This window comes from Lentzea sp. NPDC051213, from assembly GCF_044455585.1.
Lineage (GTDB): Bacteria > Actinomycetota > Actinomycetes > Mycobacteriales > Pseudonocardiaceae > Lentzea.
This window is the reverse complement of record NZ_JBITEX010000001.1, coordinates 57,537-283,397: the sequence shown is the minus strand read 5'-3', so window position 1 is coordinate 283,397 and position 225,861 is coordinate 57,537. Positions and strand designations below refer to the sequence as shown.

The following is a 225,861-nucleotide window of genomic DNA, read 5'->3' as shown; positions in this document are numbered from 1 at the left end:
TCGCGGCGCTCGCGGTCATCGCGTGGGCGCTCACCGGAGCGGCCGCTCAGGGTGTGTTGGTGAGCATCAACGCGTTGGTGCTGCAGAGCGAGAACGCCAACAGGGGCGGCAGCGTCAGTGTCGTGCAGTCACTGCGCTTCATGGGCGCCGCCGTGGCCCCGCTGGCGTTCGTCCCGCTCTACCAGTCCCATCCGTTGCTGGGCTTCCTGGTGCCGGCCGGTCTGCTGATCACGATCCCCGCGATCATCACGTGGTCAGGTCGCGGCGCCGGAACCCGGCGAAGCCCGCAGCCAGAAGCACCACCGCAACCCCGGTGAGCCACAGCAGCGGCCCCGCGGTGATGTCCGGGTACTTCGGGACGTGTGTGAACGGCGCGATGTCGATGACCCACTGATCGAGCTGCAGGGCCGGGCCGAGCAGCGTGATCACCAGCGACGCCGACACCACCGCCCAGCTCACGCCCGTGAGCTGTGGGAACAGCCCGAACAACGCCAGCGCGACCCCTGCGACCACCCAGGCCGCCGGGAGCTGGACCAGCGCCGCGCCGAGCATCTGCGGCAGGACCGTGCCGAGGTCGTCGGTCTGCAGGCCGTAGACGATGCCGAGGCCAAGACCCGCCGCCGCCAGCACGACCGCGCCGCCGACAAGGGCGAACACCGCGTGCGACGCGACCCAGCCCCAGCGCGAGACCGGTGTGGCGAGCAACGGCTCCGCGCGGAAGTCGGTCTCCTCGGAACGCAGCCGCAGCACCGCCTGCACCAGGTAGATCGAGGTGATCAGGCCCAGCAGCTGGGTGACGGTGGCGAAGAACGCGTCCACCATCGCGTCCGCCCCGCCGATCTTGCTGACGATCTGCCCGAGCGTCGGGTTGTCCTGCACCATCTGCCCGACGGCCTGAGCGACGCTGCCGTAGATCACGCCCACCCCGAACAGCGCGATGGACCAGCCGATCAGCGACCCCTTCTGCAGCCGCCACGCCAGCCCGAACGGGCTGCCGATCGTGCCGTGCGCCGGGCCGAGCCGCGCGGCGAGCAGGCCGAGCCCCACGTCCCGGCGGGTCACGATGTAGGCCGACACGCCCACCAGCAGCGTGAACGCCGCCAGCGGGAGCAGCAGCACCCAGAACCTGTTGTCGCCGAACGACCGCACGTGCTCGGTCCAGCCGATCGGCGAGAACCAGGTCAGCCACTGCGGGCCCGACTCCCCCGCCGCGTCGCCCGCCGCGCGCAGCAGGTAGGTGACGCCGAGGAATCCGCCCGCGATCGCGTTGGACACGCGCGAGTTCTCCGAGAGCTGCGCGGTGAACGCGCTGACGCCGGTGAAGACCAGCCCGACGCTCGCGGTGGAGAGGCCGAACGCGAAGGCTCCCGCCGGCGCGAGGTCCTTGCCCATGAGCGCCAACGCCTGCAGCAGCCCGATCAGCAGGCTCGTTCCGCCCGCGACGATCACGGCGGCGGCGAGTGGCGCGTGCCGTCCCACGACCGTGGCCGCGATGAGTTCGGTGCGGCCCGCTTCTTCTTCCGCGCGCGTGTGCCGGGTGACGACAAGCATGGCCATGATCGCGATGAACAGGCCGGAGAAGACGCCCCAGCGCCAGACGACCAGGCCGCCGAGCGACGACCAGTCGTGCAGCGGGCCGAGCATCGCCAGGAACGCGGAGTTGGCGTTCGCGGTGACACCGAGCAGTGCCCTCGATTCGGCGCTGCCGTACAGCTCTTCGAGCGCGGTCGTCGTCGAGTAGGTGACGCCGACCAGGAAGAGCACCCAGATGGGCAGCAGGATCCGGTCGCGGCGCAGGGCCAGCCGGACGAGGTGCCAGGTGCCGATCATTTCGCTTCCTCGTAGTGGCGCAGGAAGAGCTCTTCGAGCGTCGGCGGCTGCGAGGTCAGCGTGCGCACGCCCGAGGACGCGAGCTGCTTGAGCACCGGATCGAGCTTGTCGGAGTCGACCTCGAACTTGACGCGGTTGCCCTCGGCCACCAGGTCGTGCACGCCGGCCAGGTTCGTGAGGCCGTTGGGCGGGCCCGCGAGCTCGGCGGAGATGGACGTGCGCGTCAGGTGCCGCAGGTCGGACAACGTGCCGGTCTCGACGATGTGGCCGTTGCGGATGATGCTCACCCGATCGCACAGCGCCTCGACCTCGGCGAGGATGTGACTCGACAGCAGCACGGTGCGGCCGCGCTCGCGTTCGTCGTTGATGCAGTCCTGGAAGACGGCCTCCATCAACGGGTCCAGGCCCGAGGTCGGCTCGTCCAGGATCAGCAGCTCGACGTCGCTCGACAGCGCGGCGACGAGGGCGACCTTCTGCCGGTTGCCCTTGGAGTAGGTGCGGCCCTTCTTGCGCGGGTCCAGTTCGAACCGCTCCAGGAGCTGCTCGCGGCGTTGCTTGTTCAAGCCGCCGCGCAGGCGTCCGAGCAGGTCGATGACCTCGCCACCGGTCAGGTTGGGCCAGAGGTTGACGTCGCCGGGGACGTAGGCGAGGCGGCGGTGAAGGGCTGCGGTGTCCTTCCACGGGTCGCCGCCGAGGAGCCGTGCGGTGCCGGAGTCGGCACGCAGCAGGCCGAGGAGGATCCGGATCGTCGTCGACTTGCCCGCGCCGTTCGGGCCGAGGAAGCCGTGCACCTCACCGGTCTGGACGTCGAGGTTGAGATCGTCCAGTGCACGCGTCGGGCCGAAGGTCTTCACCAGGCCCGACACGGATATCGCAGATGTCATGGCCGGTAAGCTACACTTCTTTCACAACTTCGTGAAGTACGTAAATTTTGCCCGATCGGCTGACGGAAGGGGATGATGCCGCGGTGACCAGAGCTACCGAGCGTGACCAGCAGGCGGTGAGCCAGTTCGTCGAACGGTTCGGCGGGATTCTGGCGGACACCGGCATGGCGCGCATGCCGGCACGCATCCTCGCGGCGTTGTTGACAACGGACTCCGGGCGCCTCACCGCGGCCGAGATCGCCGACCTGCTGCAGATCAGTCCAGCGGCGGTGTCGGGCGCGGTGCGCTACCTCACGACGGTCCAGATCGTCACGCGGGAACGGGAGCCGGGATCTCGCCGGGACGTCTACCGGATGCGCGACAACGTCTGGTACGAGGCGACGTTCCGCAAGGACCAGATGCTGCTGATGATCGACGAGGTGCTCGCGGAGGGCGTCGAGGCGCTCGGCCACGACACCGAGGCGGGGCTGCGGCTGGACGAGACCCGCGAGTTCTTCCGGTTCTGCCACCAGGAACTCGGGACGCTGCTCGACCGGTGGCGCGTCCACCGCGAGCAGTGGCTGACCGAACGCTCCTGAAGCGCCATGAGGGTGACCTTCATGGACCTGAGGTCCATGAAGGTCACCCTCATGGCATTTAGTTTCAGCCCGTGACGAGCGTCAGGCTGTAGGTGGAGAGGATCTCGTTGACCGGCTGGAAGTAGGTCGTGCCGCCGCTGGTGCAGTTGCCGGAGCCACCCGAGGTGACGCCCTGCGCCTGCGTGCCGCTGACCCACGAGCCACCCGAGTCACCGGGCTCCGCGCACACGTCGGTGCGCGTCAGGCCGCTGACCGAGCCCTCCTGGTAGTTCACCGTCTGGTTCTTGGCCGAGACGGTGCCGCAGTGCCAGCCCGTGGTCGAGCCGGAGCGGCAGATCGACGCGCCGACCGCGGCCTCGGTGTGACCGGAGACGACGACGTCAGCGCCGCCGTAGTGGTTCACCTTGGCCGTGGGCGTCCACGCCGAGTTGGCCTTGACCCAGCCGTAGTCGTTGCCGGGGAAGGACGAGTCCTCGAACGCGCCGAGGTCGGTGCGGTCGACGCCCGCCACCTTGTCACCTGGGGACCCGCAGTGCCCGGCGGTCACGAACCCGCCCTCGACCGCGAACCCGACCGAGCAACGGCCGGCGTTGTTGATGTAGAACGCGTCGCCGCCCCGGATGTCCTTGAACAGCTGGGGTGCCTCGTCGGTCTCGACGACCTTCGCGAGGGTGCCCGCCTTCTCGGTGAACACCTTGGCGACCTCGGCCTGACCACGCTTGACGGTGATCGTGACGGCGTTGGCCACCGGGTCGACGAACCAGCCGGTGACGCCGGCAGGCGCCTTCTCGGCGTCGAGCCTGGCCTTGGCCGCGTCGAGGTCCTTCTGCTTGTTGGCGACGGTCTTGGGCTCCGCACCGAGCCGCTTGATGCGGTCGGCCTTGACGCCGTCCACACCCTCCGTCACACCGACGACGAGCTTGCCGAGCGACGCGTCGAACCACGCGCCACCGAATTCGTCACCGGCGAAGCCCTTCGCGACGTGCTGCAGGACCGCCGCCGCACTCTCCTGGCGCAGCCGATCCGCCGCCTGCCGGGCGTCCAGTCCGAGGTCGCGCTGCATCGCGGCGAGCAGGTCCGCTGATGGTTCCGGGGCGGCGACGGCGGCAGGGGAGACCGTCGTCGCGAGAGCACCGGCCAGCACCGCCACTGCCGCGACAGCCATGCGCTTCATAGGCACTTCTCCTCATTTTCGATTTGCAGGGCCGGATGTAACGCCGGACCGGGCAACCGCGATGAGGGGATCAGCTGTGCTGCAACACAGCTCGCACGACACCGGAAGCAATGGCGTCCCCAGGCGGCCGACCTGCCCGATCAGGTCGTTCCTCCGTCTGGGGGACGCTATGTTGTGCTGCCTACCGGACGGTAGGGCCGATCGAGGGGTGGAAGATCGGCATTCGGGTTGGTATAGGCAATCCAAATACGTTCTCTCAGCCTATTTCCGTGACGCAGAGCTATCGTTCGCGTTCACGTGAATTGTCAAATCTGTCAACAGTTCGCACTCGACGGCGTATCCCTCTGACCTGCGGTTTAGGGCTAGCGTGCAGACACCCTGTTCCCTGCACGAGGGAGAACCCTGCCATGCGAAGAGTCTTGGGTACGGGACTCGCCGCCGCCGCTGCCGTATGTCTGGCCGCCGCTGTGGTACCCGCCGCATCTGCTCAAGAAAACGTGGGGACGATTCTCGGCGCCGACCGCGTCGACGTCGTGAAGGACAGCTACATCGTCTCGCTGAAGGCCGACACGGCGTCGAGGGCCGCCGCACCGGGCTTGGCGAGCAAGTACGGCGGCCAGGTCGGTCAGATCTGGCAGCACGCGCTCAACGGCTTCTCGGTGAAGATGACGGCCAAGCAGGCCGAGCGTCTCGCCGGGGACCCGAAGGTCGCGTTCGTCCAGCAGGACGCCCAGGTGCACATGCTGGACGTCCAGCAGAACCCGCCGTCGTGGGGTCTGGACCGCGTTGACCAGCGCGACATGCCGCTGAGCAACAGCTACCAGTACGACACCACCGCGTCGAACGTGACGGCGTACATCATCGACACCGGCGTGCGCACCACGCACTCCACGTTCGGCTCGCCGAGCCGCGCGACGTGGGGCACCAACACCTCCGGTGACGGCAACAACAGCGACTGCAACGGCCACGGCACGCACGTGGCCGGCACCGTCGCGGGCTCGCAGTACGGCCTCGCGAAGGCCGCCAAGGTCGTCGCCGTCAAGGTGCTGAACTGCGCCGGCTCCGGCACGACCGCCGGCGTCGTCGGCGGCATCGACTGGGTGACGGCGAACGCGGTCAAGCCCGCTGTCGCCAACATGTCGCTCGGCGGCGGCGCGGACGCCACCCTGGACGCGGCCGTGCGCCGCTCCATCGCGTCCGGCGTCACCTACGCCATCGCGTCCGGCAACTCGAACACCGACGCCTGCAGCACCTCGCCTGCACGCGTCACCGAGGCGATCACCGTCAACGCGTCGACCAACACCGACGCGCGCGCCTCGTTCTCCAACTTCGGCTCCTGCACGGACATCTACGCACCGGGTCAGAACATCGTGTCGTCGTGGAACACCAACGACACCGCGACGAACAACATCTCCGGTACGTCGATGGCCACCCCGCACGTCGCGGGCGCAGCGGCCCTGTGGCTCGCCACGCACCCGACCGACAGCCCGGCCGCGGTGTGGAACGGCCTGAACGCCGCCTCCACTCCCAACAAGATCACCAACGTCGGCGCGAACACGCCGAACAAGCTCCTCTACACGCTCTTCGGTGGCGTGCAGCCGGGCAACCCCTCGGTGACGAACCCCGGTACCCAGACCTCCACGGTCGGTTCCCCGGCGTCGTTGCAGCTCGCGGCCACCGGCGGCACCGCGCCGTACACGTGGTCCGTGAGCGGCCTCCCGGCCGGCCTGTCGGCGTCCGCCTCCGGCGCGATCTCCGGCACGCCGACCACGGCGGGCACCTCCACCGTGACGGCCACGGTGACCGACTCGGCGAACAAGACCGGCACGGCCACGTTCTCGTGGGTCGTGAACGCGGTTGGTGGCGGCTGTGACGCCAAGACCAACTCCACCCCGGTCGCGATCCCGGACCAGCAGACCGTGACGAGCACCATCGCGATCGCGGGCTGTGCGGGCAACGCGTCGGCCACGGCGTCCATCAAGGTCTCGATCACGCACACCTACAAGGGCGACCTCGTGGTGGACCTGATCGCGCCGGACGGCACGGTCTACAACCTGCACAACCGCACCGGCGGCTCGGCGGACAACATCAACGAGACGTACGCCCGCAACCTCTCCTCCGAGGTGGCGAACGGTACGTGGACGCTGCGAGTGCGTGACGCCGCGTTCCTCGACAGCGGCACGCTGAACAACTGGACGCTCGACGTCTGAGTTGATCGGCTGTAGTTCCTGAACACGAGACCGCCCCCGGTGCTTCCGCCTCGGGGGCGGTTTCCTTCACCGGTCGAGCAGCTCCCGGTAGTACTCCGCCGCGGCCTGGTCCCCGATCCTGTCCGCGGCTTCGACAGCTGCTCGCAGCACCACCGGAGGCAGCCTGGGCACGTCACGCGCCTGCCGGTCCGCCTCGGCGAACACCTCCCGCGCCAGCTCCTGTTCCGCCCGCCGGGCCAGGAAGAAGAGCTCGCGCACGAACCCGCCGCTGCTGACCGGCTCACGCGGGCACTCGCGCAGAGCCTCCCAAGCGGCGCGGTGGTTCCCCGACCGGCGTTCGAGACTGGCCAGCCGCTGCAACGCCATCGCGCGGTCCCCGCTCACGAACGCGAGCCCCTCCCGCGCGACCTGTGCCGCCTCCGCGAGCTCGCCCAGTTCGATCAGGTGGAAGCGGAGCAGGTCCAGCGTGGCCTCGTCCCGCTCGCGGTCCTGCAACCACCGGTCCAGCTCCGCGCGGGCGAGCTCCTTCTCCCCCGCCAGCGTCGCGCGTTCCACCAGGGTCAGCGCGTCCTCGTCGGCCGGATCAGCGGGGAAGTACTCGCACCGGTGCTCCCACCACTCCGCCAGATCCTCGTCGTCCAGGTCGTGGCTCCGCAGCATCTCCAGCACGTCGTCGCGGTCGGGGTGGTCGCTGGCGCGGACGTGGTCGAGCGTGGCCTGCACTCCGGCCGCGAAGAGGTGCTCCACGTCGTAGGCACACCCGGCGTCGAAGTTGGCCCGCTTGATCGCGTGGTGCCGCCACACGTCCTCGGGCTGCCGGTGCCCGGCGAGCAGGAACCCGGCCAGCTCCGCCGCCTCACCCAGCCCCTGCTCCTCGCTGCGGTACCGCGCCTCCTGCTCAGCCAGGTAGCGCAGGAGGGGCAGATCCCCGGCCTGGCGGTCGTACTGCAGCGCCCACAGGACCTTCGCGCGCCGCACCTCGTTCGCGTCGCTCGTGTCCGGGGTGGGCTGGTAGCGCAGCTCCTGCCACGCCTCTTCCGATTCCCGCATGCGCGCCAGATCGCGCCGTGCCGCCTCCATCACGTGCCCAGGATCGCAGGACTCATGCTTCGCCAGTGAGTTCTGGGGGCAGATGGCAGGTCGTCGTGCACAACGACGACTTCAACGATCTCCGGGTTCACCGCGGCTGAGGCCTGGGAGAAGACGAAGACCATCCACTACGCGGGCCGGACGGTGGCCGGCAAGTACGCAGACCGCTCCGGCGCGGAAGCCGCCGCGCTGGCCCTCGTCCGGCCGGGCCCGCACCAGGCGTTGGTGGCGGCACTGGAACCCCGTGCCGCCACCGGCTGGCTTTAGAGCGCCACGCCCAGCAGGGCGTCGACCGCGACGCTGATCTGATCCGGCCCGTGCGAGTCCGACCCACCTGTGGACAGCGCCTCATCCGCCCAAGCATCGATCGCAGCCAGCGCCTTGGGCGTGTCGAGGTCGTTGCCCAGGTGGTCACGCAGGCGCGTCACCGTGTCCGCACCGGACGGACCGGAGTCCAGGTTGGCCGCCTTGCGCCACTTCGCCAGCCGCTCCAGCGCCTCGTCCAGCAGCGACTGGGTCCAGGGGCGGTCGGCGCGGTAGTGGCCGGACAACAGAGCCAGCCTGATCGCGTTCGGGTCGACCTTCTGGCAACGCAGCTTGGAGACGAAGACGAGGTTGCCGCGCGACTTCGACATCTTCTCGCCGTCCAAGCCGATCATTCCCGCGTGCACGTAGTGGCGGGCGAACGGGTGCTGGCCGGTCTGGGCCTCGGCGTGCGCGGCGGAGTACTCGTGGTGCGGGAAGATCAGGTCGGAGCCGCCGCCCTGGACGTCGAAGCCGACGCCGAGGCGGTTGTGGGCGATAGCGGAGCATTCGACGTGCCAGCCGGGGCGGCCCTCGCCCAGTTCGGACGGCCACGACGGTTCGCCGGGCCGCTTCATGCGCCACAGCAGGGCGTCGAGCGGGTGGCGCTTGCCAGGGCGGTCCGGGTCGCCGCCGCGTTCGGCGAACAGCCCGAGCATCTTCTCGGCGGAGTAGTTCGACTCGTAGCCGAAGCGGCCGGTGGCGTTGTGCTCGAAGTAGATGTCCGGGTACTCGTCGTCCTCGACGCGGTAGGCGACGCCGGCGCTCAGCAGCTTGGCGACGACCTCGATGATCTCCGGAACGGCCTCGACGACACCGACGTAGTCCTGCGGCGGTAGCACGCGCAGAGCTTCCATGTCCTCGCGGAAGAGGGCGGTCTCGCGCATGGCGAGCACCTCCCAGTCGTCCTGGTCGCGGATGGCGCGTTCGAGCAGCGGGTCGTCGACGTCGGTGACGTTCTGGACGTAGTGCACGTTGTGGCCGTTGTCGAGCCAGATCCGGTGCACGAGGTCGAACGCCAGGTAGGTGGCGGCGTGGCCGAGGTGCGTCGCGTCGTACGGTGTGATGCCGCAGACGTACAACCTGGCGGTGTCTCCTGGAGCCGTGGGGCGAACCTCGCCCGTAGCCGTGTCGAACAGCCGCAGCGGGCGGGGGTCCCCCGGAACCCGCGGCACAGGAATGGATGACCAGGTCTGCATGCGTCCGACACTAACGCGTACCTCCGGACGGAGTGCACTTTCCGCCAGCTGGGATGACCCGCCAGGACAGAATCGTCGAAGACCGTTGACGACGTTGTCATGGCCTCCCTAGCGTCCCGAGACATGCTTCGTGTCGTAGTTGCCACGTTGATAGCCCTGTCACTGTCCCCCGCAACCGCCTCGCAAGCCGCCGCAGCGCAGAACCTGGATGCCCTGGCGTACCTGGAGAACCCCCGGATGACCGGGGAAGGCCAGGAGGCGCCTCACCCCGACCTCAAGCCGGAACGCAGACTCAGCCTCAACGGCGAGTGGCGCATCCGGATGTTCGACAAGCCGCAGGACGTCAAGCCCACCCCGGATGGCTGGCGGACGGTCCAGGTGCCGCACACGTGGCAGACGGACTTCCTCGACCACCCGATGTTCCGCAACATCCCGACCGAGATGTACCCGGACAACCCGCCGAACGTCCCGCACGACGTCAACCCCACCGGCGTGTACGAGAAGGCGTTCACCCTCCCCGCGAACTGGGACCGCACGCTGCTCCGCTTCGAGGGCGTGACCAGCGGATACTTCGTCTGGGTCAACGACACCTACGTCGGTTACGACCAGGGCGGCTACACGCCCGCCGAGTTCGACATCACGAGCAAGCTCAAGGCCGGCCGCAACACCCTGAGGGTCCAGGTCCACCGCTGGGGCTCCGGCTCCCACCTGGAGGACTACGACCAGTGGCGGTTCTCCGGCATCTTCCGCGACGTCTGGCTCTACTCGACGCCCAAGACGTTCCTGAAGGACGTCACGATCAAGACCGACCTGGACGCCCAGTACCGCGACGCCACGATCAAGACCGACGTCGTCATCGGCGGCACGCAGGCCGGCCACACGGTCCGGACCAGGCTTTTCGACCCGCAGGGCCGTGAGGTTCCCGTCCAGAACGGCACCGTCGCGAACCCGCTGAAGTGGACCGACGAGACACCGAACGTCTACGAGCTCCGCATCGAGCTGATCAAGGACGGCCGCGTGATCCAGACCGGCAGGCAGCCGGTCGGGTTCCGCAAGATCGAGATCATCGACAAGCAGCTGAAGATCAACGGCAAGCGCGTGCTGTTCCGCGGCACCAACCGCGCGGAGACGTCGACCCACGGCAGCAGGTACGTCACCCGTGCTGACCAGGAAAAAGACGTCCAGTTGATGAAGCAGTTCAACATCAACGCGGTGCGCACCTCGCACTACCCCAGCGACCCGTACTTCTACGAGCTCGCGGACCGCAACGGTCTGATGATCGCCGACGAGGTCGACATCGAGACCCACCACCACGACAGCTGCCCGAACAACTGCCTGGCCGAGCGCCCGGAGTGGCAGGACGCGTTCCAGAACCGGTTCGTCGACATGATGCAGCGGGACAAGAACCACCCGAGCGTGATCATGTGGGACACCGGCAACGAGGCCGGCCTCGGCAAGGCGCACTACACGATGGCCGACTACGCCAAGAAGAACGACACCCGCCCGCTGTACCACCAGCCCAACGGGCCGGACGGCGACGCGCCGTACGCGGACGTCTGGGGTCCCCGCTACCCCTCGCCGGCGAGCCTGGAGGCCAAGGCGAAGACGACCACCAAGCCGATCATCATGGGCGAGTACGCGCACGCGATGGGCAACAGTCTCGGCAACTTCAAGGAGTTCTGGGACGTCGTGCGCGCCTATCCGCAGGTGCAGGGCGGCTTCATCTGGGACTGGGCCGAGCAGAACATCGCTCTGCCGCTCTTCACGACCCCGGACGACGCCAGCGGGATCATGACCTGGCTGTCCGGCAAACCGTCGCATGTGGACGGACCGAAGGGCAAGGCCCTGGAGCTGAGCGGACTCGACGACTTCGTGGAGGTCTACCGCGACCGCAAGCTCGACGAGGTGAGCACCGGCCTCACACTCGACGCGTGGGTCAAGCCCGCCGAGTGGACCGGTGACTTCACCGTCATCTCGAAGGGCAACCGCCAGTACGCGCTGAAGATGGCGAACCGGACCACCCTGGAGTTCTTCATCTACGGCGGCGGCACCTGGCGCACGGTCACCGCCGCGGTCCCCGCCGACTTCTACGGCAACTGGCACCGCGTCACGGGCACGTTCGACGGCACCAGGCTGCGCCTGCTGATCGACGGCAAGGAGGTCGGGACCACCGCCTACACCGGCACGATCGACCGGTCGCACTGGCCGGTCAACCTCGGCCGCAACGCCGAGACCATGCAGGAGAACATGAACACCCGGACCGCACACGGCACGATCGACCAGGCCCGGATCTACCACCGGGCCCTGACCGACGCGGAACTCGCGGCCGACCCGAAGCAGAGCGCCGTGCTGGCGCTCGACTTCGAGAAGCTGGAGGACAAGGGCCGCAAGGAGTCCTACGGCGCGGGCACCGGCGGCGTCGACGGCGTGGTGTGGGCCGATCGCAGGCCGCAGCCGGAGACCACCGAGCTGATGGCGGTCCACTCCCCCATCCGGTTCTCCTTCGCGGACAACAAGCTCACGACCGTCAGCGAACGCCAGTTCACCGGCACCGACGACCTGGAACTGCGCTGGCAGGTCCAGGACAACGGCCGCACGATCGCCCAGCACCGCGGCAAGCTCCAGCCCGGCACGATCACGCTGCCGGACTTCAGGGCGCCGACCGAACGCTGGCTGACCGTCCGAGCCACGGACCGGCAGGGCAACGACGTCGGCATCGGCCAGTTCTCACTGGGCGGCACCCAGATCGCCGGCCTGCACGTGCCCGGGGTGAACGGCAAGCTGGCGACCACCGAGAGCGCCGACGAGATCGTGGTGTCCGGCAAGGACTTCCGGTACGTGGTCAGCAAGGCTTCCGGCACGCTCACCTCGATGCGGGTGCGCGGCACCGAGCTGCTGAAGACCGGCCCGGAGCTGGACGCGTGGCGGGCACCGCTGTCCAACGAGTTCATGAGCGAGGACAACTCCTGGTACCGCAACGGCCTCGACCGGCTCAAGACCACGCCGTCGAGCGTCACGGTCACCCAGAACGGCGCGGACACGGTGATCACGGCCAAATCGACCGCGCAGGCGGTGCAGAACGCGTCGTTCGGCCAGACCTTCACCTACCGGGTCACCGGTGACGGCGAGATCCACGTCGGCCACCGGGTCGCCGCGAAGGACCGCATGCGCGACCTCTCGTACCTGCCCGGCATCGGTTTCACGCTCAAGGTGCCGGACAACTACCAGAAGTTCACCTGGTACGGCCGCGGTCCCGGCGAGAACTACGACGACCGCAAGGCCGGCAACCCGGTCGGCGTCTACCAGTCCACTGTGGACAAGGAGTTCAACGACTACTACAAGCCGCAGGACTTCGGCAACCACGCGGACACCCGCTGGGCGACGCTGTCCAACGGCAAGGCGGGCCTGCTCGTCGCGGGTGACCTGGACGTGCGGGTGTCACGCTACGACGACCTGGACCGGGCGCCGTACCCGTTCGCGCTCAAGAAGAACGACGGCTGGACCACCCTGCACGCGTCCCATCGGGTGACGGGCGTCAGCGAGACGTTCCACGAGCCGTTGCCGCAGTACCAGGTGGAGGCGGGCAACGAGTACGCGTACTCAGTGCTGCTGCGCCCGCTCACGCCGGCGGAGGCCGCGACGGGCAAGCTCGGCAGCCGGGTGGACTGCGCTCCCGAGGTCGAGCTGAAGGCCGCGGACACCGCTCTGGAACCTGGCGAGCAGGTCGAGGCCGAACTGGTGGTGACCGAGCCGTGCCCCGGCCCGATCACCGCCCGCCTGACCGCGCCGGAGAACTGGTCGGTCACGCCCGAGACCGTCGACCTCACCGGCGGCTCCGCGAAGGTGACGATCAAGCGCGACGGTGGGCAGACCGGCACCCGGCCGGTGTTCGTCCAGGTCACCGCGGGCAAGGCCACGACGTCGCTGACCCGCGACTTCACGGCCACCCCGCCCGCGCCGCGCGGAGAGGCCGCGGTGTCGGCGCTGGAGTTCCTCAGCGACAGCAACGGCTGGGGCCCGATCGAACGCGACCGCAGCAACGGCGAGAACCAAGGTGGTGACGGCAACCAGATCAGTCTGCGTGGCGCCAAGTTCGACAAGGGCCTCGGTGTGCACGCCGATTCGGAGTTCGCCGTCTACACCGGCGGGAAGTGCCGGGCGCTGACCGCCACGATCGGTGTCGACGACGAGACGAACGGCAGCGGCAGCGTCCGGTTCGAGGTGCTGAAGGACGGCCAGTCCGTCTACCAAAGCCCTGTGCTGACAGGACAAAGCGCGGCCGTGCCGATCACGGTGGACACGTCTGGAGCAACAGTGGTGACGTTCCGAGTCACAGACGGAGGTGACGGCAACGCCTGGGATCACTCAGACTGGGCAAACCCAGTCCTGAGCTGCAACGCGGGGTGACCACAATCCTTCACCGCGTCTTTCACCGCTCAGCAGGACACCTGACGGCACCGGCCCCCGCCCCCCATATGACCGATATGGGGGGCGGGGGCCGGCACCGTGATGCGCCCGTCCGAGGGGCGAAAGACGCGGCAAAGGTTAGTGGTCACCCCGCGTGGGCGTACCGTTGGAGATCAAGGGCATTCGCCGGAGAAGGGCGGGGTCTCATGATCTTCTTCGAAATCCTCGGCGGGCTGATCGCGCTCGGCGGTCTGGGCGCCGCGATGAGCGCCAGAGTGATCAAACAGTTCGAACAGGGACTGGTGTTCCGGTTCGGCAAGCTCCAGCAGGGCGTGCGCGGGCCAGGGCTGACGATGCTGATCCCCGGAGTGGACCAACTCCGGAAGGTCAACCTGCAGATCGTCACCCTGCCCGTGCCCGCTCAGGACGGCATCACCCGCGACAACGTGACCGTGCGCGTGGATGCCGTCGTGTACTTCAAGGTGCAGGACCCGGCGAAGGCCGTCATCAACGTCGAGGACTACCGATTCGCGATGTTGCAGGTGGCGCAGACGTCGTTGCGGTCGATCATCGGCAAGAGCGAGCTGGACGACCTGCTGTCCAACCGCGAGCGGCTCAACCAGGGGCTCGAGCTGATGATCGACACGCCCGCGCTGGCGTGGGGCATCGACATCGACCGCGTCGAGATCAAGGACGTGGCGCTCCCCGAAAGCATGAAGCGCTCGATGTCGCGGCAGGCCGAGGCCGAACGCGAACGGCGAGCTCGCATCATCACCGCGGACGGCGAGCTGCAGGCGTCCAAGAAGCTCTCCGAGGCCGCCGGAACCATGGAGGCGACGCCCGGCGCGCTCCAGCTCCGGCTGCTCCAAACCATCGTCGAGGTGGCCGCGGAGAAGAACTCCACCCTGGTGCTGCCGTTCCCGGTGGAGCTCCTGAGGTTTCTCGAGAAGAACACCAGCCTGGAGCTACCCAAGGATTCGTCCGAGTGAGTTAACCGGCGTAACGCCGCTTCCCCCAGAACGACGTCTGGACAGGGGGTAGTGACGCATGCACGAGAGGGTCAGAGGCAGGTTCGTCGGCATCGGCGTCGGCTCGTACGAGCTGGTGCAGCCGCTGCAGCACGCCGTGAGCGACGTGCTGGAGCTCCGTGCGCTGCTCAAGGGCTACGAGGGCGAACCGCTCACCGACCCGACCGAGGCCGAGATCCGGGCCCACATGCTCGCGCTGAGCGACACGCCGCAGGACGGCGGCGCGCTGGTGGCGTTGTGGAGCGGGCACGCCATCCCCGTCGCGGGCAACCTCAGGCTCCTGGCCAGGAACAGCAAGGGCGTCGTCGACGGCATCATGCTGCACGACTTCGCGTTGTGGTGTGCCGCGTCGGGCGCGCACCAGGTGCTGATCATCATCGACGCCTGCTACTCGGGCGCTCAGCTCGACGAGGCCGTGCGCACGGTCGCGGCGATCCAGGACGAGCTGCTGGCGGGCCAGGTGCACTGGGCGGGCGTGCTGGTGTCGTGCTCCAGCGTCGAAACGGCTCGTGACGGCCTGTTCGGCGGCAAACTCCGCAAGCTGCTGCGCACGGGGCCGATCGCCGAGGAGGACTCCCTCCGCTGGAGCGACCGCACCCCTCTGGTCGATGGTGGCGCGGTCGGGATCGCGCTGCTCAACGCCTGGGACAGCGAGGTGCAACGGCCGCGGTTCATGCAGGTCGGGTCCCCGACGCCGATGCTGCCGAACCCGCTGCACGCGCCGCACACCGTCGTGAAGCACCTGCTCCTCGCCGCGCGCGGTGGCGACTCACCGGACAACCGGTCGTGGTTCAACGGCCGCACCTCCCAGGTCGACCAGGTGGTCGGCTGGATCAGGTCGGACAAGCCCGGCCTGCGCGTGGTCACCGGCTCGCCCGGCACCGGCAAGTCCGCGATCGTCGGCCGGGTCGTGAGCCTGTCCAACGAGGCGGAGCGGGACCTGCTGCTCACCGCCGGCCCGCCGTTCCACCACGGCGATCCCGGCCCCGGCTCGGTCGCCGCGGCCGTGCACGCCCGCGCGATGGACGCCGACCGGGTCGCCGACCTGCTCAGCCGCCAGATGGTCGTCGCCGGTCTGATCCCGGAGCCCGAAGGGCCACGCCGGGGTGCCGCCGAGCTGGTCGGCGCGGTCAGCGCGCTGACCACACCACCCGTACTCGTCGTGGACGGCCTGGACGAGGCGCGCGGTGAGTCGTTCTCGATCGCCACTTCGCTGCTGACCAAGCTCGCGAACTACGCCGTCGTGATCGTGTCCACGCGGCAGGCGCACCGTGCCGCCGGCGGCGCGCCGCTGCTGACCGAGCTGGCACCGGTGGAGACCCTGGACCTCGACCAGGGCGACTGCGAGGCGGACGTCCGCGGTTACGTGACGGCACGGCTGGGTTCCCGCGTGCCTGCGTCCACTGTGGACGAACTGGCGAAGCTGCCGTTCCTGACCGCGTGGATGATCACCGACCAGGTGCTCACCAACGGTGGCGGGGACGTCGAGCTGTCGCTGAGCGCGGCGTTCGACCGCGAGCTGGACAAGGTGCCCGCCGCACGACCGCTGCTGACCGCGCTGACGTGGAGCTTCGGCGCGGGGTTCCCCGAGGCCGAGTGGATCGCGGTGGCGGAGGCGTTGTCCGGCACCAGGTTCGGCCGTGACGAGATCACCGCGGTGCTCACCGAGCTCGGCCGCCACATCGTGCAGGACGGCGAGGAGGGCACCGCCGTCTTCAAGCTGACGCACCAGACGTTCGCCGACCACCTGCGGCCGCAGTTCACACCGAGCCGGGCCGCGGTCTTCGCGCCGGACGCGGAGAAGGTGGCCTGTGCGTTGATCAAGCTGTACCGGGAGCGCATGGAGGCGGGCGTGCCGCCGGACGTGCCGGGCTACCTGTGGAAGTACGCGTGGCGGCACTGCGGGCACGCGGGCGAGAAGGCGCTGGTCGGCCTGCGCGCCCTCGCGGAGATGAACGCGATGCTGCTGCCGGACGTCGCGCTCGCGGCGACGACGACGGCGAACGAGCTGACGCACTGGGGCCGCGGTGACGACGCCATCTCGCCGCTCGAAGAGGCAGCCGCGAACTTCCGCGTGCTGGTGCCGACCACCCGGATGTACCTGGCAGACCTGGCTGATGTGCTCAACAAGCTCGGCCAGCGGTTCCGCGAGGCCGGGCGGCTGCAGCAGGCCGTGGCACCGGCCGAGGAGTCCGTCGTCCGGTACCGGGAACTGGTCGCCGCGACGCCGACGAAGGCGGAAACCCTTACCCACAAACGACTCGCGCAACGCATTGCCAAGACGACCACGCACGAGGGCGACAACCGGACGTACGCGGCCCACCTGAGCGGCGCGCTGGCCGACCTCAGCGAGCTGTACGCGATGCTCGGCCGCCGCCACGAGGCGCTCTCCACCGCACGCGACGCCGTGGCCGCGGTCCAGGCCGAGGCCCCGCTGGCCCGCGCGTTGATGTGCCTCGCGGCCCGGTGTTGCGAGACCGGGCGGCGCTACGAGGCCATGCAACGCTCGAAGCAGGCCGTCGAGCTGTACTACCAGCTCGCGCAGACGAACCCGGTGTTCCTGGCGAACCTGGTGAGCGCGCAGGTCGAGCTGAGCCGCGACTACCTGGCCCTGGGCAGGCTTGCCGAGGCCGACCTGATCACCCAGCAGGCGGCCGGGATCAGCGGCACGCTCGAGCGGCACGCGGCGTTCGGGCCCCAGCTCGCGGACGCGGCGCTGAGCCTGAGCGTCGCGTACAGCATGGTCGACCACACGGACGCGGCGCTGAACACGGCACGGCAGGCCGCCGAACTCGCGGACGGGCTGCGGGTGCACGGGCTGGCGTTGCACAACCTGATGCGCCGCCAGCGCGACGCGGGCAAGCTCGAGGACGCCCTCGCGACCGGGCTGCGGGCCATCGAGGTCTGTCTGCTGCCCGAACACGAACACCGGCTCTCCACGCTCGCGGCGACCTTGTTCACGCTCGACGTGGTCTGCGCGGGCCTGCATCGGCCGGAGATCGTGGACGAGACGTGGGACCGGGTCGTCGACAGGTTCACCGGCCCGCAGCGGGCGACGTTGCTGATGCTGCGCGCGGCGGCCGTCGAGGCGGGCGATCCGGTGGCGGCGAAGTGGCTGTGCCAGGCGCTGACGCAGGTCGGGCAGGCCTGGCAGGCGATCCACGACGTGCACGAGATCGCCCGCAGGCACTGGGATTCCGGCCGCCCGTGGCCGTGGGACACCACGCCGGACTGGCTGACCGTCGACCGCACGCTGCTCGCGACCGCGCGCAGGTGGGTGTTCGCGCGCTCGTACGTCGAAGAGCGCGCGATCCTGCTCGAACACCCCGAACTTCTCTCGACGGACGCCGACGTCGCGGTCACCGAGGCGCTGTACGGCACCAGCCTGATCGAGGCCCAGGTCATCCAGTCGCGCCGCACGACCGCGCAGGCGCAGGGCGTCCAGCACGCGTACCGGCCGTGGCTGCTCGCGAGCCTCGCCGACGAGTTCGTCGACGCCACCCCCGCCCGCCGCCGCGAACTGCTCGCTTCCCGGCGGGAAGAGTTGCTGGACAAGGAAGTCCTGAAGAACGTCCGGGACGTCCGGCCCGTGCACGCGATGCTGCTGCTGGCCGACGAGGACACCGACGTGCTCGACCTGGTGCTGGACGCCCAGGCCGACCCGTCGCTCACCACGGACGTCCTGCGCGGGCTGACGGCGAGCACGTCACCGCAGGCCCTCATCCAGGCCGTGACGGCGCTGGAGCCGCACCCGCTGGCCGCGCTCTACAAGGCGGTGGCACGGACGCTGGCCGGCGACGAGCGGCTGGCGCTGCCCGTGCTGGACGAGCGCCTGGCGTGGATCCACGAGCTGACCTACCTGGTGCCCGCGAACCCGAAGCTGCTCACCCTCATCCGCACGCTCGCCGAGGAGTCCTGATGAGTGATCTCGTCGTCGTCCTGCCGGGCATTCTCGGCAGCACGTTGCGCGACAAGGACGGCATGGTGTGGGAGGTGTCCGGCAAGGCGGCGTTGCGGGCGGTGCTGTCGCTGGGCGGCACCCTGAAACGGCTGAAGCTGCCCTCCGGCATCGGCGACGAGCACCCCGGCGACGGCGTCGAGCCGGTGGCGTTGATGTCCGACCTGCACGTCATCCCCGGGATCTGGACGCCGTTGAAGGGCTACGACCGGGTGACCCGGAAACTGATCTCGCTCGGCTACACCACCGAGAAGGGCACCCTGCTGCCGTTCGCCTACGACTGGCGGCTGTCGAACCGGTACAACGGAGCTCTCCTGGCTCGGCGCGTCGGCGAGGCACTGGACCGGATCGGGCCGAACGCCAAGGTCAGCTTCGTGTGCCACTCGATGGGCGGGCTGGTCGCGCGGTGGTGCATCGAGCAGTGCGGGATGGCCGAGCGCACCGACAAGCTGATCACGATGGGCACGCCGTACCGCGGCGCGGCGTCGGCGCTCGACCAGCTGGTCAACGGCGTGCGCAAGGGGCTCGGGCCGTTCGGGATCGACCTGACCGAGTTCGCGCGCTCGCTGCCGTCGCTGCACCAGCTGCTGCCCGAGTACGCGTGCATCGAGTCGCCGAACGGCCTGGTCAAGACGACCGAGACCACGGTGCCCGAGCTGGACACGAAGATGGTCGAGGACGCGATGGCGTTCCACGGCGCGTTGACCGACTCGTTCGCCGACCGGACGTACGCGATCATCGGCGGCAAACAGCCGACCGCCACCACCGCGAAGATCGCCGGCGGCAAGGTGACCTGCTACCGGACCTACGAGGGCAAGGAGCTGCACGGGGACGCGACCGTGCCGGCGGTCGGCGGCGCCCGCCGTGGCCTCAACCTGCAGTCGAACACGCTGCACCGGGTGACCGAGCAGCACACGTCGTTGCAGGACAACTCGGCGGTGCTCGACATGGTGGAGTCGTTCCTGACCGCGACCGACATCGTGCCGAGGAACGTCACGGCGACGGAACCGCAGGTCATCGTGCCCGACCTGGTGCTGGCGGGCGAGGACCTGGAGGTCACCGTCGAGCTGAAGGACACCCCGCCGCGGGCGCTGAAGGTGGCGTTGCTGAACGAGCAGGGCAAACAGGTCGAATCGCGCAGCCCGGCGATCTCCGAGACCATGTCGATCAAATTCGACGGATTGGCCCCCGGCGCCTACTACGTGCAGGTCAGCGGCATCTCGGTGGGCGCTCCGGTGGTCCCGGTGACCTCGGCGGCGCTCGTCATGGATTGCCCCGACGTCTGACCGGGAGGACGATGTTCGTCTGCACGGAGGAGGCGCGATGACGACTATCAAGCCAACGCCCGTAGTGCCCCATCCGGGGGCGGCGCGTGCGCGGCCGAAAGGCTCGTACTTCCTCTCGTTGTTCAAGACGACAGATCCCAAACAGATCGGGATCATGTATCTGACCACGTCGTTCGCGTTCTTCATGATCGGCGGCGTGATGGCGCTGCTGATGCGCGGCGAACTGGCGCGGCCGGGCCTGCAGTACCTGTCGAACGAGCAGTTCAACCAGCTGTTCACCATGCACGGCACGATCATGCTGCTGCTGTACGCGACGCCGATCCTCTTCGGGTTCGCGAACTACATCCTGCCGCTGCAGATCGGCTCGCCGGACGTCGCGTTCCCGCGCCTGAACGCCTTCTCGTACTGGCTGTACCTGTTCGGCGGGCTCACCGTGCTCGCCGGGTTCGTCACGCCGGGCGGCGCGGCGGACTTCGGCTGGTTCGCCTACGCGCCGCTGAACTCCGCGGTGCACGCGCCGGGTGTCGGCGCGGACCTGTGGATCATGGGCCTGGCGGTGTCCGGTCTGGGCACGATCCTCGGCGCGGTCAACATGACCACGACGGTCATCTGCCTGCGGGCGCCGGGCATGACGATGTTCCGGATGCCGGTCTTCACCTGGAACATCCTGGTGACGTCCATCCTGATCCTGCTGGCGTTCCCGATCCTCACCGCCGCGCTGATGGGCCTCGCCGCGGACCGGCATCTCGGGGCGCACGTGTTCGATCCCGCCAATGGCGGGGTGATCCTGTGGCAGCACCTGTTCTGGTTCTTCGGCCATCCCGAGGTCTACATCGTCGCCCTGCCGTTCTTCGGCATCGTGACCGAGATCTTCCCGGTGTTCAGCCGAAAACCGTTGTTCGGTTACAAGGGCCTGGTGTTCGCGACGCTGGCGATCGCGATGCTCTCGGTGGCCGTGTGGGCGCACCACATGTACGCCACGGGCGCGATCCTGCTGCCGTTCTTCGCGCTGATGACGTTCCTCATCGCGGTGCCGACGGGGATCAAGTTCTTCAACTGGATCGGCACGATGTGGAGGGGCCAGCTGACCTTCGAGACGCCGATGCTGTTCAGCGTCGGCTTCCTGGTCACGTTCCTCTTCGGTGGCCTGACGGGCATCCTGCTGGCGTCACCGCCGGTGGACTTCCACGTGTCCGACACGTACTTCGTGGTGGCGCACTTCCACTACGTGCTGTTCGGCACGATCGTGTTCGCCACCTACGCGGGCATCTACTTCTGGTTCCCCAAGATGACCGGGCGGATGCTCAACGAACCGCTGGGCAAGCTGCACTTCTGGACCACGTTCCTGGGCTTCCACGGCACGTTCCTCGTGCAGCACTGGCTGGGCAACGAGGGCATGCCGCGCCGGTACGCCGACTACCTCGCCTCCGACGGCTTCACGACGCTGAACACCGTCTCCACGATCGGCTCGTTCCTGCTCGGCGCCTCCGTGCTGCCGTTCGTGTGGAACGTGTTCAGGTCCTACCGCTACGGCGACCCGGCCCCACAGGACGACCCGTGGGGCTACGGCAACTCCCTGGAGTGGGCCACGACCTCTCCCCCGCCGCGGCACAACTTCAAGGAGCTGCCGCGGATCCGCTCCGAGCGCCCTGCCTTCGAGCTGCACTACCCGCACATGGTCGAACGGATGCGCGACGAGGCGCACTTCTCGTTGACGCATCCCGGAAAGCACAGGGTGGGCAAGGACGACGCGACGGAGAAGGCCCTCGCCTCGACGGAACGGGACGAGTAGCTACCGCCTGCCGGGGATGAGGCCGCCGTCGACGACGGCCTTGCTCAGCGGCGTGGCGAGTTCGACGAACCGCTGCTTCTCCTGGTCCGACAACACGTCGTAGGCCGGCGCGGCCATGTGGTCCGTGTCGTCCTCGATGCCTTGCCGCAGCTCGCGCCCCTTCTCCGTCAGCAGCTGGTCCTCGCCGACGAGCCCGCGCTGCTGCAGGTCCTCGACCGTGGCCGCCCACTGCTCCTCGGACCACGCGCGGGTCTTGCGCAACACGTCGGCCGGGTAGTCGCCCGTCGCGACGTGCAGCACGAGCGCCTCGATGCCGGTGATGTTGTGCCGCAGCAACGCCGCGAGGTGCCCGTCGCCGCGGAACTCGCGCAGCAACGTCTGGGCGTGGAACAGCTGCAGGTGGGTCTCGTCCGGCCACGGCAGGCTCGCGTGCGCGGCGAACAACGTGCGGCCGTGCAGCATCTCCTTGGAGCGCTCGGCGGCCCGCTTCGCCAGCTCGGTGATCTCCTTGAGGTCGTCCGGCAGCACCTTGCGCAGCGCCTCGTCCGCCGCCTCCAGCCGGAGCTCGAGCAGGCGCTGCGGCGTGACCTTCTCCCACGCCTGCGGAATGCGCGCCCGCACGATCGCGGGGTTGAAGTTGTAGAACGTCGAGATGACGACTTCGGCCCCGACCGGCCCCAGCGCCGCCGCCCGTGACGCGAAGTACCCGCCGGGCCGGTCGAGCCCGACGCTCGCGTACCGGGTGTCGGCCTCGGGGGCGAAGTAGATCATTCCGTGCACGGCCTCGAGCGAACGAAACAGAGTCCTGATCATCTCTCCAACCTAGATCGTCCGCGCTGGTTCGTCAGGCGCCAAAAATTGTCAGACCCCTCTGTCAAGCTCGACGACGTGGACTCGAACATCTTCTGGAAGCTGATCGCCGACGCCCGTGCGAGCGTCTCCGACCCGTCCGACTGCTGCGAGGTGGCAGCCGCCACCTCCGCCTTGCTGGCAGCCCTGCCGCCCGCCGAGATCGTGGCGGCCCAGCAGATCCTGTGGGACCTCCTGGCGCTCTCCTACAGCGACCCGCTGTGGGCCGCCGCGTACCTGATGAACGGCGGCTGCTCGGACGACGGCTTCGACTACTTCCGCGGCTGGCTCCTCACCCAGGGCGAGGCCGTCTACACCGCCGCGCTCGCCTCCCCCGACTCGCTGGCTTCCGTACCGGCCGTGCAGGAGGCCGCCGAATCGGGCCTGGAGTTCGAGTGCGAGGCCACGCTCTCGATCGCCTGGGAGGCCCACCAGGCCGCCACCGGCATGAAGCTGCCGGAGGACGCCTTCACCATCCGCTACCCGGACCTCGACCCGGAGTGGGGGTTCGATTTCGACGACGAGGCGGAGATGGCTCGCCGGTTACCTCGGCTGGCGGCGCTCTACGAGGCCTGATCACTGTGGACACCATCGGGAATCTGATCGAGTCGTACCATGCAGACATCTCGACCTGCTGCGACGTGACCACGAACGCCACCGCGCAGCTCACCACCCGGCCACCGTACGAGGTGGTGGTGACCCACCAGGCGTTGTGGCGCCTGATGGACGCTTCCTACCTGCACCCGCGGTGGCCACCTACCTGATCCTCGGCGGGTGCTCCACGACAGCTCCGACTACTTTCTGACCGGAAGCAGACAGGTGTTCGAGGCCGCCATCGCCAACCCAGACTCCCTAGCCCACTTCGCTCAAGCCGCCATCGGCGAGGACCTCCCCGAAGCTGCCTGGGAACCGCCCCGCCCCTAGACCCGTCCTGGGAATTCGACGACAAAGCGGAGATGTGCTGCCGCGTACCTCGCCTCGCGGCCGTCTTCCTGAGCTGAACGGGTGAACGCCGCCCCGCCAGCTCACGCCAGGCGCACACCTCGCGATGATTGGGGCATGCGCTGGTTTTGGATGTTGTTCGGTGTGGTCGCACTAGCCGGTGCGGGCCTTGTCGTCAAGGCAGGCCTGGAAAGCGCGGACAAGCTCGCGAGCGTTGTCGGTGCCGCTGCAGGCCTGCTGTCCTTGGCGGTCACGGTATACGCCACTACCAAGACTCCTTCGGCCGCACTCACCGACTCGATCTCGGCCTCAGATTCGGCGGGTCACTCGGTCACGAACTCCACCGTGCACGGCGCGCTGATCCAGGTCCGTGATGTCAAAGGCGACTTCAACCTGTGAGCATCACGAACTCTTTCGTCGCGGGCCCAGCCGTCCAAATCGGCTCGGTAGGCGGCAATGTCACCATCGCTTTGGACCGCCCCGACTACCAGGTTCAGTGGTTGGGCCCGACCCCGGCGCAGGCGACCTACATCCCCAAACGCCACCGCGCCCCGAGCTACCTGCTGAACACTAGAAGGGAGGTAGTCCCCTACCGCAACCGCCCGGTAGAGGAACAACGCCTCCTCGACTGGCTGGCCTCCCCCGCCCCCGTCTCAGTCCTCCTCCTGCACGGTGCAGGAGGTCGCGGCAAAACCCGCTTGGCCAATGCCTTCACCACCCACTCTCACGCCACCGGCTGGTCAGTTGCGCATGCCCTGAACCGCGCCACCGACAGGCCCTCAATGTTGCCCACCCCCACGCCGGGCTCTACCGAGCCAGGGCAGCACATCCTCGTCACCGTCGACTACGCGGAACGCTGGCCTGCGGACACCCTGCTGACGCTGATCTCCGACCTGGCCCGCACCCACGCAACCGCAACGTTGCGGGTGCTCCTGCTGTCGCGGTCCGTTCAAGACCTGTGGCAACCGCTCTGTGACCAACTCGACACGACTGCGATTGAACTCCCAGAACCGATCGAACTCCTGGACCTCACGGACTCGGTCGAGGCCCGCGCAGGGGCGTTCCTCGATGCGGCACAGGCATTTCACGGGGCACTCGAGCTCATCGGTAACTGCACGACGACACCACCAGATGACCTCGGCCACGAGGACTACGCATCTCCTCTGATCCTGCACATGACCGCGTTGGCAGCTGTCTGCGCCGAACGCGACCACGAGGAACTCCCGCAGCGCGACGAGCTGTCCGGCTATCTGCTCGCCCACGAGCGCCGCTCGTGGCCTCCGCACCCCAACGGAGGTGATGCTGTATTCCTCGCGACCCTGTTCGGTCCCATTGCCGATGAGAAAGGCGCACTGGGGCTGCTCGACATCGCCGGCGTCACTCACAGCACTGCCGCGAGCCGTGCCCTGCTCACCTGGCACGACCGCGTGTATCCATCACCACACGACCTCCCGCCGCTGTTGCCGGACAGGTTCGGCGAGGACTACATCGCCGATCACCTGCGAACGCACCCTCGCGCCAGCGCACTGGTCGAGCGTGTGATCGAGAGCGACAACGTAGGGATGGGGCCTGTGCGTCGCTGCGCGACGGTCCTCGTCGCGACAGCGAGCCGCCACTCCCACGTCCGTGAGGTTCTCTGGAAACTGATGTCCAAGCAGCGGCGGCTGCTCGCCTTTCCGACTCCTGCCCTGCTCAGGCTGGCGATCGCGGACGCACCGTTCCATGTCCAGGTCTCGATAGGCGAGCACCTACCGCGCCCCGAGGTGGGCCTGCGAGAGCTAGGACTCGAACTGTCCCTCCGAATGGAACAAAACCTGCCCAGCGACACGCCGCTGCCGGAGCAGATCGCAGTCCTGGCCGGCCTGGTCACACGGCTGCTGGAAGCGGATCATGGTGACAGGAGGGCTCTCTCGCTGATCCGGCGCATCATGAGTGTCGTCCTTACCGCATCCACGCGGGACCGTGCGGGCAGCGAACTGCCAGTAGCGCAGATCCTGTTGAGCGCCAACGACTACGTTGCGCGGAACCTGGGCCGGGCAAATGCACTCGCCTCCATCGACGTCGCAACGGACCTCATCCGAGGGTCATCGGCTCCAGCAAATCCCAGCCACCGCACCACACTTCTCATATTCGCGCTGATCAAACGCACCAAGTTGCTGATTTCGTTGCAACGCACAAGCGATGCCGTCGAGTCTGCTGTAGAGGCCTTGGGGCTCGCCGAACGCGCGGCGGAGGACGGCCTCGACTTGGCGAATCTGGCAGCAGGAACCGCAGTTCTAGCCAACCAGTTCACTACTCTCGGCAAACCTCGCGCAGCCGCACGCGCAGCCGGTTGCAGCGCCAACACGTATCTGAAGCTGGCCCTCTCGCAGCCGGAGGTCTATGCGGAACGGACTGCGAGCGGCTACACCGCCACGGCGAACGCACTAGTGCTGGCCGACAAGGGGAACGAAGCCGTGCAGATGTTGCTCACGGTCATCGACCTCATGCGAAAGTGGATCCCCATCAACCCGCGAGCTTTTGAACCCCTGCTCGCCCAACTGTTGCACAATGCCGCACTGATCCAGTTTCGTCACGGTGCAGCGGAAGTACACCCACCACCACGCGAACTCGTAGCAGAAGCCGTGGCCCTGTACCGAGTCTCCTTGTCAGGGCATCCATGGCTGGCATCGAAGTTGGAGGAGGGACTCAGCCTCCAGCGTGAGATCGAGAATAGGTGAGCACGCCGAACGCCACATGATCCTGCCGCTACGGACCTCTTTGGCAGAACTCAGATCCGTGCGTTGTGGCGCTCGGCGACCTCCAGGTCGAGGGTGGCGATCAGCAGACCATCACCAAGGCGATCGAACTCGCTCGCACACAGCTGACGCCCGACCTTGAAACCTTCTCGCTCCTCCGGCCAAGGCTGCTTGCTGCCGCCGCCTCCATCGCACTCAACAACACCGGACCACACCCCGGCCGTCGCGCGCAGCTGTACACGAAGGAAGCCATCCGCGTCCATCGGGAGCACATCCCGCAACACTCCGAGCTTGCCCAGGTCATGCAGGACCTGCTCACCCTCGTCCACGAGATCGACCTGCAATAAGCACGCCGAACGCCACGTGGTCCAGCCACTGCGGCAGCCTCGGCAACGCCCGGATCGCCGCGTTGCGCCGCCCGATGACCTCCAGGTCGAGGGCGGCGATCAGCAACCCGGCCACCGCTCCTGCAAGCACGCCGCGCACCCGCAATCGGGTCAGCACGAACGCCCACCACGCCGAGACGGCCAGGTGCACCACCACGCCCGCACCGGCTCCGCCACGCACCAAGGTTCCGGCCGCCTTGGTGGCCCGCAACGGGTCGTCGCCGATCGCCACGGCGTGCGCGGTCGAGGGCACGCCGCTCAGCACGACAGCGAGCAGGAACCGGGCCAGGCTCACGCGGCGATCGTCCTCGCCGCCCCAGCCGTCAGCAAGTCATCTGGAGGTGGAACGGCCGGTCGTACGGCTCCTGGCGGCTTGTGGTGGTGGTCCGGACCGAGATCGTGGCCTGGTCCCACAGCGCGGTGGCGACGACTCCGGGCTCGGCGACGGCCTTGTCGTCCGGTGAACCGATGGTCGCGATCGCCGCGCAACCGGACACGGCGTGGTTGAAGGTGACCCGGTAGTCGCCGCGACCCACACGCTCGGTGCGCACCACCCTGGAACTCCGCACGACCGCGCCGACGTAGTCGGTGACCACCCACGTCGGGTAGCGGGCGATCTGCAGGTGGAACGAGTAGTAGTCCGTGAGCCTTCCGCTGGTGCCCTTGGTCTGCACGAGCACGGTGTTGCGGTTCTGGTGGCTCGCCGTGAAGACCACACCGGAGTAGTCCACCCTCCCGGCGCCGGGGTCGCCGATGGTGGCGACGAAGGACGAGGCGCTGACGTCCCGGTCGAACGTGACCTCGAACTGCCCGTAGCCGACCTTCTTGACGCCGGTGACACCGCTACCGCGGCGCAGATTGCCCTTGTTGTCGACCACGGCGTAGTTGCCGGCGCACTGGACGTGCAGCACGACGCCGTGGTCCTCGAGGGTGTCGTAGCTCAAGGTCGTCTTCGTCTCGACGTACACACCGAACGGGCCGAGGTGGCCGCTCGCGGTGAACGCGAGCCAGCTCCAGCTGTCGCCCGGCGGCAGGCCGTTGATGGTGGCGGTGTACGAGCAGTTGCTGACGTCCTGGTTGAAGGTGAACTCGTACCTGCCGCGGTCGAGGCGCTGGTAGTCGACCACGCCGGAACCGGAGGTCAGCTGGGCGGCATCGGGACTGGTGATCGCCCAGAGGTCGGTCGCCGGTGCGGCGGCGGCCAACGGAACAGTCACCAGAGCCGCTACCAGCACCGTCGCCACACCGAGCGCTACCGCTCTTACCCATCGAAGCATGGCACCGACGTTAGGACCGTTGGGCCGCAACGGCTTGCGCTCGCGGTGATCTGTTCCGCTGGCCGGTCAGCGACGCCGGCGCCGGGACTTCAGGTAGTCGCTCACCACCGCGGCGCCAAGCCCGTCCTCGTCCGGCGACACGACCCGCCCACCACCACGCCGAGCCACGATGTCCACAAAGGCCGCGAGCCGTGGATCATCGCCCAGCTTGAACACCGAGATCGTCGCCCCGAGCCGGGCCAGCTGATCCACCTCGTTCAGCGTCTTGGTCAGCGTGCGCGGCAGCGGCGGGTAGTTGAACTCCGCGTCGCCGTCGGGTTCCAGATGCGCGGTGGGCTCGCCATCGGTCACGACCAGGATCACGGGCTGTGCGTCGGGATGACGCCGGATGTGCCGTCCCGCCAGCAACAACGCGTGGTGCAGGTTCGTGCCCTGCTCCCACACGCCCTCCAGCGCGGTCAGCTCACCGATGTCGACGGCCTCGGCGTAACGCCCAAAAGTCACCAACTGCAACGCATCCGTCCGGAAACGGGTGCGCACGAGGTGATGCAAAGCCAAGGCCGTGCGCTTCATCGGCACCCAACGGCCGTCCTGCACCATCGACCAGGACGTGTCCACGCACAACGCAACAGCGGCGCGGGTGCGGTGTTCGGTCTCGGACACCTCCAGGTCCACGACGTCCATCGACATGGAGCCCGAGCGCAGCACGGAGTTGCGCAGGGTTCTGGGCACGTCCCACGGCTCGGTGTCGCCGAACTGCCAGGGACGCGTCGACCCCATCAGTTCGCCCGCGGCACCGGCGGAGACCGTGTCACGCGAGCCCTGCGACGAGCGGAGCTGGTCCACGACGCCGCGCAGGGCCGTCTCTCCCATGCGCCGCAACGCTTTCGGGGTGAGCCGCAGCGAGCCGTCCGGGGCCCGCTCCAGGATGTTCTGCTGGCGCAGGGCCTTCTCCAGCTCCGCGAGCCGGCGGGCGTCGACCGAGGCCGACTCGCCCAGCTGGCGTTCCAGCGCCTCCAGGTCGATGTCCTCCAGGCGGGCGCCCGGATAGGCCTGCGAGAGCTGCTCGGCCAGCGCGTCCAGTTCGGCCAGATCGGCCATCGCCTGCGCGCCTTCGCCCAGACCCAGCGGGTCCTGGCCGCGGAAGCGCGCCGAGGAGGTCCAGTCCTCGCCCGGCCGCAGCCTCTGCAGCAGGGAGTCCAAAGTGGACAGCTGGGAGCCGATGCCGCCGAAGGCCTGCTGGGACAACGCGCCCAGCTCGGCGCGCTGGGCGTCGGTCATCGAGTTCATCATGCGTTGCGCGGCCGCCGAGCGGGTGGCCAGGGCGTCGATGAGCTCGTCGACGTTGCGGGGGTTCTCCGGGAAGAACTCGCCGTGCTTGCGCATGAAGTCGTCGAACAGACGCGGCGTGTCGGGCGAGCTCGCGGCGTGCGCCTCCAGCAGGGAGTTCAGGTCGCGCAGCATGCGCTGGATGCGGCGGACGTCCTCGGTGCCGACGTTGGACAGCGCTTCCTTCATGCCCTGGAAGCGCTGGTCCAGCAGCTCCCGGCCGAGCAGGTCGCGGATCTGCTCGAACGCCGCGCGAGCCTCGGGAGAACGCCAGTCGTAGTGCGACAGCTCCTGCACGGCCGCGGCGGTGCCCTGCGGCAGGGCGTCGAGCTGGGCCTCGCGGAAGCGCGCGTCGTCGGACGGATCCGGGAACAACGCGCGGCGCTCGGCTTCCAGTGCCTCGTCCAGCAGCCGGCGAACCTCGGACAACGTGCCGTCCAGGCGGTGCCGGCGCTGGATCGACGCGCGGCGCTGCCACAGTCTCGACGTCAGGTCGTCCAGGCCGCGGGTGCCGTCGACGCCGCGGCGCAGCAGTTCGCGCAGAGCGGACGACGGGGAGGCGCCCTCCATGATCTCGCGGCCGAGGTCGTCGACGGCCGCGCGGAGATCGACGGGCGGCGCCAGCGGGTCAGCGCCGCCGCCCCAGCGTCCGTAGCGATATCTCATCCGTACACCGATCGGTCGTCGTCGGAGGAGGTGTCCTTCGACAGGTTGCGCGTCAGGTACAGCGACTCCAGGGCCAGTTCGACGGCCGAGGCGATGCGGCCGACCGGGTCCTTCGGGCCCGCGCCCAGGCGTTCCGCCACCTCGTGCAGGATCGGCAGCTCCGGCAACGCGGCCAGCAGGTCGCCGGCGTGCACGCGGTCACCGGTCGCGACCGGGTGGCCGTCGGAGACGACCTCGGCCAGCGCGCGCAGGTTCAGCCCGCCCAGGCGAGCCCGCGCCGTGTCGGCGATCGAGCGGCGCAGCAGGTGCACGAGCACCTCCTCCTCGCGGCCCTCCTCCCCCGCCTCGAACTCGAGCTTGCCGCGCAGCACGTCCGGCACGGACTCGAGGTCGATCGGGCGCGCGATCGCCGGGGTCTCGCCGATCAGCGCGGAGCGCCGCAGTGCCGACGCCGCAACGGTTTCCGCCGCCGCCACCGCGAACCGGGCGGACACACCGGAGCGCTGGTCGATCGACGACGACTCGCGCAGGTGCCGCACGAACCGGGCGATGATCTCCAGCAGGTGGTCGCCGACCTCCGCCACGAGACCGGCTTCCTGGCGCACCAGGTCGACCTCGGACTCGATGTCCAACGGGTAGTGCGTGCGCACCTCGGCGCCGAAGCGGTCCTTCAGCGGCGTGATGATGCGGCCGCGGTTCGTGTAGTCCTCGGGGTTCGCGGTCGCGACGAGCAGCACGTCCAGCGGCAGCCGCAGCGTGTAGCCGCGGACCTGGATGTCGCGCTCCTCCATGACGTTCAGCAGCGCGACCTGGATGCGTTCGGCCAGGTCAGGAAGCTCGTTGATGGCGATGATGCCGCGGTGGGCGCGGGGCAGCAGGCCGTAGTGGATCGTCTCCGGGTCGCCCAGGCTGCGGCCTTCGGCGACCTTCACCGGGTCGACGTCGCCGACCAGGTCACCGACGGACGTGTCGGGCGTCGCGAGCTTCTCCGCGTAGCGTTCGTCGCGGTGCCGCCACACCACCGGCAGCTCGTCACCGAGCTCGGCAGCGCGCCTCTTCGACTCCGGCGTGATCGGGTCGAGCGGGTGTTCGCCCAGCTCGGAGCCCTCGATCACGGGCGTCCACTCGTCGAGCAGCGTGATCAGGGTGCGCAGCAGCCGGGTCTTGCCCTGGCCGCGCTCGCCGAGCAGGACGACGTCGTGGCCTGCCAGGAGCGCGCGTTCGAGCTGCGGCAGCACCGTGCGGTCGAAGCCGATGATGCCGGGCCACGGGTCGCGCCCCTCGCGCAGTGCCGCGAGGAGGTTCTCCCTGATCTCGGTCTTGACGCCGCGCGGCAGGTGCCCGGCGGCGCGCAGTTCGCCCGCCGTGCGGGCCAGGTTCTGGGTCACGCAGACGACGCTACGCACCGAAACCTGCCCCGTCGACGTGGAGCAACTCCAGGCGCGGACGCACCTCGTGCAGCAGAATGCAGGGCGATATGAGCAACTCAGTTGATTTCAGGTGGGCGCCTTCTCCCGCGGACTGGCGGGCCAGCCTGCGCGCGATGGTGCCGATGTTCAAGTGGGCGCCGTGGTTCGCCGTCGCGCTCGCCGTCATCTCGCTCGTGCTGCTGTCCGGCTTCGACGACATGCTGCCGGTCGCGCTGTTCGGCCTGGTGTGCGCGCTGGTGATCGGGTTCATGGAGCCGGTCGCGGTGTGGTGGCGCTTCTCGTCGGACGAGATGATCAGCCGGACCGTGGTGGGCAGCGCGGACGACAGGTCGTTCCGGATGGCCGTCGGCACCACGGTGCGCGAGGAGATCGTCTGGCAGGAACTGCCGTCCTGGACCGAGACGCGGCAGGGCTTCGTGCTGGAGACCCTCGACGACGGCGCGGCCTCGCTGTCGGTGCCGCGCAGGGCCTTCGCGTCCGATGAGGACGCCGCGTCGTTCCGCACGTTGCTCGAACAACACATCGGACCGGCCAAGTAGGTGTCTCGGATCGGGCACACCGGGTGGGGCAAGTCGGCCAGGGCCACGTAATCTCGTCGAGTGTCCTGTGCGAGTGCCACGCTGGTCGTGTGGACATCGGGATGGCTGCACGGTCTAGCCGCCGCCGACGATGTCCTCGACGCCCTGCAAACGTGGGCCGAGCAGCACGAGGTGGTGGCCGACGACGACGGCACCGCCACGGCGCTCGACCTCCCCGGTCCAGACGAGGCCCCGGTGGGCCCCGCCCTGCTGCTGGCCGCCCTGCGGCGCGCGGGCGCGACTTCGGCGCGTCTGGCGTTGCCGGTACCCGGCGACGTGCGGGGACTCGGCGGCAAGGGCCCGCTCTCGATCTGCGCGCTGCGTTCCGGCGAGGCGCTCGTGATCCCGTCCGTGCACGTCGGACTGGTGCCGAAGATCGTGGCCGACGGCGTGATGCGGTGGACGGTGTTCGACCTGCCGTCGTCCAACGGCCTGGAGCACATCCCGATCGGCGAGGCCGAGCACGGCCTGGGCGCGGCGCTGCGCGAGGCGACGGCGGCGCTGGCGACCCTGGACGTGGCCAAGCACCGCCCGAACGTGCGCAAGGAGATCTCGGACCTGGCCGCCGCGAACTCGACGCTGCCCTGGCCGGACGCCATGCCCCCACGCGCGCTGCGCGTGCTGCAGCGCGCCGCCGAGGTGGACGCGATCGTGTCGGTGGCGAAGTCGGACGCGCCCGGCGGGGCGATGTCGGCCTCGGCGATCGAGGCACGCACCGATGCGTTGCGGCCGCTGTCGGAGGCGGTGCGGCGGGCACGGTGCGCGGCGGTGGACGAGGCCGTGCGGGTGCTGGCGGACTCCGGCGCGGGCCGGCACTGAGCCCTACGGCGTGCGCCTCCTCAAGGTCACCGCGCCGAGCACCAGCGCAAGCAGCCCGCACGCGGCCACCACAGCGAGGTCGAGCACCAGCGCCCCGGTGACGTCGGAGGACACCGTCACGGCCGTGAGAGCGTCCACGGCGTAGGACAGCGGCATGACGTTGGACAGCCACTCCAGCACCGGCGTCATCTCCGCGCGCGGCGCGAACAGCCCGCACAACAGCACCTGCGGCATGACGAACAACGGCATGAACTGCACGGCCTGGAACTCGGTGCGGGCGAAGGCGCTCGCGAAGAGTCCCAGCGCCGTGCCCAGCAACGCGTCGAGCCCGGCGATCAGCACCAGCAGCCAGACCGAGCCGCCGATCGACAGGCCGAGCCACGTCAGCGAGATGCCGACGGCGACGAGCACCTGCACCAGCGCCACCGACCCGAACGCCAGCGCGTAGCCGAACAGCAGGTCGAGCTTGGCGATCGGCATGGTCATCAGGCGTTCCAGCGTCGCGGTCGTGCGTTCGCGCAACGTCGTGATCGACGTGACGATGAACATGATCGCGAACGGGAAGACCGCCAGCAGGGCCGGTGCGGCGCGGCTGAAGGCCTGGTCGGAGTTGAAGACGAAGCGCAGCAGGATCAGCAGCAGTGACGGCATGAAGACCATCAGTCCGACCGTGCGGTGGTCGTGACGGAACTGGCTCAGGATTCGCAGCGTGGTCGCGAGCGTGATCGAGGTGTTCACACCGCCTCCTTCGCCCGGACCAGGTGCAGGAACGCCTGCTCCAGGTCGGCCGTACCGGTGGCGCCCAGCAACGCGGCGGGCGTGTCGTCGGCCAGCAGCTGGCCGTCGCGCATCAGCAGCAGGCGTTCGCAGCGTGCCGCTTCGTCCATGACGTGGCTGGACACCAACAACGTGACGCCGCGGGAGGCCAACGTGCGGAACAACGTCCACAGCTCGTCACGCAGCAACGGATCGAGGCCGACCGTCGGCTCGTCGAGCACCAGCAGTTCCGGCGACCCGAGCAGCGCGACGGCCAGGCTCGTCCTGGACAGCTCGCCGCCGGAGAGCGACGACACGAGTTGGTCGGCCTGACCGTGCAGGCCCACCTCGTCGATCACGCGCTGCACGTCCGAACGGTTGGCACGCAGCACCGCCGCGAAGTAGCGGAGGTTCTCGACGACGGTCAGGTCGGCGTAGACCGCAGGGTTCTGGGTCGCGTACCCGATGCGGTTGCGCAGGCCGGGGCTGCCGGCGGGCTCGCCGAGCACGTCCACGGAGCCGGACTCGACGATCTGCACGCCCACGATCGAGCGCATCAGCGTGGTCTTGCCGCAGCCGCTCGGGCCCAGGAGCCCGGTGACACTGCCCTGCGGGATCGCACAGCTCACGTCCCGCAGGACCAGACGCTTGCCCCGGCGCACCCGGAGCCCGGTGACCGCAACGGCCGCGGAACTGGTCATCCACCAATTCTTCGCCCGTTGAAAACCGGTGTCTAGTGGCGGACCGGCCTCTTCGCCGGTTCGCAACACAACGGCGCGCACAGCTCGCCGTTCACCGTGCAGCCGGCCGCGGTGAAGGACGACAGCTTCCGCGCGGGAACGCCGTCGACGTGCTCCGCGACGAGCTCGACCACGAGCTCGGCGAAGCGCGGGTCCGAGTTCGGGGTGGCGGCGCGGGCGAACTCCATGCCCAGCTCCACGGCCCGGTCGCGGGCCTCGGTGTCGAGGTCCCACACCACCTCGAGGTGGTCGGACACGAACCCGATCGGGCACACGACGACGCCGCTCACGCCCTTGGCGTGCAGGGCGTCGATGTGGTCGACGATGTCCGGCTCCAGCCACGGGATCTGCGGCGGGCCCGACCGCGACTGCCACACCACGTCGTACTCGGTGATGCCCAGTTCCGCGGCGACCAGCCGGGAGGCCTCCACGACCTGGCGCGAGTACCGGTAGCCACCCTCGGCGGGCGGCCCAGCGGCCTTGTCGGCGGACACCGGCACCGAGTGCGCGGTGAAGACCAGCCGGAACTGACCGGTCAGCGAGGCGGCAGCGGCCCGGACGCCGTCCGCGAAGGCCGAGATGAACAGCGGGTGGTCGAAGAACTGGCGCAGCTTCACCAGCTCGGGGCCGTCCGGCACGGCCTGCAGCGCCCGCACGATGTCCTCGTCGTACTGCCGGCACGCGGAATAGCCGCCGTAGGCCGAAGTCGGGAACACCAACGCCCGGCGAACGCCGTCGGACTTCATCTGCCCGACGACGTCCTCGACCATCGGGTGCCAGTTGCGGTTGCCGAAGTAGATCGGCAGCTCGAAGCCGAGCGCGCGCACGGCCTCGATCGCCTCGAGGTTCAGGCGGTTGATCGGCGAGACGCCGCCGAAGTGCTGGTAGTGGGCCTCGACCTCGTCCAGCCGCTCCGGCGGCACGCCACGTCCGCGAACCACGTTCTCCAGGAAGGGGCGGACGTCCTCAGGACCTTCCGGGCCGCCAAAAGACAGCCACAGCAGCGCGTCGAAACTCACCGCCCCATCCAATCACGACGCGCTGAGCCAAGGCCCGACACCCGCCGTGTCGAGGAACGCGGGGGCCCCGCGTTACCCACTGGGTAACGCGGGGCCCCCGCGTGCCGTCAAAAGCAGGCTAGAGGCCGAGGAAGTGGACGCCTCCGTCTACGAACACCATCGAGCCCGTGGTAGCCGGGAACCAGTCGGACAGCAGGCCGCAGACCGACTTCGCGACCGGCGTCGGGTCGTCGACGTCCCAGCTCAGCGGCGCCTTCTCGCCCCACATCTTCTCCAGCTCGACGAAGCCGGGGATCGACTTCGCGGCCATGGTGCGCACCGGGCCGGCCGAGATCAGGTTCACGCGGATGCCGTCCGGGCCGAGCTCGCGCGCCATGTACCGGTTGATCGACTCGAACGCCGCCTTCGCCGCGCCCATCCAGTTGTAGGCGGGCCACGCCTGGCGGGCGTCGAAGTCGAGGCCGACGACCGACGAACCGTGCGACAGCATCGGGCGGACGGCCTGCACGAGCGACTTGTACGAGTACGCCGAGACGTGCATCGCGACGGAGACGTCCTCCCACGGCGCGTCCATGAACGGCGCGCCGAGGCAGCTCTGCGGGGCGTAGCCGATGGCGTGCACGACGCCGTCGAGGCCGTCGACGTGCTCACCGACGCGCTCGGCCAGCGTGTCGAGGTGCTCCTGGTTCTGCACGTCGAGCTCGACCACGGGCGCGGGCTTGGGCAGGCGCTGGGCGATGCGCGTCACGAGGCTCATCCGGCCGAACCCGGTCAGCACGACCTCGGCACCCTGCTCCTGGGCGACGCGTGCGACGTGGAAGGCGATCGACGCGTCGGTGATCACGCCGGTGATCAGCAGTCGCTTGCCTTCGAGCAGTCCGGTCACTTGATCAAACCCCTTCAGTTTCAGTGGCCCATGCCGAGGCCGCCGTCGACCGGCAGCACGGCACCGTTGATGTAGCCGGCCTCGTTCGCCGCGAGGAACGTGACGGCGCGCGCGATCTCTTCCGCCGCACCGTAACGACCGGCCGGGATCTGCTTCAGCGCGGCCTCGCGGACGGCCTCTGGCAGGTCGTTGGTCATGTCGGTGGTGACGAAGCCGGGCGTGATGACGTTCGCGGTGATGTTGCGCGAACCCAGTTCCAGCGCGATCGAGCGGGCCATGCCGACCATGCCGGCCTTGGACGCGGCGTAGTTCACCTGGCCCGCGCCACCCATCAGGCCCACGACCGACGAGATGAAGACGATGCGGCCGAACTTCTTGCGCAGCATGCCGCGGGAGGCGCGCTGGGCGAACCGGAACGCGCCGGTCAGGTTCGCGTCGACGACCTGGGTGAACTGCTCCTCGCTCATGCGCAGCAGCAGCGTGTCCTGGGTCATGCCGGCGTTGCAGACGAGCACCTCGACCGGGCCGTGCGCGGCCTCGATCTCGGTGAACGCGGCGTCGATCTCTTCCGAGTTCGTCACGTCGCACTTCACGCCGAGCAGGCCCTCGGGAGCGCCTGACCCGCGGTGCGTGACGGCGACCTTGTCGCCCTGCGCGGCGAACGCCTGCGCGATGGCGAGGCCGATGCCGCGGTTGCCTCCGGTGACCAGAACGGACCGACTCACTTGCTCTCCCTGCAATCGCTGCTGGTTGACCGGCTGAGGTTATCGGCTACCGGCAGGTAGTCCGGCATCGGCGGAGCCATGTCACATCAAGCGGTGCATGATCGGGTGATGCGGGCCCTACTCGATCAACTTCGGCGCCACGTGGACGGTGACGTCCTCGACGACCCGGCGAGCCGGGCCCTGTATTCCGCGGACGCCTCCAACTACCGCCACGTGCCGCGCGTCATCGTCCGTCCACGCACGACAGACGCCGTCATCGCCGCCGTCGCGCTGGCCGCCGAGCACGGCGTGCCGATCACCAGCCGCGGCGCCGGGACGTCCATCGCGGGCAACGCGTGCGGCACCGGCCTGATGCTCGACTTCAGCCGCTACCTGGACTCGATCGAGATCTCCGGCGACCGGGCGCTCGTGCAGCCGGGCGCGGTGCTCGACCGCGTGAACGCCCAGGCCGGCGATTACCTGTTCGGCCCGGACCCGTCCACGCACTCCCGCTGCACGATCGGCGGCATGATCGGGAACAACGCGTGCGGCGCGCATTCGGTCAAATGGGGCAAGACCAGCGAGAACGTCGCGAACCTGCGGGTGCTGACCGTCGACGGCCGCACGTTCGACACCACGAGCCCTCCCCCGTTCGACCTGCCGGAACACGACCCGGCGTGGTTTCCGCAGCTCAGCCGCCGGGTCAGCGGCTACGCCCTGGACGCGCCCACGCTGACCCAGCAGCTCGTCGGCACCGAGGGCACCTGCGTGGTGCTGCTGGGCGCCGAGCTCAAGCTGGTCCGGCGCCCGGAACGCCGCATCCTGGTCGTACTGGGCTTCGCGGACACCTACGACGCCGCCGACCAGGTCACCCAGATCGAGGACGCGCTGGCGGTCGAGGGCATCGACGAGGCCCTGGTCCGCAGCGTGCGCACGCGCCCTGACCTGCCGGAAGGCCGCAGCTGGCTGTTCGTCGAGGTGGAGGACCGCCCCGAACGGGTCGCGAACCTCACCAGGAATTCGATGATCATCCACGACCCGGTGCACCAGCGGGCGCTGTGGCGGATCCGCGAGGACGGCGCCGGCCTGGCGACCCGCACGCCCGACGGCGGTGAGGCGTGGTCGGGCTGGGAGGACGCCGCGGTCCCGCCGGAACGCCTCGGCGCCTATCTGCGGGAGTTCGACCGGCTGCTCGCCCGGCACGGCCGGCGCGGCATCACCTACGGCCACTTCGGCGAGGGCTGCCTGCACGTCCGCATCGACTTCGACCTGGCACACGGCTACCGCGAGTTCCTGGAGGACGCGGCCGACCTCGTGGTGAGCCACGGCGGCAGCCTCTCCGGCGAGCACGGTGACGGCCAGGCGCGGTCGGAGCTGCTCAGCCGGATGTACCCGCCGGCGGCGATCAAGGCGTTCCAGGAGTTCAAGCACGCCTTCGACCCGCACAACCTGCTCAACCCCGGCCGGATCGTGCAGCCCCGCAAGCTCGACGACGACCTGCGCATCCTCGTCGCCCCGCCGAAGATCCCCACCCGCGCGGAGTTCGCGAGCGACACCCGGCGGTGCGTCGGCGTCGGCAAGTGCCTGAACACCAAGGGTGGCGTGATGTGCCCCAGCTACCGCGTCACCAAAGAAGAGAAGCACTCCACGCGTGGGCGCGCACACCTGCTGTTCGAAATGCTCGCGGGCGACGTGATCAAGGACGGCTGGCAGTCGGCCGAGGTGGCCGAGGCGCTGGACCTCTGCCTGGGCTGCAAGGGCTGCAAACGCGACTGCCCGGTCGACGTGGACATGGCGAGCTACAAGGCGGAGTTCCTGCACGAGCACTACAAAGGCCGGCTGCGCCCGCGCTCGCACTACGCGATGGGCCGGCTCCCGACGTGGCTGAAGTACGGGCTGGTCAACAGGTTCACCGCGAAGCTCGGCCGGTTCGCCGGGATCACACCGGAACGTGAGCTGCCGACGCAGACCACGCCCCTGCTCAAGCAGCTGCACCCGCTGGGCACCGGCGACCCGGTCCTGCTGTTCCCCGACACGTTCACCAACCACTTCGAGCCGGGCATCGGCATCGACGCCGCGAACGTCCTGGCACACCTGGGAAACCGCGTCGAGCTGCCGGGCTCTGTCTGTTGTGGACTGACCTTTCACTCGACCGGCCAGTTCACGCAGGCGCGCAAGACGATCGAACGAACAGCACGGGCACTGCTGCCGTGGACCAGCAGGCGTGTCCCGGTGATCGGCCTGGAGCCGAGCTGCACGGCGTTCCTGAAGACGGAGGCCCCGAAGCTCTCCCACGACCCGGCGGTGCATGCACTCGCCGAGGCCACCCGCACGTTCGCCGAGCACGTCGCACCGAAGCTGCCGCAACTACCGGGTGCTCGTGAAGCCGTTGTGCAGACCCATTGCCACCAGTACGCGGAGCTGGGCTTCGAGGCCGACCGCGAGGCGATGATCAGGTCCGGCCTGCAGCCGAAGATCGTCGAGGGCTGCTGCGGGCTGGCGGGCAACTTCGGATTCGAGCAGGGGCACTACGAGGTGTCCATCGCGTGCGCCGAGCAGGACCTGCTGCCCGCCCTGCGCGCCAACGAGGACGCGCTGGTGATCGCAGACGGCTTCAGCTGCCGCACGCAGATCCGCCACACCACCGACCGCAGACCGGTGCACCTGGCCACCGTGCTCGCGACCCTGCTGGCCTGAACGGGAAGCGGAGGGCGGTCGCCGCAAGACCGCCCTCCGCGGGTCTTAGTCCTCGTCCAGGACCGAGTCCTTCGAGGTCTCGCGCATGAACCCGTAGACCAGCAACGAGATCAGCACGCACCCGGCGACGTAGTAGAAGAACACCGACTCCATGCCGGCCTGCTTGAACCACAGGGCCACGTACTCGGCCGTCCCGCCGAAGATCGCCACGGTCAGCGCGTACGGCAGGCCGACCCCGAGGGCGCGGATGTTCGTCGGGAACAGCTCGGCCTTCACAATCGCGTTGATCGACGTGTAACCGGTGACGATCACCAGGCCGCCCAGCATCAGCAGAAACGCCGGGAACGCCTCCGAGGTCTTGGCCAGCGTCGACAGCAGCGGCACGGTGGCCAGCGTGCCGAGCACACCGAACCCGAGCAGCAGCGGGCGGCGGCCGATCCGGTCGGACAGCGCGCCGGCGATCGGCTGCAGCACCACGAAGATCAGCAACGCGCCGAAGTTGATCCAGCTGACCGTCGCGGCGTCGATCTTGCTGGTGTTCACCATGAACTTCTGCAGGTAGGTCGTGTACGTGTAGAACGCGACCGTGCCGCCCAGCGTCAGGCCCACGACGAGCAGGCATTCCTTGGGGTGCTTGAGCAGCGCCCTGAAGGTGCCCTGCTGTGCCTGGTCCTGGGCCTTGTCCTTCTGCTTCTCGAAGCTCGCCGACTCGTCCATGCCGCGGCGCAGCCACATCACGATGATCGCGCCGGTCGCGCCGATGACGAACGCGATCCGCCAGCCCCACTCCATCATCTCGGCCTTGGAGAGGAACTGCTGCAGCACGATCTGCACGCCCAGCGCCACGAGCTGACCGGCCGTCAGCGTCACGTACTGGAAACTGGAGTAGAAGCCGCGGCGCGCGGGTGAGGCCACTTCGGACAGATAGGTCGCCGAGGTCGCGTACTCGCCGCCGACCGACAGCCCCTGCAACAACCGCGCGAGCACCAGCAACACCGGCGCGGCCACGCCGATGGTCGCGTACGAGGGCGTGAGAGCGATGATCAGCGAGCCGAACGCCATCAGCGTGACCGACAGCGTGAGCGCGGCGCGGCGGCCGTGGCGGTCGGCGTAACGGCCGAGCAGCCAGCCGCCGAGCGGGCGCATGAGGAAGCCGACCGCGAACACGGCGGCGGTGTTGAGCAGCTGCGCGGTCTGGTCGCCCTTGGGGAAGAACGCGGCCGCGAAGTAGATGCTGAACGCGGTGTAGGCGTACCAGTCGTACCACTCGATCAAGTTTCCGACTGATCCGCGCAGCACGTTCGCCACCACTCGGCGCTCGGCGCGTTTCTCCTCAACGACTGTCATGCCCGACACGATCTCGGCGCGACCGCACCCGTCACAACCTGGGCTGTCGGTTCTTTACAGTCACTTAAGCGCGTCGCCTCACACATGAAACGACCATCTGGGGCGATACTTCTCCAATGCGGGTGCTGTTGGTCGAAGACGACGACGGTGTCGCCGACGCCCTGGTGGAGGCACTGCGGGCGAACGGCCACCGGCCCACCCGCGTGCGCAGGGGCTCCGATGCGTTGATCGCGCACCGCGACGCGGACGTGGTGCTGCTCGACCTCGGCCTGCCCGACCAGGACGGCCTGGAGGTGCTGCGCAAGCTCCGCAAGATCGACCCGGTGCCGGTGCTCGTGCTGACCGCGCGCGGCGACGAACGCACCGTCGTGCGCGGGCTGCGGCTGGGCGCGGACGACTACCTGGTCAAGCCCGTGCGGCTGGCCGAGCTGCTGGCCCGCATCGACGCGGTGGCGCGGCGCAGCGCGGCCCGGTCCCAGGAACCGGACGACGTGGTGCGGGTGTCCGATGTGGAGATCGACCTGCAGGGCCGCCAGGTCGTGGTCGGCGGGCGCGAGATCTCCTTGACCACCAAGGAGTTCGACGTGCTGGCGGTGCTGGCGCGCCGGCCGGGCACGGCGGTGAGCCGCCAGCAGCTGATGGACGAGGTGTGGGGCAACGCGTTCGTGGCGGTGTCACGGACCTTGGACGTGCACCTCACGCAGCTGCGCGCCAAACTCGACCGGCCGGGGCTGCTGCACACGATCCGCGGTTTCGGCTACCGGCTCGGTGAATAGATGCGGCAACGGCTTCTGTTGGTGCTGCTGCTCTTCTCGCTCTCCGCGGTCACCGCATTCGCCCTCCCGTTGCTGATGAGCACCGCCTCCGAACGCACCCAGCAGTTCGTGATCAGCCGCACCGCCGACCTGGACCGCTTCGCCACGCTGCCCGCCGACGTCGTGGTGTCCGAGGCGCAGCGGCACACCGAGGTCTACGGCGAGGAGGTCGTGGTCGTCGACGCGGCCGGCACGCCCGTCGTCGAGGCCGGCATGAAGATCGCCGAGGTCTCCGCGCAGATCGACGCCGCCCTGCGCAACCAGCCCGCCGCGCCCGTGCCGACCGTGCTGCCGTGGAACGGCGGCGACGTCCTGTTCGCCCGGCCGGTCGGCACCGGCACGAAGGTCGCGGGCGCCGTGGTGCTGCGGGCGTCCACCCGCGTCGCGGCCCTGGACGTGGGCCGGCGCTGGGCGTTCGTGCTGGCCGGCGCGTTGCTCGCGGCCTGCGCCTGCGTGCTGCTGGCGCTGGTCGTCGCCCGGTGGCTGCTGCGGCCGTTGAAGGAGCTGGACCGGGGCGTGCGCGCGGTCGCCGAGGGCCAGCGCCGCACCCACGTCGTCGACACCGCGGGCCCGGCCGAGCTCAGAGCGCTGTCCGAGTCGTTCAACCGCATGTCGGACGCCGTCGCGGAGGCCGCCGACCAGCAACGCCGGCTGATCGCCGACGCCTCGCACCAGCTGCGCAATCCGATGGCGGCGCTGCGGCTGCGCGTGGACATGCTGCCGTCCAACGGTTCGCTGCTCACCGAGGTCGAGCGCCTCGAATCACTGCTGGACGGGTTGCTGGCACTGGCCTCGGCCGAGAGCACCGCGACCGAACGCGCGGCGGGCGGGCGTGAACCCGAGCTGGCCGATCTGCAGGTCGTGGCGCACGACCGGGTGGACGCGTGGCGCGCGGCGGCGGGCTCGTCGGGCGTGACGATCACCATCGACGACCGCGCGCACGGGCTGGTGCGGTGCGCGGTGTCGGACCTGGCGCAGGTGTTCGACGTGTTGCTGGACAACGCCATCAAGTACGGCGGCACCCAGGTCACCGTGGTGTGCGACCGGGCGACGCTGATCATCCGGGACAACGGCCCCGGACTGTCCACTGAGGACATGGAGCGGGCCACCGAGCGGTTCTGGCGCGGGGACGACTCGCAGCGCGGCACCGGCCTGGGGCTGGCGATCGCGGAACGGATCGTGACGGCGCACGATGGCACGTTGAGCCTGCGCACGGACGGCGGCCTGGTGGTCACGGTGGAGCTGCCGAAGGAGCCGCTGCTGTGAAACCCTTGACGCGCCGGACGTTCCTCCTCGGCACCCTCGCCCTCACCGCCTGCGGGTCGAGCGAACCCAGCGGCACCCTCAAGATCGCCGGTGGCGAACCCGGCGGCTTCTACTTCGACTTCGCGAGCCTGCTCTCCGACCTCTCCCCCGCGCCGCTGACGATCACCGCCGTCCAGACCGGTGGCAGCGGCGACAACCTCAAGCTCCTCCGCGAGGGTTCCGCCGACCTCGCGCTGTCGTTGAGCGACAGCGCCCACCTGGAGTCCGGCATCGTCGCGCTCGGCCGCGTCTACGAGAACTACCTGCAGCTCGTGGTCCTGGACTCGAGCCCGTACCGATCCGCCGCCGACCTGATCGACAAGCCGGTGTCGCTCGGCGCGGCCGGCTCCGGCGCGGCCCTGCAGGGCGAACGCCTCGCGCTGGGCGTGCGAGAAGAGCACTACCCGTTGCGCAACGCCGTCGACGCCCTGAAGTCCGGCGAGATCGCGGCCCTGCTGTGGTCCGGCGGCGTCCCGACCCCGGAGCTCAACAAGGCGAGCGGGATCAGGCTGCTGCCGCTGGACGGCTACCTGCCGCGGCTGCGCCAGGACTACGGCAAGGTCTACGAACGCGTCGACGTCCGCATGGGCGTGTACGGCTCACGGATGGACGTCCCCACCATCGGCACGCCGAACCTGCTGGTGTGCCGGCCGGACCTCAGCGCCGAGTACGCGGGCGCGATCGTGCGGCTCCTGGTCGCCAAGGCCGCGCAACTGGTGCCGGAGCAGGCGCTCGGCACTCAGTACCTCGATGTGCGCAGCCTCATCGACACGGGCAAGGTTCCTCTGCACCCAGGCGCCGCAGCGGAATACCGGAGGTTGCACGGATGATCATCACGATGGCCTCGATCTCGCTGGACGGCTTCATGGAAGGCCCGGACCACGACATCAGCTGGCACGTTGTCGACAACGAGATGCACGAGTACTTCAACTCTGAGCTGGCGCGGATGAGCAGGTTCATCGACGGCCGCCGCAACCACGAGACGATGCTCGAAGCGTGGCCGCACACCGACGAGCACCCCGAGTGGCCGCAACCGATGCACGACTTCGGCCGGATCTGGCGCGACATGCCCAAGATCGTCTACTCGCGGACCCTCGAGACCACCGACTGGAACACCACGGTCAAGCGCGAGATCGTGCCGGACGAGGTCAGGGCGCTGCCCGGCGACAGCATGGTCGGCGGCTCGCAGCTGGTGGGGTCGTTCCTCGAGCACGACCTGATCGACGAGATCCGGCTCTACCTCAACCCGACCGCGATCGGCAGCGGCACACCGTTCTTCAAAAAGCCGATCGCCCTGGCACTCAAGAGCACCAGGGCGTTCGGAGCAGGTGTGGTCGAGCTGATCTACGGCAGGCGCTGACCGAGGAGCAAGGCACCGGCGGCGGCGAACATCGCCGTCAAAGTGCCGAGCAGCAGCCACGGTTTCGAGGCGTCCGCCTGCTTCTTCTCGTAGCCGATCTGCTCGCCGAGCGTGTCGTACACCCGGCGCAGCTCCTCGGCGGAGGCGGCCTTGAAGAACTCACCGCCGGAGATCTTCGCGATCTCCTTCATCGAGTCGTCGTCGACCGGCACTGACTGCTGCCGGCCCTCGATGTCGACCACGCCGTCCTCGGTGCCGAACGAGATCGTGGAGATCGGGATCGCGGCCTTCTTCGCGTCCTCGGCCGCGTCGAACGCCTTGCGGGTGCCCACTGTCTCCTTGCCGTCCGTCATCAGCACGATGCGCGCGGGCGGCGGGCCCTCGGCGCCGCCGACGACCTTGCCGAACGAGTCGATCGACGCCATCGCGGCCACCAGCGCATCACCGGTCGCGGTCGACTGGGCGAGCTTGAGCCCGTCGATCGACTGCGTCACGGCGGCGCGATCCGTCGTCGGCGCCACCAGCACGGTGGCCGAGCCGGCGAACGAGATCAGCCCCAGGTTGATGCCCGGCGTGAGGCCCTCCGCGAACGACTTGGCGGCCACCTGCGCGGCTTCCAGCCGGGACGGCTTCACGTCCGTGGCCTTCATCGACAGCGACACGTCGACCACGAGCATCACGGTCGCCCGGTTGCGCGGCACCCGCTGCTCGGAGGTCGGCCCGGCCAGTGCGACCGTCAACAACGCCAGTGCGGCCAGCAGGAACGCCGCCGGCACGTGGCGCGACCAGCGTTCCCGTTTGGGCGCAACGCGTTCCAGCAGTTCGAGGTTCGTGAATCGCAGCACCCGCTTGTGGCGCATCCGCTGCACCACCACGTACCCGGCGGTCAGCACCGCGACGGCGATGAGCAGCAGGAACCACCACGGGGCGACGAAGTTCGAGAAGCTCACGCGACACCCCCTGACCAACGGCGCTTGCGCGCCACCACGAAACGAACAGTGTCCGCGATCCAGTCCGAGTCGGTCCGCAACACCAGGTGCCCGGCTCCGGCCCGGCGCAGACCGGCGGCGACCTCGGCCCGGTGTTCCGCGGCGGCCGCGTTGAACTCCTTGCGCAGCAACGGAGACGCGGTCACCTCGCGCTGCCGCCCACTCTCCGGGTCGGACAGCACGACGGTGCCGACCTCGGGCAGGTCGACGTCACGCGGGTCGACGATCTCGACGGCCACGATGTCGTGGCGTGCCGACAGAGCACGCAACGGCCGTTGCCACTCCATGCCGCCGAGGAAGTCCGAGATCACCACGATCAGGCCGCGCCGGCGTGGCGGGCGGCGCAGCTGCTCCAGCAACTCCGCCAGGTCACCGCGGGTGCCCTCGGCCGCTCGCGGCAGTTCGGCGATCTTGCGGATCATGCCCCGCGCGTGTGCCAGGCCACCGCGGGCCGGGACGCGCACGTTGTCCGCGCCCGTCGAGACGGCCGCGCCGATCCGGTTGCCGCCGCCGCGCGTCAGGTGCGCGACCGCGGCCGTCGCGGCGATGGCCAGGTCGCGCTTCTCGCAGACGGCCGTGCCGAAGTCGAGCGAGGGCGACAGGTCGATCGCGACCCACGTCTCCAGCTCGCGGTCGGCGACCGTCTCGCGGATGTGCGGGATCGTCGTGCGGGCCGTGACCGCCCAGTCCATCCGCCGCACGTCGTCGCCGGGCTGGTAGGCCCGCGCCTCACCCGGCTCGGAACCCGGCCCCGGCACCAGGCCGAGGTGGTTGCCCTGCAGCAGGCCGTCGAGCCGGCGTCGCACGTCGAGCTCCAGCATGCGCAGCGCCGCCTCCATCTGGACGCCGCGCAGCACCGGCGGCGCCCACGAGGGGCGCTCCTCGGCCTTCTCCCGACTCACTGCCTACCAGCCGGAACCGGCTGCTGCGGACGGGCCGACACCTGCGGCAACGGCACGATCTGCAACACGCGGGTGATGATGTGGTCGATCGGCACGCCGTCGGCCAGCGCGTCGTAGGAGAGCACCAGGCGGTGGCGCAGCACGTCCGGAACGACGTCCACGACGTCCTGCGGCAGCACGTAGTCGCGGCCGCGGACCAGCGCCAGGCCACGCGCGGCGGCGATGATGCCCAGCGACGCACGCGGCGAGGCACCGTAGGCGACCCAGCCGGCGACGTCGGTGAGGCCGTGCTCACCGGGCGCGCGGGTCGCGATCACCAGGCGCACCACGTAGTCGACCAGCGCGTGGTGCACGAAGACGCGCGACGCCACGCCCTGCAGGCGCACCAGTTCCTCGGGCGAGAGGACCTGGCTCGGCGTGGGCGCCTCGACGCCCATCCGGTAGACGATCTCGCGCTCTTCCTCGGCGGTCGGGTACTCGACCTGGATCTTGAAGAGGAACCTGTCGCGCTGCGCCTCCGGCAGCGGGTACACGCCCTCGTTCTCGATCGGGTTCTGCGTCGCCAGCACCAGGAACGGGTCCGGCATCGGGAACGTCCGGCCACCGATCGACACGTGCCGCTCGGCCATCACCTCGAGCATCGCCGACTGCACCTTGGCGGGCGCGCGGTTGATCTCGTCGGCGAGCACGAAGTTCGCGACCACGGGGCCGAGCTCGACGTCGAACGTCTCGGTCGACTGGCGGTAGATGCGGGTGCCGAGGATGTCGGCGGGCACCAGGTCGGGGGTGAACTGCATGCGCGAGAACGAGCCGCCGACCACGCGGGCGAACGTCTCGACGGCGAGCGTCTTCGCGACACCCGGCACACCTTCGAGCAGCAGATGGCCCTTGGCCAGCAGACCCACGAGCATCCGCTCGACGAGCCGGTCCTGGCCGACGATCACCCGCTTCACCTCGAACACGGTGCGTTCGAGCAGCTGGGCGTCACGAGCCGGGGTGACGGGCGCCGATGCGTTCGGCGTTGCCTCGGCGGCGGGCTCGGTCACGTGCGGGCCTCCATGCGAAACAGGGTTTTACCGATCGTGGTGCAGTCTTCCTGACGAGCTGTTCAACCTGCGTGAAGGGTGCCCAGGTCGTCCGGGGTGTCGACGTCGCGCGCCTCACCGGGCAAAGCGGACACTTCCACCGGCCCGAGCCGCTGGAGGGTCTTGCGCAGCGGCTGGTTCCGCGGGTCTTCCGGCAGTGCTCCGCGCAGGTCGGCCGTGTTCCAGACGCCGATCAGCCACTGCGTGCGGTCGTCCTTGAGCACGGCGTTGCGGCCCGGTTCGCGCAGCCTGGCGATCGTGTCCCTGGTGAGGCCGGGCTGGTCGACGGCGAGCACCGCGACCCATTCCGCGCGGACGTGCCGGAGTCCGGCGGCGAGTCCGGCGAGCGGTCCGCCACCGGGTGGATCCTCGCGGGCCCAGGTGACGCCGGTCAGGTCTTTCTCCGGTCCCACCACGATGATCTGCTCTGCATCGTCCACAACGGACAGAACGTGGTCCAGCAGCGTCGCGTCCCGATAGGACAGCGCCGCCTTGTCGACGCCGCCGAGCCGCTCGCCCTTGCCGCCGGTGAGGATGATCGCCGCGTACGTCACACCTGCCCCCTTGCCGCGATGTGGGCGGCCACGCCCTCCAGGAACAGGTGCAGGCCGAAGTCGAAGTCCGCCTCGACGTCCTCGATGGCGGATCCTTCGTCCAGGTCGAACACGCCGGACTCGATGATCTCCGCGAGCGCTGGCATCCGGCGCGGGTCGACGACCTCGCGCAGCACCTTGCCGTACCGGCTGCCGAACGCGGCCGGGTCGTCCGCGTATCCCTGCGCCAGCGTGATGCTCAGCCGTGCCTCGCCGTGCACGAAGGTCATCAGGCCCATCACGATGCCGACCTTCTCCCCCGGCTCGAGCGGCAGGCCGTGCAATGCACCGAGCGCGCGGTCGAACCACGCGAGGCTCGTCGGGCCGGTCGGCGGCCCGCCGATCGGGATCTGCAGGAACCACGGGCGTTTGCGAACGGCCACCAGCACCGCCTTCGCCCAGAACCCGAGGCGCTCGCGCCACTCACCGTCGGGCAACTGGGGCGGGGCTTCCATGGCCGCGTCGCCCATCAACGTGAGCAGCTCGTCCTTGCTCTTCACGTGCCGGTAGAGCGCCATCGTGGCGTTGCCCATCTCCGCCGCTACCCGTGCCATCGACACGGCGGCGAGGCCCTCGGCGTCCGCGACCGCGATGGCGGCCCGCGTGATGTCGGCGGCGTCGATGGACGGCTTGCGCCCCCTCTTCATACGTCTAGTCAAACAGATGCGTATGGCATACGCTCATTCGAGTATTGCGTATGACATACGCATAAAGGGGGTTGCGATGATCGTCGAGACAGCCGGGCTCTCGAAGAGCTACGGGACGAACAAGGTGCTCAAAGGCCTGGACCTGAAGGTCGCGGAGGGATCGGTGCTCGCGTTGCTCGGGCCGAACGGCGCGGGCAAGACGACCACCATCCGGATCCTGAGCACCCTCACCAGACCGGACGGCGGCACGGCGCGCATCGCCGGGTTCGACGTCGTGCGGGACGCGGCGAAGGTGCGCGGCGCGATCAGCCTGACCGGCCAGTACGCGGCCGTGGACGAGGAGCAGACCGGCCGGGAGAACCTGGTGATGATCGCGCGGCTGCGCCGGTTCACCCGCGGTGCGGCGCGTCGCCGTGCCGCGGAGCTGCTGGAGCGGTTCGACCTGGTGGACGCGGCCGGCCGCAGGGTCCGCACCTACTCGGGCGGCATGCGGCGCCGGCTGGACCTCGCGATGAGCCTGGTCGCGCAGCCGCGACTGCTGTTCCTCGACGAGCCGACGGCGGGGCTCGACCCGACGAGCCGCACGACGATGTGGGACGCGATCGGCGAGCTCGTCGGCGACGGCGTGACGATCTTCCTCACCACCCAGTACCTCGAGGAGGCCGACCGCCTCGCGGACCGGATCGTGGTGCTGCACAACGGTGACGTGGTCGCGGACGGCACCGCCGACGCACTCAAGAACCAGGTCGGCGGCACCCGGCTCGACCTCGGCTTCGGCTGCGCCGAGGACGCCGGGCGGGCGGAGGCCCTGCTCGGTGGCGTGCGCGTCGAGTCACGGCTCAGCGTGCCGTCGGACGGCAGCGCGACACACCTGCACCGCGTGCTGGACGACCTGCTGACCGCGGGCGTGCGCACGGAACGCGTGTCCACCCACCGCCCCACGCTCGACGACGTGTTCGCGGCGGTGGCGGCATGACCGGGTCGCTCACGATGGTCGGCCGCAGCGTGCGGCTGAGCCGGCGCAACCTCGACACACTGCTGATGTCGATCCTGCTGCCGGTGATGATGATGGCGCTGTTCGTCTACGTGTTCGGCGGCGCGATCGCCACCGGAACGTCCTATGTGAACTACGTGGTGCCCGGAATCATCGTGCTGTGCACCGGTTACGGCGCCAGCTCCACCGCGATGTCGGTCGCCGACGACATGAAGAAGGGCGCCGTCGACCGGTTCCGCTCGATGCCGATCAGCAGCTTCGCCGTCCTCACCGGCCACGTGACGGCGTCGGTGGCCCGCAACGCCCTCGCCACCGCGATCGTCGTGCTGGTCGCCGTCGCCATGGGGTTCCGCCCGTCGGCGACCGTGCTCGACTGGGTGCTCGCGATGGGGTTGCTGCTGCTGTACGTGCTGGCGCTGTCGTGGCTCGCCGCGGGCTTCGGCGTGATCGCGCGGTCGGTGGAGTCGGCGAGCCTGCTCGGCTTCTTCATGCTGTTCCTGCCGTACCTGAGCAGCGCGTTCGTGCCGACCGCGACGATGCCCGCGGTGCTGCGGGCGGTCAGCGAGCACCAGCCGATCACCCCGATCATCGAGACCGTGCGCGCGTTGCTGACCTCGGCGCCGGTCACCTCCGGGTGGCTCGCGCTGACGTGGGCGGCCGGCCTGCTCGTGGTGGCGTTCTGCCTGGCGACCTGGCTGTTCCGGCGGATCAGCTCCCGTTGAGGTGCAAGGCGTCCAGGCGGGTGAGCTCCTCGGTGGTGAGCCGGAGCGCACCCGCCTCGATGTTCTGCCGCAGGTGCGCGGGGTCGCCGGTGCCGGGGATGACGAGCACGTGCGGCCCCCTCGCCAGCGTCCACGCGAGCCGCACCTGAGCAGGCGACGCGTCGTGCGTCGCGGCGATCTCGTTGACCTCGTCGTCCTCGGCGTTCGTGCCGGTCTCCTTGTTCGCCCCGGCGAGCGCGAAGAACGGCACGAACGCGATCCCGCGCTCACCGCAGACGCCGAGGAAGTCGTCCTGCTCGGGGTGGTGGCCGAGCCCGTACGAGTTCTGCACGCACACGACGGGCGCGATCCGCAGCGCCTGGTCGAGGTGGTGCGGCCGCACGTTCGACAGCCCGAGATGACCGATCAGCCCGTCCTGCTGGAGCTTCGCGAGCTGCTCGAAGTGCGCGCTGACGTCGTCGAGCCCGCTGACCCGCAGGTTCACCACGTCCAGGTGGTCCCTGCCGAGCTGTCGCAGGTTCTCCTCCACCTGGCCCTTGAGCTGCCCCGGCGTGGCCAGCGGCAGCCACTCCCCCTGGGGCGTGCGGCTGGGTCCGACCTTGGTCACGATCACCAGGTCCCGCGGGTACGGCGCGAGCGCGCTGTTGATCAGCTCGTTGGCGGACCTCGTGGCGGAGAAGTAGAACGCGGCCGTGTCGATGTGGTTGACGCCGAGCTCGACGGCCGTCTGCAGCACCTCGATCGCCTGGGTGCGGCTGCGGGGTTTCGCCCTGGGGTCGAGCGCGGCTCCCTGCTGCGGCAGGCGCATCGCGCCGAAACCGATCCGGTTCACGGTCAGGTCACCCAGTCGCCACGTCACCTCGACCACTGTGCCAGCCTTGGTGGCGTGGGACTGTTCACGCTCGACGAGGCCCGGGCCGAACTGGCGCGGCTGCTGCCGGTGCTGGACGAGATCGTGCGGCTGCGCGCCGACGCCGCCGAACTCGCCTCCGGTGAGACCGCTCTGGGTGGTCTGCCGGAGTTCAAGGCCGCGCAGGCACGGCTGGACGAGCTGATGGAGACCGTGCAGCAGACCGGGGCCGAGCTGAAGGGCTTCGCGCCGTTGCTGGTCGACTTCCGCAGCGAGATGGACGGCGTTTCGGTGCTGCTGTGCTGGCTGGAGGGTGACCGGGAGCTGGCCTGGTACCACCGCGCGGATCTGGGGTTCGCGGGGCGTCGCCGGCTCTGACCCGGTGACCGGATCCGTCCGCTCCTCGGCCAGCGCGTGCCTGTTTCGGCCGCACCGCGCAGGACAGGCTTGGGACATGAAGCGAGCATTGATCGTCATCGACGTGCAGGAATCGTTCCGCCAGCGCCCCAACTGGGCCGAGGTGTCCAACCCGGACGTCGTGGGCCAGGTCAACCGCCTGGTCGACATGTCACGCGACGCCGGCGACCTGGTGGTGTGGGTGCTGCATTCCGAGCCCGGCACCGGCGACGTGTTCGACCCGGCTCTCGGCCACGTGCGGCTGATCGACGGCCTCAAGCCCCTCGACGACGAGCCGATCCTGACCAAGACCGCGCACAACGCGTTCACCACGACGAACCTGCAGCAACAGCTCACGCAGCGGGGCGTCCAGGAACTGCTGATCAGTGGCATCCGCACCGAGCAGTGCTGCGAGACGACCACCCGCGTCGGGTCGGACCTCGGGTTCGACATGACGTTCGTGACGGACGCGACCGCGACCATGCCGCTCCCCCACTGGCGGACGGGCAAGATCCTCGGCGTCGAGGAGATCATCGGGCGGACCGAGTACGTGCTGGCCGGTCGGTTCGCGCGGATCTCGGATGTCGCTACGCTGACCGGATCGTGACCAGAGTCGTCTTCCTGCTCGTACCTGGAGTGCACCTGCTCGACCTCGCGGGGCCGGCGCAGGTGTTCTCCAGCGCGGCCGACTTCGTGGGCGGCTACGAGTTGTCCTACGTCGGCGACTCGGACTCGGTGCTCAGCCACCAGGGCGTGCCGCTGGGGACCTCGGCCGAGCTGCCCGCGCTCGGAGTCCACGACCTGGTGTTCGTGCCGGGCTGGCGGTCGCCGCGGATCGTGGGCACCGGTGCGTTGAGCGCGAAGGCGTTGACGTGGCTGCGCGCGCACCACGACAAGGGCGGCACGGTCGCGAGTGTGTGCGCCGGTGCGGACGCGTTGGGTCGCGCCGGGCTGCTCGACGGCCGTCGGTGCACCACGCACCACGAACTGCAGGACGAACTCGAACGGCGCTACCCACAAGCACGGGTCGTGCGTGATGTGCTGTTCGTGGAGGACGAACGCGTCGTGACGTCCGCGGGCATCGCAAGCGGCATCGACCTAGCGCTGCACCTCGTCGCCGTCCGCCACGGCCCCGATGTGGCCGCGCGCATCGCACGCACGATGGTCGTCTACGCGCGCAGGAACGGTGACGACCAGCAAGCCAGCGTGCTGCTGCGCCACCGTTCGCACATCAACGAGACCGTGCACCGCATCCAGGACGTCATCGAGTCCCGCCTCGCCGACCGCCTCTCGCTGGCAGAGCTGGCGTCGGTCGCAGACTGCAGCGAGCGCACCGTCACGCGCGTGTTCGGCCGTGCGACCGGCATGACACCGCTGAAATACCAGCAGGCACTGCGCGTGGAACGGGCCGAGCACCTCATCGGCCAAGGCGCCACTGTGGAGGTTGCCGCGCGCTCGGTCGGCTTCGAGGACGCCCGGATGCTGCGACGTCTGCGATCCCGGTGAAATTGTCAGACCCGAGGAATAGTGTGGCCTGCGTGACGACTTTGGCGAACCGCCCCAACACCGCGTTGCTCGTGATCGACGTGCAGACCGGCGTGGTAGGCCACTCCCACAACCGTGACGAGGTAGTGGCCAACGTAGCCACGCTCGTCGACAAGGCCCGCGCGGCCGGCGTCGACGTCGTGTGGGTGCAGCACAGCAGCGAGCACATGCCTCGCGACACCGACGGCTGGCAGTTCGTGCCGGAACTGAAGCTCGCCGACGGCGAACCCGTGGTGCACAAGATCTATGCCGACTCCTTCGAGGAGACCGACCTCGAGGAAGTGCTGGCGGGCAAGGGCATCGGCAGCCTCGTCCTGTCCGGCGCGCAGACCGACGAGTGCATCCGCTCGACCCTGCACGGCGCCATCGTCCGCGGGTACGACGCCCTGCTGGTCAGCGACGCGCACACCACCGAGGACCTGTCGGAGTGGGGCGCCCCCACGCCGGACAAGGTCATCGCGCACACCAACCTCTACTGGGAGAACCACACGGCGCCTGGGCGCACGGCCGGTGTGGTCAAGACGGAGGACGCGTTCAAGCCAGCGTGAACTGTGCTGGTTCACGAGTAACCAGTACATGACTGGCGTACCCCCGGAGGGAAGCGCTGGCCGCGCAGGCGCCAGGCAGCGCAAGCCGCCGATCTGCCAGCAAGAGCGTCACGCCGCCAGCCGGTTGATCTCGTCGCTGCGCAACACCCGCACCTCAGGCCGAGCCCCCTTGGCCAGCGCGACCATCGCGCGGCCAAGCAACTCGGTGCTGGTGACGAAGCTGGGCGCCACCCGCTTCAACACCGGGAACAACCACGACGACCACGAGTAGATGTACCGGTAGATGCGGGTCCGCGACGTGGCCCCGTGGCGCGGCTGGATGAACCCCGGCCGCACCACGAACGCGGGCCGGTCCAGCGCGAGCACCTCGTTCTCGGTCCGCCCCTTCACCCGCGCCCACATCGTCTTGCTCCCGGCATCCGCGCCCTCGCCCGACACGTACACATACGTGCCACCAACAACACGCGCGGCCTCAAGCGCGTAGTCATGCGTCACGGGCGTGTACTCGGCCTCGTTCAACCCCGCCGACGTCACGCCCATGCAGTAGAAGCAGGCGTCCGCGTCGGCCAGCTCGGCGGCAACCGGTGACAGGTCACCGAAGTCGGCGTGCACGACGTGCCGCAGTTTGGGATCAGTCGACGTCAAAGGCGAACGCCCCACCGTCACGACCGAGTCGACGGCCGGGTCGAGCAGGCACTCCCGCAACGCGCCCTGACCCACCATGCCCGACGCGCCGAACACCACGATCTTCACGACGCCAACCTACGCCAGCGCCGCACCGGTGCGCTCGACGTCACCGGTCGCCAGCAGATCCAGCAACGCACCCCGCAGCAACGCGAGTTCGCGCGTCCGCGACGCCAGTCCCGCCGCGGTGTCGCGCACGTCCGCGGGCTGTGCCGACGCGAGCACGTCCAGCCAATCCTCCACGGTGGCGCGCGCGAACCCGGCCCACGGCCCGTCCGGCTCCACGAGCGAGCGGGCGTACGCCTCCAGCCACAGCGTCAGCAGCGGCCGGTGTGCGGGCGCGGACAGCCACTCCCACAACCGTGCCACGACGCCGGGGCCCGTGCCGATGTCGCTGAGTAACGCCAGTTCGTCGGCACGTGCGCGCGCCAGCAGGGCGCGGACCAGGCCGTCCTTGCTGCCGAACAGGTAGAGCAGGACCCGGGTGCTCGACCCGATCGCCGCCGCCAGCGGGCGCAGCGACAGGTCCGCGAGGCCGTGCGTGAGCACGTAGCGGTAGGCGGCTTCGAGAAGTTCGGTCTCCCGTGCGGACGGCATGGCGCTATCTTGGCACTACTGAAACAGTCGTGTCAGTAGGAGGAGCCCATGGACATCCGCCCTCTCAGCCAACCCGGCGACCTCGGCTGGGTCGTGCAGGCGCACGGCGAGCTCTACGCCGCCGAGCACCACTGGGACACGTCCTTCGAGGCGATGGTCGCCAAGATCGTCGGCGACTACGCGGCCGGGCACGACGAGCAACGTGAGGCCGCCTGGATCGCCGAGCTCGACGGCGAACGGGTGGGCAGCGTGTTCTGCATGCGCGAGAACGAAACCACCGCGAAGCTGCGCGTGCTGCTCGTGCACCCCAACGCGCGCGGGCACGGCCTGGGCAACCGTCTTGTGGAGACCTGCCTGGACTTCGCGCGCGACGCCGGCTACCGGCGCATCGCACTGTGGACGGTCGACGGACTCACGTCAGCCAGGAAGATCTATGAGGCACACGGGTTCGAGCTGATCGAGAAGACGCCACAGCACAGCTTCGGCCACGACGTGGTCGGCCAGCTCTGGGCGCGCGATCTCTAGGCGAACAGCCGATCCAGCTGGTAGTCCACGAACCCCACCGCTTCCTCCGCGCTGTACGAGCCGACGAGCACGCCCACCGCCAGCCCGGAACTGAGAGCGACCAGACTCTCGACCTCAACGAGCGGCGCGAGGTGCATCAACTGCTGCGCCAGCTGCCGCGGGATGCCGCTGACGATCGAGCGGATCTCGTCGTCGGTGATGGCGTAGAGCAGATACGCGTTGTACACGGCGGACGTCTGCCGCGTGACGTCGTCGATCGGGAGCATGCCGACGATCGCGGCCCGCACAACGGCACGTGGATCGCCGGACTCGCGGACCGCCTCGAGTTCGGCCGACATCCGCGCCACGGCGACCTCGATGACGCGTTCGAGGCCGTAGCGGATCATCTGATCCTTGCTGGTGAAGTAGTACTGCACCAGGTTCATCGAGATGCCGGCCTCGGCGGCGACCCGGCGCAGGGTGACCGCCGCGAGCCCCTCCGCGGTGGCGATCCGCCACACGGCGCCGGTGATCTCCCGGCGGCGCTCCTCATGATCCACACGCTTCGGCACCGGCCAACTGTGCCACATCGGATGACAACTCTGCTCACTTTGGGTTATGGTGCAAGTGCACAACAAAAAACGGAATGGGGGTTCCAATGAAGTTGAGCAGCTTCGCCAACGAGAAGGCGAGACGGCGCTACCACGAGGTGTACGACGAGCTTCTGGACTGGCCGCTGCCCTACGAGGACATCACCGTCGAGACCTCGTTCGGGCCGACCTACGTGCGGCGCAGCGGGAACGGCACGGGGGAACCGCTGGTCCTGCTGCACGGCCTGGCGGCAACTTCCCTTGTGTGGCAAGAGTTCGTCGCCGACATCGGCAGCGACCACGTCCTGTACGCGGTGGACTCGATGGGCGAGGCCGGCCGTTCGGTGCAGACGAAACCGATCCCCGACGAGCAGGCCAACGCGGACTGGCTCGCCGAGGTGCTGGAGGGGCTGGGGCACGAGAAGTACCACCTCGTCGGCCTGTCCCGGGGCGGCTGGCTCGCGCTCAACCAGGCCATCCGGTCGCCCGAACGAGTCAGCCGGGTGACCGCGCTCGACCCCGGCGGCTTCGTCAAGAACCTGAACAAGGGCCGCCTCTACCTCTTCATCGGCCTGATGGCGATGCTGGCGCCCGCGTTCGTGCGCCGGCGGATCAAGCGGGAGTCGTTCCTCGGCATCTTCGTCGAACCGTTGCTGCGCAAGCTGGTCCTCGCCGGACTGGGGTTCCAGATGAGGTTCTTCATCGCCAGCTACTTCAGCGACGACGAGGTGCGGGCGATCACCGTGCCGACCAGGGTCATCATCGGCACGCTGACTCCTGCGGAATCCGTTGACGACATGAGGGCGCGGATCGCCCGCCTGGCACCGCACATCGAGATCGTGCCGGTCGCCCTGCACCACGGGTTCGGGCTGATCGAGTCGCCGTTCCTGCGCGAGCAGGTCACCGCGAGCGAGTCATACACGGCCTGACCAGCTGATTTCAACATCAGCACATAGTCGCGCAATCGCCGCAGGACACCTTCATCCCCAGTACCGCTTCACAACAGAGGGGAACACACCATGAAGGTGACTGCTCGTGCGATCGTCGGCTTCACGGCCGCCGGCCTCGCCGCCATGATGGGAATGGGCAGCGCCCAGGCCGCGCCTGGCAACTACCACGTCGAGGTCCGGACCTGCAACGTCGAGGACGCGGGCACCGACTCCCGCGTCGAGGCGCGCTTCAACGGCACCCTCGCCTCGACCGGCTGGATCCTGCTCGACAACCCCGGCGACGACCGGGAGCGCGGCCGCACGGACGTCTACGACAAGACGTTCACCGACCTCGGCACCGTCACGTCGGTCGACATCTACTTCGCCAACAACGATGACAGCCCGCACTGGTGCCTCGAAGAGATCACCGTTCGCAACCCGAACGGCTCGACGACGATCCACCCGTTCCACAACTGGCTCACCCGGGTGTACCCGAAGTCGGGCCCGACGGGCCCGCTGCGGCTCAACAGGGCCTGAGTCGCTCTCCCGGTGGCCCGTCCCTGCGGCGGGTCACCGGGTTTCCGGCATTCAAGCCCTGAACTGCGGTTTTCATCGATTCCGCACCACAGAGGGGACCCGAGTATGAAGCTCGCAGCTCGTGCGGTCGTCGGTATCGCGGCCGCTGCACTCGCCACCACCGTGGCGGCGGCGCCGGCCCAGGCCGCGCCGGCGCCCTACGACATCTGGGTCGTGACCTGCGACGTCGAGGACGGGGGCACCGACGCCCGCGTCGAGGCGCGTCTGCGCGGCGACATCACCAGCCCGTGGTTCGTCCTCGATCACATGTCCGAGGAGTTCCTGCCTGGCGCCACCGACGACTTCCACTTCGTCATGCCGGACCTCGGCCCGATCCGGTCGGTCGACATCGCGATCGATCCGCAGGGTGACCACTGGTGCATCGAGAAGGTCATCGTGCGCGGCCCGGACGGCGTGACCGTCCACCCGTACAACAACTGGGTGTTCCGGCCGTTCCGGAAGGTCGCCCCGCTGCGGCTCGGCGCGGTCTGAGCAAGTCTCCCGGTGGCCCGGCCGTCGGGCGGGTCACCGGGGTTCACAGCAGGCGCGTCACGTACGGCATGATCCCGCCGTACCGCACCGGCGAAATCCGTACGACAGCACCGGAATGCGGTGCCTCGACCATCATCCCGCCGCCCAGGTACAGCGCCACGTGCGTACCGCCGCCGGGACCCCAGAAGATCATGTCGCCGGGCGCCATCTGCGACAGCGGCACCTTGCGGCCGGAGTTGTACTGATAGCCGCTGTAGTGCGGCAGGTAGACACCGACGCCCGCGAAGGCGTACATCATCAGGCCCGAGCAGTCGAAGCCGATCTTGCGGTAGTCGCCGTACGAGTCGGCCACACCGCCGTCGCGCACGCCGTAGGTCGGGCCGTTGTAGTTGCCGCCACCCCACGCGTAGATCACGCCGCGTTGCGCGAGCGCCCGGTTGATCACGGTCTGCACGCGGTTGCCGGACGGTGCGGCGACGGCGGCCGGACGCTGCGGGGCGGGAGCAGCCGCGGCGGCGGCACGGCGGGCGTTCTCTTCTTCTTCGCGCTTCTTCGCCTCGGTCCACTGGTCGTACTGCTGGCGCTGCGCCTCGAGGCCGTTGACCTCACCGCGCGCGGCGGCCAGCTCACGTTCGACGGCGCCCTTGTCGGACTCCAGTTGCGAGGTCGCCGAGGCCTGCGCGGAGTGAGCCTGCACGGCCACCTGCTGCGCCTGCTCGGCGACCTTCTTGGCCTCGTCGGCGGCCGCCTGCTTGGACTCGGCCTTCTGCAGCGCGGCGCGGGCGGCGGAGTCCAGGTTCGCGGCGGTGCCCTGGTCGCGGGCGACCTGGTCCAGCCGGTTCAGCGCGGACGACGACACCGCCTCCAGCATCTGGGCGCGGGCCAGCAGGTCTTCCGGCGATTTGGCGCCGATGTAGGCGGAGAACGAACCGACCGTGCTGCCCTGCGCGTAGGACGCGGCGGCGAACTCGTCCAGTCCGCGCCGGCTCTCCTCCACGGCGCGGGACGCGGCATCGGCCTGGACGCGCGCGCCCGTGGCCTCGTTGCGCGCCGACTGGGCCTCGGAGATGGCCGTCTCCAGGTCGACGCGCGCCTTGTTCGCGAGCTCGCGCTTGTAGGAGACCTCGTCGAACAGCTCCTGCAGGCGTGACTCGGCCTGCGTCAGCCGCCCGGTCAGCTCGCCCACGCGGGCCGCCTTCGCGTCGGCCTCCGCCCGCGACGCCGAGATCTCCGCGTCACTCGGGTTCGGCGGAGGCGGCGGCACGGCGTGAGCCGTCCCCGTGAAGACGGCCGTCAGCAACACCAACACGGCGGGGAGTCGTGTCAACACCGGACATCACCTCCGACCGCATTAGACCAATCAGACCCATTCGGCGCATCTGGAACTAACGCACCGTCAACCACACGTGTCACAGTGGAACACGGGCGGTGGTCCTTTTGGGACGATCGGAGTCCGGCGTGTCGCTGGACCGGACCAGCGCGGGACTAGTTGACGCCGCGGTCCCTTCCTGCCCAGTACGGCTCGCGGAGCTTGAACTTCTGGATCTTGCCGGTCGCCGTGCGCGGGATCGAGTCGCGGAACTCGATCGACGTCGGCGCCTTGTACCCGGCGAGCCGCTCCTTGCAGTGCTTGATCAACTCGGCCTCGGTGGCCTCACCGGAGAGCACGACCAATGCCTTGATCGTTTCGCCCCATTTCTCGTGGGGCACACCGATGACCGCGACCTCGGCGACGGCCGGGTGCGAGAACAGGCAGTCCTCGACCTCGATCGACGACACGTTCTCGCCGCCGGTGATGATCACGTCCTTCTTGCGGTCCGAGATCGTCAGGTAGCCCTCGTCGTCGAAGAAGCCGCCGTCACCGGTGCGGAACCAGCCGTCCTCGATCGCGTCCGCGGTCGACTCCGGGTTCTCCCAGTAGCCCTCCATGACCACGTTCGACCGCGCCAGCACCTCACCGGTGTCGGAGATCCTCAGCTGAGCGCCCAGCGCCGGAGCACCCGCCCGCGACTGCTTGCGCGCCTTCTCCTCGCCCGACGGACCCGGCTGAGCCCGGTTGAACGTGAGCAGCGGTGCCGTCTCGGTCAGGCCGTAGATCTGCAGGAACTCCCAGCCGAGCTCCTCGGTCACCCGCTGGATCGTGCGCGAGGGCGGCGGCGCGCCTGCACAGACGATCCGCACGCGGTCACGGCCGGGGATCTCGCCCTCCCACGTCTGAGCGGCGTCCAGCACGGCATTCCACACGGCAGGTGCGCCGCACATCAGCGTCACGCCGTGGTCGCGCACACGGCGCAGGATCTCGGCGCCGTCGACCTTGCGCAGCACCACCTGCGGCACGCCCAGCCCGGCCAGGCCGAACGGCATGCCCCAGCCGTTGCAGTGGAACATCGGCAGGACGTGCATGTACACGTCGCCCTCCCACGCACGGGTGTGCATGGCGAACGTGACCGCGTTGAGCCAGATGTTGCGGTGCGTCAGCTGCACGCCCTTGGGTCGCGCGGTCGTACCGGAGGTGTAGTTGATGGTCGCGGTCGCGTCCTCCGAGGGATCGCTCCACGGCCGTGGCTCCGCGTCGAAGCGAAGCAGCGACTCCGACTCCTCACCGAACGTGAACCGGTGGCGCGCCACCACGTCGTCCAGTTCCAGCTCCGGGTCGACGAACAACGCCGAGGCACCGCTGTGCTCGACGATGTACTTCACCTCGTCGGGGCGCAGGCGGAAGTTCACCGGCACGCAGATCCGCCCGCTGCCGGGCACCGCGTGCAGCAGTTCGAGCAGCCGCGCCGAGTTGTGGCTGACGACGGCGATCCGCTCGCCCTCGCCGATGCCCAGTGCGTCGAGCCCGGCCTGCCACGCGCGCACGCGGGTCGCCATCTGGGCATACGTCGTCGTCTCGACCGGTTTAGCCGGCTGGTCGGGTTCGTCGATGGTCGCGGTCGTCGCTCCGAACGCGAACGACGCACGGTCCAGGAAGTCCGTGGTGATCAGCGGTACGCGCATGAGAAGACCCTACGACCAGGTACTCGGATCTCCCCAGGACGAGAACTGCCCGCCTCCCCCGAAAGGAGGTACCGAGCTGAGATCGGGCAACACCTCGCCGACAGGTTCGCGCAGGACAACGGCCGCGTGCACGTCGTAGGGCGTCGGTTCGGCGTTGCAGATGATCACCTGCGCCCCCGCGCGCGCCGCCAGCGGCACCAGACCGGCAGCGGGCTGCACCGAGAGAGACGTGCCCACCACCAGCAACAGGTCGCAGTCGAGCGCGGCGAGCCGGGCCCGGCGCAGCACCTCGCCGTCGAGCTCCTGCCCGAACGAGATCGTGGCGGACTTGAGGATTCCGCCGCAGCGCAGGCAATCCGGCTCGGCCTCGCCCTCGGCGACGCGCTTCAACGCGTCGCGCATCCAGCCGGTGGCACCACATCCCAGGCAGACCGTCGCGTGCAACGTGCCGTGCAGTTCCAGCACGCGATGCGGATCGGAACCCGCTTTCTGGTGCAGGCCATCGATGTTCTGGGTGACCACGGTGCGCAACCGGCCGGATCGTTCCAGTTCCACGAGCGCCTTGTGCGCGGCGTTCGGCTTGGCCGTCCAAATCGGATGGTCGAGCCGGGACTGCCAGGCCTGCTTGCGCACCGCGGGATCGGACAGATAGGCGGCCAGCGTGGCGTCACGGCCGGCATCCGCGTCACGGGTCCACAGCCCGTCCGGGCCGCGGAAGTCGGGAATGCCCGAATCCGTGGAGATTCCAGCGCCCGTCAGCACCGTGATCCGGTGCGCGGACGCGACCAGCGCCCGTGCCGCTTCGCACGTGTCCGAGGCCATCGGGTCACACTAGTCCGGTGCGCAGCGCAGTGGGAGCCGCCATCGCGGCAGTGGGCCTGATCACTTCCGTCGCCGGGACTTTCCTGCCGTGGCTGAAGTCCGGATCGACGACGAGGGACAGTTACGAAGTGCTTTCGCTGCGTGATCTGGCCGGGTTGGACGGGGTGGCGGGCACCGTCGTCACGTCGGTCTGGGTGGGTCTCACGCCGCTCGGGATGATCGCGGTAGTCCTTTATGTGGTCCGTTTTCGTCGGTTCGGCGCATGCATCGGTCTTCTCTTTGGCACGATCTGCGGAACCGTGGCCCTAGTTGCCACAGTCCAAGGGGACAGCAAGGGCGCATTGGTCGGCATCAGCATCGCCGGACCGGTCGTGACCCTTACCGGTGCCGTACTGACGATCGTGGGGGCGATCACGGTGCTCACCTCGAACAGGCGCAGCGCAGTGATGACTCCAGGAGGGAACCCGTGAGCTACCCAGGTGGTGGCGGCGGCCAGTGGCAACCGCAGAACAACCCGTACGGCCAGCAGCCCCAGCAGGGTGGTGGCTACCCGCAGCAGGGCGGGCAGCCGCAGCAGGGTGGCTACCCGCAGCAGGGCGGTTATCCCCAGCAAGGTGGCTACCCGCAACAGGGCGGCTACCCCCAGCAGGGCGGTTACCCGCAGACCGGACCGCAGGGTTTCCCGCAGCAGGGCTACCCCCAGACGGGCCCGCAGGGCTTCGCGCAGCCCGGCTTCGAGCAGCAGCCGATCGGCTACGCCCCGATGGGCGGTGAGCCGCCGAAGAAGAAGCGCACCGGCCTGGTGATCACGGCCGTGGTCGTCGTGCTGCTCCTCGTCACCGGCGGGGTCACGTTCTTCGCGCTCAAGCGGTCCGACCCGGCGGCGAACGCGGGCCAGGACACCCCGGCGGTCGCGGCGAAGAACCTCATCGAGCAGCTCGGCAGCGGTGACGTCGTCGGCATCATGGCGTCGCTGGCGCCGGCCGAGGCCGCGTTGTCGAAGGACTACATGGACTCGATGACCAAGGAGATGAAGCGTCTCGAGATCCTCAAGCCCGACGCCGACCCGAACAAGATGTCGGGCGTCGAGTTCAAGAGCGAGAACATCAAGTTCGACGAGGCGGCCGCGGAGAAGATCAACGACCACCTCACCATCAACAAGCTGACCGAGGGCAAGATCACGGTCACCTCGGACCTCTCCAAGGTCCCGCTGACCGACAAGCTGATGGACGCCATCGGTGACAAGGTCAGCCTGACCAAGTCGGAGACCAAGACCTACGACATCTCCGCCGAGGTGCAGAAGCGCGGCAAGCCGATCGGCATCGCGTCGATCAAGGTCGGCAACAAGTGGTACCCGAGCGCCTTCTACACGATCGCCAACGCGATTTTGGAGGAGGACAAGAAGAAGTGGCCCGCGCAGGGCTTCGCGCCGGCCGGGTCGGACTCGCCGGAGGCGGCGGCGAAGCAGCTGGTCAACTCCGTGATGGAGGGCGACTTCCAGAAGGCGATCGCGACGCTGCCGCCGGACGAGGCGGGTGTCCTGCACGACCTCGGCCCGTTGCTGCTCGAGGAGATCGGCTCGCAGAAGCCGCTGGGCGCCAAGGTGAACACGCTGGAGACCGACGTCAAGGACGTGACCGGCGGCAAGCAGGTCACGGTCAAGAAGCTCTCGGTGACCGCGGAGGGCGAGACCTTCACGATCGCCCGCGAGGGTGACTGCTACTCGGTCGAGGTTCCCGGCCAGGGCTCGCAGAAGCTGTGCGCGGACGAGATCACGCAGCTGATGCAGCAGCAGGGCGGCGGAAAGATCCCCGCAGAGGCGGTCGAGATCATCGGCCGGGTCGCCGGGTCGATCATGAAGTCCGGTGTCGGCGTCGTGTCGACCGAGGTCGGCGGCAAGTGGTACGTCAGCCCGGTCCGCTCGTACTACGAGCTGGCGCTCACGCTGTTCCGCGGCTTCGAGCCGAAGGACGTCGACGCGCTGATCGCGCTGCTCAAGAAGTAAGTTCTGGTTCTGCTTCCGGCCCTGTCACCCGCAACAGCGCGGTGACAGGGCCGTGGCAGTTCAGGAGCCGAGTGTGGTCGCCATGGACACTCAGGTTCTGATCATCGGCGCCGGCCCGACCGGCCTCACCCTGGCACTCGACCTCGCCCGCCGCGGCGTCCCGTTCCGCATCGTCGACGCCTCGCCCGCGCCGTACGCGGGTTCGCGCGGCAAGGGCCTCCAGCCGCGCAGCATCGAGGTCTTCCACGACCTGGGCGTGATCGAGCCGGTGCTGGCGTCCGGCCGGTTCCACGTCCGCATGCGCGGCTACGAGGGCCGCGAGGTGGTGCGCGAGTGGGACATGCACGAGGGCCGCCACCCGACGGCCGACCGCCCGTACGCGAGCACCATGATCATCCCGCAGTTCCGGGTCGAGCAGATCCTCCGCGAGGCCCTGCCGGCCGGGACCGTCGAGTACGGCACGCCGCTCACGTCGTTCACGCAGGATCACGACGGCGTCACCGCGATCATCGGTTCCGAGACCGTGCGGGTGCGGTACCTGGTCGGCTGCGACGGCGGGAAGTCGTTCGTGCGCAAGCGTCTCGGCGTGCAGTTCGTCGGCGAGACGTGGGAGGACCAGCGGATGCTCATCGGCGACGTCCGGGTCTCCGGGCTGGACCGCGAGTTCTGGCACGGCTGGGCGCGGGACGGCAAGTGGCTCGGCCTGTGCCCGTTGCCCGGCACGGACCTCTACCAGTTCCAGGCGACCGGCGACGGCGAGCCGTCGCTGGAGCTGTTCCGGCAGATCGTCCGCGAACGCACCGGCCTGGACGACGTGGTGGTGCACGACGCGACTTGGACGTCGTTGTACCGCACCAACATCCGCATGGTGGACCAGTTCAGGGTCGGCCGGGTGTTCCTCGCGGGCGACGCGGCGCACGTGCACTCCCCCGCCGGTGGGCAGGGCATGAACACCGGCATCCAGGACGCCTACAACCTGGGCTGGAAGCTCGGGATGGAGACGCTGCTCGACACCTACGAGGCCGAGCGCAAGCCGGTCGCGGAATGGCTGCTGGGCATGACGACCGCGATCATGTTGTCCGGCAAGCCGTTCGAACAGCGCGGCGACGAGACGCTGCAGCTCTCGCTGTCGTACCGGACCTCCGACGGGCCCGGCCTGCAGGCCGGTGACCGGATGCCCGACGGCGTCACCGAGCAGGGGCGGATCTTCGATCTGTTGCGGGGACCGGACTTCGTGACGCTGGAGCTCCCGGACGGGCCGGTGCTGGTGCGCCCGGACGGGTACGTGGCGGCGATCGGGCGGGACGCGATCGACGCGTACTTCGGCGCGGCACCGGTCACACAGCTGCACCACCGGCGGGTGGCGGCGCGGGCAGCGGCCTAGTGCCGTGACTGCCTGCCTTTGCCCCGGATTTCGGTGGTCAGACGGGTGCATCGTGGTGCAGGCAGTCACGGCACTAGCGAGGTTCGGCGGCCCGGCGACGCAGCTCCACGACGACCGGATCGTCGCTGGGCCCGCCCCGCAACCTCTCCGCCTCGTCCAGGGTGGCCAGCGCCAGCCGTTGCTCACCCTGGGCGAGCAGCCAGTCCGCGTAGAACTCCATCACGATCGCGCGCGCCGGCCCGTCCGCGCTGTTCTCGACCGTGCGCATCGCGTCCGCGTGCTCCCGGCCCGCCTCCTCCAGGTGACCGAGGCGGGTCAGCGCTAGCCCGAGTCCGGCGTGGACGGTCGCGCGGAACTGGCTCGCCGGCGAGCCGACGGTGGCGTCGAGCGCCTGCCGGTACAGCGCGACGGCCTCCTCGAAGTCGCCTTTCCAGTACGCCATCTCGCCGTGCGCCTGCGCCAGCCGTCCCCGGTCGAGGTCGATGGTGGGCGGCGGCACCAGCGCCAGGTCCCGCAGCGCCCCGTCGAAGTCGCCGGTCCGGATCCGCAGCCGCGCCGTCAGCACGAGCACCGACATCGGCACCAGTACGGTCTCCGGGTCGCCCAGCTCGGCCGCCACCGCCCGCGCCTCGGACACCGCCTTGAACCCCTCGGCGAACCCACCGCGGGTGATCAGCACCATGACCAGGCACGACAGCCCGAACACCACGGCCCACCGATCGCCGACCGCGCGGAACCGCTCGATGGCCCGCCGGTACGCGGCCTCGGCCAGCGGCGCCGAACCCTCGCTGAACTCGCCCGCCACCACACCGCGGATGAGCGCCGAGAACGCGCGCATCCACTCGTCCGCGGACTTCTCCAGCCGGTCCGCGAGCGCGGTGAGACGCCCACCCAGTTCGGCCTCGCCCCACACCTGACCGCTGGTCAGCATCAACGCGCACAACGCCGTCGGGACGTCCTCCTCCCACAACCGCTCCGCCGCGGCGACGGCCTGCGGTGTGCCGAGCGTGGCCAGCACCTCCGACAGCGGATCGCCCTGCGTGAGCGGCGCCCAGCGGCGGATCTCCTCGAACCGCTTGGTCATCACCAGCCAGTGCCACGTGCGGGCGGCCATCATCCGCCGCGCGATCCCCACGTCGTTGCGCACCGCCCACGCCTGCGCCGCGTCGAGGTTGGCCCGTTCCGCCTCGAACACCTCCAGCGCCTCGAGCTGACGCGGCCCGCGCAGCAACGGTTCGTTCCGCTCGGCCAGCGCCACGTAGTAGGCCGCGTGCTTCGCGGAATCCGTCTGTTCGTGCTCCAACGCGTACTCGCGCACGGTCTCCAGCAGCCGGTACCGCTCCCCCGCCCGCACGACCAGCGACTTCTCGACGAGCGCGGCCAGCAGGTCCTCGGTGTCCCAGAGGTCCTGATCTTGTCGGGGGTCCTGAGTAAGTTGAGTTGCAGGGGTTCCCGGCCAGGGGGTACCCCTGCGCAAGCCCGCCCCGCACACGAAATGCACCGCCGCGGCCGAGGCGCCGCCCACGAACACCGCCAGCCGCGCCAGCAACGCCCGCTCGGCGGCGGACAACAGCTCCCAGCTCCAGTCGATCACCGCCCGCAGCGTCCGGTGCCGCGCCGGCCCGGTCCGCGCGCCCCGGTCCAGCAGCCGCAGCCGACTGTCCACACGCGACTCCAGCTGCGCCACCGACAGCGACCGCGCCCGTGCCGCCGCCAGCTCCAGCGCCAGCGGAATCCCGTCCAGCGCAACGCAGACCCGCCGCACCACGGCAGGATCGAGCGCCGACCCGACCCGCGCCGAGAACAACCGCACGGCATGATCCAGATCCAGCGGCGCCACCGGATGCACGACCTCGCCCGGAATCCCCAGCGGCTCCCGCGACGTGGCCAGCACCCGAGCGTCCGGCGCCTCGGCGAGCAACCTCGAACACAGCCCGGCCGCCGCGTCCACGACGTGCTCGCAGTTGTCCAGCACCACGAGCGCCGACCCGAGCCGCTCGAACACCGGCGTCGCCAGCGGGTTCGGTCCCAGCGCGGCGTCCAGCGCCGCCAGCGGGTCCGCCGCGGAGTCCAGCTCGACGAACCACGCCTCCGGCAGAGCCGAGGCGAAGGTCAACGCCAGCCGCGTCTTCCCTACCCCGCCGAACCCGGTCAGCGTGACCAGCCTGTTGTCCCGCAACAGCAGGTCCAGCCGCGCGAGGTCGGCAGAACGCCCCACGAACGATCCGACCGGCGCCGGCAGGTTGCCGCGCACGGAACGTTCCCGCAGCACGGTCAGGTGCGCGGAAGCCAGCGCCTCGCCGGGATCCACGCCCAGCGAGTCGGCCAGATCCGCCCGGACCCGTTCGAACACGGCCAGCGCGTCCGACCGCCGCCCCGCCGCGTGCAGGGCCAGCATCAACCGCGCCTGCACGTCCTCCCGCAACGGATGCGCGGCGGCAAGCGCCTCCACACCCGCGAGGTCGGAACGCAACAACGCCAGCCGCACGGCCTCGTCGACCGCGAACGGCGCCTCCTCGAACGCCGCCCCGCGCCACAACGCCGGGTTCAGGGTGCGCTCGAACTCCTCGACGTCCACCGGAACGTCGAGCCGGTACCCGAGAGCGTGCGACGAGATCGCCGAAGCACCCAGCGTCCGCCGCAACCGCGACACCAGCGACTGCAACGCAGCGGACCCGTCGACCGGAGCAGCGTCCGGCCACAGATCCGCGATCAGCCGCTCACCGGCGACCACCCGCCCCGGCTCCATCGCGAGCCGGATCAGCAGCCACCGCAGCCGCTTCCCGCGCACCTCGAGAACGGCCCCGTCGTCCGCGAGGACCACGAGCGGCCCGAGCACGTTGACCCGCATCAGGCCCGCCGCACCCCGACGACCACCGCGCCAGCCACGAGCGCGGCGCCGATCAGCCCCGCCCACAGCACGGACGGCGTGACCTGGTTGTGCCCCAACGCGTCCAGCACCCACCCGAACGGGGTCGCCCGCCCCAGCGGGTACGTCAGCACCACGATCGAGAACACCGCCAGCACAGTCCGTCCGACAGCCTCGAACACCGGCCGCGCGAACATCAATCCGACTCCGACACCCAGCAACGCACACACAGTATGCGCGCCGAGTCCGACAAAAAATTCGCCGGCCGTGTACGGCCGTGGACTCGCGACCACCGCCCACACCGTCGCCACCGCGGCGAACGCCAGCCCGAACAGCACCGCCGTCACGGCCACCGCCGTCAGCACCCGTGACCACCCGCCGGCCGACACGACGGTGATCTCCCGCCGCACCTGGTCCTCGGACGTCGCCACGACCACACCCAGCCAGGCACCGATCGGGTAGATCAACGCCGCCGACCCGGCGAACGCCGACAACTGCGGACCGGGGTCGTAGGCGAACAACATCCCCAGCACACCGAAGAAGATCAGCAGCGGTGCCAAATACCGTTGCCCCCGCAGGACATCAGCCGCGAGATACCGCACCAGGGAGATCACCGCACGCTCCGCACCGAACATCCGAGCCGCAACGCCTCGGCCAGCACGTGGTCGCTCCGGTCCGGTGCCACCACCACCCGTGCCGACGACCCGCGCGGCACCACAGACCGCACGCCCTCCAACGCCTCCAACGCATCCAGCCCCACCACCCGGCTGAGCTCGATCGTCACGTGCCCACCCGCGAGATCCACCCGCGTGGCCTCGGCGAGATGCCCCTCGTGGTCGGCGACCAGCGCGGTCCTGCCCTGCAGCAACGTCACCAGCTCATCGGACGCCGCCGGGTCGAGCCCGGTCCACGGCTCGTCGAGCACCAGCACGTCCGAAGCCAGGAACGCCTGCGCCAGCGCGACTTTCTGCGCGTTGCCCTTGGACAGCTGCGCCATCGGGGCCGTCAGCGAACCGACGAACCCCAGTCGTTCCAGGACATCGGTGGCCGCGGCACCACGAATTCGTCCCATGTGCGCCAAATACGCCGAAGCGGACATCTTCACGTCCGACGGAAACCGCTCCGGCACGTACCCGACCAACGCGGGCCGCGTGACGCGTCCGGACGTCGGCCTGAGGATCCCGGCCGCGATCTTGAGCAACGTGGACTTGCCGGTGCCGTTCGCGCCGGTCAGCACGACCAGGCCGGCGACCTCCAGGGTGAGGTCGCGCAGCACCCAGGGACCACGCCCGTACCGCTTGGAGACCTGATCGAGAAGCACCCCGCCAAGATAACCATCCGCGGCGACCTAACCGTGGGCGTTCTAACCGTTGGCGTTTCCGAGGATGTTCGAGCCCGGCTCCTGCGGCCCCTTGCTCGCGAACGCACCCCGCACGGCCGCGCGCAGCTCGGCCCTGCTGATCCTGCCGTCACCGTCGGCGTCGATCTGGTGGAACGCGCCGGCGGCGATCCCGGGGTCGATCCCGACCGATCCGTAGACGACGACCATCTCTGACTCCACCAGGGCACCGTCACCGTCGGCGTCCGCCGCGCCGAACAGGCTGTCCGCCGCGGCGGAGACCGCGTCGAGGTAGTGCGAGTCCTCCAGCAACCCCTGATCGACCGCGTCGATGTACTCGTCGCGGGTGATCCGGCCGTCCTCGTCGACGTCGACCTGTTTGCGGATCTGCTCCCACCAGCCCAGGTAGCCGTCGGACAGCGACTGCGCCTGCGGCGATCCCTCCGGGTGGTGCAGCGCCGACTTCAGGCGGGTGACCACGGCGACGAAGTCCGCCCTGGTGATCACGCCGCTGCCATCGGTGTCGAGGACGTCGAAGACCGAGCTGATGTTCTTGCGCTGGAGTTCGCTCAGCATGCGGTCGACGCTAGCAGTTCAAACGGACCCAAATGTTCCTACGAAGGAGTGGACCGCACACGCACCTCGTAACTTAGGGCGACCTTGCTTGAACCGGCTTACAGGACAAGCGTACTGTTTGGGGTCGAGGGGCAGCGCTCGACCCGTTGAGGAAGACTTGCCCCGTACCCCGAACTGACCACTGCGCTGTCACCAGATGGAGTTGCACGTGACTGCACCAGCTAGCAAGGACAGCTTCGGCGCCCGCGGCACGCTCAACGTCGGCGACGCCTCGTACGAGGTGTTCCGGCTGAGCGCCGTGGAGGGCGCCGAGCGTCTTCCGTTCAGCCTGAAGATCCTGCTGGAGAACCTGCTGCGGACCGAGGACGGCGCGAACATCACCGCCGACCACGTGCGCGCGCTCGCCAACTGGGACCCCACCGCCGAGCCCAGCACCGAGATCCAGTTCACGCCTGCCCGCGTCGTGATGCAGGACTTCACCGGCGTCCCCTGCGTCGTCGACCTGGCGACCATGCGCGAGGCCGTGACCCAGCTCGGCGGCGACGCCGAGAAGGTGAACCCGCTCGCGCCCGCCGAGCTCGTGATCGACCACTCGGTCATCGCCGACATCTTCGGCCGCCCGGACGCGTTCGAGCTGAACGTCGACCTCGAGTACGAGCGCAACCGCGAGCGCTACCAGTTCCTGCGCTGGGGCCAGACCGCGTTCGACGAGTTCAAGGTCGTCCCGCCCGGCACCGGCATCGTGCACCAGGTCAACATCGAGCGGCTCGCGAGCGTCGTCATGGTCCGCAAGGGCCAGGCGTACCCGGACACCCTGGTGGGCACCGACTCGCACACCACGATGGTCAACGGCCTGGGCGTGCTGGGCTGGGGCGTCGGTGGCATCGAGGCCGAGGCCGCGATGCTCGGCCAGCCGGTCTCCATGCTGATCCCGCGCGTGGTGGGCTTCAAGCTCTTCGGTGAGCTGCCCCCCGGCGCCACCGCCACCGACCTCGTGCTCACGATCACCGAGATGCTGCGCAAGCAGGGCGTCGTCGGCAAGTTCGTCGAGTTCTACGGCGAGGGCGTCGGCGCCGTGCCGCTGGCCAACCGCGCCACCATCGGCAACATGTCGCCGGAGTTCGGTTCCACCGTCGGCATCTTCCCGATCGACAGCGAGACCACCGACTACCTGCGCCTGACCGGCCGTTCCGAGGAGCAGATCGCGCTCGTCGAGGCCTACGCCAAGGAGCAGGGCCTCTGGCACGACCCGTCCCGCGAGGCCGTCTACTCCGAGACGCTGGAGCTGGACCTGGCGACGATCGTCCCCTCGATCGCCGGCCCGAAGCGCCCGCAGGACCGCATCGAGCTGACGAACTCGAAGGAGGCGTTCCGCCAGGCGCTGGGCGCCTACGTCGCGCACACCGAGTCCGCGGAGCTGACCGGCGTCGACGAGGCCGTCGACGAGTCGTTCCCCGCGAGCGACCCGGCCGCCATCCACGAGGGCGGCAACGGCTCGGGCACGCCGAAGGTCTTCCAGTCCGCCGCCGAGGGCGCCACCGGCCGGGTCTCGAACCCGGTCAAGGTCTCCATCGACGGCAACGAGTTCGAGCTGGACCACGGCGCTGTCGCGATCGCCGCGATCACCTCGTGCACCAACACCTCGAACCCGTCCGTGATGCTCGGCGCGGCCCTGCTCGCGAAGAAGGCCGTCGAGCGCGGCCTCGAGCGCAAGCCGTGGGTCAAGACGACCCTGGCGCCGGGCTCGAAGGTCGTCATGGACTACTACGAGCGCGCCGGCCTCATGCCGTACCTGGAGAAGCTCGGCTTCCACCTGGTCGGTTACGGCTGCACCACGTGCATCGGCAACTCGGGCCCGCTGCAGGAGGAGATCTCCGCGGGCGTGCAGGAAGGCGACCTCGCGGTCGTCTCGGTGCTGTCGGGCAACCGCAACTTCGAGGGCCGGATCAACCCGGACATCAAGATGAACTACCTCGCGTCGCCGCCGCTCGTGGTCGCGTACGCGCTGGCCGGTTCGATGGACAAGGACATCACCACCGAGCCGCTCGGCACCGACACCGAGGGCAAGCCGGTCTACCTGAGCGAGATCTGGCCGTCGCCGCAGGAGATCGCCGAGGTCATCTCGGCCTCGATCTCGCCGGAGGGCTACGCCAAGGGCTACACCGACGTGTTCGCGGGTGACCAGCGCTGGCAGTCGCTGCCGACGCCGACCGGCAACACCTTCGAGTGGGACCCGGAGTCCACCTACGTCCGCAAGCCCCCGTACTTCGAGGGCATGGAGATGGAGCCGAAGCCGGTCACCGAGATCTCGGGTGCCCGCGTCCTCGCGCTGCTGGGCGACTCGGTCACCACGGACCACATCTCCCCCGCCAGCTCGATCAAGGCCGACTCGCCCGCCGGCAAGTACCTGACCGAGCACGGTGTGGAGCGCAAGGACTTCAACTCCTACGGCTCCCGCCGCGGCAACCACGAGGTGATGATCCGCGGCACGTTCGCGAACATCCGCCTGCGCAACCTCCTGCTCGACGACGTCCAGGGCGGCTTCACCCGCAACTTCCTGGAGGCCGACGCCCCGCAGACCACGATCTACGACGCGTCGGTCGCCTACGCCGCCGAGGGCATCCCGCTGGTCGTGCTGGCGGGCAAGGAGTACGGCTCCGGTTCGTCGCGTGACTGGGCCGCCAAGGGCACCTCGCTGCTCGGCGTCCGCGCCGTCATCGCCGAGTCCTTCGAGCGCATCCACCGCTCGAACCTGATCGGCATGGGCGTGCTGCCGCTGCAGTTCCCGGCCGGCGAGAACGCCGCGTCGCTGGGCCTGTCCGGCACCGAGACGTTCGACTTCACCGGCATCACCGAGCTGAACAACGGCACCACGCCGTCGACGGTGCACGTGACCGCCACGAAGCAGGACGGCTCGAAGGTCGAGTTCGACGCGGTCGTCCGCATCGACACGCCCGGCGAGGCCGACTACTACCGCAACGGCGGCATCATGCAGTACGTGCTGCGCAAGATGGTCCGCAGCTAGTCAGCTGACCCGCAAGGGGCCGCTCACCGGATCCGGTGAGCGGCCCTTTGCGTTGCCGGAAACCGTTGGTCATCAAGCGAAGCGCGGACCGCGGTCGTAACGTCGCAAGGGGCAGGCGGCCGCCCACCGGTGCGCCTGCGGTGCGAAGCAGGAAGGGTGAACGATGTTCGTTCAACTGATTCAAGGCGAGGTGGCCGACACCGAACGGGTGCACCAGCAGTTCGACAAGTGGGTGCGCGAGGTCGCGCCGGGCGCGACCGGCTGGCTCGGGTCGACCGCCGGTGTGACGGACAACGGCACGCTGGTCGCGATGGTCAGGTTCGACTCGGCGGAGCACGCCAGGCAGAACAGCGACCGCCCCGAACAGGACCGCTGGTGGTCGGAGACGTCGGGGCTGTTCACGACCGAGGCCAGCTTCATGGACAGCACGGACGTGACGGTCGACGTGCAGGGCAACCCCGAGCAGGCCGAGTTCGTGCAGATCATCGAAGGCAAGACGACGAACCCGGAACGCGGCCGGGAACTGGCCGCCCAGGACGCCGAGAAATGGGCGGAGTACCGGCCCGACGTGCTCGGCAGCGTCCAGGCGGACTTCCCCGGCGGTGCCTACGCGATGGAGCTGTTCTTCACCTCCGAAGGCGACGCCAGGGTGGGCGAGAAGAAGGAACCGCCGGCCGAGTTGAAGGCCCAGATGGAGGAGATGAACGCGCTGAGCGCCGAGCCTCCGAGGTTCTACGACCTCAGGGATCCCTGGAAGTACTCACCAGGCACGAGCTGAAGGCTCGACGAGGCCCTCAGCTGGTCTCTGAAAGCGTCAGGGCCGCTCACCGGATTCGGTGAGCGGCCCTTTGTCTTTGGATCTACGATTCCCGCACCTCGACAGGGCTGGAGGAATCATGAGCTTCAGCGTCCTCGGCGACCTCAACTGGCTCGCCGTCATCGTCGCCACCATCGTCTACTTCGGACTCGGCGGCCTCTGGTACGCCGAGTTCCTCTTCGGCAAGGCCTGGCAGAAGGCCATGGGCTGGGACGGCAACGCACCTGAGGGCGCGGGCGCCGGCATCTACGTGGTCCCGCTCGCCACGTGCTTCGTCGCCACGCTCGCGACGGCGATGCTGGCCGCGGCCAGCGGCACGGACACCGTCGGCGAGGGCATCGTGCTCGCGATCGTCGTCGGCATCGGACTGTCCGCCGCGATCCTCGCGGTCACCGGCATGTTCGACTCGACCAAGCCGGCCGCGATGACGTCGGTCGCGATCAGCGCGGGCTACCACTTCGTCGGTTTGTTGCTGGCCAGCATCATTCTGGCCGTGTGGCGGTAGCGATCCATCGGGAACCGCTCCATCGGTAACGGTGAACGTTCACCCCGCGATGCCAAGTCACCCTGAACACCGCGGGAGATGGCATGAGCTTGACCGTGCTCGGCGACCTGAACTGGCTTGCCGTCATCGTGGCAACGATCGCGTACTTCGCTCTAGGTGCCCTCTGGTACGCGGACTTCGCTTTCGGCAGGGCCTGGCAACGAGCCGCCGGCTGGGACCTGAACCCACCGGAGGACGCGCGCGCGGGCATCTACGTCGTCCCGCTGGCCACCTGCTTCGTCGCGACGCTCGCGACGGCGATGATCGGTGCCGCGTCCGGCACCGACAACATCATGGAAGGCATCCTGCTCGGGCTCGTCGTCGGTGTCGGCGTCGCCCTGCCGGTCATCTTCGTGGCGGGCACCTTCGACATGACGAAGCCCGCGCCGGTGACGTTCGCGGCCATCGGCTCGGGCTATCACATCGTCGGGCTGGCGCTCGCCGGAGCGATCCTGGGGCTCTGGACCTAGGCGCCGTTGCGCCGGGCGTACCTGGCCGCTTCCGCCCTGTTCGGGACGCGCAGTTTGCGCAGCACGGAAGCGACGTGGTGCTCGACCGTCCGGCGGGACAGGAACAGTTCCTCAGCGATCTCGGTGTTGCGCCGCCCGTCGGCGAGCAGGGTCAGCACCTCGCGTTCCCGCGCGCTGAGACCGTCCGCGCCGGTGGAGGTCGGCCGCCGGGGGATGTCGCGGACGCCGTGGCTGCGCAGGCGCTTGGCGGTCGCATCGCGCATCGGCTGGGCTCCCAGCCTGTCGAACTCGGTGAGAGCTTCGCGCAGAAGCCTTTCGTCGCCGCTGTCCACCAGCGCGACCGCTGCCTCGTACGGGCAGCCGACCTGCCGCCAAAGCAGCGCGGCCTCCTCGTGGAAACCGTTGAGCTGCAACCGATACGGCTCAGCCGCCCCGGCCGGCACCGCCGATCCGGCGCCGGTGCGCGACAGCAGGTGAGCGAGCGCGCCCAGGTGCCACGGCTCTCCCTGCTCCAGCGCCGCCGGCAGAGCAGGGGCGACGATCGCGCGCAGTTCGTCGAGATCGCCCGCGTACCAAGCGGTTTCGGCCAGTGCGCGAGTCGCGCCGACCAGCCACCCGACGACGGGTTCGGCGTTGACCATGGCCGGTCGCACGCGCGTGAGCAGCTGGTGCGAGTCGGGGTCACCACGGCGGGCGCGCAGCGTGCAGAGCACCACCATGCTGATCATCGTGCGGCCGTCGTCCACAGCGGCCGATCGGAGCACCTCGGAGGCGAGCGCCTCGGCCTCGTCCCAGCAGCCCTGGTCGAGCAGCGCACGTGCCCGGAACGCGCGCAGCCACTGGCGCCAGACCTCCTGGCCGTGGTCCTCCGTGAACGCGATCGCCTCGGCGTACCACTGGTCGGCCTGCCGGTACCAGCGACGCGTCACGCAGATCAGCTGCGCCCAGAAGTACGCGAGCCCGGCCTCGTCGTGCGCACCGGCCGCGCGGGTCAGCCGGACGGTCTCGCCGATGAGGTCGAGACCCCGCAGATCCCCGTTCTGCGCGCGGCCGATGCCGATCGACAAGGCGGCCAACGCGCGCACGAGCGGACTGTCGCCAACGAGCGCCCGCTCTCCCCACGCGATGGCCTCGTCGTTGCGGAACCCCATCGCCGCGAACTTCCCGCGCACCGCACAAGCGAGCGCGAAGTCGGGTCCGGGCGGCAGACCGGTGAGCACCTCGACGGCCTGATCGCTCGATCGTTCGCCGAGCGGGATCTCCCGCGCCAGGTGCAGGGCGGTGATCGCGAGACCCACCAGTGCCGTGCCCTGGCCGCGCCGGTCACCGATCGACGTCCTCGCCGCCACGGCCTCCCGCCACCAGCTCAGCGCGCCCTCCAGGTCGTCGGCCAGGTGACACTGCCGGCCGAGTCCTTCGAGCAACTCCGCCCGTAGCGTGCTGTCCCCACACACGTCCAGCGCTCGCCGCAGTTGCGCGGCCGCTTCCTTGTGCGCACCCAGCGCCGACGCCTGCTCAGCCGCCGCACGGGCGTGGGTGAGCAACGCAGTTCGGTCCTGGGCGAGCGACGCGTGGCCGGCCAGCCGGGCGGGCTCGACCTCACCGGGCGGACAGGTTCCCAGCACCGTCAGCGCCTGCCGGTGCAGCCACGCGGCACGACCCGGTGCGATCGCCTGCTCCACCGTCACGCGGGCGAGTTCGTGCCGGAACGACACCACCCCGCCGTCGGCGACCACCAGGCCGCGGTCGGCACACTCGTCGAGATCGGCCGGCGGACGGCCCGACACCGCCTCGACCACCCACGGCGCGGCACGGGGCCCGAGGCAGGCGAGAGCGTCCAGCACCTCGCGCGCACCCGGTGCCAGCCGGGCCGCCCTGGCCAGCACCGCGTCCCGGACGGTGGCGGGCACGGTCGCGGCGCCGTCGCCCAGCACCTCGGTCACGAAGAACGCGTTGCCGCCCGTGCGGTCGTGCAGTTCGGTGGGGTCGACCTCGGAGCCCTCCGCCAGCGCGGTGACCGCGGCGAGCGAAAGCGGCGGCACGGCCAGCCTGCGGACCACGGGCACGGTCGACAGGTCGCCGGCCAGCACGCGCAGCGGATGGCGGACGCCGACCTCGTCGTCCCGGTACACCACGACGACCATCGCCGGGCACTGCCCGATGCGCCGCCCCAGGAACCGCAGCAGGTCGAGCGTGCCCTCGTCCGCCCACTGCGCGTCGTCCAGCACGACGAGGGTGGCGGTCTCGCGCAGCTCGTCGAGGAACAGGCGGCGGATCTCGACCGGATCGCCGGTCAGCGCACACGGCAGGTCCATGTCACGCACAGGGCCCAGCGGCACCGGGGCTGTGAGCGGTTCGCAGGTGCCGCGCAGCAGCCGGCCGGCGACGTGGCTGCCGAAAGCGTCGACCAACGCCGTCTTGCCCGCGCCCGCGTCACCGCCCACGAGCACGAGCCGGCCGTGCCCGGCGACGGCCTCGTCCCACCACGAGGCCAGCGCGGCACGCTCGCGGTCGCGCTCCACCAGCGCGGTTGTGCCCACGCGCAGATGGTAGGTAGTCGGCGAGTGGAATAGGTACTCACCACGGATGTCGTGGGTGCGCACCCGGCCGCACGCTCCTCGGCATGGACTACGACGTGATCATCGTGGGAGCGAGCATCGCCGGTTGCACGGCTGCGACGCAGTACGGACGCGCAGGCCTGCGCGTCGCGTTGCTGGAAAGACATCGCAGCCCGCAGGCGCACAAGACGCTGTGCGGGCACTTCATCCTCGGCGGCACGCACGACGTGTTGCGCCGCCTGGACTTCTGGCAGCCGATGCTCGATCGCGGCGCGGCCGTCACCACCGGGCTGGGCGTGTGGACGGACGCCGGGTGGATCGTGCCGGCAGCCGATCACGGTGTTCCGCCCGCGATCAGCCTGCGGCGCAGCAAGCTCGACCCGTTGCTGCGCGAGATCGCGGCCGGCACGCCCGGCGTGGACCTGCTGATGGGGCAGAAGGTGGTCGGTCTGGTCGAGAACGGTGCGGTCAGCGGCGTCGTCACGGATGACGGCACCAGGCTGCACGCCCGTCTCGTCGTCGGTGCGGACGGCCACCACTCGACGGTCGCACGCCTCGCCGGTGTGCCCGAGGACGTCGCCCCGAACGAGCGCTTCCTGTTCTGGGCCTACTACGAGGGCGCGGAGATGATGGGCCCCGGTGACGGCCAGTTGTGGCAGCTCGACCCGGACATCGCCGTGTGCGTCCAGGTCGACGACGGTCTCACCCTGGTCGGCGTGTTCCCGGCGAAGGAGCGGCTGGCCGAGTTCGCCGAAGACCGGCTCGCCGCGTTCGACAGGTTCGTCGCACGCCTGCCCGGCGGCCCGACGCTCTCCTGCGCCCGCCGAGTGTCGAACCTGGTCGGCACGACCGACTACCCGTGCGTGCGGCGGTCACCGGTGCCACGGCCGGGTCTCGCGCTGGTCGGCGACGCGGCCACCGCCTCGGACCCCGTGCCGGCGGTGGGGTGCGGCTGGGCCTTCCGCAGCGCGGCGTGGCTCACGGACGCCACGGCCGACACGCTGCGCGACGGCGGTGACCTCGGGCGTGCGTTGCGGCGTTATCGCCGCGCACACCGGTTCATCGACAGGTACGACGACCTCGGCCGGCAGGACGCCCTCGCCAAGCCGCCCAACGCGTTGCAGCGGGCCATCCGCACCGCCGCCGTCACCGATCAACAGATCGCTCGCAGGCTGGCCGCGTTCGGAATGCGGGCCGAGGCGCCGTCGGTGCTGCTCAACCCCGGGGTCGTCGCGCGGGCACTGCTCACCCGCCGGGCAGCTCGGCCGGCGTGACCCGGCGCTGCGCGATGGCCCGCAGCAGGTCCAGGTCCGGTGTCGCCTCGCCGGGATCGTCCGGCCACTCGCCGACGACCTCGGCCGCCCACCGCGACCACTTCGCCAGCATGTCCGCGAGATCGGTCACGAACCTGCCGGTCAGGATGATGGCGGCGAGGCGCTCGGGGAACGGGCCGCCCTGCTCGGTGTAGAGGCGGGCGAACGCGACGTTCTCTGCGTTCTGCCGCTCGGCCCAGAGCCGGATGGCGTCGATGTTGGCCAGCACGTCACGTGTGGTGGCGTGCTCGGCGAAGAAGACCTTGAGCATCGCCTCGAACTCCACCACCGGCCCGCCGCCGGGTTCCGCGAGCCACGCGGCCAGGGTCTCCCTGCCCTCGGCGGTGATCGAGTAGACGGTGCGGGGGCGCTTGCCGACCCGTTCGGCGGTGGCCTCCGCCAGGCCGAGCGCGGTCAGGCGCTTCGGCTCCTCGTAGATCCGGCTGGCGGCGCGCGGCCAGTAGTGCTTGAGGCTGCGGTCCATCTGCTGCGCCAGCTCGTACGTCGTCCACGGCTTGATCGCGAGCAGCCCGAGGATGGCGTACGAGGTGGTCGTGAGCTCCCTTGACATCATCCTCCTGACAGGAGTAAATAATCCTCCGGTCCGGAGTATAGGGGGTGCACATGCCCACGTTCAGCAAGGTCTCTCACATCTCGTTCTCCGCTCGCGACGCGGACCGCAGTGCCACGTGGTGGAGCGACATCTTCGGCTTGAAGGAGATCGAGCGGGTGCGGGGCGACGGGTGGCGGGCGATCCTGCTCATCCACCCGGCGACCGCGACGATCATCGAGTTCCAGCAGCACTACGCGAACCAGGGCGAAGGGTTCGACCCCGCTCGCACCGGCTTCGACCACCTGGGGTTCAAGGTCGACGACCCCGCCCAGCTCGGCGAGTGGCAGAGCCACTTCGAAGAGCAGGGCGTCACCTACACCCCGGTGGCGCACCACCACTACGGGTCGGTGCTGACGTTCAAGGACCCGGACGGCATCCAGTTCGAGATGTTCTACCGGGCAGACCACCCGTAGCTAGCTGCGCGCCGTCTTGTGCAGCTCACGCAGCGAGCGCACCGACGTGACGGCGTACTCGCGGTCGACGGCCTGCACGGCCATGACCGAGATGTACTCGTCGTCCGGCAGCTCCAGGCGGGCCCACGCGGCACCGTCCGGGAAGCTGACCGACAGGACGTCCTTCCACGCGAAGTGGTGGGACGTCACGACGTTGCGCACGTCGATGCCCTCGGCGTCCGCGGTGACCCTCGGGCGGGCCAGCAGCAGCACCCCGCCCGCGAGCAGGAAGCCGAGCACGATCATCGCGACCTGGTCGGAGGTCCGGAAGATCACGCCGGTCGGGGTGTCGCCCAGCAGCAGTCCGACCACCGTGAACACGACGATCAGGCCGGCCGCGCACGCCCACGCCACCCGGCGGATCTTCTTGGGGCGCAGCACCACGGTCGTCGTCTCCTGGGTCATCACTCGAAACCCCGCTCGGTCCACGGCTGACGCAGGCCGCGCAGCACCAGTGCGGTGTCGATCGCGGCCACGGTCGCCTCGTAGCCCTTGTCCTCCACCGAATCCGGCAGCCCGGCCCGTGCCAGCGCCTGCTCCTCGGTGTTGGTCGTCAGCACGCCGTTGCCGACCGGCGTCGACTCGTCCAGCGCCACGCGCGTGAGGCCGTCCGTCACCGAGTCGCACACGTACTCGAAGTGCGGGGTGCCACCGCGGATGACCACGCCCAGCGCGACCACCGCGTCGTGGTGACGCGCGAGTTCCTGCACGACAACGGGAAGCTCGATCGCTCCCGCGACACGCACGACGGTCGTGTCGACACAACCGGCGTCCTCGGCGGCTTTCAGCGCACGCTCGACGAGCTGGTCGGTGATCTTGGTGTGCCAGCGCGTCGCCGCGATCGCGACGCTCAGGCCCTTGCCGTCGAGCCGGGTCTGCTCTGGACGGCCCTCGCCGCTCATTCCTGGTCCTCCGTAGCGGAAACAACGGCCTCGTACTGCTCCAGCTGGTGCAGCTCGTGGCCCATCCGGTCGCGCTTGGTGCGCAGGTACCGCAGGTTCTCCGGGTTCGGGGAGATCGGCAGCGGCACCCGGTCGATCACCCGCAGACCGTAGCCAGCCTCGAGTCCCACGCGTTTCGCGGGGTTGTTCGTCAGCAGCCGCATGGACTTGATGCCGAGGTCGGCGAGGATCTGCGCGCCCGTGCCGTAGTCGCGCGCGTCAGCCGGCACGCCCAGTGCCAGGTTCGCGTCCACGGTGTCCGCGCCCTGGTCCTGCAGCTGGTAGGCCTGCAGCTTGTGCATCAGGCCGATGCCGCGACCCTCGTGGCCGCGCATGTACAGCACGACGCCACGTCCTTGTGCCGCAACGGCTTCCAGCGCCGCGTCGAGCTGCGGGCCGCAGTCGCAGCGCAGCGAGCCGAACACGTCACCGGTGAGGCACTCGGAGTGCACGCGCACCAGCACGTCCTCGCCGTCGCCGACGTCGCCGTAGACCAGCGCGACGTGCTCGATGCCGTCCAGCAGGCTGTCGTAGCCGACCGCGGTGAACACGCCGTGCGCGGTCGGGATGCGTGCCTCGGCGACCCGTTCCACCTGGGTCTCGACCCGGCGGCGGTACGCGATCAGGTCCGCGATCGAGATGATCGCGAGATCGTGGTCGGCCGCGAACACCTCGAGCTCGTCGCGGCGGGCCATTTCCTCCTCGACCTTCTGCGACACGATCTCGCAGAGCACACCGGCCGGAGACAGTCCCGCGAGGCGCGCGAGGTCGATGGAGGCCTCGGTGTGGCCGGGCCGGCGCAGCACGCCACCGTCCTTGGCGCGCAACGGCACCACGTGGCCGGGCCGGTTGAAGTCGGTGGCCTTGGACGTCGGGTCGGCGAGCAGCCGGATCGTGCGGGCGCGGTCGGCGGCCGAGATGCCCGTGCTGATGCCCTCACGGGCGTCGACCGTGACCGTGTACGCGGTGCCGCGCTGGTCCTGGTTCGTGTGGTACATCGGCGGCAGGTCGAGGCGGTCGCAGTCGGAGTCCGTCAGCGCCACGCAGACGTACCCGGAGGTGTAGCGGACCATGAACGCGAGCAGCTCCGGCGTCGCCTTCTCGGCGGCGAAGATCAGGTCGCCCTCGTTCTCGCGGTCCTCGTCGTCGACGACGACCACGGGCCGCCCGGCGGCCATGTCCTTGATCGCCCGCTCGATGTCCGCGAAGTCGGTGCTCACTGGGTCTCCTCGCCCGCAATACCCCGCAGGTGCGGGATGGCCAGTCGTTCAACGTACTTCGCCAGCACGTCGACCTCCAGGTTCACCACGTGGCCCGGCAGGCGGTGCCCGAGCGTGGTGAGGTCGAGCGTGGTGGGGATCAGGCTGACGGTGAACTGGTCCTCGGAGACGCTCACGACCGTGAGCGAGACGCCGTCGACCGTGATGGAGCCCTTCTCCACGACGTAGCGGGCGAGGTTCGGGGGCAGTCCGATGTGGACCATCTCCCAGTGCTCCGCCTTCTCCCGCGCGAGAATCAGCCCCGTGCCGTCGACGTGGCCCTGCACGATGTGGCCACCGAGCCGCTGGCCGACCGCGGCCGCGCGCTCCAGGTTGACCTTGTCGCCCTCCGCGATCTTCGCGAGGCTGCTGCGCACGAGGGTCTCGCGCATCACGTCGGCGGTGAAGGTGTTGTTCTCGACCTCCACGACGGTGAGGCAGACGCCGTTCACCGCGATGGAGTCGCCGTGCTTCGCGTCGCTGGTCACGATCGGCCCGGCGATGCGGATCCGTGCCGCGTCCGGCAGGTCCTGCGTCGCGACGACGTGGCCGAGTTCCTCGACGATCCCGGTGAACACCGCTCCTCCTAAATTTGCGGAACCGCGCTGATCCGCAAGTCTGGTCCGCTCATGGTGACGTCTTCTACGGTCAACCGGACAGCGTCCGTGATGGTTGACACCCCAGCGTCCAGCACCGCCGCCGGCCCGTCCCCCAGCAGCACCGGCGCGACGTAGGCGAGCACGCGGTCGATCCGCCCCGCGCGCAGGAACGCGCCGGCCACCGTCGGGCCACCCTCGAGCAGCACGTCCACCACCCCACGGCCGGCCAGCTCCGCCAGCACCTCGTCCGGGTCGTGCGTGCGCAGGTGTAGCGCGGTGTGCTGGAGTTTGGCTCCATCCGGCAGGTCGCTCTTGCCCACGACCACGGGCAACGGCTGGCGGGGCAGCGGCATTCCGTCCGCGTCCCTGGCCGTCAGCGCGGGGTCGTCCTTACGGACAGTGTTCGTGCCGACGATGATGGCGTCCAGCTTCGTGCGCAGTTCGTGGACCTGTTTGCGAGAGATCTCCGAGCTGATCCACTGGCTGGTGCCGTCCTGCGCCGCGATCCGGCCGTCCAGCGACGCCGCGTACTTCCACGTGACGTGCGGGCGGCCCGTGCGCGCGTAGTGCAGCCACGCCCTGAGGGGGCCGTTGCTGACCAGGTCCGCACTGAGACCGCTGTCGACGGTGATGCCGGCTTGCCTGAGCAGGTCCGCGCCGCCCGCAGCCCTGGGGTTCGGGTCGCTGAGAGCGTGGATGACGTGCTTGATGCCCGCTTCGATGAGCGCTTCGGTGCACGGCGGCGTACGGCCGTAGTGCGAGCACGGTTCGAGGGTGACAACGGCCGTGCCGCCCTGAGCCTTCGTGCCCGCTTCCTTGAGTGCCATCACCTCGGCGTGCGCGCCACCGATCGGTTGCGTGCCGCCGAACCCGACCGCGTTGCCGCGTTCGTCGAGGATGACGCAGCCGACCGGCGGATTGGGGCTGGTAGTGCCCCGCACCCGCTCGCTCTCCGCGATGGCCAGCGCCATCGCGTCCTCAGGCGTCATGCTTTCCAGCTGCCTGGGCGCGGGCTGCCTGGGCGCGCAGTGCCTCGACGGCCTTGCCGGGATCGGCGGCGTCGTACACGGCGGAGCCGGCGACGAAGCAGTCCACCCCGGCCTGCGCGGCCTGTTCGATGGTGTCGGCGTTGATGCCGCCGTCGATCTCGACCAGCAGCTTCAGGTGCCCGGTGTCGACCAGGTGGCGTGCCTGGCGCACCTTGTCCAGCACGTCGGCCATGAAGCTCTGCCCACCGAAGCCCGGCTCGACCGACATCACCAGCAGCGTGTCGTAGTGCTTCAGGACGTCCACGTACGGCTCGAGCGGGGTGCCGGGCTTGATGCTGAGTCCGGCCTTGCTGCCTGCCGCTTTGAGGTTCTTGGCGAGGCTCACCGGGTCGTTCGCCGCCTCGACGTGCACGGTCACGTTGTACGCGCCGGCCTCCGCGTACCCGATGGCCCAGCGGTCCGGGTCCTCGATCATCAGGTGGCAGTCGATCGGGATGTCGGTCACCTTGAGCAGCGACTTCACCACCGGCAGGCCGAGCGTCAGGTTCGGCACGAAATGGTTGTCCATGACGTCGACGTGGATCCAGTCCGACGTGGGCACCGCGGCGAGCTCGTCGGCGAGGCGCGCGAAGTCGGCGGACAGGATGCTGGGGGCGATCATCGGCGTGTGGACCACAAGGGTGAAGTCTAGGTGCCGAGCAGGTCGGGCAGCCTGCCGGGAGCCTCGTCGTGACACGGGTCTCCCGCCTAGCGCACGTGCTTGCGCGCGACGTCCGTGAAGTCCGTGAGGGCGGTGTCGAGCGCGTCTCTCAGCGCGAGGATCCGCGGGGGAATGCTGAGCGGCCGCCCGTCATCGGGAGCAGGTGCTTCCTCGAAGCGCGCGACGGACAGCTCCGCGTCGGCCGAGTGCACTCGCTGGGCGGCGTCGGCCAGCGCGTCCGGGCCCAGGATCCGCAGCACACCGGTGATCGTCCTCAGCTTCGCGCGGGCGGCGTGATGCCGTTCGGCGATCTCGGTCCAGTCGTCCTGACCTCCGCCGATCTGCTCACCCCGATGGCGGCGGTTGACCGCGATCGCCAGCCCACGGGCCTCGTTGGCGACCTCGATCAGCTCAGCACTGCGTTCCAGCCGCTCCTGGCGGATGCGGGCCCTGCGCGCCGCCGACAGCTTGAGCGGCTCGACCAGGGCCCCCAGCGTGGCACCGAGCAACGCTGCGAGCGCCGCGATGATCGCGGGCCAGATGGTGTTCATGCTCGGCCTGTCCTGTCGGGTCTGCGCGCCGTTACGGTTCGAGCTGGTCCAGCAACGTGGCCGGCGGTTCGTCGGTGACGATCACTCCCGCACCCCGCAACGTCCTGATGTGCGTCTCCCACAGGGGATGGCGGCGCTTGTCCGCGTTCGCCTGTGGCATGACGACGACCTGGCAGCCCTCGACGCCGATCGCCTCGTTCAGGGCCGTCAGCGCCTGGTTGTCGCCGATGCCCAAGGCCAGCTTGGCCACCGAGTTCGCGCTCGCCGGGGCGAAGACGAACGCGTCGGGCGTCGGGTACGGCTTGGGCTGGCTGGGCAGGCGCGGGTGCCACCTGATCTCGAGGTCGGTGAGGGCCTGGAGCTTGTCCAGCTCGCCCGCCTCCTCGAACCACGGGACCACGGTCGGGGTCAGCATGATGGCGAGCTGCCAGCCACGTTCCCTGGCCGGCTCCGCGAGGTCGGTGCGGAACCAGGTTTCGACTCCGCCGCAGCCTGAGGCGACCAGTCCGAGCAGTCCACGTGTCACGGTTGCCGATGGTAGGCGGGAGATCAGCTCCCCCGCCCGTGCCGTTCCACTCCGGCCAACCGTTGCGTGTTGGATCCCTTGCGGCACAAGGGATCCAAAACTGTCAGACCTCGCCGCTACTGTTCTCCTCGAGCGCTCGAACAGGGCGTCGCAGCATCGCGCAGAACATGGCGTCGGTTCCGTGCAGATGCGGCCAGAGCTGAACGTGCGGGCCTTCCCCGAGGTCCGGAACTCCCGGGAAGAACTCCCGCGCGTCCAGCACTTCGGCCCCGGTGCGCCGGGCGATGTCCGTCACGATCCCGACGGTCTCCGAGAGATGAGGTGAGCACACGACATAACCCACGACTCCGCCAGGACGCACCAGTCGCAACGCCTCGGTGAGCAGCTCGCGCTGCAACTTCGTGAGCGTGCCGACGTCGGCGGGCTGGCGCCTCCACCGCGCCTCAGGGCGCCTGCGCAAGGCACCGAGACCGGTGCAGGGCGCGTCGACCAGCACTCGGTCGAACGCCCCTTCCAGGAAGTCGGTCTCGCGGCCGTCGGCCACGTGCACGGTCACCGGCAGGCCGGAGGTGATCTTGCGCACGAGCTCGGCGCGGTGGGGCGCCTTCTCGACGGCGATCAGCTCGCCGCCTTCGATGCCGACCAGCGCCGCAAGCAGGGCGGCCTTGCCGCCGGGGCCCGCGCAGAGGTCGAGCCAGCGGTCGTCAGTGCCGCCGCTGCTCTTCCCGGCGCTGTCCCCGCCGTCGCTGCCGGTGCCGGCGGTGCCAGCGGTGCCGGTGCTGCCGGTGCTGCCGGTGCTGCCTGTGTCGGCCTTGCCGGTGGCGCCGGTGTGGGCCGTGCCGCTGTCGTCGCTGCCAGGGCCATCGCTGTCGATGGCGGCGGTGCCAGTGTCGCCGCTGCCGGTGGCTCCGGTGCCTGCTGTGCCGCTGCCCTCGCCGTCGCTGCTGCTGACGTTGGTGCCGGTGCCAGCGGTGGCGCTCTCGTCACCGCTCAGCAGCGGTGCACGCGTCAGGGCGAGGGCGCAGAGCTGGCTGCCCTCGTCCTGCACGTTCGCGAGCCGTTCGCGGACGGGCTCGAGGTCGGCGGGGTCACCCGCCCCTTGCTCCAGGTGCACGCCGTAGGGCGAGTACGGCGCCACGTCGCCGCCAGTGATGGCGGCGAGCTCGTCGGCGCTCACCTCGCCTGGACGTGCCACCAGGTGCACGACCGGCCGGGTGTCATCAGCCTCGAGCGCGCGCTTCAGCGGCTCCTCGCGGCTGCCAAGGGCCTCCGCGAACGCCTGCGCGATCCACCGCGGGTGGGCGTGGGTGAAGGCCAGGTGACCGACGGGGTCGGTCTCCGCGTCGGGTGCGAGCTCGTTGACCCAGGTCTGCTCGTCCCGCTCCGAGACCTTGCGCAGGACGGCGTTGACGAAGCCCGCGATCCCAGAGCCCAGCTCGGCCCGCACGAGGTCGACGGTCGAGGCAACCGCCGCGTGCGACGGAATGCGCGTACGCAGCAACTGGTACGTGCCAAGCCGCAACGCGTCGAGAGCCGACCCGTCCACTTCGGACAGCGGCCGATCCGAGCACGCCTCGATGACGGCGTCGAGCAGCCCCTGCGCCCGCGCCGCACCGTAGGTGAGCTCGGTGGCGAGGGCGGCGTCGCGCCCGGTGATGCGCCGATCGCGCAACATCTGGGGCAGCACCAGGTTCGCGTACGCGTCCCGCTGCCGCACCGCGCGCAGCGTCTCCAACGCGGCGAGACGGGCCGGGTCCTCCACGGGAGGCCGGGCGGGCCCGGTGCGACGGCGCGGCGGGTGCGGCCTGCTGGGGCGGGAGGGCTTGGAGGCTCCTCGTGAGTAGCCGGTCATGCGCTGCGCTCCACTGAATTGGGCTCCACTGAATTGGGCTCCCCGGTTCCGGCACGGACAACACGCGCCGAAGTCATGTCTGCCCGCAGGCGGGGCTGGGCGGCAATACCGCGCGCCGAAGTCATGTCTGCCCGCAGACGGGCCTGGCCGGCAATACTGCACGCCAAAGTCACGTCCGCCCGCAGACGGGCCTGGCCCGCGATACCGCGCGCCGAAGTCACGTCTGCCCGCTGGCAGGGCTGGGTGGCAATCCCGCTCGCCAAAGTCACGTCTACCCGCGGGCGGGCCTGACCGGCGATACCGGGCGCGGAAGTCATGTCTGCCCGCAGACGGGCCTGGGCGACGATCCCGCGCGCCCTCGTTCGGCAGGCGCTCATGCGATGCGCTCCCCTGCCTCGATGCGCACACCGCGAGCCCAGTCCGTGGCGGCCATGCGCTTCTTCCCCTGCGCCTGGACCTCGCCGAGGGCCACGGCGGTAGTCGCCGTGCCCACGAGCACGCGCTTGCGTTCGACCAGGATCTCGCCGGGCGGCAACGTCATGTCGTCCACCGGCGTGACGGGTCCGAGCTTGAGCCGCTCGCCGCGGAACTCGGCCCACGGGCCGGGCTCCGGCGTCACCGCGCGGGCCAGGCGGTCCACCGCCACGGCGGGCGTGCCGAAGTCGAGGCGCGCGTCCTCGACGGTGATCTTCGCGGCGTACGTGACGTCGTCCGCGGGCTGCTCGACGGCGCGCAGGGTGCCGTCCTCGATGCCGTCCACAGTGGACAGCAGCAGCTGCGCGCCGGACTCCGACAGCCGGGTCAGCAGGTCGCCGGAGGTGTCGCGGTCGCGCACCTTCTCGGTCACCACGCCGAACACCGGGCCGGCGTCGAGCTCGCGCACGATCCGGAACGTCGACGCGCCCGTGATGTCGTCGCCGTTGCGCACGGCGGCCTGCACCGGCGCGGCACCGCGCCAGGCGGGCAGGACGGAGAAGTGGAGGTTGACCCAGCCGAACCGCGGGACGTCGAGGGTCCGCTGCGGCAGCAGGTTGCCGTAGGCCACGACCGGGCACAGGTCGGGCTCCAGCGCGCGCAACCGCTCCAGGAAGTCGGGATCGCCCGCCTTGGCGGGCGTGAGCACCTCGATGCCGTGCTCGTCGGCGAGCGCACCGACCGGTGAGCGCTCGAGCCGGCGGCCGCGGCCGGAGGGTGCGTCGGGGCGGGTGACCACGGCGACGACGTCGTGGCGGGAGGAGTTGATGAAGGCGCGCAGCGAGGGAAGTGCTACCTCGGGCGTGCCGGCGAACACGAGTCGCATGTCAGTGGGCCGACCTGCCGAAGAGTGGGTGCGGGCTCTGTTTCAAGGTGGGCACCGTACCGTCGAACCACTCGGCACGCCGGATTTCCTTCATGGCCAGCTTGCGGGTCTCGGCGTCGAGGCGGTCGAGGAAGAGCACGCCGTCGAGGTGGTCCGTCTCGTGCTGGATGCAGCGGGCCAGTGTCTCGGTGCCTTCGACCTCGACGGGCTCGCCGTGCATGTTCCAGCCCTTCGCCACCACGTGCAGGTGGCGCTTGCAGTCCCACGACATGCCGGGAATGGACAGGCAGCCCTCGGGGCCGTCCTGCATCTCGTCGCCGACCACGTCCCAGGTCGGGTTCACGAGGTGACCGGCGAAGCCGTCGCAGTGGTAGGTGAACACGCGCAGCCCAACGCCGAGCTGAGGCGCGGCGAGTCCCGCTCCGCCCGCGTCCTGCATCGAGTCCCACAGGTCTTTGACCAGGGTGCGCAGTTCCTTGTCGAAGTCGGTGACCTCGACGGCTGAGGTGCGCAGCACCGGATCGCCGAACAGGCGGATGGGTTGGACGGTCACGCAGTGCTCCTCGTAGTGGACTGGGGGCCAGTCTACGAGGAGGGCCTTCAGTGCTCGGCGCCGCTGCCGAGGAAGATCACGCTCACCAGCGCCACGAGGAAGTGGCCGGTGAACCGCAGCGCCGTCACCACGGGGCGGAACAGCGCGTGGAGGTCGATGTGGGCCGAAGCGGTGTTAACAGTCGTCGTCGCCATGACACAAACTGTGCCGTTCACGCAGGTCAGCCCACATCGGCTCGCGGTATCGAGCCTGTATCAGCCTGAGGTAGGAAGATCGCGTGCAACACTCGGCCAAGAGGTGGACACCTCCAGGTCATGAGGCTGATGCGACCGAGCTGGGAGGGGGCGGCCGCCGTGCCCGACGACGCCCCGTCGGACGCCGAACTGTGGGCACGAGGTAGCGAGCACGCGTTCGCCGAGCTGTACGACCGCTACGCCGAGGCGGTGTGGAACCACGCCTACCGGCTGACCGCGTCGTGGTCGACGGCGGAGGACCTGACGTCGGCGACGTTCATGACCGCCTGGCGCCGCCGCGCCGAGGTGACCATCGTGCGGGACAGCGCGCTGCCGTGGCTGTTCACCGTCGCGGGCAACCTGGCGCGCTCGGAATTCCGGCGCAAGGCGCGGTTCACCCGGCTGCTGCACCGCGTGCCGAGGAACGACGTCGCACGCGACCACGCCGACGAGGTGGTGTCGTCCCTCGATCACGAGGCCCGCCTGCGCCAGGTGCTGGAAGCGGTCGAACGCCTCCCCCGCGCCGAACGCGAGGCCGTGGAGCTGGTCCTGCTCGGCGACCTGTCCACCACGCAGGCCGCCGAGGCGCTCGGTGTCGCCGAGGTGAGCATCCGCTCCCGCATCTCGCGCGCCCGCACCCGCCTGCGCAAGCAACTCTCCGACGACACCCTGGAGGTGGAGTGATGGCGTTCGACCTGCCACCCCGCCGTGAACTCCCCGCAGACGTCAAGGAGCGCATGCGCCCGGCCTTCACCGAGGCTCCCAAGCGACGCAACCACGCTCCGCTGGCCGTGGCCGCCGGGGTGGTCCTCCTGGTCGCGGGCGGTGTCGCCATCACCCAGCCGTCCATCCTCAACATCGGACCGAGCCACCACCGGGTCCTCACCCCGTCCGACCGGGACCTGGAACGGTGCCGCACCGCCCTGCACGACCAGGCATGGACCTCACGCCGGATGGTCGTCTTTGGCCTGCGCAAGGTCCTGGTCGGCATGGACGGCCGCTTCTGCGAACTCACCCTCACCCGAGCCAGCGTCGCGTCGGACGGCTTCCAGCCGGTCGGTCTGGAAGGGGGCTCGATCACCTACCGCTCCAGAAGGATCATCGCGGGCGTGCCGCCGTTCAGCGCGCAGACGGCCAAGGCCAAGCAGACGCACGGCACCCATGACAATCCCGGCTCGTTCTCGGACGGCGTGGTCACGCCGGACTTCTTCATCGTCGAAACCCTGTCCGAGTCGACCCGTGAGCTGATCTTCGACGGACGGACCGTGCAGATCCCGGAGCTTCCCGAGAAGCCGGCGGTCGGCACGGACAGCTTCGAGAGCGGCGACACCGACCTGTGGACGCCGGTGAACGTCGTTGCCAGGTGCGCCGACAACGCCTACGAGATCGGGTGGAACGGCGACCATCTCCAGGGCTGGGAACCGCTGCAGGTCGTCGGTCTCGACGAGCGCGATGGCCTGATGCTCGCGCACCGCGAGCATCAGAAGTGGGCCATCTGCTCCTTCTCCGAGACCGAGACCGCGACCGGCGCCGGGCTCAAGGGGGACCTGGACATCAGCTGGGACGAGTCCGACCGGCCGATCATCCTCGGCGGCCACAAGCTCGGATCGGGCTTCGTCCTCGCCGGGCGCACCAGCCGGTCCGCGAAGACCGTCGAGGTGTCCGACGGCGGCGCCCCCAAGGTGACCGCGGACGTCGAGGACGGCCACTTCCTCGTCACGCTGCCCAACCGCGGCGACCAGTGGGCCAAGCGCGATCAGCTGCGCATGGTCGCCCGCGACGCCGAAAATCAGATCGTCTACGAGGGCGGGTTCGAAGGACCATGACCCCATGATCTGGACAGCACCCGAAGTCGCCCTGACCGACGAACCGTTCCTGGGCGCGGAACGGCCGATGCTGGAAGCGTGGCTCGACCGGCATCGAGCCACCTTCCTGCGCAAGTGCGCGGGCCTGACCGGCGAACAGCTGGCCATCGCCTCCGCACCGCCGTCGAACCTGACCCTGCTGGGCCTGATCCGCCACCTGACCGACGTGGAACGCGCGTGGTTCCGCACCCGCCTGGCCGGCCAGGACGTGAAGTCCCGCTACAGCTCGCCGGACGACCAGGACGCCGCCTTCGAACACCTGGACCCGGCCCGCGCCGAAGCCGAGTACGCCGGCCTGGTCGCCGAGATGGCCGAGGCCCGCGCGGCCGGCGCCACGCGGGACCTCGACGACACCTTCGTGCACGTGCGGTGGGGCGAGATGTCGGTGCGCTGGCTCTACATCCACATGATCGAGGAGTACGCCCAGCACAACGGCCACGCCGACCTGATCCGCGAGCGCATCGACGGCCACACCGGCCGATAGCCCTCCACACACACGGCGGCACACCACACACACGGCGCCTGCTGGGTTCCCCCAATTTTTATTCTAGGGAGAGGGTCCGACAGTCGCGTTTGGGCTGGTCAGCCCACCTTCACCACGCGGGCTGCACCTCCCCCGCGCCGCGTCGGTTCGGCGACCGCGCGCCAGCGGCCGTCCGAGGCGCGTTCGACGGCCGTGGCGGCGCCGATCTCGGCGTTCTGGCTGAAGCGGTGGCCGATGGCGGTCAGGCCCTGGGCGGCGGCCGAGGCGATGAACGCCGCTTCGGCCGGGGTGGTCGCCGCGTTGCGCTGGGAGGCGCGCGGGGCCGCGATGGCCTCTTGCAGGGACATCTTGCGATCCAGGCGGGCGGTCAGGATCTGGGTGACCGTCGTGATGATCGTGGAGCCGCCCGGCGAGCCGACGGCCAGGACGACCTTGCCGTGGTCCAGGACGATGGTCGGGGCCATCGACGAGCGCGGGCGCTTGCCGGGGCCTGGCAGGTTCGGGTGCGGGACGCCGGCGGTGGGAGCGACGAACTCGAAGTCGGTGAGCTCGTTGTTCAGCAGGAAACCGCGGCCCGGCACGACGATGCCGCTGCCGCCCTCGGCCTCGATGGTGAGGGTGTAGGCGACGACGTTGCCCCAGCGGTCGGCGACCGTGAGGTGCGTGGTGCGTTCAGCGTCCTCGCGCAGGGCGGAGAGGCCGGCCGTGGCCTCGCACGCCTGGGGGTTGCGCGGGTCGGCGGCGGGCTGCGGGGCGGGCAGGACGGCGTCGGACTTGATCAGGCACGCGCGGCTGTCGGCGAACTTCTGCGAGAGAATGCCTTCGGTCGGCACGCGCGAGAAGGCCGGGTCGCCGACCCAGCGGAGCCGGTCGGCGAACGACAGCTTGGTCGACTCGATGAAGCGGTGCAGGTACTCGACGTCCGTGGCCTTCGCGAGGTCCGTGGACTCCAGGATGTTCAGAGCCTCGCCGACGGTGGTGCCGCCGGATGACGGGGCCGCCATGCCGTAGACGTCGAGGCCGCGGTAGCGGGTGTGCGTGGGATCGCGACGTTCCACCTGGTAGCGGGCCAGGTCGGAGATCTCCATGGCGCCGGAACGCACGTTGCGGGTCGAGCCCGGCACGACCGGTGGCGTGCGCACGGTCTGCACGAGGTCACGGCCCACGGCACCGCCGTACAACGACGCGAGGTTGGTGTGGGCGAGCTCGCGATAGGTGTCGGCGAGCTGCGGGTTGCGGAACGTGCTGCCGATCGCGGGCGGCTGCCCGCCCGGCAGGTAGAGCTCACGCGTGGAGGTGAAGTCGGCGAACCGCGCGGCGTTGGAGGTGATCTGCTGGTTGAACGTGCGGTCGACGAGGAAACCTCGCCGTGCCAACGCTTCCGCGGGCGCCATGGCCTCGCGCAGGTTCAGCGTGCCCCACTTGCGCAAGGCGTCCTGCCACGTCTTGGGGGTGCCGGGGACACCGACGGACAGGCCGCTGGTCATCGCCTCGGCGAACGGCAGCGGCGTGCCGTTCTCGACGAAGAGCTGGTCGGTCGCGGCGCGCGGCGCGGTCTCCCGGCCATCCAAAGTGGACACACGGTGGGTGCGCGCGTCGTAGTGGACGAAGAACCCGCCGCCACCGATGCCGGCGGAGAAGGGATCGGTCACGCCGAGCGCGGCGGCGGTGGCGACGGCCGCGTCCACGGCGTTGCCGCCGCGACGGAGCACGTCGATCCCGATCTGGGAGGCGTCCGGATCGACGCTCGAGACCGCGCCGCCCCAGCCGACCTGTTCGGGCACTCGCAACGGTGGTTCCGCCGCACCTGCTGCAGCAGCAGGGGCGACCAGTACGACGGAGAGCGTCAGTGCGGCAACCGTTCGCAACATGCGCACTCTTCTACTCCGTTCCAGCCGGATGGCAACGTTCCTTGATGAAGGCCTAAGGTGCGGAGGTGTCGATCGATCTTGACCTCCTGCGAACGGACTACGCGAACACCCCGCTCGACGAGGCCGACCGCGAAGAGGCGCTGCACCTCCTCCTGCGCGAACGCCGTGAGGGGGACGCGGACCTGCTGCGCCACCTGCTCGCCGCGGAGACCGCCACGCACCGCGAGGGCTGGGGCCTGAGCGAGACGATGGTCCTCGCCGCGCTGCTGCTCGCCGAGTGCGGCCGCGAGGAGGACGTGTGGTTGCTGTGGGAGGCCAAGAACGCGTCCTTCGACACGATGGCGGGACTGGACGGGTTCCTGCTGTTCCCGGCGGGCATCGCGGGCACGACGGCGCACGTCATCGCCGGCGAGGAGCATCCTGAACGCGGCGACCTCATGACGTACATGAGCGAGTACCTGCAGTACGAGAAGCTCAGCGACGAGGACATCCGCCGCAACATCGCCAGCCTGCGCTCCTACTACGAGAGCTGACCCTGGCTAGAGCACCTCGAGCGGATCCAGTTTGATCCGCACCAGATCCTGCTCCTTTCTCGCGGTCCGCACGGCCTGCGCCTCGGCGAGCACGGCGGCGAGCTGGCGTCCCTCGCTGCGCGCGACCCGCACGAGTGCGCGTTCCTTGGTCTCGTCGTCGTTCAACGGCACCGGCCCGAGAATCTCCCCGGACGAGGGCAGCCTCAGCTCGTCCAGCAGGGCGTTCACCGCGTCCGGGCTGCCGTCGACGGTCGCCATCCGCACCGCGGGCGGAAACCCCAGCTCGGTCCGCGCCGCGAGTTCGGTCGCCGCGTGCCACACCGGATCCCACCGCACGAGCGCCTGCACCGGCGTGAGCGACGAGTCCGCGATGACGACCACCCGCCCGTTGCCCGGCCGCACCAGCCCCGCCGCCGTCATCCACCGCCGGAGCGTCTCCTCGGACGCGCGCAGGTCGGCCCTGCCCAGCAACGCCCACCCGTCGAGCAGCAGCACCGCGCCGTACCCGCCCTCGGCCACAGGTTCGGCCCCCGGCGTAGCCACCACCAACGCCGGCTTGCCCGGCACCTTCGTCAGCACCTCGTCCGCACCGCTGGTGCGCACCGCGAACCCGGGAAACGCCCGCCCCAGCTCCTCCGCCGTGCGCCGAGCCCCGATGATCTGCCCGCGCAGCCGCCGCGACCCGCACGTCGGGCACCGGAACCCGGCCTCCGTCGCCGCGCACCACCGGCAGTAAGCGGGCTTGGGCAGCCCGTCCTCCATACCGCCCGGCAACGCCAGCGGCCCGGCACACCGGCGACATCGCGCGGGACCACGGCACTGCCCGCACGCCAGCGCCGGCACGTACCCGCGGCGCGGCACCTGGATCAGCACCGGCGAGTCGGAAAGCGCGAACCGGGCGGCGTCGAACGCGATCGACGGCAGGCGAGCGGTGCGGGCCGCCGAGTCTTTGACGTCCTGCCACTCGTTGTCGCCCACGGAGACCACGCGCGGCGCCACGGCCCGGAGGGTATCCCGCGACGCCACGATCTCGTGCGCCCAGCCCGTTTCCACCAGCAACTGGGCCTCGGCAGTGCGGGCGAAACCGCCGATCAACAGAGCGGCACCGTTCATGTGAGCGCGCTGCACCAGCACATCGCGCACGTTCGGATACGGCGACCGCGGCTCGACGTGCAGGTCGTCACCGTCGTCCCACACCACCAGCAGCCCGGGATCGACCACCGGCGCGAAAGCGGTCGCCCGCGTGCCGATCACCACCCGCGCAATGCCGCGGCGCACCGCCAGCCACCGCTTGTAGCGCTCCGACGGCCCCAGGTCAGCCGACAGCGTGACCACGCCCTCGATCAGCGCGCCACAGGCCTCCGCGACCCGCGCCGAGTCGCGGTGGTCAGGCACGACGATGACGACGCCGCGCCCCGTGGAGGCGACGGCGGCCGCCGCCTCGGCCAGGCGGGCCGGCCAGTCTTCGGAGGGCAGGGCCTGCCAGACGGCGTGGGCGGGGCGGCCTGAGCGCAGGGCTTCCAGGTAGGAGAGGCCGCGGGGGTAGCGGGACCAGGCGTCGGCGGGGACGGCGGGAAGCTGCGAACGTCCGGGTGGGGGTGGATCGGGTGCGGCCGATGGGGCGGTCGAGGTGTCGGAGGGTCCGAGGGTCGAGGCTGGTGGCTGAGCGTCGGCCGGGGACGCTGCCGAGTGCGCGTCAGGCGACGTGGCCGGGCCGCCGGACGATGCGGCCGGAGCGGCGGAAGGCGCGATGAGCGAGGCCGACGGCGCTTCCGCGACCTCGCCGGTCTTCGCCCCGGCGAACTCCACCCCACCGGGCTGGTCCCCACCGGACTCCACCCCGCCCACCAACGCCGCCCCACCACCAGAAACGGCGCGAGAATGCGAAGGCACCCAAGCCGGAACCCGAGGCAACGGCGCCGGCTCCCCAGGCGCGGCCGCCTCGGCACGGGCATGCCGGGGCGGGATGGCGAGCCGCAGCACGTCGATCATCCCGCCCGCATACCGGTCGGCGATAGTGCGGGCCAATGCGGCGATCTCGGGAGACAGCACCGGTTCGGGCGAGACGACCTTCTCGATGAACGCGAGCTTCTTCCCGTAGTCGGAGCTGGCCACGCGTTCCAACAGGTAGCCGTCGACCAGCTGGCCAGCGAACCGGACGCGGACGCGGCACCCAACAACTGCAACGGCGTCCAGTTCGGACGGAACCGAGTAGTCGAAGGGGCGGTCCAGGTGGGCCAGCGGCACGTCCACCACGATCCGGGCGACCGGCAGCGAGGCAGCGGGGACTCGCTCCCCTTTTCTCGCTCCGGCCTTCGCGCTCATACCTCCTGGTGTATCAGACCGGTCCGACAGTCACGCGTTGCGCCTCACCAAACCGGTGAAGCCCGCCACGAACAGGGTCGCGAACGCCCAGGCCAGGATCTGCAGCAGCCACGTCGAGGCCAGGACGAACTGGCCGGCAGACGAAGGGGCCACCGTGCAGCGACCCGCATCTACCTTGACCAGGGGTGTTGCCACGTTCAGGGCATAGCCGACCTGCTCTACCGCCGAGCAACGCACCGCTCCCGACAGCGTAACGATGCCCACCGACAGAGCCAGCACACCGGCCAGCCACAGCAATGCCAGAGCGGGGCGGTAGCCGTGGCCGACGGTCACGCCGCGGACGAAGTGCCAGGTGCGGCCCCAGCGTGAGAGCTGGCCGCGGCGGCGCAGATCACGTTGCTGGGCAACGCGGATGCGCCGCACGTCACGTTCGTTGCCCGCCGCTGCGTGTGCGTCGGCGAGTTGCACCCACGGCTGTGTCGAGTAGTTGGGCGTGCGCGTGGACAACAACGACAGCCATTCGTCCACTGTGGCGTCACGTGGCAGGCCCTGGTAGGTCAGTCCTTCGAGCTGCACCTGACCTTCGATGCCGTCGAACGGCATGAGCAGTTCCGTACCGACCTGGACATGTCTCAGGTCTAACGCGGTGTCCGACGACGAGAACCGGCCGTCCCGCAGGATCAGCTGCCCGTCGATTTTCGCGCCCCGAATCCGCACGGCGGCGTAGCGGCCGGTGCCCACGGCCGAGAAGCCGTTCGAGAGGAAGACTGCGGAACCCACGTGCAGGTCGACGGCGTACAGCGCGGCACCGGCCCCGCCGTTGCCGCGTAGCTGCGCGCCTCGGCAGTACAGCACCGCGCCGATGCGCGCGCCGTTGAGTTCGACGGTTCCGGTCGCGTTGAAGTCCTCGTCGAGGTACAGGCTTCCGCCGACTCGGATCCCTCGCGCGTGGAGGGCGTACTCCTCCTCCGACGTGAGCCGCGCCCCGCTCAGCCTCAGGTCGTGGTCGACGGTCAGGCGGTTCGCCCGCACCATCGGCGCGACAAGCCGGCTCAGGTCGAGCAACGCGAACTGCGCGCGGTCCAGCACCACGGGGAGTTCGGTCGTGCAGTCACGCAGCACTAGTGGGCGCTTAGCCACGACGTCGGACAGGTCTAGCTGGCCGACGATCCGGGCGCCTTCGACGACCAGGCCGCCCGGATCCAGCGACTCGAACTCCACCATGCGCCGCCGGATCTCGTCCCCCGTGATCTCCACGGGCCCCACGTTAGCCGGAGATCGACTCCTGGCCGTTCTCGATGTGCCCGCACAGACGACGGCGGAACTTCGGCTCTTCCTCGACCGTCACGGTCAGGTCGTACCAGCCGGAGTTCATCGCGGTCAGCCACGGGATTACGTGCCGGTGCCCTGGACGAACCGCGTACCGGCGCCGCCCCAGCACGAACGTCAGCCGCGATGAGCCCGAGTTCTCGAACGTCAGCGTGAGCACACGGCTGTAGCCGCGCACCGACGACGACACGCGCGCGCTGTCCGACGACGTTCCGGCGAACTCACGGCGGAAGCCGTTGGGGCCCAGCAACACCAGGTCGTGATCGCCCGAAACCTCAAGAGAGGCAGTCGAAGCAACGTCGAAGTGCTGCGGAACGGCGAACTGTCCCGAGTACGGGTAAAGCGCCAGATGCGTCGACGCGGAACCGGAGTTCGACATCTCCAGCCGCGACCCGCGCAACGACGCGTCAGGCTGGTACGGCAGAGCGCGCGCACGTCGCCGTCCGGGTTCCTGCTCCGGCATCTTCTGGTCGGAAGGCGGTGCGGGGCGCCAGCGCGGCGAGGCCGGCGGCACCGCTGCGGGCTCGCCCACCTCGGGCCACGTGCGCCGCCGGTCGAAGTCGAACGCCGAGGTCAGGTCGCCCGCCACGGTCCGGCGCCACGCGGAGATCTCCTCCGACCGCACCCCGGTCCACCGCTCCAGGAACCGCGTCATCGACGTGTGGTCGAACACCTGCGAACACACGTACCCGCCAACGGACCACGGCGAGACGACGGTCATCGGCACGCGGGTACCCAGCCCCAACGGCCGGTCACCCACGTACTCGTCGGCGACGGACAACGGCGGGCGCGGCGGCGGCACGTGGTCGTAGAAGCCGTCGTTCTCGTCGTAGGTGATGAGCAGGACCGTCGACTCCCACACCTCCTGGTTGGACGCCAACGCGTCCAGCACCTGGTAGGTGATCGAGGCGGAGGCCGCGGGCGACGACGCGCCGGGGTGCTCGGAGTCCACAGAGGACGGAACCAGGTAGGAGACCGCCGGCAGCTTCCCGGAGTTCACGTCGGCGCGGAACGCCTCCCCCAGCCCGCCGGGCCGCACCCGCTGCAATCCGCGCGTGTACAACGACTTCTCAGCCGGCGTCAGGACAGAAAGATCGATCTTGCCGATCAGCGCGGGGTCGCCGGTGCCGTAGAGCTTGTCCAGCGACTTGAAGCCGGCAGGCAGCACCTTGCGCGCGATCTCCTTGAACCGCACGAAGAACTCCAGGTTGTTGTCCTGGAAGTTGTCCCACTCCTGGTAGACCCGCCACGACTTCCCCGCCGCCTCGAGCCGCTCCGGGTAGGTCGTCCACGTGTACCCGGCGTGGTTGTCCTCGTTGTAGGCCGCGTTGCCGGTCGCACGGGCGCCGGTCGGCTCGAATCCGGTGTACCCGGACACCCAGTAGTTCCGGTTCGGCGACGTGGAAGAGGGCACCGAGCAGTGGTAGGCGTCGCACAACGTGAAGGTGTCCGCCAGCTCGTGGTGGAACGGGATGTCCTGCCGCGTGTAGAACGCCATCGTCGCCGCGGTCTTCGCCGGCACCCAGTTGTCGTTCCACCCGCCGCGCAACGCCGAGTGCCCGCCGTTCCAGCTGTGGTCCAGGTCGCCGATGTACTGGATGTCCCGCCCGGACGCCGCCTCACGCACCGGGAACGGCAGCACCCCGGACTGCTCGTACACACCGCGAAGAGCGTTGCGGTCAGAGAACCCCCGTACGCCGCGCAACGTCCCGTAGTAGTGGTCGAACGATCTGTTCTCCTGCATCAACAGCACGACGTGCTTGATCGCGCGCAACCCTCCCGTGCGGGGCTCACGGGCGAGCGCGGCGTACACCGACGGTGGCAACATCGTGCCAGAGGCAGCGGCGACGGCAGCAGCCATGAACCCACGACGAGAGAGCGACATAGGACGAGTTTCTAGTCTCAATACGTGTCTGGTAACCGTCACCCGTATGAACAAAGGCCCCGGATCACCGGGGCCTTGTTCACAGTGACACTCAGGCGGCTGCAATCGCCGCAGCCACACTGGCACGGGCGTCCAGCCTGCCCTTGCCGCACTGACCGGCAACGGGATGCACCGTCGCCTTCAGGTTCACGAACACCTGCGCCGGGGTCAGCAACGGCTTGAAGTGCTGCACACGAGCGTGCTGCATCAACGCCACCACACCGGCGACGTGCGGGGTCGCCATGCTGGTGCCCTGGTAGTGCTTGTAGATCGACGCGGCCGGCACGGTCGCACCGCTGTTCAACGTCGACAGCACACCGTTCGCCACCACCGGTGACGTCTCGCCGCCCGGCGCGCAGATCTCGACCGTCGCGCCGAAGTTCGAGTACGACGCCTTGTTGGCCTGCCGGTCCGTGGCCGCCGTGGTGATCACGCCACCGCAGTTCGCCGGTGTGAACCCACCAGCGTTCACGTTGTCGTTGCCCGCCGCGACGACGACGGTCGCGCCGTGCACGTTGCGCGCCGTGTTGATCGCGTTCTGCAACGTCGCCGGGCACGTGGCCGACGGGCCGCCGAGCGACAGGTTCAGCGTCTTGGCCGGGTTCGGGTTCGCCGGAACACCCGGCACCGCGCCACCGGCGGCCCACACGATGCCCGCCGCGATGTCCGCCAAAGTGCCGCCGCACGTACCGAGGACGCGCACCGGGACGACCTTGGCCAACGGCGCGACGCCGGTGCCACCGGTCGCGTTGTTGCGCAGGGCCGCGACGGTGCCCGCGACGTGCAGGCCGTGCCAGCTCGACGGCCGTGCCGCCGAACCCGGACCGCACTGCCCCGCCAGCCGCCAGTCACCCTGGTCCATCGGGTTGGCGTCGCGGCCGTTGCCGTCCTTCGCGAAACCCGCGTTGCTGATGAAGTCGTAGCCGCCGAGGTAGTTGGCGGTCATGTCCGGGTGCGAGGTGCGCCCGGTGTCGATCACCGCGACCCGCTGTCCCGCCCCGGACGGTCCCTGGTCCCACGCCGGGGACAGCCCGATGCCGCCGGGAGACTCCCAGTAATGCCACTGCTGCGGCCACAACGGGTCGTTCGGGACGGCCGTCGCGTCCAGGACGATGTTCGGCTCGGCGTACTCGACGTCACCGCGGGCCATCAGCACCCGGATCGACTCCGCGCCGTCCGCGGAAGCGAGCACCTCGGCGCCGTCGGTGGCGTCCGCGACGACCCGCGAACGGGACTGGGCCAGCGCGTCGGATCGTGACGCGCCCTCCCGGAACTTGACGATGATCTCCTGCTCGGGTTCGTCGGCCGAGGCGACGTGCGGCGTCACCGTCAGCGCGAGAACCGCGCCGATCAGCGCTGCCATGCCGGTTCTCATGGTTTCCCTCCCCTTCACGACGGACTGCCCGTCGATGGCGACAAGGAGAAACCGGCGCGGTTGTGGCCCGGATGCGGTCGCCACAACCGATCCACAACAGGCCGCGCGTATCCGTGTACCCGTCACGAACTTGAGGGGAACTCATGCTTCAGCTCGTCGTAGCGGCCGCACTGGCCGCTTCAGGAACCGCCGCCGCGCCAGAACCCGCGACGGTCGCGCGGGTCGAGGCCGGCAGGCTCGTCGTCACCGGGGCGCCGGCGCGCGCCAGCCAGCTCCACATCTCCGGCACCACCATCAGCGATGCCGGCGCGATGCGGGCGGGCGCCGGTTGCACGCGCCTGTCGGCCTCACGTGTGCAGTGCGCGCAGGTCCAGAAGATCGTCATCTACCTGGGCAACGGCCACGACCAGGTGTTCTACGACAGCGAGGTGCCCACCGAGCAGCACGGCGGTGACGGCGACGACCAGCTGCAGGGCGGCTCCGGCGCGGACACGCTGCAGGGTGGCGACGGCGACGACACGATGAGCGGCGGCACCGGCCCGGACCAGCTCTACGGCGGGGACGGCGACGACGTGCTGGACGAGCCGTCCACCGACGCGGGCGGCAACTTCCTGCAGGGCGGGTACGGCAACGACAAGATCGACGGCGCCAAGGCGAACATGCGCGACCGCGCCGACTTCAGCGACCACGTCGAAGGCATGACGATCGACCTCGCGGCCGGCACGGCGACCAGGCCGGGCGAGACCGACGAGCTGAAGAACGTGCAGGACGTCTACGGCACCGCGGGCGATGACACGTTGTCCGGCAACGTCTGGCCGAACAAGTTGTACGGCCTCGGCGGCACCGACACGTGCACGGAGGGTCCCTACGACGCGTGCTACCAGTGAACTATTCCGGGTGATGTATCAAACGCACCGCTGAGAACTCCGCTGGTGCGTGGACCTACTCGACGTCCGCCTGCTCGGACCCCTGGAAGTCACCGGGCCAGGCGGCGTGCTGCGCCTCGCCGGTACGCGCCAGCGCTCCCTCCTGGCGCTGCTGGCGTTGCGCGCACCCTCGGTGCTCCCCGCAACGCAGCTGATCGACGCGTTGTGGGGCACCGAACCCCCTGCCACGGCGTTGCGCACGCTGCACAGCCACATCGCCCGCGTCCGCTCCGCCCTGGCCGCGATCGGCCTCACGGACGTCCTGGTCACCACCACCGCGGGCTACGCGCTGAAGATCGATCCAGCGCACGTCGACGTCACCCGCTTCGAACGCGCCCCGTCACCCCGCGCGGCGCTCGCGTTGTGGCGCGGCGATCCCCTCGCTGACTGCGACGTGTCCGAGTGGGCGTCCGCCGAGATCACCCGGCTGCACGAGGCCAGGCTCGCGACCGAGGAAAGCCTGGCACAGCAGGACATCAGCCGCGGTGCCTGCGCAACCGCGGCCGCCCAGCTCGAACGGCTGGTCGTCAGCCACCCGCTGCGAGAACGGTTCTGGGAGCTCCTCGCCGACGCACAACTACGCGGCGACCGACGCGCGGACGCGTTGAGCACGGTCCGGCGTGCCCGCACCGTGCTCGTCGAAGAACTCGGCGTCGATCCCGGTCCCGGTCTGCGCGCGATCGAGACCGAGGCACTCGCGTGCCCGCCGCCCGACTCGGGTGCCGCTCTCGTCGGACGTCAGCGCGAAACCCAGGACGTGGTGCGGCTGCTGGAAAAAACCCGCGTCGTGACGCTGACCGGTCCGGCCGGCTGCGGGAAGTCGCGACTGGCCGGCCACGTCACACCATCGTCCACAGTGGTCGATCTGACCTCGGCCTCGTGCGTCGAGGACGCGGTCGCGGCTGCGTTCGCCATCACCGCACGAGAGCTCGGCACGCTCGGCAACACCTTGGTAGTACTGGACAACTGCGAACACTTGCGCGCGAAGTGCGCCGCGTTCGTCGCAACGCACCCCATGCTGCGTGTGCTCGCCACCAGCCGTGAACCCCTCAACGTCGCGGGCGAGACGGTCTACCCGATCCCGCCACTGGCCGTGCCCGACCCGGACGTACCGCGCTCGCTGACCGAACTGGCCGCCTACGACGCGGTCCGGCTGTTCCTGGACCGCGCCGCCTACACCTACACCGACGCGGACGCCCCGGCCATCGCCCAGCTCTGCGCGGCGCTCGACGGCCTGCCGCTGGCGCTGGAACTCGCCGCCGCCCGCACCTCGGTGCTCACCCCGGCCCAGATCGTGCGCCGGCTGCGCGACCGGTTCGGCCTGCTGGGCCCGCTGCGGGCCGCCATCACGTGGAGCCACGACCTGCTGACGTCGCCAGAACGCGCGCTGTTCGCCGACCTCGCCGTGTGCGCGGGCGGGTTCCCGGCGGACCTCGTCGAAGCACTGGCGGGCACGCTGGACGCGTTGACCGGCCTGGTGGCGAAATCTCTCGTGCGGGTCTCCCGCGTCCACGGCGAAACCCGTTTCTCCATGCTGGAAACCGTGCACGCCTTCGCCCTCGAACAGCACACCGGCGCGCACGCCCGCGCCGCCGACTTCTTCCTGCGCCTGGCCGAACGCGCCGAGGCCGACTCGACCGGCACGCTGCTGAACGAGTTGCGGGTCGAGCACGCGAACCTGCGGCGCACGATGGACTGGTTCACCTCCACCGGCGAGACCGGCAAGGTGCTGCGCCTGGCGGTCGCGCTCAACCGGTACTGGCACCGCACCGGCGACTACCGCGAGGGCCGAAGATGGCTGGCGGTGGCGTTGAAAGGCTCGGGACCGTTGCGCGGCAAGGCTTTGGCGTCCGCGGCGGTACTGGCCCTGCTGGAGTGCGACTACGCGGAGGCGATCCGGCTGGCCGAGGAGGGACTCGCGACCGATCCCTCGCAAACCGGTCGCCTGCACCGGCTTCTCGGCTCGGTGGCCCGCGAACGGGGTGAGTACGAAACGGCGTTGGACCACTACCGGGCGGCCGCCCTCGACCCGGTGAACGCCGCCTACGCTCAGCAGCTTTCCGGTGCCACGTCGTGGTTGGCGGGTGATCTCAACACCGCTGAGACCTTTCTTCAGACATCACTGAAGCAATTACGCGATTTGAACGATCGGCGCGGCGCCACCTCCTCGCTCACCTATCTGGGCGCGGTCGCGTGGTACCGGGGCGACGCGGCGCGGGCCAGAACGCTGCTCGACGAGGCGCTGGACACGTTCGGGGAGCTGGAGTTCAAGGAAGGCATCGCCTGGGCGCTGAACCTGCTCGGTGTCGTCGAGCACGGCACCGGCAACTCCGCCACGGCGCGGTCGTTGCTGGAGCGCAGCCTGACGCTGCACCGCGAACTCGGTGACCGCTGGCGGCAGGCGAGCGTGCTGGAGGCGCTCGCGGACGTCACCCGGAACCGGACGCTGCGGGACGAGGCTGCGGCCATCCGCGACGAGATCGGGGCACCTGTGCCCGCCGTGGAACGGCATCTGGCCGGCATCGCGGGCGCTGGTTAGCGTTCGGGCAACGCGAAACGGCCCGCCTCCCCGAAGGGAAGCGGGCCGTCCGGACGTGCGGTGATCAGGCGCCGGCGGCGTTGCGCAGGGCGTCGGCGCGGTCCGTCGACTCCCAGGGCAGGGCCACGTCGGTGCGGCCGAAGTGGCCGTACGCGGCGGTCGGGGCGTAGATCGGGCGGAGCAGGTCCAGGTCGCGGATGATCGCGGCCGGGCGCAGGTCGAACACCTCGTTGATGGCCTGCTGGATCTTCTGCGGGTCCACCGTCTCGGTGCCGAACGTCTCGACGAACAGGCCCACCGGGGCGGCCTTGCCGATCGCGTAGGCGACCTGGACCTCGACGCGGGTCGCGAGGCCCGCGGCGACGGTGTTCTTGGCGACCCAGCGCATGGCGTACGCGGCGGAGCGGTCGACCTTCGACGGGTCCTTGCCGGAGAACGCGCCGCCGCCGTGGCGGGCCATGCCGCCGTAGGTGTCGACGATGATCTTGCGGCCGGTCAGGCCCGCGTCACCCATCGGGCCACCGATGACGAAGCGGCCGGTCGGGTTGGTGAGCAGGCGGACGTTCGAGGTGTCGAGGCTCAGCTCGGCGATCTCGGGCGCGACCACGTGCGTGCGGAGGTCGACGCCGAGCAGCTTCTCCAGGTCGATGCCGTCGGCGTGCTGCGTGGAGATGACGACGGTGTCGAGACGCACCGGCTGGTCGCCCGCGTACTCGATGGTGACCTGGGTCTTGCCGTCCGGGCGCAGGTACGGGACGGTGCCGTCCTTGCGGACCGCGCTCAGGCGCCGCGAGAGGCGGTGGGCCAGCGCGATCGGCAGCGGCATGAGTTCGGGCGTGTCGGTGCACGCGTAGCCGAACATCAGGCCCTGGTCGCCGGCGCCCTGCTTGTCGATCTCGTCCGCCGCGCCTTCGACGCGGTTCTCGAACGCGACGTCGACACCCTGTGCGATGTCCGGGGACTGCGACCCGATGGCGACGTTGACGCCACACGAGTTGCCGTCGAAGCCCTTCTGGGACGAGTCGTACCCGATCTCGAGGATCTTCTCGCGGACGATCGTGGGGATGTCCGCGTAGGCCTCGGTCGTGACCTCACCCGCGACGTGGACCTGACCGGTGGTGACCATCGTCTCCACCGCCACGCGCGAGCGCGGGTCCTTCGCCAGCAGCGCGTCCAGGATCGAGTCGCTGATCGCGTCGCAGATCTTGTCGGGATGTCCCTCAGTCACCGACTCACTGGTGAACAGCCTGCTGCTGTGCTGGCTCACGGACACTCCTTATTCGCTGTGCGTGACTGCAGAAAAGCTTACTGACGTTCAGCCGAACGAGCGGTAACTGCATCCCACACCACGGACGCCAGTTGCGCTTTCGATCCATGTGGTATAGCGGTTTCGCCCCCGTCGGACGAGAGCAGCCACCCGGCGTTGTCCTCCTGCTCGAACGCCTTGCCGTCGCCGACCGCGTTCACCACCAGCAGGTCGCAGCCCTTGCGCAGTAGCTTGGCTCGACCGTAGTCGATCACCGATGTCGTCTCGTCACCGGTCTCCGCGGCGAATCCGACGATCACCTGGCCGTCCCGACGTGCGGAAACGAGCTCCACGAGGATGTCGGGATTCTTGGTCAGTGAGATGGGGTCGGGATCGCCGGCGGTCTTCTTGATCTTGTGGCCGGTCAGCGAGACGGGCCGGAAATCCGCCACCGCGGCGGCCATCACGATCACGTCCGCGTCGGCCGCGACCTTGTGCATGGCGTCGCGCAGCTCGACCGCGGAACCGACCCGGACCAGGTCGACTCCAGCGGGCGTCGAGAGATCCGCGGTATTGCCCGCGACCAACGTCACAGTGGCGCCACGCTGAGCCGCGACCCGGGCCAGTGCGTAGCCCTGCTTGCCGGACGAGCGGTTTCCGAGGAAGCGGACCGGGTCGAGCGGTTCACGAGTGCCACCTGCGGAGATTGCGACGTGCACGCCCTCCATGGTCCGCGTCAGCGCGTCCGGGCGCACGAGCAGCAGCCGGGCCAGTTCGACGATCTCGGCGGGGTCGGGCAGGCGGCCCTTGCCTGTGTCTTTTCCGGTCAGCCGGCCGGAGGCGGGTTCGGCGACGATCACACCGCGCGAGCGCAGCAGCGCCACGTTGTGCTGGGTGGCCGGGTGCTCCCACATCTCGGTGTGCATCGCGGGCACCAGCAGGACCGGGCAGCGCGCGGTCAGCAGGGTGTTCGTCAGCAGGTCGTCGGCGAGGCCGTGCGCGGCCTTTGCGATGAGGTTCGCCGTCGCCGGGGCGACCACCACCAGGTCGGCGTTCTGGCCGAGCTTGACGTGCGGCACCTCGTGCACGTCGTCGAACGGGTCCGCGGACACGACCTGGCCGGACAGCGCCTCGAAGGTGGCGGCGCCGACGAACTTCAGGGCGCCTTCGGTGGGGATGACCCGCACCGAGTGGCCGGACTCGGTCAGCCGCCGCAGGACCTCACAGGCCTTGTACGCAGCGATGCCCCCGCCGACCCCGAGAACGATCCGGGGCTTAACGGGGGCATCAGCGTCAGATGACGCAGTCACTCGCCCTCGGTGTGCTCAAGGAGACCCGCGTGGATCTCGCGAAGAGCAATCGAGAGGGGCTTCTCACGCGGACCCGGCTCGACGAGCGGGCCGACGTACTCGAGCAGACCCTCGCCGAGCTGCGCGTAGTAGTCGTTGATCTGGCGGGCACGCTTCGCGGCGTAGATCACCAACGCGTACTTCGAGCTCACCTGCTCCAGCAGGTCGTCGATCGGCGGGTTGGTGATGCCCTCCGGGGAACCGGTCAGGTGACCGAACTCGGTGTGGGTGATCACTCGTCAATCTCCTGAAATTCGTGGTCCGACCATCAAGGATAGCAAGTCGGCCGCGGCCGACTGCACGTCGGCGTTCACGACGACCTCGTCGAACTCCTTTTCGGCCGCCAGCTCCTCGCGGGCGATGGCGAGCCGGCGTTCGACGACGTCCGGATGTTCGGTGCCTCTGCCGGTCAGCCGGTCGACCAGGTGCTCCCAGGACGGGGGCATCAGCATGACCAGCTGGGCCTCTGGCATGGCCACCCTGACCAGCCGCGCGCCCTGCAGTTCGATCTCGAGCAGGGCGGGACGGCCGGAGGCCAGTGCTTCCTCGACGGGCCTGCGAGGAGTTCCGTACCGGTTTCCGGCGAACTCGGCGTGTTCCAGGAACTCGCCCGCCTCGACCATCTGCTGGAACTTCTCGTGGCCGACGAAGTGGTAATGCACTCCGTCGACTTCGCCCGGCCTCGGCTCCCTGGTGGTCACCGAGACAGAAAAGTAGATATCGGGTTGCTGGCTGCGCAGCTCCGTCAGAACGCTGGACTTGCCTACGCCCGACGGCCCGGACAAGACGGTGAGACGGGGGCGGGCAGAACCCGCCCCCGTCTCGGTGTCACTCACTCTCCGCTGAACTCGGAGAGCAGGGCCTTGCGCTGGCGGTCACCAAGACCACGCAGACGACGGCTCGGAGCGATCTCGAGGCGCTCCATGATCTGCTGAGCACGCACCTTGCCGACACCCGGCAGGGCCTCGAGCAGCGCGGACACCTTCATCTTGCCAAGGATCTCATCGCTCTCGGCGGACTTCAGCACGTCCGTCAGGGTCGTGCCGCCACGCTTGAGGCGCTCCTTGAGCTCAGCCCGAACGCGACGAGCGGCAGCAGCCTTCTCCAGCGCTGCGGCCCGCTGCTCCTCGGTAAGCTGGGGAAGAGCCACGATTTCCTCCGTGGTGTGGGGATTCTTTTCGGATCGGTGCCGCGACCGTACCGACCGCAATTGCCTGGGGACAACGTGACCCAGTCAGGTAAATCTTCAGCGGTCATGAGTGATGCGGCGGGTGGTAGTAGTACCAACACCCTACGACGGCCTGATCACCGCCCACCGGAGACTCGTCGCACACTCTGGGTGTGCTATGAGGCCGGTGACCAGCGGGGCAGCCGGTGGGCTGGACCCTACCAACACATGTTTCCCCAGGTGAGCGCGCCACACCCAAAAGGTGCGGCGCGCCGGGGCCTCAGAGGCTCTCCTGAACCTTCCGCACGGCGCTGACCAGCGACGATACGTCCGGTCCATGCCGGAGAACATCTCGCGAAGAAGTCGGAAAAACGTTGCGCATGTCGGACCCGAAGAGCCGTTTTAGATCGGCGACCGACCCACCCTGAGCGCCGAAACCGGGCGCCAGGATCGGTCCGTTGAACCCCGCGAGGTCCACGTCCGTTTCACCGATCGTGGCACCAACGACAAGACCCACATCGCCGCACGGGGAAATGCCTGAATTCCGAGCGGCGGCGAAATCGATGATCGTCTGGGCCACGGTTCGCCCGTCCGGAGCAACGGTCCGCTGGACCTCGGCCCCCTCCGGGTTCGACGTGAGCGCCAGCACGAACACCCCGCGGCCGGTCGCCCGCGCCGTGTCCAGGGCGGGCTGCAGGGACCCGAAGCCGAGGAACGGTGAGAGCGTGACGGCGTCACCGGCCAGCGGCGAGCCGTCGCCCAGGTACGCCTCGGCGTAGGCGGCCATGGTCGAGCCGATGTCGCCGCGCTTGGCGTCCACCAGCACCAGCGTGCCGGAGTCGCGCAGCCCGGCGATCACCCGTTCGAGCACGGCGACCCCACGCGACCCGTAGGACTCGAAGAACGCCGCCTGCGGCTTCACCATCGAGACCCGGCCGCCGAACGCCTCCACGGCCGTCAGAGCGAACCGTTCGAGGCCCTCAGCGGTGCGGGACAGGCCCCACGCGTCGAGCAGGCTCGGATGCGGGTCGATCCCGACACAAAGCGGCCCATGCGCCGCGACGGCTTTCTCGAGCCGTTCACCGAACGTCACGCGTCACCCCTCAGCGCGGCCTGGAGCGTCTGCAGCGACGTCACCCCGATGTCACCCTGGATGAGCGCCTCGATGCCGTGCACGGCCGCGGCAGCGCCCTGGATCGTGGTCACACACGGGATGTCCTTCGCCACGGCGGCGGTGCGGATCTCGTAGCCGTCGATGCGCGGGCCGCTGTTGCCGTACGGCGTGTTGAAGATCATGTCGATCTCCCCGGCCATGATCATGTCGACCACGTTGCCGTCGCCCTCGAAGTGCTTGCGCACCTCGGTGCACTCGATCCCGTTGCGCTTGAGCACCTCCGCGGTGCCCGCCGTCGCGAGGATCTGGAAGCCCAGGTCCGCGAGCCGCTTCACCGGGAAGATCATCGCGCGCTTGTCGCGGTTCGCGAACGACACGAACACCTTGCCCGACGTCGGCAGCGACCCGTACGAGGCCGTCTGCGACTTCGCGAACGCCTTGCCGAACGACGAGTCGATGCCCATGACCTCGCCGGTCGACTTCATCTCCGGGCCCAGCAGCGAGTCCACGCCGTGGCCTTCGGGCGTGCGGAAGCGGTGGAACTGCATGACCGCCTCCTTGACCGCGACCGGCGCGTGCTCGGGCAGCCGGGCACCGTCACCGGTGGCCGGCAGCAGGCCCTCCTGGCGCAGCTCGGCGATGGTCGCGCCGAGCATGACCCGGGAGGCGGCCTTGGCCATCGAGACCGCGGTCGCCTTGGACACGAACGGCACCGTGCGGGACGCACGCGGGTTTGCCTCCAGGACGTACAGCACGTCGTCCTTGAGCGCGTACTGGACGTTCAGGAGCCCCTTCACGCCGATGCCCTTGGCGATGGCCTCGGTGGAGCGGCGGACGTTCTCGATGTCCGAGGCGCCGAGCGTGATCGGCGGCAGCGCGCACGACGAGTCGCCGGAGTGGATGCCGGCCTCCTCGATGTGCTCCATCACGCCACCGATGAACACCTCGTCGCCGTCGCACAGCGCGTCGACGTCGATCTCGATGGCGTCGTCGAGGAACCGGTCGACCAGCACCGGGTGCTCGGGCGTCACCTCGGTCGCACGGGCGATGTAGCCCGACAGCGACTCCTCGTCGTACACGATCTCCATGCCGCGGCCACCGAGCACGTAGGACGGTCGCACGAGCACCGGGTACCCGATCTCGTCGGCGATCTCCTTGGCCTCGCTGAACGACGTGGCGGTGCCGAACTTGGGCGCGGGCAGGCCGGCGTCGGTCAGCACCTTGCCGAACTGGCCGCGGTCCTCGGCGAGGTGGATCGCCTCGGGCGTGGTGCCCACGACCGGCACACCGGCGTCGGCCAGGCGCTGCGCCAGGCCCAGCGGCGTCTGGCCGCCGAGCTGGACGATCACGCCCACGACCGTGCCGGAGCGCTGCTCGGAGTGCACGACCTCCAGCACGTCCTCGAACGTCAGCGGCTCGAAGTACAGCCGGTCCGACGTGTCGTAGTCCGTCGACACCGTCTCCGGGTTGCAGTTGACCATGACGGTCTCGTACCCGGCCTCGCGCAACGCCATCGCCGCGTGCACGCAGGAGTAGTCGAACTCGATGCCCTGACCGATGCGGTTCGGACCGGAGCCCAGGATCAGCACCTTCGGCTTCTCCCGCTGCTCGGCCACCTCCGTCTCGGCCGCAGGGTCGAGCTCGTACGCCGAGTAGTGGTACGGCGTCTCGGACTTGAACTCCGCCGCGCACGTGTCGACCGTCTTGTAGACCGGCCGCACGCCCAGACGGTGCCGCAGGGCGCGCACGCCGTCTTCCCCGGCCAGCTCAGACCGCAGCACCGCGATCTGGCGGTCGGACAGGCCGGCCCGCTTCGCCTTGCGCAGCAAGGACTCGTCCAGCACCGGCGCGTCCAGCAGCTCCTGCCGCAACGTGCCGAGCCAGGCGATCTGCTCGATGAACCACGGGTCGATCCCCGACGCCTGGTACACGTCCTCAATGGACGCACCGAATCGGAGTGCACGCTCGACCGTGTAGAGGCGGCCATCGTGACCGCGTTTCAACTGCTCCAGGACCGACTCGAGCGTAGCGCCCTCCGGGTCCGGCTGAGTCCAGAAACCGACCGATTTCGTTTCCAGCGAACGCAGCGCCTTGCCCAGCGCCTCGACGAAGTTCCGGCCGATCGACATGGCCTCGCCGACCGACTTCATCGTGGTCGTCAGCGTCGGGTCCGCGCCGGGGAACTTCTCGAAGGCGAACCGCGGCGCCTTCACGACCACGTAGTCGAGCGACGGCTCGAACGACGCCGGGGTCTCCCCCGTGATGTCGTTGGTGATCTCGTCGAGCGTGTAGCCGATGGCGAGCTTCGCGGCGATCTTGGCGATCGGGAAACCCGTCGCCTTGGACGCCAGCGCCGACGAACGGGACACCCGCGGGTTCATCTCGATGACGACCATGCGGCCGTTGTCGGGGTGGATCGCGAACTGGATGTTGCAGCCACCGGTGTCGACGCCGACCTCGCGGATGACCTGGATGCCGACGTCGCGCATGTGCTGGTACTCGCGGTCGGTCAGCGTCATCGCGGGCGCGACCGTCACCGAGTCACCGGTGTGCACGCCCATCGGGTCGATGTTCTCGATCGAGCAGATGACGACCACGTTGTCGTTGCGGTCGCGCATGAGCTCGAGCTCGTACTCCTTCCACCCGAGCACGCTCTCCTCGATGAGCACCTCGGTGACAGGAGACTCCTCCAGGCCGATGGCCGCGAGACGCTCGAGCTCGTCCGGGGTGTGCGCCATGCCCGAACCCAGGCCGCCCATGGTGAACGACGGGCGGATGACGACAGGCAGGCCCAGCTCGGCGACGGTCTCGCGCACCTCGTCCATCGTCTTGCAGACAGCCGAACGCGGGACCTCGGAACCGATGCCCCGCACCAGGTCCTTGAAGATCTGCCGGTCCTCGCCGCGCTGGATGGCGTCGATGTCCGCGCCGATCAGCTCGACGTTGTACTTCTCCAGCACGCCGCGCTCGTGCAGCGCGATGGCCGTGTTGAGCGCCGTCTGGCCGCCCAGCGTCGCCAGGATCGCGTCCGGGCGTTCCTGCGCGATGACCTTCTCCACGAACTCGGCCGTGATCGGCTCGATGTAGGTGGCGTCGGCGAACTCGGGGTCGGTCATGATCGTCGCCGGGTTGGAGTTCACCAGGCTCACCCTGATGCCCTCCTCCCGCAGCACCCGGCAAGCCTGGGTGCCGGAGTAGTCGAACTCGCACGCCTGACCGATGACGATCGGCCCGGAGCCGATCACGAGAATGTGCTTGAGATCAGTCCTCTTCGGCATCAGCGGGCCTCATTCATCAGCGTCACGAACTCGTCGAACAGGGGCGCCGCGTCGTGCGGACCGGCCGCCGCCTCGGGGTGGTACTGCACGGAGAACGCCGGGGTGTCGAGCAGCCGGACGCCCTCGACGGTGCCGTCGTTGGGGCAGTAGTGCGACAGCACGGCGCGGCCGAACTCGGAGCCGAACTCCTCCCCCGGCGTGCCCTCCAGCGCGAACCCGTGGTTCTGCGCGGTGATGGCGACCTTGCCGGTGGCCACGTCGATCACCGGGATGTTGATGCCGCGGTGGCCGTAGCGCATCTTGTACGTCCCGCGGCCGACCGCGCGGCCGAGGATCTGGTTGCCGAAGCAGATGCCGAACAGCGGCAGCTTGCGCCCCAAGGCTTCGCGGGTGAGCGCGATCGCGTGGTCCTGCGTGGCCGGGTCACCAGGACCGTTCGACAGGAACAACCCGTCCGGGCTGACCTTGAGGATGTCCTCGAAGGAGCTGGTCAACGGCAACACGTGCACCTCGATGCCGCGCGCCGCCATCATCCGCGGGGTGTTCGACTTGATGCCCAGGTCGAGCGCCGCGACGGTGAACTTCTTCTCGCCGATCGCCTCGACCACGTAAGGGTTCTCGGTGGTCACGTCGACCGCGAGGTTCGCGCCGACCATCTGCGCCGATGCCTTGACCTGCTCGACCATCGACGCGTCGTCGGTGAGCTCGGCGCCGGAGAACACCCCGGCCCGCATCGCGCCCTGTTCGCGGATGTGGCGGGTCAGCGTGCGGGTGTCGAGGCCCGCGATGCCGACGATGCCCTGGTTGGTCAGCTCCTCGTCGAGACCGCGCTTCGAGCGCCAGTTCGACGGCGTGCGCGCGGGGTCGCGCACCACGTAGCCGGCGACCCAGATCCGCGACGACTCGTCGTCCTCGTCGTTCCAGCCGGTGTTGCCGATCTGCGGCGCGGTCTGCACCACGATCTGGCGGTGGTAGGACGGGTCGGTCAGGGTCTCCTGGTAGCCCGTCATGGCCGTGGAGAACACGACCTCACCCAGTGTGCGCCCGGTCGCTCCGTACGCCTCACCGCGGAAGACGCGACCGTCTTCCAGCACCAATGCCGCGTTCGTCACGCCTTGCCTCCCACTAGAGCCGCTACCCATTCCTCGTAAACGCTTTTGTCGTCACCGCGGAAACCGGTGTCGAACAGGTGGCCTTCGTTTTCCCACTGGACCACCAGAAGTCCCTCTTCGCTGAACATGACCTTCCCGGCGAGCCCGCGGTCGGTCCGGGCGTCCCGGATGGACTCGGCGGGGATGAAGAGCGGTGTCGCGCCGGTCCGGTCGATCGCGATGCCTTCCGGCACCAGGCTCAGCGTGGCCTCGGCGCGGTGGCCGATGTCGCCGACCTGGACGCGGTCCTGCCAGTTGCCCGCGTTCGTCGTGCCGATGTAGACGCCCGTGGTCGCCAGCTTCGGTTCCCCCAGGGCTTCCGGCCTCACCGGGAACGCCGGCAGGTCCGCCTGCTTGCGCTGACGGCGCTTCCAGCCGTGGTACATGCCGTAGACGCAGAGCGCGAAGAAGGCGAGGACCGCCAGGACGAGAAGTACGCGGGTCATTCGGCAATCCTTCCCGCCAGCGTGGTGACGCGGCCACGCAAGATGGTGGCCGTCACCGCGCCGGGCAGCTCCATGCCCTCGAACGGGGTGTTGCCCGCGACGCTCGCGAGCTCGGCGCCGTTCACCGTCCACGTCGCGTCCGGGTCGACCAGCACGAGGTTCGCGGGCTCACCGGCCTCGATCGGACGGCCCTGGTCGGTCAGGCCGGCGATCTCGGCTGGCTTCTCGCTCATCACCCGTGCGACACCGCGCCAGTCCAGCAGACCGGTCTTCACCATCGTCTCGACGACGATGCCGAGCGCGGTCTGCAGGCCGAGCATGCCCGGCCGGGCAGCCGACCACTCGCAGTCCTTGTCCTGGATCGCGTGCGGGGCGTGGTCGGTCGCGACGCAGTCGATGGTGCCGTCCGCGAGCGCCTGGCGCAGCGCGTCGACGTCGTGCTGCGTGCGCAGCGGCGGGTTGACCTTGTTGACCGGGTCGTAGGTGCTCAACCGGTCGTCGGTCAGGATCAGGTGATGCGGGGTGACCTCGGCGGACACCTTGGTGCCGCGCGCTTTCGCCCACTTCAGGACGTCGGCGGTGCCGGTCGTGCTGACGTGGCAGACGTGCAGCTTCGCGTCGACCTGCTTCGCGAGGATGCAGTCTCTGGCGACGATCGACTCCTCGGCGGCGGCCGGCCAGCCCTGCAGGCCCAGGCGCGACGCGTTCTCGCCCTCGTGGGCCTGCGCGCCGACCGTGAGCCGGGGCTCCTCGGCGTGCTGGGCGATCACCGCGTTGAGGGCCTTCGAGTACTCGAGGGCGCGGCGCATGATCAACGGGTCGTGCACGCAGTGGCCGTCGTCGGAGAACACCCGGACGTTCGCCTTGCTGCCGGCCATCGTGCCGAGCTCGGCGAGCTTCTCGCCCTTGAGTCCGACGGTGACGGCGCCGACCGGGTGGACGTCGACGAGGCCGACCTCCTGGCCGCGGCGGGCGACGTGCTCGACGATCACCGCGTTGTCGGCGACCGGGTCGGTGTTGGCCATGGCGAACACCGCCGTGTAGCCACCGAGAGCGGCCGCTCGCGAACCCGTTTCGATGGTCTCGGTGTCTTCGCGACCCGGCTCACGCAGGTGGGTGTGCAGGTCGACGAAACCGGGCAGCAGAACCGCCCCGTTGCCCTCGATGACTTCGGCTTCTGGATCCGTGCCCTCTGCGATCACGCCGTCGCGGATCAGCAGGTCGATCGGTTCTCCCTCGCCGTAGGGCCTAACTCCCTTGAGCAGCAAGGGCTTCACGCGGTTTCCTCCTCGTGGGCAAGCAGGTGGTACAGCACGGCCATGCGCACGTGGACACCGTTGCGGACCTGCTCGGTGATGGCGGCCTGCGGGCTGTCGGCGACGACGGAGGCGATCTCCATGCCGCGCAGCATCGGGCCGGGGTGCAGCACGACGGCGTGTTCTGGCAGCAGCTTCAGGCGGCGCTCGTTGAGGCCGTAGGCGATCGAGTACTCGCGTGAGCTCGGGAAGAACCCGCCGGTCATGCGCTCGGCCTGCACGCGCAGCAACATCACCGCGTCCTGGCCGGCGAGCTCGGAGTCGATCTCGTGCGAGACCGTGACCGGCCACTTCTCCACGCCCGTCGGCAGGAGCGTGGGCGGGGCCACCAGGGTGACCTCGGCGCCGAGCGCGGTGAGCAGGTGCACGTTCGACCGCGCGACCCGGCTGTGCAGGACGTCGCCGACGATCGCGACGCGGCGGCCGTCGAGGCTGCCGAGGCGGTCGCGCAACGTGGCGGCGTCGAGCAGCGCCTGCGTGGGGTGCTCGTGCATGCCGTCGCCCGCGTTCACCACGGACGTGTTGGTGTGCTTGAGCCAGCCCGCGAGCCGGTGCGCCGCACCGGAAGCGGGGTGCCGGACGATCACGCAGTCCGCGCCGGCGGCCTGCAGGGTCAGTGCGGTGTCCCGCAGCGACTCGCCCTTGCTGACGCTGGAGCCCGAGCTGCTGACGTTGATCACGTCCGCGGACATCCACTTGCCCGCGATCTCGAAGCTCACGCGGGTGCGGGTGCTGTTCTCGTAGAACATCGTGATCACGGTGCGGCCGCGCAACGTCGGCAGCTTGCGGACCTCGCGGCCGAGCAACGCCTGCTTGAGGCGGTCGGCGGTGTCGAGGATCGCGATGGCCTGGTCGCGGTCGAGGCCGTCCGTGGAGAGCAGGTGCTTCACTTCAGCACCACTCCGTCACGACCGTCGAACTCCTCGAGGAGCACGACGACATCCTCGGTCTTGGCCGTCGGCAGGTTCTTGCCGACGTAGTCCGCGCGGATCGGCAGTTCGCGGTGGCCGCGGTCGACCAGCACGGCGAGTTGCACGGAGCGGGGGCGGCCGTGGTCGCGCAGCGCGTCGAGCGCGGAGCGGATGGTGCGACCGGAGAACAGCACGTCGTCCACGAGCACGACCAGCTTGTCGTCGATGCCGCCCTCGGGCAGCTTCGTCGCCTCCAGCGGCCTCGTGGGGCCTCTGCGCAGGTCATCGCGGTAGAGAGTGATGTCGAGAGTGCCTTCGAGCACCGTCTTGCCGGAAAATTCGGCGATCTTAGCGGCCAGACGGCGTGCGAGGGGGGCTCCCCGGCTGGGAATACCCATCAAGACGACGTCGGGTGCGCTGGGTGCATCGAGAGCGGTCTTCTCGATGATCTGATGGGCCATTCGGGCGACAGTGCGCGCGACATCACCAGCCGACAAGATCTCGCGATCTCCGGCCGGATCCGTCGCGCCACGTTGACGTGACGCCACGGGTGGACCTCCTTCCCCGCCTCACTGGACGGGTCCTTAAAGGACGTCGGACACCTAGTAATAACTAGGCTGACCTGCACCGTATCACCTACGGACGGTCAACCATCCGAGTGGTGTGCCAGGCGTGGCGCGCGTCTCTCCACGAGATCAGCTTGACCTGTCGACCACGGCGAGTAATCATTACTCTGCGTATCGATCTAAGCCTCCCCGCAGCGCGGCCGTACTGCTGACGGGGCGAATGAACGGAGAACCGCCACATGGGCGACTACGCCAAGGCGCTGGGGGCCAAGCTCCGCGCTATCCGCCAGCAGCAGGGTCTGTCCCTGCACGGCGTCGAGCAGAAGTCCGGCGGTCGCTGGAAGGCCGTGGTCGTCGGCTCCTACGAGCGCGGTGACCGCGCGGTGACCGTGCAGAAGCTGGCCGAGCTGGCCGACTTCTACGGGGTTCCCGTCGCCGAGCTCCTGCCTGAGGGCCGTGTGCCGTCGGGTGCCGAGCCGGCCACCAAGATCGTGATCAACCTGGAACGGCTCCAGCAGCTGCCGGTCGAGAAGGTGGGCCCGCTGGCCCGCTACGCCGCGACCATCCAGTCGCAGCGCGGTGACTACAACGGCAAGGTCCTCTCGATCCGCACCGAGGACCTCCGCTCGCTCGCGATCATCTACGACATGACGCCGGGTGAGCTCACCGAGCAGCTCATCGACTGGGGCGTGCTGCCTCCCGAGGCCCGTCCCGCGAAGGAAGACTGAGCTTCACCCACATGGAGCAGTGGCTCCCTTGACGTCCTGTCAGTCGCCCTGAGGACGTCGGGGGAGCCACTGCTGCTTTTCGCGGTCGGAGCGACGGCTGTCTGACTGGGCTTGCTGGCTGACCGGGCTTGCTGGCTGACCGGGCTTGCTGGCTGACCGGGCTTGCTGGCTGACCGGCCCCTCTGTGTGACCGGCTTTCTGTCAGACCTGCTCGCTATTGTTGATTTTGGGGGAACCCGGCAGGCCCCGTGTGTGTGGTGCGTGCGAACAGCCGTCGGACGTGCTCCCGGTCCGTGATCGCGTGAATCGCCGCGATCCGCCCCTCGCGCACCGTGAACGACACGAGCGCGAACGGCTTGTCCTCCACCATCGACACCAGCCCCGCCTCGCCGCCGACCACCGCCGGCTCCATGCAGGGCGCCTGCAGCAACGCCGCCTTGGGCGCGACCATCCCGTGGCCGCGCAGCCAGATCTCCTCCGAACGCAGCGTCACGTCGGGGTCCAGCACGTCCGAGCCCCGCATGAACGCGTCGATCACCTCGCGCTGCTCCGTCAGCCCCACGTCGGACACGGGCCGGTTCGAGACCCGCTTGCGCGCCCGCGCCTCGACCTGCAGCGCCCCGAGCGGCGTCCGCCCGATCAGCGGCGCGACCTGCTCGAACGGCTCCTGGAACATGTCGTGCAGCACGAACGCGACCCGTTCGTCCGGGGTCAGCGCGTCGAGCGCCGTCAGCACCCCGAGCCCGACCTCGTTGTTCGGCCCGGCGCTCACGACCGGATCCGGCATGCCGAACCCGCCCTGGTGCCGGGTCCGCAACATCGTGAGGCTCACGCGCGCGACCACGGTGTTCAGCCAGCCCGGCTCACCCTCGGTCTTGCGCCGGGCTTCCTTCACCGCGGCGGCGGCCTCGGCGAACCGGCCGAGCAGCCGGTAGGCGAGTCTGTCCTGTTGATCCAACTCCCCGACGACCATCGTGTGGTCCCTTCGATCGAGCGCCCACTTCACTAGACAGCGAACAGGCGCCGGATGTGACCAGCGACAGCAGTGGTATTACTCACGAAATCAGCGCGGCCAGCTGCTCCCGGTCCTGGATGACGTGGATCGCGACGATCTTGTCGTCGCGCACGGTGAACGACATCGCCGAGAACAGCACGCCGTCGACCCAGCTCAGGAAGCCCGCCTCGCCACCGATGAGCACCGGGCGCACCTCCGCCGTCGTCGCGAACCTGCGGAACGTGCTCGCCCGGCCGGCCACCGTCCGCGCACCGAGGACTTCGAGGTCGCCCGCCCTGAGCGTGACGTCCGGGTGCAGCACCGACACCAGGCCCTCGAGGTCGCCTTCGCGCGACGCTTTGAGGAACGCGCTCACCACTTCCCGCTGCTTCGGCAGGTCGACGTTCGGCTGCGGCCGGTCCTGCACGCGCTTGCGCGCCCTCGACGCGAGCTGACGGGTGGTCGCCGGGGTCTTGTCGATCAACGGCGCGATGTCGTCGAACGGCACCGCGAACATGTCGTGCAGCACGAACGCCAGCCGCTCGTCTGGCTTGAGGCTGTCGAGCACGATCAGCATCGCGAGCCCGACCTCGTCCTTGGCAACCGCTTGCTGCTCGGGTTCCTCGGCTTTGTCGATCACCGGATCCGGCATCTCGAACGCGTGCTCGCGCCGGTCGCGCAGCATGTTCAGGCACACCCGCGCGACGACCGTGGTGAGCCAGCCCTGCGGGTTCTCGACCTCGCTGGTGTCGGCCTTCTCGACCCTGATCCACGCGTCCTGCAGCGCGTCGTCGGCTTCCGCGAACGACCCGAGCATCCGGTGGGCGACCGCCCGCAACCGTGTGCGCTCCTGCTCGAACTGCGCGATCAACACTGCCCCCTGTGGCCTGGCCCACACCGTGTCACGTTCCCGAGCGCCACCGGGTCAACCGGGCAACGACTCACTTGGGAGAGTAATCATGAAGATCCTCGTCACCGGTGGCACCGGCACCCTCGGCAAGCACGTCGTTCCGTTGCTGCGCGCCACCGGCGCGGACGTGGTGACGCTGAGCAGGCACGGGGACATCGCCTGCGATCTGCTCACCGAGGTACCCGCTCTCGACGCCGACGTCGTGGTGCACCTGGCCGGCGGCCAGAAGGGGGACGACATCGCGACCCGCAACCTGCTCGCGGCCTGCGCGGGTGTTCGCCACTTCGTGTACATCTCGGTGATCGGCGCCGACACCGTGCCGCTGGCCTGGTTGCGCACCAAGCTCGCCTGCGAGGAGGCGATCGCTTCGTCTGGGGTCCCGTTCACGATCCTGCGCGCGGCCCAGTTCCACGAGCTGACGCTGACGATGGTGCGAGGCCTCGCGAAGCTGCCGATCGTGCCGGTGCCGGGGCTTCGGTTGCAGCCGGTCGACGCACGCGATGTGGCTCAGCGGATCGCGGAACTCGCTGTAGGCGCGCCTGCGGGACGAGTGGCGGATCTGGCCGGACCTGCTGTGTACGAGATGAAGCAGCTCGTGCAGGACTACCTGACGACCGCGGGCAAGCGGCGGCTCACGGTGCCGGTGCGGTTGCCGGGCAAGGCCGGGAAGGCTTACCGGGGTGGGCGGAACCTGACCTTGGACGGCGACCACGGCACCCACACGTGGGAGGAGTTCCTGGCGGCCGTCTGAGAGGTCAACGGGGCCGGATGCCGTCCAGCATCATCCGCAACAGCCGGGCCCGCCGCTCCGGGTCGGGCGGCAGCTGCCCGTCGATCCAGGCGATGGCCGAGGCCAGGGCGCGCACGTCGTCCGCGTCGGCGTCGACCGCGCGGTGGATCAGTGCCGCGCCCACGTCGAGCGCCAGCCGGCAGCTGCTGCGCTCGTCCCCGTCAGGTGGCGGACTCGCGAAAGTCCTGGCCACGCCCTCGTACATGCTGTTCTGGTCGATGTAGGCCTGCAGCCACCGGGTGAGGGCGCTCAACGGGTCCGGATCGTCGAGCAGCTCGACTCCCAACCGGTGCAACTCGGCCAGGCCGTCCTCGATGACCGCCAGCACCAGGTCGTTCCTGGTCGGAAAGTGGCGGTACAGCGTGCCGGGCCCGACTCCAGCGGCGCGCGCAACGTCCTCCAACGACGCGTTGACGCCGTTCTGTGCGAACGCGTGGCGGGCCGCGTCGATCACCGCACGCCGGTTGCGCGCCGCATCGGCACGTAGCGGCCGCACGCCTGATTCGTTGGCCACGTCACCCTCCTCAGCAAACGGAGGCTGCCTCCGTATACAGTAAGTGGAGACAGCCTCCGAATACTGTAAGGGACGACCCATGATCAAGCCGACCGGTGTTGGCGTGTGGAGTGCGGAATTGCGCTTCGGCGATCCAGGCAAGGCGGCCGAAGCCGCCGCGGAACTCGACGAACTCGGTTTCACCGCCCTGTGGATCCCCGACGTCGGCGGGCCGGTGCTCGAGTCGGTGGAGAACCTGCTGAAGTCCACCGAGCACGCGCTGGTCGCGACCGGCGTGCTCAACCTCTGGATGCATGACGCCGCCGAGGTCGCCGCGACCTACGCGGAGCTTCGCTCGGCCTATGCCGACCGGTTCCTGCTCGGCATCGGCGTGAGTCAGGCGGCGGTGGTCGACGCGGCGGAACCAGGCCGGTATCGCAAGCCGATGGCCGCGATGCGCGCGTACCTCGACGACCTCGACGCCGCACCGATCCCGGTGCCCCGCGAGGGCCGAGTCCTCGCCGCGATCGGCCCGAAGATGCTCAGCCTGTCGGCCGAGCGGGCCGCCGGCGCGCATCCCTACCTGGCGACCCCGGACGCCACCCGCGACGCACGGGAGGCACTCGGCGTCGGGCCGCTGCTGCTGCCGGAACAGACGGTCGTCCTCAGCAGCGACGCCGACGAGGCACGGGCGATCGGCAGGCACTTCCTGAACGGCTACCTGGCTTACGCCACCTACGCCGACAAGATGCTGCGGTCGGGATTCACCGCCGAGGACGTCGAGACGGTCAGCGACCGGCTGGTCGACGCCGTGGTCGTCTGGGGTGACGAGGACGCGATCCTGCGCCGCGTCGACGACCACCTGGCCGCCGGGGCAGACCACGTCGCTCTCCAGGTGCTGACCGGCGACCAGGAAGGGTTCCCGCTGCCGCAGTGGCGTCGGCTGGGGGCCGCACTCGGTGACCGAGCGGGGAAGAACTAGGGGGTGTTCCAGCCGCCGACGAACCACTGCACCTCGCCGGTCTCCGGGTCGTACCGCCGCCGTTCGATGGTGCCGATGTCGGCTCCGTAGACGTGGATCCCGATGGTCGGTTCGTCGGACTCGGCCGCGACGGAGTGGACGTCGTCGTCGGTCGTGCAGCACACCGTGACCTGTCCTTTTTCGAAGACCTGCTCGCCCATCGGCGTGAGTGGGCCGGGCCCGGTGGGTTTGGCGTACCGGATCTCGCGCTCGGCGCCGGAGTAGATGCCCACGACGCCCCAGGTCTCGTGGCCGTGCACGGGCGTGCGCTGACCGGGAGCCCAGACGACGGCGGCCAGGGACCAACTGCCGTCGGGAGCGATGTGGAGCGGGTAGTTGACGTGGTGGTCGGTTGCCGGGCGGGTGAGTTCGGGCGGGAGCCGGTAGCCGCTGTCCAGCAGCGCCGAGAGCCGCTGCCCCACCAGCTTGGTGATCTCGTACTGGTCGTCGGTGGTGCCGACGATGGACGTCACGTCGTCGATGAAGGCCTGCAGTGTCATGGGAATCAGCGTGGAGGAGCGCCGGTGTGACGTCTAATGCGGGGCCTGGTCTGGGCCCGCCGTTCCAACGCGTCACGCAGGCCGCACCACGCGATAGGTCACGTGCGTGAACGACTCGGCCGCGCGCGACTCCACCTGCTCGAGGTTCAGGCCGGGCACGCCGTCGAACAACCGCGTGCCGGCGCCGAGCGTGATCGGCACGATGCGCAGCCGCAGTTCGTCGATCAGGCCCGCGGCGAGGTACTGGTTGACGGTGGTCGCGCCGCCGTGGATCGAGATGGCGCCGTCCCCCGCCGCTTCGCGCGCGAGTTTGAACGCGGCCTCGATGCCGTCGGTGACGAAGTGGAACGTGGTGCCGCCGTCCATCGGCTGCGGGACGCGAGGGTGGTGGGTGAGCACGAAGACCGGGGCGTGGTACGGCGGGTTGTCGCCCCACCAGCCGTTCCACGGGCGGTCCCACTCGCCGCGCACCGGGCCGAACATGTTGCGGCCCATGATGAACGCCTTGGTCTGCGCCAGCAGATCGAGCTGGGCCCGCTGTTCTTCCTGGTCTTCCATCCAGGCGTGCAGCTTGCTGCCCCAGCCGTCGCCGCCGTCGTCGCCGAACGGGCGGTCCTCGGTCTGGCCGAGGCCGGCCGCGTAGCCGTCGAGGGAGATCGAGAGGTCGCAGGTCACCTTGCCTTCGCGTGCGCTCATGAAATCAGCATGGAGCACAACGGCCGCCCGTCCCAGGAGGGAACGAGCGGCCGTCAGGCGAAGCGGGAACTACAGCACGGCGCGCAGCTGGTCCGCGATGACCGCGATCCGCCCCAGCACACCGTTCACGAACCGCGGCGAGTCGTCCGTGGACAGGCCCTTGGCGAGCTCCACGGCCTCGTCGATGGCCACCGCGTCCGGCACGTCGGCCGCCCACAGCAGTTCGTACAGGCCGATGCGCAGCACCGCGCGGTCGACCGCCGGCATGCGCTGCAGGGTCCAGCCCTCGGCGTGTTCCGAGATGAGGTCGTCGATGCGCGTGCGGTGCGCGGTGACGCCCTCGACGAGCGTCACCGTGTAGTCGTTCACCGGCGGCACGTCCGGGGACCCGACGCGCGAGGCGAGCAACGTCACGGCGTCGCTGCCGAGGATGTCGGCTTCGTAGAGGAAGTCGACCGCGCGCTTGCGGGCCTTGCTACGAGCACCCATCAGGACTTGTCACTGATGCGGCCGAGGTAGCGGCCGTCGCGGGTGTCGACCTTGATCTTCTCGCCGGTCGTGACGAACAGCGGGACCTGGATCTCGGCGCCGGTCTCCAGGCGGGCGGGCTTGGTGCCGCCGGTGGAGCGGTCGCCCTGCAGGCCGGGGTCGGTGTGCTCGATGACGAGCTCGACCGAGGTCGGGAGCTCGACGAACAGCGGCACGCCCTCGTGCGTGGCGACCATCGCCTCCTGGTTCTCCAGCAGGTAGTTCGCGGCGTCACCGACGGTCTCGGCGGGGACCGGGTGCTGGTCGTAGGTGTCGCCGTCCATGAAGATGAAGTCGGAACCCTCCTTGTACAGGTAGGTCATTCCGCGCTTGTCCACGGTGGCGGTCTCGACCTTGGTGCCCGCGTTGAAGGTCTTGTCGACGACCTTCCCGGTCAGCACGTGCTTGAGGGTCGTGCGCACGAAGGCGCCGCCCTTGCCGGGCTTGACGTGCTGGAACGCGGTGACGGTCCAGAGCTGGCCGTCGAGGTTCAGCACCAGGCCGTTCTTCAGGTCGTTCGTGGTGGCCACGGTGGAATTTCTCCTGTGTAGGACGGGGATGTCAGACGACCACGAGTTCTTTCGTGGTCAGGGTGAGGAGCTCCGGCCCGCTTTCGCGGACCACGAGGGTGTCCTCGATGCGGACTCCGCCCCGCCCCGACAAGTAGACGCCGGGCTCGACGGTGACCGCCATACCGGCCGAAAGTGTACCGTCACCCACCTTCGACAACGCCGGTGCCTCGTGGATCTCCAAGCCGACCCCGTGGCCGAGGCCGTGCAGGAACTCCTCGCCGTGCCCTGCCTTCTCGATCACCTCGCGCGACGCGTGGTCGACGTCGCTCACCTTCACGCCCGGCTTCAGCGCGTTGCGGCCCGCCGCCTGCGCGCGTGCGACCAGGTCGTACAGCTCGCGCTGCCAGTCTGCGGGCTTGCCGAGCACCAGCGTGCGGGTCATGTCCGAGTGGTAGCCGTCGACCAGCGCGCCGAAGTCGAGCTTGATGAAGTCGCCCTGGTGCAGCACGGCGTCGGTCGGCGAGTGGTGCGGCACCGCCGAGTTCGCGCCGAACGCCACGATCGAGGAGAACGACGGGCCCTCCGCGCCGTGGTCGAGCATGCGGCTCTCCAGCTCGCGCGCGACCTCGCGTTCCGTGCGGCCGGCCCGCAGCCCGCCGTGCCCGATCAGCGCGCCCAGCGCCCGGTCGGCCGCCGCGCAGGCCATGCGCAGCGCCTCGATCTCGACCTCGTCCTTGACCAGCCGCAACTGCTCGATGAGACCGCTCGCCCTGGTCAGCTCCGCCTTCTCGGCGGCCTGGGTGAGCCCCTCCAGCCCGTCCACCGTGACGTGGTGGCTCTCGAACCCGAGCCGTCCCTTCGCCCGTGTGGCCAGCGCGATGTCGCACGGGCGGTCGATGAGGCGTTCCAGGTCCGGCACCTGCCTGGCCGACTGCGTGAGATACCTGCCGTCGGTGCAGAACACCGTCTTCTCGTCACCGGTCGCGTCGACCAGGACGGCGGCGTTCGATCCGGTGAACCCCGTCAGGTAGCGGACGTTCAACAGGTTCGTGACGAGCAGCGCGTCCAGGTTCGTGGCCTGGAGCTTCTGGCGCAGTGCGGTGCGGCGCGCGGCGTACGAGGACATGTCTGGCAGCGTACGGCCAGTCCTAAGCTGTCCGCATGCGTCCTTGGTTCGTCCGTGCGTTGTGGATGGGGTTGCTGCACGGGGCGGTGCAGACCGGCGTGGCCGCTGTCGCGGTCCGCAGCCCCGAGGCGTCCTCGGTCGGCCCGATCGCCATCGGGCTGCTGATCGCCGCCGCGGTCATCTGGGGCGCGGTCGACACGCTGCGCGAACTGCCGTCCGCGGGGATGCAGTGGTTCATCGCCGCGTTGATCGCCGGGCCGTTCGCCGGGGCGCTCGGTGTGATCGGGTCGGCGTTGCTGGTCGACCAGACCGGTCAGGAGGCGCTGTGGGTGGCGCTGACCGGCGGGGCGGCGTTCACGGCGTTGCTGATCCTGGCGCCGGCCGGGCTGGGGATGCTGCTCGGGCGGCTGCTGGTGCAGAAGGACTCAGCCAGCCACTAGCTCGACCTCGAAGCCGTCCTCGTTCTCCAGGAACGCCGCGTAGTGGGCGGGCCCGCCGGCGAACGGGTGCTTGTGGGCGTACATCAGCGTCCAGCCGTGGGCCTGGGCCAGCTCGGTCAGCCGGTCGACCTCCGCGCGGTTTCCGGCGTGCAGGGCGAGGTGGTTGAGGCCTGCCTTCATCCGATCGTGTGGACCGGTCATCGCCGGGGACTGCTCGACCACGACGTAGGTGCGGCCGTGTTTCCAGCTCACGCCCGCGTCCCAGCGCTGGTGCTCGGTCCAGCCGAGCTCGGGGAAGAGCCACCCGAACGTGGCTTCGGCGCGGGCGAGGTCCGGGACCCACAGCTCGACGTGGTGCAGCATCCGCGCCTACCTCTTGAGCGCGAGCCACCGCAGGGCCAGCAGGTAGCCCTCCACGCCCAGCCCGGCGATCACCCCAGTGGCCACCGCCGAGATCACGCTGTGGTGCCGGAACTCCTCGCGCTGGTGGATGTTCGAGATGTGCACCTCGACCAGCGGCGCGGTCAGCTGCGAGCACGCGTCGCGGACCGCGATCGAGTAGTGCGTCCAGGCGGCGCCGTTGAGGACCACCGGGGTCGAGGTGTCGGCGGCCTCGTGCAGCCACGCCACCATCTCGCCCTCGTGGGCGGTCTGGCGCACCTCGACCTCGAAGTTGAGCTCCTTGCCCTCGGCCACGCACAGCTGGACCAGGTCCGCGTACGTCGTGCGGCCGTAGACGTCCGGCTCGCGGGTGCCGAGGCGATCCAGGTTCGGGCCGTTCAGGACGAGGACCCTCACAGCAGCACCTTCCCGGAGCCCGTGGTCGGCTCGGCGGCGACGGCCGAGTAGGCGGCGGCGATCAAGGAGGGATCAGGGCCTTCGAGACGACCTGGCTTCGCGAGGCCGTCCAGCACCACGAAGCGCAGCACGCCCGCCTTGTTCTTCTTGTCGACCTTCATGCCCTCGAGCAGCTGCGGGAGCGCGTCCGGGTCGTAGGAGGTCGGCAGCCCGATGAGCTGCAGAACGGCCTTGTGCCGGTCCGCGGTCGCGTCGTCGAGGCGGCCGGCGAGGCGGGCCAGTTCGGCGGCGAACACCAGGCCGACGCTGACGGCGGCGCCGTGGCGCCAGCGGTAGCGCTCGCGGCGCTCGATGGCGTGGCCCAGGGTGTGGCCGTAGTTCAGGATCTCGCGCAGGTCCGACTCGCGCAGGTCGTTCGTGACGACGTCGGCCTTGATCTGGATCTTGCGGCGGACCAGTTCGGCCAGCACCTCGCCGGCCGGGTCCAGCGCGGCCGCGGGGTCGGCCTCGATCAGGTCGAGGATCACCGGGTCGGCGATGAAGCCGCCCTTCACGATCTCGGCCATGCCGGCGACGAGCTCGTTGCGGGGCAGGGTCTCGAGGGTCGCGAGGTCGACGAAGATGGCGTCCGGCTCGTAGAACGTGCCGACCAGGTTCTTGCCCGCGTCGGTGTTGATGCCGGTCTTGCCGCCGACCGCGGCGTCGACCATGCCGAGCAGTGTGGTCGGGATGTTCACCAGGCGCACGCCGCGCATCCACGTGGAGGCGACGAAGCCGGCGAGGTCGGTCACCGCGCCGCCGCCCAGGCCCACGACGACGTCCTGGCGGCCCAGGCCGATGCGGCCGAGCACGTCCCAGCAGAAGCCGGCCACGGCGAGGTCCTTGCCGTCCTCGGCGTCGGGCACCTCGACGCGGTGCGCGTCGGCTCCGGTCGCCTTCAGCTCGTCGACCAGCACCTTGGCGGTCTCGGCGAGCGTCGGCTGGTGCACGATCGCGATCTTGCCGGTGCCGCTCAGGTGCTCGACGATGTCGCCGAGCAGGCCGCGGCCGACCACCACGTCGTACGGCTTCTCGGCGGCGACCCGGATGCGCACGGGTTCGGTCATCGTTCCACTCCCTTGATCACCGCGTCGGCCACCTCGTCCGGGCTCAGTGCGTCGGTCAGCACCTCGACCGTCGCGACCTCGCGGTACAGCGGCAGCCGCGCGTCCAGCAGCGCCTTGAACGTGGCGCGCGGGTTCACGCCGGAGAGCAACGGCCTTGAGGACGACAGGCCGGTGCGGCGCACGCCCTCGGCCATGCCCACGTTCAGGAAGACGACGGTGTGCTCACGAAGGCGTTCGCGGGTCGTGGCGGACAGCACCGCTCCCCCGCCCAGCGCCAGCACGCCCTCGTGCTCCACGAGCGCCTTGGCGACCGCTTCCTCTTCCATGGCACGGAAAACGGGCTCGCCGTCGTCGGTGAAGATGTCCGAGATCGGCTTGCCGGCCAGCTCGACGATGTCCGCGTCGGCGTCGCGGAACGGCAGGCCGAGCCGGGACGCCAGCAGCTCGCTGATCGTGGTCTTGCCCGCGCCTGGCGGGCCGACCACGACGAACCTCGGGCTCACATGCCCTCCCAGCGGGCTTCCAGCGCCTTGAGGTACGCGTGGGCGTTGCGGCGCGTCTCGTCGAGCGAGTCGCCGCCGAACTTCTCCAGCGCCGCCTCCGCGAGCACCAGCGCCACGACGGACTCCAGCACCACGCCCGCGCGCGGCACTGCGCACACGTCCGAACGCTGGTGGATCGCGACGGCGGGCTCACCGGTGCGGACGTCCACCGTGGACAGTGCCTTGGGGACGGTCGAGATGGGCTTCATCGCCACGCGCGCACGGAGGATCTCGCCGTTGGTGATGCCGCCTTCGAGGCCACCGGCGCGGTTCGAGCGGCGCGTGACGCCGACCGGGCCGCTGCCGCGGTCGATCTCGTCGTGGGCGTGCGAACCCCAGCGCTTGGCGGAGGTGAACCCGTCACCGATCTCAACGCCCTTCATGGCCTGCACACCCATCAACGCGGCGGCCAGGCGCGCGTCGAGGCGGCGGTCCCAGTGCACGTGCGAGCCGAGGCCCGGCGGCAACCCGTACGCGAGCACCTCGATGACGCCGCCGACCGTGTCACCGGCCTCCTTGACGGCCTCGACCTCGGCGACCATGGCCTCGGTGCCGCGCGCGTCGAAGCAGCGCACCGGCGACTCGTCGATCGCGGGCAGGTCGTCGGGCGTGGGCAGCGCGCTGTCCTCGGGCGTCTCCGCCTTGCCGATGGACACCACGTGGCTGAGGATCTGCACGCCCAGCAGCTGCTGCAGGAACTGGCGCGCGACCGTGCCGAGGGCGGTGCGGGCGGCCGTCTCGCGGGCGGAGGCGCGTTCGAGGACGGGGCGTGCCTCGTCGAAGCCGAACTTCTGCATGCCGGGCAGGTCAGCGTGACCGGGCCGGGGCCGCGTCAGGGCCTCGTTGCGGCCGGTGGTCTTGAGCAGGCTCGGGTCGACCGGGTCCGGCGACATCACGGTCTGCCACTTGGGCCACTCGGAGTTGCCGATGGTGACCGCGACCGGCCCGCCCTGGGTCTTGCCGTGGCGCACGCCGCCGAGGATCTCGACCTCGTCCTGCTCGAAGCCCATCCGGGGGCTGCGACCGAACCCGAGCCTGCGGCGTCCCAGCTGGGTGACGAGGTCCTCGGTGGTCACCTCCACTCCGGCGGGCATGCCCTCCAGCACAGCGACGAGGGCGGGGCCGTGTGACTCTCCAGCGGTGATCCAGCGCAGCACGTCACAATCCTTTCACAGCGCGGTCAGAACCCAGGTGGCAGCCAGCAGTCCGGGCCCGTGTGGCACGTTTCGCGTCCTGCGCAGGGCCGCGACGGCGAGCGTCACCGCACTGGACAGGATCGCCGCAGGTAGGAGCAACGGCAGCGCGAGCACCGTGCCGAGGCCCGCCGCGAGTTTCACGTCGCCGCCGCCCATGAGCGCGGGTCTCCAGGTCCGGACGGCGAGATGAGCGCCACCGAGGATCACCGCTCCGAGGAGCGCGGCTCCCAGCCTCTGGAATTCGAGCACCAGCAGCGTCACGCCCAGCGGCAGGGTCAGCACGTCCGGTAGCCGGTGGTGGCGCAGGTCGATCGCCGTGAGGACCACGCCGAAGCAGGCCAGCACGTAGGAGGACGGCGGCGCGTCCAGAACGCCCGCGACCGTCCACAACGCACTCAGCACAGACGCGAGCAGGACCGTGGGCATCACTCCACGGTCCTGCTCGGCACGTCTGGGGCACAAATCGCGACCCGTCGTGAACGGTCCATTCACGCACGCCGCTCACGGTGCCTCATCCGGCGCTGGGAAATCCCCCGGATCGCCGGCACGGCAGGCCCAGGCAGGGGTACCCCCGGCCTGGGATCCCCTCGCAACCCAATCTAGTCAGCACCACCGACAAGATCGATTGCTCAGCGAGACCAGTCGAACAGGGCGTCGTTCGCCACCACGTCCACGTCGAGCGCGAGGTCGGCGAGCACCTCGGCGGACGCGTCCAGCGCGATCACCGGGCAGATCGGCGCGAACCCGGCCGCCTCGACCTCGGCCGGGTCCCAGGTCACGATCCGCTGACCGGCCCTGACCTCCTCGCCCTTCACGACGTGCAGCTCGAAGCCCTCGCCCTTGCGCTTGACCGTGTCGATCCCGAGGTGCACCAGGATCGCGGCGCCGTCACCCGAGGCCACCACGAACGCGTGCGGGTGCAGCGTCACGACGGTGCCGTCGATCGGCGCGACGACGTCGGCCTTCACCCGTGCGGGCTCGACGGCGACACCGGGGCCGACCATCGCCTGGGAGAAGACCGGGTCCGGCACGGCCGCGAGCGCGACCACGCGGCCGGCGACGGGACTGCCGACGCGGACGCTCACAGGAGGTCCTCGATGTCCTGCGCGATCGTGTCCGCCTCGGGGCCGACGATGACCTGCACGACGCTGCCCGCCCGCACGACGCCCATCGCTCCGGCCGACTTCAGCGCTGCCTCGTTGACCAGCGAACCGTCGTTGAGTTCGCAGCGCAGGCGCGTGATGCACCCCTCGATCTCGATGATGTTGTCCGCGCCACCAAGCGCGGCGAGGATCTTCTCCGGCCTCTCGTCAGCCACGTTCGTACCTCTCGTTCCCGTAACAGCGGTTGACACCCGCTCAGTGCGCGGAGCATTCTCCCGCACCAACTGGTCTAGACCGGAAAGTACCACTGCGAGGAGGTGAGCTGATGCACGAGATCGTCGACGGGCCCAAGCCCAAGCACGCGCAGCTACGCGAGATCCTGCGCCGGCTCGCCGAGCAGGACCTCGTACCGGGCTCGCCCATCCCGTCCGAACGCGATCTCGCCGAGCGGTACGGAGTCTCTCGCATCACGGTGCGGGCCGCAGTCGGCCAACTGGTCGCTGAAGGCCTGCTCACGCGGGCGAAGGGACGTGGCACGTTCACGGCACGCCGCCGGGTGGAAGCGCAGCTCTACCTGGAGTCGTTCACCGCGAACATGCACGGCCGGGGGCTCACGCCGAGCACCCAGGTCATCAGTTGTGCCGAGGCGGTACCGGGCCCCGCGGCCTCCACCGCCCTCGGGCTCGAACCGAACGAATACGCGTACCACCTGGTTCGACTGCGCATGGCCGACGGGGCACCGCTGGCCGTGGAGAAGGGGTGGTACAGCCCGCACGTGCTGCCGGGGCTCGACCGGCACGACCTGACCTGCTCGCTCTACGAACTCGTGGCGACCAGGTACGGCGTGCAGCTCGACCACGCGCGGCAGACGGTGTGGGCGGAAACGGCCGACGCGCACTCCGCCGGCCTGCTGGGTGTCCGCAAGGGCAGCCCGTTGCTCGTGTTCAGAAGGGTCGCCAGCGCGCAGGGGCGACCGTGTGAGGACGTTACTTCCTGGTACCGGGGCGATCTCTACCAGGTGACCATGCAACTGGACCGGACCGTCCCGGGTCCCGGACCGAACTCCGCCAAGGGAGGTACCCGATGAGCACCGACGCCACACAGACCGGTGGTCGCGAGATCAAGGGCCTCGCCACGTTGCAACGCTTCGGTCGCAGCCTCATGCTGCCGATCGCCGTGCTGCCCGCGGCAGGCCTTCTGCTCCGCGCCGGTCAAGACGACCTGCTGGGCAAGGACGGACTCGGCTGGAACGCCGTCGCCGCGGTGATCGGCGCGGCAGGCGACGCGTTGTTCAGCAACCTCGCGCTGCTGTTCGCGGTCGGCATCGCCGTCGGGTTCGCCCGGCGCGGTGACGGTTCCACGGCGCTCGCCGCCGTCGTCGGCTACGTCGTGCTGACGAGCGTCTTCAAGGCCATGTCGCCGCTGGTCCTCGACCAGCCGACAGATCCGGCGGCCAAGCCAGTGCTGATCAACTACGGGGTGCTCGGCGGTATCGTCGTCGGTATCGCGTCGGCACTGCTGTGGCAGAAGTACCACCGCATCAAGCTGCCTCCGTACCTGGCCTTCTTCGGCGGCCGCCGGTTCGTGCCGATCATCGTCGCCGGCGCGATGGTGGTCGCCGGTGTGCTGCTCGGCCTCGTGTACCCGTGGTTCAGCGCGGGCCTCACCGCGATCGGCGACTGGGTCACCGGCAGCACGATCATCGGTGCGGGCATCTACGGCGTCGTCAACCGCCTGCTGATCCCGCTCGGCCTGCACCACATCGTCAACAACGTCGTGTGGTTCCAGTTCGGCGAGTTCAACGAGAAGACCGGTGACATCCCGCGCTTCCTCGCGCAGGACCCGTCCGCCGGCACGTTCCAGACCGGCTTCTTCCCGATCTTCATGTTCGCGCTGCCCGCGGCGGCTCTGGCGATCGTGCACACCGCGCGTCCCGCTCAGCGCAAGATCATCGGCGGCATCATGGGCTCCGCCGCGCTCACCGCGTTCATCACCGGTGTGACGGAGCCGCTCGAGTTCGCCTTCATGTTCGTGGCGTGGCCGCTGTACCTGATCCACGCGTTCCTGACCGGCACCTCGCTGGCCATCTCGAACGCGCTGGGCATCCACGACGGCTTCTCGTTCTCGGCCGGTGCGATCGACTTCATCCTGAACTGGAACATCGCCACCAAGCCGGCGCTGCTGATCGTTCTGGGTCTGATCTACGGTGCGATCTACTACTTCCTGTTCCGCTGGGTCATCACCAAGTGGAACCTGAGGACGCCGGGTCGCGAGGACGACGAGTCGCCAGAGGCCGACGAGAGCGTGGTCGGCAGCAACAGCGGCAGCGGTTCGGCGAGCGAGAAGCCCGCCAAGAACGAAAAGTAAGCACTACCAGCTCTACCGAGAGGAACCATCATGGCCGAGCGACGGGTCACCGTGGCCAGCAAGGTCGGACTGCACGCCCGACCTGCCGCACTGCTGGCGAAGGCCGCCGCCGACCAGCCGGTGACGGTCACCATCCGCAAGGACGGCGGCGAAGCCGTGGAAGCGGCGAGTGTTCTGGGACTCATGACCCTCGGCGCCATGCACGGTGACGAGGTGGTGCTGAGCGCCGACGGGGACGGAGCGGACGCTGCTCTCGACACCATCGCCGGCCTGATCGCCACCGATCACGACGAGTGATTTCTCGGGCCATGGGTGGTCGTGGTCGTTCCGGCGGCCATGACCACCCACGACCCACCCGAAGTGCAGCACGACCCCGGCGGTGACCACGCCCGAGAGCATCGACGGCGTGGCGCCGGGGTACGTGATCATCAGCCACACCCCGCCGGCCGCGAGCGCGGGCGGCACGATCATCCCCGCGGTCCACTTGCCCAGCACCAGGAACGCGAGCGTCGAGACCAGCAGCGCGGCACCGAGCGTGTCGCTGAACCGGTGCCAGCCGAGCGACACCGTCTCCGCCGCGACCGCACCCGCCCCGATGGCGCCGGGAACGGCCACGTACAGGGCGAACCGCCTGGGCACCGCCATCACGACCGAGATCACCGCCGCCACCGCGGCCGTCGTGTGTCCACTCGGGAAACTGTTGTGCACCAGCACGGCGTCGTCGTCCAACGGCGGACGCACCAGCACGTAGAGCTTCAGCATCTGCGCGAGCAGCACCGAACCGCCGAGCACGAGCAACGGCGGAAATGCCTTCTTACGCGCGAACAACACGACGAGAACCGCGGCGATGATGATCACCATGTCCACGTCGGACGCCCACGAACGCTGCAGTGAGAGCTCGGGCAACGCGGCGTTCTCCGCCTTCTGCCCGAACGACGTCCACACCAGCGCGAAGAACGTGAAGAGGAATCCCAGCAAACTTCCGGCCATGTGATCGAGACTCCGCGAGCCGATCTACGGGAACGTCCACGCCATGTCATGGTTCCGTCACAGAACCAGCGCGGGTGTGCCGGTCCGCAGATAATGGATCTCGTGGCGATGGTCTTGCTGGTCGAGGACGACCCCTCGGTGCGTGAAGGGCTGGGCCTGGCACTGCGCCGCCAGGGACACGACGTGCGAGCGGCGGCGACCGGTGAGGAAGGCGTCGAGAGACTCCGCGAGACCCGCCCCGACATCGTCGTTCTCGACATCATGCTGCCCGGCATCGACGGCTTCGAGACGTGCCGCCGGATGCGGGCGCAGGCCGAGGTGCCGATCATCATGCTCACCGCGCGCGGTGACGACTTCGACGTGGTCGCGGGCCTGGAGGCGGGCGCGGACGACTACGTGGTGAAGCCCGTCGAGCCCCGCGTGCTGGAGGCCCGCATCCGCGCCGTGCTGCGGCGGACCGTGGCCGAACCGTCCAGCGTGGAGCGGCACGGCGACCTGGTGATCGACCGCGCCGGTCTGCAGGTGCTGAAGGCCGAGGCGAAGGTCGCGCTGACACCGACCGAGCTGAAGCTGCTGCTCGAACTGTCCCGCACGCCCGGCCGGGTGCTGACCCGCCAGCAGATCCTCGAGGCCGTCTGGGAACACGACTACCTCGGCGACTCGCGCCTGGTCGACGCCTGCGTCCAACGCGTGCGCGCCAAGATCGAGGACGTCCCGGCGGACCCCCGCTACATCCACACGGTGCGCGGCTTCGGGTACCGCTTCGGGCCGCGATGAGGACGTTCTTCCTGGGGCTGAAGCCGCGGCTGATGGCCGCGTTCGCCCTGCTGACGCTCCTGGGCGCGGTGGCGGCGGCCGGCGCCTCCTACGCGACCGCCCGCAACCTGCTCCTGGAAGACGCCCAGAACGGCTTCATGAACCCGCTGGTCGAGGACGCCCGCAACTACGCCCCTCGCCTGACCGTGCCGCCCTCCCAGGAGGACCTCGACGACTTCGCGATCTACCTGCGCGGGTCGTCGGTCGTGATCTACCAGAACATGCGCTCCCGCAACGGCCTCGACATCAGCTTCGTGCCCGCTGAGCTGCGCGAAGCCATGAAGACGAGCAAAACGGTCCTCTGGCAGCGCAACACCGACCGGGCCGAGCCGTACGTCGTCATCGGCATCCCTCTGCTGCGCCCCGACGGCTCCCCCACCGGCGTCGAGGTGTGGGCGCGGACCTCGCTGGGCGGCCCGCAACGCGCCATCGACAGCTTCGCGGTCGCCGCCTGGGTCGGCGTCAGCCTGGTCCTGCCGCTGGCCCTCGGCCTGGCCCTGTTCACCGCTCGCGGCGTCCTGCGCCCGGTCCGCCGCCTCGGAGCCGCCGCACGGGCGCTGGGCGCGGGAAAACTGGACACCCGCGTCGATGCCCGCGGCGCCGACGAGCTCTCCGAACTCGCCCGCACGTTCAACCAGGCCGCCGAACAGCTGGAAGCCACCCAGGCCGCGTCCCGCCGTTTCGTGGCCGACGTGTCCCACGAGCTCCGCACCCCGCTGACCGCGATGAGCGCCGTCACCGCCGTCCTGGACGAGGACGCCGCCTCGCTGCCCGAGGACACCGCTGTGGCGGCCCGGCTGGTCTCCAGCGAGACCCGCAAGCTCACCCGCCTGGTCAACGACCTGATGGAGATCTCCCGGTTCGACGAGGGCCGCAACCTCCTGGAACTCGACGACTGGGACATCGGCACCGCCGTGCGCGACTGCCTGGCCTCCCGCGGCTGGACAGCGTCGGTCGAGGCCGACCTGCCCTCCGGCGTGACGGGCCGCGTGGACCGCCGCCGGCTCGACGTGATCGTCGCGAACCTCGTCGGCAACGCCCTCAAGCACGGCCGCGCCCCAGTGCGCGTCACGGTGCGGCCGGGCGTCATCGAGGTGGCCGACAGCGGCCCCGGCGTCCCCGCGGACGCACTCCCCCACATCTTCGACCGGTTCTACAAGGCAGACACGGCCCGCGCCCGTTCCGAGGGCAGCGGGCTGGGATTGGCGATCGCATGGGAGAACGCACGCCTGCACGGCGGCACCATCGAAGCAGCCAACGGTCCCTCAGGTGGGGCCATCTTCACCTTGCGGTTGCCCTGGTGACGCTCGCGGCCTGCGGGGTGCGGCCGACCCCGGTGCTGACCGGCGCGGACGCACCGACCGTCGCGGTCCACGAGGTGACCATCTACCTCCTGGCGGCCAAGGGCGAGGGCCTGGTGCGCCGGACCCGGTCGTACACCGGCACCGTCGACACCACCACGGCCGTCAACCTGCTGGTCGCCGGGCTCACCGACGAGGAGAAGCAGCTCGGGCTGGTGACCGAGGTGCCGGCGACCTCGTCGCGGGTGCTGGCGGTGTCCAACGTGATCCTGCTGCCCGAGGACATGGGGCCGCTGTCGAAGATGGCGCAGTTCCAGGTGTACTGCACGGCGATCGCGAGCCGGGCCAAGGTGGAGGGGGTGCCTGCTTCCGGCTTCGACTGCCCGTAGCGGTCCGGGCGCTCTGGACGCTCTGGACGCTCTGGACGCTCTGGACGCTCTGGAAGGCGGGACGCACCGGCGGCCAGGTGTTCACCGGCCAGCCCCCGCGCCCGGTGCGGAGCCCCCGGCAGACACCCGTGCGTCCCGCCCGCCGGCACCCTCGAGCAAGAGCGCCGGCATGCGATGGCTCCGGCCGGCCGCAGATGTCGTCCGGAGCCAAACGAGTCATCTGCAGGCAACCACACCACAGGCGCACACCGGAATTCCACCGGCCCGGAAGTGGCCGAAAGTTACGAGCGGGCGGCAAGCTCCGCGGCCAGCGCCGCACGCATGACGTCCTGCGGCGCCGGCTTCCCGGTGAACTGCTCCACCTGACCAAAAGCCTGGTGCAGCAACATGTCCAGCCCGGTGGCCAGCCGCGTCCCCGCCTGCTCCACCGCCGTGGCGACCGGGGTTGGCCACGGGTGATAGATCACGTCCAGCACGTAGGGCGCCCTGGCGACATCCTCCGCCAACGCCACCGTGGCTTCGGCGGGAACCGTGGACACCAGAACGTCGGACGCCGCGGCCAGCGCGCCCAGGTCCACAGAGGACAGGCGCAGCACCTCGACCGACACCCCGACCCGTTCGGCGGTCGCCACGGCCTCCTGGGCACGCGAAGGTTCGCGCACCACAAGGGAAACCTTCGAGACCCCGAGCTCCGCGAACCCGGCCAGCACGGCGGTGGCCGTGCCACCCGCGCCGATCACGACCCCGCGCGAACCGCCGGAGAAACCCTTCTCCCGCAACGCTCCCACGACGCCGTCCACATCGGTGCAGTCGGCGTGCCAGCCGGAATCGGTGCGCACCAACGTGTTCGCCGCACCGACCGCCGTCGCGCGCGGCGTCACCGACGAGGCGAAGGCGAGCGCCGCACGTTTGGTCGGCATGGTGCAGGACAGGCCTACCCACTCCGGGCCGAGTGACGAGACCAGGGACTCGACCTCGGCCTCGGTGCACTCCAGCCTGGTGTACTCCCAGTCCAGGCCCAGCGCCGTGTAGGCGGCGTTGTGCAGTACCGGGGAGAGCGAGTGTGTGATCGGGGAGCCGATCACGGCCGCTTTGTGCACTAGTAGACGCCGTCCCGTTGTGCCTTCTGGTCGTTCGCGTTGTGCTCGGCGAAGGTCGTGGCGAAGCACGAAGTGCCGTCCTGCTGGCACTTCACGAAGTACAGGATGTCGCCGCCCTCGGGGTTCAGCGCGGCGGCGATCGCCTGCTGGCTCGGCGACCCGATCGGGGTCGGCGTCAGGCCCTGCGAGATGTAGGTGTTGTACGGCCCCGGGGTGTTGCGGTCCGCGTCGGAGGTGCGGATGTGGGGCTGGTTGTTCTTGTAGTTGATGGTCGAGTCGAACTGCAGCGCCATCGGCTTCTTCATGCGGTTGTAGATGACCTGGGAGACCTTGGAGAAGTCCTTCTCGATGGCCTCCTTCTCGATCAGCGACGCGATGACGAGGACCTCGTACGGGCGGAAGCCGGTGTTCATGGTGCCGCTGGGAATGCCGGCGCCCTGCAGCTTCGCGGCCGAGGACACGATGATGCTGCGGATCAGCTCGACCGCGGTGACACCCGGCTTGACCTGGTAGACGCCGCGCATGATCAGGCCTTCGAGGCGGTACAGGGGTTCGGCGCGCTTCACGTCGGGCAGCGCCCACTCCGGCACGCCGAGGGCGACCGGGTCGGTCTGCTCAGCGGCAGCCTTGATCTCGTCGCCGGTCAGGCACTTCTTGACGCCGTCCTTCTCCGTGCAGCTCGCGTCGGCGAGCTGGGAGTAGATGCCCTTGACGACCTTGTCGCCGACCTTGATGTCGGCGAGCTTGATGCCGCCGACGATCTGGACGGCGGGCACTCGGGTCTTCGGGTCGACCATGCGGGCGACGGCCTGGTCGCCCGACATCTTGGTCTTCATCAGGTAGAAGCCCGGCTGGATCGACGTCACGCGGGCGTCGGTCTTGCTGGCCTCGGTGAAGGCGCGCGCGGAGGCGATGACGCCGTTCTCGTACAGGGTCGACGCGATCTTGCTGACCACGTCGCCGTCCTGGACCTCGACGATGGCGTCGGTCTCGCCGCTGCCGGTGAAGTCGTCGTAGGAGCCGATGCCGCGCAGCTCGCGGTAGCCGTAGTAGGCACCGCCCATGCCGACGGCGAGCACCATCGCCACGACGAGCCAGAGGACCGTCTTCTTGCGCTTCTTCGCCTTGGCGCGGGCGTTCTCACGCTCACGATCGCGCTTGAGCGGGCGTCGTTCTTCCACTTCGGGGTCGGTGAACAACCCGAGATCGTCGCTCACACCTCGTCCTTTCGGGCGGCCACTGAGCGGGCCCGCGCGTCGAGCCAAGACTGCAGGATCTCGACAGCGGCAGCCTGGTCGACCACGGCACGCTGTTTCTTGCCCTTCACACCGCGCTGCGCCAGCACGCGGCTCACCACGACCGTCGTCAGCCGCTCGTCGCTGAGCCGAACCGGCACAGGAGCGACGCGTCCGGCCAAGGCGGCAGCGTACGTGGTCGCCGCCTCGGCCGCCGGACCGTGGCGGCCCGCCAGCGTCTTGGGCAGGCCGACCACGATTTCGACGACGTCATGTTCGGCCACGAGACGTACGAGCTCGGTGAGGTCCGAGCCGCCCTTCTCGTCACGCTGCAGGGTAACCAGCGGAGTCGCCAGAAATGCCGATGGATCGCTGAGGGATACACCCACGCGAACCGATCCGACGTCGACGCCGAGCCGCCTTCCAGGGCCCGGATCGCCGACCGCGGAGGAATCAGCGCTGCTCAAGCACCTTGTCCAGTTCGTTCGTCAGGACCGTGATGGCGTCTGGGACACCGGCCGGGTTCGTGCCGCCGCCCTGAGCCAGGTCCGGCTTGCCGCCGCCGCGGGCGGCGATGGCCGGGCCGAACACCGGGACGAGCTTGCCGGCGGCCACGCCCAGGTCACGGGCGGCGGCCGTGGTGGCGACCACGAAGCTGACCTTGTCGCCGTCGGTCGAGAACAGGGCCACCACACCGGGCTTGGCGCCCAGGCGGTTGCGGACCTCGCCGCCGAGCGTGCGCAGGTCGTTGCCCGACACACCCTCCAGGCCGAGGGCCACCAGCGACAGTCCGCGCACGTCAAGAGCCTTGTCGGCGAGCGACCCGGCGTTGCCGAGCAGCTGGGCGGCACGGACCTTCTCGAGTTCCTTCTCGGCCGACTTCAGGCGCTCGACCAGCGACTCGATGCGCTCGGGCAGGCCGTCCGAACCGACCTTGAGCATGTCGGACAGGTTCTGCACGATGGCCCGCTCGCGAGCCAGGAACCGCATGGCCTCGATGCCGACGTAGGCCTCGAGGCGGCGCACACCGGAACCGACCGAGGATTCACCCAGCAGGGTGATCGGGCCGATCTGCGACGAGTGCTCGACGTGCGTGCCACCGCAGAGCTCGCGCGACCAGGGGCCGCCGATCTCGATGACGCGCACGGTCTCGTCGTAGGTCTCGCCGAACAGGGCGACGGCGCCCAGGTCCTGAGCGCCCTGCATGTCCGTGTAGACGATGCTGACCGGCAGGTCCTTGCGCACCGCGAGGTTCGAGACCTCTTCGATCTCGCTCTTGGCCTCGGTCGACAGACCACCGGTCCAGGCGAAGTCGAGCCGCAGGTAGCCGGGCTTGTTGTACGAACCGCTCTGCAGGGCGGACGGGCCGAGCACCTGGCGCAGGGCGGCGTGCACGACGTGCGTGCCCGAGTGGCCCTGGCGGGCACCGACGCGCCACTCCGGGTCGACGCGGGCCTCGACGTGCTCGCCCTCGCTGACCTCGCCGTTCACGACGCGCACCTGGTGCACCCACAGCTTGCGGGCGACCTTCTGCACGTCGAGCACCTCGAGCTCGGCGCTGCCGGTGACGATCGTGCCGGCGTCGGACTCCTGGCCACCGGACTCGGCGTAGAGCGGCGTGCGGTCGAGGACGACCTCGACGATGTCGCCTTCCTTGGCGCTCTTCACCCGCTGGCCGTTGAGCACGATGCCGCGCAGCGTGGCCTCGGAGGCGAGCTCGGTGTAGCCGGTGAACTCGGTCGGGCCCTGCTCCAGCAGCTGCCGGTACACCGTCTGGTCGCCGTGGCCGGTCTTCTTGCCGGCGGCGTCGGCCTTGGCGCGAGCGCGCTGCTCGGCCATCAGCTTGCGGAACCCGTCCTCGTCCACGGTCAGGCCGGCCTCGGAGGCCATCTCCAGCGTGAGGTCGATCGGGAAGCCGTAGGTGTCGTGCAGCTGGAAGGCCTTGTCACCGGGCAGCGTGGCGCGGCCGTCGGCCTTCACCTCGGCGGCGGCACCCTCGAAGATCCGCGAACCGGCGTCGAGGGTGCGCAGGAACGTGTCCTCCTCGGCCTTGAGCACCTGCTGGATGCGGGCGAAGCCGCTGACCAGCTCGGGGTAGGCCTGGCCCATCGAGTCGCGCACGACCTCGGCGTAGGACTGCAGCACCGGCTCCGTGACACCCAGCAGGCGCGACGAGCGGATGATGCGGCGCAGCAGGCGGCGCAGCACGTAGCCGCGGGCCTCGTTGCCGGGCGTGACACCGTCACCGACCAGAAGCACACCGCTGCGGGCGTGGTCGGCGATGACGCGGAACCGGACGTCGTCGACCTCGCTGGCGCCGTACTTGCGGCCCGACAGCTCCTCGGCCTTGCTGATGACGGCGCGGACCAGGTCGGTCTCGTAGACGTTGTCGACGCCCTGCAGCAGGTAGGCGACGCGCTCGACGCCCATGCCGGTGTCGATGTTCTTGGCCGGCAGCTCGCCGAGGATCGGGTAGCCCTTCTTGGCGCCACCCTCGCCGCGGACGTTCTGCATGAAGACGAGGTTCCAGATCTCCAGGTACCTGTCCTCGTCGACTACCGGGCCGCCCTCCTTGCCGTACTCGGGGCCGCGGTCGTAGTAGATCTCCGAGCACGGGCCGCACGGGCCGGGCACGCCCATCGACCAGAAGTTGTCCTCCATGTCGCGGCGCTGGATGCGCTCGAGCGGCAGGCCGGCGACCTTCTGCCACAGCTCGATGGCCTCGTCGTCGTCCAGGTAGACCGTCACCCAGATGCGCTCGGGGTCGAAGCCGTAGCCGCCGTCGTCCTGCGACTTGGTGACGAGCTCCCAGGCGAGCCGGATGGCGTCTTCCTTGAAGTAGTCGCCGAGCGAGAAGTTGCCGGCCATCTGGAAGAACGTCAGGTGGCGCGTGGTCTTGCCGACCTCGTCGATGTCGGGCGTGCGCACGCACTTCTGGATGCTCGTCATCCGCGGGGCTGGCGGCGGGGCCTCACCGAGGAAGTACGGCTTGAACGGCACCATGCCGGCGTTGACGAACAGCAGGTTCGGGTCGTCGAGCAGCAGCGAGGCGCTGGGGATGTACTTGTGGCCGGCGTTCTCGAAATGCTCGCGGAAACGCTTGATGATCTCGTGGGTCTGCACGGGAAATTCCTTGCTGTGAAAAAGAGTTGTCAGGGCACGCGAACGAGGCGAACGACTAGTGCTTGCCGTTCGCCCTGGGCGCTCGACGCCCCGGCGTGAATCCCGTCTGACGTTCCACGGTCTCCTGCAACTCCTGTTCCCGCTCGGCCATGCCCGCGCGCACCTCTGCCCCGAAGGACCCGATGGCGCCCGCGAGCTCACGCAGGCCTTCACCCACGTTAGCGCCGATACCCGCAGGAGTCGCCTGCTTAGTGACCTCGCTGGCCTTCTTGGCGACGAAGAGACCGGCCGCGGCACCCAGGCCGAACCAGAAGAGGCGGCTCATCGCGAACCCTTCCTCGGACGACGCTTGGCGTGCTTGTTCGGCTGCTCGGCGGCCTTGCGGCGGGCCTTGACGGCCTTGCTCACGCCGTAGGACAGCGCGGCGGCCTTGACCAGCGGACCGCCGAGCGTGGCGGTGAAGAGGCTGGTGAGCGCCGAGACGTTGCCGGTGACGGCGCGCGCGTTCGCCGTGATCCCGTCGACCCGCTCGAGCTGGGTGTTCACGTGCGTCAGCGTCTGGTTGGCCTCGGTGAACAACGGGTCGCTGTTCTGGTGCGCCTTGCGGATCGCGACCGTGGCCTCGTCGAGCGTGCGCCCCAGCTTGATCAACGGGATCGCCAGCAGGAGCACGAGCAGCACGAACGCACCGGCGGCGACCAGCGCTGCGATCTGCCCTGGCGACACGGATCCTCCTGGTGACCGGACGTTTTGGCTTGATTGCCGGTGAGATTACCGGGTAGGTCCGACACCCGGATGAGGGGCATCAGCGGTTGATCTTCAACGGCCCGTGGCGCCGTCGATCTGCTCCCTGATGATGTCCGCGTGGCCCGCGTGCCTGGCGGTCTCTGTCGTCATGTGCGCGAGGACCCACCTCAGCGTTTTCCGCACACCGTCGATCAGAATCGCCGTGAGCGCCTCGGGATCGCCCGCGTCCCTGATGATCCGGTCACTGGCCACGATCGCCGCGCGGTACTCCGCGATCACCTCGGCCGCCGGCGGATCGGCGGGTTCGGACTCCTCCGCCGGTTCGCCGCCGGCGAACTGGCGACCGAACCACTCGCGCTCGCATCCGGCGAGGTGCCGGATCAGCCACAGGATCGACGTGCCGCTGGCGACCATCGGCCGGCGGAGCTGTTCGTCGCTCAGCCCCTCCGCCTTCTTGAGCACGCAGTGCCGCTGGAACTCGAGGAACGCGAGCGCGACGTCGAGCTCACCCGTGTCGACGCGAGGCACCGGCTCGCGCTGAATCTCCGCCATGGCCCGACCGTACGGGGCAGGTCCGTCCGGGGTGATCCGATCAGCCCGATCGACCCACGTGCACCAGGAGCCTCATTGACTAGCGTGGTCACTGCCTGTGAAATACCCGTCACACAGGGCTTGACACGGGCAACCCTGCGCAGATGAAGTTAGGTAACCCTAAGTTAGACGGCTGCTGGAGGCCCTGTGAAGCCGGTGTCTCATCTCGACTCGTACCGGAAGCAGGTCACGGCAGACGCCCCGCGGATCCCGGCCCTGGCCGCACCGTGGACGGCCCGCGAAGCCCGCTCGGACGGCTACGACCTGCACCTCATCCACCGCTGGCACCAGGCCCCGCACGTGGCCGCGTACCGGCGGCAGGCCTGGACGCTGGCGCGCTGGCAGGAGGAACTCCAGTCGCACCTGGGCGGCGACGACGTCCGGCCGCTGCTGATCAGCTGGCACGGCCGCCCGGTGATCCACGCCGAGCTCTACCGCGCAGCCAGGCACCCCGTGGCGCGGTGCTACCAGGCGCGGCCGCACGACCTCGGGCTGCACCTCGCCGTCGGCGAGCTGGCGATGACCGACCGCGGGCTGGTGCGGTCGCTGCTCCCCCGGCTCACCGACGCGCTGTTCGAGGCCGACCCGCACTGCACGCGGATCGTCATGGAACCCGACGTGCGCAACAAGCGGGCCATCAGGTCGTTCGAGGCCGGCGGGTTCATGATCGCGGACGAGATCATGCTGCCGAACAAGCTCGCCTGGCTGATGGTGTGCCCTAGAACGCGGTGATGTCCTGTGGCGCGCGTTCCTTGCGGCTGAAGGCGCGGACCAGGTCGACCGCGCTGTGCTTGGTGAGCGCCATGCGGGTCAGCAGGCCGAGGACGGCCTCGTTGACGTGCCCGGGGAACTCGGGCGTGTCCAGGCCGACGCTCACCGCGAGGTCGTCGGAGTGCACGACGAACTCCATCAGCCGGCTGAGCAGGTACTCGTCGAGCGGCACCGCCCACGGGCCCCAGTGCGGCATCCGGACGGGCCGGTTGTCGAGGCCTGGCAACGTCTCCGCGAGTTCCTCGAGGGTGCGCTCGAACCTGTCACAGAGGTCGTCCTGCCCCTGCGCCGCGAGCTTCTCGCCACCGGCGCGGATGCGGGTGTGGAACTCCGAGTCGACGTCGAGGTCGGTCCAGTTCGCCCGCGCGTAGTGCTCCATCAGCGACACGACCGGTTCGTCGCCGATCGGCGTCTCGATCATCGAGGGCAACGGCAGCGCCTGGTAGCCGATGTGGCCCGCGAGCCCGCTGACGCCGAACTCGGGCAGGGCGCTCGGCTTGTCCCAGTTCTCGGCGACCTGCGGGCTGCGCATGAGGTCGAGCGCGATGCGGGCGGTGGTCAGGAAGTCGTCTCTGATCGTCACTTCAGCGAAGCTACGCGATACCGATCTCCGCCGAACTCGAATAACCCGGCGTGGATCCGGGTGGCCTGATTGGGTGCGAATGGACCGACCTGGGCCACCTCGCCGACGCGGGGCTGGACGTAGAGGGTGTTGCGGACGAGCCGGACCTCGGCGATCTCGCGCCAGTCGAACTCGTGGTCCTTCCAGCACACGCCATCGGGTCCCACGGTCAGGAGCGGGCAGACGGCCCGGCGGCGCAGACCGTCCGCGATCACCAGCACGGCGACCGCGGCCGCGATGATCGTGATCACCGGTTCCGGTGACTGGACGGCCACCGCGACACCGGTCGCCGCGAGCATGAACCGGTTGGGCCACAACAGGTAGGTCGGGTGCGCGCCACCGCGGATCCGGACCGCGGGTCCGGCGGGGAAGACCGGGACGACCGGCGCGGCGGACACGGCCGGGATGATGGAGGCGGCGGCGAAGGTGCCGAATGACTCCGGCGGCTGGTGATTCCCGGCCCGCTGGTCGCGGTAACGGGTGCGCACGAACAACTCCAGCGCCTGGTGCACGACCAGCAGCCGCCGGCCGCTGAACGGCCCGACCGGGATCCAGTCACCGTCGAGCGGCCGCACGTGCAGGGTGTCGCCGACCAGCCGCACCTCCCTGATCTCCCGCCAACGGATCAGCCGGCCGACCCACGTCATGCCTTCCGGCGAGAAGGTGACCGGGTGCAGCCAGTCGAGCCACGGCGGCGTGCCGATGCGGACGCGCTTGCTGCGGTCGACCTGCGCACTGGGGTCGGGGTCGATGCGGTCGATGACCCGCCCGCCCAGCTTGATCATCAACACGATCAGGCCGATCCAGGCCGGGACGAACGCCACGGCCCACCAGACCCCGGCCTCGTGCGGCTGCTCGGCGGCCCGGTCGTAGTGGGAACCTCTCCCCTTGCTGGAACTCCTGGGATCCCACACGGCCGCGACCGGCTTGCCGATGTCCGCGGGCGTCAGGAAGTCGGCGGTCCGCTCCCCTCGCGGGCTGTCGACCCGGCATTCCCACCAGTAGCCGAACCCGTGCGAGGTAACGGGTCCGACGCGCTCACAGCTCTTCGCCACCACGTAGTCGTCGCGCACGGCGGGGTCGGGGCCGTACTGGTCGAGGAAGTGGTAGGCGATCGTGGCGGTGAGGAACCAGCCGAGCGGAGCCCCGATCACGATTGGACCCAGCATCAGCAGGATGGCCACCGCGCGTTTCATGCGGGTCAACAAACCAGGCCGAGTGATCGTTTACGCGGTTTTGGCGCTCATCTGTTCCATTTTGGACGCCTGGCCGTACTTCCGGATCGCCCGGCGGATCTCCTCGGCCTGGCCGGGACCGAACCGGCCGACCTTCTCGGGCGCGCGCCCCACCCGATGGACGGTCAGCACGTGCTTCTCGGACAACCCGATCTGCTCGATCTCAGCCCAGGTGGGCTTCTCGCTCATCCACTCCACCCCCTCGGCGGTGAACGTGACGGCGGGCCAGAAGAACAGCTTGCGCAAGGCGTTCAGGAACAGCAGCACCGGCGTGGCCCAGGAGGCGACGGCGAGCACGGTCTGAGTCGTGTCACCTTCGAAGGCGTCGCCGGAGTAGACGATGGCGCCGAGCACGCACAGCACGAGCAGCCCGAAGATCCACGAACCCTTGAGCCACTTCCTGCGGCCCCGGACGTAGACCTCGTCGCGCGGTTTCTCCTCGTCGGGGAACTCCTTCCGCACGTGCGCGGTGATCTCCTCCGGCGAGGAGGAGAGCTTGGGCATGTGCTTGCGGCTCAACACCCACAGCATCGCCGCCATGAGCAGGATCCAGCCGATGACGGTCCCGATGAGCGCCAGTCCGGCGAGGTTGGGATAGCGCGGGTGCTCCGCGACCAACCGGGTGCCGGCGGTGTTGGTGTGGCTGACGGCGACCGGCACACCGATCAGCTCCGGGGTCAGGAACCCGCGTGTCTTCAGCCTGCGCGAGGTTCCGTCCCGCTGGACCGTGACGTCGGCATCGCAGATGTACCAAGCCTTGAAGCCACCCGTCAGCGTGATCGGGTCCTGTCGCTCACAGGACGTCGCCACCGCGACTCGGTACGCGTCGCGGGTGTCACGGAGCTCGACCTGGTCGCCGAGGTGGGTCCAGACCGTGGCCGCCGTCAGATAGCCGAGTGGCGGCATCACGAAGAAGACGAACAGGAACCCGATCAACCGGACGAGCTTCATCCACCCTGCTTCTTCTGTTCGGACCCCGAGTCGAAGAGGTCACCCGACTGGCTGTCGAACACCTTGCCGGCCTCCTTGCCGAGGTCGACTCCGAGCTTCGGCACCGAGTCGGCGGGCGCGGACTTCACGCCGTCGACGATGTGCTTCTTGGCCTCGGCGGCACCGTACTTCAGCGCGTCCAGGTTGGTGGCCTTGCTGGTGATGGCGTTGGCCACGGAGAAGTTCGTCGCACCGGTCCGCACGCCCTTCGAGAGCTTGGTCAGCGCGTTCATCGCGCCCTCGAAGACGTTCTCCAGCTTGCCGAACAGGCCCGTGGCGTTGCTGAACGCCTTGGACAGCTTCTTGCACCAGCCGAGCGCTTTGTTGGCGTACTTGACGGCGGTCGCGGTGCACTCGGCGATTGCGCCCGCGATGCCCGCGCCGAACGCCGCCATCGCCGGGGCCCAGCGGATGCAGATGCTGACCAGCTTGCCGACGGCCTCGGAGATCAGGTCGCGGACGATGCCGCGGACCACGTTGAGGATGGTCTTGCAGACGTTGATCAGGACGGAGATGCCCTGGGCGCCGCTGGCCACCGAGCCGTAGGTGTCGGCCTTGTCGGTGCCGAACGTCTCGTACGCGCGGAACTCCTGGCCCTGCCACTGGCCGGCGTCGGTCTTCACCCACTGTTTGAGGTCGGTGGACACCTGCTCCAGGTGATTGCCGATGTTGCCCCACGTCTTGGACATGGAGTCGAGCTGTTCCTGGTTGCCGGTCAGCCAGTTGAGCGGCTCCTGCAGGAACGGCACGTGCTCGATCAGCCAGCCGAAGCCCGCGCTGATCAGGCCCGCCAGTGGGTCCGCCAGGAAGCCGGCGACACCCATCGCGCCGCCGGCGGCGTTCATCAGGCCCTCGGCCCAGTTGCCCTGGCTGATCGCGGAGACCGTCTCGGCCGCGTCGTGGGCGAGGCCGAGACCCTCGGTCGCCTTGGTCTCCTCGCCTTTGACGTAAAGGGGATTCGTCATTCGCGGTACGTCCCGTCGAGCGTGGTGGCCTGCGCCTCGTCGTTGCTCTTGATGTGCAGGGCCATGTCCGCGAACTCGCGGTAGTGGCCGGTCGCCGAGTCCGAGGCCTTCTCGATGGCGTTGGTGGCGATGGCCGCGGCCGCCGCGCAGATGCCGGCCAGCGGCATGCCGAGCAGGCCGAACGCCATCGGGTCCATCGTCGCGTTCGCGGAGGTCACGGCGGTGTTGATGCGGGCGCCCACGTCGTCGAGTTTGCCGAGGTGGGCCCTCATCTCCGCTTCGCTGCTGGCGTGCGTCATCGCAGGTACCCGCCGTCGCTGAAGTCGTCGTCATCGTCGCTGGGGCGGCTCGGCGGCTGCGGCGGGCGGGAGGCCCGCGGTGGCGGCGTCTGGTCCTCTTCAAGCTGGCCGAAGCCGGACTCCTGCGGGCCCCACGACGGGCGCTCGGGCTCGGCGGGCGGCTGGGCGCTGCGGAGCTTGTCCATCATCATGTGCATCGCCTCGGAGTCCGGGCCCATCAGCGGCGCCATGGCCTCCTGCACCGTCGTGGCCACGCGGCCCTGCGCGGCCTGCACGACGCGCAGCACTTCACGGCCCACCGCGTCGCCGTCCTTGCGCTGCAGGGCGTTGCCGAGGCGGAGGTCCACGAGGTTGCCGGCGTCGTTCACGGTGACCGAGATCTGGCCGTCCGCGCTGCGTTCGGTGACCTGCAGGTTCGCCAGTGTCTCGCGGATCGCGTCACCGCGGCGTTGCGCCTGCGCGAGCGTCCCCTCGTAGTTCGCGAGGATCTGGTCGGGATCGGTCATCGTAGCCCCCGGTGTGCGTGTGCTCACTCAACGCAACCGGATCGTACTCCGCACAGTGCAGCGTCACTACTCGCCTCGGCTCAACGGGCGGCGCCGCGCCTGATCACTCGCCCCTGATCACCCGGCGCAGCTTCGGCAGCCGGTCCGCGACCGCCCGCTCGTTGCCCCGGCCGGTCGGCTCGTAGTAGTCGCGGCCCACCAGGTCGTCCGGCGCGTACTGCTGCGTGAGCACGCCCTCGGGCACGTCGTGCGGATACCGGTAGCCCTGGGCGTTGCCGAGTTTCTCCGCGCCCGCGTAGTGGCCGTCGCGCAGATGTGGTGGCACGGCACCGATGGCGCCCTTGCGGACGTCGCTCATGGCGGCGTTGATCGCGGTCGTCACCGCGTTCGACTTCGGCGCGGTCGCCAGGTGGATGGTGGCCTGCGCGAGGTTCAGCGCGCACTCGGGCAACCCGATGAGCTGCACGGCCTGGGCAGCCGCGACGCAGGTCTGCAGCGCGGTCGGGTCGGCCATGCCGATGTCCTCGCTGGCGTGGATCACCAGGCGCCGCGCGATGAACCGCGGGTCCTCGCCCGCCTCGATCATCCGCGCCAGGTAGTGCAGGGCGGCGTCCACGTCGGACCCGCGGATCGACTTGATGAACGCCGACGTCACGTCGTAGTGCTGGTCGCCGTCGCGGTCGTAGCGGACGGCCGCCTTGTCCACAGTGGACTCCAGCAGTTCCAGCGTGATCACGCTGCCGTTGGAGGCCACCGCCGAGTCCGCCGCCGCCTCCAGCGCGGTCAGCGAACGCCGCGCGTCGCCGCCCGCCAGCCGGATCAGGTGGTCCTCGGCGTCAGGTGCCAGCGTCACCGACCCGGCCAGGCCGCGCGAATCCGACACCGCACGGCGGATGACCGCGCGCACGCCGTCGTCGGTCAACGACTTGAGCTGCAACACCAGAGAGCGCGAGAGCAACGGCGAGACGACGGAGAAGAACGGGTTCTCCGTGGTGGCCGCCACGAGCAGCACGATCCGGTCCTCGACGGCACCGAGCAACGCGTCCTGCTGCGTCTTGGAGAACCGGTGCACCTCGTCGATGAACAACACGGTCGACTCACCGGAGCGCACGAGGCGGCGGCGGGCCTCGTCGATGACCGCGCGCACCTCCTTCACGCCCGCGGACAACGCCGACAGCGCGACGAACCGGCGCCCGGTCGCCTTGGAGACCAGCGTGGCCAGGGTCGTCTTGCCGGTGCCGGGAGGGCCGTAGAGCATCACCGACGCGGGCGTGGCGCCCTCGACCAGGCGCCGCAGCGGCGCGCCGGGGCCCAGCAGGTGGTCCTGTCCGACGACCTCGTCCAGCGAGGCCGGGCGCATCCGCACGGCCAGCGGGGCGTTGGCCGCGATGCGCTCGGCCTTCTCCTCGTCGGTTGCGCCGAAGAGGCCCTCGTCGAACAGACCTTCGCTCATGCGTTCGAGCCTAACCTCATGTGCGAGGATTGCGATCCGTGCCCATCCCCAGAGCCGTGTTGCTCGCCGGACCCTCCGGATCAGGCAAGTCGACCCTGGCCGCCCACCTCGGCTGGCCGGTCCTGCGCCTCGACGACTTCTACCGCGACGGCGACGACCCGCTGCTCCCCCGCGACGACCACGGCCGCGCCGACTGGGACGCGATCGGCTCGTGGAACGCGGACAAGGCCCTGGAAGCGATCATCGAGCTGTCCGACACGGGCACGGTCCAGGCACCGGTGTACTCGATCAGCGAGGACCGCGCGGTCGGCACCCAGACGATCGAACTGGGCGAGGCGCCCGCGTTCGTCGCGGAAGGCCTGTTCGCGGACCTGCTGGTGGCGGGCGCCAGGGAGGCCGGGGTGCTCAGGGACGCCATCGTGCTCGCGCCGAGCCCACCGGTGACGTTCGCGCGCCGGTTCGCGAGGGACGTGGCCGAGGCGCGCAAGCCTGTGCCGGTGCTGCTGCGGCGCGGATTGCGGCTGATGCGTCAACAACCGGGCGTGGTGCGGCGTTGTGTGGACGCGGGCATGCGCGCGATGAGTCCTCATCGGGCGCGCACGGAGCTCGCGGCGGCAACACCTGCCAATTCGTGATCGAGTCGCATTGCCGAGTTGCACTGTGACGACGACATGGGTCTGGCAGGATTCCGCCAACACCACGACCGGGGGTACGCCGCGATGACCGAAACGCCTGGCTGGTCCTCTCCCGACCAGCCGAACCAGCCGCAACAGCCTGGGCAGCAGCCCCCTCAGTACGGACAGCAGCCCCAGTACGGGCAGCAGCAGCCGCAGTACGGACAGCAGCCAGGCCAGTACGGCCCGCCGCCGACGATCAAGCCGGGCGTGATCCCGCTGCGCCCGCTGGGGGTCGGCGAGATCATCGACGGCGCCGTCCAGACCATGCGCACGCACCCGAAGCTGCTCATCGGCGCGGCCGCGGTGGTCGCGGCGGTCACCCAGATCCTCGGCCTGCTGGTGCAGCTGCCGTTCCTGGACGACCTCAACAGGGTGGCGACGCTCGACCCGAACTCGCTGACCGAACAACAGTTGGTCGACCAGTTCGTGTCCGGCGTCGCGGGGTTCCTGACCGGTACGCTGATCACCGTCGTACTGGTCATGCTGGGCACGGTGTTCCTGTCCGGCTTCATCACCGTCGTCGTCGGCCACGCCGTGCTGGGCAAGCCGGTGACCTTCGCGCAGGCGTGGGAGGAGTTCAAGCCCCGCCTGTTGCCGCTGCTGGGCGCGTCGCTGCTCAGCACCCTCGTGGTGGTCGTCGGCCTGTTCTTCTGCATCCTGCCGGGCATCTGGCTGGGAGTGATGTTCGCGCTCGTCACGCCCGCCCTGGTGCTGGAGCGCGGTGCCGTCGGTGCCGCGTTCGGCCGCTCGCGGGCTCTCGTGAAGAACGCCTGGTGGCGGACCTTCGGCATCCTGGTGCTGGCCGGGCTGATCAGCGCGGTGATCAACTGGATCATCAGCATCCCGTTCGGACTGGCCGGCGCGGCGAGCACGGGCTTCTCCAGCGACCCGACCGCGGCGCTGACCATCGGCTCGTTGATCCTGTCCACCATCGGCGCCATCATCGCCTCGACGATCACGCTGCCGTTCAGCTCCGCGGTGTACGTGCTGGTCTACGTCGACCGCCGGATGCGCGCCGAGGGCATGGACATCGAACTCCAGCGGGCCGCGGGGCATGGCGGTCTCTGACGTACCGGTAGATCTCGACCGCGACGAGGCCCGCGAGGCGGCCGTACGGGAGCTGAGCGACCCGGCGTACGTCTCGGACGACCCGAACCCGCTGGAGCGGGCCCTGGAGTGGGTGCTGAACCGGCTCGGCGAACTCTTCGCCGGTGCCGGTGGCGTCAGCGGCATCACCGCCATCACGATCATCGTGGCGGTGGTGGTGCTGGGCGTGATCATCTTCCGGCTCCGCACCGGGCGCACCGGCCGCGCGTTGCGGTCGGGCGCCACGGTGTTCGGCGACTCGATCATGACCGCGGACGAGCACCGCGCCGCCGCCGACCGGGCCGCGGCGGCCGGTGACCTCGCCGAGGCCGTACGCGAACGTTTCCGTGCTCTGGTGCGGGAGTTGGAGCAACGCGGCGTGCTCGACGCACGGGCCGGCCGCACCGTGGACGAGGTGGCGTTCGAGGCGGGCAAGGCACTGCCCGCGCTCGCCGGGGACCTGCGCGGTGCGGCGGTCCAGTTCGACGACGTCTGGTACGGCGGCAGGCCCGCCACACCGCAGGGCTACCAGGAGCTGGTCTCCGTGGACGACAGGGTGCGCGCATGACGGCGGTCTCCCCCGACGCCGGGCGGATCTGGGGTGCCGCCAAGGGCCCGCTGCTGATCGGCGCGATCATCCTCGCGGGCGCCGCCGTGATCACGTTGCTGCGCGGCAGCGGTGAGGGCGGCTCGCTCGACCCGCGCTCGTACCGCCCGGAAGGCAGCCACGCGGCGGCGCGGTTGCTGGAGCAGAACGGTGTGCGCGTCGAGCTCACCGACGAGGCGTCCGCTGTGGACGGTGCGACGCTGCTCGTCACGCAACCGAACCTGATCGACCCGCAACGGCTTGCGGACCTGAGCAAGCGAGCCGCGGCCACGGTGCTCGTCGCCCCGGCGAGCCCGAGCGGCCGAGTCGACGTCGAGACCAGGCAGCCGGGCTGCCCGCTGGCGGCCAAGGCGGGCGCGGTGAGCACGGGCGGCTTCACCTACGACGGCGAACAGCGTTGCTACGACTCGTCGTTGGTCCGCACCGGCACGGTGACGATGCTCGGGTTCGGCGGCATCCTCACCAACCGCGACATCGACGAGGAAGGCAACGCGTCGCTCGCGCTGACGTTGCTGGGCCAGCACGAACGGCTGGTCTGGTACATGCCGTCGGCCGCGGACCGGTCGCAGCAGAAGTCGTTGTTCGACCTGATCCCGGACGGCTGGAAGTTCGCCGCCTGGCAGCTCGGAATCGCGGCCGTCGTGATCGCGCTGTGGCGCGCACGCCGGTTGGGCCGCGTCGTGCCGGAACCGCTGCCGGTGGTGGTGCGTGCCGCGGAGACGGTGGAGGGCCGGGCACGGCTGTACCGCTCCTCGCACGCGTCGGAGCACGCCGCTGCTGTGCTGCGACAGGCGACGCGCGACCGGCTGGCTCCTCTGGTGGGGCTGCCGTTCGGCGAGGATCCGTCCGAGGAGATCGCCCGCAGGACTTCGCGTTCGGCCGCTTCGGTGCGAACGCTGCTCTACGACCAGGTGCCGGTGGACGACCGGGGGCTGGTCGCGCTGGCTGACGAGCTGGACGCTCTGGAGAACGAGGTGCGCAAGGCATGACGGCTGTGGTCACGACCGAAGAAGCACGCACGGCGCTGGTGGCGTTGCGCGCGGAGATCGGCAAGGCCGTGGTGGGCAACGACGCCGCGGTGACGTCGTTGATCCTCGCGTTGCTGTGCAAGGGACACGTGCTGTTGGAGGGCGTGCCCGGCGTGGCGAAGACGCTGCTCGTGCGCGCGATGGCCCGTGCGCTGGACCTCACCACCACGCGCGTGCAGTTCACGCCGGACCTGATGCCCGGCGACCTGACCGGCTCGCTGGTCTACGACTCGCACAACGCCGCGTTCTCGTTCCGCGAGGGCCCCGTCTTCACGCACCTGCTGCTGGCGGACGAGATCAACCGCACGCCACCGAAGACGCAGGCCGCGCTGCTGGAGGCGATGGAGGAACGGCAGGTCTCCGCGGACGGCAAGACCCGGCCGCTGCCGTCGCCGTTCATCGTCGTCGCCACGCAGAACCCGGTGGAGTACGAGGGCACCTACCCGTTGCCCGAGGCGCAGCTGGACCGGTTCCTGCTGAAGGTGACCATGCCGATTCCCGCGCGCGAGCACGAGATCGACGTGCTGACCCGGCACGCGTCCGGCTTCGACCCGCGTGATCTGTCTGCTCTTTCGCCGGTGGCCGGCGCGGCGCACCTGGAGGCCGGTTCGGCGGCGGTGCGCGCGTTGACCGTGGCGCCCGAGGTGATCGCGTACGTCGTGGACGTGTGCCGCGCGACCCGGCAGTCTCCGGCGGTGCGACTGGGCGTTTCCCCGCGTGGCGCAACGGCCCTGTTGGCAGTCGCACGCGCGTGGGCGTGGCTGTCCGGCCGTGACTACGTGACGCCGGACGACGTGAAGGCGCTCGCACGGCCGGCGTTGCGGCACCGGTTGGAGCTGCGGCCGGAAGCCGAACTGGAGGGCGTGACGGCGGACGGCATCCTGGACGGCGTGCTCGGCTCCGTTCAGGTGCCGCGCTGACGTGGCGCTCACGGGCCGCGCGGGACTGCTCGCGCTCATCGGGGTGCTCGTCGTCGGGCTGCTCTTGCCGTCGTGGCAAGGGATTCTTCTCGGTCTCGGCGTGTTGGCGGCGTGCGTCGCGGTCGATTTGTTGCTGGCCGCTGGAGTTCGCCGTTTGACCTTCACGCGCGCTGGGGCTACTTCGGTGCGCACGGGCGAGTTGTGCGCTGTTCAGCTGACCGTGCACAACCCAGGCCGTCGGTTGCGCGGGGTTCTTCGTGACGCATGGGCGCCTTCTGCCGGTGTGGTCGCTGACCGGGTTGCGGTCGATGTTCCCGCTGGTGGCTCGCGCACCCTCTCGTTCGACCTACGGCCGGTGCGCCGAGGTGATCGCGTTGCGGACCGTGTGACCGTGCGTTCCGTTGGGCCGTTGGGGATTGCCGCGCGCCAGGGTTCACACGTCGTGCCGTGGACCGTGCGCGCGTTGCCGCCGTTCCACAGCCGCCGCCACCTCCCGCCACTGCTGGAACGCCTGCGCGAACTCGACGGCCGCCGCGCCTCCCTGATTCGCGGCGCGGGCACGGAGTTCGACTCGCTGCGCAGCTACGTCATCGGCGACGACGTGCGCTCGATCGACTGGCGCGCCTCGGCCCGCTCGGTGGACGTGGTGGTCCGCACGTGGCGCCCCGAGCGCGACCGCCAGGTGGTGATCGTGCTCGACACCGCACGCACCGCGGCGGGCCGGGTGGAGGGCGCACTGGGCGGCCTGCCGCGCCTGGACACGTCGATGGACGCGGCATTGTTGTTGTCCGCCTTGGCTTCGCAGGCACGCGACCAGGTCGACTTCCTCGCCTTCAGCACCAAGCTGCGGGCATCGGTGCCGCGCGCGACGTTGCCCGTGATCGTGCAGGCCATGGCACCGCTGGAGGCGGAACTGGTCGAGTTCGACGCACGCGGTGTGGTCGCGGAGGTGCTGCGGCGGGCCTCGCGGCGGTCGTTGATCGTGCTGCTGACCTCGCTGGAACCGTCGATCGAGCACGGATTGCTGCCGCTGCTGCCGGCTTTGGCGTCGCGGCACCGGTTGCTGATCGCGTCCGTGTCCGATCCGGCTGTGCACGCGATGGCTTCTGGGCGTGGTGACTTGGAGTCCGTGTATTCCGCTGCTGCTGCGGAACGTACGTTGGCTGAACGACGCCATCTCACCGCGTTGCTTGCACGGCACGGGGTTGAGGTTGTGGACGCGCTGCCTGATGAGCTTCCTCGGGCTCTCGCGGATCGCTACTTGTCGTTGAAGGGCGCGGGCAAACTCTGAACTTGTACCGGCTCCAAGAAGTACTTCCTTCAGGGAGATTCGGGCGTAAACGATGGAGCCTGCCTGGGCTGTGCTCCTAGTTTCTTGCCATGCCACGACGAAGCTCCAGCGTGGTGGGCCGGGAGTTCGGCAACGGTGTGCGACGTGCCATCGAGCAGACCCAGATGACCCACCGCAAGATCGCCGAAATGCTCGACTGGGACGAGTCGAAGCTGTCCGACCTGGTCCGGGGCAAGGGCGGGGTCGGTGAGGCCGAAGTGTTGCAGTTGCTCGCCTTCTGCCGGGTCGCGCCCGCCGAAGTGCGCTACCTGCTCGGGTTGTTCCGCGAGACGCGCGAAACCGGGTACCTCCAAATTCCCGCGGACGGGTTGCCCGACCAGGTGCGCAGTCTGATCGCCCAGGAACGCCTCGCCAACGTCATCACCGTCTGGTCGATGAACCTCATCCCTGGCCGGCTCCAGACTGCCGACTACATGCGAGCCGTTGTGGAGGCAGGGGTCCGCGACCAGTCGGTCAACTACGACGAAGTCATCGCAGCGAGGCTCGCACGGCGCGAACTGTTCCATTGGAGCCGGGAGTTCGTGTTCTTCATCCACGAGCACGCCCTGAGGCTCCCGGTGGGAAGCGCAGAGGTGATGAAAGATCAACTCATCCACCTCTTGGCGATGGCGCAACGCTCCTACGTGACGATGCGAATCTTGCCGACCGCCATCGGCGCACACGCTGGGCTGTCCGGAGGGTTCATGCAGCTCAGGTACGAGAAGTTCGAGCCTGTCGTCTTCATCGAAAGCCAGAGCACCAGCCTCTTCCTCGAAGACAAAGCATCCCTGGCCGCCTACAACAAGGTGTTGCGGCTGCTCGACCAACAGTCCCTGAATGAGGAAGAATCGAAGGGGCTGATCAACAGCATCCTGTTCTGAGGAGATGTTCCGCATGTCGGTCTGGCGCAAGAGCAGCCGCAGCCCGGTCAATGACTGCGTCGAGGTCGGTCGGGGGATCGGCATCCGGGACAGCAAGGCACCCACCGCCCACCTGCCGGTGTCTGGGAGTGCCTGGTCGGCGTTCTTGCGCAGCGTGAAGGCCTAGACCGCCGTCGGCACAACATCCTCCCGCTCACTCGCGTCCACGTCCCCGGTCTCCCCCTCAGCCGCAGCCCGCCGCCCAACAACGAACACGTACAACAGGAACAACACCTCGGCAACAACGCCGATCCCAACCCGGGCCCAGGTCGGCAACCCGGACGGCGTCACAAACCCTTCCAGCACGCCAGACACCAGCAACACCACGACCAGCCCCAAAGCCACCGCCACCACCGACCGCCCCTCAGCCGCCAGGGCCTGAGCACGGGTGCGCTTGCCAGGATCGATCACCTGCCACCCCAGCCGCATGCCGATGCCCGCCGCGACGAACACCGCCGTCAACTCGAGCAGGCCGTGCGGGGCCAACAACCCGAGGAAGTCCGCCCCACGCCCCGCACCGAACATCAGCCCGACGCCGACCGCGAGGTTCAGGGCGTTGGTGAAGAGCAGGTAGATCGGCGGGATCGCGAACAGCACGCCGAGCAGCAGGCAGGTGGCGGCGACCCAGGCGTTGTTCGTCCACACCTGCGCCGCGAACGAGCCCGCCGGGTTGCTGGAGTAGTAGGCCTCGTAGCCGCCGCCGATCCTGGTCATCTCGCGGAGATCCTCCGGCGCGGCGATGGTCGCCTGCACCTCGGGGTTCGACGCGATCCACGCCGCCATCACGGCGGTGACCAGGTAGAACACCACGCCGGCCGGGACCCACCAGCGCCAGCCGAGGTAGATCGCGGCGGGCAGGCGGTGGGTGAAGAAGCGGGTGAAGACGCGCCACGCGGGGGTGTGCGTGCCGGTCAGCGTCGCGCGGGCTTGAGCTACCAGCGACGACAGGCGTTCCACGGTCGCGACGTCCGGGGTCTGGCTGCGCACGATCGACAGGTGCGTCGTGACGCGCTGGTAGAGCTCGATCAGCTCGTCGGCCTCGGCTCCCGTGAGTGTGCGGGACCGTTTCACCAGCTGCTCGAGCCGGTGCCACGACGCGCGGTGGCGCTCGATGAACACGTCCAGATCCACGATGAGTCACACTATCTGGGTGGGGGATCTCGTCACCGGTGAAGCGGTAGTTCTGGACCTGCGCGTCGCGCGTCTCGCCAGCAGGGCGGTGGCGTTCGCGTTCGACGTCGCCGTGCAGTTCCTGCTGTTGCTGCTCGTGCTCCTGATCTCGCCGATCGACCTCGACGGCGCGCTGCGGTCGGCGCTGGCGATAACGCTGACGGTGGCCGTGCTGATCGGGTACCCGACGGCGGTCGAGTCGCTGACGCGGGGGCGGTCGCTGGGCAAGCTCGTCATGGGCCTGCGGGTGGTGCGCAACGACGGCGGTGCGATCCGGTTCCGGCACGCGCTGGTGCGTGCGCTCGGCGGGTTCTTCGTCGACTTCTGGGCGCTCGGGCTCGGGGGCACGGTGGCGTTGTTCGTGTCGCTGTTCTCCGCGCAGGGCAAGCGGGTCGGTGACTACCTGGCGGGCACCGTGGTGATCCACACGCGCGTGCCGAAGCAGACTGTGGAGCTCGTCGAGATGCCGCCGGAGTTCGCCGCGTGGGCGCGCGGGCTGGATCTGTCGCAGCTGTCCGACGAGCTGGTGCTGGCGGTGCGGCAGTACCTCAGCCGCTACCACGAGCTGGGCGACCAGGCCCGGTGGGAGCTGGGCAAACGGCTCGCGGACGACGTCGGTGCCGCCATCCGCGAGCCGCGCCACGAGTACTCGCACCCGCACCCGTACCTGGCCGCAGTGCTGGCAGAACGTCGGCGCCGCGCGTCCTAGGCGTTCGCCCGGCGGAGGCGTTCGGCCGCCTGCTCGCGGACGTCCTCACCGGACACGGGTGGATCGCCGTGCAGAGCCTCCCAGCGGGCGTTGTGCACGGCCGTCCACAGGCTGGCCGCCCACGCGATCTCCTGCTCCTCCGCGGTGAGCCGGCGCCCCCGCAAGTCCTGGTAGGCCGTGAGGAACGCGGCCGAGCTCTCGACCGGGGGCAGGAAAGGCGTCGAGGAGTTGGCGAACGCGCCGCTCGCCGCACCGGCCAGTGCCGCCTCCGGCTGCCAAGCGAGGCTGTCCCAGTCGTGCACCGCCCACACTTCCGAGCCGTGCCAACGGAGGTTCTGCGCCTCGTAGTCACCGTGGCCCAGCACGCACGGGAGGTCAGCGGCCAGCAACCGCTTGCGAAGCCGTTCGGCCGTGTCCACGACGAACGCGGGCACGACGCTCTGATCTTTCTCGTCGAGAAAGTCGATCGCCGGCCACAGCCCGTCGTCCGTGTGATCCCACCGCAACCAGCGCGGATTCGGCAGGGGTGGCGCGACCGTCACATCGGCCAGTTCGGCCATCAGCCGCGCGAACACGGTCGCGTAGCGCACGGCGATGTCCGGTGAGTCGCCGAGCAGCACCTCACCGCCCGGCTGGTACTCCTCGGCGTGCACGGCCAGCGCATCGATGGTCGTCACGGGTGTGATCGGCCGCGGGCACGGAAATCCCCGCTCCGCCAACCGGGCCTGCGCGGCCAGGCACGACACGGCCCGGCCGTCGTCCTCCCGCGCCTTCACCACGACGTCGCGCCCACCGATCAGCCGCAGCCCGAACACCGCCGAGATCGACCGCCGCTCGAACAGCACGCCGGCCGGCTCGGCGCCCAGGTGGTCCACGCACCACCCGGCCAACCACGTCGGCAGGTCATCCATGGCGAACACTGTGCCAGCAAGGTTTCGATATCCGGTCGCGGCACGAACGCCGGGCGCGACACCATGCCAACTCATGGACCACTCGTTCATCCCGGGCCTCGAACTGTCGCGCCGCTTCTACCTGGAGGCAGTGCGGCCGTTGATCCACGCGCACTTCGGCGACCTCCCCCACACAGCGGCGCGGATCGGCACCGGCTCGGAGGTCCTCGGGTTCGACACCGCCCGATCCGCCGACCACGAGTGGGGTCCACGCCTGCAGTTGTTCCTGAGCCGTGACGACGCCGACCGGCACGCCCGCGACATCGTCACGACGCTGAGCCACGAGCTGCCCAAGACGTTCTGCGGCTACCCCACGAACTTCGCCTCCACCGGCAACGACCACGTGCGCCACATGGAGGTCACCGACGGACCGGTCTTCCACCGCGTCGACGTCACCAGCCTTGACGGATGGCTCGCCGACGCCCTGGGATTCGATCCCCTCGGTGTCATCACCACCCTCGACTGGCTGAGCACGCCCACCCAGACCCTGGCCGAGATCACCGCCGGCGCGGTCTTCCACGATCGAACAGGGGAACTGACCTCCGCTCGCTCCCGCCTCACCTGGTACCCGGACCAGATCTGGCGCTACGTCCTGGCCTGCCAGTGGGCGCGGGTCTCCCAGGCGGAGGCGTTCGTCGGACGGTGCGGCGAAGTCGGCGACGAACTCGGATCGGCCGTCGTCGCCGCCCGGCAGGTCCGCGGCCTCCTGCGCCTGTGCCTGCTGATGGACCGCCGCTACCCGCCGTACAGCAAGTGGCTCGGCAGCGCCTTCGCCCGGCTCCCCTTCGCCGCCACCCTCACCCCGGTACTGATCGCGGCGCTCGCCGCCACCACCTGGCACGAACGGGAAACCCACCTCGCCACGGCGTACTCGGCCGTCGCCGCGCTGCACAACCGGCTCGGACTGACCGAGCCCGTCGACCCCGCCACCCGCCCGTACCACGACAGGCCGTTCCAGGTCCTGCACGCCGAACGGTTCAGCCAGGCGCTCGTCGCCGGCATCACCGACCCGGAACTGCGCGATCTCCCCCTCGTCGGGGCCGTCGACCAGTTCGCCGACGACCCCGATCTGCTCGGCGGCCGCGCGGCGACCCGCTCCGCGACCGCGGTACTAGTGAGCAGGTTCGGCACTGCCGATGCCCAGCAGCTCGCTGAGCAGTAGCGGGTTCATGTAGTCGTCGTACCGCAGGATCTCCCCATCGCGAATCCTCATGATCGCGATGGCGGTGAACGTGTAGTCGGCCTGCTTCAGCGCCGACCACCCGCGATGGGTGATCTCGGAGACCGCCACCTCGGGATCGTCGGTCAGCCGGCAGATCGCCTCCACGCTCTGGATCTCGATCTTCGACCGCACGTTCGCCCCGCGGGTGTGGTCGAACCAGGCACGGATCTCCGTGCGCCCCTTGATCTCCTCCGGCTGGCCCGGCACCGGGAACCGGTACGCCATCACGCCGTCCGCGGCGAACATGTCCGCGAACGCCTCGTGCCCCTCCTCCCCCGCGACCATCCTGCGGACGTTCTCCACGATCTCTGCTGCGGTGCGTGCCACGTCGTGCCCCCATCTCTAGAATCGGAACGGTGACCCCGGTTATGACGATACGGAACGCACGCCCCGGTTGGCAACGATGAGGGCCGATGCCGCGCGAAATCGCGAGAAGGTGCTGGCCGCGGCACGGGAGTTGTTCGCGGATCAGGGCTATGACGTGCCGCTGGACGAGATCGCGGGCCGGGCGGGGGTCGGGCCCGGCACCGTCTACCGCCACTTCCCCACCAAACAGGCGCTGTTCCAGGCCGTCACCGAGGAGCGGGTCACCACGATGATCGCCACGGCGAGCGAGCCGGCGGACGATCCGGGGGCGGCGCTGTTCGCGTTCCTCGAGCGGATGGCGGACGAGGCGGCGAACAAGCGGGACATGTCGGACGCGATCACCGTGCCGACGGAGTTGCGCAAGGCGCTGCAGGCGGCGCTCGGCACGCTGCTCACCAACGCCCAGGAAGCAGGGGCGGTCCGCACGGACATCACGGTCGTGGACCTGATCGCGTTGATGAAGGGCCTGATGCAGTCGATGCAGGAGGGTGCGAACCCCGCGCTGCTGCTGGAGATCGTGCTGAACGGGCTTCAGTCGAGGCGGAAGCCGTAGGGCAGTTCGAGGCGGTGCCGCGCGAGCAGGTCGGCGTCGGCGAGCAGCGAACGGGTCGGGCCGTCAGCGACGACCACGCCGTTGTCGATCAGGACGCTGCGGGGGCAGATCTGCAGGGCGAACGGCAGGTCGTGGGTGACCATCAGCATCGTGCGGCCCAACGTCAGGAGCAGCTCCGCCAGTTCGCGGCGGGCCACGGGTTCCAGGTTCGCGGACGGTTCGTCCAGGACGAGGATCTCCGGATCGCACGCCAGCACCGAGGCGAGCGCCACCCGGCGGCGCTGGCCGCCGGACAGGTGCAGCGGGGAGCGGTCCGCGACGGACTCCATGCCGACGGCGTGCAGGGCCGCGCGGACCCGTTCGTCCACATCGGACAGACCGAAGTTGCGCGGGCCGAACGCCACGTCCTCGCCTGCCGTCTGGCAGAAGAGCTGGTCGTCCGGGTCCTGGAAGACGAGTCCGACCCGGCGGCGGATCTCGCGCAGGTTCTGCTTGGTCACCTCCAGGCCGGCGATCGACACCGTGCCGGAGCCACCGCCCAGCACTCCGTTGAGGTGCAGGGCGAACGTGGTCTTGCCCGCGCCGTTAGGGCCGAGCACCGCGACCCGTTCGCCGCGCTCGACCTTGAGGTCCACGCCGAACAACGCCTGGTGCCCGTCGGGGTAGGCGAAGGCGAGCTTGGCGACCTCCAGCGCCGGGGCCGCCGGCGTTTCGGGGACGATCACCGCGGATCCTCCCTGCGTGCCCGTCCAGCCGCGCGACACCATCGCCAGGTGCACCCTCTCTCCGCGTTCGTAGGACCGGATGAACAGCGTGCCGACCGACCGCGCCACCGCACCGGCCTGCCACAGGAAGCGCGGGTCGTCGCCGCGCGAGATGCGGGCCACGCGCATCCGTTTCGCCTCGCCCACAACGACTTCGCCGTAGCGCAGCATCAGGGTGGCGATCATGATCAACGGGGCGGGCACCCGCAGGGTCCGCAGGCCCTTCAGGAGGTCGCCGGGCGACGTCGTGGCGGCCAGGGTGAGGCTGATCAGGACGCCGAGCGTGCCCTTGGCCAGGATGTTCCAGCCGGCCAGGGTGCCCTCGACCGAGACGGAGAAGCCGAGGAAGTCCGTCCGCGGGTCCGTGCCGAAGATCGGCAGCAGGAACGCGAGCACCACGAACGGCACCTCGATGACCGCGCGCTTGACGAACCACAGCGCGGGCACCTGGGCGACGGCCCACACCGCGACGATCAGCAGCAGGTAGAGGCCGAAGAGCGGGAACAACGTGCGCGGGGTGGCCACGACGCCCAGCACCGCCCCGAACGCCACGAGGATCTTCACGTGGGGCGCGAGGCGGTGCACCGGCGAGTCGCCGGCGTGGTGCAGGACGTCGTGGCCACCGCTCATCGAACGGCGGACTTCTTGCGCAGCAACCAGAACAGGCCGAACGACACGGCCAGGACCACGAGCACGCCGAGCACGCCAGCGAGACCGGTGAACTTGTCGTCGCCGCCGAGCGCGTAGTCGGCGAACGTGCTGCCGGCGAACGGGTGCTCCTGCGCGTGCTCGGCGATGCCGGTGTCCTCGACGGTCTTGTCCAGCCCGTCCGGGTCGCCCGACGCGAAGTACGACAGGACGCCCGCGATCAGCAGTGACACGACGGCGAACCCGAGGAAGAACTTCTTCACGACCGGACCTCCAACGGCTTCTGGCTGCCCTTGAGCAGGTACACGAGGTCGGGCCGGATCGAGGCGACCGACGTGACCGTGACGGCGGTGATCAGGCCCTCGCCGATGCCGATCAACGCGTGCAGGCCCCACATCAGCAGCGCGACCTTGCCGATCTCCACCCCGCCCGCGCCGCCGGCCGCGTACTCGATGACGAAGCCGGTCGCGGCGAGCAGGGTGTTGACGAACGCCGAGATGAACGCGACGGCCGCGAGACCGCCCTTGCCCCGGCTCGCGAGGCCGCGCAGCGCGACCGCCACGGCGAACCCGGCCGCGGTGCCGATCAACGCCATGTTGGTGACGTTGGCGCCGAGCGCGGTGAGCCCGCCGTCGGCGAACAGCAACGCCTGCACCACCAGCACGATCGTCACGCACAGCGCGCCGACCCACGGCCCGACCAGGATCGCCGCGAGCGCGCCGCCGAGCAGGTGGCCTGACGCGCCGGGCAGGATCGGAAAGTTGATCATCTGGACGGCGAAGATGAACGTGGCCACCAGGCCCGCCATCGGTGCCGTGCGGTCATCGAGGTCGGCGCGGGCTTTGACCAGCGCGAACCCGACACCCACCGCCGCGAGGGCCAGGAGCACGACCGAGATCGGCGCGTTCAGGAGGCCGTCGCTCATGTGCATGGCAACAGGGGACATGAGCGGTCACGCTAATTGCCGGTAGGCGGCTATGGCCAGCCGTGTGCAACAACAATTTGGAGGCACTAGGGCGTCTGTAGTCACAGTCCAGAGTTCGCACCAGAGGTCCTCCGGGTTCACCAGCCCCTAGTCATCGGATGAATTGTGCGTAAGATCCCTTCAGCCGCCGCCACGGCCTGGAGGACGAACAGTGACAGAGCTGTCGCGTAGGACCTTTCTATCTGGGACAGGCGCAGCCGTTGGAGCCTCTGCACTCGGTGCAGGCACCGCGGTCGCATCACCCGAAACATCGGGTCGCCCCGCGAGCGCGACTGTGCACCGGGACGTCGTGCGCGACGCCCGCATGGAGTGGAAACAGCTGCCGAAGAACTGGGGCGACAGCCCGTTCCTCGCCAACGGCCTCCTGGGTGTCCAGGTCTACGCGGGACGCACGCCGAACGAGCTCAAGCTGATGCTCAGCCACTCCGAGGTGCAGGACCAGCGCGAGCACTGGGAGGCCGCGGTCGGCCTGTCCAGACTGCCGATCGGGTACCTGACCCTGGCGTTCCCCGGCGCGATCACCGCGATCGACTGGACGCTCGACCTGTGGAACGCCGAGCTCACCGGCTCGGTGACCACCACCCAGGGCAGCGCCACGTTCACGATGCTCGTGCACAACGCGCGCAGCACCTTCCTCGCCTCCGTGCACGGCGACGTGACGTGGGGCTTCCAGCCGCTGCAGTCGGCCACCACGCGCACTATCCGCAAGCCACCGGAGTACACGGCGAACCCGGACTGGACCCTGGGCACCGCGAACGGCGTCTCGTACGCCGCGCAGCCGTTGCACGCGGGCGGCGGCTACACGACGGCCTGGCACACCCGTGAGCGCCGTTTCGCGGCCCACGTGGCGTACACACACCCCGCGGACACGCACACCTCCGACGCGATCCGCGAGGTGCGTCAGGCGTTGGCGATCCCCTTCGAGGTGCTGCTGCTTCAGCACCGCCGCTGGTGGAACGCGTACTTCGCGAAGTCGCTTGTCTCCGTGCCGGACAAGCTCGTGCAGCGCTTCTACTGGTTGCAGCTCTACAAGATGGCCGCCGCCACTCGTGCCGACGCGCCGGTCATCAGCGAGTGGGGACCGTGGTTCCCGGAGCAGGGCAACAGCTGGACGGCCGTGTGGTGGAACCTCAACGTCCAGATCTCGTATCCGCTGATCAACGGCTCGAACCACCACGAGCTCGACGCCGTGACCACGACGTTGAAGCGCTTCGAGCACAACCTCGAGCTCAACGTGAACCCGGCGTACCGCGACGGCAACTCGTACGCGATCTGCCACCCCGGCGACCGCACGCTGCGCTCCGGCCCGCGCTACTGCGGCGTGCCCGGCGTCGCGCCGAACGACCACACGGGCAACCTGCTGTGGGCGTGCCACAACGTGTGGCTGGGCTACCGGCACACGATGGACAAGAAGATCCTCTCGACGGTGCTGTTCCCGATCCTGACCAAGGCGGTGAACTACTACGCGCGGTTCCTCGTCGAGGGCGTCGACGGCAAGCTGCACCTGCCGGAGACGCGTTCGCCGGAGTACGCGAACAGCGTGGACGCGACCTACGACCTGTCGCTGATCCGCTGGGGCGTGAAGACGCTGCTGTCTCTCGAGGAGAACGCGCGCTGGCGCGACATCCACAACCGCCTGACGCCCTACTCGCAGGACGCGAGCGGTGTCCGGATCGGCAGGGACAAGGCGCTGGAGGACTCGCACCGGCACTTCTCGCACCTGCTGTGGTTCTATCCGCTGCGCGAGACGACGTGGGACGACCCTGAGTACCGCGACCTGATCACCAAGACGGTCGACCTCTGGACCTCGCGCCGGGAAGCGTGGGCGGGCTACAGCTACGGCGCCGCCTCCGCGATGTACTCCGCGATGAACCGCCCGGAGGACGCGCTGTCGTTCCTGCGCTACTTCCTCGACCGCAAGCCGGTCGGCTCCAACGCCGTGCTCACCGAGAACACCTTCTACCGCGAGGGCGGCAACCTCGCGATCGAGTCGCCGCTGATGTCCGGCCAGGCGGTGCTGGAGATGATGCTCCAGTCGCACAACGACGTCGTGCGCGTCTTCCCGTCGGTGTCCTCCACGTGGGCTGACGCGTCGATCTCGTCGTTGCGCGCGCAGGGTGCGTTCCTGATCGACGCCTCGCGTTCGGGCGGACGCACCGACTGGGTCCAGGTGCACTCGGAGGCCGGCTCCCCTCTCGTGCTGGAGCACGGCATCACCGGCGACATCGACGTGCGCGACTCGCACGGCCGTCGCCTGGACTACAAGCAGCAAGGCTCGGCCATCACCATTCCGCTTCGCCGAGGTCAGACGGCCGTGGTCTCGCGGCGCGGCACACGTCCGGACGTCTCACCACGCGATGTGACTCCGAACGGCTCGTCATCCCGCTGGGGTCTGCCGTAACGTACAAATTCGAACATTCAGCCAGGTTAGAACGTTTCGGAGTACGAGTGGGGTGTGCGGTGGATCTTCAGCACTGGCTCAACGAGGCGCTGGTCAACCACGAGAAGTGGACCGCCGAGTACGGAGCCTTCACACCCCACTCGTCCCTCCAGGCCGATCCGGCCGTCTTCGGCTCTGCCCTGGCCGAGCTGCAGAACCGGCTGCGCGACAACTACCCGTTCTTCCACCCCCGCTACGCCGGGCAGATGCTCAAGCCGCCGCACCCGGCCGCCGTCGTGGGTTACTTGTCCGCGATGCTGATCAACCCGAACAACCACGCCCTGGACGGCGGCCCGGCCACCGCCACCATGGAACGCGAGGTCGTCTCCGGGCTGGCGCACATGTTCGGCTACGGCGACGAGCACCTCGGGCACCTGACCTCCAGCGGCACGATCGCCAACCTGGAAGCGCTGTTCGTGGCCCGTTCGCTGCATCCGGGTCGTGGCGTCGCGTACTCCTCCGAGGCGCACTACACGCACTCACGCATGTGCGGCGTCCTCGGCATCGAGGGCCACCCGGTCCCCGTGGACGGCCGCGGCCGCATGGACCTGGACGCGCTGGAGGAGCTCCTGCGGACCGGCAAGGTCGGCACGGTGGTCGTGACGCCGGGTACCACCGCATTGGGCGCCATCGAACCGGTGCATCTTGTGCTGGACGTCGCACGCCGCTACGACGCACGGGTGCACGTGGACGCGGCGTACGGCGGCTTCTTCACGCTGCTCGCCGGCACCGACCTGGCACCGGAGCCGTGGGAGGCCATCGGGTCGTGCGACTCCGTGGTGGTCGACCCGCACAAGCACGGTCTACAGCCCTACGGCTGCGGCGCCGTCCTGTTCCGCGACCCGTCCGTCGGCCGCTTCTACCTGCACGATTCCCCGTACACGTACTTCACGTCCGACGAACTGCACCTCGGCGAGATCAGCCTGGAGTGCTCCCGCGCCGGTGCCGCCGCGGCCGGCCTCTGGCTGACACTGCGGTTGCTGCCGCTGACCCGCGACGGCCTGGGCGAGGTGCTGGCCGCCGGGCGGCGGGCGGCCGTGCGGTGGGCGTCGATCATCCGGGAGTCCGAGGAGCTGGAGCTCTACCAGGAGCCCGAACTGGACATCGTCACGTACTTCCCGCGGACTACCCCGCTGACGCTGTCCGCTGTGGACGCGGCGTCCCACCGGGTCATGGAGACCGGTATGAACGCGGCGGTCGACCCGATCTTCCTGAGCGTGGCGCGCGCCTCGAAAGCCGCCTTCGCGGCCCGGCATCCCGGGGTCGAGGCCGATGTGGACGGTGCGCGGGTGCTGCGCAGCGTGCTGATGAAGCCGGAGTCCGAGGACTACCTGGACACCCTGCACGCACGGGTGCTGAGCCTTCTCTAGCCCTGGGGTTTTGGCGCGAAAAGCACGTTCGGGCCGTCTAGCGGCCCGAACGTGCTTTTCGCGCCAAACCAAGTAGGCGTGACTACGAGCCGTGCTTGGCGCGCCGGCCGGACCGGCGCGGCGGCAACGGCGTGTCCCCGCGCAGGTCGAGGCGCCGCTGCTCGCCGTTGGCCTCGAGGTGCGTCACCATGCGGCGCAGCATCTCGGCCAGCGACTGGGCCTCGGACGACTCCAGCGGGTCGGAGACGAAGACCTCTTCCTCGTTGAACTTGGGGAAGAGATCCGCCATCAACTCTTCACCCTCAGGGGTGAGGCGCAGGACCGCCAGGCGCCCATCGGTCGGGTGACCCATGCGCTCCAGCAGGCCCCGTGACTGCAGCGTCTTGGCGACGCCGGTCAGGGTGCCCTTGGAGATCCCGGCCTCCTCGGCGACGTAACGCGTCTCCATCTCGCCCCAGATCCACACGACCCAGAGCACGACGAAGCCGGTCCAGGTCAGATCGCTGGTGCGCAGCACCGAGTTCTCGAGGTGCTGGCGGATCGCGGTCGCGGCGCGGTGGATGTTCGACACCGCCGCCATCTGCTCGCGATGCAGCGGCACCGCACCGAGTTTGGCCTGGACGGCTTTCTCGGTCTCGGCAATCGTGTGGTGACCAGACAACTCAAAGTCTCCCGTGCTCGAGCTCAGGTGTTCCCGGCACAATACTTGCGGTTCCGAACTATGTCTGTGATGTGGTGCGAGTCAGTCCGCACGCGGTTTGATCACGATCCCACATCGTGCATGATCTCGTGACGGTCGTCACCCGTCCAGTTACGGACTGTTGCCTCGTGGTGGACGATGAGTGTGGAGCGCCCAGCTGAGACCGATCATGGTCTTTACTCCACGGACGGGTCTATAGCGTTTGCCCCTCAACGTTATCCCCTCCGCGCCAGCGACACACTGTGCCGGAAAGGTAGTTCGACGTGGTCGGTGAACAGGTGACACGGGAACTCGCGGCGAGGCTTGGCGAGGACGGGATCGACGTGGTGCGCGTCGTCTTCCCCGACCTGCTCGGCACCGACCGGGGCCGTGACGTCCTCGTGGAGCATCTACCTGCGGTAACGCAGCGCGGCCTGTCGTTCTGCCGGGCCGTCTACAGCACCACGCCCGGCGGCAAGACCACCGAGAACGGCGGTGTGCTCGACGCCGGGCTGCCCGACGTGATCGTGGTGCCGGACCTCGACACGCTCCTGCCGATCCCGTGGGAGCCGGGCGTGGCGTGGTGCATCGGGGACGCGGTGAGCCCCGCTGACGAAAGACCTGTCGACGAATCGCCGCGGCAGGTGTTGCGCAGGGCCCTGGAGGTTTTCGAGACGACCGGACTGACCCCGGTCATCGGTCCCGAGTTGGAATATTTCCTCTGCGAACCGGACGAAGATCGCCCGAACGGGTGGCGGCCGTACTGCGATGAGCCGGGAAACGTGTACGCGACCGGCCGCCGCGGCGATTCCGACGGTCATCTGTTGAGAACTCTTCGCACACTCAGCAGCGCGGGCCTGCAGACCACCGGCGGCAACCACGAGTACGCGGGCGGGCAGTTCGAGATCAACCTCGTGCACTCCCCCGCGATGGACGCGGCCGACCGCGCGTTCCGCTTCAAGACGAGCGTCAAGGAGCTCGCCCGGCGGGAGGGCCGGCTGGCGACGTTCATGGCCAAGCCGTTCAACGACGGCGGCGGCAGCGGCTTCCACCTGCACCTGTCGTGCCACGAGAAGGACGGGCGCAACGCGTTCCAGGCGCCCGGCACGTCGAGCGGCCTGTCGGACGAGGCGCGGTGGGCCATCGGCGGCATCCTCAAGCACGCGCCGGCGCTCGCCGCGCTGCTCAACCCGACGGTGAACTCGTACAAGCGGTTCGGGCCGGACTCGCTCGCGCCGTGGCTCATCGACTGGGGCCTGGACAACCGCAGCTCGATGCTGCGGGTGCCCGCCGAGCGCGGCGAGACCACCCGGCTGGAGCTGCGGCTCGGTGACGCGAGCGCGAACCCGTACCTCGGCATCGCGGGCCTCATCGCGGCCACCTACCTGGGCATTCGCGACCGGATCGAGCCGCCGCGGCCCTCCGCGGGCTACGGCTACGACCCGTCGAAGGCCCCGACGCTGCCCGCCACGCTCCCCGACGCCCTGGCCTACCTGGAAGAGGACACGGCGATGGTCGAGGTGCTGGGCAAGGACTTCGTGCGGTCCTATGTGGACTTCAAGTGGGAGGAGGTGGCCCGGTTCCAGCGGTTCGTGACCGACTGGGAGTTCACCGAATACGCCTACCACCTATAGTCACCTGCGATGACTGCGCTGACCGACCGGCTGCTCTCGATCGCCGACGAAGACGAACTGTTCGACACCTTCTCCACCTGGGCCGCCGAACGGGGCCTCGCGCTGTACCCGGCGCAGGAGGAGGCGGTCATCGAGCTCGTCTCCGGGGCGAACGTCATCCTCAGCACGCCGACCGGGTCCGGCAAGAGCCTGGTCGCGATCGGCGCCCACCTCACCGCGATGGCCGGCAGTCAGCGCAGCTTCTACACCGCGCCGATCAAGGCGCTGGTCTCGGAGAAGTTCTTCGCGCTGTGCGAGGTGTTCGGGCCGGAGAACGTCGGCATGATGACCGGCGACGCCTCGGTGAACGACCAGGCGCCCATCATCTGCTGCACCGCGGAGATCCTGGCGAACATCGCGCTGCGCGACGGCACCTCGGCCGACGTCGGCCAGGTCGTGATGGACGAGTTCCACTTCTACAGCGAGCCCGACCGCGGCTGGGCGTGGCAGGTGCCGATCGTCGAGCTGCCGCAGGCCCAGTTCCTGCTGATGTCGGCGACGCTCGGCGACGTCTCGTTCTTCGAGAAGGACCTCACCCGCCGCACCGGCCGGCCCACCGCCGTCGTGCGGTCGGCACAGCGCCCGGTGCCGTTGAACTTCCAGTACGTCGTCACGCCGTTGCACGAGACGATCGAAGACCTGCTGCACGGCCGTGAGGCGCCGATCTACGTCGTGCACTTCACCCAGGCCGCCGCGCTGGAGCGTGCCCAGTCGCTGATGAGCGTGAACGTCTGCTCCAAGCAGGAGAAGGAGGCGATCGCCACCACGATCGGCAACTTCCGCTTCTCCTCCGGGTTCGGCAAGACGCTGTCGCGGCTCGTGCGGCACGGCATCGGCGTGCACCACGCGGGCATGCTGCCGAAGTACCGGCGGCTCGTGGAGCAGCTGGCGCAGGCCGGTCTGATGAAGGTCATCTGCGGCACGGACACGCTCGGCGTCGGTATCAACGTCCCGATCCGCACGGTCGTGTTCACCGCGCTCTCGAAGTACGACGGCACCCGCACGCGCATCCTCAAGGCACGCGAGTTCCACCAGATCGCGGGCCGGGCCGGTCGCGCGGGCTACGACACCGTGGGCACCGTCGTCGTGCAGGCACCCGAGCACGAGGTGGAGAACCGCAAGGCGCTGCTGAAGGCGGGCGACGACCCGAAGAAGAAGCGCAAGATCGTGCGCAAGAAGGCGCCCGAGGGCTTCGTTTCGTGGAGCGAGTCGACGTTCGAACGGCTCGTCGGCGCCGAACCGGAACCGCTGACGTCGAGCTTCCAGGTCTCGCACGCGATGCTGCTCAACGTCATCGGACGGCCCGCCGGTGGCGCGTTCCAGGCGATGCGGCACCTGCTGGAGGACAACCACGAGGATCGGCCGAAGCAGCTCCGGCACATCCGGCGGGCGCTCGCGATGTACCGCGCGCTGGTCGCGGCGGGTGTGGTGGAACGCGACGGCGACGACTTCCGGCTGACCGTCGACCTGCAGTTCAACTTCGCGCTGAACCAGCCGCTGTCGCCGTTCGCGCTGGCCGCGATCGAGCTGCTGGACCGCGAGGCGCCGGGCTACGAGCTCGACGTGCTGTCGGTGATCGAGTCCATTCTCGACGATCCGAGGCAGATCCTGGGCGCGCAGGAGCACAAGGCGCGCGGCGAGGCGATCGGCGTGATGAAGGCCGACGGCATCGAGTACGACCAGCGGATGGAGATGCTGGACGACGTCACGTACCCGAAGCCGCTCGAGGAGCTGCTGGACGCCGCGATGTTCACCTACCGCCGCGGCCACCCGTGGGTCGACGACTACTCGTTGTCGCCCAAGGCCGTCGTGCGCGACATGTACGAGCGTGCGATGACGTTCACGGAGTACGTGTCGTTCTACGGCCTCGCCCGCTCCGAGGGCCTGGTGCTGCGGTACCTGGCCGACGCCTACAAGGCGCTGTCGCAGACGGTGCCGGAGGAGGCGAAGACCGAGGAGCTCAACGACCTGACGTCGTGGCTCGGCGAGCTGGTGCGCCAGGTCGACTCGTCGCTGATCGACGAGTGGGAGAAGCTCACGAATCCGGACGCGCCGGTCGAGGAGGTCCGGGTCGACCTGCCGCCCGCGGTCACCCGCAACGTCCGCGCGTTCCGCGTGCTGGTCCGCAACGCGCTGTTCCGCCGCGTCGAGCTGGCCGCCAAGCGCGACTGGTACTCGCTGGGCGAGCTCGACCACGAGTCGGGCTGGACGGCCAAGGAGTGGATGGACGCGCTCGAGCCGTACTTCGAGGAGCACCGCGACATCGGCGCGGGCCCGAACGCGCGCGGCCCGGCGTTCCTGATCATCAACGTCGAGCGCGAGCGCTGGGTGTGCCGGCAGATCTTCGAGGACCCGGCCGGTGACAAGGACTGGGGCTTCAACGCGGAGGTCGACCTCGCGGCGTCCGACGAGCTGGGCGAGGCGGCCGTGACGATCACCGACGTCGGCCGGCTCTGACCACCGCGCGCGGAACCGGTTCCGTGCGCGCCCGATTACCCTGCCCCAGGTGTCCGAACGGCATTACGACGCGTTCCTGTCCTACAGCTACGCGGTCGACGGGCCCGCGCTCGCCCCGGCGGTGCAGCAGGGGCTGAGCCGGCTGGCGAAACCCTGGTACCGAGCCCACGCGCTGCACGTCTTCCGCGACCAGACCGGTCTGGAGGCGAGTCCCGGTCTCGGCGCCGCGATCGAGGCGGCACTGGGGAAGTCGCGGTTCTTCATCCTCATGGCGTCGCCGGAGAGCGCGGAGTCGGTGTGGGTGGGCCGCGAGGTCGAGCACTGGCGGCTGCACCGCGAGCAGGCGACGTTCCTGATCGTGCTCACCAGCGGCACGATCAACTGGGACGAGGACGGCAACGACTTCGACTGGAAGCAGACCACCGCGCTGCCCAAGCAGCTCAGCGGCTGGTTCGAGGCGGAGCCGCTGTGGGTGAACCTGAGCTGGGCGCGCTACGAGACTCAGCTCTCCGTGCGGCACAGCCGGTTCCGCTCCGAGCTCGCGACGCTGGCCGCCCCGATCCACGGCAAGCCCAAGGAAGCGCTCGACAGCGAGGACGTCCGCCTGCACCGCAGCGCCGTGCGCGCCAGGCAGGGCGCGATCGGTGCGCTCGCGGTGCTCACGATCATCGCCTTGGTGCTCGGGCTGACCGCGGCACGGCAGCAGACGGAGGCCGAGCAGCAGCGCGACCGGTCGTTGTCCCGCGAGCTCGCCGCCCGCAGCGAGACGATCGGCGACACCGACCCGGCGCTGGCCCGGCTGCTGAGCCTCGCCGCGTGGAAGGTAGGCCAGACCCCGCAAGCGCGCGTGGGCATGATGCGCGCGGCCGCGTTACCGAGCCGGGACGTGGTGCGCCTCGGGCAGGTGGCCCAGGCGGCCGCCTACAGCTCGGACGGCAGGTGGTCCGCGGTCGTGGCGGACGGCAGGGTCTACCTGAAAGGCACCGACAGCTACCGGGAACTGGACGCCGCCCGCGTGCTGAGCGCGGTGTTCAACCCCGACGGGTCGGTGCTCGCGCTCGGCACGGCCGAGGGCGAGGTCCGGCTGTGGCGGCCCGCCGCCGCCGAGTGGATCGGCGCACCGCTGCGCACCGGTGACCGGTTCATCCGCGACGGGGTCGGCGGGCTGGCGTTCCACCCCGACGGCCGCACGCTCGCGGTGGGCCTGCAGGGCAGCGAGGTCGCGCTGTTCGACACGGCCACCGGTGACCGGATCCGCGGCTGGGGCATCGGCAGCGACCCGTTCGACGACGACGAACGGCCCGGCGCCGCCGTCCTCTTCGGCCGCGACGGCAACTCGGTGGTGACCGCGTCCACGGACGGCACGATCCGGTTCTGGGACCCGGCGACCGGGTCCGCGCTCGGTGCCCCGCTCGACGCGCACGTCGTCGCCGACAGCTCGGGTCTCAGTCCGGCGCTGGCGTTGTCGGACGACGGCAAGACACTGGTCTCGGCCGGCATCGAGGGCACGCTGCGGTTCTGGGACTTCGCCCAGCGCACGCCGATCGGCGCCCCGGTGACCGGCTACACCCGTGAGGACCGCGCGCTGGTGGCGCCGTCGGTGGCGGTGCACCCGGACTCGTCGCTCGTCGCGACCGGCAGTCAGGACGGCACGATCCGGTTGTGGCGCACCGGAACCAGCCGGCAGGTCGGCACCCCGCTGGCCGGGCACACCCGCCCGGTGACGTCGGTGGCGTTCAGCCCGGACGGCCGCACGCTCGCGAGCACCTCGGTCGACGGCACCGTGCGGCACTGGGACATCGGCACCCACCACGAGATCGGCAAGCCGCTGTCCGGGTTCGCCGGGCCGGTGTACTCGTTGCTGTTCAGCGAAAGCGGCGCGACGCTCGTGACGGGCGGCGACAACGGCGGCGCGGTCTACAACGAGAACGGCAACTACACCTGCCAGAACACCGGCTTCATGCTGTGCAGCTCGAACGGCCACATGTCGATAGGCCCCAACATCTCGCACTCGCTGCCGGACGCGAACGAGGACCTCGGGCCGCCGATGCGGCTCGGCGCGACCGTGCGGTTCATCGACGTCGGCAAGCGGGCGGAGCGCGGTGCGTTGCAGACCGGCGAGATCACCGCGGTCACCTCGCTGGCGGCCGCTCCGGACCGGAGGATCGCCATCGGCGGCATCCGGCTCAACCCCGGTGACGACAGCCGCGGCGGGATGATGCTGTGGGACGGCGCCAACAGCAGGTCGCTCGGCGAGATGACCGGCCGTGGCCAGTTCCGGGCGTCGGCGTTCACGGCGGACGGCACGCTGGTGACCGGGCAGCAGGCCGCGAGCGAGGAACCGAGCCTGGGCTGGTGGGACACCACGAGGCGGGTCACCGGCCGGTCGAGCGGGACGGACGTTCTCGCGATCGCGGTGCAGCCCAGCGGAAAGCTGCTCGTCAGTGGTGGCACGGACGGCGTGCTGCGGTGGTGGGACGGCGGCACCGTCCACGAGCTGACCGGCCACACCGGAGTGATCGGCGCGCTCGCGTTCTCCCCCGACGGCACGCAGCTCGCGAGCGCGGGTGAGGACGGTGTGGTGCGGATCTGGGACGTGGCGACCCGCGCACTGGCCGGCGAGCAGCTGCTCGGGCACACCGGGCCGGTGTACTCGGTGACGTTCAGTCCCGACGGCCGCCTGCTCGCCACCGGCAGTGGCGACTCGTCCGTGCGGATCTGGGATCTCGCCACCCGCGGCCAGGTGAGCCCCGGCCACCTCCTGCACGACGGGCCGGTGCGGGCCGTGCGGTTCAGCCCGGACGGCCGGACGCTGGCGAGCGCGGGCGACGACAGCGCGGTCCGGTTGTGGGACGTCGGGTACGCGGTGGACGTCGAGAAAACGCTGTGTGCGCAGGCCGGTCGCGCGCTCAGCCGGGCGGAGTGGGCGCAGTACGTGCCGGACGCGTCCTTTCAACAGGTCTGCTAGGGCCTGTATCGAAGTCTCGTTCGATGAGAGACGCGCCTGAGGTGGTTCCTGGCGGCGCGGCCGAAAGGCCCGCATACCGGTGTTGTATGTGGGCCTTTCGGCCGCGCCCCCAGGGGCCGCCTCAGGCCCGGCTATCGCGAACGAGACTTCGATACAGGCCCTCGTCCGAGAAGCCGTTCCGAAAACCCTGTATGAACCCGAACGACTGAACTCTGCGGCAAAAGAGTTAATACAACTGTCGAGAAGTACCTCAAGTGACGTCGCAATACGCTGATTGATGCGACGAAGGACACACCGATTCGGCCCAACACCCCCGGCGCCACCTGGCCTACCAGGCACGTAGAACCGACACTGCGTCGATTAGCATCGACTAAACGTCGAAACAAGCGCATTTCAGCCGAGAGCCATAAGTGCACACCAATTGAGACGGGACCTGTTGAGACGGAATGGAGGCGCGATTGACCGGCCGGTCCGATTGAGGCAACATCATTGCGCTGGACCACAGCGTTCGAGATATGGTGTTGCTCAGTGGGGGAAATTGCGCAGCACGACGGGAGGATTCCGTGGACCCGGCTCTGGACGCCCTGCGCGACCGGCTGGCGGAGATCATCGCGTCGCCGCCGGACAACACCGACGAGCTCGTCGACACGCTGAGCGGTCTGGCCAAGCTGTCGAACCAGTGGTCTGAGGCGATCCAGGCGCTGCGTGCGCCGACCCGCAGACTGATCGGACCGGCCGCCGCCGCCTCGGTGAGCGTCGCCGCGCGCCGCGCCGAGGAGTCCTTCATCGAGCTGGAGATCACGCTCGGTGACGCTCTGGCGGCCCAGCCGCGCGCCATTCGCCAGCCGTGACCCGGCCGCGAAGCTGACCAGGTAACAGCACGCTGTGTGATAACAGCGTCCCGTTCCCACCCGAGACACACCCGTTCGGAGGGTTTCCGCACCTCCTCCGCCTGACGGATGATGCGCCCAATTGGGCTTTCGGGTGGGAGGGGGTGCGGACCATGCCTACGTTGCGCTACCAGACCCCCGCAGCAAGTCACCCTCCGTGAGCGGGCATGATCGCGTATCCGACAGCCTCGGCTCACCAGGCGCGCAATGACTCGAACGTGGTCTAATCGCCGCCACGTGAGGATCGGCCGTACACAGTTTGGACTCGATCTCGAATGACCTCAGGTCTGCCCTGCCCCATCTGTGAGGGGCCGGATCGACGTGGCAGCCTCGAGCGCTCCCTCCGGGTGCTCGCCGTCGACGACGAGGCGCCCGCGCTGGAAGACCTCGTGTACCTGTTGCGCTCCGATCCGCGCATCGCTCACGTCGAAGCGGTCACCGACGCCACGAAGGCGCTTCGGGTGCTGCACCGCGCGATGGACGCCGGGCAGCCGCTGGACGCGGTGTTCCTCGACATCCGCATGCCGGGGCTGGACGGTCTCGACCTCGCCCGCGTGCTGTCGCGGTTCGCGCAGCCGCCGCCCGTCGTGTTCGTGACGGCGCACCAGCAGCCCGCCGTCGAGGCGTTCGAGCTCAAGGCTCTCGACTACCTGCTCAAGCCCGTGCGCCCGGAGCGGCTCGCCGAGTCCGTGCACCGCATCGTGCACGAGGTCTGGGACTCAAAGGCTCCCCAGGAATCCGCGCCCGCCGCCCCGTCGCAGACCCCCACCACGCCGCCGGAGATGGGCGACGAGGTCATCCCGGTCGAGCTCGGTGGCGTCACGCGGTTCATCCGGCTCGCCGACATCCGGTACGTGGAGGCGCACGGCGACTACGCCCGCCTGCACACCGCGACCGGCAGCGGCCTGGTCCGCGCGGCGCTCAACGGCCTGGAAGAACGCTGGCGCAGCGCGGGATTCGTCCGCATCCACCGCAGCCACCTGGTCTCGCTCGGGCACATCGACGAGCTGCGGCTGGAAGACGGCCACCTCAGCGTCACGATCGGCGGCGCGGTGCTGCCGGTCAGCCGCCGGCACGCCCGGCACCTGCGGCAGCTGCTGGTGCGGCGCGCCCGGCCCACGCCGGTGTCCGGTGCCTCGCCCGCCGGTGTCGTGCAACCGAGGAACGGGCTCGGGTCGTGACGACGCCACCACCCCGGAAAGGGCCGGAACCGGTACCGAAACCGACCCAGCGCGTGGTGGTGACGAGCCCGCGCACGCGGGCACCGCGAGCGCGCCGTCCGTACTCGGGCACGCGCGAGATCAACGAGCAGAGCGAGCTCGGCGCCGTCTACATGCGCACGCTCATCCGGGCGCAGCGGCGGCTCGGGATCTCGGTCTGCCTGGTCGTGTGCGGCACGCTCGGCTTGCTGCCGCTGCTGTTCTCCATCGAGCCGGAGCTCGGGAAGGTCCGCGTGCTCGGGCTCGGGCTGCCGTGGTTCCTGCTGTGCGTGGCGACGTTCCCGATGCTGCTGCTCGCGGGCTGGTTCTACGTGCGGCAGGCCGAACGCAGTGAACGCGAGTTCGCGGAGCTGGTCGAACGTCCATGACGAGTGGATACGCCATCGTGGCGGTGCTGGTCGTGGCACTGGGCACGATCCTGGTCGGCACCTACGGGCTGCGCGTCTCCCGCACCACATCCGACTTCTACGTCGCCTCGCGCACGGTCTCCCCCGGCTGGAACGCGTCCGCGATCGGCGGCGAGTACCTGTCCGCGGCGTCGTTCGTCGGCATCGCCGGACTGATCTTCGCCTACGGGCCGGACATGCTGTGGTTCCCGGTCGGCTACACGGCCGGGTACCTCGTGCTGCTGACGATGGTCGCCGCTCCCCTGCGCCGCTCCGGCGCCTACACGCTGCCGGACTTCGCCGAGGCCCGCTTCCGCTCACGGGCGGTGCGCGCGGTCGCGTCGATCCTGGCGCTGTCGATCGGCTGGCTCTACCTGCTGCCCCAGCTGGAAGGCGCCGGCCTGACGCTGAACACCGTGACCGGCGCGCCGGACTGGCTGGGCGCGCTGATCGTCACGGTGGTCGTGACGGTGAACGTGATGTCCGGCGGGATGCGGTCGATCACGTTCGTGCAGGCGTTCCAGTACTGGTTCAAGCTCACCGCGATCACCGTGCCGATCCTGTTCCTGGTCGTCGTGTGGCAGGTGCAGGGCGCCGAGTCACTGACCAAGCCGGAGACCCCGACGTTCCCGCAGGACACCTCGGTCAAGTTCCACAACGTGACCACGATCCACGCCGAGAAGTCCATCTTCATCAAGGGCACCGGCGAGATCGACAACCTGCGCATCGAGAGCGCGGGTCACGTGCTGACCGACGGCTACCACCGCATCGGGCAGGGCTCGGAGTTCACGTTCCCCGCGGGTGCCCCGGTCCCGCATCTGTCCACAATGGCCCACAACACCAACGCGACGTGGGCGCTGCCGGAGTCGAGCGGCGCGCACTTCCCGTTGTACGGCGCCTATTCGCTCATCATCGCGACCTTCCTGGGCACGATGGGCCTGCCGCACGTGATCGTGCGCTTCTACACCAACCCCAACGGCACCGCGGCGCGCCGCACGACGTTGATCGTGCTCGGCCTGCTCTCGGTCTTCTACCTGATGCCACCGGTGTACGGCGCGCTGGGAAGGCTGTACACACCCGAGCTGCTGATGACCGGGCAGACCGACGCGGTCGTCCTGGTGCTGCCGACCAGGATGATCGACGGCATCGGCGGCCAGCTGCTCGGCGCCCTGGTGGCGGGCGGCGCCTTCGCCGCGTTCCTGTCGACGTCGTCGGGCCTGGTGGTGTCGCTGGCCGGGGTGCTGTCGCAGGACGTGCTGCGGCTCGGCGGCGTGCGCGGGTTCCGGATCTCCACGGTGCTGGCGGTCATCGTGCCGCTCGCGATGACGTTCGTGTCGACGGGCATGCCCGTGGCGGACATGGTCGCGCTGGCGTTCGCGGTCGCGGCTTCCTCGCTGTGTCCGTTGCTGCTGCTGGGAATCTGGTCCAACCGGATAACCACGATCGGCGCCGTCGCCGGCATGCTCGCGGGCGGTGTCCCCGCCCTGACCGCGGGCCTGGTCACGATGTTCACCGAGACCAACGACAGCTGGTACAACGTGCTGCTCTCCCGCCCCGCCGCGTGGACCGTGCCGCTCGGCTTCACGGTCATGTACGTCGTCTCCCTGCTCACCCAGCGGCACGTGCCACCGGGCGTGCAGCAGACGATGGTCAAGCTCCATGCACCCGAGAACCTCGGGCTCGACGGAGCCGGTTCCTCGTCGACCGATGAGCGAAGCTAGTGCCATGGCCCCCACGATCCACCCGTCTGACCGCGACCTGGCCCGGCGAGGTCCCGGGCCAAGGCACTAGAAGGTGACGTGAGATGCAGGACTTCCTCACCGCCGCCGCGATCCTGATCGTCGGCGGAGCGGCCGTGCTCGTCTTGTGGAGGGGCACGCGCAGCAAGCAGTCGCTGTCCACCGAGGCCCAGCGCGTCACCTACGAAACACTGCACACGGCCTGGTCGGCCGCCCCGCCCCTGCGCGCCGGCCTGGTCCCGGACGCGGCCAAGAAGTCGGCCCGGCACCTGCGCACCCTGCTCGACACCCCGGCGCTCGCGTTGACCGACGAGACCGAGGTCGTCGCCTGGGAAGGCGTGTCCGAACACCACGCGATCGAGGCGATGGCGCAGGCCGAGGACGTCTTCCTGACCGGCCGCACCCAGGCGTTCGACATCGGCTGCACCGAGCCGAACTGCCCGATCAACTGCGCGGTCGTCGCCCCCCTGACCGTCGAGGGCCGCGTGGTCGGCACCCTGGCCGCCTACTCGCGCGAGGCGTCCGCGGGTCTGGTCCGCGCCACCAACCAGGTCGCACGATGGGCCGCCGGCCAGCTCGAACTGGCCGAGCTGGACCGCTCACGAACCCGCCTGGTGGAGGCGGAGGTACGCGCACTGCGCGCGCAGATCTCGCCGCACTTCATCTACAACTCGTTGTCCGCCATCGCTTCCTACGTCCGCACGAACCCCGAGCGCGCCCGCACCCTGCTGCTGGACTTCGCGGACTTCACCCGGTACTCGTTCCGCCGGCACGGCGACTTCACGACGCTGGCCGAGGAGCTGCGGTCGATCGACCAGTACCTGGCCCTGGAACGGGCCCGGTTCGGCGAGCGCCTGAAGGTCACCCTGCAGGTGGCGCCCGAGGTGCTGCCGGTGACCGTGCCGTTCCTGTGCCTGCAGCCGCTGGTGGAGAACGCGGTGCGACACGGCATGGAGGGCAAGGTCGAGCCCGGCCACATCCAGATCTACGCCAACGACGGCGGCGCCGAGGCCCACATCACCATCGAGGACGACGGCATCGGGATGGATCCCGAGAAGCTGCGCCGGACGTTGGCCGGGCAGGTCGACGAGTCGGCCGGGATCGGGCTCGGGAACATCGACGAGCGACTGCGGCGGGTGTACGGGGACGAGTACGGGCTCGTGGTCGAGACCGCCTGCGGGCTCGGGACGAAGATCACGGTGCGGGTGCCGAAGTACCACGCCGGGATCAACGGCATGTGAGGTGCTCGGGCTGGGTGGGCAGACGCGGGCCGGGTCGGCCGGCCTGCGGCGGGCCGCGGCGTGCACCGCTGGCCGAGTTGGCGGTAGTTGAAGGCGGTTTGATCATGGGTCGGCGGTACTTGCAGACGCCCCAACCCAACTCCGGGCCAGGCGGTGCCGACGGCCGCTCGTCCCGCGATGAGCGGTCCTCCGCGCGATGAGCGGTAGATCCTTAGCTACACGAACAAACCCGCGACCACGGCCAAAACCCCAAGCAAAAAACGCCGGGGCCACCCTTCCTCAGGGTGACCCCGGCGAAAACCAGGCAGAGCGGCCGTCTCAGCTGGCGGCCTTCGCGGCACGACGGTCGGCAGCGTCCAGCACCGCGCGAATCCAGTCGAGCTCCTCGGTCCCGCAGGCGCCCTCGGCGGCGGCCCGGCGCAGGCGAACCCACAGGCCCAGGTCGGTCCACTCCTGGAAGCGCCGGTGCACGGTCGGCACGGTCACCCCGAACGAAGCCGGCAGATGGCGCCACGCACAACCCGAGGAGAGCACGAACACGATCGCGGTGAACACCGAGCGGTTGCACACACGCCCACGTCCACCACCCTGACGCCGGACCTTGGCCGCCGGGATCAGCGGCTCGACCACGGACCAGAGGTTCGGCGAGACGAGGCGCGCCGAAAGCTGCTCGATGACGTCACCACGACCGGTCTCGCCGTTGTGCTCCGGCCACGCACCAGCGCGCATCCACGAGTCGTGGCGCGGCGCGGAGTCGATGGGCCGGGCGTCCTGGCGGGCGGATTCGGCGGCGCGCTGGCGGGAACGGAGGAGGGTGGCCAGGGCCGTGTCCTCGGCCGTGGTCCGGCGCTGCGGCACGGCGTAGGCCTGGTGCTGCTGCGCGTGGCGGGCGATTTCGGCGCCCACGGTGCGGCGGAACGAGGGGTTGCCGGCCAGACGCGGGTCCACCGGCTGGGGGTAACGCACCGGCACCTGGCCCACCGAGGCCTGACGTGCCGGCACACCTGGGACCTGCCGTGGGGGTACGGGCCGCTGAGGCACGTGACGGGGCGGGACCTGCCGCGCGAGTCGCGGGTCCGGGGTGCGAGCGAACTGTGAGTCAGTCATTGGTGGTCCTCCGCCAGGACTTTTCCGTCAGGTGACAGCGCTCACAGTAAGAAGCAGGCCAGAAAACAGGTAAGTAGGTAGGCCATGGAAGGCGATGAGCGGACGTGGGATGGCGATACGCGGCTGGTCCTGTTGAGACGAGTGGCGCACTGTCTGCGACGAACGGATAACCGGTCGTGCTACCTGTGACACGACCGGGTGCCGCGGTGAACACCCCACTGGAGGGTAATGATCCGGTCGTTGACGTGAGAGATACCGTTCGAACTGTGAAGCTTTTGGCCACCAGCGACCTGCACGTCTCCTACCAGGACAACCGTCAGGTTGTGGAGGCGATCGCGTCACCCGACGAGAACGACTGGCTGATCATCGCCGGGGACATCGGAGAACGCTTCGCGGACATCGAGTGGACCCTCGAGACCCTGCGTCCCCGGTTCGCGAGGCTCATCTGGTCGCCGGGCAACCACGAGCTGTGGACCACCAAGGACGACGAGAACCAGGCGCGGGGCGAGGTGCGCTACAAGCAGCTCGTCGAGCTGTGCCGCGGTCTCGACGTCATCACCCCGGAAGACCCGTACGTCACGTTCCCCGGTCCGCAGGGCCCGGTCACGGTCTGTCCACTGTTCCTCGGGTACGACTACTCCTTTCGGCCACACGGCGCCACGGACGTGAAGTCGGCCCTCGCGATCGCGCACGAGGCGGGCGTCGTGTGCACGGACGAGTACTTCCTGCACCCCGACCCGTACCCGTCGCGCGAGGCCTGGTGCCAGGCGCGCGTCACCGAGACCGAGCAGCGGCTCGCGGAGATCACCGGGCCGACCGTGCTGATCAACCACTACCCGCTCGTGCGCGACCCCACGTTCGTGCTGCGTTACCCGGAGTTCGCGCTCTGGTGTGGTACCGCTCTCACCGCTGACTGGCACCGCAGGTTCAACGCGGTCGAGATGGTCTACGGCCACCTGCACATCCCCCGCACGACGCGCTACGACGGCGTGCGGTTCGACGAGGTCTCGCTCGGCTACCCGCGCGAGTGGAAACCGCGCGGCACCACCACGGTGAAGCTGCACGACGTGCTGCGGGAGTCATAGGTGCTGGAGAAGCTTCTTCCCCCTCCCATCGCGGCGGTGGAGCGGTACAACGACGAGCAGCCGGTCGAGCTCTTCCCCGAGGAGGAGGCGCTGCTGGGCAACGCGGTGCCCAAGCGCCGGTTCGAGTTCGGCACGGTCCGCGCGTGCGCCCGCGAGGCCATGCAGCGCCTCGGCGTCACGCCGGCGGCGATCCTGCCCGGCAAGAAGCGGGAGCCGCTCTGGCCGGAGAACGTCGTCGGCAGCCTCACCCACTGCTCGGGCTTCCGTGCGGCGGCGCTGGCCCTCTCGAGCGACTTCCTGACCATCGGCATCGACGCCGAACCGCACGCGCCGGCACCGGACGGCGTGCTGGGGGCCATCGCGCTCCCGGCCGAGCTGCGCCGGATGCCCGGGCTGAAGGTGGACGACCCGAAGATCTGCTGGGACCGGCTGCTGTTCAGCGCCAAGGAGTCGACCTACAAGGCCTGGTACCCGGTCACCCAGCGCTGGCTGGGCTTCGAGGACGCCGACATCACCCTGCACGCCGACGGCACCTTCCACTCCCGGATCCTGCTGCCCGACACCCCGATCGCGGGGTTCACCGGCAGGTGGCTGGTGCAGGGCGACCTGCTGATCACGACCATCGCGGTGCCTGCCGGCGTGTAGGGCCTGTGTAGAGGCGGTCGCAAGACTGCCGTTCATGAGGCCACCCCTTCCCCCGGTGCCGGCCGAACGGCACGAGATCGGCTTCGACGTCGACGTCCTGTTCGGCGCGGTACCCCACCGCCGGCTCGACGCGACGCTGGACGCGGTCGTGCAGCGGCAGGAGAGCCACGGGATCCGCCGCGGCCTGATGTGCTCGCTGCGCGGCGCGTTGTTCGACGTCTGCTCCGGCAACGACGAGATGCGCAAGGCCGCCGAGCAGCAGCCCCGGTTCGTGCCGGTCGGCACCGTCGACCTGCGCGACGCGCTGGGTGCCGAGGACGAGATCGGCAGGCTCGCCGAGGCCGGTGTCCGGCTGCTCCGGCTGTTCCCGCCCGAGCAGTGGGTCGAACCGGCCTCCCCCGGTCTCGCGCACATCGCCGACATCGCCGTCGCGCACGACCTGGTGGTGCTGACCAGCGGGGACTTCAGCCAGTTCTGGCGGCCGTTCGCCGACAGGGGCGCGCGGGTGTGCTTCCTGGACGTGCACGCCTACCGGGTGGCGGACTTCGTCGTGATGGCCCGCCGCGAGTCCGGTTTCGTGGCCTCCACGCGGATGCTGGTCGGTCCCGACTCGATCGAGCGGATCGCCGGCGAGGTCGGCGCGCACCACCTCGCGTACGGGTCGCGGACCCCGGTGCACGACGTCATGCCGTCGGCGTTGCGGTTGCGCATGGCCGGTCTCACCAAACAGGAGTGGCGCCAGGTGGCTGGTGGTACGGCCGGTCGCTGGCTGGAGGACGCACGATGATCATCGACGTGCACGCGCACGCCGGACCGTGGTTCTTCGCCACGGACGTCGGCGCCGCCGAGCTCAACATCACGCTGATGGACCGCTACGGCATCGACCGGCAGATCGTCTCCGCCTCGGAGGCCGTCACCTACGACATGGTCGCGGGCAACCGGTGGATGGCGCAGGTGCTCGAGACCCACCCGCGGTTGCTCGGCTACGTGGTGGTGAACCCCAACGACATCGAGGCCGGTGCCAAAGAGCTGGAGCGCTACCAGCCGACCGGGCGGTTCGTGGGCGTCAAGGTGCACACCACCTATCCGGGCCAGGCGCTGCTGTCCCCGGCCATCGAGGACACGATGGCGCTGGCGGCCGAGGCGGGCCTGCCGGTGCTGGTGCACACCTGGGACGAGTCCGTGCTCGGCCTGGTCGGCGTGCTGGAGCGGCACCCGGACCTGCGGGTGATCGCCGGGCACATGGGTGGTCCCGCGTGGCGGACGGCGGTCGAGGCGGCGCGGCGCACCGACCGGCTCTACCTCGAACCGTGCTGCTCGATCACCGACGCGGGCCGCTTCCGGTACGCGCTCGACCGGGTGCCGGTGGAACAGATGCTGTTCGGCACTGACAGCACGTTGGTCGACCCGGCAATCTCCCTGGGTGTGGTGGTGGAGGCCGGAATGACCGAGGACGAATACGACTACGTGATGTGGCGCAACGCCGCACGTCTCTTCGGCATCGAAACGGACTGCACCTCATGAGGAAAATGGCAGTGCTGATCACGGCCGCGCTGGTCGTGTCACTGGCGGCGTGCGGGCCGGGGCCGGGAGGCGACGCGGTGACGATGTGGATGTACCCGGTCGTCGCCGACCAGGCGCAGAGCCGGGCGTTCTGGCACCGGGTCGAGACGGGTTTCGAGGCCGAGCACGGCATCGAGCTCGACATCGAACTGCAGCCGTGGGAGACCAGGGAGCAGAGACTCGGCGCCGCGCTGATGACCGGCAACGGCCCGGACGTCGTGCTGCTGCAGCCGGACATGATTCCGCAATTCGTCAGCGAGAAGGCGGTGCAACCGGTCGGCGAACTGCTGCTGGGCGCCGAGCGCACGTACCGGCCGTCGGCGGTCGCCGCGCTGACCGTCAAGGACCAGGCGTACGGGGTGCCGCTCTACCAGACCGTCACGACGACCGTGTACAACCGGAAGCTGTTCGCGGAAGCGGGCATCACCGAGCTGCCGGACACGTGGGACGAGGTGAAGGCCGCCGCACCGAAGCTCGCCGCGCGCGGCATCCCGGTGCTCGACTACGCGGGCTCCACCGAGGAGACGCTCAACATGACCTTCTACCCGCTGCTGTGGCAGGCGGGTGGGAGCGTGTTCAACGCCGAGGGCACCAAGAGCGCGGTCGCCTCGGCCGAAGCTGCAGACGCACTGCGGTTCCTGGTCGACCTCAAGGCGATGGGCGGTCTGCCGCGCGACGCCGCGACCAAGCGGTCCCTGCTGGCCGACGACGCCGTGGCGGCGGGCAAGGCCGCGATGGCGCACGCCATGGTCGCGACCACGGCCCGCAACGTGGTCAACTCGATCGGCGCGGAGAACACGGTGGTCGGGCCTCCCCTGCGGCACCGGCAGCAGGTCACGTTCGGCCAGCCCGGCGCGTTGTCGTTGCTGCGCACCGCGAAGAACACCGAGGCGGCGAAGAAGTTCCTCAGCTACATGACCACGCCGAAGGTGATCGAGGACCTCTGCGTGCAGTCCGGGTACTTCCCGCCGTGGGTGGACGCCACGCCGACCGTCACCGACGACGTCGACCGCGGCTTCGCGCAGACGCTGCCGTTCGTGCGGGCCGGGGACGCGCATCCGCAGGCGCGCAAGGCGATGGGCCTGCTGGCGCCGCATCTGCAGGCGGCCCTGCTCGGGCAGAGGTCACCGGAGCAGGCGCTCGCCGACGCGGCGAAGGAAGTCGACGCGTTGCTGCAGAAGCAGTGACAGCCCGCCGGTGGCGCGAGGGCCTCACCGTTCTCGCGTTCCTGCTGCCCGTACTGGTGGTGTTCGCCGCGTTCCGGTTCCTGCCGATGCTGGGCGCGGCGGGGCTGAGCCTCACGGACTACCGGCCGGGCGGCGACTTCGAGTTCGTCGGTGCGGAGAACTACGCGAGCCTCGCCCAGGACGACGTCTTCCTGGCGAGCCTGCGCACCACGCTGACCTACGTCGCGATCTACGTGCCGCTCATCGTCGTGGTGGCACTGAGCACCGCGCTGTTGCTGCACTCGGTGCCGTGGGGACGCGGCCTGTTCCGTGCCGCGTTGTTCGCCCCGTACGTCACGAGCCTGGTGCTCAGCGGTGTCATCTGGAAGTGGGTGTTCGAGCCCGCGGGCTTCCTCGAACACCCGTCGACGGTGCTCCCGGCGCTGGCCGTCGTCGGGGTCTGGAAAGGGTTCGGCTATGCGATGCTGATCCTGCTCGCGGGCATCCGCAACGTGCCGGCCGACTGCCTGGAAGCGGCCACAGTGGACGGTGCAAACGCTTGGCAACGCTTCCGGCACATGCTCTTGCCGTCGCTGCGGCCCGCGGTGTTCTTCGTCGTCGTGGTGGAGACCATCGGTGCCTTCCAGGTCTTCGACACCATCTACGTGATGACGACCGGCGGTCCGGCGCGTGCCAGCTACTCGCTCGCCTACGCGGTGTACGAGTACGGCTTCAAGAACTTCGAGATCGGCAAGGCCGCGGCGGCGGGCCTGGTGCTGTGGGCCATCGTGCTGCTGGTGTCGCTCACCCAGCGCCGAGCGTTCGAGCGGAACCCGTGATGCGGTCCCGCTTCTGGCTGACCGGGCTGCTGACACTGGTGTCGCTGGTGGCGGCGGGCCCGTTCGTGCTGATGGTGCTGGTGGCGTTGACGCCGCGGAACTCCAGGACGATCCCGCACGCGTGGCCGGCGTCGTTCACGCTCGACAACTTCGTCCAGATCCTGTCGACCGAGAGCTTCCTGCGGTGGACCGGCAACACGGTGATCTACTCGGCGGTGTCCGTGGTGGCCGTGCTGCTCTCGGCGTCGATGGCCGCGTACGTGTTCGCACGCAAGCGTTTTCCCGGCCGTGACGCGCTGCTGTGGTCGTTGCTGTCGACGCTGATGGTGCCGTTCCACGCCGTGCTGATGCCGTCCGTGGTGATCATCCAGCTGCTCGGCTGGGCGGACACCTACTGGGGCCTGATCATCCCGACGCTGGCCAACGCGCAGGCCGTGCTGCTGCTGAGGCAGTTCATCCGCGCGTTGCCCGACGAGGTCTTCGACGCCGCCAGGATCGACGGCGCCGGAGACTGGCGGGTGTACCGGTCCATCGTGCTGCCGCTGTGCCGCCCGGTGCTCGCGACGCTCGCGGTGTTCGTGTTCCTCTGGCACTGGAACGATTTCCTGTGGCCGCTGGTCGTCTCCGGTGGCGGCGAGACGGGCACGCTGACGGTCGGGCTGTCCACACTGGACGCCGGGCACCTCACGGTCCCCGAGCTGATGTCCGCCGCGACCGTCACCGGCCTGCCTTGCCTCCTGGTGTTCCTGCTGGTGCAACGACGGTTGGTCGACACCGTCAGCTTTGCGGGTCCGCGACGTTGAGACCCAGCTGGTGCAACGCGTTCACCGTCCTGGTGATGTGCACCTGCATGTCGAGTCGCGCGAAGAGCCGCAGCGCCTGCTCGAAGCAGGCCGCGGCCTCGTCGGGGCGCTGGTTGCGGTGCGCCACCCAGCCGAGGCTGTACAGGGTGGCCGCCTTGCCGGCGCTCTCGTCCTCCGGCGAGAACACCGTCAGCGAGCGGGACATCATCTCCGACGCCCTGCCCGCGTCGCCTTGCTCGGCGTAGGTGGCTGCCAGCACGTGCAGCGCCAGCGCCTCGTCGCGCGGGCAGGACGCAGTGCGGAAGAGCTCGACGGCCTCCAGCAACGCCTCCTCGGTCCGCGCGAGATCGCCGCGGGCCTTGTGGTGCAGGCCGAGGCTGAACAACGCGCAGGCCTGCCCGTACCGGCTGTCCAGCCCGCGGAACGTCTCCAGCGCGGTGCCGAGGCACTGCGCGGCCTCGTCGAGCCGGCCCTGATTGCGGTGCACGATGCCGAGTGCCTGCAACGCGAAGGCCGCGCCGCCGGCGTCCTGCCCGCTGAACAGTTCGTGGGCGCGCGCCAGCTGTTCGGCGGCCTCGTCCTGCCTGCCGTGGAACAGGTGCACGCTGCCGAGGCCGAGGTTCGCGTAGGCGTGGCCGCGGTGCTCACCGATCCAGGCGAAGAGCTTCTGCGCCGCCACGAAGTGCTCGTTCGCCTCGCCGTAGCGGTCGCGGTAGAACGCCAGCGCGCCGAGGCCCTGGTGCAGGATCGCCTGGTGGCGCGGCGCGACGGCGGCGCCCAGCGCGAGCTCGTGCGTGTGCCGCCACAGGTCGTAGTGGCTGCGCAGGTCGAACAACGTCGTCAGCGACCCGGCCAGGTCGCAGGCCAGGTTCGTCATGTCCAGCTTCAGCGCCTGTTCGACGACGCCGACGAGCGCGTCCCGTTCGGCCTCCAGCCAGGCCAGCGGGTCGGCCAGCAGCCGGTCCACCGCGGCCTGGCCGAGCTCGCAGCGTTGCGGCGTCAGCTCGACCTTCAGGAACCGGCACGGCAGGCCGGACTCGGCCCGCACGGCCAGGTCCAGCCACGCGACGAAAGCCCGGCGCAGTGCGGAGATCCGGTCCTTCGCCGAATCGGCCTCGTTCGCGCGCTCGCGGGCGAACACCCGCAGCAGGTCGTGGAAGTGGTAGCGGCCCTGCCCCGTCACGTCGGTGCCGGAGACCTCCAGCAGGTGCACGTCGGCCAGGCCGTCGACGATGTCCTCCGCCTCCAGCACGTCGACGTCGAGCAGCGCGGCGACCACCCAGCCGGGGAAGTCGGGCACGTCCAGCAGGCCGAGCAGCCGGAACGCCCGGCGCTGCACCTCGTCGAGCGCCTCGTAGCTCCACGCGAGGCTGGCGCGGGCCTCCAGGTCGTCGATGCGCAGCTCGTTGAGCCGGGTGCCCTCCCCCTCCAGCCGTTCGGCGAGGCGGCCGACCGTCCAGTGCCCGCGGCGGGCCAGCCTGGACGCGGCGATGCGCAGTGCCAGCGGGAGGTTGCCGCAGTAGCGGGCGACCGCGGCGGCCGCGTCCGGTTCGGCGGTCATGCGGTCCTGCCCGGCGATCTCGCCCAGCAGCCGGACGGCGTCCTCGGCGCCCAGCACGTCGAGGTGCACGGTCTGCGCGCCGACCAGCTGCACGCGGCTCGTGACGAGCACGGCGGAGGAGTCCGATCCGGGCAGCAGCGGGCGGACCTGGGCCATGCTCTTCGCGTCGTCCAGCACGATCAGCACCTGGCGGGCCGCGAGCTGCGAGCGGTACAACGCGGCGCGCGCCTCGATGTCCTCGGGCACCGCGTGCGGGTGCACGCCGAGGGCGATGAGCAGTTCCGCGAGCACGGTCGCGGAGTCACGCGGCGACGAGCTGGTGCCGCCGAGACGGCAGTAGAGCTGGCCACCGCTGAACTGACCGCCGGCCGCGTGCGCGGCCCGGACCGCCAGTGACGTCTTGCCGACGCCCGCCTTGCCGGTGATCGCGGCCAGCGTGGACCTCGACCGCTGGGTCAGCACCCGGCGCAGCTCGGCGAGCTCGGTGGCGCGGCCGGTGAAGTTGTCGACGTCGGGCGGCAGTTGCATGGGCCGCACCGGGTTCAGGCCGTTGACCTCGGCCCGCTCCGGTCTGGCGCCGCGCAGGATGTCCTGGTGCAGGTCCTGGATCTGGTCGCACGGGTCGACCCCGAGCGCGTCGACGAGGACCTCGCGGACCGCGCGGTAGGTCTCCAGCGCCTCGGCGCGGCGACCGGCCTCGTGCTGCGCCCGCATGAGCCGCCACCACAGGCCCTCGCGCAACGGGAACTGCCGCACCTGCACGCCGAGCTCGGTGATCAGGGCGCCGTACTGCCCGGCGGCCAGCCGCGCGTCGGCGGAGTCCTCCCGCGCCGCGGCGGCCGTCTCCTCCAGCCGCACCGCGTCGGCCTCGAGCCACCCGGCCAGCGGGACGTCCTCCAGCAGCGTGCCGCGCCAGTGGCCCCAGGCCTCCTGCCAGAACGTCACGGCCTTCCCCGCGTCGCCACCTTCCAGCGCCTCGCGCGCTTTCGCCGCGGTGGCCTCGAAGATCTCGCTGTCGAGCTCGTCCGGTTCGATCTGCAGCCGGTAGCCGGCGCTGTCGGTGGTGAGCCTGCCCGGCAGGCCGATGGCGGTGAGGTCTCGGCGCAACCGGCTCACGTAGGTGTGCACGTTCGCGACCGCGGAGACGGGCGGGTTCTCACCCCACAGCGCGTCGATGAGCCCCGCCTGGCTGACCGATTGACCGGCCCGCAAGAGCAGTGCGGCGAGCAACGCGCGCTGCCGCGGCCCCGCCGGTTTGAGCGGCTGACCGGAGTTGGCCACCCGCAGTGGCCCCAGAATCCCAAAACTGGCCGTGTTACCCAAGGCTCCCCCACCCTGCGACACGCCCCCCAGGCAACGGATCGTAGCAGCAGATACCCGCGCTGGGGAGTGCCACCACATTTGGCCCCGGAATTGCTGTAGAACGCATGTAGGGGCCTTGTAGAACAGCTCAATAAATTCGTTTCCAGATCGCCGGAAACTTCCCAAGGAAACGGATTCCTCCCATGGTTCACAGAATCGGCAAAGCGGTAGTAGGCCTGACCGCCGCCGCCATGGCGCTGACCCTCGCGCCGACCGTCGCCCAGGCCGTCCCCGCGCTCGAGCTGCCGTTCATCTGCGGTACCTCGTGGAAGGGCGACTCCGGCTCCAGCAGCGCGCACCGCAACAACGAGATCGACTTCAACATGACCGGTACCAGCGGAAACGAGGACCTGGGCGAGCCAGTGCTCGCCGCGGCGGCCGGCACCGTGGTTCTGGAGGGCGGCGAGAGCTCCGCCTACGGCAACTACCTGGAAATCGACCACGGCGGCGGTTACTCGACGCTGTACGCACACCTCGACAAGAAATCGGTCCACGACGGCGACACCGTGCGTCAGGGCGAAGTGATCGGCACGGTCGGCAACACCGACGGAAACACCTCGGGGCTTTCCGCGCACCTCCACTTCGAATACCGCAACCGGGGCGGCGGCCAGGCCTACCCGAACTACATCAAGCCGGCCTCGTTCCACGGCGACCCGTTCGACTACGCCACCGGCACCGAGACGTACGTCAGCCAGAACTGCGGCACGCTCAACCGGGCGGCCAAGAGCATCAACGGCGACAAGTACGACGACGCGATCGGCGTGGACCCCGAGGGTGTCGCGTGGGTCTACAAGGGCAAGGCGGGCGGTGGCTTCACCGCGGCGACCAAGCTCGGCCCCGGCTGGGGCGGCTTCACCCGCATCGCGATCAACGACTCCAACGCCGACGGCTGGGCCGACCTGTTCGCCGTCGGCAACGGCACGCTCTACTACTGGCACAACCGCGGTGACGGCACGTTCGCCGCGGCGAAGGAGATCGGCCCCGGCTGGGCCGCGTTCGAGTACGTGTCCTTCGTGGACATCAACGGCGACAACAAGACCGACATCCTCGCCCGTGACGGCGGCAAGATGTACGTCTACACCGGCCAGGGTTCCGGCGCGTTCTCCGCGCGGTCGCTGCTCGGCGAGGGCTGGGCGGGTCTGCTGCGGCACACCGCCGGTGACGCCGACGCGGACGGCGACGGTGACATCTGGGCGACCAACAGCGCGGGCGAACTCTTCTTCTGGAAGAAGGGCGCGGACGGCTACGGCTCCGCGACGCAGGTCGGTTCCGGCTGGAACGCCTTCCGCAACGTGGTGTCAATGGACGTCAACGGCGACAACAAGGCCGACCTCGTGGCGGTCAAAACCTCCGACAACACGCTCTGGCAGTGGCTGGGCGGCGGCGGGGGCACGTTCGGCAAGTCAGCGCAGATCGGCAGCGGCTGGTCCGGCTTCGACCTGGCGGTGAACTGACATGAGGTTCCTTTCCAGCCTTCTGGTCGTCGCGGCCGCCGTTGTGTCTTTCGCGCCCACCGCCCAGGCAGCCGGCGACATCGACACTTGCGTCTCCACCGGCCGCACCGCCGGGTTCACCGGCGAGAAGCTCGTCCTCGCGGTGGCGGTCGGCATGGCCGAGTCCCGCTGCGACCCGTCCGCCCGCTACGTCAACAGCGACAGCCACAACTCGGTCGACCGAGGCCTCTGGCAGATCAACGACTACTGGCACCCGGAAGTCAGCGACACCTGCGCCTACACGGCGCAGTGCAACGCCAACGCCGCATATCGCATCTCGGATCAGGGCACGGACTGGTCGCCGTGGTCGACCTACAAGTCGGGCCGCTACAAGGAGTTCGTGGACGACGCCCGCCAGGCCATCGGCGCTCCCCCGGCCACCGTGCTGCCGTCGAAGAGCGTCAACGGCGACAAGTACGACGACGCCCTGGGCGTGGACCCGACCGGCACGGCGTGGATCTACCGCGGCAAGGCAGGCGGCGGCTTCTCCGCCGGGACCAAGCTCGGCCCCGGCTGGGGAGACTTCACCCGGATCGGCATCGGCGACTCCAACGCCGACGGCTGGGCGGACCTGTGGGCCATCGGCAACGGCTCGCTGCACTACTGGCACAACCGCGGCGACGGCACGTTCACCTCGGCGGCGACCGTCGGCACCGGCTGGGCGGCCATGGAGAACGTGGCGTTCGGCGACGTCAACGGCGACAACAAGACCGACATCCTGGCCCGTGACGGCGGCAAGATGTACCTCTACGTCGGCCGCGGCAACGGCAAGTTCGCCGAACGGGACCTCGTCGGCGCCGGCTGGGCGTCGCTGGCCCGGCACACCGCCGCGGACGCCGACGGTGACAGCGACGGCGACATCTGGGCGACCAACAGCGCCGGTGAACTCTTCTTCTGGAAGCGCAGCGGCGCCGACTTCGCCACGGCCGTGCAGGTCGGGTCGGGGTGGAACGGGTTCCGGCAGATGACCTCGATGGACGTCAACGGCGACAACCGGGCCGACCTCGTGGCCATCCGCACGTCGGACAACACGCTCTGGCAGTGGCTGGGCAACGGTGCCGGTGGGTTCGGGTCGGGGGTGCAGATCGGGTCCGGCTGGGCCGGCTGGGATCTGGCGGCCAACTGAGACGGCAACCACCTGAGACGGCGAGGACAAGCCCCAGTACCCCAGGTGCCGGGGCTTGTCCGCTGTCCGGAACAAGACAAGACAGGGCCCAGACGCGGGGGCACCAGGGCCTGTCCGCGGTCCAGAACAAGACGCCCTTGATGCGCCCCGGCGCTTCCCTCCGGGGGGTTCACCACTCATGCTCCGGTTACGCGTGAATAAACACAGTCACCACTCATGCTCCGGTTACGCGCGAACCAACACGACTGTCGGATTGATCAACCATGGTGCACAGTGGTGGGGTGAACCCTCGACCGCCGGGAGGCCACCATGGGCGAGGACGTCGCGAAGCACGAGTTCACGCGCGAGGACCGAACGCGGTACCGCACGAAGGTGCGGCGCTGCCTCGACGTGTTCGCGAGGATGCTGCGTGAGGCGAGGTTCGACTTCGAAAGGCCGATGACCGGCCTGGAGATCGAGATCAACCTCATCGACGAGAACTGCGATCCGGCGATGAAGAACCGCGAGGCGCTGGACGTCATCGACGACCCGGACTTCGTGACCGAGCTGGGCCAGTGGAACATCGAGATCAACGTGGCCCCGCGCCGGCTCGCGGGTGGCGGCATCACGTCGTTCGAGGAGACCGTTCGCCGCAGCCTCAACTCCGCCGAGGAGAAGGCGCGCGCGGTCGGCGCGCACATGGTCATCGCGGGCATCCTGCCGACGCTGCGCACCAAGCACATCGCGCCCGACCTGCTCTCCGGCAACCCGCGGTACGCGCTGCTCAACGAGCAGGTGCTCGCCGCGCGCGGGGAGGACCTGCAGATCGCCATCGACGGCGTCGAGCGGCTGCACCTGACCGCCAGCTCGATCGTCCCCGAGGCGGCGTGCACGAGCACCCAGCTGCACCTGCAGGTGAGTCCCGAGCAGTTCCCCGCCTACTGGAACGCCGCCCAGGCCATCGCGGGCGTGCAGGTCGCGGTCGGCGCGAACTCGCCGTTCTTCCTCGGCAAGGAGCTGTGGCGCGAGACCCGGATCGCGCTGTTCCAGCAGGCCACCGACACCCGCGGCGACGAGCTCAAGGCGCAGGGCGTGCGGCCGCGCGTGTGGTTCGGCGAGCGGTGGATCAACTCGATCTTCGACCTGTTCGAGGAGAACGTCCGCTACTTCCCCGCGCTGCTGCCGATCACCGACGACGAGGACCCGCTCGCGGTGCTCGACAAGGGTGACACGCCTGCTCTCAGTGAGCTGAAGCTGCACAACGGCACCATCTACCGCTGGAACCGGCCGGTGTACGACGTCGTGCGCGACCGGCCGCACCTGCGGGTGGAGAACCGGGTGCTGCCCGCCGGCCCGACGATCGTCGACACGCTGGCCAACGCCGCGCTGTACTTCGGGCTGGTGCGGGCGCTGGCCGAGGACGAGCGTCCACTGTGGTCGCAGATGAGCTTCCAGGCGGCGGAGGAGAACTTCAACGCCGCCTCGCGCAACGGGCTCGACGCGCAGATGTACTGGCCGGGTGTCGGCACCGTGCCGGTGGTCGAGCTGGTGCTGCGCCGGCTGTTGCCGCTCGCTCACGAGGGGCTGATCCGGTGGGGCGTCGACTCGGCCGAGCGGGACAGGCTGCTCGGGGTGATCGAGCAGCGCTGCCTCGCCGGGGTGAACGGGGCGACGTGGCAGGCCCGGGAGTTCCACCGCCACTACGACCACACTCACCTTGACCGGGCGGACGCGCTGCGCACGATGCTCCGGTCCTATGTGGAACTGATGCACGCCAACGAACCTGTGCACACCTGGCCGTTGAGCAGCTGAGAACCGAAGGTCGTGGGTGGTTCCGCCGCCGCCGCACGAAAAGCGGAACCACCCACGAGGTTCATCAGCCCGTCGGGAAGTTGTCCGGGGTGCGGACGCGCTCGCGCACCCAGACACCCGCTTCCTTCAGGACACCGGTTCCGGCGAACGTGTTGCCTGAACAGGTACCGGTCTTGAACACCGCACCAGACAGCCCGTCGTCGGAGTAGTTCCAGTTGGCCCACGAGATCTTCTTCTGAGCCATCAGGTCGATGTACTTCTGCGACGTCGTGAAGTCGTTCGAGCCGCCGCCGGACGCGGTCTGCGTGCCGAACTCGGTCACGAACACCGGAACCGCACTGGAGACGCGGTTCAGGACGTCGATGTACGCCTGCTTGTGCGAGTTGGCGTAGAAGTGGAACGAGTACATGAAGTTGGTCGCGTTGACCTTGTTGTTCAGCACCACCGACGGGTCTTCGCCGTCGGAGTGGCCGAAGGTCGACCAGCCGTTGGTGCCCGAGACGATGAGGCTGTCCGAGTCGATGTTGCGGATCACCGGGATCATCTGCTCGGCGTAGGACTTGACCCGCGCCCACGACGTGCCGTTCGGCTCGTTGGCGATGTCGTAGATGATGTTGGTCTTGTCCTTGTGCCGCTGGGCGATCTCGGTGAAGAAGGTCTTCGCGCGCGCCAGGTTGTAGTTCGGGTCACCCGGCGAGAGCTGGTGCCAGTCCACGAGGACGTAGATGCCGCGACGCGTGGCTTCCTCGATGTAACCGTGCATCATGTCGGTGAACTTGCGGGGGTCGGTCTCGTAACCGTCCTCCTGGATGTACATGGCGACGCGGATGAAGTCCGCGTTCCAGTCGTTCACCAGCGCGTCCCACCACGCGGTCTTCGCGCACTGGTGGTACCACTGGATGCCGTGCGTGCTCATGCCGCGCAACTGGATCGGCTTGCCGAACTGGTTGCACAGCTGCACACCGCACACGCGCAGCAGGCCGTTGATGTCGTGCGGCCGGGTGCCGCCGGGGTTGCCCGGCGAGGTGGTCACCGAGATCGAGTTGGACGCGCCGGAGAGGTTGCCCGCCGCGTCACGTGCCTGCACGGTGAACGTGTAGGACGTGTTCGGCGTCAGGCCGCTCACGGTGTGCGTGGTGCCGGTCGCGGTCTGCCCGTTGGACAGCACGTACCCGGTCACGCCCACGTTGTCCGTGGAGGCGTCCCACTCCAGCGACACCGAGGTCGCGGTCTTCGACGGGGAGCGCAGGTTGCCCGGCGTCGAGGGTGCGACGGTGTCCGGCGGGCCCGACGGCGGTTCGACGTCGACCCGGTCGAGGTTCGGGCCACCGTTGGCCGTGGTGGCCGTCGTCTTGATCTTGTTGGTGCCCGCGTTCAGGGAGACGGTCGTGGTGCGGGTCTGCCACGTCGTCCACGCGCCCGTGCCGGGGAACGAGAGCTCGTCCGCCGCCAGCGAGCCGTTCACCGTGACGTCCATCGGGCGGTTGGCCGTGGTGCCGTTGGCGAACCGGAACGTGAGCGTCGCCTGGCCCGCGCTGGGCGAGGAGACGGTGAACTCGACGGAGCTGCCGACCTCGTTGTCGTAGTTGACGAAGCCCGAGCCGGTGAAACCGGCGTGGTTGGACTCCACGAGGCCGTTCGAGATCGCCGCGCTCTCCGCCTGGTACTGCGTGGGAGCGGCGATCGCGACGGCCGGCACGGCGAGGACTAACGCTGCCGGGACTACCAGGAACAGGGATCTGGCCACAGGGGTGCCTCCTGTGTGAGGGAACAGCAGGATCGGCGGCGATTTAGTTAAGAAGGTTTCCTATCTGTTGTGGGTTGAATCACAGCACTAGACCACTGCTCCTGTCAACAAATTCGCGCGACCGGAACTGGTCCGGTCGGGCATCCTCACCTGCGATGCGTTCCACCGTCACCGTGACACCAGCACAGCTTCCCGAGGTGCTGCTGCACGTCGCCGTCGTCCGACCGGTCTTCCTCTGGGGAGCACCGGGTATCGGCAAGTCCTCACTCGTGCGCAAGTTCGCGGCCGAGCTCGGGCTGGAGTGCGTGACGCTGCTGGGCACCCAGCTCGCCCCCGAGGACCTCATCGGCGTGCCCGAACTGGTGGGCGGCCGGTCGCGGTTCGCGCCACCGGAATCCATCGCGCGGCGCGACCCGTACTGCCTGTTCCTGGACGAACTGAACGCCAGCAGCCCCGAGGTGCAGAAGGCGTTCTACTCGCTGATCCTCGACCGGCGCATCGGCACCTACGAGCTGCCCAAGGGCTCGATCGTGATCGGCGCCGGCAACCGGGCGGTCGACAACGCGCTGGCGCGCCCGATGGCGTCCGCGCTGGTCAACCGCATGGTGCACGTCCACCTCACCGCGTCCGCGAAGGACTGGCTGGTATGGGCGCGCGAGAACGGCATCCACCCGTGGGTCGTCGACTACCTCACCCAGCGCCCGGACCACCTGTGGAGCGCGGCGCCGAAGGTCGAGGAGACGTTCTCCTCGCCGCGCGGCTGGCACATGCTCTCCGACGCGCTGCACTCGTTCGGCGAGGACGTCTCCGAGGACATCCTCGGCGTGCTGGCGTTCGGCACGGTCACCGCGAACCACGCCTCGATGTTCAAGGCGTACGTCAAGACCGTCCGGCACGCGTACGGGCTGGAGGCCGTGCTGCGCGGGGACGTCCGCTGGCCGTCCGCACCCGCCGACCGCGACCTGCTGTACTTCCTGGGCGAGGCGTTCCGCGCCCGGCTGGTGAAGGAACTGCCGCACGACAAGGCGCACGCGCCGGCGGCGGGCAAGCAGCTCGCGCACCGCGGCAAGGCGCTGCTGCTGGAGCTGGCCGAGCTGTCGCTGGAGATCGCGCAGATGGTGATCGCGGCCGACGACGACGGCAACCCCGTGCTGCCCGCGTGGTTCCTGGTCGAGGTCACCCGTGATCTGCCCCGGCTGGTGGCCGCGAGGGCATGAGCCGCCGGCAGAAGGCTCGCATCGACCCCGCCGCACTGGCGTTCGCGGCGGCGGACAAGCGGATCGACGCCCATCCGCTGTTCGCCAGCCTGAGCACGTACGTGCGCCGGGATTCCACTCATCCCTGGGCCGACATCTCGCTGGACGGCCTGCTGCGGGCCCATCCGACGCGCAAGGCGAGCGAGGACGAGTGGGCCTGGGTGTTCGCGCATTGCCTGCTGCACCTCGGCTTCGGCACCTTCTCCTGCGACGACGTGCTGGACTTCCAGCCCGCGCTGAAGGTCGGCACACGCCCGTCCTCGTGGGAACCGGGCAAGTGCGTGCGCGGCGAAGCGTCGAAGGACCCGGAGAAGTGGGCGCAGCGGTTCGCCGCGGGCCTCTCGAATGCCGCCGTGGCCGCGATCGACGTGGCGGGCGGCGCGCGGTCGTCGTTGTCCGACGCACGGCCGTTGAAGACCGAGTGGGATCTCGCGCTGAGCTGGTTCGTGTCGAACTACCCGCTGCTGGGCGCGCTGGCGTCGGTGATGAAGGTGGTGGCGGACGCGGAACTGGCGCGGGGCTGGGACATCTCGATCGCGGCGGTGTCCACGGCGTCCGCCGAGATCTACGTGAATCCGCTCGCCGGGCTCAACCGCGAGGAGTGGCGGTTCGTGCTCGCACACGAGATGTTGCACGCCGCGCTGCGCCACTGCGACCGGGTCGGCGGGCGGGATCCGCACCTGTGGAACATCGCCGCGGACTTCGTCGTCAACGGCTGGCTGGTCGAGATGGGTGTCGGGGCGCCTCCCGAAGGCGTGCTGCACGATCCGGACCTGCGCGGGCTGTCGGCGGAGTCCGTCTACGACCGGATCGCCGCCGACCTGCGGCGCAGCCGGAAGCTGCGCACGTTGCGAGGCAAGGGCGGTGACCTGCTCGGGGCACCTCTGCGCGGCCCCGCGGACTTCACGGACCTGGACGAGTTCTACCGGCGGGCGTTGCTGACCGGGCTGAGCTATCACACGTCCTCGCGCGGCCTCCTGCCCGCCGGGCTGGTCGAGGAGATCCGCGCGCTGGAACACCCGCCGCTGTCGTGGGGCGCCCAACTCGCGCGGTGGTTCGAGGAATTCGTTCCTGCCGTGGAAAAGCGGCGCACCTACGCCCGCGCGTCACGGCGGCAAGCGTCCACTCCGGACATTCCACGGCCTGGCTGGGTACGACCGGAGTCGCTGGAGTCGCGGCCGACGTTCGGGGTCGTGCTCGACACGTCCGGATCGATGGACACCGCGTTGCTGGGCAAGGCTCTCGGCGCGATCGCTTCCTACGCGGCGGCGCGTGACGTGCCCGCGGCACGCGTGGTTTTCTGCGATGCTGATGCTTATGACGCCGGATACGTGCCGGTCGAAGACATCGCGGGCCGGGTGAAGGTGCGCGGGCGCGGCGGCACGGTGCTGCAGCCCGGCATCGACCTGCTCGAACGCGCCGCCGACTTCCCTTCCGCCGGCCCGATCCTGGTCATCACCGACGGGTGGTGCGACGTCCTGCGGATCCGGCGCGAGCACGCGTTCCTGATTCCCGCGGGCGCGCACCTGCCGTTCCGCGCACGCGGCCCCGTCTTCCGGATGTCCTGATGGAGATCGCCTGCGACGAGTCGGGTTCCGAGGGCGAGAAGCTCGTCGGCGGGGTCACGGCGGTCTTCGCACACGCCGGTGTGCGGCTCTCGCACGCCGAGGCGTCGTCGTGCATCGAGTCGCTGCGAGAGATGATCAAGTCGCCCGCGGTGGAGTACAAGGCGAACCACCTGTTGCGGGAGAAGAACCGGTGGGTGCTGCTGTGGTTCCTCGGGCCGGCCGGTCCCCTGGTCGGCAAGGCGCGCGTGCAGCTCGTGGACAAACGGCGGTTCCTGGCCTCGCGGGTGCGCGCGGAGTTCGGCTCCGTCACGGGGCCGCTGGAGCTGTACAACGACCTGCTGCGCGCTCGCGGACCGCGCGGGCAGCTGGATCCGCTGTTCCCGGCGATCCTGCGGGCCGTCGCGCAGTGGCAGTTCTTCGGGGGTGGTGGGCCGGTGTCGATCGTGCACGACCAGCAGCTGTCCCTGACCGACGGGCGGATCCGGCAGCTGAAGAAACTCGCGCCACGGCTGGAGAACCTGACTTTGGTGGACTCGCAGCACGACGCACGCGTGCAGATCGCCGACTTCCTGGCCGGCATCGCCCGTCGCGTCGCGGAGGAAGAACTCAACGGACGACCGGATCACGAGGTGATCGGGTTGCTGAGGCCGTTCGTCGCCGGACCGGGGATGTGGCATGCCTGACCTGATCTTCAGCGACGCGCGGCTGGCGCGGATCTACGACGCGTTCGACGGAACGCGCGAGGATCTCGGCCTGTACACGGGGATCGCGGACGAACTGGGCGCGGCCAGCGTGCTCGACGTCGGTTGTGGCACCGGGTGCCTGGCGGTGTTGCTCACGACGTCCGGACGCTCGGTCGTCGGGGTGGATCCGGCATCGGCGTCGCTGGAGATCGCGCGCGCCAAGGACTCGTCGGTCACCTGGATTCACGGTGACGCAACGACTTTGCCGCCGCTTCAGGTCGATCTGGCGACGATGACCGGGAACGTCGCGCAGGTGTTCCTCGGGCACGACTGGGAGCTCACCCTGCGCGGGATCCACGGCGCCCTGAAGCCCGGCGGGCACCTGGTGTTCGAGACGCGGCGGCCGGAACGGAAGGCGTGGGAGGGCTGGGCGGAGACCACCCACCGCAGGATCGACGGGGTCGAGGAGATCCGTGAGCTGCTCGACGTGCGCCTGCCGTTCGTGTCGTTCCGGCACACCTACCGGTTCCCGGACGGCGTGGAGATCGCTTCGGACTCGACGTTGCGGTTCCGTTCGCACGACGAGATCGAGGCGAGCCTCGTGGCGTGCGGCTTCCGGGTCGTCGACGTGCGTGATGCGCCGGACCGGCCGGGCTACGAATACGTCTTCCTGGCCCAGGGCGTCAGCTGACCAACGCGGGCTGCTTCCAGGCCTGCACCAGCCACGGCAGGATGCGGGGCATCCGGTCGGCCACGATGTCGTGCAGCACCAGCACCATCCGCCCGGACCGCTCGGGCCCGGCGTCGAGCCACACGGCCTGCATCAGGACGCCCGCGCCCAGGTCGAGCCCCGCCTCCGCCTGCGCCAGCGCGGCGTCCGTGGCGGCGGCGGGGTCGGCGACCCGCAGGTGCGCGAAGCCGGAACGACACAGTTCGGGATGCAGTGCCACGAGGGAATCCACCGCGGCGGCCAGGCGTCCGACGCCCAGGTCCGCCCGAACCTGCACCGTAATTGCTCTCACGTTAGGAGAGCCTAACCTAGCTCCAGGCCGGGTTTCGCCCACTGAGTCCCAGGACACGGTCGAGCAGAGACGCGCTCGAGCCGACCTCCACCGCGGGGCCGAAGAGCGAGCCGTCGCGGTCGTCCGGTCCGATCGACGACACGAAGCCGTAGACGACCTCGAGCAGGTCGGGCTCGACCTCGAACGGCTGGCCGGTCGCACGGGCGAGATCCCAGCCGTGCAACACGATCTCGTCCAGCGCCACGGCACCCGCGACCTCGGCGGGCAGGTCGAGACCGCCCGCGGCGGTCATGCCCTCCCACGCCTCCAGCGGGCGCCAGGCCTGCGCCAGCTCGCCCAGCCGTTGCGGCACCGACTCGCGGAAGTCCAGCGGCAGCCGGGCCGCGTCACCGGAGCCCGTCCCCTCCACCGGGGTCTTCAACGCGGCCATCGTGAACGCCACCGACAGGCCGTTGACGTGGTCGAGCAGGTCGCCGACCGTGTAGTTCGGGCACGGTGTCGGCGCCTTCAGGTCGCCGTCCGAAACGTTGCGCACCAGCCCCGCGAGCCGGTCTGCCGCAGGAGATAAGTCGAACATCAGTATCCGTCGCCTCCCCAGAACTGTTCCTCGAGCATGTCCGCCGTGCCGGCGAGCAGTTGCAGCGGGTCGGTGAACTCGTGGATGTCGAGGTCCGCCAGCGGCAGCGAATGCCGCACCACGACGTGCTCCCCCATGATCGCGAGGCCGCACGCGACGGTCGACTTGCCGACCTCCTCCAGCACCGCGCGCAGGTCCACGTCCTTCGCGAGGCCGCACGGTGAGGCGATCTGCACCCACTCGTGCATCTTGTCGAGCACTTCCCGGACGACGATCACGACCTGCGTGCGCGCGTCGTCGTCCTCCTCTTCATCCCCGAAGGTGAAGAGGATCCTCAGCTCCTCGTCCTCGTCGCTGATGACGTCGTACTCGGCGCGGACGTAATCCGCGAGGTCTCCCCAACTCGCCATGGCGCAACCCTACTTGCCGCGATCGCCCACAGCCCGACAACGAGCACAGCGCCCACTTCGGCGACGAGCAAGATCCTCTCGATGTAGCCCAACGGGAACACCCGCCACCACCGAACGCCGCCCATCGAGCCCATCACAATGGCGTAGAGGATCGGCATGAATGCGACAACGCTCAACAGACCGGACGCCATCGTCCACTTCGCGTGCTTGCCCCACACGTGATCCTTCAGCCACGGCCGGGCCAGCAGGATGATCGCGATGGGCAGGCTGACGAACGCGATCATGCTGCCGAACCGGTGGATGCTGCCGCTGAGCTCGTTGGTGCCCGCGGCCCAGTTGGTCTTCGGGAACGCGACCACGAGCAGCAGGCCGACGGACCACGCGATCAGCGCGATCGAACCGCCGGAACGCCATCTCGTCAGCCCCTTGTGCACGAGCGCGGCGAGGATGGCGATGGAGCCGGCGGCCAGCAGCAGCACGGCGGCGTCGAAGACGGGGCGGTAGTCGCCCAGCGCGTACTCGCTGATCGTGCGGCGCAGGGGGCCGACGGTCAGGTCCAGCAGACCGACCAGGGCCACCGTCGCGACGACGGCGAGTGAGCCACCGGTGGCGGCGAGTCGAGGAATCAGCACATAACGGCCAACGCGGGGGCGAACCCGCGTGGTTCCTGGGTTCAGGAAGCCGACAGGATCTCCCCAGGCTTTCGACAGGTTCAACTCAGCACGCTCCCGCAGGTGATGTTGACCTGCGCTCCCGTGATCGTGCGGCCCCAGTCCGAGGCCGCGAAGACCGCGGTTCGCCCGACGTCCTCCAGTGTCGCCGCCCGGCCCAGCAGCGTCTGCCCGACGATGTCCGGCTCCACCTGACCCCGCACGCCGGCCGGGATGGACTCGGGGATGCCGCCGGTCTGCAGCGTGACGACCCGGACGCCGTGCGGCCCCAGTTCGGCGGCGAGCAGGCGGCGCATCGACTCCACCGCGTCGAACGCCGTGACCAGGCCGCCCAGGTTCCAGCGGCGGTGCACCGAGCCGTCGCCGGTGCCGCCGAAGAACAGGATCACGCCGTCCTGCCGTTTGACCATGTGCCGGGCGGCGGCGCGGGCGGTGAGGAACTTCGAGCGGACGTTGGTGACGACCGGGCTGAGGTAGTCCTCGACGCTCATCTCGTGCAGCGGCGTGCCCTGGACGTCGTTGTCGGAGATGACGTTGACCGAGATGTCGAGCCGCTCGAACGTGGCGGCGTGCTGGTCCACGCTCTGTTCGTCCAGCGCGTCGACCACGGCGTACTTGGCGCCGATGGCCTCGGCCTTCGCCTTGAGCGGCGCCTCAGTACGGGCCACGAGGTGCACCTCGGCACCGGCTTCGATGAACGCCCGCGCGATCGCGCCGCCGATCGTGCCCGCGCCGTAGACGACCGCGGTCTTCCCGTCGAGGTTCATCGGTACGCCCGGAACCAGTCGACCTCGAACTCCTTCGGGTACCGGCCCGACCGCTCCGGCCCGAACTCGAACACCGCGAGCTGGAACTGCATCGGGTAGTCCGGGGCCTGCCGCACCGTGTTCACCAGCTCGTCGTCGACGAAGAAGTCGACCTTGCCGGGCCGCCAGTCAGCGGCGTAGACGTGGAACTCACGCCCGTCGATCGGCACGTCCACGACCTCGAACTCGTCCTTGATGGCCGGGTCGCCGAACGGGTGCAGCCCCATGCCGATGCCGGTGTTCGCGGGCCACACGTGCTTGCCGAAGATCTCCGCGATGCAGATCTCGGCGGAGTGCTTCGGCACGTCCTCCAGCCCGATCATCCACAGCGCGACCATGCAGTTGGGGTCGTCGATCGCGCGGCACCTGATCTCGAACCGGCCGTACGTCGGGGTGTAGAGGCGCAGGTCGGTCTGGGGTTCGCGCACCTGGAGGTCGGGGCGGAACCGGGACTGGCCCTCGGTGAGCGCGGTCTGGAAGCCGGAGACCCTGGTGTCGCCGTCGAACTCCGGGCACCACGGATCCTGGTCGGCGTCGATGCGGAGGGTGAGGCCGTCACCGTTGCGATAGCGGGCGGCGGTGGCCGCACGGGAACTCCAGTGCGGCAGGTAGTGGGGATGCCACCGGTCCAGCGTCGTGAACCGGTCTTCGAACTCGAGCTCTCGTCCGGTCATGTCACCGAGGGTAATAAAGGTCAGGCGTGATGACCGGATGAAACGCCACTTTCGGACCGTGTCGCTAGCGCAGTGCGATGGCCGCTTCCTCCGCCACGGCCGCGGCGACCGCGGTCAGCGCCGGGGAGTCGAGCTTCCACTGCTGCCAGTACAGCGGCACGTCGACGGTCCGGCCGGGCACGAGGTCGACCAGGCCGTCGAGGACCTGTTGCAGCAGCACCATTCCCCAGCCGAACCCGGCCGCGATCGCCTGGACGTACACCTCCGACGACGGCACGTGGTGGCGGTGCTCGGACGCGCCCCGGCCACGGGTCAGGGTGCGCACGAAACGGTCCTGCAGGTCGTCGTTGCGGTCGAACACCACGACCGGCGCATCGGGCAGCCACGACTTCGGCGGACCGGCCTGCCAGCGATCCACAAAGGACTGCGTCGCCATTGCCGCGTAACGGATGTGGCCGAGCTTGCGGACCGAACACCCCGCGACGGGTTCGCGCGAGGAGGTCACCGCCGCCATCACCACGCCCTGTCGCAGCAGCGCCGTCGTGTGGTCCTGGTCCTCGCGGTGCAGGTCGAACGACATCTTCAGGCCTCTTGGAACTCGTTGCAGCGCAGGCAGGAACCACGTCGCGAGCGAGTCGGCGTTCACCGCGATCGGCACCCGGACCACGACGTCGTCCCCCAGCGCCGCGTCCAGGTCCTGATCGAGAGCGAGCAGTTGCCGACCGTAGCGGACCAGCACCTCCCCCGAGGGCGTCAGCCGCACCGGCCGTGCGCGCACCAGCAGCACCCGGCCCGTGCGCTGTTCCAGCGCCTTGATCCGTTGGGAGACAGCGGAAGGGGTGACGTGCAGCGCGGTGGCGGCCGCGTCGAACGTGCCGGCGTCCACCACCGCGAGCAGCGTGCGCACCAGATCGAGATCCATCACGGCGGCTAATGATACGTAAAAATCTTTAGCTGGTCTCATCAAGACGGCGTCCATACCGTCGACCACGTGACTGACCTGCTGCTCGGCTTCGGCACCATGATGACCCTGATCGTCGCGATCGGCGCTCAGAACGGTTTCGTGCTGCGCCAAGGGCTTCGGCGCCAGGCCGTGGCGAAGGTGGTCGCGGTGTGCGCCATCTCGGACGCGATCCTGGTCGCCGTGGGCGTCGCCGGGTTCGGCGCGATCATCGGCCGGTGGCCGCAGGCGATCACGGTCGTGGCGATCGCCGGCGGGCTCTTCCTGCTGGGCTACGGGTTTCTCGCCGCCAGGCGCGCCTTCAACCCCAGGGCGATGACCCTCGGGCAGACGAGCAGCAGGCCGGTGCTGACCGCGCTCGCGCTGACCTGGCTCAACCCGCACGTCTACCTGGACACCCTGCTGCTGCTCGGCTCGATCGCGGCCGGCCGGTGGCTGTTCGGGGTCGGCGCGGTCACCGCGAGCGTCCTGTGGTTCGTCGCGCTCGGCTTCGGCGCCCGGCTGCTCAGCCCGCTGTTCGCGAAGCCGTGGGCGTGGCGGGTGCTGGACGGCGTGATCGCCGCCGTGATGATCGGTCTCGGGGTGACCCTGATCGCCGGTTGGTGATCAGGGTCGGTCAGCCGAGGCGCACGGCGCTGGGAAGTCCGGCCCGGTCCGCGACGGGCCAGGTGAGCGGATCGGGCCCCAGCTCGACGAGCGCGGCGACCTGCAGCCTGGCCCACGGCGAGATCTCGCGGGTGCCGTCGAGAACCGAGGCCGCGAACTCGGCCCACGGCACGCGTTCGGTGGAGTCGACCTCGTCCGGGTTCGGGGTGGGTTCGTCGTCGGAGAGCACCCGGAACACCGGGCACATCTCGTTCTCGACGACGCCGTCCATCTCGGCGCGGTAGCGGAAGCGCGGCAGCAGCAGCTCCGGCTCGGAGCACTTCATGCCGAGCTCGTCCTCGAGGCGCCGGAGCACGGCCTGCGCCATGTCCTCGTCCGGGAGCGGGTGACCGCAGCAGGTGTTCGTCCAGACGCCGGGGAACGTCTTCTTGTGCAGCGCCCGGCGGGTGAGCACGATGCGGCCGGCCGAGTCGAAGACGTAGCTGGAGAACGCCAGGTGCAGCGGGGTGTCCGCGTGGTGCACCACTGCCTTGTCCTCGACGCCGATGGCCGAACCGTCCTCGGCCAGGAGGACCACCTGTTCCACAGTCACCCGTCCCACGTAACCACACGGGTGCCAAGATCAGGAACTGGGGCGCGGGGATTCGCCACCTTGGTCGACAGGGTGGTCGGCGGGGTGGTCGGCGGGGTGGTCCACAGCAGTCGGCAGCGCGGTCCACACCGCGGTCGACAGCGCGGTCGACAACACGGCTCCCGAAGTTCGTGGAGTGAGCTTGAGCGTAGAGATAGCCGCGCCCTAGGTGGTCCACGTCACTCTGGGGTCATGACATCCCCGTTCGCACAGGCTCACACCATGTTCCTGGTGCTGGTCAGCCCAACGGGCCAGTACTCGATCTGGCCCGCGGTGCTGCAGGTGCCCGCCGGCTGGCAGGTCGTCCACGGCGTCGCGTCCCGGCAGTCCTGCGTGGCCTTCGTGGCCGCCGGGCAGATCCACCTGCAGCACGCCGCCTGACCTGTCCGCAGCGCCGCCTGATCTATCCACAGCTCAAGCGCGCATCACCCCACACGGCGTGGTCGAGGCCGGTGCCATCACCGCCGTCGGTCACCCGCAGCGTCAGCGACCGCACACCGCTGACGTCCACGCTGATCGGCAACGCCGGATCGACGGATCGCCGCAGCGGGCTCTCGTAGAGCACCCGGCCGTCGCCGACGACCGCGAACGCCACAGAGCCACCGACACCAGCCGCACGGTCCACGCGGCCGTCGACCTCGTCATCAACGCCGACGGTGGCCTGGAACGCAGTGCATGCGCCGAGCTCGAACGTCTTGTCGGCGGGCACAGTGCCGATGCCCTTGCCGAACCGCGTGCCACCGGTCGTCAGCGTCCGGCCCTCGACGGAACGGTCGTTGCCCGCGACGTAGGACTGCCCGGCGGGCAACGGCTTCCACACGTGGGTCACGACGTTCCGCTCGGCGGCGAAGCGGGTTCCGGACGCGGCGCGGAACGACGCGACCGCGGGTACCTCGACCAGCCCGGCGGAGTCACCGGCCCGGACGCTCCACGACCCGGTCAGCGACTCACCCGCCTGCACGGAACGGGCGCGCACGACCGGTGAGGTGACCTGCCAGCCCGCGGGTACGAGCGGCGCGAACGTCACGTCGCGCACCGGCTCGGCGCCGGAGTTGGTGAAGGTGGCGTTGATCTGCACGCTCTGCCCCGGCTGCACCGAAACCGACGCCGGAGTGGCCGTCACGGTCGTGACCGGCTTGCCGTCGACCGGCCTGGCGCAGGTCTGCAGGCCAGGCCGCCACCGGCAGACCAGCGCGCCGAACCCGCCGTCCTTCGCCGTCGGGACCACGACCTCGCCGTGCGTCACGTGCGTTTCCTTGACCAGCCCGGCCGCTCCGTCGTGGACGACCTCGACGAGCCACCTCCCGTGCCCCGGTGCCGGAATCCTCAGGTCGCGCGCCTCGCCGGAGATCGCGCCCGCCACGAACCACAGGTCGCCGCTGCGCCGCGCGAACACCGCGCTCTGGGTGGGGCGGCCGGAGATCATCCGCGTTTCGTCCCACGTGGTCGGTACCTGCTCGAGGTACCAGCGGGCCAGTGGCCTGGCGTCGTAGGAGTCGGGGCGCCCGGCGAGGTTCTGGATGCCGGACTCGTAGATGACCGAGAGCGCGAGTTCGCCGCCGTCGGTGTTCTGGCGGGTGCGGTGGAACGCGCCGGGCGTGAAGTCCATGCCGCCCACGACGTTGCGGGTGAACGGCAGCGCGGTCAGGTGCGAGGTCGTGACACCGCTGGACTTCTCCGCGCCGTGCACGGCCTCGGTCGTCTGCACGTGCGGCCAGGTGCGGTGGATGCCGTGCGGCAGCGTGGCGCCGTGGAAGTTGATCAGGAAGTGCATCCCGGCGGTCTCCGGCAGGATCTCGTCGTACCAGCGGTAGCGCTCCTGGCCGTCGGAGTCCATGAAGTCGATCTTCAGGCCGGTGACACCCCACGAGTGCAGCAGCGGCAGGAAGTCCCTGCGCTTCTCGGCCGTGTCGACCGACGAGAACCGCACCCAGGTGTGGATGCCGACGTTGCGGGCCTTGGCGTAGCGCACGAGTTCGGGCATCCACGACGTCCGGCGCCAGTTCGGGTCGTCGTACCAGCCGGCGTCGACCACGACGTACGGCCAGCCGCGCGCCGCGGCGTAGTCGACGAACTCCTTCTGCCGGTTGAGGTCCTGCTGCGCGCCACGGCTGCCCGCGAGCCACGTCCACACCGCCGGGCCCGGCTCGATCCACGAGGTGTCGCGCACGCGGGACCGCGGCGCCAGGTCGTCCACCAGCGTCGACTCGGTGACGTCGGCCAGCGAGCCCACGATCATGGTGCGCCACGGGGTCTTCAGCGCGCCGGAGACCGCGACCTTCTCGTCCCACAGCTTGATCTGGTACTTCCCGCCACCGGCGTGCACCAGGTGGCCACCGGAGTAGCGACCGTCCACATCGGACTCGGTGATCAACGCGTAGGTGCCGCCGACCTCGAACAACGCCGGGTGCATGTACTCGGCCTGTTCCGCGGTCCCGGCCGTGGTCTGCAGGTACGGGTTCTCGTAGTCGCGCCTGAACTTCGCGAGCCAGGCCGCGGACTCCGCGGGCAGCACGAACGCCGAGGTCTCACCGGTGACCGCGCCGGTGTCCTGCGGCAGCTCGTACCGGTAGGCGACGCCGTCAGAAGACTCACGCACCACCAGGTTCAGCCGGTGCGCACCCGAGGTGAACCGGTAGGTGGTCTCCACCGCCCGCACCGACCGGTCCCGCTTCTTGCCGGACGTCGTGCGGTAGTACTCGAAGATCGCCCGCCGCGACTTCCCGGCGGGGGTGAGACCGGAGGACAGGTCGGCGCGCTCGGTCATGATCCCGACCGGCGACGGTGCCACGATCGTCCTGCCGTTGTGCGTCACGGCGAGCGTGACGCTGCCGTTCGACGTGCTGACGACCGCCCGCGGGCCGCGTTCACCGGCCTGCGCCGGCGGGACGACCACCAGCCCTGCCAGCACAGCAACCAGGGCAAGCGTTCTGACCGCCACGGACACTCCCCTCGTGAACCGGGGCGGCGGTCACCGGAGTACATCCCTCGACCCGGACGCTATGCCGGGCATTTCGTCCGAGTCAAGGGATGTAACAACCGTGACAATCAATGACTAGAGCAGGTTGATGCCTCCGTGCGCGGCCGCACCACCGTGCTCGTTGTTGCCCGCGTACGACGCCGTGAAGCCCTGCAGCAGCGTCGCCAGACCGACCAGCAACGACACCTGCGCGTCACAGGTGGCCTTGCCGGAGGCGTTCGTCGTGGCGGTGCACAACGGGTTGCCCTTGACCGTGCGGAACACGACCTTCTCACCGGCGATCGGCGTGCCGGTGTGCTTCTCGGTCAGCGTCGCGTCGAGCGAGCGGACCGTGAAGCCGAGGATCCGCAGCTGCAGCTGGGCGCTGCCGGCCACGAGCTTCGACGCGGCGGGCGGCACGAAGTTGATCGCGATGCCCACCGGGCGCTGGCCGACCGCGATGGAGCCGGTGACCGTGTTGGACGCGGTGTCGATGATCGACACCGTGTTGCTGTTGTAGTTCGTGACGTAGGCGCTGGCACCGTCCGGCGTGAGGGCCACGCTGATCGGCCGGTCGCCGACGACGACCTTCTGCAGTTCCACCATCGCCCCGAGGTCCACGACGGACACCGAGTCGAACTCGCTGTTCGTCACGTACGCGCGGGTGCCGTTGGGCGACAACGCGATGCCGTGCGGCACGAAACCGACCTTGGCGGTGCCGACGACCGTGCGGGTCGCGACGTCGATGGCGGAGATGTCGTCAGAGCCCTTGTTCACCACGTACACGCGGGTGCCGTCCGCCGACGCCGCGACGGCCGTCGGGGTGCTGCCCACGTTGATCGTGTCGACCACCGCGTTGGCGGTCGTGTCGATCACCGAGACCTTGCTCGGGCCGACGACGTCGTGCGTGACGTAGACGGACTTGCCGTCGCGCGTGACGACCACGCCGTCCGGGTTCTGGCCGACCGTCACGGTGGCGGTGACCGTCAGCGTGGCCGTGTCGACCACGGAGACCGTGCCGTCGGCGTAGTTCGTGACGTAGACGTGGCCGCCACCGGGGGCGACCGCGACACCCGCCGGGTGCGTGCCGACGGGAATGGACGCGTCGACCGTGTTGGTCGGCGTGTCGATCACGGTGAGCTTGCCTTGCACGGTGTTCGTGACGTACCCGCGGGTGCCGTCGAACGCCACCGCGGCCATGTACGGCGAGTTGCCACCGCTGTCGGCGACCGTCTCCGTCACCGCGTTCGTGGCCGTGTCGATGACCGACACACCACCGCCGTTGTTGGCGACATAGCCGAGCACCCGGCCGGCGGGAGCCGCCGAGGCCGGGGTCACCACCAGTGCCGCGGTGACGGCAGTCGCCGTCACCAGTGCGAGCAACCGCATGTTAAATGCCTCCTGGCGAGCGTAATCCCGACCTGATCACGACATCGCGACTGGCCGAGCGGACGTTAGCCGTTTTTCGAACCAGTGCCCGGCGTACTGCGCGTCGTTGTAGTTCTCGATCTCCGCGAAACCGTGCTTCGCATAGAGATTCCGCGCCTCGACCAGGTCGCTGCGCACGTCGAGTCGCAGCGTGGTGACTCCGCGTTCCAGCGCCGCCGCCTCGATCCCCCGCAGCAACGCCGACGCGGCTCCCTGCCCGCGGAAGGGTTTGCGCACGAACATCCTGGTCAGCTCGCCGATCCCGTCCCCCAGGAACCGCATCCCCAGGCACCCGGCGTCCTCGCCGTCGCGCGACACCACGAGGAACACCGGCACATCGCTGTCCTCCTCGTCGCGCTGGTACCCCTCGACCTCGGCGGCGACGTCGTCCTTCCCCCAATAACGGCCGATGATGTCCACGTAGTAATCGTGGTTGAGCGGTGAGTCCGCCGCCCAGACACCGGCCGTGACGATCCAGTTGTTCATGCGACCATCATCGGGAAGCCGTCCAGTGAATTGTGACCCAGGTCACTGGGACACTGGTGCCGCGGAATGCCAACTGGGGGCGTGATGTTCGCGGAGCTGTTCGACGAGCACGCCGGTCCGCTGCACAGATATCTGGCGCGACGGGTCGGTGTCGACGTGGCTGACGACCTCGTCAGCGAGACCTTCCTGGCGGCCATGCGCGGCAAGCAGGGCTACGACCCGGAACGGGGCAGCGTGGTCGGCTGGCTCTACGGCATCGCGACGAACCTGTTGCGCGGCCACGCGAAACGCGAGGTCCGGCTGTTGCGCACGGCCGAGCGGTACGGCATCGACCTCGCCGTCGCCGAGTCGCTGGAGCACACGGTGGTCAGCCGGATCGACGCCCGCTCGCACCTGCGGCTGATCGCAGGAGAGCTGGCGAAGATGTCCGACGGTGACCGCGACCTGCTGCTGCTCGTGTCGCTGGCCGGGCTGACCGTGCAGGAGGCGGCGCAGGCGCTGGACGTGAACGCCTCGACGGCCCGCTCCCGCCTGCACCGGCTGCGCACCAAGCTGAAGGAACTGGAGCTCCGCCATGCGTGACCTGCTGGACGACGACCTCGCCGAGCTGTTCCCGGTGCGGCCCGCCGACGACGTGCGGCTGGCCCGCCTGCGCGAGCAGCTGTTCGCCGAGAAGCCGAAGCGCCGCACGCGCAACTGGGTCGGCATCGCCGCGGCCGCCGTGGTGGTCGTGCTGATCGCCGGACTCGTGACGTTCCTGCGGCCGGGCCGCGTCGACACCCAGGTCGCCGAGATGCCGATCGCACCCGCCACGACGCTGGCCGAGGCGGCGGCCCTGCTCGAGGTGACCAGGGCGCCGCGCGGCAAGTACCGGCACATCACCTACGAGACCTGGCAGACGATCACCGGGCAGTTGTTGCCGGACAAGAGCGTGGGCGCCGCGCAGGTCCAGTTCATCACCGAGGTGTGGCTGCCCAGCGCGAAGGGCCAGCCGGTGCACATCACCCGCCGGACCACCGACCGGCAGCGCGCGATCGCCGGCGTCGCGGAGGCCCCCGTGGTCGGCGCGAACAAGGTGTACAAGGAACCCGCGCTGTGGAGCACGCTCTGCCCGACCACCCCGTGCCACGAGACGAGCCTGCTCGACCCGCTGAGCCTGAACCCCCAGGAGACGCTGGGCTCCGCCTCGGCGGCGTTGCTGTCGCCGTTCACCACCCACGACAAGAAGGCATCGCTCTACCGCCAGCTCGCCGCCATCCCCGGGATGCGGTACGAGAACGGCGCGGTGTCCGTCGACGGCAGCAAGATCAGCTTCACCATCGATCCCAAGACCGGCGAGATCGTCGGCTCGGAGGAACGCAGGCTGACGGCCAGTGAGCTCCTGCCCGCGGGCACCGTGATGCTGTCTGTGACCGTCACTTACGAGTGGACTGATCAGCGACCGTAGGGACAACGCGGCGCTCCAACTACGACGGCGGCCCGATCAGCGGCCGTCGTAGGACCGCGGCAGGTACCAGGCCAGGGCGGCGCGCACCTCGGCAACGTCACGCTCGCGCCGCCGCTTGGTCCGCTCGTGGGCGATCGGGAACACCCGCACGCCTCCGTGCGCGGCACCGAAGAAGCGGCGCGGTGCCGGGTCTTTCAGCCACACCACGACCCACGGCCGTTTCTTGTGCGGCACGACGCGCACCCGTGCCAGCTCGTACCACCAGTACTGGTGGAACTTGCCGTTGCGGGTGGTCGCGATGCCCTCGCGGCTGATCTCGATGACGACCTTGCGGCGGGCGGCGGCGCCGAAGAACCGCACCGCCCGCACCACCAGCACGCAGAACGCGGCCAGCGCCAGCAGCTGGGTGGCGCCGTTGGCCTTCGCGGCCGGGTCGGCGATCGCGGCGGCGAGCAGGCCCGCCGCGAGGTTCAGCGCGCCCCACGCCATCGGCACGATCCGCGACGTCGAGAACGTCGCCGCGGCGGGCGTCATCGGTGCGGGCAGTTTCGCGGTCGGCGGCTTCGGCGTGACGACCTGCGCGATCAGCCTGGTCACCTCGGCCGGCTCCGGGCGCCGGGCCGGGTCGCGGTGCATGCACTTCTGCACCAACGGCCGCAACGACTTCGGCACGCCCTCGAGGTCCGGTTCGCCGTGCGCGGCGCGGTAGAGCAGGGTCGCCGTCGGGCCCTCGCCGAACGGGCCCTTGCCCGTCGCGGCGTAGACCAGGACCGCGCCCAGAGCGAACACGTCGGACGGAGAACCGACCTCCTGGCCGGTGATCTGCTCCGGCGAGAGGAAGCCCGGCGTGCCGAACACCATGCCGGTCTCGGTCAGCGCGGTGTGCTCCATCGCCCGCGAGATGCCGAAGTCGATGACGCGCGGCCCGTCGGCGCCCAAGAGCACGTTGGACGGCTTGAGGTCGCGGTGCACGAGACCCGCCCGGTGGATCGCGGTGAGCGCCTCGGCCAGGCCCTCCGCGAGCCTGCGCAGGTGGTGTTCCGGTAGCGGGCCGTGCCGTTCGACGGCCTCCTGCAGCGTCGGGCCGGGCACGTACTCCGTCGCCATCCACGGCCGTGCCGCGCGCGTGTCCGCGTCCACGACCGCCGCCGTGCCCACCGACCCGACCGCGCGGGCCATCTGCACCTCGCGGCGGAACCGCTCGCGGAAGCGCGGGTCGTCGGCGAGCTCGGCGCGGGCCACCTTGACGGCGACCTGCCGTCCGTCGCTGCCTTGCCCCAGGTAGACCGTTCCCATGGCACCACGACCAAGCCTGCCGAGCAGCAGGTAGTCGCCTATGCGTTGTGGTTGGTCCACCTTCACCGGATCGAGGGTAGCGGGAACTGGCCGCCAATCCTCACATCTGAGTAGATCTACGTATCGTTGTCACCCATGGGTCGGACCCGCTTGTACCGCAACGGCGAACTCGTGGACCGGGACTTCCCGGTCGCCGACGTCGCGAGCCACCTCGAAGAGCCCGGCGCGGTGGTGTGGTTCGACCTCTGCGCTCCGTCCGAGGAAGAGATAGGTCTGTTGCGCGACGAGCTGGGACTGCACGAGCTCGCCATCGAGGACGCGTTCACCGAACGGCAGCGCCCGAAGGTCGACCGCTACCCGACCCACCTCTTCCTCTCCGTGTACGCGGTCGAGTACGGCGACGATCATGAGATCAAGACCACCGAGATCGACGTGTTCCTGACCGAACGCGCGTTGGTGACCGTGCGCGAGAACGAGTCGTACGAACTCACGGGTGTGCTCCGCCGGTGGGACAGCGCGCCGTCGCTGGCCACGTCCGGTGTCGGGTTCCTGCTGCACGGCCTGCTCGACGACGTCGTGGACGGCCACTACGCGGTGGCCCAGCGGATCGACGACGACATCGAGGCGCTCGAAGACCGGATCTACCAGGAGAAGCCGCACGTCGGCCGCAAGGCGCTCCAGCTGCGGCGGGCCCTGGTGCAGCTGCGCCGGGTCGCGTTGCCGATGCGGGAGGTCCTGGGGTCGCTGATGCACCGCGACCACTCCATCGTGGACGACGCGATGATGCCGTACTACCTGGACGTCAAGGACCACACGCTGTTCACCGCCGAGCTGACCGAGTCGATGCGCGAGCTGGTGGCGAACCTGCGCGAGGCCGAGGTGGCGGTGCAGGGCAACCGGCTGAACTCGATCATGAAGAAGGTGACCAGCTGGGCCGCGATCATCGCGGTGCCGACGGCCATCTCCGGGTACTACGGCATGAACGTCCCTTACCCCGGCTTTGAGCAGAAATGGGGCTTCTGGGCGGCCACCGTGGGTATCTTCGGCCTCTCCTACCTCCTGTACGTGATGTTCAAGCGACGCGATTGGCTGTGAGGACCGCCCCATCATGAAGATCCACCTGACCCGCCGGGACGAGCTCGCGATCATCACGATCGACGCGCCGCCGCTCAACCTGTACTCCCTCGACCTCGACGCCGAGTTCCACGAGGCCCTCGACGACCTCGGCGACGCACGGGCGTTGCTGGTCAACGCCGCCGGCAAGGTCGTCAGCGGCGGTGTCGACGTCTCGTTGTTCAGGGCGCAGGAGTACCGCGAGGAGGCACAGCAGCTGTTCGACCGCATGATGCTGCTGCCGCAACGGCTCGCCGCCCTGCCGATCCCGACCGTCTTCGCGGCGCACGCGCTGTGCCTGACCTGGGCGTTCGAGCTGGCGGTGGCGTGCGACCTGATCGTCGCGACGCCGAACGCGAAGTTCGGCCTGGTGGAGAAGGTCGTGGGCCTCACGCCGACGATGGGCGGCACGCAGCGCCTGGCCGCTCGCGCGGGCGTGGGTCGCGCGAAGGAGTTCGTGATGACCGGCGACCTGTACGACGCCGCGACGATGGAGCGCTGGAACGTGGTGAACCGCGTGCTGCCCGCCGACGGCTTCGCGCTCGCCTGCGAACAGCTCGCGCTGAGCCTCGCCGTCGGCCCGACGCAGGCGCACGCCGCGACCAAACAGGTCCTCGCTCATTTCGAGCACGGCGGCGTTCCGGAAGCCGATGCTCACGTCACGACGATCGCGGCCGCGCTGTACGACACCGAAGATCTGCCACGCGCTGTGCACAGCTTCCTCACAGACGGTCCCGGCCGCGCGACTTTCATTGGTCGCTGATCTCACTCATCAGAGATTCAAATGGCACAGTGATAAAACCGTGATCTACCTGCTCACACGGATGGAGCATTCCTACCGGGCAGGAAGATGATGTTGCGGCACAACGAGATCAGCTTGACTCCACCCGTCCGCACGTGCAGTGTGCTGACCGTTCACCGGCTGGTACGAAACTCCGTCGCACGAGTTTTGTACACATTCCGCAACGGCCGACGACACAATCAACGAGCGGTTCACGGTCCCCCGTCGTGAACGCGCGTGGAGGTAGAACCAGCGTGAAACTGAGATTGGCCGTTCTGCTGGCCGGTGGTGTCATCGCGTTAGCCGCCTGTTCCCCGACCAAGGCGGCCCAACCGACCCCCGTCGCCGGCAGCACCAGCGCCACCTCGACCAGCACCAGCAGTTCCTCCGCCGCCCCGAGCAGCAGCTCCGCGGCACCGACGAGTTCTTCGACGAAGACCGCCACCAACGGCCCCGTGCAGCCCCCGAACCCCGGCACCCCCGCGCCGGCCGGTTCACCCGGCTGGAAGCTCACCCAGGGCAACACCGGTCTCGCCGCGCACGGCCTGAACTGCGACTCCCTGCCTGCCTACACCGGCCCCTCCTCCCCCGCGGCGGGCACGGTCATCTCCGGCAAGCGCGTCGAGCAGGCGCTGACCCTGTTCGCCGGCAACATCACCATCGAGAAGTCGTGCATCCGCCCGACCAAGCTCAACGAGGCCGCCCCGCTGGTCACGACCAACGGCCCGTGCGGCAGCAACTCCTGCCAGGTCACGTCCGCGCCGGTGACCATCCGCGACTCGAACATCGACGGTTCGAAGCTGTCCGCGGGCACGATCGCGAAGTCCTGCGCGTTCCTCGGCGTCGGCACCCTGCAGCGCAACTACATCTCGGGCATGGGTTCCGGCATCTGCTTCTACAACACCGGGCACAGCCTCGACGGCCTCGCCGAGGGCAACTACGTCCGCGGCCTGCGCACGGCCGGTGACGCGCACAACGACGGCGCCACGGTCCGCGACTTCCCGCTGGACCGCAACGCCGGCCGCAAGCTGACGTTCCGCAACAACCGCATCGACTGCTCCACCGGCCAGGACACGGGTGCCCTGTTCATCCAGACCTACGGCGGCGACATCGACAACGTCACCGTCGAGGGCAACCTGCTGGAGGGCGGCGGCTACCAGCTCGGCCTGGAGTCGAGCCACGGCAACCAGTACGGCCGCAACATGCGTTCGATCAACAACCGGTTCACCGGCAGCGGCTGGGGCGCGGCGTACGTGACCGCGAACGGCGTCGGCTACAAGTGGGCCGTGTGGCAGGACAACTTCCTGCTGGACATGAACGCGGCGGACGCGAAGGGCAAGCCCGCGGGCTCTCCCTGACTTGCTGGCGCGAAAAGCACGTTCGGGCCGCTAGATGGCCCGAACGTGCTTTTCGCGCCAAAGGAAGCGATCCTGTGGAGTGCCGAGCCCTACCCGTTCTCCCGGTACTTGAGCCAGCGCGAGCTCAACCCGTCCCAGATCTCCTGGTACTGCTGGAACATCTCCCGCACCCGCTCGGGGTCGATCTCCGCGGCCGGGTGCGCGGCGATGTAGTACTCCAGGTCGTCCTGCAGCCGGTGGAACCGGTAGCTGGCCTCCTCCATCAGCACCCACAGCGACCGCCAGGCGAAGAACGGCTCCAGGGCGGACACGACCGTCACCACGGCGACGAGCGAGAACGCCGTGCCGGTCCAGGGATCGAGGTTCTGCAGCCCGAGGATGATCGTCGACGCGGCCGAAAGGACCAGCGTGGTGAGCCGCACGGCCACGGATTTCCAGCGGAACCTGTGCTTGCGGGAGCGGGCGTAGGTGTGGCCGCGTTCGATCTGGTCGCGGAGGTGGTTGGCGAGTTCCAGCGGCTTCAGGCCGGACGGCAAGTCGGTCACGTGGCGCAGAATAGTGAGCGGGTACGGTCCCGGCGTGCAGTTCGCCGGACCCAGAACCCTGCTCGTCGTCCACGCCCATCCCACCGACGAGTCGGTGCACACGGGCGGCGTGCTGGCGCACTACGCGCGTGACGGCGCCAGAACCGTGGTGATCACCTGTACCGGCGGCGAGTTCGGGATCGGGCCGGGCGGCACCAGACCCGGCGATCCGGGGCACCACCCCCAGGCCGTCTCCGCGCACCGCAGAGCCGAGTTGAAGGCGGCGTGCGACGTGATGGGCATCGCGGACCTGGAAACGCTGGGCTACCACGACTCCGGCGCGAGCGGCGAGGTGCCGGACGCCGGGTTCTGCGCGGTACCGGCGGACACCATCGCCGGGCGGATCGCCGCGCTGATCGAGCGCTACCGGCCGCAGGTCGTGATCACCCACCACAGCCCGCACCGCGACCACATGCACGCGTTGAGGGCTACCAAGCTGGCCATCTACCGCACCGGCATCCCGGCCAAGCTCTACCTGACGGCCCGCGAAGGCGCCACCGCGGTCGACATCAGCGCGGTGGCCGGCGTGAAGCGCGAGGCGCTGCGGTGTCACGCCAGCCAGGGACCGGACGAGGCGTTCGCCGTGCGGGAGCACTACTTCCGCGATCTGGACACGACGAACGCCCCGCTCCCGGAGACGGACCTGTTCGCCGGTGTGACGAACCACGGTCCGGATCTGCCTCGCTGGGGCCCCGCTGAGGTTTCGGCGCAGGCCTCGCCGAGGCCTCGTTAGATCCCAAGCCCGCCCAGCAGGCCGCTGACGACGTCGGCGAGCTTGGCGATGAGACCGCTGGCCTGAGCTACGAGACCGCTGATCGTGTCCATGAGCGCATCCACGATGGGAACCTCCCCGACGAATCCCGGCGGGCTGGTCCCGCCGGGGTGTTGCCGGAGATCAAAGCGCTAGCACACGACCACCGCTCGCCTTGTCACACCATTGAGCTAAAAGGACTGTCTCAAATGGACCGAACTTCCGTCTTTCAGGGGCGTCCGAGCGACGTGCACGTGAAGCCCGCACGGCGAATGACGTCCGGGTCCAGAATGTTGCGCGTGTCCACGACGACCGGCTGGCGCACCAGTTCGGCCAGCCGCGCCCAGTCCAGCGAGCGGAAGTCCGGCCACTCGGTCAGCACGACCAGCGCGTCGACGTCCTTCGCGACCTGGTACGGATCGTCCACAACGGACACCGCGGCGAGGTCAGTGCCGCCGGACAGCGCCGGGTCGTAGCCCACGAGTTCGGCGCCCGCCTGGTTGAGCAGCGCCGCCACGGACAGGGCCGGCGAGTCGCGCAGGTCGTCGGTGCCCGCCTTGAACGTGAGGCCCAGCAGTCCCAGTCGCACGTGGGACAGCGAGCCGCCGCGCTTGCCGGTCACCGCGAGCCGGATCTTCTCGACCATCCGCAGCCGCTGGCGCTCGTTCGTGTCGATCGTGGCGCGCAGCAGGCGGAACTCGAAGTCGGCGGCGTCGGCGACCTGGAGCAGCGCGTGCGTGTCCTTGGGCAGGCACGACCCGCCCCAGCCCGGGCCGGGGTTGAGGAACGCCTGGCCGATGCGCCGGTCGTAGCCCATGCCCTCGGTGACGTCGGTGATGTTCGCGCCGAGCCGTTCGCACAGCTCCGCGACGGCGTTGACGTACGACAGCTTCATGGCGAGGAAGCAGTTCGCCGCGTACTTGACCATCTCGGCCGACGCCGCGTCGGTCAGCACCGTCGGCGCGCCGAGGCGGGCGTACAGCGCCGCGACGCGCTCGGCCGCGTCCTGCTGGTCGCAGCCGACGACGATGCGGTCCGGGTTCAGGAAGTCCTTGACCGCCGAGCCTTCGCGCAGGAACTCGGGGTTCGAGACGACGGCGACGTCGTCGCGCCGCAGCAGCTCCGCGGTGCGCACCGCCGTGCCGACCGGAACCGTGGACTTGTTCACGATCACGCAGCCGGACGGCAGCAGGTCGCGGGTCTCGTCCACAACGGACTCGACGGCCTTCAGGTCCGCGATGCCGCCGACGCCCATCGGCGTCGGCACGCAGAGGAACACGACCTCGGCGTCGGCCACCGCGGCGGAGGCGCCCAGCACGAAGGTCAACCGGCCGGACGCGAGGCCCTCGGCGACCAGCTCCGCGAGACCCGGCTCGAGGATGTCGACCTCGCCGCGCGAGAGCCGCTCGATCTTGGCCGCGTCGACGTCCGCGCACACGACCGCGTGGCCGAGTGAGGCGAGGCAGGCGCCGGTGGTCAGCCCGACGTAGCCGGTGCCGACGACCGCGATCCTTCTGACGAACATCATTCTCCCGTTCGGTTCACGGCGAACGCGCGGAGCACGGCGTCGTCGCTCACGTCGATCATCTTGTTGCCCCACTGGTCGCTGCCGGCGCCCAGCTCGGGCCTGCCGTCGGGGAACGGTCCGCGCGAGGCGAAGCCGGTGAGCCCGTCGAACACGGCCACGTAGTTCTCGGCCTGGGGGCGCCAGTCGAGCTCGGCCTCGCAGCGCCGCCTGCCCTCGAAGCCGAGGCGGCCGCGGCGCTCCGCGTCGTCGAGCAGGTCGAGCAGCGCCGTGGTGAACGCCTCGACGTCACCCGGCTCGACGAAGACGGCGCAGTCGCCGGCCGACACCACGGTCTCCGCCAGCCGGTACGTGACGACCGGCAGCGCGTAGGCCATGTACTCCATGGTCTTGTTCATAGTGGACACGTCGTTCAAAGGCGACAACGGGTCCGGGCCCAGTCCGGCGGAGGACGTGGACAGGTAACGGGTGATCTGTTCGGGCCCAACACGTCCGGTGAACTCGACGTACGGGTCGAGCCCCCAGGCCGTGGCCTGCTTCTTCAGGTCTTCGAGGCAGTCGCCGAAGCCCAGCAGCGCGAACCGGACGTCGGTGCGGCCGCGGTCGAAAACGACCCTCTTCGCGACTTCCAGGACGCCGTCAACGCCGTCCTGCGGGCCCATGATTCCCAGATAGGCCACCAAGTGTTTGCCGCCGCGTCGGAGCTCGTCCACGCCCTCGACAGGTCGCATCACGGTGGTGTCCGGGCCGGAGCGCACGACGGTGGTGTGCTCGGGCGGCACGGAACCCCGCGTCCACGCGATCTTCTGGTACGAGGTGTTGGTCGACGTCACCCGGTTGGCCGTGCGGAACGTCCGGCGCTCCAGCCACTTGAGGATCCGGTACTGCACTTTGCCCGCGACGCCCTTGGGCTCGCCGAACCGCGAGAGGAAGACCTCGGGGTTGAGGTCGTGGTGGTCGAAGACGAACTTGACGCCGCCCAGCCGCCACAGCAGCGCGAGGGCCCAGTAGGTGTCCGGCGGGTTGCACGCCTGCATCACGTCGAACCGGCGGCGCGCCCGCACCTTCACGCTCAGCAACGCGGTGCGCACCCAGCAGTACAGGAACTCCCAGGCGTAGCCCAGCGCACCCTCGGCCTGGGGCGGCGGAGCGTACTTGTACAGGTGCACTCCGTCGAGGAGTTGGTAAGCGGGGTCACCGGGACCCTTGGGGCAGATCACCGAAACCTCGTACCCGGCGGCGGTGAGTGCGCGGCACTCCAGCCACACCCGGCGGTCCAGCGGCACGGGGAGGTTCTGCACGATGATCAACACGTGCGGCGATGACGTCACGCTTTGGTTCTCGTTCCAGAGGGCAAAACGGTTACAGCTTCCGCCGATCTCGTAACGGGCGTTCGGAAACACTCGATGTAGCGGGCACAAGCCCCAAAGCGAGGAGCGGTTGTGGAACGGTCACCTGTCGCGGTGGTCATCGTCACGTACCAGAGCGAACAGGTCATCGAGGGGTGCCTGGACTCGCTGCCGGACGACGTGAAAGTGATCGTCGTCGACAACGCTTCCACTGACGGCACTGTGGCGCTCGCCACTCGTCCGGGCGTGCAGATCGTGCGAAATCCCGTGAACGGCGGATACGCCGCGGGTGTGAATCTGGGCATCAAAGCCGCAGAGGGCCACGACGTTTTGGTGCTCAACGCCGACATCCGGTTGCACGACGGAGCCGTCGAGACACTCCGCGCCGCCGACCGGCCCATCGTCGTTCCCCGTCTGGTCGACGAGGGCGGTGCGCTGGCCCACTCGCTGCGCCGCAAGCCCCGTGCAGTCGGAGCGTTCGCGGAGGCCCTGATCGGCGGTGGCCGCGCCGGCCGGATCGGGCTCGGCGAGACGGTCACCGATGCCAAGGCCTACCAGCACGCGCACGCCGCCGACTGGGCGACCGGCTGCGCCTGGCTCATCAAGCGCGAGGTCATCGAGCGGCACGGCCTTTTGGACGAACGGTACTTCCTCTATTCGGAGGAAACCGACTACATGTTGCGCGCCGGCGGGGTGTGGTTCGAGCCACGTGCGCAGGTCGTGCACATCGGCGGCGAGGTGTCCACGAACGCACGCCTCTGGTCGATGCTCACCGCGAACAAGGTCCGGCTGCACCGCGAGCAGCACGGCCGGTTCGCCGCGTTCTTCATGTGGCTCGCGATGGTGGTGAACGAGGGGCTGCGGGCGCGGTCGCCGAAGCACCGCACGGCGTTGAAGGGGCTGTTCGGCATGCGGCAGTGGCCGGAGGAAGTGGCCTCGGAGGGCCCGAGCTACCTGTGCTTCTCGGCGCAGGACTGGTGGTACCACAACCGGGCGCACTCGGACTTCCAGCTGCTGCGCCGCGTCGCGAAGCACCGCAAGGTGTTGCTGGTCAACAGCATCGGCCTGCGGATGCCGTCACCGGGCAAGAGCACGCAGTTCCTGCGCCGGATCCTGCGCAAGGCCAAGAGCGTCGCGATGCTGGTGCGCCGGCCGATCCCGGAGACGCCCAACTTCTACGTGATGACGCCCGCTCCCCTGCCGTTTTACGGCAAGCCGTGGCTGCGCAAGCTGAACTCCGTGCTGGTACGCACGCAGGTCCGCGCGGTGTGCTTCTTCCTGCGGATGGGCACGCCGGTCGTGGTCGCGACGATCCCCACCGCGTGGGACGTCGTGAAGCCCATGCGGCACAGGGGTCTCGTCTTCAACCGCTCGGACCGGCACTCGGCGTTCCCCGAGGCCGACCAGGGCACCATCGCCGCGCTGGAGAACCAGCTGCTGTCCAATTCGGACACCGTGCTCTACGTTTCCCGCGCCCTGCAGGAGGAAGAGTCCGCGCTGACCGGTCAGCGCGCGCACTTCCTCGACCACGGCGTGGACGTCGACCACTTCACCCGCCGCACCGGGCTGCCCGCCGACATCGCGTCGATTCCGGGGCCGCGCATCGGTTTCTTCGGCAGCCTCGACGACTACCTGGTCGACTTCGACCTGATCGAACGGGTCGCGCAGGAGTTCCCCGAGGCGTCCGTGGTGCTGATCGGTGACGCCACCTGCTCGATGGAGCGCTACGAGAAGTACCCCAACGTGCATTGGCTGGACTTCCGTTCGTACGAGCAGATTCCCGGCTACGGCTCCGGTTTCGACGTGGCGCTGATGCCGTGGCTGGACAACGACTGGATCAAGCACGCGAACCCGATCAAGATGAAGGAGTACCTGGCACTCGGCCTGGCCGTGGTGTCCACGGACTTCCCCGAGGTCGAGCGGTACTCCGACGTCATCCGGATCGCCTCCGGCGAGGCCGACTTCATCGACCAGATCAGGCTCACTCTCAAGGACGGCGGCCTGAAGACCCCGGCCGAGCGGCGTGCGGCCGTGCTGACCTCGTCGTGGGACTCCCGCGCACGGGAACTCATGAAGCTCGCGGAGGATCGCTGACATGTGCGGAATCGCAGGCGTCAGACGGTTCGACGGCGCGCCCGTCTCCCGCGAAGTGCTCGCGGAGATGGCGAAGCGGCTGCACCACCGGGGCCCGGACGACAACGGGTTCTGGTCGGACGGCTCGATCGGCTTCGCCCACACCAGGCTCTCGATCATCGACCTCGCCGGGTCGCCACAGCCGATGGCGGGCGCGTCGGGCACCACGCAGATCGCGTTCAACGGCGAGATCCTGAACTACAAGCAGCTGCGCACCGCGCTCGCGTACCCGTTCCGCACGCAGGGCGACACCGAGGTGCTGCTCGCGCTGTACGAACAGCACGGGCCTGCCGGGGTGGCCAGGCTGCGCGGCCAGTTCGCGTACGCCATCCACGACGCGAAGACCGGCGAGACGCATCTGTTCCGCGACCGGCTGGGCATCCTGCCGCTGTACTACTACGCGGACTCGAAGATGTTCGCGTTCGCGTCCGAGATCAAGGCGCTGCTGCCCGCGATCGGGTCGCCCGAGGTCGACCAGGAGTCGCTGCACGACTACCTGGCACATCGCTCGGTCCCCGCGCCGTACACGCTGCTGCGCGGCGTGCGAAAGGTGCCGCAGGGCCACCACCTGGTCGTTTCGGCCAACGGTGAGGTCAGGACGTCGCCTTACTGGGAACTGCCGCGCGAGTCGCAGATCCGGTCCGTGACGCCGCAGGAGGCCGTCCGGCTGGTCGACGAGGCGCTGACGGCGTCGGTGCGGGACGCGCTGGTGGCGGACGTGCCGGTCGGCGCGTACCTGTCCGGCGGCGTGGACTCGTCGCTGATCACCGCGCTGGTCGCCCGTGAACGCAACGGCGCCCCGCTGCACACGTTCTCCGCCGGCTTCGGCGACCCCCGCGTCGACGAGATCCACTGGGCCGAGAAGGTCGCCGGGATCGTCGGCAGTCAGCACCACAACGTCATCGTGACCGCCGACGACTTCCGCGACAGCTGGGCGAAGCTGTCCTGGCACCGCGACGCGCCGCTGTCCGAACCCGCCGACGTGGCCGTGTTCCGGCTCGCCGAGCTCGCCCGCCGGGACGTGAAGGTCGTGCTGTCGGGTGAGGGCAGCGACGAACTGTTCGGCGGCTACCCGAAGTACCGCTTCGCCGCCGCCACCCGCTACGCCGGCGCACTGCCGTCGTTCGCCCTGCGCCGCCTGGAGAAGGCCCTGCCGGCGTCGAAGGCCCGGCTGGGCATCGCGCTGCGGGCGATCGCGGAACCCTCGTACGCCGAACGCATGCGAGGCTGGTTCGCCCCGTTCACGGTGGCCGAGCGGGCCGCGCTGCTGGGCGGGCCGGCCACTCGGTCGGTGCTGGCGCCGTACCTCGACGGGCGCGGGGATGCGTTGCGGCGCATGCTCTACGCCGACTCCCACACCTGGCTCGCGGACAACCTGCTGGAACGCGGCGACCGCATGTCGATGGCCGCGTCGCTGGAGCTGCGGCCGCCGTTCCTCGACCACCGGGTCGCCGAGCTCGCGTTCTCGTTGCCCAGCAACGTGAAGG

219 protein-coding genes and 3 pseudogenes (2 of these 222 running past the window's edge) are annotated in these 225,861 nt (G+C 69.5%); 101 read left to right on the top strand and 121 right to left on the bottom strand.

Annotated features, from left to right (window positions below; all coding sequences use genetic code 11):
• A protein-coding gene (locus tag ACIA8G_RS01340; RefSeq protein WP_396416252.1) for an MFS transporter crosses the window boundary here: on the top strand, nucleotides 1-317 show its 3' end. 844 nt of this gene lie to the left of the window's left edge; only the last 317 of its 1,161 coding nucleotides appear in the window; its start codon lies off the left edge, out of view; the stop codon is at nucleotides 315-317.
• Here the strand turns inward: ACIA8G_RS01340 and ACIA8G_RS01335 are convergent.
• Nucleotides 247-1,830, bottom strand: coding sequence for an ABC transporter permease (locus ACIA8G_RS01335; RefSeq protein WP_396416251.1), 1,584 nt, complete (start codon nucleotides 1,828-1,830; stop codon nucleotides 247-249). The genes ACIA8G_RS01340 and ACIA8G_RS01335 overlap by 71 nt on opposite strands.
• The gene (locus ACIA8G_RS01330; protein ID WP_396416250.1) at nucleotides 1,827-2,714 is read right to left on the bottom strand and encodes an ATP-binding cassette domain-containing protein; all 888 of its coding nucleotides are present in this window, start codon (nucleotides 2,712-2,714) and stop codon (nucleotides 1,827-1,829) included. Before ACIA8G_RS01330 ends, ACIA8G_RS01335 begins: the two co-directional genes overlap by 4 nt.
• Before the next feature lie 83 nt (nucleotides 2,715-2,797).
• Here ACIA8G_RS01330 and ACIA8G_RS01325 point away from each other — a divergent pair, with 83 nt between their 5' ends.
• On the top strand, nucleotides 2,798-3,292 hold the full coding sequence (locus ACIA8G_RS01325) for a GbsR/MarR family transcriptional regulator (protein WP_396416249.1): 495 nt from the start codon (nucleotides 2,798-2,800) through the stop codon (nucleotides 3,290-3,292).
• A gap of 64 nt (nucleotides 3,293-3,356) precedes the next feature.
• Here ACIA8G_RS01325 and ACIA8G_RS01320 read toward each other — a convergent pair whose 3' ends face one another.
• A complete protein-coding gene (locus tag ACIA8G_RS01320) occupies nucleotides 3,357-4,466 on the bottom strand; it encodes a S1 family peptidase (RefSeq protein WP_396416248.1) in 1,110 nt (369 codons plus the stop codon).
• A 497-nt stretch (nucleotides 4,467-4,963) separates the two neighbouring features.
• Here ACIA8G_RS01320 and ACIA8G_RS01315 point away from each other — a divergent pair, with 497 nt between their 5' ends.
• Nucleotides 4,964-6,676, top strand: coding sequence for a S8 family peptidase (locus ACIA8G_RS01315; protein WP_396416247.1), 1,713 nt, complete (start codon nucleotides 4,964-4,966; stop codon nucleotides 6,674-6,676).
• Nucleotides 6,677-6,742: 66 nt separating this feature from the next.
• On the opposite strand, the gene ACIA8G_RS01310 is transcribed toward ACIA8G_RS01315, so the two are convergent.
• On the bottom strand, nucleotides 6,743-7,759 hold the full coding sequence (locus tag ACIA8G_RS01310) for a hypothetical protein (RefSeq protein WP_396416246.1): 1,017 nt from the start codon (nucleotides 7,757-7,759) through the stop codon (nucleotides 6,743-6,745).
• 150 nt (nucleotides 7,760-7,909) lie between these two features.
• Here ACIA8G_RS01310 and ACIA8G_RS01305 point away from each other — a divergent pair, with 150 nt between their 5' ends.
• The gene (locus ACIA8G_RS01305) at nucleotides 7,910-8,032 is read left to right on the top strand and encodes a hypothetical protein (protein WP_396416245.1); all 123 of its coding nucleotides are present in this window, start codon (nucleotides 7,910-7,912) and stop codon (nucleotides 8,030-8,032) included.
• Here the strand turns inward: ACIA8G_RS01305 and mshC are convergent.
• The gene (mshC, locus tag ACIA8G_RS01300) at nucleotides 8,029-9,267 is read right to left on the bottom strand and encodes a cysteine--1-D-myo-inosityl 2-amino-2-deoxy-alpha-D-glucopyranoside ligase (RefSeq protein WP_396416244.1); all 1,239 of its coding nucleotides are present in this window, start codon (nucleotides 9,265-9,267) and stop codon (nucleotides 8,029-8,031) included. The two genes, ACIA8G_RS01305 and mshC, sit on opposite strands and share 4 nt — an antisense overlap.
• A gap of 123 nt (nucleotides 9,268-9,390) precedes the next feature.
• Between mshC and ACIA8G_RS01295 the strand changes: the two genes are divergently transcribed.
• The 5 genes from ACIA8G_RS01295 to ctaD all read left to right on the top strand — a co-directional run bounded on the left by ACIA8G_RS01295 (nucleotide 9,391) and on the right by ctaD (nucleotide 21,738).
• Nucleotides 9,391-13,674: a glycoside hydrolase family 2 TIM barrel-domain containing protein gene (locus tag ACIA8G_RS01295; RefSeq protein WP_396416243.1), complete on the top strand. Its 4,284-nt coding sequence runs from the start codon at nucleotides 9,391-9,393 to the stop codon at nucleotides 13,672-13,674.
• A gap of 209 nt (nucleotides 13,675-13,883) precedes the next feature.
• The gene (locus tag ACIA8G_RS01290) at nucleotides 13,884-14,663 is read left to right on the top strand and encodes a slipin family protein (protein WP_396417292.1); all 780 of its coding nucleotides are present in this window, start codon (nucleotides 13,884-13,886) and stop codon (nucleotides 14,661-14,663) included.
• Between the two features lie 58 nt (nucleotides 14,664-14,721).
• Entirely contained in the window at nucleotides 14,722-18,621 is a 3,900-nt protein-coding gene (locus tag ACIA8G_RS01285; RefSeq protein ID WP_396416242.1) for a hypothetical protein, read from the top strand.
• A complete protein-coding gene (locus tag ACIA8G_RS01280; RefSeq protein ID WP_396416241.1) occupies nucleotides 18,621-19,946 on the top strand; it encodes an esterase/lipase family protein in 1,326 nt (441 codons plus the stop codon). The genes ACIA8G_RS01285 and ACIA8G_RS01280 overlap by 1 nt, the downstream gene beginning before the upstream one ends.
• A 37-nt stretch (nucleotides 19,947-19,983) precedes the next feature.
• Entirely contained in the window at nucleotides 19,984-21,738 is a 1,755-nt protein-coding gene (ctaD, locus tag ACIA8G_RS01275) for a cytochrome c oxidase subunit I (protein WP_396416240.1), read from the top strand.
• On the opposite strand, the gene ACIA8G_RS01270 is transcribed toward ctaD, so the two are convergent.
• Nucleotides 21,739-22,551, bottom strand: coding sequence for a hypothetical protein (locus ACIA8G_RS01270; protein ID WP_396416239.1), 813 nt, complete (start codon nucleotides 22,549-22,551; stop codon nucleotides 21,739-21,741).
• A gap of 75 nt (nucleotides 22,552-22,626) precedes the next feature.
• Between ACIA8G_RS01270 and ACIA8G_RS01265 the strand changes: the two genes are divergently transcribed.
• From ACIA8G_RS01265 to ACIA8G_RS01250, 4 genes are all read left to right on the top strand, one after another.
• Nucleotides 22,627-23,163, top strand: coding sequence for a DUF4240 domain-containing protein (locus ACIA8G_RS01265; RefSeq protein ID WP_396416238.1), 537 nt, complete (start codon nucleotides 22,627-22,629; stop codon nucleotides 23,161-23,163).
• Between the two features lie 65 nt (nucleotides 23,164-23,228).
• Complete coding sequence (locus tag ACIA8G_RS01260; protein WP_396416237.1) at nucleotides 23,229-23,351, top strand: hypothetical protein; 123 nt, start codon at nucleotides 23,229-23,231, stop codon at nucleotides 23,349-23,351.
• Nucleotides 23,352-23,646: 295 nt separating this feature from the next.
• Nucleotides 23,647-23,928, top strand: coding sequence for a hypothetical protein (locus tag ACIA8G_RS01255; protein ID WP_396416236.1), 282 nt, complete (start codon nucleotides 23,647-23,649; stop codon nucleotides 23,926-23,928).
• A complete protein-coding gene (locus tag ACIA8G_RS01250; protein WP_396416235.1) occupies nucleotides 23,925-26,249 on the top strand; it encodes a hypothetical protein in 2,325 nt (774 codons plus the stop codon). The genes ACIA8G_RS01255 and ACIA8G_RS01250 overlap by 4 nt, the downstream gene beginning before the upstream one ends.
• A gap of 50 nt (nucleotides 26,250-26,299) precedes the next feature.
• Here ACIA8G_RS01250 and ACIA8G_RS01245 read toward each other — a convergent pair whose 3' ends face one another.
• From ACIA8G_RS01245 to ACIA8G_RS01225, 5 genes are all read right to left on the bottom strand, one after another.
• Nucleotides 26,300-26,596 (bottom strand): hypothetical protein, encoded by a 297-nt coding sequence (locus ACIA8G_RS01245; RefSeq protein ID WP_396416234.1) that lies wholly within the window; start codon nucleotides 26,594-26,596, stop codon nucleotides 26,300-26,302.
• Nucleotides 26,583-26,948, bottom strand: coding sequence for a hypothetical protein (locus tag ACIA8G_RS01240; protein WP_396416233.1), 366 nt, complete (start codon nucleotides 26,946-26,948; stop codon nucleotides 26,583-26,585). The genes ACIA8G_RS01245 and ACIA8G_RS01240 overlap by 14 nt, the downstream gene beginning before the upstream one ends.
• A gap of 28 nt (nucleotides 26,949-26,976) precedes the next feature.
• Nucleotides 26,977-27,930, bottom strand: a complete 954-nt coding sequence (locus ACIA8G_RS01235) for a hypothetical protein (protein ID WP_396416232.1) — start codon at nucleotides 27,928-27,930, stop codon at nucleotides 26,977-26,979.
• A 66-nt stretch (nucleotides 27,931-27,996) separates the two neighbouring features.
• Nucleotides 27,997-29,925 carry a VWA domain-containing protein gene (locus ACIA8G_RS01230; RefSeq protein ID WP_396416231.1) on the bottom strand — a complete coding sequence of 643 codons (1,929 nt, stop codon included), beginning with the start codon at nucleotides 29,923-29,925 and terminating at the stop codon, nucleotides 27,997-27,999.
• A complete protein-coding gene (locus ACIA8G_RS01225; RefSeq protein ID WP_396416230.1) occupies nucleotides 29,922-31,313 on the bottom strand; it encodes a sigma 54-interacting transcriptional regulator in 1,392 nt (463 codons plus the stop codon). The genes ACIA8G_RS01230 and ACIA8G_RS01225 overlap by 4 nt, the downstream gene beginning before the upstream one ends.
• 89 nt (nucleotides 31,314-31,402) lie before the next feature.
• On the opposite strand from ACIA8G_RS01225, the gene ACIA8G_RS01220 reads away from it, so the two are divergent.
• Complete coding sequence (locus ACIA8G_RS01220) at nucleotides 31,403-31,894, top strand: YcxB family protein (RefSeq protein WP_396416229.1); 492 nt, start codon at nucleotides 31,403-31,405, stop codon at nucleotides 31,892-31,894.
• A 60-nt stretch (nucleotides 31,895-31,954) separates the two neighbouring features.
• On the top strand, nucleotides 31,955-32,752 hold the full coding sequence (locus tag ACIA8G_RS01215) for a hypothetical protein (RefSeq protein WP_396416228.1): 798 nt from the start codon (nucleotides 31,955-31,957) through the stop codon (nucleotides 32,750-32,752).
• 3 nt (nucleotides 32,753-32,755) lie between these two features.
• On the opposite strand, the gene ACIA8G_RS01210 is transcribed toward ACIA8G_RS01215, so the two are convergent.
• The 5 genes from ACIA8G_RS01210 to fabG form a co-directional block, all read right to left on the bottom strand.
• Nucleotides 32,756-33,490: an ABC transporter permease gene (locus tag ACIA8G_RS01210; protein WP_396416227.1), complete on the bottom strand. Its 735-nt coding sequence runs from the start codon at nucleotides 33,488-33,490 to the stop codon at nucleotides 32,756-32,758.
• A complete protein-coding gene (locus ACIA8G_RS01205; RefSeq protein ID WP_396416226.1) occupies nucleotides 33,487-34,209 on the bottom strand; it encodes an ABC transporter ATP-binding protein in 723 nt (240 codons plus the stop codon). Before ACIA8G_RS01205 ends, ACIA8G_RS01210 begins: the two co-directional genes overlap by 4 nt.
• Nucleotides 34,210-34,241: 32 nt before the next feature.
• Nucleotides 34,242-35,267 carry a ferrochelatase gene (locus tag ACIA8G_RS01200; protein WP_396416225.1) on the bottom strand — a complete coding sequence of 342 codons (1,026 nt, stop codon included), beginning with the start codon at nucleotides 35,265-35,267 and terminating at the stop codon, nucleotides 34,242-34,244.
• A gap of 118 nt (nucleotides 35,268-35,385) precedes the next feature.
• Entirely contained in the window at nucleotides 35,386-36,153 is a 768-nt protein-coding gene (fabI, locus tag ACIA8G_RS01195; protein ID WP_396416224.1) for an enoyl-ACP reductase FabI, read from the bottom strand.
• 20 nt (nucleotides 36,154-36,173) lie between these two features.
• Nucleotides 36,174-36,878, bottom strand: coding sequence for a 3-oxoacyl-ACP reductase FabG (fabG, locus tag ACIA8G_RS01190; protein WP_396416223.1), 705 nt, complete (start codon nucleotides 36,876-36,878; stop codon nucleotides 36,174-36,176).
• Between the two features lie 108 nt (nucleotides 36,879-36,986).
• Between fabG and ACIA8G_RS01185 the strand changes: the two genes are divergently transcribed.
• The gene (locus ACIA8G_RS01185) at nucleotides 36,987-39,554 is read left to right on the top strand and encodes an FAD-binding and (Fe-S)-binding domain-containing protein (RefSeq protein ID WP_396416222.1); all 2,568 of its coding nucleotides are present in this window, start codon (nucleotides 36,987-36,989) and stop codon (nucleotides 39,552-39,554) included.
• 45 nt (nucleotides 39,555-39,599) lie between these two features.
• Here ACIA8G_RS01185 and ACIA8G_RS01180 read toward each other — a convergent pair whose 3' ends face one another.
• On the bottom strand, nucleotides 39,600-40,901 hold the full coding sequence (locus tag ACIA8G_RS01180; protein ID WP_396416221.1) for an MFS transporter: 1,302 nt from the start codon (nucleotides 40,899-40,901) through the stop codon (nucleotides 39,600-39,602).
• A 116-nt stretch (nucleotides 40,902-41,017) separates the two neighbouring features.
• Here ACIA8G_RS01180 and ACIA8G_RS01175 point away from each other — a divergent pair, with 116 nt between their 5' ends.
• The 4 genes from ACIA8G_RS01175 to ACIA8G_RS01160 are packed head-to-tail and all read left to right on the top strand — an operon-like array spanning nucleotide 41,018 to nucleotide 44,381.
• Nucleotides 41,018-41,677, top strand: a complete 660-nt coding sequence (locus tag ACIA8G_RS01175; protein ID WP_396416220.1) for a response regulator transcription factor — start codon at nucleotides 41,018-41,020, stop codon at nucleotides 41,675-41,677.
• Nucleotides 41,678-42,982, top strand: coding sequence for a sensor histidine kinase (locus ACIA8G_RS01170; protein ID WP_396416219.1), 1,305 nt, complete (start codon nucleotides 41,678-41,680; stop codon nucleotides 42,980-42,982).
• Nucleotides 42,979-43,851 carry a TAXI family TRAP transporter solute-binding subunit gene (locus ACIA8G_RS01165; protein ID WP_396416218.1) on the top strand — a complete coding sequence of 291 codons (873 nt, stop codon included), beginning with the start codon at nucleotides 42,979-42,981 and terminating at the stop codon, nucleotides 43,849-43,851. The genes ACIA8G_RS01170 and ACIA8G_RS01165 overlap by 4 nt, the downstream gene beginning before the upstream one ends.
• On the top strand, nucleotides 43,848-44,381 hold the full coding sequence (locus tag ACIA8G_RS01160; RefSeq protein ID WP_396416217.1) for a dihydrofolate reductase family protein: 534 nt from the start codon (nucleotides 43,848-43,850) through the stop codon (nucleotides 44,379-44,381). Before ACIA8G_RS01165 ends, ACIA8G_RS01160 begins: the two co-directional genes overlap by 4 nt.
• On the opposite strand, the gene ACIA8G_RS01155 is transcribed toward ACIA8G_RS01160, so the two are convergent.
• From ACIA8G_RS01155 to ACIA8G_RS01135, 5 genes are all read right to left on the bottom strand, one after another.
• On the bottom strand, nucleotides 44,366-45,331 hold the full coding sequence (locus ACIA8G_RS01155) for a VWA domain-containing protein (RefSeq protein WP_396416216.1): 966 nt from the start codon (nucleotides 45,329-45,331) through the stop codon (nucleotides 44,366-44,368). The genes ACIA8G_RS01160 and ACIA8G_RS01155 overlap by 16 nt on opposite strands.
• Nucleotides 45,328-46,209, bottom strand: coding sequence for a DUF58 domain-containing protein (locus ACIA8G_RS01150; RefSeq protein ID WP_396417291.1), 882 nt, complete (start codon nucleotides 46,207-46,209; stop codon nucleotides 45,328-45,330). The genes ACIA8G_RS01155 and ACIA8G_RS01150 overlap by 4 nt, the downstream gene beginning before the upstream one ends.
• A gap of 59 nt (nucleotides 46,210-46,268) precedes the next feature.
• Nucleotides 46,269-47,318, bottom strand: coding sequence for an AAA family ATPase (locus ACIA8G_RS01145; protein WP_396416215.1), 1,050 nt, complete (start codon nucleotides 47,316-47,318; stop codon nucleotides 46,269-46,271).
• 62 nt (nucleotides 47,319-47,380) lie between these two features.
• Complete coding sequence (locus ACIA8G_RS01140) at nucleotides 47,381-47,911, bottom strand: molybdenum cofactor guanylyltransferase (RefSeq protein ID WP_396416214.1); 531 nt, start codon at nucleotides 47,909-47,911, stop codon at nucleotides 47,381-47,383.
• The gene (locus ACIA8G_RS01135) at nucleotides 47,908-48,597 is read right to left on the bottom strand and encodes a TetR/AcrR family transcriptional regulator (protein ID WP_396416213.1); all 690 of its coding nucleotides are present in this window, start codon (nucleotides 48,595-48,597) and stop codon (nucleotides 47,908-47,910) included. Before ACIA8G_RS01135 ends, ACIA8G_RS01140 begins: the two co-directional genes overlap by 4 nt.
• Before the next feature lie 76 nt (nucleotides 48,598-48,673).
• On the opposite strand from ACIA8G_RS01135, the gene ACIA8G_RS01130 reads away from it, so the two are divergent.
• Nucleotides 48,674-49,573 (top strand): ATP-binding cassette domain-containing protein, encoded by a 900-nt coding sequence (locus ACIA8G_RS01130; RefSeq protein WP_396416212.1) that lies wholly within the window; start codon nucleotides 48,674-48,676, stop codon nucleotides 49,571-49,573.
• Nucleotides 49,570-50,313, top strand: coding sequence for an ABC transporter permease (locus ACIA8G_RS01125; protein WP_396416211.1), 744 nt, complete (start codon nucleotides 49,570-49,572; stop codon nucleotides 50,311-50,313). The genes ACIA8G_RS01130 and ACIA8G_RS01125 overlap by 4 nt, the downstream gene beginning before the upstream one ends.
• Here the strand turns inward: ACIA8G_RS01125 and ACIA8G_RS01120 are convergent.
• A complete protein-coding gene (locus ACIA8G_RS01120; protein WP_396416210.1) occupies nucleotides 50,300-51,172 on the bottom strand; it encodes an aldo/keto reductase in 873 nt (290 codons plus the stop codon). The two genes, ACIA8G_RS01125 and ACIA8G_RS01120, sit on opposite strands and share 14 nt — an antisense overlap.
• Before the next feature lie 27 nt (nucleotides 51,173-51,199).
• Between ACIA8G_RS01120 and ACIA8G_RS01115 the strand changes: the two genes are divergently transcribed.
• From ACIA8G_RS01115 to ACIA8G_RS01100, 4 genes are all read left to right on the top strand, one after another.
• Nucleotides 51,200-51,541, top strand: coding sequence for a DUF2203 domain-containing protein (locus ACIA8G_RS01115; protein WP_396416209.1), 342 nt, complete (start codon nucleotides 51,200-51,202; stop codon nucleotides 51,539-51,541).
• Between the two features lie 76 nt (nucleotides 51,542-51,617).
• Nucleotides 51,618-52,166 carry a cysteine hydrolase family protein gene (locus ACIA8G_RS01110; RefSeq protein WP_396416208.1) on the top strand — a complete coding sequence of 183 codons (549 nt, stop codon included), beginning with the start codon at nucleotides 51,618-51,620 and terminating at the stop codon, nucleotides 52,164-52,166.
• Entirely contained in the window at nucleotides 52,163-53,065 is a 903-nt protein-coding gene (locus ACIA8G_RS01105; protein ID WP_396416207.1) for a GlxA family transcriptional regulator, read from the top strand. Before ACIA8G_RS01110 ends, ACIA8G_RS01105 begins: the two co-directional genes overlap by 4 nt.
• A 32-nt stretch (nucleotides 53,066-53,097) precedes the next feature.
• On the top strand, nucleotides 53,098-53,652 hold the full coding sequence (locus ACIA8G_RS01100) for a cysteine hydrolase family protein (protein WP_396416206.1): 555 nt from the start codon (nucleotides 53,098-53,100) through the stop codon (nucleotides 53,650-53,652).
• A gap of 108 nt (nucleotides 53,653-53,760) precedes the next feature.
• Here the strand turns inward: ACIA8G_RS01100 and ACIA8G_RS01095 are convergent, their stop codons facing one another.
• Entirely contained in the window at nucleotides 53,761-54,405 is a 645-nt protein-coding gene (locus ACIA8G_RS01095) for an epimerase (protein WP_396416205.1), read from the bottom strand.
• A gap of 9 nt (nucleotides 54,406-54,414) precedes the next feature.
• Nucleotides 54,415-54,933 (bottom strand): TetR/AcrR family transcriptional regulator, encoded by a 519-nt coding sequence (locus ACIA8G_RS01090; RefSeq protein ID WP_396416204.1) that lies wholly within the window; start codon nucleotides 54,931-54,933, stop codon nucleotides 54,415-54,417.
• A gap of 48 nt (nucleotides 54,934-54,981) precedes the next feature.
• On the opposite strand from ACIA8G_RS01090, the gene ACIA8G_RS01085 reads away from it, so the two are divergent.
• Nucleotides 54,982-55,458, top strand: coding sequence for a GNAT family N-acetyltransferase (locus ACIA8G_RS01085; protein WP_396416203.1), 477 nt, complete (start codon nucleotides 54,982-54,984; stop codon nucleotides 55,456-55,458).
• On the opposite strand, the gene ACIA8G_RS01080 is transcribed toward ACIA8G_RS01085, so the two are convergent.
• Nucleotides 55,455-56,009 (bottom strand): TetR/AcrR family transcriptional regulator, encoded by a 555-nt coding sequence (locus ACIA8G_RS01080; RefSeq protein WP_396416202.1) that lies wholly within the window; start codon nucleotides 56,007-56,009, stop codon nucleotides 55,455-55,457. The genes ACIA8G_RS01085 and ACIA8G_RS01080 overlap by 4 nt on opposite strands.
• A gap of 86 nt (nucleotides 56,010-56,095) precedes the next feature.
• Here ACIA8G_RS01080 and ACIA8G_RS01075 point away from each other — a divergent pair, with 86 nt between their 5' ends.
• The 3 genes from ACIA8G_RS01075 (at nucleotide 56,096) to ACIA8G_RS01065 (ending at nucleotide 58,024) form a co-directional block, all read left to right on the top strand.
• Nucleotides 56,096-56,956, top strand: coding sequence for an alpha/beta fold hydrolase (locus ACIA8G_RS01075; RefSeq protein WP_396416201.1), 861 nt, complete (start codon nucleotides 56,096-56,098; stop codon nucleotides 56,954-56,956).
• A gap of 90 nt (nucleotides 56,957-57,046) precedes the next feature.
• Nucleotides 57,047-57,493: a PLAT/LH2 domain-containing protein gene (locus tag ACIA8G_RS01070; protein ID WP_396416200.1), complete on the top strand. Its 447-nt coding sequence runs from the start codon at nucleotides 57,047-57,049 to the stop codon at nucleotides 57,491-57,493.
• 105 nt (nucleotides 57,494-57,598) lie between these two features.
• Entirely contained in the window at nucleotides 57,599-58,024 is a 426-nt protein-coding gene (locus ACIA8G_RS01065; RefSeq protein ID WP_396416199.1) for a PLAT/LH2 domain-containing protein, read from the top strand.
• A gap of 43 nt (nucleotides 58,025-58,067) precedes the next feature.
• Here the strand turns inward: ACIA8G_RS01065 and ACIA8G_RS01060 are convergent, their stop codons facing one another.
• From ACIA8G_RS01060 to ACIA8G_RS01050, 3 genes are all read right to left on the bottom strand, one after another.
• Nucleotides 58,068-59,354: an NlpC/P60 family protein gene (locus ACIA8G_RS01060; protein WP_396416198.1), complete on the bottom strand. Its 1,287-nt coding sequence runs from the start codon at nucleotides 59,352-59,354 to the stop codon at nucleotides 58,068-58,070.
• Nucleotides 59,355-59,509: 155 nt separating this feature from the next.
• Nucleotides 59,510-61,024, bottom strand: a complete 1,515-nt coding sequence (locus ACIA8G_RS01055) for a class I adenylate-forming enzyme family protein (RefSeq protein ID WP_396416197.1) — start codon at nucleotides 61,022-61,024, stop codon at nucleotides 59,510-59,512.
• Nucleotides 61,025-61,033: 9 nt separating this feature from the next.
• Complete coding sequence (locus ACIA8G_RS01050) at nucleotides 61,034-61,846, bottom strand: SIR2 family NAD-dependent protein deacylase (RefSeq protein ID WP_396416196.1); 813 nt, start codon at nucleotides 61,844-61,846, stop codon at nucleotides 61,034-61,036.
• 17 nt (nucleotides 61,847-61,863) lie between these two features.
• Between ACIA8G_RS01050 and ACIA8G_RS01045 the strand changes: the two genes are divergently transcribed.
• From ACIA8G_RS01045 to ACIA8G_RS01035, 3 genes are all read left to right on the top strand, one after another.
• Entirely contained in the window at nucleotides 61,864-62,316 is a 453-nt protein-coding gene (locus ACIA8G_RS01045; protein WP_396416195.1) for a hypothetical protein, read from the top strand.
• Nucleotides 62,313-63,851: a flagellar basal body protein FliL gene (locus ACIA8G_RS01040; protein WP_396416194.1), complete on the top strand. Its 1,539-nt coding sequence runs from the start codon at nucleotides 62,313-62,315 to the stop codon at nucleotides 63,849-63,851. The genes ACIA8G_RS01045 and ACIA8G_RS01040 overlap by 4 nt, the downstream gene beginning before the upstream one ends.
• 82 nt (nucleotides 63,852-63,933) lie before the next feature.
• Complete coding sequence (locus tag ACIA8G_RS01035) at nucleotides 63,934-65,235, top strand: FAD-dependent monooxygenase (RefSeq protein ID WP_396416193.1); 1,302 nt, start codon at nucleotides 63,934-63,936, stop codon at nucleotides 65,233-65,235.
• 73 nt (nucleotides 65,236-65,308) lie between these two features.
• Here ACIA8G_RS01035 and ACIA8G_RS01030 read toward each other — a convergent pair whose 3' ends face one another.
• Genes ACIA8G_RS01030 through ACIA8G_RS01015 form a run of 4 tightly spaced genes read right to left on the bottom strand, consistent with a single transcriptional unit; the run spans nucleotide 65,309 to nucleotide 70,019 of the window.
• Complete coding sequence (locus ACIA8G_RS01030; protein WP_396416192.1) at nucleotides 65,309-68,086, bottom strand: BTAD domain-containing putative transcriptional regulator; 2,778 nt, start codon at nucleotides 68,084-68,086, stop codon at nucleotides 65,309-65,311.
• A complete protein-coding gene (locus tag ACIA8G_RS01025; RefSeq protein ID WP_396416191.1) occupies nucleotides 68,086-68,718 on the bottom strand; it encodes a hypothetical protein in 633 nt (210 codons plus the stop codon). The genes ACIA8G_RS01030 and ACIA8G_RS01025 overlap by 1 nt, the downstream gene beginning before the upstream one ends.
• Complete coding sequence (locus ACIA8G_RS01020; RefSeq protein WP_396416190.1) at nucleotides 68,715-69,425, bottom strand: ATP-binding cassette domain-containing protein; 711 nt, start codon at nucleotides 69,423-69,425, stop codon at nucleotides 68,715-68,717. Before ACIA8G_RS01020 ends, ACIA8G_RS01025 begins: the two co-directional genes overlap by 4 nt.
• A 42-nt stretch (nucleotides 69,426-69,467) precedes the next feature.
• The gene (locus ACIA8G_RS01015) at nucleotides 69,468-70,019 is read right to left on the bottom strand and encodes an EF-hand domain-containing protein (RefSeq protein WP_396416189.1); all 552 of its coding nucleotides are present in this window, start codon (nucleotides 70,017-70,019) and stop codon (nucleotides 69,468-69,470) included.
• Between the two features lie 208 nt (nucleotides 70,020-70,227).
• Here ACIA8G_RS01015 and ACIA8G_RS01010 point away from each other — a divergent pair, with 208 nt between their 5' ends.
• The 4 genes from ACIA8G_RS01010 to ACIA8G_RS00995 all read left to right on the top strand — a co-directional run bounded on the left by ACIA8G_RS01010 (nucleotide 70,228) and on the right by ACIA8G_RS00995 (nucleotide 74,875).
• Complete coding sequence (locus ACIA8G_RS01010) at nucleotides 70,228-73,044, top strand: aconitate hydratase (RefSeq protein ID WP_396416188.1); 2,817 nt, start codon at nucleotides 70,228-70,230, stop codon at nucleotides 73,042-73,044.
• Between the two features lie 163 nt (nucleotides 73,045-73,207).
• The gene (locus ACIA8G_RS01005) at nucleotides 73,208-73,822 is read left to right on the top strand and encodes a hypothetical protein (protein WP_396416187.1); all 615 of its coding nucleotides are present in this window, start codon (nucleotides 73,208-73,210) and stop codon (nucleotides 73,820-73,822) included.
• A 118-nt stretch (nucleotides 73,823-73,940) separates the two neighbouring features.
• A complete protein-coding gene (locus tag ACIA8G_RS01000) occupies nucleotides 73,941-74,366 on the top strand; it encodes a DUF1761 domain-containing protein (RefSeq protein WP_396416186.1) in 426 nt (141 codons plus the stop codon).
• A gap of 83 nt (nucleotides 74,367-74,449) precedes the next feature.
• Nucleotides 74,450-74,875 (top strand): DUF1761 domain-containing protein, encoded by a 426-nt coding sequence (locus ACIA8G_RS00995; RefSeq protein ID WP_396416185.1) that lies wholly within the window; start codon nucleotides 74,450-74,452, stop codon nucleotides 74,873-74,875.
• On the opposite strand, the gene ACIA8G_RS00990 is transcribed toward ACIA8G_RS00995, so the two are convergent.
• Nucleotides 74,872-77,415, bottom strand: coding sequence for an ATP-binding protein (locus tag ACIA8G_RS00990; RefSeq protein ID WP_396416184.1), 2,544 nt, complete (start codon nucleotides 77,413-77,415; stop codon nucleotides 74,872-74,874). The two genes, ACIA8G_RS00995 and ACIA8G_RS00990, sit on opposite strands and share 4 nt — an antisense overlap.
• 83 nt (nucleotides 77,416-77,498) lie before the next feature.
• Between ACIA8G_RS00990 and ACIA8G_RS00985 the strand changes: the two genes are divergently transcribed.
• A complete protein-coding gene (locus ACIA8G_RS00985; protein ID WP_396416183.1) occupies nucleotides 77,499-78,707 on the top strand; it encodes an FAD-dependent oxidoreductase in 1,209 nt (402 codons plus the stop codon).
• On the opposite strand, the gene ACIA8G_RS00980 is transcribed toward ACIA8G_RS00985, so the two are convergent.
• On the bottom strand, nucleotides 78,679-79,317 hold the full coding sequence (locus tag ACIA8G_RS00980; RefSeq protein WP_396416182.1) for a PadR family transcriptional regulator: 639 nt from the start codon (nucleotides 79,315-79,317) through the stop codon (nucleotides 78,679-78,681). The two genes, ACIA8G_RS00985 and ACIA8G_RS00980, sit on opposite strands and share 29 nt — an antisense overlap.
• Nucleotides 79,318-79,370: 53 nt before the next feature.
• Between ACIA8G_RS00980 and ACIA8G_RS00975 the strand changes: the two genes are divergently transcribed.
• Nucleotides 79,371-79,772, top strand: coding sequence for a VOC family protein (locus ACIA8G_RS00975; RefSeq protein ID WP_396416181.1), 402 nt, complete (start codon nucleotides 79,371-79,373; stop codon nucleotides 79,770-79,772).
• Here the strand turns inward: ACIA8G_RS00975 and ACIA8G_RS00970 are convergent, their stop codons facing one another.
• The 12 genes from ACIA8G_RS00970 to ACIA8G_RS00915 form a co-directional block, all read right to left on the bottom strand.
• The gene (locus ACIA8G_RS00970; protein WP_396416180.1) at nucleotides 79,773-80,216 is read right to left on the bottom strand and encodes a PH domain-containing protein; all 444 of its coding nucleotides are present in this window, start codon (nucleotides 80,214-80,216) and stop codon (nucleotides 79,773-79,775) included.
• Nucleotides 80,216-80,713 (bottom strand): 6,7-dimethyl-8-ribityllumazine synthase, encoded by a 498-nt coding sequence (gene ribH, locus ACIA8G_RS00965; protein ID WP_086665621.1) that lies wholly within the window; start codon nucleotides 80,711-80,713, stop codon nucleotides 80,216-80,218. Before ribH ends, ACIA8G_RS00970 begins: the two co-directional genes overlap by 1 nt.
• On the bottom strand, nucleotides 80,710-81,972 hold the full coding sequence (locus ACIA8G_RS00960; protein WP_396416179.1) for a bifunctional 3,4-dihydroxy-2-butanone-4-phosphate synthase/GTP cyclohydrolase II: 1,263 nt from the start codon (nucleotides 81,970-81,972) through the stop codon (nucleotides 80,710-80,712). The genes ribH and ACIA8G_RS00960 overlap by 4 nt, the downstream gene beginning before the upstream one ends.
• A complete protein-coding gene (locus ACIA8G_RS00955) occupies nucleotides 81,969-82,589 on the bottom strand; it encodes a riboflavin synthase (RefSeq protein WP_396416178.1) in 621 nt (206 codons plus the stop codon). Before ACIA8G_RS00955 ends, ACIA8G_RS00960 begins: the two co-directional genes overlap by 4 nt.
• A gap of 8 nt (nucleotides 82,590-82,597) precedes the next feature.
• On the bottom strand, nucleotides 82,598-83,599 hold the full coding sequence (gene ribD / locus ACIA8G_RS00950) for a bifunctional diaminohydroxyphosphoribosylaminopyrimidine deaminase/5-amino-6-(5-phosphoribosylamino)uracil reductase RibD (protein WP_396416177.1): 1,002 nt from the start codon (nucleotides 83,597-83,599) through the stop codon (nucleotides 82,598-82,600).
• Nucleotides 83,589-84,260: a ribulose-phosphate 3-epimerase gene (gene rpe / locus ACIA8G_RS00945; RefSeq protein ID WP_396416176.1), complete on the bottom strand. Its 672-nt coding sequence runs from the start codon at nucleotides 84,258-84,260 to the stop codon at nucleotides 83,589-83,591. Before rpe ends, ribD begins: the two co-directional genes overlap by 11 nt.
• An 86-nt stretch (nucleotides 84,261-84,346) precedes the next feature.
• A complete protein-coding gene (locus ACIA8G_RS00940) occupies nucleotides 84,347-84,850 on the bottom strand; it encodes a hypothetical protein (RefSeq protein ID WP_396416175.1) in 504 nt (167 codons plus the stop codon).
• A gap of 31 nt (nucleotides 84,851-84,881) precedes the next feature.
• Entirely contained in the window at nucleotides 84,882-85,376 is a 495-nt protein-coding gene (locus ACIA8G_RS00935; protein ID WP_396416174.1) for a flavoprotein, read from the bottom strand.
• Nucleotides 85,377-85,479: 103 nt separating this feature from the next.
• Complete coding sequence (locus ACIA8G_RS00930; RefSeq protein ID WP_396416173.1) at nucleotides 85,480-87,228, bottom strand: RsmB/NOP family class I SAM-dependent RNA methyltransferase; 1,749 nt, start codon at nucleotides 87,226-87,228, stop codon at nucleotides 85,480-85,482.
• Nucleotides 87,229-87,601: 373 nt separating this feature from the next.
• Entirely contained in the window at nucleotides 87,602-88,528 is a 927-nt protein-coding gene (fmt, locus tag ACIA8G_RS00925; RefSeq protein ID WP_396416172.1) for a methionyl-tRNA formyltransferase, read from the bottom strand.
• Between the two features lies 1 nt (nucleotide 88,529).
• Nucleotides 88,530-89,081, bottom strand: coding sequence for a peptide deformylase (gene def / locus ACIA8G_RS00920; protein ID WP_396416171.1), 552 nt, complete (start codon nucleotides 89,079-89,081; stop codon nucleotides 88,530-88,532).
• 47 nt (nucleotides 89,082-89,128) lie between these two features.
• On the bottom strand, nucleotides 89,129-89,275 hold the full coding sequence (locus ACIA8G_RS00915) for a hypothetical protein (protein WP_396416170.1): 147 nt from the start codon (nucleotides 89,273-89,275) through the stop codon (nucleotides 89,129-89,131).
• Between the two features lie 129 nt (nucleotides 89,276-89,404).
• Between ACIA8G_RS00915 and ACIA8G_RS00910 the strand changes: the two genes are divergently transcribed.
• The 3 genes from ACIA8G_RS00910 to ACIA8G_RS00900 are packed head-to-tail and all read left to right on the top strand — an operon-like array spanning nucleotide 89,405 to nucleotide 91,663.
• Complete coding sequence (locus tag ACIA8G_RS00910; RefSeq protein ID WP_396417290.1) at nucleotides 89,405-89,998, top strand: RNA polymerase sigma factor; 594 nt, start codon at nucleotides 89,405-89,407, stop codon at nucleotides 89,996-89,998.
• Nucleotides 89,998-91,140, top strand: coding sequence for a hypothetical protein (locus ACIA8G_RS00905; RefSeq protein ID WP_396416169.1), 1,143 nt, complete (start codon nucleotides 89,998-90,000; stop codon nucleotides 91,138-91,140). Before ACIA8G_RS00910 ends, ACIA8G_RS00905 begins: the two co-directional genes overlap by 1 nt.
• A gap of 4 nt (nucleotides 91,141-91,144) precedes the next feature.
• On the top strand, nucleotides 91,145-91,663 hold the full coding sequence (locus ACIA8G_RS00900) for a DinB family protein (protein WP_396416168.1): 519 nt from the start codon (nucleotides 91,145-91,147) through the stop codon (nucleotides 91,661-91,663).
• Nucleotides 91,664-91,761: 98 nt separating this feature from the next.
• On the opposite strand, the gene ggt is transcribed toward ACIA8G_RS00900, so the two are convergent.
• Nucleotides 91,762-93,534 carry a gamma-glutamyltransferase gene (gene ggt, locus ACIA8G_RS00895; protein ID WP_396416167.1) on the bottom strand — a complete coding sequence of 591 codons (1,773 nt, stop codon included), beginning with the start codon at nucleotides 93,532-93,534 and terminating at the stop codon, nucleotides 91,762-91,764.
• 65 nt (nucleotides 93,535-93,599) lie between these two features.
• Here ggt and ACIA8G_RS00890 point away from each other — a divergent pair, with 65 nt between their 5' ends.
• Nucleotides 93,600-94,067, top strand: a complete 468-nt coding sequence (locus ACIA8G_RS00890) for a hypothetical protein (protein WP_396416166.1) — start codon at nucleotides 93,600-93,602, stop codon at nucleotides 94,065-94,067.
• A gap of 6 nt (nucleotides 94,068-94,073) precedes the next feature.
• Here the strand turns inward: ACIA8G_RS00890 and ACIA8G_RS00885 are convergent, their stop codons facing one another.
• From ACIA8G_RS00885 to ACIA8G_RS00870, 4 genes are all read right to left on the bottom strand, one after another.
• A complete protein-coding gene (locus ACIA8G_RS00885) occupies nucleotides 94,074-96,392 on the bottom strand; it encodes a primosomal protein N' (RefSeq protein ID WP_396416165.1) in 2,319 nt (772 codons plus the stop codon).
• A 30-nt stretch (nucleotides 96,393-96,422) separates the two neighbouring features.
• A complete protein-coding gene (locus tag ACIA8G_RS00880) occupies nucleotides 96,423-97,649 on the bottom strand; it encodes a hypothetical protein (RefSeq protein WP_396416164.1) in 1,227 nt (408 codons plus the stop codon).
• Between the two features lie 10 nt (nucleotides 97,650-97,659).
• Nucleotides 97,660-99,606, bottom strand: coding sequence for a phosphocholine-specific phospholipase C (locus ACIA8G_RS00875; RefSeq protein WP_396416163.1), 1,947 nt, complete (start codon nucleotides 99,604-99,606; stop codon nucleotides 97,660-97,662).
• A gap of 91 nt (nucleotides 99,607-99,697) precedes the next feature.
• Nucleotides 99,698-101,020 carry a S8 family serine peptidase gene (locus ACIA8G_RS00870; protein ID WP_396416162.1) on the bottom strand — a complete coding sequence of 441 codons (1,323 nt, stop codon included), beginning with the start codon at nucleotides 101,018-101,020 and terminating at the stop codon, nucleotides 99,698-99,700.
• A 143-nt stretch (nucleotides 101,021-101,163) separates the two neighbouring features.
• Between ACIA8G_RS00870 and ACIA8G_RS00865 the strand changes: the two genes are divergently transcribed.
• Complete coding sequence (locus ACIA8G_RS00865) at nucleotides 101,164-101,907, top strand: hypothetical protein (protein ID WP_396416161.1); 744 nt, start codon at nucleotides 101,164-101,166, stop codon at nucleotides 101,905-101,907.
• Nucleotides 101,908-101,956: 49 nt separating this feature from the next.
• Nucleotides 101,957-104,485 carry a BTAD domain-containing putative transcriptional regulator gene (locus tag ACIA8G_RS00860; protein ID WP_396416160.1) on the top strand — a complete coding sequence of 843 codons (2,529 nt, stop codon included), beginning with the start codon at nucleotides 101,957-101,959 and terminating at the stop codon, nucleotides 104,483-104,485.
• Between the two features lie 64 nt (nucleotides 104,486-104,549).
• Here the strand turns inward: ACIA8G_RS00860 and metK are convergent, their stop codons facing one another.
• The 12 genes from metK to pyrR all read right to left on the bottom strand — a co-directional run bounded on the left by metK (nucleotide 104,550) and on the right by pyrR (nucleotide 117,012).
• Nucleotides 104,550-105,752, bottom strand: a complete 1,203-nt coding sequence (gene metK / locus ACIA8G_RS00855; RefSeq protein ID WP_396416159.1) for a methionine adenosyltransferase — start codon at nucleotides 105,750-105,752, stop codon at nucleotides 104,550-104,552.
• 38 nt (nucleotides 105,753-105,790) lie between these two features.
• Nucleotides 105,791-107,041 (bottom strand): bifunctional phosphopantothenoylcysteine decarboxylase/phosphopantothenate--cysteine ligase CoaBC, encoded by a 1,251-nt coding sequence (gene coaBC, locus ACIA8G_RS00850; RefSeq protein WP_396416158.1) that lies wholly within the window; start codon nucleotides 107,039-107,041, stop codon nucleotides 105,791-105,793.
• Entirely contained in the window at nucleotides 107,038-107,316 is a 279-nt protein-coding gene (gene rpoZ / locus ACIA8G_RS00845) for a DNA-directed RNA polymerase subunit omega (RefSeq protein ID WP_396416157.1), read from the bottom strand. The genes coaBC and rpoZ overlap by 4 nt, the downstream gene beginning before the upstream one ends.
• A 3-nt stretch (nucleotides 107,317-107,319) precedes the next feature.
• A complete protein-coding gene (gene gmk / locus ACIA8G_RS00840; RefSeq protein ID WP_396416156.1) occupies nucleotides 107,320-107,916 on the bottom strand; it encodes a guanylate kinase in 597 nt (198 codons plus the stop codon).
• A complete protein-coding gene (gene mihF, locus ACIA8G_RS00835) occupies nucleotides 107,913-108,230 on the bottom strand; it encodes an integration host factor, actinobacterial type (RefSeq protein ID WP_030481817.1) in 318 nt (105 codons plus the stop codon). Before mihF ends, gmk begins: the two co-directional genes overlap by 4 nt.
• A gap of 298 nt (nucleotides 108,231-108,528) precedes the next feature.
• On the bottom strand, nucleotides 108,529-109,341 hold the full coding sequence (gene pyrF / locus ACIA8G_RS00830) for an orotidine-5'-phosphate decarboxylase (RefSeq protein ID WP_396416155.1): 813 nt from the start codon (nucleotides 109,339-109,341) through the stop codon (nucleotides 108,529-108,531).
• Nucleotides 109,338-112,640, bottom strand: coding sequence for a carbamoyl-phosphate synthase large subunit (gene carB / locus ACIA8G_RS00825; RefSeq protein ID WP_396416154.1), 3,303 nt, complete (start codon nucleotides 112,638-112,640; stop codon nucleotides 109,338-109,340). Before carB ends, pyrF begins: the two co-directional genes overlap by 4 nt.
• Nucleotides 112,640-113,782: a glutamine-hydrolyzing carbamoyl-phosphate synthase small subunit gene (gene carA, locus ACIA8G_RS00820; RefSeq protein WP_396416153.1), complete on the bottom strand. Its 1,143-nt coding sequence runs from the start codon at nucleotides 113,780-113,782 to the stop codon at nucleotides 112,640-112,642. Before carA ends, carB begins: the two co-directional genes overlap by 1 nt.
• Complete coding sequence (locus ACIA8G_RS00815; protein WP_396416152.1) at nucleotides 113,749-114,237, bottom strand: transporter; 489 nt, start codon at nucleotides 114,235-114,237, stop codon at nucleotides 113,749-113,751. The genes carA and ACIA8G_RS00815 overlap by 34 nt, the downstream gene beginning before the upstream one ends.
• Complete coding sequence (locus ACIA8G_RS00810; RefSeq protein ID WP_396416151.1) at nucleotides 114,234-115,514, bottom strand: dihydroorotase; 1,281 nt, start codon at nucleotides 115,512-115,514, stop codon at nucleotides 114,234-114,236. Before ACIA8G_RS00810 ends, ACIA8G_RS00815 begins: the two co-directional genes overlap by 4 nt.
• A complete protein-coding gene (locus tag ACIA8G_RS00805; protein WP_396416150.1) occupies nucleotides 115,511-116,443 on the bottom strand; it encodes an aspartate carbamoyltransferase catalytic subunit in 933 nt (310 codons plus the stop codon). The genes ACIA8G_RS00810 and ACIA8G_RS00805 overlap by 4 nt, the downstream gene beginning before the upstream one ends.
• Nucleotides 116,440-117,012 carry a bifunctional pyr operon transcriptional regulator/uracil phosphoribosyltransferase PyrR gene (pyrR, locus tag ACIA8G_RS00800; RefSeq protein ID WP_396416149.1) on the bottom strand — a complete coding sequence of 191 codons (573 nt, stop codon included), beginning with the start codon at nucleotides 117,010-117,012 and terminating at the stop codon, nucleotides 116,440-116,442. The genes ACIA8G_RS00805 and pyrR overlap by 4 nt, the downstream gene beginning before the upstream one ends.
• Nucleotides 117,013-117,269: 257 nt before the next feature.
• Here pyrR and ACIA8G_RS00795 point away from each other — a divergent pair, with 257 nt between their 5' ends.
• Nucleotides 117,270-117,758: a transcriptional regulator gene (locus ACIA8G_RS00795; protein WP_030471611.1), complete on the top strand. Its 489-nt coding sequence runs from the start codon at nucleotides 117,270-117,272 to the stop codon at nucleotides 117,756-117,758.
• Nucleotides 117,759-117,972: 214 nt separating this feature from the next.
• Here the strand turns inward: ACIA8G_RS00795 and ACIA8G_RS00790 are convergent, their stop codons facing one another.
• Nucleotides 117,973-118,731, bottom strand: a complete 759-nt coding sequence (locus ACIA8G_RS00790) for an RNA polymerase subunit sigma-70 (RefSeq protein WP_396416148.1) — start codon at nucleotides 118,729-118,731, stop codon at nucleotides 117,973-117,975.
• 82 nt (nucleotides 118,732-118,813) lie between these two features.
• Nucleotides 118,814-119,623 carry a sigma-70 family RNA polymerase sigma factor gene (locus ACIA8G_RS00785; protein WP_396416147.1) on the bottom strand — a complete coding sequence of 270 codons (810 nt, stop codon included), beginning with the start codon at nucleotides 119,621-119,623 and terminating at the stop codon, nucleotides 118,814-118,816.
• Between the two features lie 88 nt (nucleotides 119,624-119,711).
• Here ACIA8G_RS00785 and ACIA8G_RS00780 point away from each other — a divergent pair, with 88 nt between their 5' ends.
• Nucleotides 119,712-120,413: an SDR family oxidoreductase gene (locus tag ACIA8G_RS00780; protein ID WP_396416146.1), complete on the top strand. Its 702-nt coding sequence runs from the start codon at nucleotides 119,712-119,714 to the stop codon at nucleotides 120,411-120,413.
• 4 nt (nucleotides 120,414-120,417) lie between these two features.
• On the opposite strand, the gene ACIA8G_RS00775 is transcribed toward ACIA8G_RS00780, so the two are convergent.
• A complete protein-coding gene (locus ACIA8G_RS00775; protein ID WP_396416145.1) occupies nucleotides 120,418-120,966 on the bottom strand; it encodes a TetR/AcrR family transcriptional regulator in 549 nt (182 codons plus the stop codon).
• Nucleotides 120,967-121,045: 79 nt separating this feature from the next.
• Here ACIA8G_RS00775 and ACIA8G_RS00770 point away from each other — a divergent pair, with 79 nt between their 5' ends.
• Nucleotides 121,046-121,927 carry an LLM class F420-dependent oxidoreductase gene (locus ACIA8G_RS00770; RefSeq protein ID WP_396416144.1) on the top strand — a complete coding sequence of 294 codons (882 nt, stop codon included), beginning with the start codon at nucleotides 121,046-121,048 and terminating at the stop codon, nucleotides 121,925-121,927.
• Here the strand turns inward: ACIA8G_RS00770 and ACIA8G_RS00765 are convergent.
• The 5 genes from ACIA8G_RS00765 to ACIA8G_RS00745 all read right to left on the bottom strand — a co-directional run bounded on the left by ACIA8G_RS00765 (nucleotide 121,924) and on the right by ACIA8G_RS00745 (nucleotide 125,337).
• Nucleotides 121,924-122,466 (bottom strand): hypothetical protein, encoded by a 543-nt coding sequence (locus ACIA8G_RS00765; protein WP_396416143.1) that lies wholly within the window; start codon nucleotides 122,464-122,466, stop codon nucleotides 121,924-121,926. The two genes, ACIA8G_RS00770 and ACIA8G_RS00765, sit on opposite strands and share 4 nt — an antisense overlap.
• Nucleotides 122,467-122,538: 72 nt before the next feature.
• Complete coding sequence (locus ACIA8G_RS00760; protein WP_396416142.1) at nucleotides 122,539-123,162, bottom strand: dihydrofolate reductase family protein; 624 nt, start codon at nucleotides 123,160-123,162, stop codon at nucleotides 122,539-122,541.
• Between the two features lie 69 nt (nucleotides 123,163-123,231).
• A complete protein-coding gene (gene nusB / locus ACIA8G_RS00755) occupies nucleotides 123,232-123,651 on the bottom strand; it encodes a transcription antitermination factor NusB (RefSeq protein ID WP_396416141.1) in 420 nt (139 codons plus the stop codon).
• Entirely contained in the window at nucleotides 123,651-124,220 is a 570-nt protein-coding gene (gene efp, locus ACIA8G_RS00750; RefSeq protein WP_396416140.1) for an elongation factor P, read from the bottom strand. The genes nusB and efp overlap by 1 nt, the downstream gene beginning before the upstream one ends.
• A 31-nt stretch (nucleotides 124,221-124,251) precedes the next feature.
• Nucleotides 124,252-125,337 (bottom strand): M24 family metallopeptidase, encoded by a 1,086-nt coding sequence (locus ACIA8G_RS00745; RefSeq protein WP_396417289.1) that lies wholly within the window; start codon nucleotides 125,335-125,337, stop codon nucleotides 124,252-124,254.
• 26 nt (nucleotides 125,338-125,363) lie between these two features.
• Here ACIA8G_RS00745 and ACIA8G_RS00740 point away from each other — a divergent pair, with 26 nt between their 5' ends.
• On the top strand, nucleotides 125,364-125,768 hold the full coding sequence (locus ACIA8G_RS00740; RefSeq protein WP_396416139.1) for a B-4DMT family transporter: 405 nt from the start codon (nucleotides 125,364-125,366) through the stop codon (nucleotides 125,766-125,768).
• On the opposite strand, the gene ACIA8G_RS00735 is transcribed toward ACIA8G_RS00740, so the two are convergent.
• The 8 genes from ACIA8G_RS00735 to ACIA8G_RS00700 all read right to left on the bottom strand — a co-directional run bounded on the left by ACIA8G_RS00735 (nucleotide 125,754) and on the right by ACIA8G_RS00700 (nucleotide 130,728).
• Nucleotides 125,754-126,131 carry a VOC family protein gene (locus ACIA8G_RS00735; RefSeq protein WP_396416138.1) on the bottom strand — a complete coding sequence of 126 codons (378 nt, stop codon included), beginning with the start codon at nucleotides 126,129-126,131 and terminating at the stop codon, nucleotides 125,754-125,756. The genes ACIA8G_RS00740 and ACIA8G_RS00735 overlap by 15 nt on opposite strands.
• A 6-nt stretch (nucleotides 126,132-126,137) precedes the next feature.
• Entirely contained in the window at nucleotides 126,138-126,566 is a 429-nt protein-coding gene (gene aroQ / locus ACIA8G_RS00730) for a type II 3-dehydroquinate dehydratase (protein WP_396416137.1), read from the bottom strand.
• On the bottom strand, nucleotides 126,563-127,672 hold the full coding sequence (aroB, locus tag ACIA8G_RS00725) for a 3-dehydroquinate synthase (RefSeq protein ID WP_396416136.1): 1,110 nt from the start codon (nucleotides 127,670-127,672) through the stop codon (nucleotides 126,563-126,565). The genes aroQ and aroB overlap by 4 nt, the downstream gene beginning before the upstream one ends.
• Nucleotides 127,669-128,175 carry a shikimate kinase gene (locus ACIA8G_RS00720; RefSeq protein WP_396416135.1) on the bottom strand — a complete coding sequence of 169 codons (507 nt, stop codon included), beginning with the start codon at nucleotides 128,173-128,175 and terminating at the stop codon, nucleotides 127,669-127,671. The genes aroB and ACIA8G_RS00720 overlap by 4 nt, the downstream gene beginning before the upstream one ends.
• Nucleotides 128,172-129,371 carry a chorismate synthase gene (gene aroC / locus ACIA8G_RS00715; RefSeq protein WP_396416134.1) on the bottom strand — a complete coding sequence of 400 codons (1,200 nt, stop codon included), beginning with the start codon at nucleotides 129,369-129,371 and terminating at the stop codon, nucleotides 128,172-128,174. Before aroC ends, ACIA8G_RS00720 begins: the two co-directional genes overlap by 4 nt.
• 12 nt (nucleotides 129,372-129,383) lie before the next feature.
• On the bottom strand, nucleotides 129,384-129,836 hold the full coding sequence (locus ACIA8G_RS00710) for a prepilin peptidase (RefSeq protein WP_396416133.1): 453 nt from the start codon (nucleotides 129,834-129,836) through the stop codon (nucleotides 129,384-129,386).
• Between the two features lie 203 nt (nucleotides 129,837-130,039).
• Nucleotides 130,040-130,495 (bottom strand): PTS glucose transporter subunit IIA, encoded by a 456-nt coding sequence (locus ACIA8G_RS00705; RefSeq protein ID WP_396416132.1) that lies wholly within the window; start codon nucleotides 130,493-130,495, stop codon nucleotides 130,040-130,042.
• Nucleotides 130,492-130,728: a glucose PTS transporter subunit EIIB gene (locus tag ACIA8G_RS00700; RefSeq protein ID WP_396416131.1), complete on the bottom strand. Its 237-nt coding sequence runs from the start codon at nucleotides 130,726-130,728 to the stop codon at nucleotides 130,492-130,494. The genes ACIA8G_RS00705 and ACIA8G_RS00700 overlap by 4 nt, the downstream gene beginning before the upstream one ends.
• Nucleotides 130,729-130,838: 110 nt before the next feature.
• Here ACIA8G_RS00700 and ACIA8G_RS00695 point away from each other — a divergent pair, with 110 nt between their 5' ends.
• From ACIA8G_RS00695 to ACIA8G_RS00685, 3 genes are read left to right on the top strand one after another with little or no spacing between them, the layout of a single operon-like run.
• Complete coding sequence (locus ACIA8G_RS00695) at nucleotides 130,839-131,600, top strand: GntR family transcriptional regulator (RefSeq protein WP_396416130.1); 762 nt, start codon at nucleotides 130,839-130,841, stop codon at nucleotides 131,598-131,600.
• Entirely contained in the window at nucleotides 131,597-132,880 is a 1,284-nt protein-coding gene (locus ACIA8G_RS00690) for a PTS transporter subunit EIIC (RefSeq protein ID WP_396416129.1), read from the top strand. Before ACIA8G_RS00695 ends, ACIA8G_RS00690 begins: the two co-directional genes overlap by 4 nt.
• A gap of 30 nt (nucleotides 132,881-132,910) precedes the next feature.
• Complete coding sequence (locus ACIA8G_RS00685; RefSeq protein WP_396417288.1) at nucleotides 132,911-133,177, top strand: HPr family phosphocarrier protein; 267 nt, start codon at nucleotides 132,911-132,913, stop codon at nucleotides 133,175-133,177.
• A gap of 207 nt (nucleotides 133,178-133,384) precedes the next feature.
• Here the strand turns inward: ACIA8G_RS00685 and ACIA8G_RS00680 are convergent.
• Nucleotides 133,385-133,642: pseudogene (locus ACIA8G_RS00680) on the bottom strand (phosphatase PAP2 family protein); the annotation flags it as partial.
• Nucleotides 133,643-133,972: 330 nt separating this feature from the next.
• Between ACIA8G_RS00680 and ACIA8G_RS00675 the strand changes: the two are divergent.
• From ACIA8G_RS00675 to ACIA8G_RS00665, 3 genes are read left to right on the top strand one after another with little or no spacing between them, the layout of a single operon-like run.
• The gene (locus tag ACIA8G_RS00675; RefSeq protein WP_396416128.1) at nucleotides 133,973-134,647 is read left to right on the top strand and encodes a response regulator; all 675 of its coding nucleotides are present in this window, start codon (nucleotides 133,973-133,975) and stop codon (nucleotides 134,645-134,647) included.
• Complete coding sequence (locus tag ACIA8G_RS00670; RefSeq protein WP_396416127.1) at nucleotides 134,644-135,990, top strand: sensor histidine kinase; 1,347 nt, start codon at nucleotides 134,644-134,646, stop codon at nucleotides 135,988-135,990. The genes ACIA8G_RS00675 and ACIA8G_RS00670 overlap by 4 nt, the downstream gene beginning before the upstream one ends.
• Nucleotides 135,987-136,376 (top strand): hypothetical protein, encoded by a 390-nt coding sequence (locus ACIA8G_RS00665; RefSeq protein ID WP_396416126.1) that lies wholly within the window; start codon nucleotides 135,987-135,989, stop codon nucleotides 136,374-136,376. Before ACIA8G_RS00670 ends, ACIA8G_RS00665 begins: the two co-directional genes overlap by 4 nt.
• Before the next feature lie 281 nt (nucleotides 136,377-136,657).
• Here the strand turns inward: ACIA8G_RS00665 and ACIA8G_RS00660 are convergent, their stop codons facing one another.
• The 7 genes from ACIA8G_RS00660 to ACIA8G_RS00630 form a co-directional block, all read right to left on the bottom strand.
• Entirely contained in the window at nucleotides 136,658-137,476 is an 819-nt protein-coding gene (locus tag ACIA8G_RS00660) for a shikimate dehydrogenase (RefSeq protein ID WP_396416125.1), read from the bottom strand.
• Nucleotides 137,476-138,693 (bottom strand): endolytic transglycosylase MltG, encoded by a 1,218-nt coding sequence (gene mltG, locus ACIA8G_RS00655; RefSeq protein WP_396416124.1) that lies wholly within the window; start codon nucleotides 138,691-138,693, stop codon nucleotides 137,476-137,478. The genes ACIA8G_RS00660 and mltG overlap by 1 nt, the downstream gene beginning before the upstream one ends.
• Nucleotides 138,690-139,178, bottom strand: coding sequence for a Holliday junction resolvase RuvX (ruvX, locus tag ACIA8G_RS00650; RefSeq protein ID WP_396416123.1), 489 nt, complete (start codon nucleotides 139,176-139,178; stop codon nucleotides 138,690-138,692). Before ruvX ends, mltG begins: the two co-directional genes overlap by 4 nt.
• Nucleotides 139,165-141,834 (bottom strand): alanine--tRNA ligase, encoded by a 2,670-nt coding sequence (gene alaS, locus ACIA8G_RS00645; protein ID WP_396416122.1) that lies wholly within the window; start codon nucleotides 141,832-141,834, stop codon nucleotides 139,165-139,167. Before alaS ends, ruvX begins: the two co-directional genes overlap by 14 nt.
• A gap of 55 nt (nucleotides 141,835-141,889) precedes the next feature.
• Nucleotides 141,890-142,159: a hypothetical protein gene (locus ACIA8G_RS00640; protein WP_170155329.1), complete on the bottom strand. Its 270-nt coding sequence runs from the start codon at nucleotides 142,157-142,159 to the stop codon at nucleotides 141,890-141,892.
• On the bottom strand, nucleotides 142,156-142,560 hold the full coding sequence (locus ACIA8G_RS00635; protein ID WP_396416121.1) for a DUF948 domain-containing protein: 405 nt from the start codon (nucleotides 142,558-142,560) through the stop codon (nucleotides 142,156-142,158). The genes ACIA8G_RS00640 and ACIA8G_RS00635 overlap by 4 nt, the downstream gene beginning before the upstream one ends.
• A 93-nt stretch (nucleotides 142,561-142,653) precedes the next feature.
• A complete protein-coding gene (locus ACIA8G_RS00630; RefSeq protein ID WP_396416120.1) occupies nucleotides 142,654-143,133 on the bottom strand; it encodes a DinB family protein in 480 nt (159 codons plus the stop codon).
• 186 nt (nucleotides 143,134-143,319) lie between these two features.
• Between ACIA8G_RS00630 and ACIA8G_RS00625 the strand changes: the two genes are divergently transcribed.
• Entirely contained in the window at nucleotides 143,320-143,904 is a 585-nt protein-coding gene (locus ACIA8G_RS00625; protein WP_396416119.1) for a GNAT family N-acetyltransferase, read from the top strand.
• Here the strand turns inward: ACIA8G_RS00625 and ACIA8G_RS00620 are convergent.
• From ACIA8G_RS00620 to ACIA8G_RS00590, 7 genes are all read right to left on the bottom strand, one after another.
• Complete coding sequence (locus ACIA8G_RS00620; protein WP_396416118.1) at nucleotides 143,891-144,526, bottom strand: maleylpyruvate isomerase N-terminal domain-containing protein; 636 nt, start codon at nucleotides 144,524-144,526, stop codon at nucleotides 143,891-143,893. The genes ACIA8G_RS00625 and ACIA8G_RS00620 overlap by 14 nt on opposite strands.
• Nucleotides 144,523-145,761, bottom strand: a complete 1,239-nt coding sequence (locus ACIA8G_RS00615) for a DUF6346 domain-containing protein (protein ID WP_396416117.1) — start codon at nucleotides 145,759-145,761, stop codon at nucleotides 144,523-144,525. The genes ACIA8G_RS00620 and ACIA8G_RS00615 overlap by 4 nt, the downstream gene beginning before the upstream one ends.
• Before the next feature lie 30 nt (nucleotides 145,762-145,791).
• Nucleotides 145,792-146,751 carry a DUF6346 domain-containing protein gene (locus tag ACIA8G_RS00610; protein ID WP_396416116.1) on the bottom strand — a complete coding sequence of 320 codons (960 nt, stop codon included), beginning with the start codon at nucleotides 146,749-146,751 and terminating at the stop codon, nucleotides 145,792-145,794.
• Nucleotides 146,748-147,755 carry a hypothetical protein gene (locus tag ACIA8G_RS00605; RefSeq protein ID WP_396416115.1) on the bottom strand — a complete coding sequence of 336 codons (1,008 nt, stop codon included), beginning with the start codon at nucleotides 147,753-147,755 and terminating at the stop codon, nucleotides 146,748-146,750. The genes ACIA8G_RS00610 and ACIA8G_RS00605 overlap by 4 nt, the downstream gene beginning before the upstream one ends.
• Complete coding sequence (locus ACIA8G_RS00600; protein ID WP_396416114.1) at nucleotides 147,752-148,054, bottom strand: hypothetical protein; 303 nt, start codon at nucleotides 148,052-148,054, stop codon at nucleotides 147,752-147,754. Before ACIA8G_RS00600 ends, ACIA8G_RS00605 begins: the two co-directional genes overlap by 4 nt.
• Nucleotides 148,051-148,560, bottom strand: coding sequence for a YbaB/EbfC family nucleoid-associated protein (locus ACIA8G_RS00595; protein ID WP_396416113.1), 510 nt, complete (start codon nucleotides 148,558-148,560; stop codon nucleotides 148,051-148,053). Before ACIA8G_RS00595 ends, ACIA8G_RS00600 begins: the two co-directional genes overlap by 4 nt.
• Before the next feature lie 103 nt (nucleotides 148,561-148,663).
• Entirely contained in the window at nucleotides 148,664-150,013 is a 1,350-nt protein-coding gene (locus ACIA8G_RS00590; protein WP_396416112.1) for a replication-associated recombination protein A, read from the bottom strand.
• Between the two features lie 38 nt (nucleotides 150,014-150,051).
• Here ACIA8G_RS00590 and ACIA8G_RS00585 point away from each other — a divergent pair, with 38 nt between their 5' ends.
• The 8 genes from ACIA8G_RS00585 (at nucleotide 150,052) to ACIA8G_RS00550 (ending at nucleotide 156,708) form a co-directional block, all read left to right on the top strand.
• Nucleotides 150,052-150,648 carry a uridine kinase gene (locus ACIA8G_RS00585; RefSeq protein WP_396416111.1) on the top strand — a complete coding sequence of 199 codons (597 nt, stop codon included), beginning with the start codon at nucleotides 150,052-150,054 and terminating at the stop codon, nucleotides 150,646-150,648.
• An 84-nt stretch (nucleotides 150,649-150,732) separates the two neighbouring features.
• On the top strand, nucleotides 150,733-151,758 hold the full coding sequence (locus ACIA8G_RS00580; RefSeq protein WP_396416110.1) for a hypothetical protein: 1,026 nt from the start codon (nucleotides 150,733-150,735) through the stop codon (nucleotides 151,756-151,758).
• Entirely contained in the window at nucleotides 151,745-152,344 is a 600-nt protein-coding gene (locus ACIA8G_RS00575; protein ID WP_396416109.1) for a DUF4129 domain-containing protein, read from the top strand. The genes ACIA8G_RS00580 and ACIA8G_RS00575 overlap by 14 nt, the downstream gene beginning before the upstream one ends.
• The gene (locus ACIA8G_RS00570) at nucleotides 152,341-153,372 is read left to right on the top strand and encodes a DUF4350 domain-containing protein (RefSeq protein WP_396416108.1); all 1,032 of its coding nucleotides are present in this window, start codon (nucleotides 152,341-152,343) and stop codon (nucleotides 153,370-153,372) included. The genes ACIA8G_RS00575 and ACIA8G_RS00570 overlap by 4 nt, the downstream gene beginning before the upstream one ends.
• Nucleotides 153,369-154,331 carry an AAA family ATPase gene (locus ACIA8G_RS00565; RefSeq protein ID WP_396416107.1) on the top strand — a complete coding sequence of 321 codons (963 nt, stop codon included), beginning with the start codon at nucleotides 153,369-153,371 and terminating at the stop codon, nucleotides 154,329-154,331. Before ACIA8G_RS00570 ends, ACIA8G_RS00565 begins: the two co-directional genes overlap by 4 nt.
• A 1-nt stretch (nucleotide 154,332) precedes the next feature.
• A complete protein-coding gene (locus ACIA8G_RS00560; protein ID WP_396416106.1) occupies nucleotides 154,333-155,622 on the top strand; it encodes a DUF58 domain-containing protein in 1,290 nt (429 codons plus the stop codon).
• 113 nt (nucleotides 155,623-155,735) lie between these two features.
• On the top strand, nucleotides 155,736-156,542 hold the full coding sequence (locus tag ACIA8G_RS00555; protein WP_396416105.1) for a DUF5753 domain-containing protein: 807 nt from the start codon (nucleotides 155,736-155,738) through the stop codon (nucleotides 156,540-156,542).
• 4 nt (nucleotides 156,543-156,546) lie between these two features.
• Nucleotides 156,547-156,708, top strand: a complete 162-nt coding sequence (locus ACIA8G_RS00550) for a DUF397 domain-containing protein (protein WP_396416104.1) — start codon at nucleotides 156,547-156,549, stop codon at nucleotides 156,706-156,708.
• On the opposite strand, the gene ACIA8G_RS00545 is transcribed toward ACIA8G_RS00550, so the two are convergent.
• Nucleotides 156,705-157,712, bottom strand: a complete 1,008-nt coding sequence (locus ACIA8G_RS00545; protein WP_396416103.1) for a stage II sporulation protein M — start codon at nucleotides 157,710-157,712, stop codon at nucleotides 156,705-156,707. The genes ACIA8G_RS00550 and ACIA8G_RS00545 overlap by 4 nt on opposite strands.
• Nucleotides 157,713-157,731: 19 nt before the next feature.
• On the opposite strand from ACIA8G_RS00545, the gene ACIA8G_RS00540 reads away from it, so the two are divergent.
• Nucleotides 157,732-158,460, top strand: coding sequence for an RDD family protein (locus ACIA8G_RS00540; RefSeq protein WP_396416102.1), 729 nt, complete (start codon nucleotides 157,732-157,734; stop codon nucleotides 158,458-158,460).
• Here the strand turns inward: ACIA8G_RS00540 and ACIA8G_RS00535 are convergent.
• Nucleotides 158,457-159,371, bottom strand: a complete 915-nt coding sequence (locus ACIA8G_RS00535) for a phosphotransferase (RefSeq protein WP_396416101.1) — start codon at nucleotides 159,369-159,371, stop codon at nucleotides 158,457-158,459. The two genes, ACIA8G_RS00540 and ACIA8G_RS00535, sit on opposite strands and share 4 nt — an antisense overlap.
• A 73-nt stretch (nucleotides 159,372-159,444) precedes the next feature.
• On the opposite strand from ACIA8G_RS00535, the gene ACIA8G_RS00530 reads away from it, so the two are divergent.
• Complete coding sequence (locus ACIA8G_RS00530; RefSeq protein ID WP_396416100.1) at nucleotides 159,445-160,572, top strand: DUF4037 domain-containing protein; 1,128 nt, start codon at nucleotides 159,445-159,447, stop codon at nucleotides 160,570-160,572.
• On the opposite strand, the gene ACIA8G_RS00525 is transcribed toward ACIA8G_RS00530, so the two are convergent.
• Nucleotides 160,522-160,959 (bottom strand): nuclear transport factor 2 family protein, encoded by a 438-nt coding sequence (locus ACIA8G_RS00525; RefSeq protein WP_396416099.1) that lies wholly within the window; start codon nucleotides 160,957-160,959, stop codon nucleotides 160,522-160,524. The two genes, ACIA8G_RS00530 and ACIA8G_RS00525, sit on opposite strands and share 51 nt — an antisense overlap.
• A 76-nt stretch (nucleotides 160,960-161,035) precedes the next feature.
• On the opposite strand from ACIA8G_RS00525, the gene ACIA8G_RS00520 reads away from it, so the two are divergent.
• Nucleotides 161,036-161,551: a TetR/AcrR family transcriptional regulator gene (locus ACIA8G_RS00520; protein WP_396416098.1), complete on the top strand. Its 516-nt coding sequence runs from the start codon at nucleotides 161,036-161,038 to the stop codon at nucleotides 161,549-161,551.
• Here ACIA8G_RS00520 and ACIA8G_RS00515 read toward each other — a convergent pair.
• The 4 genes and pseudogenes from ACIA8G_RS00515 to ACIA8G_RS00500 all read right to left on the bottom strand — a co-directional run bounded on the left by ACIA8G_RS00515 (nucleotide 161,530) and on the right by ACIA8G_RS00500 (nucleotide 163,909).
• Complete coding sequence (locus tag ACIA8G_RS00515) at nucleotides 161,530-162,318, bottom strand: energy-coupling factor ABC transporter ATP-binding protein (RefSeq protein WP_396417287.1); 789 nt, start codon at nucleotides 162,316-162,318, stop codon at nucleotides 161,530-161,532. The two genes, ACIA8G_RS00520 and ACIA8G_RS00515, sit on opposite strands and share 22 nt — an antisense overlap.
• Nucleotides 162,319-162,354: 36 nt before the next feature.
• A pseudogene (locus ACIA8G_RS00510) lies at nucleotides 162,355-162,945 on the bottom strand (energy-coupling factor transporter transmembrane component T family protein); the annotation flags it as partial.
• The gene (locus ACIA8G_RS00505; protein WP_396416097.1) at nucleotides 162,942-163,226 is read right to left on the bottom strand and encodes a PDGLE domain-containing protein; all 285 of its coding nucleotides are present in this window, start codon (nucleotides 163,224-163,226) and stop codon (nucleotides 162,942-162,944) included. The pseudogene ACIA8G_RS00510 and the gene ACIA8G_RS00505, both read right to left, overlap by 4 nt.
• The gene (locus ACIA8G_RS00500) at nucleotides 163,223-163,909 is read right to left on the bottom strand and encodes an energy-coupling factor ABC transporter permease (protein WP_396416096.1); all 687 of its coding nucleotides are present in this window, start codon (nucleotides 163,907-163,909) and stop codon (nucleotides 163,223-163,225) included. The genes ACIA8G_RS00505 and ACIA8G_RS00500 overlap by 4 nt, the downstream gene beginning before the upstream one ends.
• A gap of 313 nt (nucleotides 163,910-164,222) precedes the next feature.
• Here ACIA8G_RS00500 and ACIA8G_RS00495 point away from each other — a divergent pair, with 313 nt between their 5' ends.
• On the top strand, nucleotides 164,223-166,349 hold the full coding sequence (locus ACIA8G_RS00495; protein ID WP_396416095.1) for a glycosyl hydrolase family 95 catalytic domain-containing protein: 2,127 nt from the start codon (nucleotides 164,223-164,225) through the stop codon (nucleotides 166,347-166,349).
• Nucleotides 166,350-166,408: 59 nt separating this feature from the next.
• A complete protein-coding gene (locus ACIA8G_RS00490; RefSeq protein ID WP_396416094.1) occupies nucleotides 166,409-167,758 on the top strand; it encodes a pyridoxal phosphate-dependent decarboxylase family protein in 1,350 nt (449 codons plus the stop codon).
• 82 nt (nucleotides 167,759-167,840) lie between these two features.
• Here the strand turns inward: ACIA8G_RS00490 and ACIA8G_RS00485 are convergent, their stop codons facing one another.
• Nucleotides 167,841-168,359 (bottom strand): MarR family winged helix-turn-helix transcriptional regulator, encoded by a 519-nt coding sequence (locus ACIA8G_RS00485; protein WP_396416093.1) that lies wholly within the window; start codon nucleotides 168,357-168,359, stop codon nucleotides 167,841-167,843.
• 377 nt (nucleotides 168,360-168,736) lie between these two features.
• On the opposite strand from ACIA8G_RS00485, the gene ACIA8G_RS00480 reads away from it, so the two are divergent.
• From ACIA8G_RS00480 to ACIA8G_RS00445, 8 genes are all read left to right on the top strand, one after another.
• Nucleotides 168,737-170,071, top strand: coding sequence for a glutamine synthetase family protein (locus ACIA8G_RS00480; RefSeq protein WP_396416092.1), 1,335 nt, complete (start codon nucleotides 168,737-168,739; stop codon nucleotides 170,069-170,071).
• A gap of 9 nt (nucleotides 170,072-170,080) precedes the next feature.
• A complete protein-coding gene (locus ACIA8G_RS00475; RefSeq protein ID WP_396416091.1) occupies nucleotides 170,081-172,567 on the top strand; it encodes a DEAD/DEAH box helicase in 2,487 nt (828 codons plus the stop codon).
• 49 nt (nucleotides 172,568-172,616) lie between these two features.
• Nucleotides 172,617-175,535: a hypothetical protein gene (locus tag ACIA8G_RS00470; RefSeq protein WP_396416090.1), complete on the top strand. Its 2,919-nt coding sequence runs from the start codon at nucleotides 172,617-172,619 to the stop codon at nucleotides 175,533-175,535.
• A 563-nt stretch (nucleotides 175,536-176,098) separates the two neighbouring features.
• Entirely contained in the window at nucleotides 176,099-176,386 is a 288-nt protein-coding gene (locus tag ACIA8G_RS00465; RefSeq protein ID WP_396416089.1) for a hypothetical protein, read from the top strand.
• Nucleotides 176,387-176,700: 314 nt separating this feature from the next.
• Entirely contained in the window at nucleotides 176,701-177,606 is a 906-nt protein-coding gene (locus ACIA8G_RS00460) for a LytR/AlgR family response regulator transcription factor (RefSeq protein WP_396416088.1), read from the top strand.
• Entirely contained in the window at nucleotides 177,603-178,013 is a 411-nt protein-coding gene (locus ACIA8G_RS00455) for a hypothetical protein (RefSeq protein ID WP_396416087.1), read from the top strand. The genes ACIA8G_RS00460 and ACIA8G_RS00455 overlap by 4 nt, the downstream gene beginning before the upstream one ends.
• Nucleotides 178,010-179,752 carry a cation acetate symporter gene (locus ACIA8G_RS00450; protein WP_396416086.1) on the top strand — a complete coding sequence of 581 codons (1,743 nt, stop codon included), beginning with the start codon at nucleotides 178,010-178,012 and terminating at the stop codon, nucleotides 179,750-179,752. Before ACIA8G_RS00455 ends, ACIA8G_RS00450 begins: the two co-directional genes overlap by 4 nt.
• Before the next feature lie 83 nt (nucleotides 179,753-179,835).
• Nucleotides 179,836-181,011: a sensor histidine kinase gene (locus ACIA8G_RS00445; protein WP_396416085.1), complete on the top strand. Its 1,176-nt coding sequence runs from the start codon at nucleotides 179,836-179,838 to the stop codon at nucleotides 181,009-181,011.
• A gap of 321 nt (nucleotides 181,012-181,332) precedes the next feature.
• Here ACIA8G_RS00445 and ACIA8G_RS00440 read toward each other — a convergent pair.
• Nucleotides 181,333-181,740 (bottom strand): annotated as a pseudogene (locus ACIA8G_RS00440) (transposase); the annotation flags it as partial.
• Nucleotides 181,741-182,384: 644 nt separating this feature from the next.
• Here ACIA8G_RS00440 and ACIA8G_RS00435 point away from each other — a divergent pair.
• From ACIA8G_RS00435 to ACIA8G_RS00405, 7 genes are read left to right on the top strand one after another with little or no spacing between them, the layout of a single operon-like run.
• Nucleotides 182,385-183,203 (top strand): metallophosphoesterase family protein, encoded by an 819-nt coding sequence (locus tag ACIA8G_RS00435; protein WP_396416084.1) that lies wholly within the window; start codon nucleotides 182,385-182,387, stop codon nucleotides 183,201-183,203.
• Nucleotides 183,204-183,848, top strand: a complete 645-nt coding sequence (locus ACIA8G_RS00430; RefSeq protein WP_396416083.1) for a 4'-phosphopantetheinyl transferase — start codon at nucleotides 183,204-183,206, stop codon at nucleotides 183,846-183,848.
• A gap of 34 nt (nucleotides 183,849-183,882) precedes the next feature.
• Nucleotides 183,883-184,635, top strand: a complete 753-nt coding sequence (locus ACIA8G_RS00425; RefSeq protein WP_396416082.1) for an amidohydrolase family protein — start codon at nucleotides 183,883-183,885, stop codon at nucleotides 184,633-184,635.
• Entirely contained in the window at nucleotides 184,632-185,372 is a 741-nt protein-coding gene (locus ACIA8G_RS00420) for an amidohydrolase family protein (protein ID WP_396416081.1), read from the top strand. The genes ACIA8G_RS00425 and ACIA8G_RS00420 overlap by 4 nt, the downstream gene beginning before the upstream one ends.
• Complete coding sequence (locus tag ACIA8G_RS00415) at nucleotides 185,369-186,598, top strand: ABC transporter substrate-binding protein (RefSeq protein WP_396416080.1); 1,230 nt, start codon at nucleotides 185,369-185,371, stop codon at nucleotides 186,596-186,598. Before ACIA8G_RS00420 ends, ACIA8G_RS00415 begins: the two co-directional genes overlap by 4 nt.
• Nucleotides 186,595-187,416 carry a carbohydrate ABC transporter permease gene (locus tag ACIA8G_RS00410; RefSeq protein ID WP_396416079.1) on the top strand — a complete coding sequence of 274 codons (822 nt, stop codon included), beginning with the start codon at nucleotides 186,595-186,597 and terminating at the stop codon, nucleotides 187,414-187,416. Before ACIA8G_RS00415 ends, ACIA8G_RS00410 begins: the two co-directional genes overlap by 4 nt.
• Nucleotides 187,416-188,219 (top strand): carbohydrate ABC transporter permease, encoded by an 804-nt coding sequence (locus tag ACIA8G_RS00405; RefSeq protein WP_396416078.1) that lies wholly within the window; start codon nucleotides 187,416-187,418, stop codon nucleotides 188,217-188,219. Before ACIA8G_RS00410 ends, ACIA8G_RS00405 begins: the two co-directional genes overlap by 1 nt.
• Here ACIA8G_RS00405 and ACIA8G_RS00400 read toward each other — a convergent pair.
• On the bottom strand, nucleotides 188,194-191,061 hold the full coding sequence (locus tag ACIA8G_RS00400) for a BTAD domain-containing putative transcriptional regulator (protein WP_396416077.1): 2,868 nt from the start codon (nucleotides 191,059-191,061) through the stop codon (nucleotides 188,194-188,196). The genes ACIA8G_RS00405 and ACIA8G_RS00400 overlap by 26 nt on opposite strands.
• Nucleotides 191,062-191,285: 224 nt before the next feature.
• On the opposite strand from ACIA8G_RS00400, the gene ACIA8G_RS00395 reads away from it, so the two are divergent.
• From ACIA8G_RS00395 to ACIA8G_RS00385, 3 genes are all read left to right on the top strand, one after another.
• Nucleotides 191,286-192,596, top strand: a complete 1,311-nt coding sequence (locus ACIA8G_RS00395; RefSeq protein ID WP_396416076.1) for an FG-GAP-like repeat-containing protein — start codon at nucleotides 191,286-191,288, stop codon at nucleotides 192,594-192,596.
• A 1-nt stretch (nucleotide 192,597) separates the two neighbouring features.
• Entirely contained in the window at nucleotides 192,598-193,761 is a 1,164-nt protein-coding gene (locus ACIA8G_RS00390) for an FG-GAP-like repeat-containing protein (RefSeq protein WP_396416075.1), read from the top strand.
• A gap of 309 nt (nucleotides 193,762-194,070) precedes the next feature.
• On the top strand, nucleotides 194,071-195,552 hold the full coding sequence (locus ACIA8G_RS00385; RefSeq protein ID WP_396416074.1) for a glutamate--cysteine ligase: 1,482 nt from the start codon (nucleotides 194,071-194,073) through the stop codon (nucleotides 195,550-195,552).
• A 64-nt stretch (nucleotides 195,553-195,616) separates the two neighbouring features.
• Here the strand turns inward: ACIA8G_RS00385 and ACIA8G_RS00380 are convergent, their stop codons facing one another.
• Entirely contained in the window at nucleotides 195,617-197,299 is a 1,683-nt protein-coding gene (locus ACIA8G_RS00380) for a cellulase family glycosylhydrolase (RefSeq protein ID WP_396416073.1), read from the bottom strand.
• A 155-nt stretch (nucleotides 197,300-197,454) separates the two neighbouring features.
• Here ACIA8G_RS00380 and ACIA8G_RS00375 point away from each other — a divergent pair, with 155 nt between their 5' ends.
• From ACIA8G_RS00375 to ACIA8G_RS00360, 4 genes are read left to right on the top strand one after another with little or no spacing between them, the layout of a single operon-like run.
• Nucleotides 197,455-198,516 carry an AAA family ATPase gene (locus ACIA8G_RS00375; protein ID WP_396416072.1) on the top strand — a complete coding sequence of 354 codons (1,062 nt, stop codon included), beginning with the start codon at nucleotides 197,455-197,457 and terminating at the stop codon, nucleotides 198,514-198,516.
• Entirely contained in the window at nucleotides 198,513-200,123 is a 1,611-nt protein-coding gene (locus tag ACIA8G_RS00370) for a hypothetical protein (protein WP_396416071.1), read from the top strand. The genes ACIA8G_RS00375 and ACIA8G_RS00370 overlap by 4 nt, the downstream gene beginning before the upstream one ends.
• On the top strand, nucleotides 200,123-200,806 hold the full coding sequence (locus tag ACIA8G_RS00365; RefSeq protein WP_396416070.1) for a DUF3800 domain-containing protein: 684 nt from the start codon (nucleotides 200,123-200,125) through the stop codon (nucleotides 200,804-200,806). The genes ACIA8G_RS00370 and ACIA8G_RS00365 overlap by 1 nt, the downstream gene beginning before the upstream one ends.
• Nucleotides 200,799-201,497: a class I SAM-dependent methyltransferase gene (locus ACIA8G_RS00360; RefSeq protein ID WP_396416069.1), complete on the top strand. Its 699-nt coding sequence runs from the start codon at nucleotides 200,799-200,801 to the stop codon at nucleotides 201,495-201,497. Before ACIA8G_RS00365 ends, ACIA8G_RS00360 begins: the two co-directional genes overlap by 8 nt.
• On the opposite strand, the gene ACIA8G_RS00355 is transcribed toward ACIA8G_RS00360, so the two are convergent.
• The 7 genes from ACIA8G_RS00355 to ACIA8G_RS00325 all read right to left on the bottom strand — a co-directional run bounded on the left by ACIA8G_RS00355 (nucleotide 201,490) and on the right by ACIA8G_RS00325 (nucleotide 205,888).
• The gene (locus ACIA8G_RS00355) at nucleotides 201,490-201,828 is read right to left on the bottom strand and encodes a hypothetical protein (RefSeq protein ID WP_396416068.1); all 339 of its coding nucleotides are present in this window, start codon (nucleotides 201,826-201,828) and stop codon (nucleotides 201,490-201,492) included. The genes ACIA8G_RS00360 and ACIA8G_RS00355 overlap by 8 nt on opposite strands.
• 16 nt (nucleotides 201,829-201,844) lie before the next feature.
• On the bottom strand, nucleotides 201,845-202,405 hold the full coding sequence (locus ACIA8G_RS00350) for a TIGR03086 family metal-binding protein (protein ID WP_396416067.1): 561 nt from the start codon (nucleotides 202,403-202,405) through the stop codon (nucleotides 201,845-201,847).
• Entirely contained in the window at nucleotides 202,405-202,815 is a 411-nt protein-coding gene (locus ACIA8G_RS00345) for a hypothetical protein (RefSeq protein ID WP_396416066.1), read from the bottom strand. The genes ACIA8G_RS00350 and ACIA8G_RS00345 overlap by 1 nt, the downstream gene beginning before the upstream one ends.
• Nucleotides 202,740-203,447 carry a DUF998 domain-containing protein gene (locus tag ACIA8G_RS00340; RefSeq protein WP_396416065.1) on the bottom strand — a complete coding sequence of 236 codons (708 nt, stop codon included), beginning with the start codon at nucleotides 203,445-203,447 and terminating at the stop codon, nucleotides 202,740-202,742. Before ACIA8G_RS00340 ends, ACIA8G_RS00345 begins: the two co-directional genes overlap by 76 nt.
• An 80-nt stretch (nucleotides 203,448-203,527) precedes the next feature.
• Nucleotides 203,528-204,253 carry an SDR family NAD(P)-dependent oxidoreductase gene (locus ACIA8G_RS00335; protein WP_396416064.1) on the bottom strand — a complete coding sequence of 242 codons (726 nt, stop codon included), beginning with the start codon at nucleotides 204,251-204,253 and terminating at the stop codon, nucleotides 203,528-203,530.
• Complete coding sequence (locus ACIA8G_RS00330; RefSeq protein WP_396416063.1) at nucleotides 204,250-204,966, bottom strand: glycoside hydrolase family 16 protein; 717 nt, start codon at nucleotides 204,964-204,966, stop codon at nucleotides 204,250-204,252. The genes ACIA8G_RS00335 and ACIA8G_RS00330 overlap by 4 nt, the downstream gene beginning before the upstream one ends.
• A 64-nt stretch (nucleotides 204,967-205,030) precedes the next feature.
• Complete coding sequence (locus ACIA8G_RS00325; RefSeq protein ID WP_396417286.1) at nucleotides 205,031-205,888, bottom strand: LysR family transcriptional regulator ArgP; 858 nt, start codon at nucleotides 205,886-205,888, stop codon at nucleotides 205,031-205,033.
• A 99-nt stretch (nucleotides 205,889-205,987) separates the two neighbouring features.
• Between ACIA8G_RS00325 and ACIA8G_RS00320 the strand changes: the two genes are divergently transcribed.
• Entirely contained in the window at nucleotides 205,988-206,533 is a 546-nt protein-coding gene (locus ACIA8G_RS00320; protein ID WP_396417285.1) for a LysE/ArgO family amino acid transporter, read from the top strand.
• A gap of 10 nt (nucleotides 206,534-206,543) precedes the next feature.
• Here the strand turns inward: ACIA8G_RS00320 and idi are convergent, their stop codons facing one another.
• The gene (idi, locus tag ACIA8G_RS00315; protein ID WP_396417284.1) at nucleotides 206,544-207,119 is read right to left on the bottom strand and encodes an isopentenyl-diphosphate Delta-isomerase; all 576 of its coding nucleotides are present in this window, start codon (nucleotides 207,117-207,119) and stop codon (nucleotides 206,544-206,546) included.
• A gap of 237 nt (nucleotides 207,120-207,356) precedes the next feature.
• Between idi and ACIA8G_RS00310 the strand changes: the two genes are divergently transcribed.
• Nucleotides 207,357-207,545 carry an MbtH family protein gene (locus tag ACIA8G_RS00310; protein WP_396416062.1) on the top strand — a complete coding sequence of 63 codons (189 nt, stop codon included), beginning with the start codon at nucleotides 207,357-207,359 and terminating at the stop codon, nucleotides 207,543-207,545.
• A gap of 22 nt (nucleotides 207,546-207,567) precedes the next feature.
• Here ACIA8G_RS00310 and ACIA8G_RS00305 read toward each other — a convergent pair whose 3' ends face one another.
• From ACIA8G_RS00305 to ACIA8G_RS00295, 3 genes are all read right to left on the bottom strand, one after another.
• Nucleotides 207,568-210,105: a glycoside hydrolase family 97 catalytic domain-containing protein gene (locus ACIA8G_RS00305; protein WP_396416061.1), complete on the bottom strand. Its 2,538-nt coding sequence runs from the start codon at nucleotides 210,103-210,105 to the stop codon at nucleotides 207,568-207,570.
• Nucleotides 210,106-210,219: 114 nt separating this feature from the next.
• Nucleotides 210,220-211,512 carry a YncE family protein gene (locus ACIA8G_RS00300; RefSeq protein ID WP_396416060.1) on the bottom strand — a complete coding sequence of 431 codons (1,293 nt, stop codon included), beginning with the start codon at nucleotides 211,510-211,512 and terminating at the stop codon, nucleotides 210,220-210,222.
• 36 nt (nucleotides 211,513-211,548) lie between these two features.
• Nucleotides 211,549-212,037 carry a GNAT family N-acetyltransferase gene (locus ACIA8G_RS00295; protein WP_396416059.1) on the bottom strand — a complete coding sequence of 163 codons (489 nt, stop codon included), beginning with the start codon at nucleotides 212,035-212,037 and terminating at the stop codon, nucleotides 211,549-211,551.
• A 66-nt stretch (nucleotides 212,038-212,103) separates the two neighbouring features.
• Here ACIA8G_RS00295 and ACIA8G_RS00290 point away from each other — a divergent pair, with 66 nt between their 5' ends.
• Both ACIA8G_RS00290 and ACIA8G_RS00285 read left to right on the top strand, forming a co-directional pair.
• Nucleotides 212,104-212,619, top strand: coding sequence for an RNA polymerase sigma factor (locus tag ACIA8G_RS00290; protein WP_396416058.1), 516 nt, complete (start codon nucleotides 212,104-212,106; stop codon nucleotides 212,617-212,619).
• A complete protein-coding gene (locus ACIA8G_RS00285) occupies nucleotides 212,612-213,484 on the top strand; it encodes a hypothetical protein (protein ID WP_396416057.1) in 873 nt (290 codons plus the stop codon). The genes ACIA8G_RS00290 and ACIA8G_RS00285 overlap by 8 nt, the downstream gene beginning before the upstream one ends.
• 36 nt (nucleotides 213,485-213,520) lie before the next feature.
• Here ACIA8G_RS00285 and ACIA8G_RS00280 read toward each other — a convergent pair whose 3' ends face one another.
• Entirely contained in the window at nucleotides 213,521-214,846 is a 1,326-nt protein-coding gene (locus ACIA8G_RS00280; protein ID WP_396416056.1) for a serine/threonine-protein kinase, read from the bottom strand.
• Between the two features lie 69 nt (nucleotides 214,847-214,915).
• Between ACIA8G_RS00280 and ACIA8G_RS00275 the strand changes: the two genes are divergently transcribed.
• The 3 genes from ACIA8G_RS00275 to ACIA8G_RS00265 all read left to right on the top strand — a co-directional run bounded on the left by ACIA8G_RS00275 (nucleotide 214,916) and on the right by ACIA8G_RS00265 (nucleotide 218,032).
• On the top strand, nucleotides 214,916-215,875 hold the full coding sequence (locus tag ACIA8G_RS00275) for a magnesium transporter CorA family protein (RefSeq protein WP_396416055.1): 960 nt from the start codon (nucleotides 214,916-214,918) through the stop codon (nucleotides 215,873-215,875).
• A 13-nt stretch (nucleotides 215,876-215,888) separates the two neighbouring features.
• Complete coding sequence (locus ACIA8G_RS00270; protein WP_396416054.1) at nucleotides 215,889-216,656, top strand: enoyl-CoA hydratase/isomerase family protein; 768 nt, start codon at nucleotides 215,889-215,891, stop codon at nucleotides 216,654-216,656.
• 272 nt (nucleotides 216,657-216,928) lie between these two features.
• Nucleotides 216,929-218,032, top strand: a complete 1,104-nt coding sequence (locus ACIA8G_RS00265) for a hypothetical protein (protein WP_396416053.1) — start codon at nucleotides 216,929-216,931, stop codon at nucleotides 218,030-218,032.
• An 89-nt stretch (nucleotides 218,033-218,121) separates the two neighbouring features.
• On the opposite strand, the gene ACIA8G_RS00260 is transcribed toward ACIA8G_RS00265, so the two are convergent.
• Nucleotides 218,122-218,577 (bottom strand): SLATT domain-containing protein, encoded by a 456-nt coding sequence (locus tag ACIA8G_RS00260; RefSeq protein WP_396416052.1) that lies wholly within the window; start codon nucleotides 218,575-218,577, stop codon nucleotides 218,122-218,124.
• Nucleotides 218,578-218,611: 34 nt separating this feature from the next.
• Between ACIA8G_RS00260 and ACIA8G_RS00255 the strand changes: the two genes are divergently transcribed.
• Nucleotides 218,612-219,349 carry a PIG-L deacetylase family protein gene (locus ACIA8G_RS00255; RefSeq protein WP_396416051.1) on the top strand — a complete coding sequence of 246 codons (738 nt, stop codon included), beginning with the start codon at nucleotides 218,612-218,614 and terminating at the stop codon, nucleotides 219,347-219,349.
• Nucleotides 219,350-219,596: 247 nt separating this feature from the next.
• Here ACIA8G_RS00255 and ACIA8G_RS00250 read toward each other — a convergent pair whose 3' ends face one another.
• Together ACIA8G_RS00250 and ACIA8G_RS00245 are read right to left on the bottom strand one after the other, a co-directional pair.
• Complete coding sequence (locus tag ACIA8G_RS00250) at nucleotides 219,597-220,892, bottom strand: UDP-glucose dehydrogenase family protein (protein WP_396417283.1); 1,296 nt, start codon at nucleotides 220,890-220,892, stop codon at nucleotides 219,597-219,599.
• Nucleotides 220,892-222,223: a glycosyltransferase family 4 protein gene (locus ACIA8G_RS00245; protein WP_396416050.1), complete on the bottom strand. Its 1,332-nt coding sequence runs from the start codon at nucleotides 222,221-222,223 to the stop codon at nucleotides 220,892-220,894. The genes ACIA8G_RS00250 and ACIA8G_RS00245 overlap by 1 nt, the downstream gene beginning before the upstream one ends.
• A 111-nt stretch (nucleotides 222,224-222,334) precedes the next feature.
• On the opposite strand from ACIA8G_RS00245, the gene ACIA8G_RS00240 reads away from it, so the two are divergent.
• Nucleotides 222,335-224,335, top strand: a complete 2,001-nt coding sequence (locus tag ACIA8G_RS00240; RefSeq protein WP_396416049.1) for a glycosyltransferase — start codon at nucleotides 222,335-222,337, stop codon at nucleotides 224,333-224,335.
• 1 nt (nucleotide 224,336) lies between these two features.
• Nucleotides 224,337-225,861: the 5' portion of an asparagine synthase (glutamine-hydrolyzing) gene (gene asnB / locus ACIA8G_RS00235; protein WP_396416048.1), read on the top strand. Its footprint extends 299 nt past the window's final position; the window shows 1,525 of its 1,824 coding nt (coding positions 1-1,525); the start codon lies at nucleotides 224,337-224,339; its stop codon lies beyond the right edge, outside the window.

Excerpts from the sequence above, each read along its gene's own strand:
- ACIA8G_RS01335 (WP_396416251.1), bottom strand. The coding sequence starts at position 1,830 with ATGATCGGCACCTGGCACCTCGTCCGGCTGGCCCTGCGCCGCGACCGG.
- ACIA8G_RS01330 (WP_396416250.1), bottom strand. The coding sequence starts at position 2,714 with ATGACATCTGCGATATCCGTGTCGGGCCTGGTGAAGACCTTCGGCCCG.
- ACIA8G_RS01320 (WP_396416248.1), bottom strand. The coding sequence starts at position 4,466 with ATGAAGCGCATGGCTGTCGCGGCAGTGGCGGTGCTGGCCGGTGCTCTC.
- mshC (WP_396416244.1), bottom strand. The coding sequence starts at position 9,267 with ATGCAGACCTGGTCATCCATTCCTGTGCCGCGGGTTCCGGGGGACCCC.
- ACIA8G_RS01295 (WP_396416243.1), top strand. The coding sequence starts at position 9,391 with ATGCTTCGTGTCGTAGTTGCCACGTTGATAGCCCTGTCACTGTCCCCC.
- ACIA8G_RS01285 (WP_396416242.1), top strand. The coding sequence starts at position 14,722 with ATGCACGAGAGGGTCAGAGGCAGGTTCGTCGGCATCGGCGTCGGCTCG.
- ACIA8G_RS01280 (WP_396416241.1), top strand. The coding sequence starts at position 18,621 with ATGAGTGATCTCGTCGTCGTCCTGCCGGGCATTCTCGGCAGCACGTTG.
- ctaD (WP_396416240.1), top strand. The coding sequence starts at position 19,984 with ATGACGACTATCAAGCCAACGCCCGTAGTGCCCCATCCGGGGGCGGCG.
- ACIA8G_RS01270 (WP_396416239.1), bottom strand. The coding sequence starts at position 22,551 with ATGATCAGGACTCTGTTTCGTTCGCTCGAGGCCGTGCACGGAATGATC.
- ACIA8G_RS01255 (WP_396416236.1), top strand. The coding sequence starts at position 23,647 with ATGCGCTGGTTTTGGATGTTGTTCGGTGTGGTCGCACTAGCCGGTGCG.
- ACIA8G_RS01235 (WP_396416232.1), bottom strand. The coding sequence starts at position 27,930 with ATGCTTCGATGGGTAAGAGCGGTAGCGCTCGGTGTGGCGACGGTGCTG.
- ACIA8G_RS01230 (WP_396416231.1), bottom strand. The coding sequence starts at position 29,925 with ATGAGATATCGCTACGGACGCTGGGGCGGCGGCGCTGACCCGCTGGCG.
- ACIA8G_RS01220 (WP_396416229.1), top strand. The coding sequence starts at position 31,403 with ATGAGCAACTCAGTTGATTTCAGGTGGGCGCCTTCTCCCGCGGACTGG.
- ACIA8G_RS01205 (WP_396416226.1), bottom strand. The coding sequence starts at position 34,209 with ATGACCAGTTCCGCGGCCGTTGCGGTCACCGGGCTCCGGGTGCGCCGG.
- ACIA8G_RS01185 (WP_396416222.1), top strand. The coding sequence starts at position 36,987 with ATGCGGGCCCTACTCGATCAACTTCGGCGCCACGTGGACGGTGACGTC.
- ACIA8G_RS01180 (WP_396416221.1), bottom strand. The coding sequence starts at position 40,901 with ATGACAGTCGTTGAGGAGAAACGCGCCGAGCGCCGAGTGGTGGCGAAC.
- ACIA8G_RS01175 (WP_396416220.1), top strand. The coding sequence starts at position 41,018 with ATGCGGGTGCTGTTGGTCGAAGACGACGACGGTGTCGCCGACGCCCTG.
- ACIA8G_RS01170 (WP_396416219.1), top strand. The coding sequence starts at position 41,678 with ATGCGGCAACGGCTTCTGTTGGTGCTGCTGCTCTTCTCGCTCTCCGCG.
- ACIA8G_RS01160 (WP_396416217.1), top strand. The coding sequence starts at position 43,848 with ATGATCATCACGATGGCCTCGATCTCGCTGGACGGCTTCATGGAAGGC.
- ACIA8G_RS01150 (WP_396417291.1), bottom strand. The coding sequence starts at position 46,209 with ATGGAGGCGGCGCTGCGCATGCTGGAGCTCGACGTGCGACGCCGGCTC.
- ACIA8G_RS01135 (WP_396416213.1), bottom strand. The coding sequence starts at position 48,597 with ATGAAGAGGGGGCGCAAGCCGTCCATCGACGCCGCCGACATCACGCGG.
- ACIA8G_RS01130 (WP_396416212.1), top strand. The coding sequence starts at position 48,674 with ATGATCGTCGAGACAGCCGGGCTCTCGAAGAGCTACGGGACGAACAAG.
- ACIA8G_RS01125 (WP_396416211.1), top strand. The coding sequence starts at position 49,570 with ATGACCGGGTCGCTCACGATGGTCGGCCGCAGCGTGCGGCTGAGCCGG.
- ACIA8G_RS01110 (WP_396416208.1), top strand. The coding sequence starts at position 51,618 with ATGAAGCGAGCATTGATCGTCATCGACGTGCAGGAATCGTTCCGCCAG.
- ACIA8G_RS01090 (WP_396416204.1), bottom strand. The coding sequence starts at position 54,933 with ATGCCGTCCGCACGGGAGACCGAACTTCTCGAAGCCGCCTACCGCTAC.
- ACIA8G_RS01085 (WP_396416203.1), top strand. The coding sequence starts at position 54,982 with ATGGACATCCGCCCTCTCAGCCAACCCGGCGACCTCGGCTGGGTCGTG.
- ACIA8G_RS01075 (WP_396416201.1), top strand. The coding sequence starts at position 56,096 with ATGAAGTTGAGCAGCTTCGCCAACGAGAAGGCGAGACGGCGCTACCAC.
- ACIA8G_RS01070 (WP_396416200.1), top strand. The coding sequence starts at position 57,047 with ATGAAGGTGACTGCTCGTGCGATCGTCGGCTTCACGGCCGCCGGCCTC.
- ACIA8G_RS01065 (WP_396416199.1), top strand. The coding sequence starts at position 57,599 with ATGAAGCTCGCAGCTCGTGCGGTCGTCGGTATCGCGGCCGCTGCACTC.
- ACIA8G_RS01055 (WP_396416197.1), bottom strand. The coding sequence starts at position 61,024 with ATGCGCGTACCGCTGATCACCACGGACTTCCTGGACCGTGCGTCGTTC.
- ACIA8G_RS01050 (WP_396416196.1), bottom strand. The coding sequence starts at position 61,846 with ATGGCCTCGGACACGTGCGAAGCGGCACGGGCGCTGGTCGCGTCCGCG.
- ACIA8G_RS01035 (WP_396416193.1), top strand. The coding sequence starts at position 63,934 with ATGGACACTCAGGTTCTGATCATCGGCGCCGGCCCGACCGGCCTCACC.
- ACIA8G_RS01030 (WP_396416192.1), bottom strand. The coding sequence starts at position 68,086 with ATGCGGGTCAACGTGCTCGGGCCGCTCGTGGTCCTCGCGGACGACGGG.
- ACIA8G_RS01015 (WP_396416189.1), bottom strand. The coding sequence starts at position 70,019 with ATGCTGAGCGAACTCCAGCGCAAGAACATCAGCTCGGTCTTCGACGTC.
- ACIA8G_RS01005 (WP_396416187.1), top strand. The coding sequence starts at position 73,208 with ATGTTCGTTCAACTGATTCAAGGCGAGGTGGCCGACACCGAACGGGTG.
- ACIA8G_RS01000 (WP_396416186.1), top strand. The coding sequence starts at position 73,941 with ATGAGCTTCAGCGTCCTCGGCGACCTCAACTGGCTCGCCGTCATCGTC.
- ACIA8G_RS00995 (WP_396416185.1), top strand. The coding sequence starts at position 74,450 with ATGAGCTTGACCGTGCTCGGCGACCTGAACTGGCTTGCCGTCATCGTG.
- ACIA8G_RS00985 (WP_396416183.1), top strand. The coding sequence starts at position 77,499 with ATGGACTACGACGTGATCATCGTGGGAGCGAGCATCGCCGGTTGCACG.
- ACIA8G_RS00980 (WP_396416182.1), bottom strand. The coding sequence starts at position 79,317 with ATGTCAAGGGAGCTCACGACCACCTCGTACGCCATCCTCGGGCTGCTC.
- ACIA8G_RS00975 (WP_396416181.1), top strand. The coding sequence starts at position 79,371 with ATGCCCACGTTCAGCAAGGTCTCTCACATCTCGTTCTCCGCTCGCGAC.
- ACIA8G_RS00970 (WP_396416180.1), bottom strand. The coding sequence starts at position 80,216 with ATGACCCAGGAGACGACGACCGTGGTGCTGCGCCCCAAGAAGATCCGC.
- ribH (WP_086665621.1), bottom strand. The coding sequence starts at position 80,713 with ATGAGCGGCGAGGGCCGTCCAGAGCAGACCCGGCTCGACGGCAAGGGC.
- ribD (WP_396416177.1), bottom strand. The coding sequence starts at position 83,599 with ATGACGCCTGAGGACGCGATGGCGCTGGCCATCGCGGAGAGCGAGCGG.
- rpe (WP_396416176.1), bottom strand. The coding sequence starts at position 84,260 with ATGATCGCCCCCAGCATCCTGTCCGCCGACTTCGCGCGCCTCGCCGAC.
- ACIA8G_RS00940 (WP_396416175.1), bottom strand. The coding sequence starts at position 84,850 with ATGAACACCATCTGGCCCGCGATCATCGCGGCGCTCGCAGCGTTGCTC.
- ACIA8G_RS00930 (WP_396416173.1), bottom strand. The coding sequence starts at position 87,228 with ATGACCGGCTACTCACGAGGAGCCTCCAAGCCCTCCCGCCCCAGCAGG.
- fmt (WP_396416172.1), bottom strand. The coding sequence starts at position 88,528 with ATGCGACTCGTGTTCGCCGGCACGCCCGAGGTAGCACTTCCCTCGCTG.
- ACIA8G_RS00915 (WP_396416170.1), bottom strand. The coding sequence starts at position 89,275 with ATGGCGACGACGACTGTTAACACCGCTTCGGCCCACATCGACCTCCAC.
- ACIA8G_RS00910 (WP_396417290.1), top strand. The coding sequence starts at position 89,405 with ATGCGACCGAGCTGGGAGGGGGCGGCCGCCGTGCCCGACGACGCCCCG.
- ACIA8G_RS00905 (WP_396416169.1), top strand. The coding sequence starts at position 89,998 with ATGGCGTTCGACCTGCCACCCCGCCGTGAACTCCCCGCAGACGTCAAG.
- ACIA8G_RS00900 (WP_396416168.1), top strand. The coding sequence starts at position 91,145 with ATGATCTGGACAGCACCCGAAGTCGCCCTGACCGACGAACCGTTCCTG.
- ggt (WP_396416167.1), bottom strand. The coding sequence starts at position 93,534 with ATGTTGCGAACGGTTGCCGCACTGACGCTCTCCGTCGTACTGGTCGCC.
- ACIA8G_RS00885 (WP_396416165.1), bottom strand. The coding sequence starts at position 96,392 with ATGAGCGCGAAGGCCGGAGCGAGAAAAGGGGAGCGAGTCCCCGCTGCC.
- ACIA8G_RS00875 (WP_396416163.1), bottom strand. The coding sequence starts at position 99,606 with ATGTCGCTCTCTCGTCGTGGGTTCATGGCTGCTGCCGTCGCCGCTGCC.
- ACIA8G_RS00870 (WP_396416162.1), bottom strand. The coding sequence starts at position 101,020 with ATGAGAACCGGCATGGCAGCGCTGATCGGCGCGGTTCTCGCGCTGACG.
- ACIA8G_RS00865 (WP_396416161.1), top strand. The coding sequence starts at position 101,164 with ATGCTTCAGCTCGTCGTAGCGGCCGCACTGGCCGCTTCAGGAACCGCC.
- carB (WP_396416154.1), bottom strand. The coding sequence starts at position 112,640 with ATGCCGAAGAGGACTGATCTCAAGCACATTCTCGTGATCGGCTCCGGG.
- carA (WP_396416153.1), bottom strand. The coding sequence starts at position 113,782 with ATGGGTAGCGGCTCTAGTGGGAGGCAAGGCGTGACGAACGCGGCATTG.
- ACIA8G_RS00815 (WP_396416152.1), bottom strand. The coding sequence starts at position 114,237 with ATGACCCGCGTACTTCTCGTCCTGGCGGTCCTCGCCTTCTTCGCGCTC.
- ACIA8G_RS00795 (WP_030471611.1), top strand. The coding sequence starts at position 117,270 with ATGGGCGACTACGCCAAGGCGCTGGGGGCCAAGCTCCGCGCTATCCGC.
- ACIA8G_RS00790 (WP_396416148.1), bottom strand. The coding sequence starts at position 118,731 with ATGGTCGTCGGGGAGTTGGATCAACAGGACAGACTCGCCTACCGGCTG.
- ACIA8G_RS00780 (WP_396416146.1), top strand. The coding sequence starts at position 119,712 with ATGAAGATCCTCGTCACCGGTGGCACCGGCACCCTCGGCAAGCACGTC.
- ACIA8G_RS00770 (WP_396416144.1), top strand. The coding sequence starts at position 121,046 with ATGATCAAGCCGACCGGTGTTGGCGTGTGGAGTGCGGAATTGCGCTTC.
- ACIA8G_RS00765 (WP_396416143.1), bottom strand. The coding sequence starts at position 122,466 with ATGACACTGCAGGCCTTCATCGACGACGTGACGTCCATCGTCGGCACC.
- ACIA8G_RS00760 (WP_396416142.1), bottom strand. The coding sequence starts at position 123,162 with ATGAGCGCACGCGAAGGCAAGGTGACCTGCGACCTCTCGATCTCCCTC.
- nusB (WP_396416141.1), bottom strand. The coding sequence starts at position 123,651 with ATGGGTGCTCGTAGCAAGGCCCGCAAGCGCGCGGTCGACTTCCTCTAC.
- ACIA8G_RS00740 (WP_396416139.1), top strand. The coding sequence starts at position 125,364 with ATGCGTCCTTGGTTCGTCCGTGCGTTGTGGATGGGGTTGCTGCACGGG.
- ACIA8G_RS00735 (WP_396416138.1), bottom strand. The coding sequence starts at position 126,131 with ATGCTGCACCACGTCGAGCTGTGGGTCCCGGACCTCGCCCGCGCCGAA.
- aroB (WP_396416136.1), bottom strand. The coding sequence starts at position 127,672 with ATGACCGAACCCGTGCGCATCCGGGTCGCCGCCGAGAAGCCGTACGAC.
- ACIA8G_RS00710 (WP_396416133.1), bottom strand. The coding sequence starts at position 129,836 with ATGCCCACGGTCCTGCTCGCGTCTGTGCTGAGTGCGTTGTGGACGGTC.
- ACIA8G_RS00695 (WP_396416130.1), top strand. The coding sequence starts at position 130,839 with ATGCACGAGATCGTCGACGGGCCCAAGCCCAAGCACGCGCAGCTACGC.
- ACIA8G_RS00690 (WP_396416129.1), top strand. The coding sequence starts at position 131,597 with ATGAGCACCGACGCCACACAGACCGGTGGTCGCGAGATCAAGGGCCTC.
- ACIA8G_RS00685 (WP_396417288.1), top strand. The coding sequence starts at position 132,911 with ATGGCCGAGCGACGGGTCACCGTGGCCAGCAAGGTCGGACTGCACGCC.
- ACIA8G_RS00670 (WP_396416127.1), top strand. The coding sequence starts at position 134,644 with ATGAGGACGTTCTTCCTGGGGCTGAAGCCGCGGCTGATGGCCGCGTTC.
- ACIA8G_RS00640 (WP_170155329.1), bottom strand. The coding sequence starts at position 142,159 with ATGAGCCGCCTCTTCTGGTTCGGCCTGGGTGCCGCGGCCGGTCTCTTC.
- ACIA8G_RS00630 (WP_396416120.1), bottom strand. The coding sequence starts at position 143,133 with ATGGCGGAGATTCAGCGCGAGCCGGTGCCTCGCGTCGACACGGGTGAG.
- ACIA8G_RS00615 (WP_396416117.1), bottom strand. The coding sequence starts at position 145,761 with ATGAAACGCGCGGTGGCCATCCTGCTGATGCTGGGTCCAATCGTGATC.
- ACIA8G_RS00610 (WP_396416116.1), bottom strand. The coding sequence starts at position 146,751 with ATGAAGCTCGTCCGGTTGATCGGGTTCCTGTTCGTCTTCTTCGTGATG.
- ACIA8G_RS00605 (WP_396416115.1), bottom strand. The coding sequence starts at position 147,755 with ATGACGAATCCCCTTTACGTCAAAGGCGAGGAGACCAAGGCGACCGAG.
- ACIA8G_RS00600 (WP_396416114.1), bottom strand. The coding sequence starts at position 148,054 with ATGACGCACGCCAGCAGCGAAGCGGAGATGAGGGCCCACCTCGGCAAA.
- ACIA8G_RS00595 (WP_396416113.1), bottom strand. The coding sequence starts at position 148,560 with ATGACCGATCCCGACCAGATCCTCGCGAACTACGAGGGGACGCTCGCG.
- ACIA8G_RS00590 (WP_396416112.1), bottom strand. The coding sequence starts at position 150,013 with ATGAGCGAAGGTCTGTTCGACGAGGGCCTCTTCGGCGCAACCGACGAG.
- ACIA8G_RS00580 (WP_396416110.1), top strand. The coding sequence starts at position 150,733 with ATGACCGAAACGCCTGGCTGGTCCTCTCCCGACCAGCCGAACCAGCCG.
- ACIA8G_RS00575 (WP_396416109.1), top strand. The coding sequence starts at position 151,745 with ATGGCGGTCTCTGACGTACCGGTAGATCTCGACCGCGACGAGGCCCGC.
- ACIA8G_RS00570 (WP_396416108.1), top strand. The coding sequence starts at position 152,341 with ATGACGGCGGTCTCCCCCGACGCCGGGCGGATCTGGGGTGCCGCCAAG.
- ACIA8G_RS00565 (WP_396416107.1), top strand. The coding sequence starts at position 153,369 with ATGACGGCTGTGGTCACGACCGAAGAAGCACGCACGGCGCTGGTGGCG.
- ACIA8G_RS00550 (WP_396416104.1), top strand. The coding sequence starts at position 156,547 with ATGTTCCGCATGTCGGTCTGGCGCAAGAGCAGCCGCAGCCCGGTCAAT.
- ACIA8G_RS00535 (WP_396416101.1), bottom strand. The coding sequence starts at position 159,371 with ATGGATGACCTGCCGACGTGGTTGGCCGGGTGGTGCGTGGACCACCTG.
- ACIA8G_RS00530 (WP_396416100.1), top strand. The coding sequence starts at position 159,445 with ATGGACCACTCGTTCATCCCGGGCCTCGAACTGTCGCGCCGCTTCTAC.
- ACIA8G_RS00520 (WP_396416098.1), top strand. The coding sequence starts at position 161,036 with ATGAGGGCCGATGCCGCGCGAAATCGCGAGAAGGTGCTGGCCGCGGCA.
- ACIA8G_RS00515 (WP_396417287.1), bottom strand. The coding sequence starts at position 162,318 with ATGGTGTCGCGCGGCTGGACGGGCACGCAGGGAGGATCCGCGGTGATC.
- ACIA8G_RS00500 (WP_396416096.1), bottom strand. The coding sequence starts at position 163,909 with ATGTCCCCTGTTGCCATGCACATGAGCGACGGCCTCCTGAACGCGCCG.
- ACIA8G_RS00475 (WP_396416091.1), top strand. The coding sequence starts at position 170,081 with ATGACTGCGCTGACCGACCGGCTGCTCTCGATCGCCGACGAAGACGAA.
- ACIA8G_RS00460 (WP_396416088.1), top strand. The coding sequence starts at position 176,701 with ATGACCTCAGGTCTGCCCTGCCCCATCTGTGAGGGGCCGGATCGACGT.
- ACIA8G_RS00450 (WP_396416086.1), top strand. The coding sequence starts at position 178,010 with ATGACGAGTGGATACGCCATCGTGGCGGTGCTGGTCGTGGCACTGGGC.
- ACIA8G_RS00445 (WP_396416085.1), top strand. The coding sequence starts at position 179,836 with ATGCAGGACTTCCTCACCGCCGCCGCGATCCTGATCGTCGGCGGAGCG.
- ACIA8G_RS00425 (WP_396416082.1), top strand. The coding sequence starts at position 183,883 with ATGAGGCCACCCCTTCCCCCGGTGCCGGCCGAACGGCACGAGATCGGC.
- ACIA8G_RS00420 (WP_396416081.1), top strand. The coding sequence starts at position 184,632 with ATGATCATCGACGTGCACGCGCACGCCGGACCGTGGTTCTTCGCCACG.
- ACIA8G_RS00415 (WP_396416080.1), top strand. The coding sequence starts at position 185,369 with ATGAGGAAAATGGCAGTGCTGATCACGGCCGCGCTGGTCGTGTCACTG.
- ACIA8G_RS00405 (WP_396416078.1), top strand. The coding sequence starts at position 187,416 with ATGCGGTCCCGCTTCTGGCTGACCGGGCTGCTGACACTGGTGTCGCTG.
- ACIA8G_RS00395 (WP_396416076.1), top strand. The coding sequence starts at position 191,286 with ATGGTTCACAGAATCGGCAAAGCGGTAGTAGGCCTGACCGCCGCCGCC.
- ACIA8G_RS00390 (WP_396416075.1), top strand. The coding sequence starts at position 192,598 with ATGAGGTTCCTTTCCAGCCTTCTGGTCGTCGCGGCCGCCGTTGTGTCT.
- ACIA8G_RS00385 (WP_396416074.1), top strand. The coding sequence starts at position 194,071 with ATGGGCGAGGACGTCGCGAAGCACGAGTTCACGCGCGAGGACCGAACG.
- ACIA8G_RS00375 (WP_396416072.1), top strand. The coding sequence starts at position 197,455 with ATGCGTTCCACCGTCACCGTGACACCAGCACAGCTTCCCGAGGTGCTG.
- ACIA8G_RS00370 (WP_396416071.1), top strand. The coding sequence starts at position 198,513 with ATGAGCCGCCGGCAGAAGGCTCGCATCGACCCCGCCGCACTGGCGTTC.
- ACIA8G_RS00365 (WP_396416070.1), top strand. The coding sequence starts at position 200,123 with ATGGAGATCGCCTGCGACGAGTCGGGTTCCGAGGGCGAGAAGCTCGTC.
- ACIA8G_RS00360 (WP_396416069.1), top strand. The coding sequence starts at position 200,799 with ATGCCTGACCTGATCTTCAGCGACGCGCGGCTGGCGCGGATCTACGAC.
- ACIA8G_RS00350 (WP_396416067.1), bottom strand. The coding sequence starts at position 202,405 with ATGTTCGACTTATCTCCTGCGGCAGACCGGCTCGCGGGGCTGGTGCGC.
- ACIA8G_RS00345 (WP_396416066.1), bottom strand. The coding sequence starts at position 202,815 with ATGGCGAGTTGGGGAGACCTCGCGGATTACGTCCGCGCCGAGTACGAC.
- ACIA8G_RS00335 (WP_396416064.1), bottom strand. The coding sequence starts at position 204,253 with ATGAACCTCGACGGGAAGACCGCGGTCGTCTACGGCGCGGGCACGATC.
- ACIA8G_RS00330 (WP_396416063.1), bottom strand. The coding sequence starts at position 204,966 with ATGACCGGACGAGAGCTCGAGTTCGAAGACCGGTTCACGACGCTGGAC.
- ACIA8G_RS00325 (WP_396417286.1), bottom strand. The coding sequence starts at position 205,888 with ATGGATCTCGATCTGGTGCGCACGCTGCTCGCGGTGGTGGACGCCGGC.
- ACIA8G_RS00320 (WP_396417285.1), top strand. The coding sequence starts at position 205,988 with ATGATGACCCTGATCGTCGCGATCGGCGCTCAGAACGGTTTCGTGCTG.
- ACIA8G_RS00310 (WP_396416062.1), top strand. The coding sequence starts at position 207,357 with ATGACATCCCCGTTCGCACAGGCTCACACCATGTTCCTGGTGCTGGTC.
- ACIA8G_RS00300 (WP_396416060.1), bottom strand. The coding sequence starts at position 211,512 with ATGCGGTTGCTCGCACTGGTGACGGCGACTGCCGTCACCGCGGCACTG.
- ACIA8G_RS00295 (WP_396416059.1), bottom strand. The coding sequence starts at position 212,037 with ATGAACAACTGGATCGTCACGGCCGGTGTCTGGGCGGCGGACTCACCG.
- ACIA8G_RS00290 (WP_396416058.1), top strand. The coding sequence starts at position 212,104 with ATGCCAACTGGGGGCGTGATGTTCGCGGAGCTGTTCGACGAGCACGCC.
- ACIA8G_RS00285 (WP_396416057.1), top strand. The coding sequence starts at position 212,612 with ATGCGTGACCTGCTGGACGACGACCTCGCCGAGCTGTTCCCGGTGCGG.
- ACIA8G_RS00275 (WP_396416055.1), top strand. The coding sequence starts at position 214,916 with ATGGGTCGGACCCGCTTGTACCGCAACGGCGAACTCGTGGACCGGGAC.
- ACIA8G_RS00270 (WP_396416054.1), top strand. The coding sequence starts at position 215,889 with ATGAAGATCCACCTGACCCGCCGGGACGAGCTCGCGATCATCACGATC.
- ACIA8G_RS00250 (WP_396417283.1), bottom strand. The coding sequence starts at position 220,892 with ATGTTCGTCAGAAGGATCGCGGTCGTCGGCACCGGCTACGTCGGGCTG.